This window comes from Tepidamorphus gemmatus, assembly GCF_004346195.1.
In the GTDB taxonomy this organism is placed as follows: domain Bacteria; phylum Pseudomonadota; class Alphaproteobacteria; order Rhizobiales; family Tepidamorphaceae; genus Tepidamorphus; species Tepidamorphus gemmatus.
The window spans coordinates 1-230,686 of the sequence record NZ_SMAK01000005.1 but is presented as its reverse complement, the minus strand read 5'-3'; the positions used below and the strand labels follow the sequence as shown (position 1 = coordinate 230,686).

Below are 230,686 nucleotides of genomic sequence, written 5' to 3'. Positions count from 1 at the left end.
CGAATCGCGCCACAAGATCCGGCTGTGCAACGGCAACGGGCTGCGGCCCGACATCTGGATGGACTTCAAGACCCGCTTCCGCATCCCGCAGATCATCGAATGGTATGCGGCGACGGAGGGCAACGTCACGCTGTTCAACCTCGACGGCAAGCCGGGCGCCGTCGGTCGCATCCCGAAATGGCTCGAAAGGCGCTTCATGACCAAGATCGTCCGCTTCGACGTGGAGTCGGAGAAGGTCGTGCGCGGCGCCGACGGTTTCTGCATCGAATGTGGGCCTGACGAGGTCGGCGAGGCGATCGGACGCATCCTGATCGACCCGAAGGCGCCGGCGCAGCGGTTCGACGGCTATGCCGATCCGAAGGAGACGGAGCGAAAGGTGCTGCGTGACGTCTTCGAGAAGGGCGATGCCTGGTTCCGTACCGGCGACCTGATGCGCAAGGACAGGCTGGGATACTTCTACTTCGTCGATCGGATCGGCGACACCTTCCGCTGGAAGGGGGAGAATGTCTCGACCTCCGAGGTCGCCGAAACGATCACCGTCTTTCCCGGCATCCGCGAGGCCAATGTCTACGGCGTGACGGTGGATGGCCAGGACGGACGCGCCGGCATGGCCGCGGTGGTGGCCGACGAGGATCTCGATCTGGGGGCGCTGCGCGAGCACCTGACGGCGCGGCTGCCGTCCTATGCCCGGCCGCTGTTCCTGCGTATCCGCAAGGAGATCGAGGTGACGGGAACCTTCAAGCAGAAGAAGGTCGAGCTGCGCGCCGAGGGATTCGATCCCGACCGGGTCGGCGACGACATCTATTTCAATGACCCCACCACGGAACGGTTCGTGCGGCTCGACCGCGATCTTTACCGGCGGATCCAGTCCGGCGACGTCAGGCTGTGACCGGCGGCGGGCCGACAGGCGGTTCGCGACCCATGCCCCGGAGGCGAGGATGACTGCGCTGCCGACCCAGTTCGACGTCCTGGACTTCTGGTGGAGGGCCGGTGCGTCGCGCTGGTTTGCCGGCGGTGACGCATTCGACGGCGCGTGTCGCGAGCGCTTCCTCGATCTGCTCGAACATGCCGCAGCGGGTGGTCTCGCCGACTGGGAGGCGACGCCGAGCGGGGCGCTGGCGCTGATCATCGTGCTCGACCAGCTGTCGCGCAACATCTACCGCGGAACGCCGCGCGCCTTCGCCCAGGACGCCCGCGCGCTTGCAGTGGCCGAGCGTGCGGTCGCGGCCGGGTTCGACCGGGCCTATCCGATGCCGGCGAGACAGTTCTTCTACATGCCGTTCGAGCACAGCGAGGACATGAGGGTGCAGGAGCGCAGCTGCGACCTGTTCCGCGCCACCGGCGATCAGGACGCCTATTACTGGGCGCTGGTCCACATGGATGCGATCCGCCGTTTCGGCCGCTTTCCGCATCGCAACGTCATTCTCGGCCGGGCGACCACGCCCGAGGAACAGCGCTATCTCGACTCCGGCGGGTTCTCGGCCTGACGGCCGACCGTCCGGCTCCCGGAACCGTTTCTTAAGCGCTCGTCGGGCATGCTGCAGGAGGCCCCGCAGCCGGGCTGCCGAACGGGAAGCGAGAGCGTGCATCAGTCTGCTCCGGCCGACAACCGGAACGAGGCGACCGGATTGGCCCGGTTCGCGACACAGCTGCGTGAGATGCTGGGGGCGATCGTACGGGCCGAGGACGACCGGACGCTCGCCCAGCGCACGGCATTCATCGCCTTCTTCATCCGCGCCTCCAGCGCCGCCCTGGCGCTCGTCTCGCAGATCCTGCTGGCGCGCTGGCTCGGCTCGCACGAGTACGGCATCTTTGCCTTCGCATTCGTCACGCTGGTGCTGGTCGGCGGCCTGATCCCGCTTGGCTTCCCGACGGCGGGACAGCGCTTCATCGCCGAGTACACCGAGGCCGGACGGCCCGATCTGACACGCGGCTACGTGTTCGGCAGCCGGCTGTTCGTGGTCGGCGTCGGCACCCTGGTCGCCGTCGTCGGTGCGGCGGGCCTGTGGCTGTTCAGCGAGCGGATCGGCGGCGACTATGTGCTGCCGCTGTATCTCGTCCTCGTCTGTCTGCCAGTCTATGCTCTGATGGAGGTTCAGGACGGCATCGCCCGAAACTATTCCTGGATCGACCTGGCGCTGGCGCTGCCCTATCTCGTCCGCCCGCTGTCGATCCTTGCCATCGTCGGCGGCACCATCCTGGTGACCGGACATGCCGATGCGGTGACCGCAGGCTATGCGCTGATCGCCGCGGTCTGGATCACCGGCATGGCACAGCTGATCCTGCTCGACATCCGGCTCGGCCGACGCCTGCCGAAGGGCAGGCGCAGCTACGCCTGGAAAGGCTGGACGGTCACCGCGCTGCCGATCTTCCTGGTCGAGAGCTTCTACATGCTGCTCACCAACACCGACGTGCTGGTGGTCTCGCTCTACATGGGGCCGGCCGATGTCGGCGTCTATTACGCGGCCGTGAAGGTGCTGGCGCTGGTGTCGTTCGTTCCCTTCGCGGTGACTGCGGCCTCGGCCCACAAATACGCGGAGTACAACACCGCGGGCGACGTCGCCCGGCTGCAGAGCTTCGTGCGCGACACCGTCAGATGGACGTTCTGGCCGGCGCTGCTGGCCTCGCTGGCGATCCTGGTCGCCGGCAAGCCGCTGTTGTGGCTGTTCGGTCCGGATTTCAGCGCAGGCTATCCGCTGCTGTTCATCCTGGTGATCGGGTTGATGGCCCGCGCGATGGTGGGGCCGGTAGACCGGGTGCTCAACATGCTCGGCCAGCAGAACGCCTGCGCGATCGTCTATGCGGGCGCCTTCGCGCTCAATCTGGCCCTCAACTTCACGCTCATCCCGCGCTTCGGCCTGTCCGGTGCGGCATGGGCGACCAGCACCGCGCTGATCGTGGAATCGATCTTGCTGTTCTTCGTGGCGAAGTCGCGGCTCGGCCTGCACGTGTTCGTGCTGGATAGCCGACGCTAGGCGGCGTCGCAAAGCGGGACGCGCGGCTGGTCAAGGGGAGACGGCATGTGACGACAGTGTCAGGAGGTATCGGCACGATCCTGCTGCGGGCGAGAATGTCGCGGCCGATAACGGCTGCGAAGGTCGGCTGTCACGGGGCGCTGCGCAAGACCGAACCGCGCCACGTCGTCGAAGTCGCCAACTGGCGGATCCTGCGCGAGATGGAGCGCGGCTGGAAGGAACTCGCCGCCCGCGCGGCAGAGCCCAACATCTTCTACGATCCCGGCTTCGCGCTTGCCGCGATCGCCGGGCTCGGTCCGATCGAGCATGTCCGCGCGGTGCTGGTCTGGCGCAGTGCGCCGCCGGTCGAACGGCCTTGCCGACGCAAGCTGATCGGCATCTTTCCCTATGTCGAGCGGCGACGCTGGGGCCTGTCGCTGGTGGCGGCCGAGGCCTACATCCATCCCTTCGCGATGTCGTCGGCGCCGCTGGTTGATCCTGGCTTTGCAGAGGAAGCCTGGGGGGTGCTGTACGACTGGCTGGAGGCGGGGGGCCGCTGCACGCCGGATGCCTGGCTGTTCCGGCACCTGCCGCAGGACGGCCCGGCGGCCGATGCCATGCGCAGCGCGGCCCGGCAGCGCGGCATCGCGCTGCGGGAGTTGGAGCCGCGCGACCGGGCGGTGCTCGACACCACGGGGCTGCCGCCGGCTTGGCTCGACGAGACCCTGTCGGCGAAGGCACGCAAGGAGTACCGTCGCCTGCGCCGACGGCTCGGCGAACGCGGCCGGCTGGAGCGCACCACTGCCCACCTCGCCCAGGATATCGGTCCGACGATCGAGGCGTTCCTGGCGCTGGAGGCGTCAGGCTGGAAGGGCCGCGCCGGCACCGCTGCTGCGCAGTCGCCGCAGATTGCCGCGATGTTCCGCCGGGCGGCGGCGGCCCTTGCCGGTCATGGCCAGATCCGGGTCGATATGCTGCGGCTCGACGGACATCCGATCGCCGCCACCATCACGCTGGTGTCCGGCGCCGACCGCTGGCTGTGGAAGATCGCCTACGACGAGGGCTTCGCGGCCTATTCCCCGGGCGTGCTGCTGACCCTCGACCTCACCGAGGAGGCTCTGGCGGAGGCCCAGCCGCTCCGCTGGGATTCCTGTGCGATGCCCGGTCATCCGATGATCGACCGGATCTGGCGCCAGCGCCGAGCCTATGCCGACGTCCTGATCCTCCCGCGTCGCACGCCCCCGCTGCTGGCCGCCGCCGCCCACTGGCTCGAGAGGCTGGGGCGGGCCGGATTGCGCCGTCTCAGGGCGATCCGCGGTCGCCTCCGCTGATCGTCGGGGTGCCGGCGCCCGTCAGGCCCGCTCGCGCAGAAGCCTGCGGATCACCTTGCCGGTCGTGGTCAGCGGCAGTTCCTGAAGGAACTCGATCTCGCGCGGATACTCGTGTGCCGCCAGCCGTTCCCGCACAAAGGCCTGGATATCCGCGACGAGTTCAGCCGAGGGAACGACGCCTTCGGCAGGAACGATGAACGCCTTGACGATCTCGGTGCGGACCGGGTCCGGCTTGCCGACGGCAGCGGCCAGCGCCACGGCAGGATGGGCGATCAGGCAATCCTCGATCTCGCCCGGGCCGATCCGGTAGCCCGCAGAGGTAATGACGTCGTCGTCACGGCCGATGAAGGTGACATAGCCGTCGGCATCGACAAAGCCCTCGTCGCCGGTCTTCATCCAGTCTCCGACGAACTTCGCCACGGTCGCATCCGGTCTGCCCCAGTATTCGAGGAACATGACCGGGTCTGGCCGGCGCACCGCGATCTGACCGATCTGGCCGGGCGGCAGCACGTTGCCGGCCGCGTCGATCACCGCCACCTCATGCCCCGGCACGGGCTTGCCGATGGCGCCAGGGCGCGATACCCCGATCGCCGCGCAGGACGACAGCACCAGATTGCATTCGGTCTGTCCGTAGAATTCGTTGATGGTCAGCCCCAACTCGCTGCGGGCCCAGTCGTAGACCTCGCGACCGAGCGACTCGCCGCCACTGCCGATCGTGCGCAGCGACAGGTTCCAGCGCTGCCTCGGGGATTTGACGGTCCGCATCATCCTGAGCGCGGTCGGCGGGATGAAGGCATTGCGGACGCCGAACTCGGCCATCAGCGCGAAGGCCAGCTCGGGATCGAACTTCTCGAAGCGGTAGGCGACCACCGGGACGCCGAGGTACAGCGCCGGCAGCAGCACATTGAGCAGGCCGCCCGCCCAGGCCCAGTCGGCCGGCGTCCACATCACGTCGCCCGGCTGCGGCAGGAATTCGTGCGGCATCTGGACGCCGGGCAGATGGCCGAGCAGTACCCGGTGACCGTGCAGCGCGCCCTTGGCAGGACCGGTCGTGCCGGACGTGTAGATCATCAGTGCGGGGTCATCTGGTCCGGTCTCGGCGCGCTCGGTGAGCGGTTCGACGGCGCCGATCGCCTCGTGAAAGCCGATCGCAGCTGCCTCGGGGCCGTCGATCGAGATCACCGTCTGCAGGGAGGGTGGGGGCGAGTCGATCCGGTCAAGCTTGGCGAGGCCGCCCGAGCCGGTGATCAGGACCGCCGCACCGGAATCGGCGAGACGATAGGCGAGCGCGTCGATCCCGAACAGCATGGCGAGCGGGACCGCCACCGCGCCGATCCTGTAGACCGCGAGGTGGGCGATGGCGGTCTCCGGACACTGCGGCAGCAACAGCGCCACCCGGTCGCCGCGTCCGACGCCCGCGTCCGCGAGAACGCGGGCGAGACGTTCGGATGCATCGCGCAGCATGCCATAGGAGACGTGCGCGACCTTGCCGTCCGGGAGTCGATGGATGATCGCAGTGCGACCCGGTTCGCGGGCCGCCCAGCGGTCGCAGCAGGCCTCGGCGATGTTGAACCGCTCGGGGATCTCCCAGCGGAAGCGGTCACGCAGATCCTCGTAGGTGTCGGCGCGGGGCAGCATCGGCTCCTGCCAGATGGTTCGGGTGAGGCGGCAGCGTAGCGCGGTTTGGTGTCCCGGGGAATGTGTCCGAGGGCTGGCGTCGATCCCGCCGATGGCATTCCGCCGATGTCGATCGGAACGTTCGGCGCGCCCCATGGCCGGTCCGGCCGATGCGCATCCCGTGCTCGTCGGGTGTCGAGACAGCACCCATGCCGGGCGGGATGTCGACCGCGACCGTGTCATGCGCGCAAGATGATCCCGCCCATCGGCGAGCGGCTGGGATGGAAGGCCGGGGTTCAGCCCTCGCGGGCCATCACCAGCACCCAGTAGACCTTGTACTTGGTGCCCGGCACGTAGACGGCGGCAATTCCCATGTCGTCGGCGTCCGGCATCAGCATGGTCTCGCGGTGGGGCGGGCTGTCGCGCCAGCCGGAGAAGGCCTCGGCCAGCGTGTAGTAGCCGGCGCTGACACTCTCCTTGGCCGCGGCCTTGGCATAGCCGGCCGCGGCGAGACGGGAATCGAGCCGGCCATCGGGGCGGATCGCCGTGCCGCGGTCGGCGGCGGCCGCGAGCTCGCGGGCATAGCCGAGCGCCAGGCCGGTGAGCCGCGGATCGATGCGGACCGGCTTGACGCCGTTGTTGGCCCGGTAGGCGTTGACCATCGACAGCGCTGCCGCCTCGTCGAGCTGACCGGCCGACTCTGCGAGGTTCCGGTAGATCGGCGGACGGACGCCGGTCGGCTGTTCCGAACACCCCGACACGATGACGAGGAGGGCGAGCGCGGCGCGGGTCGCGCCGGACCGCAGGACAAGGAGGAGGCTCATTGATTGCGGGGTCTGCTGCTGGTTGCGCTGGAGCGGTAATGTTCGGGAATGTCCGAGCGGTCGGGCCGGCCCGTTGAAGACCCTGAGTCCTGATTCATATCGGGCTCCGGTTCGGCCGCGCCTGCAACCGCCATCAGCCGCTCGATCCCCTTGATGTGGAGGTCGCGCTGCGGGAAGGGAATTTCGATGTCGGCTTCGCGCAGGCGCTTCAGGATGGCGAAGCGGATGTCACTGCGCACCGACAACGAGACGTTGACGTCACCGACGAAGGCGAACAGCCGGAACAAAAGCGCACTTTCGCCGAAATCCACGAAGAACACGCGGGGTTCGGGATAGGCCAGAACGTTAGGATGGCTGCGGGCGATGTCGAGCAGGATGTCCCGCACCTGCTCAGCGTCGGAGTCATAGCCGACGCCGATGTCCACGTCGATGCGGCCCATCAGGCTCGAATGCATCCAGTTCTTCACGGTGCTCGTGATCAGTTCCGAATTGGGCACGATGACCGTGGCGCGGTCGAAGGTCTCGATCTCCGTCGCACGGATCGAGATCTTGCGGACATTGCCCTGTTCCGAGCCGACGACGATCCAGTCGCCTTCCTTGATCGGGCGCTCGGCGAGCAGGATCAGTCCGGAAACGAAGTTGTTGACGATCGACTGCAACCCGAAGCCGATTCCGACCGACAGGGCGCCGGCCAGCAGCGCCACGTTCTCGAGGTTCAACCCCATGTAGGAGGCGGCGAACAGCGCAGCGACAATAATGCCGGCATAGCCCACGACCGTGCTGATCGAATTGCGCAGACCGCGGTCGAGGCGGGTGTTGGGCAGGAAGCGGTTGCTCAGCCAGCCCTGCACGGCACGGGTGGCGGCGATCCCGATCAGGAACAGCACCACCGCCATCAGCAGCGTCGACAGCGAGATCGTCACATCGCCGATCGTGAAACCGAAGAAGGCGCTGCGCAGCCAGCTCGACCATTGTCCGGTGTCGAAGCCCCACGGCAGCAGCACCATCATCGCGCCGAGCAGGATGATGCCGATGCGGGCCAGCCCGTTGACGACGAGACCGAGCTGTATGAGCGCCTGTTCGGAGATGCCGAAGGCGGCGCACAGCGCCTTGCCGATCCGGTGTTCGGCAACGAACATCGTCGCGACGATCTCGTCGGTGAGACCGATCAGCAGCCACATCAGCGCGATGATGACGACGATGAAGACGAGCTGGATCGCCAGGAAGTGGGCGAGCGCGATGTAGCCGAACAGCAGCGAGACGAAGATCGCGACGACGATCAGCCAGACGAGACCACGGGTCCAAGGCCACACCAGTCTGCCGTGCCCGGCGCTGGTTTCGGCGTCGGCCGGCACCTCCTGCTGCCACCCGGCCGTCAGACGCCACAGCGCGCTTGCGACGAGGATGGCGATCAGCAGCGAGGTCAATGCTCGCCGGGCGACCTCGAGCGGCAGCGGCGCGACGGTGACCTGGTGGATCGTGTCGAGGAAGGCGGAGATGCCCACGACGACGCCGATCATCGCGACCGAGGCGCCCACCTGGGCCGCGGTCGCATCGGGTACGGGGATCGGCCGCCAGCCCGGCCGCAGCGGCGCAAGCAACGCGCGCGCCAGCCCGAACAGGAAGGCGGCGAGCGCCGCGCCGACGATCGCGCCGCGGAACAGTTCGGCAAGCCGCGGGGTCAGCAGCAGGTTGGCGCTGAGCGCCATGTAGAGCACGACGAGCGCGACGGTCGGCGCCAGCACGTCGCTGAATACCACGAAGGCGACCCTGGCGAGCTTGTTGAGGCGCGGGACGTCGCGGGCATCGCCGATCGGCGGTGCCAGGCGTCGCAGCCAGCGCCGCAGCACGATGCCGAGCAGCGCCGCGACGATCACGGCGAGGGCCACCGAGAGCGCGGAGAGGGTGTCGATGCGGGTCGTGGCGACCGACCAGGAGTCGACGATAAGCAGCCGCAGCGACCGCAGCACCCGCGGCGAGGCGGCCACCGCGTCGTACCAGAGCTGCGGATTGAGAACGCTCTGGCTGCGGGTGGTCAGCGCGGTGGCGAAGCGGTCGCGGCGGATCGAGGCGACGTCGCGGATTACCTGCTCGGCCTGGACGATATTGAGCCGGGCCTGCTTGAGGATCGCGTCAATGTCGGCGACGGTGCGGGTCTGGGCGGCGCGCACGGCGGCGATCTGCTCGGATTCCGGCGGATCGCCCTCGCCGGGCGCTGGACCGAGCTGGTCGAGCCTTGCCCGGCTCGCGGCCAGCATCGGCTGCAGTCGCATGACCATGCCGTTGGCCAGTCCGATGATCTCCTCGGCACGACTGCGCAATGCGGTGAGCTGGTCGTCGCGCAGGCCTGGCCGCTGCACGGCCAGGATCATGCTGTCGAGTTCGACGGTCCAGCCGTCGACCTCCTCGCGCAGCGGCTGCAGTTCGGGGCTCAGACCCGCATCGGGCGGCGGCGGGCCCGGCGTGGCCGCCTCGACCGGCGCAGCGTCGGGCGCCGGCGTCGCTGATCCTGCGGCCTCCGGAGCCGGCACCGTCTCCTGGGCGAAGGCGGAATGCCACGACGCCGCGCCGATCAGCGTCAACGCGAGCATTCCAGCCATTCCACGGCGCGCAAGGGTGTGGATCATCCGGAACCTCCCCGAGCGAATCTCGCGACAGGATAGTCGGGACGAACCGATGACACGAGGGTCGGGCACCGTCATGGCTCGATCGCGGCGCCTGAGCGGATCATCTCCTCGATCTCGTCGCTGCAAAGTCCGGCGTCGGCGAGGATCTCGCGCGTGTGTTCGCCCAGCAGTGGCGCCGGCCGCCGGATGCCGCCGGGCGTTGCAGAGAGCTTTACCGGCAGTCCGATCGCAAAGGTGCGACCGGCCCTGGGATGCTCGAGCGCAACCACCATGTCGCGGGCCTGCACCTGGGGATCCTGGTGCATCTCGCCGACCGTGAGCACCGGCCCGGCCGGCAGGCCCGCCTGCTCGAAGATCTCGAGCCATCGCGCGGTGCTGTGCGCCTCGAAATACGGGGTCAGCACCTGCTCCAGCTCGGCGAGGTGCGCCATGCGGTCGGCATTGGTGGCAAAGCGCGGGTCCTCGGCAAGCGCCGGCGCGTCCAGCGCCTTCAGCAGGCGCAGCCAGTTCGCCTGGTTGGCTGCACCGACATTGATCCAGCCGTCGGCGGTGCGGAAGGCCTGATACGGCGCGTTGAGCGGATGCGCCGAGCCCATCGGACCGGGGCTGATGCCGGTAGCGAAGGCGATGGCCGACTGCCAGTAGGTGTGAATGATCCCGGCCTCGAGCAGCGAGGTATCGACCACCTGTCCCTCGCCAGTCTTCAGGCGGTGGACATAGGCGGCCAGGCAGCCCATGGCGGCGACGACTCCCGCCGTGATGTCGGTCAGCGGTGCTCCGACCTTGACCGGCGGTCTGCCCGGCCCCTCGCCGGTGATCGACATCAGCCCCGACATGCCCTGCGCGATCAGGTCGAAGCCGCCGCGCGTGGCGTAGGGGCCGGTGCGGCCGAAGCCCGACAGGCCGCAATAGATCAGGCCGGGATTGTCGGCCTTCAGCGTCTCGTAGCCGAGCCCGAGCTTCTGCATCGTATCGTGCCGGAAATTCTCGACCAGGATGTCGGCGCCGGCGATCAGGCGGCGGAGCGCGGCAACCGCTTCGGGCTGCTTGAGGTTCAGACAGATGCCCCGCTTGTTGCGGTTCATCATCATGAAGGCCGCGCTCTCGCCATTGACGTCGGGCGGCAGCGAGCGGCGGGTGTCGTCTCCCTGCGGCTTCTCGACCTTGATCACGTCGGCCCCGAGATCGGCCAGCATCATGCCGCAGGTCGGCCCGGCCATGATATGCGAAAGCTCGATGACGCGGACGCCCGCGAGCGGGCCGACGGCAGACGGTGCCATCTCAGCGCCCCGTCCAGTTCGGCTTGCGCTTGGCAAGGAAGGCCTCGATGCCCTCCTTGAAGTCGGCGCTCATGTAGGCCTCGACGATGAGGTCGCGATCGTCGGCGCCGGCACCCTCGGTGCGCAGCCGCCGCAGCGCCTCCTTGGTGACCCGCAGCGTGATCGGCGCATGGCTCGCCAGGAGCTCGGCGAGTTCGCCGGCCCGTGCGATCAGGGCGGCATGGTCCGGCAGGATCTCGCTGACCAGCCCGGCGGCGAGCGCATCGTCGGCGCCTATCAGCCTGGCGGTGAAAATCAGTTCCTTCACCCGTCCCGCTCCGCACAGGGCGGCGAGGCGCGCGAGGTTGGAAATCGACAACGCATTGCCGAGGGTGCGGGCGATCGGAAAGCCGAACCGGAGGTCGGCGGTGGCGAGCCTGAGGTCGCAGGCAGCCGCGATGCCGGCACCGCCGCCGGTGCAGGCGCCCGACAGGGCGGCAATTGTCGGCACGCGGCAGGTCTCGATGGCGCGCAGCACCCGGTCGATGTGCGCCTCGTAGTCGAGCGCGTCCTGCGGTATCGAGAAGGCCCGGAACTGGCGCATGTCGGTTCCGGCGGCGAAGGCCTTGCCGCCGGCGCCGGTGAGCACCAGCACCCGCACCGGACCGTCGTCGGGCACCTCCGCGCAAATCTCGGCGATGCGGTCGTACATCGCGAAGGTCAGCGCATTGCGCGCCTCGGGGCGATTCAGCGTCACCCATCCGGTGGTGCCGCGGATGTCGTACAGGATCTCGTTGGTGATGGTCATGAGGTCGAGCGGCGGTTGATCTGGTGGCGGGCGTCGATACCGGGCATGGCGAAGCCCTGGTCGGCGAGAATGGCGGCCAGTTCGGCGCGCTGGCCGGCATCGAGGGCGACAAGCGGCGGGCGCACCGCAAGCCAGGCCTCGTCCCCGAGGCAGTGCGCGATCGTAGCCTTCAGCGCCGGGATCATCGGCAGCTTCGCCACCGCCTTGCGGAACGCGGTGCATTCGGCCTGCAGCCGGTCGGCATCCGGTCCCTGCCAGCCGTCGAAGAGCCGCACGATGGCAGGACCGTTGATGTTGGCCGTCGCACTGATGCAACCGGCACCGCCGCCGCGCAGCGTCGCCAGCAGGAATTCCTCGCTGCCGGCGAAGATCCCGAAGCCGGGGAAGCGATCGAGCATCGCCTGCGTGTTCGACCAGTCACCGGAGGAATCCTTGATCCCCGCCACGGTGTTGGGATAGGCCGTCAGCAGCCGCTCGATCAGCGCAATCGGGATCGGCACCTGGGCCACTGGCGGGATGTGGTAGAGATAGATCCTGAGCCGGTCGTCGCCGACCCGCTCGATCACCTCGGCAAAGTACCGGAACAGCCCCTCCTGGCTGACCCCCTTGTAGTAGAAGGGCGGCAGCATCAGCACGCCTGCGACCCCGGCGGTCACTGCGTGTGCGGTCAGTTCGACCGTTTCGGGAATGGAGCAGCAGCCGGTTCCCGGCATCATCCGCAGCGGGTCAATGCCGTTGTCGAGGAGATGCTCCAGCAACGCCTTGCGCTCGGCGACCGACAGCGAGTTCGCCTCGGAATTGGTGCCGAACACCGCAAGGCCGACGCCGGTGCCGACGAGCCAGCGGCAATGGGCGAGAAAGCGATCCGGATCGGGCGACAGGTCCGCCTTGAACGGGGTGACCACCGGCGAGAAGACGCCGGAGGCGGCATGTCGGGCTTCTTCAGGCATCAATCTGCTTTCGATCGGTTCATCCTGAGGGTCTCGTCTACCGCACTCCGGCTGGAATTGGGATTCCCCGGCCGGCGAAACTGTTTCCGCCGGCGCCGCGATCGAGGCAGCGAATCGCGATCGGGATGTGCTTGCGGCCGTTCCTGCCGCAACCCGAGGAGGCCGGTCGGGCGCGGGAGGCTGTCGGTCCCCGACGGCGAGCTGGTCTGCGGGCCTCCGGCCGACGCGCGGTCCTGATCGCCCGGGCGGGCGCCGCGGCGCTGTTCCGAGACCGGTTCAGGCGACCCGGGTGCCCCGCAGCTCCGGCGCGGCGCGCGGCCCGTTGGACCGTACGACATCGGCGAAGGCTTCGATCGGCGCGGGCCGGCCGAGCAGGTAGCCCTGCGCCTCGCCGCAGCCTTCCCGACGCAGGAAATCCAACTGCGCCATGGTCTCGACGCCTTCGGCCAGCACCGGGATGCCGAGACTGCGGCCGAGGCCGATCACCGCCCGGATGATGGCCGCGGCCTGCGGCACGCGATCGGCCTCCGCCATCAGCGAGCGATCCATCTTGATCTTGTCGAACGGGAAGGCGCGCAGCACCGACAGCGACGAATAGCCCGCCCCGAAATCGTCCATGGCGATGCGAACGCCGGTTGCCTTGAGTTGGCGCAGCACATGCAGCGTGTGATTGAGATCGCTGATGACGGCCGACTCGGTGATCTCGAGCTCGAGGCGGGAAGCCGGCAGACCGGTCTCGAACAGCACCTCGCGAACCAGTCCGACCACGTCCGACAGGGCGATCTGCCGGGCCGACACGTTGACGGCGACAAAGAGCGGCCGCGTCCACGATGCCGCCTCCCGGCACGCCTCGCGCAGCACCCAGGCACCGATCTCGACGATCTGCCCGGTCTCCTCGGCGATCGGCACGAAATCCGCCGGCGAGACCCTGTGGTCGTCACCGCGGTTCCAGCGCAGCAGCGCCTCGAAGCCGATCATCTCGATCGTGGCCACCGAATGCTGCGGCTGGAACTGCAGCCTGAGTTCGTTGTTCCGCAGCGCCGACTTCAGTGCCAACGCGAACTCGCTGCGGCGGCGCGCGGACTCGTCCATCGACGGTTCGTAGAAGCACACCAGCCCGGAGCCGTTCCGCTTGGCCCGGACCAGCGCCAGATCGGCGCGGATTATCAGATCGTCGGCCGCCGTTCCGTCCGACGGGCAAAGCGCTGCCCCGGCGCTGGCCGACAGGGTGATCAGCCGGCCGTCGGCGGCGACCGGCTGGGCGATTCGCGCCAGCAGCCTTGTCGAGAAGGCGGTAGCGGTGGCGCGATCGGGACAGTCGGGCTTGACCGCGATGAAGTCGTCGCTGCCCACGCGCGCGAGGAATTCGTCAGGCCCGAGGCTGAGACGCAGGCGTTCGGCGACCGCCGCCAGCACTTTGTCGCCGGCGCTGTGGCCGTAGACGTCGTTGATCTCCTTGAACCGGTCGATATCGATCGCCACCACCGCCAGGTCGCCGCCGTCGAGGATGCGCCGGTCGAGGAGCCTGCTCAGATGCTCGCTCAGATGGGCCCTGTTCGGCAGATTGGTGAGCGGATCGTGCCGGGCGAGATAGTGGTAGCGTTCCTGCGCCTCGCCCTGCATCGAGGCGCCAATGGCGTGCGTCGCGAAGGCCGACCCGATGATCAGCGACATCCCCGCGACGATCAACAGCGCCAGCAGGCCGTTCGACATGCCGAGCCGCGGCAGGAAGATCGCCGGATCGTGATGGATGGTCATCGCCGCCATCCCGATGAAATGCAGGGCGCAGATGGCAAGCACCAGCGCGAGCGCCGCGCCGTAGCGGCACCAGCGCGTGACCGGCCGCGATGCCCGACTGACCGCCAGTGCCGTGAAGCTCATCGACAATACGATCGAGGCGACGACCAGGCGGGGCTCCCAGACGACGATGCCGGGGACCCGGTAACCGGCCATTCCGAGGTAGTGCATTGCCGCGATCGCGACGCCGGCAATGGCACCACCCAACTCGATGTGCAGCCCCCGGCCCGGCTGCGCCGCCAGCCAGAAGCCGAGACCGAAGCCCGCGATGATGGCGAACAGCGATAGGACGGTCAGTCCGACGTCGAACGCGCTGGGCAGATCCGGCCTGTAGCCGAGCATCGCCAGGAAATGGGTCGTCCACACCGTCGAGCCGCCGGCGACGGCGGCAAGCAGCAACCAGCTGCGCTGCCTCGCTCCGCCGGTCTCGCGGACGCGCTGATAGAGGCGCATCGTGATCCACGATCCGAACGTGCAGGTCAGCGCCGCCAGTGCCACGAGCCACAGGTCGTGATGGCGGAGGAGGGATTCGGTCAGCGATAGCATGTTGGCGGCGATGTCGGTTCCGGATCCTGTCTAACGCTGGTCGGCTTAATTTTTCCTCACAACATGCATCAATTTCGCTGCCCTGTTCGGTGCATCGCCGAGATCGCCGAGATGGATGGCGCGGCGCTGCAGTTCGCCAGCTCCCGGCTGGACCGGCCGCGGGCGGACCTGGTGGTGCCGGAGGCTGGGACGTCGGCGCGGGCGTGCGACGCTTGAACGCGACCGTCGCTCCCACCATATTTCCGACATCGGGCGGGCCGCTGGTCGCCCGATGTCGGAGGCGGGTGCTACGGGCCCGCGAACAAGGTCGCTTCGGAAGGACTTTGCCGGTGACGCGCGTTTCCTCTCTCAACAGCCCCTACCTTCTCGGATTCGACGGTATCGAGCGCCTGCTGGAGCGGGTCTCGCGCAGCGCCGGCGACGGCTATCCGCCCTACAACATCGAGCGTGTCAGGCCGGCGGACGACGGTCCCGCGCTGCTGCGCATCACGCTGGCAGTGGCCGGATTCACCCGCGATCAGCTCGAGGTCACGCTCGAGGAGAATCAGCTTTCGATCCGTGGCCGGCAGGGCGAGGAGGAAGGCGGACGCGAGTTCCTTCACCGCGGCATCGCTGCACGCCAGTTCCAGCGGACCTTCGTGCTGGCGGAAGGCATGGAAGTGACCGGGGCGAAGCTGGAGAACGGCCTGCTTATCGTCGACCTGGCACGACCCGAGCCGCAGCGCGTCGTGCGTACCATCGAGATCCGCGAGAACCGCTGAACGATCAGGGATCGCAGATCATCGCTCGCAAGAGGATAGATACCATGGAACGGACCAAGAACGACCATGCCCGCGCCCATCCGGTCATCTCGCCGGAGATGCTGGCCCGCCTCGGCGGCGGTCAGATCGCCTATGTCAGGCCGATCATGTCGGAGGTCCTGAAGGACCTGTTCCCAAACGCCCCCGCGATGGCGCCGGGCATACGCCTGTTCGCGCTGCACGCGGCGGACGGCACGCCGATCATGCTGACCGACAGCAAGGACGCGGCGATTGCCGGCGCCCATCAGCACGAACTCGTCACGGTCAGCGTGCACTGATCGACGATGGCGACGCCGGCCCGATTCAGGCGGGCCGGCGGCCCTCACGAGTTGTCGTTCCGTTCGGACCGATCTGGCCGATCAAGCAGCGTTGGGTTCGGCGGCGCGACTGAGCACCGCGTAGATGGCGGCCGCGTCGCGCGAGGCCCTGAGCTTCTGCGCCATGCCCGGCTCGCGCATCAGCCGGGCGATCCGCGCCAGCGCCTTGAGATGATCGGCGCCGGCACTCTCCGGCGCCAGCAGCAGGAACACCAGATCGACCGGCTCGTCGTCGATCGCGTCGAAATCGATCGGCTTGTCGAGACGGGCGAACATGCCGAACAGGCTGCCAATCTTGCCGATCTTGGCGTGCGGGATGGCGACGCCCTGGCCGATACCCGTCGAACCCAGGCGTTCGCGCTGCAACAGATGATCGAAGATGTCGCGCGCCGGCAGGTTGAGCAGCGCACCGGCCCGCTCGGCCAGCTCCTGGATCACCTGCTTCTTCGAACTCGCCTTGAGCGAGGGAACGATCGCGTCCTGGCGGATGAGATCGCTGAGGTCCATGTCCCACCGTCACGCCGACCCCGGTCGCCGAAAGGCGTCGGGGCGGAAGCGTGCCTCTGTTCAGCCGGCGTCAGCCGGGTCGATCCAACCGACGTTACCATCGGTCCGACGATAGACGACGTTCAACCGGCCATTGGCCATGTTGCGGAAAACGACCACCGGGGCCTCGGACAGATCCAGAGCCATGACGGCCATGCCAACCGTCATCCGACGCACCTTGGTCTCGGTCTCGGCAACGACGACGGGATTGTCGTCGCCGATTTCCTCTTCCTCCTCGCTCCCTTCCTCGGTCGCCGCGATCACATAACTCATCGCCGCAACCGGCCGTTCCTCGGCTGCCTGCTCGTGGTGATTCTTCAGCCTGCGCTTGTAGCGCCGCAGGCGCTTCTCGATGCGTTCGGCAGCGTTGTCGAAGCTCACATAGGCGTCGTTGGCGATGGCGTGGCTCTGCAGGTCAATGCCGGAATCCAGATGCAGGCGGCATTCGGTCCGGAAGCCGATTCCCTCGCGCTCGATGGTTACCTGGCCCGACCAGCCGCCGTCGAAATACTTCCCGAGCGCCGAGGCAAGGCGATCGCCCACCTGCTGCCTGAGAGTGTCGCCGATATCGATGTTCCTGCCGGTGATTCTGAGCTGCATGATGCCGTCGATGTTGGGGTGCGTGCCGATCGTGCTGTTGTCGACCAACAATTCAACCCGCTGGCGGGCCCGGAATGCCGGGCTGGCTCCACGGGACGTGAGTTGCCGCTCCGCGAAACTGGCAGGCGGACCGGTCGCGGCGGTCGGACCCTACGGATGCGCCCTCGTCAAGTCAATCGGCATGCGACCTCGAGCGGCTTCACAACCGCACGCGCTTGGCCCGGCGGCGCTCCACCGATGATGGAATCCTGAGACTTTCCCTATATTTGGCGACCGTCCGGCGGGCAATATCCACACCTTCCTCGCGCAGCAGCTTCACGATCGTGTCGTCGGAGAGAACATTGTCCGGCGATTCCTGGTCGATGAGGTCCTTGATGCGGTGACGGACGGCCTCCGCCGAGTGGGCCTCGCCGCCTTCGGTCGCCGCGATCGCGTTTGTGAAGAAGTACTTGAATTCGAAGATCCCGCGCGGCGTCGACAGGTACTTGTTGGCGGTGACGCGGCTCACCGTCGATTCGTGCATCTGGATGGCGTCGGCGACCGTGCGCAGGTTGAGCGGTCGCAGGAAGCGGACGCCCTCGGCAAGGAAGGCATCCTGCTGCCGGACAATCTCGGTGGCCACCTTGAGGATCGTCCTGGCCCGCTGATCGAGGCTGCGCACCAGCCAGTTGGCCTGCTGCAGGCATTCCGACAGATAGGTGCGCTCACCGTCGGTGCGGGCTGCGCGTGAGACGGTCGCATAGTAGGACTGATCAATCAGCACCTTCGGCAGAAGGTCGCTGTTGACCTCGACGTGCCAGCCGCCGTCGGAGCGCGGTCGCACGAAGACGTCCGGCACCACGGGCTGGACCGGTTCGGCGGCGAACCGCCAGCCGGGCCTGGGATCGAGGCGCCGCAGCTCGGCGATCATGTCGAGCAGATCCTCTTCGTCGACTCCGCACAACCGGCGCAGCTGCACGAGCTCGCGGCGGGCGACGAGCTCGAGATTGGCCACCAGCATCTGCATGGCCGGATCAAAGCGGTCACGCTCGCGCAGCTGGATGGCGAGACATTCGGCCAGATTGCGCGCGCAGACACCGCTGGGATCGAAGCCCTGGACCACGCTCAGCACCTGCTCCACCTCGGCGATGTCGACGCCGAGCCGTGCCGCGACCGCGTCGAGCGGTTCGGTGAGATAGCCCGCCTCGTCGACGAGGTCGATCAGGCAGCGGCCGATCATCCTGCCGACCGGGTCGAGTCGCGCCATGCCGAGCTGCGCGAGGAGGTGGTCGTGCAGTCCGATCTCGCCGGAGATGGCGGTCTCCAGGAAATCGCCCTCGCCGTCGCCGCTGCGGCGGTCGCCGCGCACGCCGGCCCATCCGCTGTCCGCTGCCGGTTCGGCAGCGACGGGCCCAGCCGGCACCGAAACCGGCTCGCTGTCGAAGACATTGCCGAAGTCCGCGTCGAGGGACTCGGAGATCGCTTCCGCGTCACCACGGCCGGCGGCCTCGACCAGATCGACCGGTCCGGCGTCGGCGGACGGTCCGTCGTCACCGTCCGTCTCGGCGATGATGCCGGCGTCGGCCGCATCGCCGTGACTGTCGTCGGCCCGTTCGAGCAGCGGGTTGCGCTCCAGTTCGGCCTCGACATAGGCGGCGACGTCCATGCTGGAGAGCTGCAGCAGCTTGATGGCCTGCATCAGCTGCGGTGTCATCACCAGCGACTGGGTCTGCCGCAGATCCAGTTTCGGTGAAAGCGCCATGTCTTCGCAGCCCCTAGAGCCGGAACTCGTCGCCCAGGTAGTAGCGGCGCACGTCGACGTTGGCGACGACCTCCTCGGGCGAACCCTGCATCAGCACCTGCCCGTCATGGATGATGTAGGCGCGATCGATCAGGCTGAGGGTCTCGCGGACGTTGTGGTCGGTGATGAGCACGCCGATGCCACGCGCGGAGAGATGGCGCACCAGGGCGCGGATGTCGCCGACCGCGATGGGGTCGATGCCGGCGAAGGGTTCGTCGAGCAGCATGAAGGCCGGCCGCGAGGCAAGCGCGCGGGCAATCTCGACGCGCCGGCGCTCGCCGCCCGACAGCGCGATCGCCGGGGAGTGGCGCAGCCGGGTGATGTGGAATTCCTCGAGGAGCGACTCCAGCTCGGCGGCACGGCGGCGCCGGTCCGGCTCGGCAATCTCCAGCACCGCGCGGATGTTCTGCTCGACCGTCAGACCCCGGAAGATCGACGGCTCCTGCGGCAAGTAACCGATACCGAGACGGGCTCGCCGGTACATCGGCAGCAGGGTTATGTCGTTGCCGTCGAAGGTGATCTGGCCGGCGTCGGCGGTGATCAGGCCGGTGATCATGTAGAAGACGGTGGTCTTGCCGGCACCGTTGGGACCAAGCAGCCCGACCACCTCGCCGCGGCGCACCGCCAGGCTGACGCCCTTGACCACCGGCCGCTTCTTGAACGATTTCCGCACGCTGTGGACCTCGAGCCAACCATCGCCGTGGTCCGGTTCCTCGATCGGCATCAGCCCGCCCTCGACCCGAGGCTCCATGTCGTGCTCGAAGGCGTCCCAGTCGAAGTCGTCGAGCGGTCCGGCCTCGCCGTGCGGAACGGTCCGGCGCTCACCACTGGCGCGTGCGCGGCGCAGCAATGTCAGGAGGCGACCCAAGACCCGTTCAGCTCCAGCGGTTCATCCAGCCCGCGACCGGCGAGGCCGGCGGCGAGCTCGGATCTCCCGGGGGGCGTCAGTTGGTAGTGCCGCCAGCGTTGTCATCGCCCTGGCGTCGTTCTTGCTTCTGCCCCATCGAGCCGGGAATTAAAAGCCCCTGGACACGTCCGCCGCCCGTGCCTTCGGGCTTGGCCGAGACCAGCCGCGACTGCCCGGTCTCCAGGTTCACGACGAGCTCGGTGCCGCGCAGCACGTTCTTGCCCTGCGACAGCACGACGTTGCCGCCCAGCGTCACCAGCTGGGTGTCCATCTCGAACACCGCCCAGTCGCCGGTCGCCGTCTGCCCCTTGGCGTTGATCAGCACCTTGCCGGTCGCCTCGAGCCGCGAGACGCGCTGTCCGGACGAGGCGCCCTCGCTCACCAGCCCATCCCCCGAGTAGAAGACCTTCAGCTGCGCCGTCCGCATGCTGGTGTCGCCCTGCCTGACGACGACGTTGCCGGAGAAAACGGCCGTCTTGTCGGCGTCGAACACTTCGAGCTGGTCGGCCTCGATGCGGACCGGCGTGTCGGAGTCGACGGCCAGGCCGGAGAAGGCGTCGCTGACCTGGGCGTGCGCCTCCGGCATGGCGAACGACACCGCAAGCACGGCCGCCGCGAGGCGGGCGAAGCGCAGGCGCGGCCGGGGCGTATCACTCGACATCGGCGGGATTCTCCTGGGGCTTGCGGGCCGTGCGGTCGTCCAGACTGCCACCGTCGAGCCGCAGCTCGACGACCACCTTGCCCTTGAACAGCATGTGGGCACCGCGTTCGGCGATATCCATCGTGTCGGCGCGGATGCGGCCGCCCGGCGTCTCCGCCCGGATCGGCTCCGTCGACACGATGGAGCCGGCCTTCATGTCGACGTCGGCGGATCTCAGGAAGGCACGGCTGCCATCGTCGGCGCGCACAACAATGTCGTTGGACAGCTTCAGGGTCTGCTCCTCGCTGTCGTAGACACCGTCCGCGGCAGTGACACGGACCTTGGTTCCGTCCGGCTTGGTCATCGTGCCGTCGATGAGCTGAAGCGTCACGATCCGGGGATTGGTCACATCCTGTAGCGCGCGCGCGGCCGTCACCTCGTAGGAGGTGCCGTTCTCGTTGTAGCCGGAAAGGGCAGGGTTCTCCATGGTCAGCGTTGTACCGTCGAGCCCCACCTCGCCGAGATCGACGTTGCCGATGGTGGGCGGAAAGGCGCGCGCCGAAACAATCAGCCAGGCGACCGTCAGCAGCGCCAGCGCCGGCAAGCCGATCCGCAGGACGCGCACGGCCCGGCTGTGGCGACGGGCATCGTGCCAGCTGCGCGGCTGGCGACGCGGCTGCTGCCACGCCGGCACCGCCTTCAGGCCGTCGAATGCTCCCGTGTCGACATGCATCTGCGCAGCGTTCCGATCCTGACACGCCTCCTGCTACCGGATTGCGGTGAAACGGCGGCGGCCGCGTTCAACTGTGCGCGAAGACATCTTCCTCTGCCCAGCCGGCGATGTCGAGCAGCGCCCGCGTCGGCAGGAACCGGAAGCAGGCATCGGCCAGATGCGTGCGCCCGTCGCGGGCCAGAAGGGCGTCGAAGTGCCGCTTGAGCTCGTGCAGGTAGAGGACATCGGCGGCAGCATACTGGAGCTGTGCATCCGTCAGGGTCGCCGCGCCCCAGTCGGACGTCTGTTGCTGCTTGGAAATGTCGATGCCGAGCATTTCCCGCACGAGATCCTTCAGGCCGTGCCGGTCGGTGTAGGTCCGCGTCAGTCGCGAGGCGATCTTGGTGCAGTAGACGGGCTCGGTCATGATGCCGAGATGGCGGGCGAGCATCGCAATGTCGAAGCGCGCGAAATGGAAGATCTTGGTGACGGCCGGGTCCGACAGCAGGCGCTTCAGATTGGGCGCCTCGTAGCTGCGCCGGTCGAGCTGGACGAGATGGGCATCGCCGTCTCCGGCCGACAGCTGCACGAGACAGAGTCGGTCGCGCACCAGGTTGAGGCCCAGCGTCTCGGTATCGACGGCCACGAGCGGGCCGAGGTCGATGTCGTCCGGCAGGTCGCCCGCATGCAGCGTGATCGTCATCGGCCGGTTCTCCTGATTCGTCGGGTTGCCGGGCCGCCGCGCGCGTGCGCCGTCCGGCCATGGCCCTGCCCGATGCGTTGAACAATCGCGCAAGACTGTTAGCAACCTATTGAACGGCTTGGCAATGCACCGCGGCATCGGCAGGGCGCGCAGGCGGCCGACGCACACGCCGGCAGCAGAGGGGCAGCGATCGATCGGAGGGAGGTTCGACCGGAAAGGCCGATGGTGCCCAGGAGAAGACTCGAACTTCCACGCCCTTTCGGGCACTAGCACCTGAAGCTAGCGCGTCTACCAATTCCGCCACCTGGGCAGGTGGGTTGCGAACAGTTATTGGCGGGCCGCCGCGTTGTCAATCGGCTGGTTGTCACTCGGCTGGCCGGGTCGTTTCCGCAATCAGGTTTCCTCGTCGCCCTCGATGTCGCCCTCGATGAGAACGGAGACGTCGTCGCCCTCGTCCTCGTCATCGGGCAGGAATTCGTCGTCGGCGTCGTCCCCGATATCCTCGTCCTCGAGGTCCGGGATCTCGTCGTCGTCGATCTCCGGATCAGCGCGGCCGGTATCCTCCTCCTCGGCATCGGCGTCCTCGAGGGCGACGAGCGCCTCGTCCTGCTCCTCCTCGTCGAGGTCCTCGGCATCCTCGGCGGCGGGCTTGGCGGTGGCGGGCTTCGTGCGCGCCGCGATCACCGCAACGTCATAGATCGTGCCGCATTTCGGGCAGACGATCGGATCCTTCATGAGATCGTAGAAGCGGGTGCCACAGGCGCCGCAAATGCGTTTGGTGCCGAGCTCGGGTTTGGCCATCGCGCTAGAAACCCCGTCCTGGAGGCCGCAAGCGATATCAGCGGCGGCCTGGCGACTGTCCGGAAATCGGCGCCTCCCATAGACGGAAAGCCGGAACCCTGTCAAAGGCTAATCCGAGCCGGCGGGATGACGGCCGCCGGCCGCTGTGGTAGGAGCGCCGGCGGCGCGGTTCCGGCCGACCGGTGCCGCATTGCGCAAGCCCGAGAGACGGCACGACCATGACGGCACCAGCGACCGATCGCAACACACCGCTCGCGGCTCGCGCGGGCGCGCCCCTGCGCGGGCGCGCCGACATTCCAGGCGACAAGTCGATCTCCCACCGGGCATTGCTGTTTGGCGCACTGGCCACCGGCCGGACGCGGATCCGTGGCCTGCTGGAGGGACACGACGTGCTGGCCACCGCCGCGGCGGCGCGTGCCTTCGGGGCGGCGGTCGAGCGGGCGGCAGACGGCAGCTGGTGCGTAGACGGCGTCGGCGTCGGTGCGCTGCTGGAGCCTGCCGCGCCGCTCGATTTCGGCAATTCCGGCACCGGCGCCCGGCTGGTCATGGGCCTCGTCGGCGGCCACGGCATCACCGCCCGGTTCGATGGCGACGCCTCGCTGCGCAAGCGGCCGATGGGGCGCGTCCTGTCGCCGCTCGAATCGATGGGGGCACGCGTCGTCGCCTGCGCCGAGGGTGGCCGGCTGCCGCTGACATTGCAGGGAACGCAGGATCCGCTGCCGATCAGCTACCGGCTGCCCGTCGCTTCGGCGCAGGTGAAGTCGGCCGTGCTGCTGTGCGGCCTCAACTCGCCGGGCACGACCACCGTCATCGAGCCGGAGCCGACACGCGATCACACCGAACGCATGCTGGCGCATTTCGGGGCATCGCTCGCGATCTCGACCGATTCTGACGGCGCCCGCCGCATCGCGCTTGCCGGGCGGCCGCAGCTCAGGGCCCGCGATGTGGTGGTGCCGGCCGATCCCTCCTCGGCCGCCTTTCCGATCGTCGCGGCGCTGATCGTGCCCGGTTCCGCGGTCACGATCCCCGGGGTGATGGTCAATCCCTCGCGCGCCGGGATGATCGCCACCCTCGTCGAGATGGGCGCCAGGATCACGCTGTCCGACCGGCGCGAGGACGGCGGCGAGCCGGTCGCCGACATCCTGGTCGAGGCCGGGCCGCTGAACGGCATCGAGGTGCCCGCGGCGCGGGCGCCCTCGATGATCGACGAGTATCCGGCGCTGGCAGTGGCGGCCGCCTTCGCGCACGGTACCACGGTGATGCGCGGTCTGTCGGAGCTCAAGGTGAAGGAATCCGATCGTCTCGCCGCTGTGGCGGCCGGTCTGGCGGCGAACGGGGTCGAGGTGCGTGTCGAGGGCGACGATCTGATCGTCGAGGGTCGCGGCGGACGGACAGGCGGGGTGCCCGGCGGCGGTTGCGTCGCGACCCATCTCGATCATCGGATCGCCATGGCGTTCCTGGTGATGGGGCTCGGCACCGAGCGGCCCGTCATCGTGGACGATTCCTCGATGATCGCTACCAGCTTCCCGGACTTCGTTGCGCTGATGACGCGGCTCGGCGCGGATATCTCCCCTGTCGCTGCGGCGGAGGCGGCCGCCGCGGCGGGTACTGCGCGATGATCATCGCCATCGACGGACCCGCAGCGTCGGGCAAGGGCACCATCGCCCGCAAGCTTGCTGCGCATTACGGGCTGAGACATCTCGACACCGGCATGCTCTACCGTGCCGTGGCGGCGCGGCTGATTGCCGCCGGGGCGAGCCTGGACGATCCGGCGGCACGGCTTGAGGCCGCCCGCGGCCTTGCGATGGAGAACCTGGCCGACGAGGCGCAGCTGCGCGGGCCCGGCATGGGTGAAGCCGCCTCGATCGTCGCTGCCGATCCGGCAGTGCGCGCTGCCATGCTCGACTTCCAGCGCAACTTCGCCAGGACCCCGCCGGGGGCCGTGCTCGACGGCCGCGACATCGCCACGGTGGTCTGTCCTGACGCCGATGCCAAGCTCTTCGTGACCGCTGCCGCCGAGACCCGCGCCCGCCGCCGCTTCAAGGAGATCATCGCCGCCGGCGGTGATGTCAGCTACGAGCAGGTCCTGGCCGACATTCGCCGCCGCGACGCGCGCGATACGGCGCGGGCGGTCGCGCCGTTGCGGAAAGCCGACGACGCGCACTTGCTCGATACCACCGACTTGGATATAGAAGCCGCGTTCCGGGCGGCTGTGGACCTGATCGGCGGCTCGACGGCGGCGAAGTGAGGGTGCGCGGGTCACGCGCGCCCATTAGCGTGTTTCCGGGGTGACGGTGATCAGCCGGCATGCCGGACGCAGGTCCGCCCGCATCCCCCGGTAACGAGGTTCATCGCCGACTTCAAGGGTCCTCGGGCGCGTCGATAGCGCGTCGGCAGGTCCAGACAGTCCAAGACGAGGTGGTTCCGGACGATCCGGTGCGGTCGGAGAGTGCGGACGAGAGCAGGAAAGCACCGTGGCCTTAGCCAGTATGGAAAAATTCCCCACCAAGGAAGATTTCGCCGCTCTTCTCGAAGAGAGCTTCAACACCAGCACCCTCGCCGAAGGGTCGGTCGTGGAGGGGCGGGTCGTCGCCATCGAGAAGGACATGGCGGTGATCGACGTCGGCCTGAAGACCGAAGGGCGCGTCCCTCTGCGCGAGTTCGGGCTGCACGGGCGCGAACCGTCGATCAAGGTCGGCGACAAGGTCGAGGTCTATCTCGAACGTGTCGAGAACGCGCTCGGAGAGGCCGTCATCAGCCGTGACAAGGCGCGCCGCGAAGAGAGCTGGGAGAAGCTCGAGAAGGCCTTCGAGGCCGGCGAGAAGGTCGAGGGCGTGATCTTCAACTCGGTCAAGGGTGGCTTCACGGTCGATCTCGACGGCGCGGTGGCGTTTCTGCCCCGCAGCCAGGTCGACATCCGCCCGGTCCGCGACGTCGGCCCGCTGATGAACACGCCGCAGCCGTTCCAGATCCTGAAGATGGACCGGCGGCGCGGCAATATCGTCGTCTCGCGCCGTACGGTGCTCGAGGAAACGCGGGCCGAGCAGCGCTCGGAGCTGGTCCAGAGCCTCGAGGAAGGCCAGGTCATCGAGGGTGTCGTCAAGAACATCACCGACTATGGTGCGTTCGTCGATCTCGGCGGCATCGATGGGCTGCTGCATGTCACCGACATCGCCTGGCGGCGCATCAACCACCCCACCGAGGTGCTCTCGGTCGGCCAGACCGTCCGCGTGCGGATCATCAAGATCAACCACGAGACGCAGCGCATCAGCCTCGGCATGAAGCAGCTGGAGGCCGATCCGTGGGAGGGCGTCGAGGCGAAGTATCCGATCGGCGCGCGCTTCAAGGGGCGGGTCACCAACATCACCGACTACGGCGCCTTCGTCGAGCTGGAACCGGGCGTCGAGGGCCTGATCCACGTCTCGGAGATGAGCTGGACGAAGAAGAATGTCCATCCGGGCAAGATCGTCTCGACCTCCCAGGAGGTCGAGGTGGCGGTGCTCGAGGTCGATCCGGTCAAGCGGCGCATCTCGCTCGGCCTCAAGCAGTGCCTGCCCAACCCGTGGGAGAGCTTTGCGGAGCGCTTCCCGGTCGGCTCGATCGTCGAGGGCGAGGTCAAGAACAAGACCGAGTTCGGCCTGTTCATCGGGCTCGAGGGCGACGTCGACGGCATGGTGCATCTGTCCGACCTCGACTGGAACCGCCCCGGCGAACAGGTCATCGAGGAGTTCAACCGCGGCGACATCGTCAAGGCGCAGGTGCTCGACGTCGATGTCGAGAAGGAGCGCATCAGCCTCGGTATCAAGCAGCTCGGCGGCGATCCGTTCGCCACGGCGGCCGAGGGGGCGGATCTGCGCAAGAACGCCGTCGTGACCTGCGAGGTCCTCGACGTGAAGGAGGGTGGCATCGACGTGAAGATCGTCGGCACCGACCTGACGGCCTTCATCCGTCGCTCCGACCTCGCCCGCGACCGGTCCGAGCAGCGTCCCGAGCGCTTCGCCCGCGGCGACAAGGTGGATGCCCGCATCACCCAGTTCGATCGCAAGAACCACAAGGTGTCGGTGTCGATCAAGGCGCTTGAGATCGCCGAGGAGAAGGAGGCGGTCGCCCAGTACGGCTCGACCGACTCCGGCGCCTCGCTCGGCGATATTCTCGGTGCCGCGCTGAGCAAGGCGCAGGCACAGTCCTCCGAGACGAAGAACGACTGACACGTTGCCTTCCGGCCGCGGCTGCGCGCCGCGGCCGGTGTCCAACCCTAGCGAGCCGCCATGTCGCTGGACGCCGACCAGATCCTCGACCGGCGCCGACTGCGCCGCAAGCTCTCCTTCTGGCGGGTCGTTGCCTTTGTTCTCGCCGGCGTCGCACTCGTCGCGCTTGTCGCCGTCTCGATGCCGGACACCGAGATCGGTTCGCGCAAGGCGCACATCGCCCGGCTCGCCATCGACGGCATCATCGTCGAGAACCGCGATCTGCAGAAGCTTCTGGAGCGGATAGAGAAGTCCGGCAGCGCCAGGGCCCTTATCGTCTCGATCAACAGTCCCGGCGGCACCACGGCCGGGTCCGAGGCGCTCTACGAGGCGCTGCGCAAGGTTGCGGCCAGGAAGCCGGTGGTTGCCCAGATCGGTACCGTGGCGGCCTCGGGCGGCTACGCGGCAGCGATCGCTGCCGACCACATCGTTGCCCGCCGAACCTCCATCACCGGGTCGATCGGCGTCCTGTTCCAGTGGGCGGACGTCAGTGAACTGCTGTCGGACATCGGCGTCGAGGTTGATACGGTGAAGAGCGGTCCGCTGAAGGCGGAGCCCAATCCGTTCGAGCCGACCAGCCAGGAGGCACGCGCCGCGATCCAGGCGCTGGTGCTTGATTCCTACGACTGGTTCATCGGCCTGGTGGCGGAGCGGCGCAATCTCGACATGGCCACGGCACGGCGTGTCTCCGACGGGCGCATCTACACGGGCGGCCAGGCGCTGGCGCTCGGTCTGATCGACGCGATCGGCGGCGAGGATGCAGTACGCGACTACCTTGCTTCGACGCACAACATCGACCGCGACCTCGAGATCCGCGACTGGACACCCGACGGCCCACTCGGCGGACTCGGTCTGGTCGAGACGGTTGCGGCGATCGCGCGGCTGGCAGGGCTCGACAAGCTGGCGGCGGCGCTTGCGCGGCTTCACCATTTGCAGATTGGCGCACTTGACGGGCTGGTATCGCTCTGGCAACCTCAAAATATTGAAAAATAAGAGGGATCATCCGGGGGCCCGATGATCAAGTCCGAGCTCGTTCAGCGCATCGCGCAAGCCAATCCGCATCTCTATCAGCGGCATGTCGAGCTGATCGTGAACACCGTCCTCGACGAGATCACCGCCGCGCTGGCGCGGGGCGACAGGGTCGAGCTGAGAGGCTTCGGCGCCTTCTCGGTGAAGGATCGGCCGGCCCGCACCGGCCGCAATCCGCGCACCGGCGCGAAGGTCGAGGTGGATCAGAAGTTCGTTCCGTTCTTCAAGACCGGCAAGGAACTGCGAGAACGCCTGAACGGCAGGAGCTGACCGCCGCCAACGATGATCCATCGCCTCGTCCAGATCCTGATCACGCTGCCGCTCGCCGTGCTGATCATTGCCTTCTCGGTGGCCAACCGCGCACCGGTCCGGGTTTCCCTCGATCCGTTCGGTTCGGGCGATACCGCGCTCTCGGTCTCGGTCCCGCTGTTCCTGCTGGTGCTCGGCTGTCTCCTCGTCGGCGTGCTTGTCGGCGGGACGGCGGCATGGCTCAGTCAGGGCAAGTGGCGGCGGCGCGCGCGGCTGTCACGCGAGGAGGCCGCGCGATGGCGCCACCGTGCCGGGGAGGCGGACCGCAAGCTGCCGGCGGCGCCGGGCCTGCCCGCGCTCAGACGCTGATCCGATTCGCCAGCGCGGCTGGCGCCGCGCCCGATGCCGCCCGGCGGCCCCGGTGGCGATGCCGGCCCGGCATGGACTCCGGCCGCCATTCCGTGGCACCTATCGCCGCATCCGATCCCCGATGCCGACATCCGGCAGGAGCCCAGTCGCGTGAACCAGAGCGGGCATATCGACGTCAAGATCTGCGGGCTGACCGACGAGACCGCGGTGGCGGCCTCGCTGGGGGCCGGCGCCGACATGCTCGGCTTCGTGTTCTTTCCGCCGAGCCCGCGACATGTCGATCCGGCGCGGGCGGCGCAGCTGGCCGCGCCGGTGCGCGGCAGGGCGCGGATCGTGTCGCTCACCGTCGATGCCGACGACCTGACCTTCGATGCGATCTTCCACACGCTCGGTCCAGACATCCTCCAGCTGCATGGGCGCGAGAGCCCCGAGCGGGTGGCTCAGCTCAAGACCCGCTATAACGTCGAGACGATGAAGGTGATCGCGGTCCGCGAGGCGGCGGACCTTGCGGCGGTCGAACCCTATCTCGGCGTCGCAGACCGGATCCTGTTCGACGCCAAGGCGCCAGCCGCAGCGAGCCGGCCGGGCGGCCTCGGCATCCGCTTCGACTGGCATCTGCTCGCCGGGCTTGACCTTCCCCGCCCGTGCATGCTGTCGGGAGGGCTGGACGCCGAGGTGGTGGCTGCGGCGATCGGAATTGCCCGGCCCGACGGCGTCGACGTTTCCTCGGGCGTCGAGGCCAGGCCGGGTGAGAAGGACCCGGCAGCCATTGCCCGTTTCGTCGAAGCCGTACGGCGAACCGAGCGGACACTCGGCGCGCCCAGCCGGAGGAAAGCTTCGTGAACGTCGCCAACACCTATCGCGCCGGCCCCGACGAGCGTGGCCATTTCGGTCTGTACGGCGGACGCTTCGTTGCCGAGACGCTGATGCCGCTGATCCTCGACCTCGAAAGGGCGTGGAATGAAGCCAAGACGGATCCGGCCTTCAAGGCCGAACTCGACGATCTCAATGCCCACTACAGCGGGCGGCCGAGCCCGCTCTATTTCGCCGCGCGGCTGACCGAACATCTCGGCGGCGCCAAGATCTACTTCAAGCGTGACGAGCTGAACCACACCGGCAGCCACAAGATCAACAACTGCCTCGGCCAGATCCTGCTCGCCCGCCGCATGGGCAAGACCCGGATCATCGCCGAGACCGGCGCCGGCCAGCACGGGGTGGCGTCAGCGACGGTCGCGGCCCGGTTCGGCTATCCCTGCATCGTCTACATGGGCGCTACCGATGTCGAGCGGCAGAAGCCCAATGTGTTCCGCATGAAGCTGCTGGGCGCCGAGGTCCACCCGGTCACCTCGGGCGCGGGCACTCTGAAGGACGCGATGAACGAGGCGTTGCGCGACTGGGTGACCAACGTCGAAACGACCTATTACATCATCGGCACCGCGGCCGGGCCGCACCCCTATCCGGAGATGGTGCGCGACTTCCAGTCGGTGATCGGCCGGGAGGCGAGGGACCAGATCCTCGCAGCCGAGGGACGTCTGCCGGATGTGCTGGTGGCCGCCGTCGGCGGCGGCTCGAACGCCATCGGCCTGTTCCACCCGTTCCTCGACGATGCGGACGTCGAGATCTACGGAGTCGAGGCCGGCGGCCACGGTCTCGACGGCGACCAGCACTGCGCCTCGCTGAATGCCGGACGCCCCGGTGTTCTGCATGGCAACCGCACCTATCTGCTGCAGGACGACGACGGCCAGATCCTCGAGGGCCACTCGATCTCGGCCGGTCTCGACTATCCGGGCATCGGGCCCGAGCACGCCTGGCTCAAGGATACCGGTCGGGTGACCTATGTGCCGATCACCGACGAAGAGGCGCTGGAGGCGTTCCAGCTGTGCACGCGGCTCGAGGGCATCATCCCGGCGCTCGAGCCCTCGCACGCGCTGGCGCAGGTGATGAAGCTTGCGCCGAGCATGGGGAAGGATCAGATCATCGTCATGAACATGTGCGGCCGCGGCGACAAGGACGTCTTCACGGTGGGCAAGATCCTGGGGTTCGACCTGTGAGCGTGGCGACCCGTATCGACCGCCGCTTCGCCGCGCTGCAAGACGAGGGCAGGGCGGGACTTGTCACCTTCGTCACCGCCGGTGATCCCGACCCCGACACCTCCCTGGCGATCCTGAAGGCGCTGCCCAAGGCGGGTGCCGACGTCATCGAGATCGGCATGCCCTTCTCCGACCCGATGGCCGACGGACCGGCGATCCAGGCCTCGGGCCGCCGTGCGCTGCTCGCCGGCCAGACCATGCGCCGGACGCTGTCGATGGTGCGCGCCTTCCGGGAGGGCGATGACGAGACGCCGATCGTGCTGATGGGCTACTACAACCCGATCTATTCCTACGGCACAGAGACCTTTCTCGTCGACGCGAAAGCCGCCGGCGTCGACGGACTGATCGTCGTCGACCTGCCGCCGGAGGCCGACGACGAACTCTGCCTGCCGGCGCTCGCGCACGGGCTCAACTTCATCCGGCTGGCGACGCCGACGACTGACGAGAAGCGGCTGCCGCGCGTCCTCCTGAACACGTCCGGATTCGTCTACTATGTCTCGATCACCGGGATCACCGGAACAAGGGCGCCGGACACGACCGCGGTGACCGCCGCGGTCGCACGCATCAAGCGCCACACCAGGTTGCCCGTGGCGGTCGGCTTCGGGGTGAAGACACCGGAGCAGGCCGCCGCGATCGCGGCCGGCGCGGATGCGGTCGTCGTCGGCTCGGCGCTGGTCGAAGAGGTGCGAGGCTCGCTCGACGCGGCGGGCCGTGCTACTGATCGTACGGTCGATGCAGTGGCCGGACTGGTCCGCCGGCTTGCCGCCGGCGTCCGCGCCGGCCGGACCGTCGCCGCCTGAGGCGGCCGAACGAAGAGGCTCAGTTCGTGAACTGGATCAACAACGTCGTCCGTCCGAAGATCCGCGGCCTTCTGCAGAAGCGGGAAGTGCCGGAGAACCTCTGGGTCAAGTGCCCGGAAACCGGCGAAATGGTGTTCCACCGCGATCTCGAGGCGAACCTGTATGTGATTCCTGGTTCCGGCCATCACATGCGGATGCCGGTGGAGGCCAGGCTCAGGCATCTGTTCGATAGCGGCGAGTTCGTCGACATCGAGACGCCGGAGGTTCCCGCGGACCCGCTGAAGTTCCGCGACGAGCGCCGCTATTCGGACCGCATCAAGGACGCCCGCGCCAAGACCGGCATGCGCGACGCCGTGCGGGTGTGCTACGGCACGCTCGACGGACTGCCGGTGACAGTCGGTGTCCAGAACTTCGAGTTCATGGGCGGGTCCCTCGGCATGGCGGCCGGTGAGGCGGTGGTCACCGGCATGGAGACGGCGGCCGAGCGGCGCACGCCCTTCATCATGTTCGCGGCTTCCGGCGGGGCGCGCATGCAGGAAGGCATCCTGTCGCTGATGCAGATGCCACGCACGACGGTTGCCGTGCAGAAGCTGCGCGAGGCGCGGCTGCCCTACATCGTGGTGCTGACCCACCCGACCACCGGCGGCGTCACCGCCTCCTATGCGATGCTCGGCGACATCCATATCGCCGAACCCGGCGCCCTCATCGGCTTCGCCGGGCCGCGCGTGATCGAACAGACCATCCGTGAGAAGCTGCCGCCCGGCTTCCAGCGCAGCGAATACCTGCTCAAGCACGGCATGGTCGACATGGTGGTGCACCGTCACGACCTGCGGGCGACGCTCAGCCGTCTGTGCCGACTGCTGCTGAAGGCCCCCTCGCTCGCCGACGAGCGCCCGCTCGCAGGCATGCCGGACGTCGCGGCCGCGCCGCAGGCGCTGCCACCGCCGCTGGCCGAGGCAGCCGACTGACGCGCGAAGCCGACGCGGGACGTCGTTTCCTGCATATCGTCCCGGGCCGCGGGACCCTATGAGGTTGCGAATGGCCGCATCTGACCTGATCCTCGACCGTCTGGCCGCGTTGCATCCGCGCAAGATCGACCTGTCGCTCGACCGCATGCACCGGATACTCGCCGCGCTCGGCAATCCGGAGCGGCGGCTGCCGCCGGTCGTCCATGTCGCCGGTACCAACGGCAAGGGCTCCACCGTTGCCTATCTGCGGGCCATCACCGAGGCGGCGGGCCGGCGGGCCCATGTCTATACCTCGCCGCATCTGGTGCGGTTCCACGAGCGTATCCGGCTGGCCGACGAGAACGGCACCAGCAAGCTGGTCGGCGAGGCTGAACTCGCCGCGGCGCTCGAGGAATGCGAACGGGCCAATGCCGGCGCGCCGATCACCATCTTCGAGATCACCACGGCTGCCGCCTTCCTGATCTTCTCGCGGCATCCCGCCGACCTGCTGCTGCTCGAGGTCGGCCTCGGCGGACGGCTCGACGCAACCAATGTGATCGACCGTCCGGCGGCGACCATCATCACGCCGATCTCGATGGATCACGCCCAGTATCTCGGCGACACGATCGAACTGATCGCCGCCGAGAAGGCCGGCATCATCAAGCGCGGCGTTGCCTGCATCGTGGCGCGGCAGCCGCGCGCTGCGGAGCAGGTCATCGCGCGGGCGGCGGCCCGGCTCGCGGCGCCGCTGTCGATCTCCGGCCAGGACTGGCACGCCGGGGAGGAGCGCGGTCGCCTCGTCTATCAGGACGAGCACGGGTTGATGGACCTGCCGATGCCGCGCCTGCTCGGCCGGCACCAGATCGAGAATGCCGGTGCAGCGATCGCCACGCTCGGCCATCTGCCGTTCGCCGTCGACGAGGCGGCGGTCGCGACGGCCATGCAGACGGTGGACTGGCCGGCGCGGATGCAGCCGCTGCGCGTCGGGCCGATCGCCGATGCGGCGCCTGCCAATGCCGACATATGGCTGGACGGCGGCCACAATCCCGCTGCCGGCGAGGTGCTGGCGGCAGCCCTCGCCGAACTCGAGGAGCGCAATCCGCGCCCGGTGTACCTCGTCAGCGGCATGCTGACCAGCAAGGACGCCTCGGGCTTCTTCACGCCGTTCGCAGGTCTCGTGCGCGAGGTCGTCACCGTGCCGATCCCGGACGTCGAGGCCTCGTTCGATCCCGTCGAACTCGCCGCGGACGCGGCGCGCGCCGGCCTGTCCGCCCGCGTCGCGGCGAGTGTCGAGGAGGCGCTGGCAAGCCTGCCGCGCGACGAGCCGGCTCGCGTGCTGATCTGCGGCTCGCTTTATCTCGCCGGACACGTACTGCGGATCCAGGAGACGGTACCGCAATAGCGCAGCTCATCTCCGGCGGCCTCGATGATCCGCGTCAGCTCGCTTCGGCGTCGCAAATGCTGACGGAGGCGCGGCGTCCGCTTCTCCGGGAGGTGCGCCAGCCGGCGACGGGGGGCGCGGCAGAGAACGAATCTGCGGCGACGCCCGGGACGCCGCCGTCAGGCGGAGACGCGATGTCGGTCCGACCGGTCGCCTCCGGTCAGATCGATTCGTTGATCCAGGAGATCAGCCGGCTCTTCGGCTGGACGCCGACCTGGGTGCCGACCGGCTGTCCATCCTTGAACAGGATCAGGGTCGGGATGGCGCGCACGCCGTAGTTCGACGGCACCTTCGGGTTCTCGTCGACATTGACCTTGGCGATCTTCACCTTGCCGTCCAGCTCGGTCGCGATCTCGTCGAGCATCGGCGCGATCTGGCGGCAGGGACCGCACCACTCGGCCCAGAAGTCGACCAGGACCGGCTCGGCTGAATCGAGCACGTCAGCCTGGAACGAAGCGTCGGAAACGTGGGAAGCAGCCATCTGGTACCTCGTGGGGATGGAGTCTGCCGGGCGGAGGTCCGGCCGTGCGTCGCCGGAAGGTAGGTACCGGGCCCGGCAGCGTCAAGGCAGGGCCGGCAGCCGGATGCCGCAGACGCGGCTCAGCCGATCTGCATCAGGCGCGGGGCTGACGTCCACAACAGCGCCGTGCGCACGGTCTTCCCGGGCCAGATCCGCGCTGCCAGCCTGCGATAAGCATCGAGCTGTGCGCGGTAGGCCTGTGGCACCCCGTCCGGGCCGTCCGGCACCAGGCGATCCGTCTTGTAGTCGACGATCAGAACCTCGTCGGCGCAGACCAGCAGCCTGTCCACCTGTCCGAGCACGCGCTCGCCGTTCGGCCCGCCAGGGCCGGCGATGGTGGCCTCGGCGAGCCCGCCCGGCGCAAAGACCGGAGCGAACACGGGGTCGGCCAGGATCGCCAGCACGCGGGCCGCGATCGCCTCGCGATCCTGCTGCGTCCAGTCGGGAGCGAGCACCTGCAGCGCTCGCGCGGCGGCGGCAGCACGATCCGGCACGGCGATCTCCGGCAGGCTTTCGAGCAGACGGTGGATGACGGTCCCGCGCCGGCGTGCCGCTGCTGCGCCGGCCGGGTCGGTTGCGGCCCGAAATCCCGGCGCGTGCCCGGCGAGTCGGGACGGGGCAAGTGCGGGACCGGTGGCTGCCTCGGCCGCAGCGGGTTCACGCAGCCAAGCCGGTAGCGGCTCCTGTCCGGTGCCACTCCCGGTCTGCCGCGCGACCGGCGCCGCCTCGCCCTCGCCGACCAGCCGCCGCACGGGGCCATCCGGGGTATCGGCATCGACGAGCAGCGGATCGAGCGCGCTCGACACGATGTCGTGCCAGGTCGGCTCCGAGGTCCGGCGCGTGCCGTTGCGAAAACCGGCGATGTAGAGCCGGTCGCGCGCCCGTGTCATCGCGACATAGAGCAGCCGGTTCTCCTCCGCGGCCCGGGCGCGTTCGGCAGCCTCCCGCAAGGTGGCCGTCGCCGCGCAGTCTTCGGCCTTGCTCGGGGCGAAGACCAGCGGCCCGCCGGGACCCTCACCGAAGCGGAACAGCGGCCCGACGCTCCGGCCGCTTGCAGCGCGGGCACAGTCGGGCAGGAACACCACCGGAGCCTCGAGGCCCTTGGCGCCGTGCACCGTCATCACCCGCACCTCGTCGCGACCCTTGTCCATGTCGCGCTTGATCTCGGTCGGTGCGGCCTCGAGCCAGGCCAGGAAACCGGGCAGGCTCGGGGTCTCGGCCCGTTCGTAGGCGAGCGCCAGGCCGAGGAATTCGTCCAGCGCCTCGAAGGCCTCGGCGCCGAGGCGGGCATGGAACGCCGCGCGGCCGCGGCCGGCGCCGAGCAGCCCGGCATAGAAATCGTAGGGCCGCTGGAAGCCGACCCGGGCGCGCCAGTCGGCCAGGAGGTCGCGGATTGGGGCGAGCGCCGCGTCGGTCTCGGCCTTCTCGACCAGCGCCTGCCACAGCGACCCGCGCCGGCCGGCCGCAAGTGCCATCAGATCGTCCTCGCCCAGCCCGATCAGCGGGCTCTTCAACAGTGCAGCAAGCGTCAGATCGTCCTCGGGCATCAGCGCGAAGCGGCCGACGGCGACAAGATCCATCACCGCAATATGATCGGTCAGCACCATCCGATCGGCGCCAGCGACCGGAATGCCGTGCGCCTTCAGTGCGCGAATCATCAGTTCGGCGAAGGGTTTGCGGCGCGCCAGCAGGATCATGACGTCGCCGGGACGGATCGGCAGGCCGGTCGCCTCCAGTCGCTCCTCGCGGTCGATCCAGCCCCTGATCGTGCGGGCGATGCGGCTGGCCAGCCGGGCGGCGGGACTCTCGGCCCGCTCGACATCGAGGGGAGCATCCCAAGGGGTCACCGGCTCGACCGGCTCCGGCTCGATCACCGGCCAGATCTCGACGAGACCCGGATCCCGCTCGCGCACCGCCGTGTGGATCACCTCCTCACGATCCACCTCAAGGACGACGCCCGCGGCTGCGGGACCGGTCCGGAACACCTCGTCGACGGCCTTCAGGATCGCCGGGGTCGAGCGGAAGGACAGTCGCAGGGTCACCCCACGGAACGGCTTGCCGACCTCACGCGCCGCGCGCTCGAAATGCTTGCGCATCGCCGCGAAGCGGGCCGGTTCGGCGCCCTGGAAGGAGTAGATCGACTGCTTGATGTCGCCGACCGCGAACACCGTGCGGTCGGCCTGACGGGCGCCCTCGCCGGCAAAGAACTCGCCGGCTATCCGGTCGATGATCTCCCATTGGCGCGGGCTGGTATCCTGCGCCTCGTCGACCAGGATGTGGTCGATGCCGCCGTCCAGCTTGTAGAGCACCCAGGCAGCGTCGGTGCGGGTCAGCAGCATCGCGGTGCGCTCGATGAGATCGTCGAAGTCGAGCAGCCCGCGCAGCGACTTGATCGACTGGTAGCGCTGGAGGATGGCATCGGCGATGGTGAACAGCGCGCGGTTGAACTCGAGCAGCCTGGCTGCGGAAAGCTGCGGCGCCAGCCGCGCCACGCGGTCTCGCTCGGCCTCCAGCCGACGGCATAGCTCCGGTTCCGCAGCCGCCAGCGCGTTCGTCACGATGGCGCGTCGGGCGGTTCCCTCGCGGGTCAGGAACACGGCGAGATAGTCATCGAGCGCGGCGTTGCCGACAGCCGCGGCGGCCGCGGCCAACCGGTCGCCGAGGTGTTCGTCTCTTGTCGATCCCTGGCGCATCCACGTGGCGACGGAGGCCCATTCCGAACGCGGCAGCGACCGGCCAGCGAGGATCTCGTCGATCAGCCCCGCTTCCGTCGTACCCGACGGCAGGCCGATTGCCGCGCCTAGGCTGTCGAGCGCCCGCCCGAGGTCGCCGCCGTCATGCAGCCAGTCGAGAAGCTCGCTGCGCCGGCTGACGACTTCGGCGATGAGGCCGTCGAGAGAGGTGTCCGACAAGCGCGCCACCACAACCGCCAGCGCCGCCGAGAGTTGCGCGTCCGTGGCCGCCTGCATCAGGATCTCGCCGCGCGCGGTCGCAAGCAGCTCGGCCGCCGTGCGGTCGTCGAGCACGGTGAAACCGGCAGTGACACTTGCCTCGAACGGGAACTGTTGCAGGAGCCGCTCGCAGAAGGCGTGGATCGTCTGGATCTTCAGGCCACCCGGTGTCTCGACGGCTTCGGCGAACAAGCGTCGTGCCCGTTCGGCCTCCGCCGCGGTCGGCCTGCGGCCGGTAATGCGGGCGATCTCGTCGGCGAGAGTCGCGTCGTCGGCGATCGCCCAGCCGGCAAGCCAGTCGAAGACGCGGTTGGCCATCTCCGAGGCGGCCGCCTTGGTATAGGTGATGCAGAGCAGGCGCGAGGGGTTCGTGCCGGCAAGCAAGAGCCGCAGCACCCGCTGTGCCAGCACATAGGTCTTGCCCGCGCCGGCATTGGCCTTCACCCAGGCCGAGACGCGCGGATCGGATGCCTCGCGCTGCGCCGCGATGGTTGCGTCAAGCGGGCGGGCCGCGACGTTCGTCACCGCCGGATCACTCCTCGCCGCCGCCCGCCACCGCCCATTCCGGCCAGCGGGAGAGATGATCGTAGTCGTTGAATCGCTTGAGGAACTGGGCTCGCGGCTTGACATGATAGGGCTGTCCCGGATCGCAGAATCGGTGCAGCAGCCCGATCAGGCGGTTCAGCGTCTCCTCGGCGAAGGCGGCGACCGTCGTATCGTTCGGGGCGATCGGCAGGATGCTGCCGGCCCGCCGGCTTCCCTTGAGCTCGATGTAGACCAGTTCGGTCGCGACCAGTCCGGGCTCGACGCCGTCGAAGCCGCCGCGCATGGCGATCGCCGCTTCGAGCGGCAGCTGCGGGCTCAGTCCCGACAGCACTTGCGGCGGGCTGGGCACCGATCCGGTCTTGTAGTCGACGATGCGCAGCGTGCCGTCCGGCCTGACGTCGATCCGGTCGGCCCTGCCGGTCAGCGTCATGCGACGGCCGGCAATGTCGAGCTCGAGCGCGCCGCCGGTCTCGACGATGCGACGAGCCTTCACGCGGCGGTCCTCCGCATCGATGGCTGCGAACCACTCGGCGACCCGGAGGAAGCGCGGCCACCAGATCGCCTTCACTTCCGGAAAGTCGTCGAGCCGGGCGAACAGCTCGCGACCGATGGCGATCAGGTCGGGCGTCTCGCCGGCCTCGGTCCGGTGGACGAAGCGCGCCAACGCATCGTGCAGGATCTCGCCCCGGCTCGACGCGTCCGGCGCCTCGTCGAGTCCCGGCAGCGGTTCGAGACCCAGAATCCGGCGCGCATAGATGGAATAGGGGTCGCGGATCAGCGTCTCGACCTCGGTGACACTGATGCGTGTCGGGCGCAGCTCGAGCGGCGGGCAAGGTGCCGGCTCGGCCATCGCGCGCGGCGCAGCCTCGGCGAGATCGAGGCGGCGGGCGAAGCCCTTCAGCCGGTTCCCGGCCTCGCACATGCGCGCGTAGCGCTTGCTGCCGACGACGGCGGCCAGACGGCGAAGCCAGCGCGAGGCGACGGTGGGCGCGCCGCCGATCTTCATGGCCCGCGCCAGCAGAACCTCAGGGGCCCCCAGCGCCTGGGCGACGTCATGGGCCGCCAGTCCGATGAAGCGCTCCGGAGCCTCGAGGCCGATGACCCCGCGCATCGGGCGGTTGAGGAACGGATCGGTGCGCGTGTCGGCTGGCCACACGCCCTCGTCGAGCCCACCGAGCACGATCAGATCGGCCGACAGCAGACGGGCCTCGAGCGGGCCGAGAATCGCCAGACGCGGATGGCCGGCGCGTACCGGGCGGACGGCACGGCCGGCCATCAGCGCCGCCAGCAGCGCGGGGTATTCGGCAAGCGTCACGTCAGGTCCGTCGCCGGCAGATGCGAGCAACTCCTCGAGGAAGGCATCGAGTGCGGTGACGTCCTCGCCGGAAGGCAGCTCGTCCGCCTCGCCGGCAATGACCCTCGACAGGGCCTCGGCATGGCTGGCAACGACCTTCGCCAGCGGCACGGGCGGCGAATCGCGCAACCGCTCCAGCGGTTCGAGCGCCGCGCTGATGCGGGTCGCCAGGTCGAAGGCCGCATCGCGGTCGGCGGTGTCGAGGCGGCGTACGGCCGGATGGTCGAACCGGTCGGCGGACCGCAGAAGGCGCTCGGTGGCGACCCGGATCAGGCCGTCACATCCCGGTGCAGGTCGTGGTCCGCGCAAGACCGCGAGCTCGAGCCACCGCGCTGCGCGCCGTGCGGCTGCCGTGTCCAGTCCGAACCTTGCCAGCGGGTGCTGGATGAGCGCGACGAGCGCCACCGGCTCGAGCCGGCGTGCCACCGTCTCGACGATCTGCCGGAACAGGCCGCCGGCCGGCGTCTCGGCCAGCGGCACACCGGCGGAATCATCGACGGTGATCTGCCAGCGCGCCAGTTCCGCCGCGACCCGCCGCGCAAGTCCGCGGTCCGGGGTCACCAGCGCCGCGGTTCGGCCCGGCGTCGCGACGGTCTCGCGAAGCGCGATCGCAATGGCGAGCGCCTCCTCGGCCTCATCGGCGGCCTCCAGCACGCCGATACCGGACACGGCCGCATCGAGCAGCCCGTCGCCGAGACGCCGGTCGAGGCTCGCCCACTGTTCGGTGGTGGCGGCCGGCCGGAAAGCCTCGCCGACAAGCCGGTCGCGGGCCGGCCGCGGCGCCGCGACGAGCGGTTCCACCGAGGCCCGTACCGCGCCGAGACGTCCGAGCAGTCGCTTGAGGCCGTACTGGGGGTGGCCCGGATGCGGTGCGCTCGCCGCGTCGATCGCCGTCCAGGCTTCTTCGTCCAAATCGAGATCGAGCCCCGGCAGCACGACGGCACCGTGGGGCAGGCGGGCGATCACGGCGAGCAGGGCGGCAGTCGCCGGTATCGTGCCGGTCGAACCGGCGGCGATGATCGGTCCGGTGGGCGGGCAATGTGCGAGACGGGCGGCTTCTGCGCGCAACAGGGCATTGCGCCGGGTGGCCGGGTCGCTGGCGCCACGTTCCTCCAGCAGGCGCGGCCATTCCTCGGAAACGATCCTGAGAAAACCAACGGTCAATGCCCAGTAGGCGGCGTGATCCTCCGGCACCAGTTCTTCAAGCGCCCGGAACGAGACGCCCTCGGTCTCGAAATCGTCGATCAGCCGGGCGAGATCGCGGGCGAGAAGGGCAGCGTCGCCCGGGACGACGGGAATGGCGACCGGCTCCTCGCGCCCCGGCACGAGCAGGGTCTGCGCCACGCTACGCCCCCAGGCCAGCACCATCGTGGCAAGGAGCAGATGGCGTTGCAGCGGCGGTATCGCCGGTGGCAGATCGAGGGCGGCGCCGCCGCCGAATGTGCCCTCGCCGAAGAGGGCGAGGTCCACCTCGTCGACATCACCGATGGGGCGGATGCGGGGCAGCAGCGTGGCGCCGCCGACGCGCTCGGCGAGGAGCTCGGCGAACGTCCGGCAGGCGCGGCGGGTCGGCAGCAGGACGAGATGTTCCTCGAGGGCGAAGCGGCGTCCCTCCGGCGCGGGCGGCACCAGCCTGCCGGCGATCAGCGCGTCGGCGAATGCCGGCAGGAAGGCCGCCGAGGGTGGTATGGTCCACAGCCGGGGGGGCGCCGGGGCTGTCATCGGTTCACAAGACGCTGTTCTCGATCATCGTTTCCGCCTCGGCGATGGCCGACGGTGTGCCGACATGCATCCACAGTCCATCGAGCCGCAGACCGTGCAGCCGGCCAGTCGCGATGGCGCGGTCGAACAGCAGGTTGAGCGAGAAGCGGCCATTGGGCGCGTCGTCGAACAGCCGCGGCGAGAGGATCGCCACCCCGGTGTAGGCAAAGGGTGCCGTCGTCCGCTCCGGACGCCGCGTCAGCCGCCCGGCCGTGTCGAGCAGGAAGTCGCCGGTGCCGCCGTAGCCCGACGCGGTGACGGTCGGAGCGAGGACCAGCAGACCGTCCATCCGGTCGTCCTGCCAGGCCTCGGCAAGCCGCCCGAGCAGCGGCCGCGCCCCCTCGATCCAGAGCGAATCGGTGTTGGCGAGGTAGAACGGACCGGGCCCGAGCATGGGCAGCGCGCGGACGATGCCGCCGCCGGTATCGAGAAGCCCGTCGCGCTCGTCCGAGATCCGGATCCTCGGCACCTGACGGCCGCTCAGATGCGCCTCGATCTGATCCGCAAGATGGTGGACGTTGACGACCGCCTCGCGGACGCCGGCTGCGGCCAGCCGGTCGAGAACCTGATCGATCAGCGGGCGGCCGGCGACGGGCACCAGCGGCTTCGGCAGCCGCTCGGTGATCGGCCGCATCCGTGTGCCAAGTCCTGCGGCCAGCACCATCGCGGTCGTCGGAGCTGTCACGCAGGCTGAGTTGCGTGGTGCGGCGCCGCCGCCATTCATCACGGTCATGTCACGTGCCTGGAAGCCAGTTGTCCTGATCCGCGAGATGTGTCTCGTACCAACCCCGCAGCGCGCCGAGAACCGGGTGCGACAGGGCATGAGCAAGATAGCCGCGGATGCGGGGAATGTGCCGCAGATAGCCGCGCTTGCCATCGCGTTCGGCCAGACGCGCGAAGATGCCGAGGATCTTGGTGTTGCGCTGGGCTGCGAGGATCGCGAAGCGCTTGTCGAAAGCCTCCGCATCGAAGGCGGCATCGGCGATCTGACGGCTCGCCACGTAACGGGAATAGAGCTCGCGCCACATCCGGTCCGGGATGTCGACCCGAGCGTCGAAGACGAGCGAGGCGACGTCGTAGGCCGGTGGCCCCATCACTGCGTCCTGCATGTCGAGGATGCCGACCCGGGCGATGCCCTGCCGTTGCGGCAGCCACATCAGGTTCGGCGAGTGGTAATCGCGCAGGACCCAGACCGGCCGCGCCGACGGATCGTCCAGCTCGAACAGCAAATCGTCCCAGATTTCCCGGAACCGTGTCACGGCATGCTGCGGCAGCCGTTCTCCGGTCGCCAGAGGGACATACCAGTCGAGCAGCAACGACACCTCGACCAGCATCGCGGCATGATCATAGGCCGGCAGACGGTAGGGCCGGGCTCCGGGTACCTCAAGCAGGTCGGGCAGCGCCATGTCGTGCAGCGCCGAGAGCAGGTCGATGGCGGCGGCGTAGCGATCCTCGAGGGGGCGGCCCTCGGCGTCGAGAATGCCCTCGCGGCCAAGATCCTCGGTGACGAGCACCCCGGCGGCGAGGTCGGCCCCAAGGATCGCCGGCGCGGAGAAGCCCCGGGCGCGCAGCGCCGTCGCCATGGCCACGAATGGGGTCACCGATTCGGCCAGGTGCGCGACACGGCTGTAGGGCACCTCGCCGATGCCGGGATCCGGTCGGGCCGGGGCATCCATCAGGATGGCGGTCTGGCCGTCGCGACCCAGTCTTTCGTAGCGCCGGCTCGAGGCATCGCCCTGGATGAAGCTGCGCGACCAGTCGCCAAAGCCCATCGCCGCGATCGCCTCGCGGACCTCCAGCAATCGCGCGAGCCGCTCCGTCCAGCTGCCCTCTCCCCGCAGCCACGCCGTGCGCTCCTGCGGGGCGGCCGGATCGAGCGCGAGCGACACTTCCAGGACGTTGCCGGCGAACCGGCCGGGCGCCCGCTCGGACCATTCGACCACAACGAGGGCGGCCGGAGCCAGGTCGTCGATGCCGAGCTCGTCGAGCTCGCGGGGATCGCCGATGCGGTACAGATCGAGATGCAGGACGCGCAGACGCGGCAGGTCGTAGTCCTGCACCAGGGTGAAGGTCGGGCTCGGCACGTCGAGCCGGGACTGGTCGGCAACCGCCCGGATCAGCGCCCGGGCGAAGGTCGATTTGCCGGCTCCGAGATCGCCGGACAGCAGGATGTGGTCGCCGGCGCGCGCGGACGCTGCGACCGCTTCGGCGAGACGCTCGGTTTCGGCCTGCGAGCGCAGCCGCACTGCAGTGCCTGCGGGGATGGTCGATTCGTGCGGGTGCACCGGCAGTCCTCGGCGACGGCGCTAGACCGGATGACGGCCCAGCCCTTCCTCCGACGGCCGCGGCTCGTTAGCCGGCGGCGTTCGGCGTGGCAGGGTATAGACCGTCGCGGCAGCGGGTTCCATCATTCTGGCGTCTGCCGCGCCGCGCGCGCGATGACGGGCCGGGAAGGTGCAGGTCACGGTGGTGCCGCGACCCGGCTCGGAGACGAGATCGACCGTGCCGCCGTGCAACTCGACGAAACTCTTGACGATCGACAGACCGAGTCCGGGGCCGCGGTATCTCGCGCCTTGGGAATAGCTCTCGAAGCGCTCGAACACGGCGTCACGCACCTCCTTGGGGATGCCACGTCCCTCGTCGGCCACGGTGAAGGCGACCGTTTCCGGGTCCGGACGCCGTGCCTCGAGCCGCACCGTCTGGCCGGACTCGCTGAATCCGATCGCGTTGGACAGCAGGTTGAACAGGATCTGGCGGATCCGTTTCTCATCGGCCTCGAAGGCGCCGATGTCCTCGGGGATGCGGATGTCGAGCGTGATCGACGCTTCCGCGCTCCGGTCGCGCAAGGCATCGGCGGCGGCGAGTGCGGCGCCGCGGATGTCGACCTGTGCAATCTCGAGCTCCATCACCCCGGCATCGATCGTGGCCAGATCGAGAATGTCGTTGATGATGGCGAGCAGCGCGCTCGACGAGGACAGGATGTAACCGGTGTATTCGCGCTGGCGCTCGCCGAGTTCGGCCTCGGGCATGTCGTTCATCAACTGGGCGAAGCCGATGATGTTGGTCAGCGGTGCGCGCAGTTCGTAGGACACCTTGTGGACGAACTCGTTCTTGATGCGCGCGGCCGTGAGCAGCGCCTCGTTGCGGTCGCGCAGGGCCCGTTCCATGCGGGCCGACGCGCTGATGTCGGTAAACACGACGAGCGTGCCGCCGTCGGGCAGCGGCAGGACGCGCATGTCGATGACGCTGCCGTCGCGCCGTTCCAGCCGTGCGGTTGCTGCCTCGCGGCTGTCGGTCAGGCCGGTGACCGCGCCGCGCAGCATCTCCCAGACCTTCCGATCGTCGTGCAGGCTGCGGCACCAGCCGATCACCTCCTCGACGTGCGGCAGCCCGCCGAGGCCTTCCGGCGACAGTTTCCAGATCGCCGCGAAGGCCGGATTGTGGAGACGCATCCGGCCATCGCTGCCGAACACGACGATCCCCTCGTCGAGCGCCTCGAGTGTCTCACGTTGCACCCGGGTCGCGGCGACGAGGCGGCTTTCCAGGTCGAGGGCGACGCTGATGTCCTCGAACAGGCAGGCGACCGCGCCGTCACTCTGGCGATTGCGCGCAGCCCGCAGCACGCGCCCGTCCGGCAGGTGCCACAGCGCCTGGTCGTCGGTGGATTGCGGCGAGCGGGCGTCGAAGATTGCCAGCTGGCGGCTGCGCCAGTCGCGGTAGTCGGCCTGTTCGGGCAGGCGTCCGGCCCCGCGCAGGCGGTCGAGAATCTCGCCGTAGCCCGGAGCTCCGGCGAGGAAGTCGTCCTCCAGCGACCAGATCTCGCGGAAGGCACGGTTGTAGAAGGCGAGCCGACGATCCGGCCCGAACACGGCGATGCCGGCGGAAATCTGGTTGAGGGTCCGGGCGTGGACGTCCTCGCGCCGCGACAGCTCCCGGCTCAGCCGTTCCAGATCGGTAATGTCGATGGCGATGCCGCCGGCACAGCGGGCAGTGGCGACCTCGTACAGGTCGAAGACCCGCTGCACGTTGTCGATCGAACGCGCCATCTGGATGTGGCCGACGCCGGTCTCATCGCGTGCCGCCGCGAGGCTGCGCCGCGCCTCTTCGGTGAGGAATGCACGCGCGCCGGTGTCCGAACCGGTCTCGCCGTGCGCCCGTCGGAAGGCCGTGTTCGTCCAGGTGGTACGGTCGTCGGCATCGGCAAGCCAGACCGGAGCGGGCAGGGCCTCGAGCAACGTCCGGAACGTCTCGTTCTCGCGCATCAGCCGCTTGTAGCCATCATAGATCTCGGCCAGCTCGCGACGTTGGCCGGCCAGGTCCCGCAGCCGCAGCACCGCACGTCCGCCGGCGGTGCGTCCGTCGGCCTCGACATGTCCGCCGGATCGCGTGCGGAGCATGAGGTTGAAGCTCTCGCCGCGGCCACGCAGCAGCGCCACGGCCGCCTCCAGTTCGAGTGCGGACTCCGGCTCGAGCCATTTCCCGAAGGCAAGCAGATCGCCGTCGCGCGGCGGCAACGCCTTCGAGCGCCCCGGCTCGGCGTGAATCTCCGGGGTCTCGCTGTCCGCCATCCAGACGACGAGCGCCTGCTGCTCGGCCGACAGCAGCATCTCGGCACGGTCGATACGGGCATTCAGCTCCGCCGTGCGTTCCGCTCCAAGGCGGATTTCCTCGGCAAGCCGCCGACGTGTGCGGACCAGCAGGATCGCCACCGTCACCGCGAAGGCGAGGATCCCGAACAGGAGGCTGAGCGCCGCAAGCTCTTCCTGACGGATCTGAAAGTTGATGGAGGCCAGAAACGCTTCAATGCCGGCGCGAGCCTCCTCCATGGGACCCGGGGTCTGGCCGGTGGCCGGGGCGTAGGAGGCGAGCAGGACGGCAGACAGCCCCCCGGCGAGACCGGTAACCGGCCGCAAGCGCACCTTCGCCCGCCGGCTCGAAGTCATTCCGCCAGTCCCTCGACTATTCGGTCACGAACGGCACCATTGCGTCGCGCCGGCCCCCGCCTCGGGCCCCCGCCCAAGGTAACGAATCATCCTTTCGTAATCTAACCGCAAACGGCCGGGCGGATAACCGCCCCGCGGTCGGTTCGCCGAGGGATCGCGCGTGCGGGACGCGGACGACAGGAGCGCCCGCATCCGTGCCGCCAGTCAGTACCGGTAGTGGTCGGACTTGTAGGGCCCGTCCTGCGACACCCCGATATAGTCGGCCTGCGCCTTGGTGAGCCTGGTCAGCTTCACGCCGAGCTTGGCCAGATGCAGCGCGGCGACCTTCTCGTCGAGCCGCTTCGGCAGCACGTAGACCCTGTTCTCGTAGCGGCTGTTGTTGGTCCACAGCTCGATCTGGGCGAGGGTTTGGTTGGTGAACGAGGCCGACATCACGAAGCTCGGATGGCCGGTGGCATTGCCGAGATTCACCAGACGGCCCTCGGAGAGCAGGATCATCCGCTTGCCGTCGGGGAAGTGGATCATGTCCACCTGCGGCTTGATGTTGGTCCACTTGTAGTTGCGCAGGGCATGGACCTGGATCTCGTTGTCGAAGTGGCCGATGTTGCAGACGATGGCCATGTCCTTCATCGCCCGCATGTGGTCCAGGGTCAGCACGTCCCTGTTGCCGGTCGCGGTGACGAAGATGTCGCCGATCGTGACGGCCTCCTCCATGGTCGTTACGGCGAAGCCGTCCATCGCCGCCTGCAGCGCGCAGATCGGGTCGATCTCGGTGACGACGACGCGGGCGCCGGCTCCCGCGAGCGACTGGGCGGAGCCCTTGCCGACATCGCCGTAGCCCGCGACCACGGCAACCTTGCCGGCCATCATGACGTCGGTGGCGCGACGGATGCCGTCGACCAGGGATTCGCGGCAGCCGTACTTGTTGTCGAACTTCGACTTGGTCACGGAGTCGTTGACGTTGATCGCCGGGAAGGGCAGCTCGCCCCGCTTCTGCATCTCGTAGAGGCGCAACACGCCGGTGGTGGTCTCCTCGGAAACGCCCTTGATGGCGTCGCGGGTGCGGGTGAAGAACCCGGGCGAGGCGGCGAGGCGCCGCCTTATCGTGGCAACCAGCGCCTCCTCCTCCTCGTTGGAGGGCGTCGGCAGGGCGGAGATGTCCTTCTCGGCCTTGGCGCCGAGCAGGATATAGAGCGTCGCGTCGCCGCCGTCGTCGAGGATCATGTTGGCCGTCTCGCCGTTCGGCCACTGGAAGATGCGGTCGATGTAGTCCCAGTACTCGGCAAGCGTCTCGCCCTTCACGGCGAATACCGGCGTCCCGGTGGCCGCGATCGCGGCGGCGGCGTGATCCTGGGTGGAGAAGATGTTGCACGAAGCCCAGCGGACCTGCGCGCCCAATGCCTGCAGGGTCTCGATCAAGACGGCGGTCTGGATCGTCATGTGCAGCGAGCCGGAGACGCGCGCGCCCTTGAGCGGCTGCAATGGGCCGTACTCCTCCCGTGTGGCCATCAGGCCGGGCATTTCGGTCTCGGCGATCTCGATTTCCTTGCGTCCCCAATCGGCGAGCGAAAGATCCTTGACTACGTAGTCGGCATTCATGAGGCGTCCCTTCGCGATAATCAGTGGCAGGGTCGGGCCGGCTACGCGGACGCGCCCCGAGCGGATTGCCGGGCTCTATAGCAGCCGCATCCGAGACTCTCAACGCCGGCCGGCGCGCCGTCCCGGCAGCCTCATTCCTCGCCGAAGCGCTCCTCGACCAGCCGGCTCAGGGCTGCCACCGCCGCCTCGGCTTCCGGCCCCTCGGCGGCGATGCCGATCTGACTCCCCGGCCCCGCGCCGAGCGCGAGCAGGCCCATGATCGAGGTGCCGGCAACCGACTGTCCGTCCCGCGTGACAAGGATTTCTGCGTCGAACTGCACCGCGCAGCGGACGAACTTGGCCGAGGCGCGGGCATGCAGCCCGCGTTGGTTGACGATCTCGACGATCCGCTCGGTCCGGCCGTTTCGATCCATGCCGGACCCGTTCACTTGCCGCCCGACAGCACTTCGCTCGCCACGCTGATGTACTTGCGTCCCGCGTCCCGGGCCATGATGCCGGCCGTCTGGAGGCTGACGTCGGCACGAATGCTGGCGAGCTTGATGAGCATCGGCAGGTTGACCCCGGCAACGACCTCGACATTCGCGCTATCCATCACGGAAATGGCGAGGTTGGACGGTGTTCCGCCGAACATGTCGGTGAGGACGATCACGCCGCTGCCGCTGTCGACCCTGGACACGGCGGCGAGAATGTCGTTGCGCCGCTGCTCCATGTCGTCGTCCGGACCAATGGAGATCGTCTCGAACTGATCCTGCGGACCGACCACGTGTTCAAGCGCCGCACGAAACTCTGCGGCGAGGCGGCCGTGACTTACGACTACAAGACCGATCATGCGATGCTGGATGTCCCGCGGGCCTCGTTCCTGCACCTGACGGTGGCCGCGCACCGGCTTGCCGCTCTGCCACGCCACGGCGGGCGCGCGCAAAGCCTGTGCATCTTGGCTGTCCTGCCGGACGGATTCAAGCCCGAATGCTGTGGTGCAGCGAAGCCGCTCCGGCGAGGTGCCGGACCGACCCCTGGCCCGGCGCGAGCCGATCGAACCAGGCGAGCAGGAGCGCGGCGTTGAGCTGACCGCGTTCGGGCAGCGCGAGGCGGGGCAACTCGATGCACAGGAGGCGGGTGAAGGCGGGCTCCGGCAGCCGGTCGACCCGGTCGGCGGCGACCAGATCGACGACCGCCGAGACGACCGCCCGATCCGTTTCCGCGGTCGCCACCAGGCCGACGCCGCGCAGTTCGAGCAAACCGCTGATCGGTGCCGGGCAGACCGCGATCAGCCGTCCCGACGCCGGGCGCAGATGGACCGCGTCGTCCGCGACGAGGCGAATGCAGCGGCGTGAGCAGGTCTGATGCAGGAGGCCGGCGGCCAGCGAGGACTTGCCGCTGCCGGGGCGACCGCGGATCAGCACCGCGGTGCGGCCGATCAAGACGCAGGTGCCTTGCACGAGGACGGGCGCCGCGCTGCCAGTGGCGCTGCCACGGATCATCGCGGCAGCCCGGCCCCGGTCCGCCGCCGCGGACGGAACAGCGTCCTGCCGCGGCCTATTCATGGAACGCCGGCAGGCGAACGCCGAACCGGGCGCCTGCTATCTCGCCCGAGCGCTTCTTGCGATTCTCAGCCCAGATCCGTCCGCCATGCGCCTCGACGATCTGGCGCGAGATGGACAGCCCGAGTCCGGAATGGCTGCCGAACGCGGCACGGTCGCCGCGATCGGTATAGAAGCGCTCGAAGATGCGGTGGGCATTCTCCTGCGGGATGCCAGGCCCGTCGTCGTCGACGAGTATCTCGATCTCCTGCCGCAGCCGACGTGCCGACACGCGCACCGTGCCCTCGGGCGGCGAGAAGGATTTGGCGTTGTCGACGAGATTGTTGACCACCTGCCCGAGCCTCGTGTCGCGGCCTGCGACGAAGTAGGCGGCCGGATCATCGGTCGGGGCGATGGCAAGCTCGACCCGCGGCTCGCCATCCCGCCGGACTTCGTTGCTGAGCGAGACGACCGTCTCGAGCAGCTGGGCGATATCGACCGGTTCGACATCGGTGCGGGCGAGTTCGGCGTCGAGCCGCGAGGCGTCGGAGATGTCGGTGATCAGACGGTTCAGCCGTTCGACGTCCTGCTGGACGATGGCGATGAGCCGGGCACGATCCTCCGGCCGCTTGACCAGGGGCAGCGTCTCGACCGCGCTCTTCAGCGAAGTGAGCGGATTCTTGAGCTCATGCGCCACGTCCGCGGCGAAGCTCTCGATCGCCTCGATGCGCAGGTAGAGCGCCCGCGTCATGTCGCGCAGCGCCCGGGACAGGTGGCCGATCTCGTCGTTGCGGTCCGAGAAGTCCGGAATCTCGGCCCTCGCCCGCGTTCCGTAGCGCACCTGTTCGGCGGCTGCGGCGAGACGATGGACCGGGCCGGCGATGGTCGAGGCGAGCAGGATCGACAGGCCGAGCGTCACGACGGCGGCGACGAGAAATATCCGCAGGATGGCAAGGCGCTCTGCGGCCACGATGGCGTCGATGTCGCCGCCCTCCGTGGACAGCAGCAGCGCGCCGTGCACCGCCCGGAAGCGCTGGATCGGCACGGCAACGGAAACGATCAGCTCACCCTTGTCGTTGACCCTGACGATGCTGGCCGAGGATCCGTTCAGGGCCGCGTCGACCTCGGCATAGCTGCGGCCGCCGACCGGTCCGATCTCCTCGTAGAGCGGCAGGTCGCCGCGGCGCAGCCACAGACGCACATCCTCCCAGGCCCGTACGAACCAGTTCGGCCGGTCGCTGGAGGGAGGGGGCAGTTCGTAGCGCAGGATCTGTCCGCGGGCGAATATGTGCCGGGAATCCAGCACCAGGACCCCGTCGCGGTCGTAGATGCGCGCCCGAGTCCGGGTGGGCGAGATCAGGCGCCTCAGGATCGGCGCCACCTTCTCCGGGTTGATCAGGAATTCGATGACGCCGAGCTGCTCGTCGGTGGGGGACATGCTCTGACCCTGGTCGAGCTTGAGCAGCATCTCCGGGTCGATCCGCAGCGCCTCCGGATCGGCGACGGCCGAGGCCGAGATCGCACCGGCGATGATCTCGCCTTGCGTCAGCAGGCTCTGCACGCGAGCGTCGATCAGGCCTTCGCGAAACTGGTTGAGATACAGGATGGCCGTGACCATCGCCACCAGCCCCGCCAGGTTGAGGATGGCGATGCGGCGGGTGAGGCTGGAGAAGGCATGGTCGAGGACATAGCCGCCGAGCCGGGAGCCACGGCGGCTGGATGGCCCGGCCGGCGCCTCGGTCTCTTCCTCGCTCTGCCAGCGCTGGTCGGCCTCTGCTGTCATGTCGGCGGATCAGATCTCCTTGAAGCGGTAGCCGACGCCATAGAGCGTCTCGATCATGTCGAAGGTGGAGTCGACGGCCTTGAACTTCTTGCGCAGACGCTTGATGTGGCTGTCGATGGTGCGGTCATCGACATAGACCTGGTCGTCGTAGGCCGCATCCATCAGGGCATTGCGGCTTTTTACCACACCGGGCCGCTGGGCCAGCGCCTGCAGGATCAGGAATTCGGTCACGGTGAGCGTCACCGGCGCCCCGTTCCACGTGCAGGTGTGGCGCTCCGGGTCCATCATCAGCGGACCGCGCTCGATTGCCTTCGAGCCCTCCTCGCGCGGTGCCGCCACCTCGCGCGGATTGGCGCGTCGCAACACCGCCTTGACCCGCTCGACCAGCAGGCGCTGCGAGAACGGCTTCCGGATGAAGTCGTCGGCGCCCATCTTCAGACCGAACAGCTCGTCGATCTCCTCGTCCTTCGAGGTGAGAAAGATGACGGGGATCTCGGACTTCTGGCGCAGCCGTCGCAACAGTTCCATGCCGTCCATGCGCGGCATCTTGATGTCGAGGATCGCCAGATCCGGCGGCGAGACGCTGAGCCCCTCGAGCGCGGAGGCCCCGTCGGTGTAGGTCTCGATCCGGTAGCCTTCCGACTCCAGCGCCAGCGACACGGAGGTCAGGATGTTGCGATCGTCGTCGACGAGGGCGATGGTTGGCATCTGCAGCGGACTCGCGATGTTGTTATGGTGTCGGCGTCACACAACGCGCCCGGTAGGCGAAAATGTGGCGACGGCCCACCGCGGATTCTATAGTGCCGACGCAGTCTAGTGGGGAGAAGGTCAACTGTCATGGTTCCAATCGAGAGGATTTGCCGATGGCCAGCTCCACGCCGAACGACTTCGATCCGATCCGCACGGCCCGCCACGTCCTGAGACAGGCGTTGACGGGCGCGCTCGCTACCCTCGACGAGCGCGGCCATCCCTTCGCCTCGCTGGTGACCGTCGCCACCACACTGGCCGGAGCGCCGGTGATGCTGCTGTCGCAGCTTGCAGTGCACACCCGCAACCTGTTGCGCGATCCGCGCGCGTCGCTCCTGCTGGTCGGTCCGGGCGGCGAGAGCGGCGATCCGCTCGCCGGCGCCAGGCTGACGGTAAGCGGCACGGTCGCTGCGGTGCCCTCCAACGGGCCGCAGCGGCGCCGCTTCCTTGCCCGTCATCCGGAGGCGGCCGGCTATGCCGGCTTCAGCGATTTCGGCTTCTACGAGATGGCGGTCGACGGCGCCCATCTGGTCGCCGGCTTCGGCCGGATCGTCACGATCGCAGCCGGCGACCTGCTCATCGAGGTCGCGCCGGATCACCCGCTGGTGGAGGGCGAGGCAGGCGCCGTGGACCACATGAACGAGGATCACGCCGATGCGGTCGCGCTCTATGCGACCCGGCTGCTCGGCCTGCCCGCAGGAAACTGGCGGCTGACCGGAATCGACCCGCTCGGCCTCGACATGCTGGACGGCGCGACGGCGGCGCGGCTGGATTTCCCCGCTGCGATCGGCGGTCCGGGCGAACTGCGCAAGACGCTCGTCGCCCTCGCCCAGGAAGCGCGCGGTCGCGCAGCCTGATGGCAGACTATTCTTAGTGTATACATTGATAGGGGTGCGGGGCCGGAATGAAGCCTGCCGCAAGGTCTCCGATGCGCGCGGATTTACTGCGCGCATGACTTTCGCTTGTCGCAGATGTTGCGAGGCATTAGCTTGCCGCGACCTCGGTGAGCGGGGGTGATCGCGGCCGTTGGCCGTGTCCGCAATGACGGACGCCGGAGGCGGAACCTCCGGGCGGAAGGATCGGGAGACGTTCGGTGAAAGAGACAGGGCTTCGCAATCCGGCCTCGGGGGCTGGGGACTTCGGCTTCCAGGGGCTGGCCGAGCTGCGCTGGAACTGGAACGAGGCGCAGCTGATGGAAGCGGCCGCGGCGGATTCGGAGGGGCTGCTGACCTCGGCGGGTGCGCTCGCAGTCTCGACCGGCCAGCACACCGGCCGCTCGGCCAAGGACAAGTTCGTCGTCCGCGACGCGGCGACAGACCCGGTGATCTGGTGGGACAACAACAAGCCGCTGTCGCCGGAACACTATGAGCGGCTGCGCGCCGACATGATCGACCATGCCCGAGGCCGGCGGCTCTATGCCCAGGACCTCTATGGCGGCGCCGATCCCAAGAACCGTCTGCACGTGCGCCTGTTCGTCGAATACGCCTGGCATGCGCTGTTCATCCGTCACCTGCTGATCCGGCCGGACCGGCACGACCTCGGTCATTTCCGCCCGGAACTGACCATCGTCGACCTTCCGAGCTTCCGCGCCGATCCGCAGCGGCACGGCTGCAGGTCCGAAACGGTGATCGCCTGCGACCTGTCGCGCGGCGAGATCCTGATCGCCGGGACGTCCTATGCCGGCGAGATGAAGAAATCGGTGTTCACCGTGCTCAACTACCTGCTTCCGGCAAAGGGCGTGATGCCCATGCATTGCTCGGCGAATGCCGGCGCCGGCGGCGACGTCGCCATCTTCTTCGGCCTGTCGGGCACCGGCAAGACGACGCTTTCGGACGATCCCGGCCGCATCCTGATCGGCGACGACGAGCACGGCTGGGGCGCCGATGGGATCTTCAATTTCGAGGGCGGCTGCTACGCGAAGACGATCCGTCTGTCGAAGGATGCCGAGCCGCAGATCTACGCGACGACCAAACGCTTCGCGACGGTGCTCGAGAACGTCGTCGTCGACGAGACGACGCGCGAACCAGACTTCGACGACGCCAGCCGCACCGAGAACACCCGCTGCGCCTATCCCCTCCACTACATCGACAATGCCAGCGAAAGCGGTCGGGCCGGGCATCCGAAAAACATCGTGATGCTGACCTGCGATGCATTCGGGGTGATGCCGCCGATCGCGCGGCTGACGCCGAGCCAGGCAATGTATCACTTCCTGTCCGGCTACACGGCCAAGGTGGCAGGCACCGAGAAGGGCGTGACGGAGCCCGAGGCAACCTTCTCGACCTGTTTCGGCGCCCCCTTCATGCCGCGCCATCCCAGCGTCTACGGCAACCTGCTGCGCGATCTGATCGCCCGGCACGGCGTTTCCTGCTGGCTGGTGAACACCGGCTGGACCGGTGGACGCTATGGCGAGGGCCGACGGATGCCGATCGGGGTTACGCGTTCGCTGCTGACGGCGGCGCTGGACGGATCCCTCGCCGGCGCCCCGATGCGCATAGACCCGGTGTTCGGATTCGAGGTGCCGACATCGGCTGTCGGAATCGACCAGCGCATCCTGGATCCGCGCAGCACATGGGCCGACCCGTCCGCCTACGATCGGCAGGCCGCGCGGCTGGTGACCATGTTCCAGGACAATTTTGCCAAGTTCGAAACCCATGTCGATCCGGACGTGATCGCCGCAGCACCGGAGCTCAGGGCAGCGGCTGAGTAGACTTCGAAGCGCCGGACCACAGGACGTCTCCGATGCATGAAGGCCGGGCGATGCCCGGCCTTCGCGCTTCATCCGCGGCCCGTGCCGTGTTCAGCCCCTCACGGCCTGCAGGACTCGTTCGACCTCGCGTCGCATCGAGTTCGCGTGGCTGGAGAGGTCGCCCGAGGCGATCTGCGGTCGCCTCCTTGATGAGCCCCTGCGCCGGTCAGCCGGAGGCCACAAGACCTCATCGCCAAGTGCCCGACATCCCCAGCAAACGCGGGAGATTCCCGGATGAGTGCTGCCGCCTCATCCCGTCCATCGAGGATACCCTTCCGTCAGCAATTCGGGCTATCAATCATGTCGGCGAGAGAATCACCCGTATTGCGATCGAGGGAGTGCCGATGAATCGGTCCCGCATGGCTCTTGGTGCGCTCTATGCGGCCGTCGCGATGGCGGCGATGCCGGCGGATGCCCAGCAGGCCCAGACCCGAGAGCAGTCGACCCCGCCGCCCGCCGTCATCGTGGCGCCGGTGAAGGAGCAGCAGATCAGCCAGACCGCGCAGTATGTGGGGCGGGTCCAGGCGATTCAGCAGACCGACCTCAAGGCGCGGGTCGAAGGCTTTCTCGAAGCTGTCGACTTCCAGGAAGGCGCGCTGGTGACGAGCGGCCAGCTGCTCTACCAGATCGAGACAGGACCCTACGAGGCTGCGTTGGCGGGTGCGCAGGCGGCGCTTGCGGCGGCGCAGGCGGCGCGGGCGGGCGCCCAGGCCGCCCTCGACCAGGCAGACCTGACCCTGGAGCGGCAGAAGGCGCTCTTGAAGTCGAACACGGTCTCGCAGGCGGTCGTCGACCAGGCGCAGGCGGCGCGCAATGAGGCCTATGCAAACCTGCAAGCCGCCGAAGCCCAGATCGCGTCGGCGAACGCGCAGATCCAGACGGCCGAACTCAACCTGTCCTACACCAAGGTGATCTCGCCGATCAGCGGGCGGATCGGCAAGACCAGCTATACGGTCGGCAATCTGGTCAGTCCGGCGTCGGGGACACTGGCGACGGTGGTGCAAATGGACCCGATCCGCGTCGTCTTCTCGATCGCCGAACGCGAATACGTGGAGGTTGTCGAGAAGGTGCATGCCCGGAGCAACGCAGGCAGCCCCGACCCGGAGGGTGACGTGCGCGACGATTTCGTCCCCGGACTGGTACTGCCCAACGGCCAGGACTACGCGACGAAGGGGAAGATCTCCTTCGTCGACAATAGGGTCGATCCGCAGACCGGCACGATCGCGGTCTACGCCGACTTCGCCAATCCGTCCTACGTGCTGGTGCCGGGCCAGTTCGTCACCGTCACGGTCGAGATCGGTCAGCCGCAGACGCTGCCGGTGATTCCCGCCGGCGCCGTACTGCAGGACAGGCAGGGCCCTTACGTTCTTGTCGTCGGCAGCGACGACCGCGCCGAGATCCGCCGCATCGAGACGGCCAAGAAGACGGCATCCGGCTGGGCGGTCTCCAAGGGGCTGACGGCGGGCGAGGTGATCATCGTCGACGGCATCCAGAAGGTGAAGCCCGGCATGGTGGTGAACCCACAGGCGGCCGGATCGGCCAGCTGAGGAGCGACCGCGATGTTCTCGTCGATCTTCATCGAGCGACCGCGGCTCGCCATGGTCGTGGCGATCGTCATGACGCTGATCGGCGTCATGGCGCTGACCGCCATCCCGGTCTCGCAGTATCCCAACATCACGCCACCGGTCGTGCAGGTCCAGGCCCTCTATCCGGGTGCGGACGCCGAAACCATCGCGCTGACGGTCGCCGCGCCGATCGAGGAGCAGATCAACGGCGTCGAGAACATGATCTACATGTCCTCGACCTCGTCGGCGGCGGGCACCTACACGCTCAGCATCTCGTTCGCGATCGGTACCGATCCCGACATCGCGCAGGTCAACGTGCAGAACCGGCTGGCGGCCGCCCAGCCGCAGCTACCCTCGATCGTGAACCAGCTCGGTGTCAGCGTCTCGACGCAGCAGCCGAGCTTCCTGCTGCTCGTCAGCATCTACTCGCCCAATGACAGCTACGATGCGCTGTTCCTGTCGAACTTCACGTCGATCAATGTCAGGGACCCGATCGCCCGTGTGAGCGGGGTCGGCAGCGCCGCGATTCTCGGCCAGCTCGACTACTCGATGCGGATCTGGCTCGATCCGATCCGGATGGCCGCGCTGTCGATCACGCCGCAGGACGTGTCGGACGCGATCCAGCAGCAGAACATCCAGGCCGCCGTCGGCCAGATCGGCGCGCCGCCGATCGCTGACGATCAGGCGCTGCAGTACAACATCACCGCCCAGGGCCGGCTGACGACGCCCGAGGAGTTCGGCGCGATCATTGTCCGCACCAACGAGCAGGGTGGCATCGTCAGAGTCCGCGACATCGCCCGAGTCGAGATGGGGGCACAGACCTATGTCGCCAACAGCCGACTGAACGGCAAGCCGTCCGCGACACTGGCGATCTATCAGTCCGCCGGCGCCAACGCGCTGGCGGTCGCCCAAGGCGTGCGCGCCGAACTGGAGCGGCTGAAGACGCGGTTTCCCGACGACATCGACTACGAGGTGACCTACGATTCGACGGCCTTCGTATCAGCAACCATCCACGAGATCATCCTGACACTGGCGCTGACCGGCGTCATCGTGTTGGTGGTCGTGTTCATCTTCCTGCAGGATCTGCGCGCGACGCTGATTCCGGCGCTGACCATTCCGGTCTCGCTTATCGGGACCTTCGCGATCCTGCTGGCGCTCGGCTACTCGGCCAATACCGTCACGCTGTTTGCCATCATCCTAGCAATCGGCCTCGTCGTCGATGATGCCATCGTCGTGGTCGAGAACGTCCAGCGCATCATGGAGGAGGAGCCGGGGATCAGCGCCAGGGAGGCCGCTCTCCGCTCGATGCGGCAGGTCACCGGGCCGATCATCGCCACCACCCTGGTGCTGGTTGCAGTGTTTGCGCCGGTCGGCTTCCTGCCCGGCATCACCGGCGAACTCTATCGCCAGTTCGCCGTCACCATCTGCGCTGCCGTGACCCTGTCGGCGATCAATGCGCTGACGCTCAGTCCGGCCTTGTGCGGCATCGTGCTGCGCCCGCCGCGCGCGGCGCGCGGGCCGTTCCGCTGGTTCAATGCCGGGCTCGACCGGGCGCGCAACGGCTATACCCGAATCGTCGGCTCGCTGGCCCGCCGCTCCATCATCGCCGGCCTTCTCGTCATCGCAGTGGGCGGCGCGGCGGCGTGGCTGTTCAACCGGACGCCGACCGGCTTCATCCCGACCGAAGACCAGGGCGCGCTGTTCGTCAACATCCAGTTGCCGGACGCCGCGTCGCTGCCGCGCACCGAGGCGGTGCTCGCGCGCATTCAGGAGATCGCGGCCAAGCAGCCCGGCGTCGCGAACGTCATCACGGTTGCGGGTTATTCGCTGCTTGCCGGGGCGTCGTCCTCCAATGCGGCGCTTGCCGTGGTGGTGTTCGAGCCGTGGGACGAACGGACCACGCCGGAGACCGGTCTGCGCGGCATCTACACCAGCCTGAGCGCGGCCTTCTCCCAGATTGCCGAGGCCGACATCCTGGCCTTCCCGCCGCCGGCGATTCCGGGCATCGGCTCGACCGGTGGATTCAACATGCAGTTGGAGGCGCTGGGCGGGCAGTCGCCGGAGGAACTTGCCGCGGTCATGCAGTCCTTCGTGGTGGCGGCAAATGCCGATCCGGCCATCGAACGTGCCTATTCGACGTTCTCGGCGAACGTTCCGTCGCTGTTTCTCAACGTCGATCGCGTCAAGGCCGAGAGCCTCGATGTCCCTGTGGCAAGTCTTTTCGGCACGCTGCAGGCCCAGCTCGGCTCGCTCTATGTCAACGACTTCAACGCCTATGGTCGGACTTATCAGGTAAATCTCTCCGCCGACCAGCAGTTTCGCGGCGACGTCGACGACATCCTCAACCTCTATGTCCGCAACCGGCAGGGTCAGATGGTGCCGGTCCGTACGATCGCGACGGTCGAGCCCTCGCTCGGGCCGACGATCATCACGCGCTACAACAATTTCACCTCGGCGACGATCAACGGTTCGACCGCACCGGGCTACTCCTCGGGTCAATCCATCGCCGCGCTGGCGCGGATCGCGGCGGAAACGCTGCCGAGCGGCTACAGCTACGAATGGTCGGGGCTGACCTATCAGGAGGTCACGGCCGCCGGGCAGGTCGGCTTGATCTTCGCCCTGGCCATCATCTTCGGCTATCTGTTCCTGGTCGGGCAGTACGAGAGCTGGTCGGTGCCCTTCGCCGTCATCACCTCGGTGGTGGTGGCGATCCTCGGCGCCATCTCCACCATTGCCGTCGTCGGCATCGCCAACAACATCTACTGCCAGATCGGCATGGTACTGCTGATCGGGCTGGCGGCGAAGAACGCGATCCTGATCGTCGAGTTCTCGAAGGAACAGCGTGAGGCGGGCAAGACTTTGGTCGAGGCGGCGATGGCCGGGGCGCACATGCGCTTCCGCGCCGTGCTGATGACCGCCATCGCCTTTGTGCTCGGTGTCGTTCCGCTGGTGATGGCGACCGGTGCCGGGGCGGCAAGCCGGGTGTCGATGGGTTTCACCGTGCTCGGCGGCATGGCCGCAGCGACCTTCCTCGGCATCATCCTGATCCCCGGCCTCTACGTGATGTGGGAATGGCTCGGCGAGCGCCTGACCGGCCGGCACCGGCGTACGCCCGACCCGTTTGCGGGCGGGCAGGGTGCGCAGGCGAAGACGGCGGAGTGATGCCATGCCGCGCGCCCCGCTCGGCCGCAGATGGTGGACCGGCGCTGGGCTGGATCGCCAACTGGCGGCCGGAGGCAGACGGCCGGATCACGCAATGGTCGGTTGACGGCGTGTCGTTCGACGATGCCCTCCGGTCAGGGATCGGCGGGGCGTCGCGCCTTCGGTCGGGGAACGGCATGCCACGGTAGCCTGCCGCGGCAGCGCGGCATAGGCCGGCGCGTCATGCCCGCTTGGCGGGCGTCACGGCGGGTGCTATCAGCCCGCCATGACCGACCCGAAACACATCCGCAACTTCGCGATTATCGCGCATATCGACCACGGCAAGTCGACGCTCGCCGACCGGTTGATCCAGCTCACCGGCGGCCTGTCGGAGCGCGAGATGCGCGAGCAGGTGCTCGATTCAATGGATATCGAGCGCGAGCGCGGCATCACCATCAAGGCGCAGACCGTCCGCCTGAACTACCGGGCGAGGGATGGCAAGGATTACGTCCTCAACCTGATCGACACGCCCGGCCATGTCGACTTCACCTACGAGGTGAACCGGTCGCTGGCGGCCTGCGAGGGTTCGCTGCTGGTGGTCGACGCGAGTCAGGGTGTGGAGGCGCAGACGCTCGCCAATGTCTATCAGGCGATCGACGTCAACCACGAGATCGTGCCGGTGCTCAACAAGGTCGATCTGCCGGCTGCGGACGTCGAGCGGGTCAAGGCGCAGATCGAGGACGTGATCGGCCTCGATGCCTCCGACGCGCTGGAGATTTCCGCCAAGACCGGACTCGGCGTGCCGGACGTTCTGGAGGCGATCGTGACCCGCCTGCCGCCGCCGTCGGGCGATCGCGAGGCGCCTTTGAAGGCGCTCCTGGTCGACAGCTGGTACGACTCCTATCTCGGCGTCGTCGTGCTGGTGCGGATCGTCGATGGTGTCCTGAGGAAGGGCATGAAGATCCGCATGATGCGGACCAAGGCCACCTACGAGGTGGACAAGGTCGGCATCTTCACCCCGAAGCTGGTCGACATCGCCGAGCTCGGGCCGGGAGAACTGGGTTTTCTCACCGCTTCGATCAAGGAGGTTGCCGACACCAATGTCGGCGACACCATCACCGAGGAGCGCCGCCCGACTGCCGAGCCGCTGCCGGGTTTCCGCCCGTCGGTGCCGGTCGTCTTCTGCGGCATCTATCCGGTCGATGCGGCCGACTTCGAGGATCTGCGCGCGGCAATGGGCAAGCTCAGGCTCAACGACGCGAGCTTCTCCTTCGAGATGGAAACGAGCGCCGCGCTCGGCTTCGGATTCCGCTGCGGCTTTCTCGGCCTGTTGCACCTCGAGATCATCCAGGAGCGGCTCGAGCGGGAATTCGATCTCGACCTGATCGCCACCGCTCCTTCGGTCGTCTACCAGATCAGGCTGACCAACGGCGAGACGATCGAGCTGCACAATCCGGCCGACATGCCGGACGTGGTCAAGATCGACACGATCTCAGAGCCATGGATCCGCGCCACGATCCTCACCCCCGACGAGCATCTGGGCGCCATCCTGAAGCTGTGCGAGGACCGGCGCGGCGAGCAGCAGGACCTCTCCTATGTCGGCAACCGGGCGATGGTGGTCTATGACCTGCCGCTCAACGAGGTGGTATTCGATTTCTACGACCGGCTGAAATCGGTCTCGAAGGGCTATGCCTCGTTCGACTATCACATCACCGGTTACCGCGAGGGCGACCTCGTCAAGATGTCGATCCTCGTCAACGGCGAGCCGGTCGATGCGCTGGCCATGCTGGTCCACCGCAGCAAGGCAGAGACGCGCGGCCGCCAGCTGTGCGAGAAGCTCAAGGATCTGATCCCCCGGCATCTGTTCAAGATCCCGATCCAGGCAGCGATCGGCGGCAAGGTGATCGCCCGCGAGACCATCGCGGCCCTGAGGAAGGACGTCACCGCCAAGTGCTACGGCGGCGACGTGACGCGCAAGCGCAAGCTTCTGGAAAAGCAGAAGGAAGGCAAGAAGCGCATGCGCCAGTTCGGCAAGGTGGAAATCCCGCAGGAGGCGTTCATCGCCGCGCTGAAGATGGGGGAGTGAAGCGGATGCGCCGCTTGTCGCGACCGGGCAGTTCGGCCGCCGATGGCGCGATCAATGACGGGCGCTGAGGCAGCGCGGGGCCGCGCCCAGTCGACAGGCAGGTGTGCCGTGTCGTGCCGCTCGACACCGAGATCGCGCTCGCTGCCGCCGAGGGCTGCCGCGAACGCCGGCTCGCCACCGCCAATGCCATCGTCTGCGCCTCGGCGCGCGCAATGGGCGCCACGCTTGTGACCCGTGACGGCCATCCCGACGGGCTGCCTGGCGTGGCGCTGATCGGCAAGGTCGAGGAGTGACGCTATCCCCGCCCCGCTGCCTCGAGCACGTCCTCGAAGGTTCTGAGCCCCGTTGTCGGCGACTGGACCAGAACGGCCATGTTGCCGGGCGCGTGCTGGTTCTTCCACATCTTGGTGTGGGCCTTGGGGATCTGTGCCCAGGGGAAGACCTCGGACATGCAGGGGTCGAGCCGGCGTTCGATGACGAACTGGTTGGCCTCGCTCGCCTGCTTCAGATGGGCGAAGTGCGAGCCCTGGATGCGCTTCTGGCGCATCCAGACATAGCGGGCGTCGAAGGTGAGGTTGAAGCCGGTGGTGCCGGCGCAGAACACCACCATGCCGCCGCGCTTCACGACCAGGCAGGAGACCGGAAATGTCGCCTCGCCGGGATGCTCGAAGACGATGTCGACGTCGTTGCCCTTGCCGGTAATGTCCCAGATCGCCTTGCCGAATGCTCGCGCGCCCTTGAGCCACTCCGCGTATTCGGGCGAGTTGACGGTGGGCATCTGGCCCCAGCAGGTGAAATTCTTGCGGTTGATGACGCCGCGCGCACCGAGCGACATCACGAAATCGCGCTTGTCGTCGTCGGAAATGACGCCGATGGCGTTGGCGCCGGCGGCGGCGCAAAGCTGGATCGCCATCGAGCCGAGGCCCCCCGAGGCCCCCCAGACCAGCACGTTGTCGCCCGGCTTCAGCGTATGCGGGGCGTGGCCGAACAGCATCCGGTAGGCGGTCGCGAGTGTCAGCGTGTAGCAGGCGGCCTCTTCCCAGGTCAGATGCTTCGGCCGCGGCATCAGCTGCTGCGCCTGGACCCGGCAGAACTGGGCGAACGAGCCGTCCGGAGTCTCATAGCCCCAGATGCGCTGGGTCGGCGAGAACATCGGATCGCCACCGTTGCATTCCTCGTCGTCCCCGTCGTCCTGATTGCAGTGGATGACGACCTCGTCGCCAACCTTCCAGCGCTTCACCTTGGAACCGACCGCCCAGACGATGCCGGAGGCATCGGAGCCGGCGATGTGGAAGGGCGCCTTGTGGCCGCTGAACGGCGAGATCGGCTGGCCGAGCGCTGCCCAGATGCCGTTGTAGTTGACGCCTGCGGCCATCACCAGCACCAGCACCTCGTGGGAATCGATGTCCCAGGTCGGCACCACCTCGATCTGCATGGCCTGCTCGGGAGGGCCGTGCCGATCCTGCCGGATCGCCCAAGCGTACATGTTCCTCGGCACATGGCCGAGCGGCGGAATCTCGCCGATCTCGTAAAGATCCTTCACCTCCGCCTCGTAGGCCGGGGGTTGTGCCGCCGGGGCCGCGCTCGTCGCCATCATCCGCCTCCCGCTCGCCGCTTGCGCGGCATTGTGTGGTTCCTCCGGCGCCGGTGCGCGCCGTCCCACTAGCAATGCCCAAACTTCTGTTGCAGTGCAACAAAAAGACGCAGCTGCGCACGGCGTGAGCCCCCGGTGCCTCCTGCAGCGGCGATCAGGGCGGTTCCACCGACTCGGCCGAACCGGTAAGCTGTCATGGCGCGGGGCGGACAGTCCTCCGCGCGAGAGGAGGCGAGACCCATGATCACCATTCAGTCGCTCATCGTGCTGCTCATCATCGGCGCCATCGCCGGTTGGCTGGCCGGGCTCATCATGCAGGGCCGCGGCTTCGGCCTCATCGGCAACATCGTGGTCGGCGTCGTCGGCGCGCTGATCGGCGGCTTCGTGTTCGGCCAGCTCGGCATCGCGATGGGCGGCTGGATCCGCGACATCATCGGCGCAACCCTTGGCGCGGTCATCCTGCTGTTCATCATCGGGCTGGTGAAGAAGGCCTGAGCCGGCTCACGCCGTCTGGCCGGCAGCCGGCGGCCGCACGCGCCGGAGCCTGGCATCGTCGATCGCGCGGTTGAACGAGCCGGCGAACAGGAGAATGACGGCCGCCACGTAGAAGAAGATCAGCGCCGCGACGATGCCTGCGAGGCCGGCGTAGATGCGGGCGTAGTCGGCGAAGCTGGCGAGATACCAGGAGAAGGCGCGTCCGCCGAGACCCCACAGCGCCAGTGTCACCAGAATGCCCGGCCAGAGAGCCGGGCGTGGCCGGCCGTGGCAGGGCAGCAGCCGATGCAGCGCATAGAGCAGCGCACCCAGCACGACCGCCAGAATCGCCTCGCGCAGCACGGCAAAGGTGGCGAGCGGCAGCGGTACGACCGGCATCCTGACCGCCAGAGCCTGGTAGGCAATCGGCAGCACGACGGCGACGAAGGCGACGAAGACCAGCACGACGGTCGCCACGATGACGAAGGCGATGCTCTCGATCCTGGTGCGGATCACGGAACGGGTCTCGGTCAGCCGGTAGGCGCGGTTGAGACCACCGCGTACGGTCTCGACCGCGCTGGACACGCTGATCAGCGTGATCGCGAGACCGAAGGTGAGAAGCCCGCCGCCCGCGTCGCGCACTACGCGCTCGATCTCAGGTTGCAGCGTTTCCGCCACCTGGTCGGGGAAGGCGTCGAACAATTCCCCGGTCAGCCAGGCCGCCAACTGCTCGCCGCCAATGAAGCCGGTCAGCGCGGTCAGGAAGATCACGAACGGAAAGATCGCCAGCAGCAGCGAGAAGGCGAGGGCGCTCGCCATGTAGAGACCGTCCTCCATCAGGAAGCTCTCGGCAGCGGCATAGACCGCCTTCGACAGCCACCAGGCGCGTTTTCTCGTGGCCCGCAGATGCAGGAACCTGCGGACCGGCGAGCCGGTCTCGGAAGGGGCGGACTGCGGCGAATCCATGCGATCTCCCGGAGCCATCCTGCCGTGAGCATTCGCGCCGTCCAAGCCCTCCGGGCATCGGACACGCATGACTGCCACGCGTCGCCCACGCTTGTGCGCAGCCGGCCGCTGGGATACCGGCTAGGCCCATGGACCCGCTGCCGCCTCCCCGCCGGTCGATGCCTGTCGCCGCGTTGCTTCCAGGTAGCTTCGTCCTGCTGTGGTCCACCGGGTTCATCGGTGCGCGCATGGGAGTGCCCCATGCCGATCCGCTGACCTTCCTGTTCCTTCGGTTCCTGATCGCAGGCGGCATCCTGTTCGCCGTCGCGCTGACGCTCCGCTCCACCTGGCCGAGGGACAGGGCGGCGCTCAGCGCGACGCTGGCGGTCGGGGTGCTGATCCACGGCGTCTATCTCGGCGGCGTCTTCTGGGCAATCGCCCGCGGCATGCCGGCAGGCGTTGCCGCGCTGATCGTGGCGCTGCAACCGCTGATGACCGCGATCCTTGCCGCGCCGCTTCTGGGCGAGCGCGTCGGCAGGGCGCACTGGTTCGGGCTCGGCATCGGGCTGGCCGGGCTGGCCCTGGTGATCGGCCCGAAGCTCGAATGGACGGGGACCGGCATCACGGTGGCCACCGTTGGTGCCTGTGTCCTCTCGGTGCTGGCAATCGTGCTCGGGTCGATCCTGCAGAAGGCGAAGGGCGGCGCCACGGACCTCGCCTCGGGCACCTGCCTGCAATATGCCGGCGGCGCGGTCGTGGTCGGCATCGCGGCTGTCGCGAGCGAGCCGATGCGCATCGACTGGACCCCCCAGTTCGTGTTTGCCCTGGGCTGGCTGGTTGTCGTGCTTTCGCTCGGCGCGGTGCTGATCTACTACGTGCTGATCCGCCGCGGCGCGGTGGCGCGGCTGGCGACGCTGTTCTACCTGGTGCCCCCTGTCACTGCCGTCGTCGCCTGGGCGCTGTTCGGCGAGACACTGACCCCGCTGCAGCTGGTCGGCATGGCGGTCACGGTCGGCGGCGTCGCCATCGCGACCCGGTGACGGGTGAGATGACCCGATTCGGGATCGCCCTTTCGGTCGTCCGGGTACGAGGGGGCGGATGAAACCGTGATTGCGTTGCAGCGAGCCGGCGCTACACTTGCCGCACTGCAACAAGAGCCGAGGAAACCGTCCATGATGCCCGCCGCCCGCGTCGATGCACCCGATCTCGCAGCCCTGCTCAAGGAGGCCGCCGACGCGGCCGAACGGCTGCTTGCCCGCGCCCGCTCCGCTGTGGCCGCGAGCGTCAGCGAGGACGGGCGGCTTGCGCCTGCGCGGCTGGAGGTCGAGCAGCATGCCGCGCACGGTCTGGCGTGGCTGGCCACGTACGCAGTGGCACTGCGGCAACTCGCCGGCTATGCCGGCCGGATGATCGCCGCCGGCCGCTTCGGCGAGACCGAAGAATTGCTGGTGCGCATCGGGGCGGGCGAGTATCTCGCTCAGATTTCCGGCGGCATTCCGATGAGCCAGGGAGAGTTTGTCCGCCCCGTCGATCTCGGGCTTGGCGAGGCCGAGGTTGCTGCCTTCCTTGGCGAGGCCGTGCGTACGCTCCTGCGCTCGGGTAACACCGCGGCGAATCGTGCCCGTCTGGTGGAGCTGATGCGTGCGGCGGGGCCGGGCACGGTCGGCGATCCGGGCCTCGACGAGACACTGGAGGCGATGCGCGCCGAGATGCGGCGCTTCGCGGAGTCCGAGGTCGTGCCGCACGCCCACCGCTGGCATCTCGCCAACGAATACATTCCGATGGAGGTGGTCGAACGCGTCGCCGAACTGGGCGTGTTCGGATTGACCATTCCCGAGGCCTATGGCGGGCTTGGCCTCGGCAAGGAGTCGATGTGCGTCGTCTCCGAGGAACTGTCGCGCGGCTGGATCGCGGTCGGTTCGCTCGGAACCCGTTCCGAGATCGCGGCCGAACTCATTCTCACCGGCGGCACCGAGGACCAGAAGGCGCGCTGGCTGCCGCGGATCGCCTCTGGCGAGATCCTGCCGACGGCCGTGTTCACCGAGCCGAACACCGGATCCGATCTTGCATCGCTGAAGACGCGGGCGGTGCGCGACGGCGATGTCTATAAGGTCACCGGCCAGAAGACCTGGATCACCCATCCCGTCCGCGCCGACCTGATGACGCTGCTGGTGCGCACCAACCCCGATGAGAAGGGCTACAAGGGTCTGTCGATGCTGCTCGCCGAGAAGCCGCGCGGCAGCGATGCGGATCCGTTCCCGGCCGCGGGCATGAGCGGCGGCGAGATCGAGGTGCTCGGCTACCGCGGCATGAAGGAGTACGACATCTCGTTCGACGGGTTCGAGGTCAAGGCGGAGAACCTGCTCGGCGGCGAGGAGGGGCAGGGTTTCAAGCAGCTCATGCAGACCTTCGAATCCGCCCGCATCCAGACGGCGGCCCGCGCGATCGGTGTCGCCCAGTCGGCGATGGAGCTGGGACTGCAATATGCGCTCGACCGCATCCAGTTCGGCAAGCCGACCGTCTCCTTCCCGCGCGTTGCCGACAAGCTCGCGATGATGGCGGCGGAAATCCTGATCACCCGCCAACTCACCTATTTCGCCGCGCGCGAGAAGGATGCCGGCCGGCGTTGCGATGTCGAGGCGGGCATGGCGAAGCTGCTGGGAGCCCGCGTCGCCTGGGCTGCGGCTGACAATGCCGTGCAGATCCACGGCGGCAACGGCTTTGCGCTCGAATACCCGGTCAGCCGCGTGCTGTGCGATGCCCGCATCCTGAACATCTTCGAGGGCGCCGCCGAGATCCAGGCCCAGGTGATCGCCCGACGGCTGCTGGACGGGGGGAATTGACGCGTCCCGCGAGTGGCCTTTCGGCCATGTCCGTGCGGACGTGGCATCGCCTGTATCGGTAGGAGCGGTCGCCGGGCGGCTTCGGTGATGGCTCGGCGTCGGTGGCTGCTTCCCGACCGGATGCGAATCCGCTTTGCGAAGCCGCATGCTGCCGTGGCATAACGCTGCGGTAGAGTTCGCCGGCGCCCGTCTGCGAATCCGGCCCAGCTTCCCCGCCAAGGAGGGACGAGAGCAATGAGCAGGGTTCGCTTCGACGAGATCGAGAAGGATATCGCGAAGGTCCGCACCACGATCGGCGACGCAGACCAGCGGCGCAAGATGCTCGACGAGCGCCTGGCGAAGCTGCTCGGCGGCCAGCCGTTGCAACAGATCGAGATCGATACTGCGGACAGCGACTTCGAGGCGGTCACCCGCAACAGCGAGGCGGCGCAGGCGAACATCGCGGCGCTGATCTACGGGCTCGACGAGATCACCCGTGCCTTCGGTTCGGAATTCGCGCAGATGTCGAAACCGACCTTCGGCGAGCAGCTGGTCGGCATCTTCTCGAAGCGCAAGGCCGAGGAAATGCGCGCGACCCGCGTGCGCCAGGCCGACATCCGCACCAACCTCAACGAGCTGATCCGCAAGTCGGATCTGATCTCGTCGATCCTCCAGGAGCAGCTCGCCCAGATCGACGCGCGGCTGGGAACGACCAGGGAGGGGCTGGCCAAGGTCCAGGATCGCTCGGTCGAGATCGCCCGCGAGATCGACGACATCTCGCGCCAGCTCGACGAGGCCGGGCCGAAGGTCGCCGAGATCGATTCCCGCCTGGAAGAAGCCTCGGGCGAGCAGCGCAAGCTGATCGAGCAGGAGCGGGCCGCCGCCGTCGAGCTCTACAACACGCTGCAAAGCCGCCATCAGGAGAAGGTGGCGGTCCAGCAGTCGCTGGAACGCTATGCCGCCCAGTATGCCAATTACATCGAGTCGCTGACCAAGCAGGCAGCCGCCCAGCGCACGATGATCGAGAAGCTGAAGATCGACACGGAGCAGCGCTCGGTGATGTACGACGCGCTGGTCGAATCGATCCGCACCGCCGAGCAGCAGAACGTTGCCCACCGGATCGACGATGTCGGCCGCGAGACCGACGCGCAGGCCGACGCCATGATCACCCAGATCGGCATCTCGGCGGAGAACCGTATTGCCGGCATGCTGGAATCGCACGAGGTGTTCATGAAGCGCACGGCGGAGGTCCGCAAGAAGGGCGAGATCCAGAACGCGGAATTTGCCCGTCGCTTCGCCTCGATCCTCGAGAAGGTCCAATCGGGCAGGTACGTCGAGTAGGCCGCGCGCGGCAGCGACAGGGGGCGGGCGGCGGCGATGCAGCAGGTTCGCGACTACTACTTCCGGACGCTCGACCGGCTGACCCGCGTTCTGACGAATTTCTCCGACCCGCCATCGGCGGATACCTTCGGCCGGCTTGAGCGCCTGTTGCGGCTGATCGACCTCAGAACCGCCGCCGGCGACCCGCCGTCGCTCGACACGCAGAAGTCGGGACTGCCGATCCTCAAGGAGGTCGTGTCGGTCTCCAACGACCTGCAGCAGCCGCCGCAGATCGGTCGTACGCTCGCGGACATCAAGTCGTCGATGCTCGACGAGATGCTGGCGCGTCGGCGGATGCCGGGCCGCGAACTGATCGCCGAGGCGGCAGCCGCGGTCTATGCGGCGGAACTGCGTTCCGGTCACGCGACCTCGTTCCAGCCGGACGCGGAACGGTCATTCGACCGCTCGCTGGTGCGTTCGGAGCGCGGCGCCGGCGTCTGGGTGCGCGCGTCCTGGGACTACTGGGATGGCGCGGAAGGCCGTGCTGTGCGCAGCTACGCCGATTTCGGAGGCCCCGGCGAGGTGTCCGACGAGGTCCTGCTGGTCGAGGCGCAGCGCGCCGCCAGCATTGCCAACCGCTTCTCGGGCGCCGGCTTCAAGCCGCTGACACTCGCCGACCAGATCGACGCGGCGATGGACAGCTTGCGGCTCAAGCGTCTTGTGCGGGTCACCGTCGGCCCCTTCCTGTCGGACGTCTTCTATACTTCTGAGGATGCGCTGATGCCGATGATCCGCGCCGCGGACGACCTGGAGAACGCCTGGGCGATCCGCTGGAGCGTCGACACGCTGGCCTCGGCGGGGACGCGGATGGTGGGGGGCGGCTTGTTCTCCTCGCCGCGTCCGCAGGAGGTATTCGACGTCAATACGGCTGACCCGGACTGCGCCCAGCGCGGGGTGACGGAGGTGGCCCATCATATCGCCATGCCGCATGCAATGTACCAGCGCATCGCCGGGCGTCGGGACGAGCATTCGACGTTGCGCAACGCGCATTACCATGTCATCGCGGCCGGCGACCGGCTGATCGAGTACGCCTGAGGATCCCATGGAAGCCCGATCGGTCAGAGTCCCGGAAGAGCGTATCCGCGACAACTATGCCGCCGCGCTCGGCCTGATCCGGAACGCGGAGGCGCCGGACGCCGCAGCGACCGGGGACGGCAGGCCGACGGGCGTCGCCCGCTTCATCAGCCCGGTGGCGCCGGCGCCGGGTGCGGCATCGGCGGGACGCCGGTCGCGCGTCGATCTCGAGGCGGTGCTACGCGAGGATGAGTCAGATCCGCTGCTGCCGCCGGAGCGGCATGCGGTGCTGTTCGAGGCGCGCCGGGCGCTCGCCGTCGGCATGGCGATCGGCGAGATGTTCGTCGAACCGCTCAGCTTCCTCGATCTCGGCGATCGCAACCGCAAGGGCACCCTGCACGGGGCCGACCTCGACCGCTTCCGGATGCTGGTGCGTGCGAAGGCGCTGGTCTCGGTATTCGCGGCGGCCGCCCACATGGCCTCGGTTCAGACCTCCGGCGCCACCGGCGAGCCGAAGTCGCCCGGCGACATCCCGCTCGCCAGCACGTCCGACGCGCTCGGCTGGTTCGTCCACAGGCTGGTGACGGCGGTGCAGGGGAGCAGGTCCGAGGATCTCGACGGACGGATCGCGCGCGTCTGTGCCGATGTGATGGACGCGGCCGAGGCCACCGCCCACTCGGCGATGGGCCAGGTGCTCGCCGATTTCGGCGCGGCCGCCTATGCGGTGGAGGCCGATTCGTTCCATGTGCATGGCTTCGAGCGGCCGGGTGCCCGTCGCAGGTCGAGCATCGACCTGCAGATCAGGAAGCCGAACGAAGTGGTCGGCAACCACATTGCCAAGTCCCAGGCGATGCGGCTCGCGCGCATGCTGACGGCCTATGACTTCGAAGCCCGCAAGAACCCGTTCGTGGAGCTCGGCGGATTCCTGTTCACGTTCATCGGCGACGGCAATCCGGGGACCGGCAAGACGACGCTGATCCAGATGACGGCGGGCCTCATCAAGGAGATCTGCGACATCGCCGGCTATCCGTTCCACTACGAGAACTTCAGCATCGACCAGATCTCGGAGTATCAGGGCAAATCCGGCCAGAATTGCCGCGCCTTCATCGATCGGGTGCTCGACCCTCGCTCGATCGGCTTCGGTACCATTGATGACGTCGACATGGTGGCTGGCAAGCGCGACGATCAGAAGGCCTCCGGCGGCCAGCAGGAGGTCACAGCCGTGCTGATGGAGGCGCTGTCGGGCCCCAACACGGTGGTGAGGGGCAATTGCGCGTTCGGCATGTTCTCCAACCATCCGGAGAAGGTCGACGACGCGCTGCGTCAGCGCGCCGGGGCGCGCTGGATCGTCGACGGCCCGCAGACGCGCGAGGACTACATCGACATCCTGCACCTGCTGCTCGGCAGGAACCATTCGATCCCGCTCGGCGATCACGATCTCTACGCCGCGCAGGAGTTGAAGAAGATGGTGGCTGGCAGGTACCAGGAGTATTCGCGCCCGCGCGAGGCCAGGCTGATGGATGTCTGGCAGCGGGTCACCGGCGGTCGGGAACCGGCGAGCCTCGCCGAGATCGGCGCCTATCTGCACGCCATCAAGGAGATCGAGCCGCGCTTCACGGGCCGCGCGATCAAGAACATCACGGACGTGATCAAGTACCGGGCGATGGATTTCGACCTGCCCGACGAATGGTTCGAGACGCCCGGCCCGTTCCTGCACCAGCCTTACGACGTCAAGCTCGCCATGGTGTCGGCGCTGCGCCGGCCGATCACGGTGGAGATGGTCCTGCAGGAGATCAACCGCTACGCCGGCAGCGAGCTGCGCTATTCGCACAGGTCCGATGAGACCGCGATCGCTGCGACGGTGCGCGACATGCGCATCCGCGAGGCGGCCATCGAACGCTTCAAGAGCGAGGCCGGACGGTGAGGGAACTCATCGAACACGGGTTGATGTATGGCGGTCTGAAGCGCGTTGACGAGCCGCATCTCGTCGGCCGCTACAACAAGGCGCTGGAGGCGCTGCGCCTGGCGCCGACGGCACTGGAGAGCTTCCACATCGATGCGACGGGCTATTCGCCCGAGATCGCGCATGAGCGCGGCGACGAACACTATCTTGATCCGCGCGGCATCAACCGGCTGTTCATCCTGCTGGGCCCCGAGCAGCATGACATGCCGATCATCCGGGCCGAATTTTCAGCCGAGCAGATCGTGCTGCGACGCTTCATGCAGGCCAATCGCATGGCGATCGAGACGCTGACATTGAACGATGCAATGTTCGGGGAGATGGAGAATCTCATCTACGAGGTGGAGAAACCCGCCGACATCCTGGCGATTCGCAAGGTCGGCTTCGATCTCCACTCGGTCGAGGGCACGCTCGAGGCGGCGCGGCGGCTGGAGACCACGGTCGCCCGCTTCGAGGCCGATCCGGAAAGCTGGCGCGACCGCGCCCTCATGCAGGAAATCGTCGACGGGGCCCGCCATTGCGGGGACATCAGACGCAACGGCATCGTCCCCGCCGAGCTCGAGTTCGCGTGGCCTGACGTCACCTGGACCTCGCATTTCGGTGGCTGCTACGTGCTGCGCGGGGCCGGCCGCTCGTTCCTGTTCGGCGATCCCGCCCGCCTGACACCGCTGCCCGCGGGTGTCCAGGCCTTTGCGCTGGACGACGAGACGGCGGCCATCGTGGCGCTCGATCAGCTGGATTGTCTCGAGCCGGTCAACCCGTGGTGGCTGTCCTCGTCCGGCATCGTCGATCACCGCATCGCCATGCTGGTGGCCTGGATTCTCGGCCATGCCGGCGTCGCGGATCCCGCGGCTGCCCTCGACGAGCGGCAATTGCCGCGGCTGATCTACCAGCACCTCGACCTGCTCAAGCAGGATACCCGCTTCCGCGTCCTGTCGGAGCTGCGCGCGGCGCTTGGCAACGCGCGTGGCAATAGGCTGCCGCTCGCCGAGGGACTGCTGGTGCGCCGGGCGCTGCCCGAGCATCCCGACGTCTGGGATCTCAACCGGCTGATCTCGGAATTCGTGCGCTTCGACCTCGTGACGCTGTTCATGGTCAACAAGCCGCGCTTCTATGAGGTCTACGCCACGCTGCCGCCGTCGCTGCGGCGTTTCGCCATCACGGCGATCGAGACGATCTATCATCCGAGCGGCGCGCATGTGCTGCGGCACAAGCAGGCCGTGCGGGACCGGTTCTTCGGGACACATTGAGGCAATCTGCAATGCTCGATCCGATCCTAGACTTCCTGAAGGCGGTATGGGGCCGGATCGTCGCCATCCCCGCCGCGGTGTCGGCGCTTCTCAGGCGGATCTTCCTGGTCGGCCCGGCGGTGAGCGCGGATGGCAGGCCACGCAGGCTGCGGCATGTCTGGTGGATCGGCAAGATCGTCGTGGTCCTGCTCGTCGTCCTCTACATCGCGCCGCTCATCTGGCATGCGAGCTGGGTCAGGGGGTTCGATCTCGGTTACCCGAACCGGGTGCTGCACGATCCGAACCAGAGCCCGGCCGGCGAATCGACCACCGTCGAGCAGGGCACTGGCGAGACCCGGACCTGCGGCCGCAGCCAGATCGTCGACATGCAGATCGATCTGATCGACTTCCTCGTGAATCGGAATGCCTGGGTTGCGGCGCTTCCCCAGTACAAGCTGGGCTTCTTCGGCGTTGCGTGGGAGGCGACGCCGTTCCTCGACAACAAGGAGTCGTTCCAGCATGGCGTGCTGTACGCCGTGCGCAGGACCGCGGTCGAACTGTCCGACGTGATCGGCCGGGCGCGCGGCACGTCGGAGGCCGATCGCGATCTGCAGAATGCCCGCGGCTCGCTGCAGTATGAATCGGAAGTCTGGTGGATCAACCCGTTCGATCCGGACCGTCCGTTCGGCCCGGTGAGCCCGTCTGCGCGTGTCTATCGGAACGCTATCGCGCTGTATGAGCGTTACAATGACAGGCTGGCGCGCTGTCAGGCGGTGCTCGATGCGCGGGCCGACAATCTGCGCTCGTTCCTGGAGCGGATCACCAGCGATCTCGGCTCGACCGCGGACGGTCTTGCCAAGCGTTCGATCGGCTCACGCTACGACCCGGTGCTCAACCGCTTCGTGGCGGGCGAGGGCAACGACCGCGGGTGGTTCGACTTTCGCGCCGACAATTACTTCTATGAGGCGCTGGGGCAGATGTACGCCTATCACGGCATCCTCAAGGCGGCGCACGTCGATTTTCTCGACGTCATCGAGTCGCGGCGTCTCAATGACGTCTGGAACCGCATGGAGCGCAATGTCGCCGAGGCCGCCGCGCTGGCGCCGCTGATCGTCGCCAACGGCCGACGCGATGGTTTTCTCATTCCCGACCATCTGGCGGTGATGTCGGAGAACGTGCTGCGCGCCCGCGCCACCCTGTCGGAGATCGCCGACATTCTCGAGCGCTGAGATTATGCTCCCGGCGGTGGAACCACACGTGCGCCTCGCGCGTTGCCCTGGCACGTCGGACTGGGCGCCATCGGGGTAGTTTTGTTCAGCGCACGCATATTCACGGCCGTCATCGTTGCCCTCACTCTCGCGGCGGCAGTGTTCGTCCATATCTCCTGGCAGCGCAGCCAGGCGGAAGCCTTCCTGGCCGACAGCAAGGTCGCATTGGCCAATGTCGAGATGGTCGTCGACCGCGCAAGCCTGATCGTTCGTGCGGTCCAGGCGCTCTTCGCAGAGACTCCGGATGTCACCCAAGCCCAGTTCGAGCGGTTCGTGCCCATTATCGGTCGTGTCGCCGGCGTGCGGGGCGTGGCCTACTATCGGCTTGTCAACGCCGCCGAGCGCGAATCGTTCGAAGCGGGTCTGGCGGACCAGCGTCTGAGCCCGCTGGGCATCTGGGAATTGGATGCGCAGCGCCAGCCGCGTCGCGCCGGTGTGCGCGACCGCTACCTGCCGGTCGCGACCAGCTACGTGTTCTCCGCCGGCCGGCTTCCGCACGGTTTCGACATCCTGTCGGATCCGGAGAGATCCGACGGCGCGCTGGCGGCCATCTCCAACGGCTTCGGATCCTCCACCGACCTGGTGCGGTTCGTCTCGGCGCCCGACGAGCAGGAGGTTCGCGGCATCATCCTGTATCGCCCGGTTCTGTCCCGTACCGGCGAGGTCATCGGCCTGGCTAGCGGCAGCATCGAGATCGAGCGGCTCCTGCAGAGCGCGATGCGGTCCAGTGCACGTGTCGATGCGATCGACCTGAAGGTCGGCAAGGCGGAACCGACGCCCAATCCATCCGACGACCCCCGGATCGTGGAGCAGTCGGCCTTTTCGGTGACGTATGAGACCCGGCAATCCGGCCGGCCCTGGTACATCACGATCAGCGGGTCGCCACCGCTTGCCGAGACGATCCGGGGCTATGGTGTCGTGGGACTCGTCCTGCTGGCCGGCTTCGGCGCGGCCGCTGCCATTCATGGCTACGGCAAGGCCGCCCGTCGCGGACGACAGGTCCGCGCCGCGCAACGAAAGCTGCGGCGCACGCTCGACGGGCTCGAGCCGCTGGTCTGGATGATCACGGCCGATGGTGATGTCGTCGAGGTCAACCGCGCCGCCTCGACGGCATGTGGTCTGGCGCCCGAGGAGGTCGTCGGGTCGCCGATCTGGGAGCTGCCGATCTGGAAGGCGGGATCCGGCGAGCGCACGTCTCTGCAGGCCGCCGTCATCGCGGCGGCCGCGGGAGCCGACCGGCGGCTGGATATCGCCGGCATCGAACGGGACGGCATCGAGCCTGTCTATGACGTGTCGATTCGTCCGATCGCGGAGGAATCCGGTCCCCCCGCGCATCTCGCGGTCTCGGCGCTCGACGTGACGGAGCGGGTGCAGGCGTCGGCGACGCTGCGGCTGATCATGCGCGAGCTCGACCATCGGATGAAGAACACCCTGCAGGTGATCCAGGGCATCATCCGCCGCACCGCTCGCGCACACGGGAGCGTCGACAGTTTCGAGCAGGCGCTGCTCGGCCGCATCGGCACCATGGCCCGCGCGCACGGCCTGCTGGCGGAGGAACGCTGGATGGGTGCGGATCTGCGCTCGGTGATCCTGCAGGAGCTCGAGTCGTTCGACGAGTCGCAGTCGGCGCGCGTCTCCGGCCCGCCGCTGCGGATCCATCCGCGCGGCGCACTGGCCTTCTCGATGGCCGTGCATGAGCTCGGTACCAATGCGACGAAGTACGGTGCACTGTCGGTGCCGCAGGGACGCGTGGCGATCGACTGGGCGCTGGAGGGGCAGGATCAGGATCGCACCCTGATCTTCACGTGGCGGGAGAGCAACGGCCCACGGGTCCAGGAGCCGACGCAGCGCGGCTTCGGCTCGCTTCTGCTTGAGCGCAGCCTGGCCTACGATCTGGACGGCCAGACGGAGATGCAGTTTCACCCGGAGGGAGTGGTCTGCCGGATCACGCTCCCCTGGGACCGCGTGAAACCGGCGATCGCCGCGCCCGGCAGCACGCTGGCGGTCGGGGTCATCCATTGAGCGGCGGGGTGAACGGGCGATGCGGGTGCTGGTCGTAGAGGACGAATTCCTCATAGCGATGGAGGTGGAAAGTCTCCTGACCGAGGCCGGCCACGAGGTCGTCGGTCCGGTCGCCGACATCGAGGAGGCTCTCGGCCTGATTGCGAAGCAGCCGATCGATGCAGCCGTTCTCGACGTCAATCTCGGCGACGGCGCGACGAGTGCGCGACTCGCCGCCGAACTGGTGCGCCAGCGCATCGGCTTCGTGCTGAGCACGGGCTATCGGCAACAGGACCTTGCCACCGTGTACGGGACCGACGTGACCGTGATCCAGAAGCCGATCGACGGCCAGCGCCTGCTGGACGCTCTTTCCCGCCTGCCTGCCCGCGGCTGCAACTGACCCGCTGAAGACGGGAACCGTCGGCGCCGCCCGGCGTTGTTTCGGCACGGGCGGGACGGCGCGAGGCCATCCCACCCCCGGACGCCAACCCTCTAAACATCGGACGCGCGACTGTCTGCGTGGGCTTGCCCGCGCTCGCGCGGTCGCGCCGGAAAGGAGCCAGCATGAATTGTGATCGCATCGAAGGCCAGTGGAAGCAGTTCACCGGCAAGGTCAAGGAGCAGTGGGGCAAGCTCACCAACGACGATCTCGACGTGATCGAGGGCAACCGCGACCAGCTCGTCGGCAAGATCCAGGAACGCTACGGCATCGCCAAGGACGAGGCGCGTCGTCAGGTCGACGACTGGACGTCGCGGCTCTGAGCACGATGACCGCGCGGCGCTGCTCGCAGCGCACAGTCCGTCACCCGGACCCGGCGCGACCTCGCGTCGGGTCTGCAGGAGACCTGGGGCGATACCATGTCAATCGGAACAATACTGCTCATCATCCTCATCCTGCTGCTGATCGGCGCGGTCCCCGCCTGGCCGTACAGCCGGGGCTGGGGATACGGACCGGGCGGGATCGTGGGCGTCCTGCTCATCATCGTCCTTGTCCTCTTGCTGATGGGACGTCTCTAGTACCAGCCACATCCGGAGATTCGAGGATGGCAATGAAAACGCTCGAGGATCTGTTCGTGCACATGCTGCGCGACATGTATTACGCCGAGAAGGAAATCCTGAAGGCGCTGCCGAAGATGGCCAGGAAGGCGGGCTCGGAAGACCTCAGGGAGGCCTTCGAGCATCACCGCGAGGAGACGGAGGGGCAGGTCGAGACCCTCGAGAAGGTGTTCGCGCTGTTCGACCTCAAGCCGCGCGGAATCACCTGCGAGGCGATCAAGGGCCTCTCCGAGGAGGCCGAGGAGATCATGTCGGAGACCGAAGACAAGGATGCCCGCGACGCCGGTCTGATCGCCTCCGCCCAGGCCGTCGAGCACTACGAGATGGCCCGTTACGGCACCATGGTCGCCTGGGCGAAGCAGCTCGGCAAGGCCGAGGCCGCCCGCCTTCTGCAGCAGGTGCTCGATCAGGAATCCGCCGCTGACAAGAAGCTCAGCAAGCTTGCCCAGAGCGGACTCAACCGCAAGGCCGCATGATCTGACTGCCGGCCGATGCAGATGTCGATCCCCGGCCGCCCGGCGGCCGGGGCTTTCGGCGTCGACGGACGGGTGCCAACCGCGCGGCGACCTGCAATAACGGGCGTGGCAGCCAGCGGCCCGGGGGACGGCAGGCGGTCGGTTGGGCCGGGCGGCGGAAGGGTTTGAGCGAATGGACCGCGTACTCGAATACCTGTTGGGCGCAGCAAGCTTCGTACCACACGGCTATTGCCTGCTCTGGCGGCCGGATCTGGTCGCCATGCATGTCGTTTCGGATGCTGCGATCGCGCTCGCCTATTTCCTCATTCCCGGCGCCATCCTCGCCTTCGCGCTGCGCCGCGACGACATCACCGGCGAGGCCCGTCAGATCGCGGTGTTGTTTTCGGCCTTCATCGTTCTGTGCGGCATCACCCATCTCGGGGGGGCGGTGACGCTCTGGTATCCGGCGTACGGTCTTGAGGGAATGCTGAAGGCCGTCACCGCCGTGGTCTCGCTGGGAACCGCCGTCGTGACCTGGCGTCTGATGCCGCGCCTGGTCGCCTGGCCCTCGCCGCGTCAGATGGCGGAAGCCAATCGGCTGCTCGTGGCGGAAATCGAGGCGCGTGACGCGGCCCGCCGGCAACTCGAGGAGATCCGGGCTCGTCTCGAGACTGAGGTGGCCGAAAGGACGGCGGAACTGGCGCAGGTGAAGCAGCTCTTCGAGATCGCGACCGAGGGCGCGCGGATGACCGTCTACGCGCAGGACGCCGACCTGCGTTACACCTGGATCCACAATCCCGCATCCGGTCTCGTCGAGGCGGAGGTTGTTGGCAAGCGCGACGAAGATCTGCTGCCGCCCGAGGCGGCAGCGACGAGCATCCGGATGAAGCGGCGCGTTCTTGCGACAGGCGCGCCGGCGCGGTTCGACCTCGAGGTGGCTGAGGGCGGAAGCTCAACCTGGCTGCAGATCTCCGTTTCGCCGCGCCTGGATGATGGTCGCATCGTCGGCATCGTCTGCACGGCGACCGACATAACCCGCCCCAAGCGTCTGGAGGCGATGCGATCCGATCTCAGCACGCGGCTCGCCCAGACCGTCCAGCGGCTCGATCTTGCACTCAAGTCGAGCGGCATGCTGGTGTTCGTGCAGGACACGGAGCTGCGATATGCCTGGGCCAATACTGCCGACACACCCTACGGTCCGCTGGTCGGGCGCAGTGATTTCGAGCTTCTGAACGAGCCGGAGCGGGCGACGCTGATCGCCTACAAGCGGCGGGCGTTGGCGAGCGGCGAACCGCAATACTGCGAGGCGGAGGTCGGGCCCGAGGGCAACCGCCGCTGGTGGGACCTGCACATCGAGCCAACCTTCACCGAGACGGGGGAGGTGGCGGGCATCACCTGTGCTGCGGTCGACATCACCGAGCGCAAGCATGGCGAGCGACAGATGCGCCTCGTCATGCGCGAACTGACCCACCGCTCCAAGAACCTTCTCGCGGTCGTACAGGCGATCGCCCGTCAGACGGCCCAGCAGGCCTCTACCGTTGCGGAATTCGTGACCGGTTTCGGCCAGAGACTGCGCTCGCTTGCCGGTGCTCAGGACCTGCTTGTGGCCGAGGACTGGGGCGGTGTGCAGCTCAGCGACCTGATCCGCAACCAGGTGGGCCACTACATGCCGGAAGACGAGGCGCGCGTGGTCATCCAGGGACCGGTGCTGCGCCTGCCACCGGAGGCGACGCAGACCATCGGACTGGCGATGCACGAACTGGCAACCAATGCCGCGAAGTACGGGGCGCTCTCCAACGACGACGGCAAGGTGGAGGTGACGTGGCGTCTTGACGGGGAAGGCGAAGAGGAATCGGTCGTGCTGGAGTGGCGGGAAAGCGGCGGCCCGACCGTGCAGCAGCCGACGCGCCGCGGCTTCGGGCGGATCGTGGTGGAGCGCAATGTCGCCGTGTCGCTCGAGGCCGACGTCAAGCTCGACTTCGATCCGGCCGGCGTCACGGCGCGGTTCCGGATACCGCGCCGCAACCTGATCGACTGACGCGATCCCCGGAGACGCGCAAACCGGTTTGCCGCCGGGCGTTGCTTCGGAACAGGGAGTTGGAGCGGATCATCGGTCCGTGAAACGAATACCCGCTCCGGGTCGATCGGGGGTCAGATTGCCGATCCGGCAGCCGTACTCGAGACGATGACGTGCTGCGAGGGCCCATCCGGGCCGTAGTCGGTGGCCGACGTGACGGCCAGCAGCTCGGCCAGTCGGTTGCGGGCGCGGTTCACCCGGCTCTTCACCGTGCCGACGGCGCAGCCGCAGATCTCAGCCGCCTCCTCGTAGGAGAAGCCCGACGCGCCGATCAGGATCAGCGCCTCGCGCTGATCCTCGGGAAGCTGGGCCAGCGCCTTGCGGAAGTCATTGAGGTCCATGTGGCCGTGCTGCTCCGGCAGGCTGGCCAGCCGCGACGCCAGGGCATCGTCGGCATCCTCGACCTCGCGGCGCCGCTTGCGCAGCTCCGAGTAATAGCCGTTGCGCAGGATGGTGAACAGCCAGGCCCGCATGTTGGTGCCCGGCTTGAAACTGTGCAGGTTGGACCAGGCCTTCATCAGGGCCTCCTGGACGAAATCGTCCGCACGCTCCGGTGATCCGCACAGCGAGATCGCGAAGGCCCGCAAGTTCGGGATGTGCTCGAGCAGCTCGCGCTTCGGGTTCATGCCGGTTCCCCGTCTGCCTTCTTCGCGCCGGCTTCGATACGGTCGAGCTTGTCGAGCAATTCGATCAGATGGTCTGGAACAGGCTCATTCAAGTAGGCGTCGTACATCGACTTCAACTGGCGCCCGATATGGGCCTGCAGCCGCTCGTCGAGGGCGGGCGAGCGGTGCCTCGCCAAGGCCTCGCCCTGGGTCGCACCCGTCAGCTTCCTGGTCATGACAATCCCGGCGTGTTCTGTTCTCAACGTGTCGATCACACGCTGCGCCGCCGTTCGACGAGACGCAGCTGAGCGGATGTCAAACGCCGGTCGCTGGGGAAGTGTTCCATCCCTCGCGAAAATGTGTGGCGCGCTACGGAACCGTACCGACGGCCGGGCGTTTAGAAACGCACACGGGTTTGCAAGGGGAAAGGCAGAACATGTCCATCGCGACCACCATCATGCCGCACCTGCCCTATCTGCGGCGCTTCGCGCGCGCGCTGACGGGCAGCCAGAAGCGCGGCGATGCATATGTGGCTGCGGGTCTGACGGCGATCATCGAGGATCCCGGCATCTTCGACACGCGGCTCCATCCGAAGGTCGCGCTGTATCGGGTGCTCGTGCAGATCTGGGATTCCGTCGACGTGCTCGACCGCCATCAGATGCGCGCGCTGCCGCATGAGCGGACGCTCGATGCGATGATGCCGCGCGCGCGTCAGGCCTTCCTTCTGACCACGGTCGAGGGGTTCAGCGCCGAGGAGGCGGGCAAGGTGCTCGACACCACCGCCGCGGGCGTCCGCGACCTGGTGGAACAGGCGGGCCGCGAGATCGCCGCCCAGGTCGCCACCGACGTCCTCATCATCGAGGACGAGCCGATGATCGCCATGGATCTCGAGGCGCTGGTGGAGGGGCTCGGCCACACCGTGTGCGGGCTTGCGCGCACGCATGCGGAGGCGATCAAGGCCGTCGCGGCGCGCCGTCCCGGCCTGGTACTGGCGGATATCCAGCTCGCCGACGGCAGCTCGGGGCTCGATGCCGTCAACGAGATGCTGACAACGATCGACGTCCCGGTCATCTTCATCACCGCCTACCCGGAGCGGCTTCTGACCGGCGAGCGGCCGGAACCCGCCTTCCTGATCGCCAAGCCGTTCGACACCGACGTGGTGAAGGCAGTGATCAGCCAGGCACTGTTCTTCGACATGCGGGCGCGCGGCGGTGCGGAAATGAAGGCCGCGGGCTGATCAGGACGAAACCTTCTGCAACGTCGGACGTTCAACGTGTCGGATAGTGTGAGACCTGCAAGAGGAGACGTCTGATGTTGTACTGGGCCCTTCTGTTCTTGATCGTCGCCGTGATCGCCGGTGCCTTCGGCTTCGGTGGGGTGGCCAGCGCATCGGTGGGCATTGCCCAGGTACTGTTCTTCATCTTCCTGATCGCGCTGGTCGTCTCCGTGGTGATGCATTTTGCCCGACGGGCCTGACCGTCGGCCACCCAACAGACCGTTTGGCGGCCGCCCGGCAACGGGTGGCCGTCCGGCGTTGGGCCGACGTGTCGGGCGTGACCGTTCGGACGAGGCGGGGGCGGCGTTACCCCGGTCGATCCGCCGGCGCCGGCGTGCGGAGATCCCGGACACGGACGCAGGCGGCGCGCGCGGCCTCGGCGATGCTCGAAAGATCGCCGGAATCCAGCCAATCCTCACGCACCATCCAGGAGCCGCCGACGGCGACGACCGACGGCAGGCTCAGATAGTCCGCCAGATCCGCCGGTCCGATCCCGCCGGTGGGAATGAATTCCATCCCGGCGAGCGGGGCGGCGAGCGCGCGCAGGGTGCGGGTGCCGCCGTAGCTCGATGCCGGGAAGAACTTCACCGTCGCGAAGCCGTGATCGGCAAGCCGCATCGCCTCTGACGGGGTCGCACAACCCGGCAGCCAGGGGATCGGACAGCCGGCCGCCGCGCGGACGAGTGCGTCGGTGGCCCCCGGGGAGACGAGGAAGCGCGCCCCTGCGTTGAGGGCGGCCTCGATGTCGGCCGGATGGCGGATCGTGCCCGCGCCGACATGGGCCTCGGGAACCTCGGCGGCGATCCGGCGGATCGCGTCGAGGGCCGAAGGGGTTCGCAAGGTGATCTCGATGATCGGCAACCCGGCCTCGGCGAGCGTCCGGGCAAGCGGCACGGCACGGTCCGCATCGCGGATCGTGACCACCGGTACGATCCCGGTGCTGTGCCAGAACGGTCTGTTGTCCAGTGTCACCACGGTTCCTGATGCCCTGCGCGGTCGCGTGTCGCTGTCAAGGGTGAGATGTCATCGTCGGGTCCGCCAGGCCGTGCGGGTCGAGGACAGTCGGCCGGTGCGACGTGAGGCCGCGCGCTGCGGCGTGAGCGTGTGGCGCGTCCAGCAGAGGCCGCAGGTGCCGTCAGTCTGGCTCATCGGTCGGCCGAGGGTACCTGCTGGTAGCGGCGTCGCGACTGACGCCGGGCGAGACTGTCGATGTAGCTCGCGGTGGTCGTCCGGATGTGTGCGACCAGCGCCTGCGTGGCCGCCGCCCGTTCGCCCAGCACGATCAGTCCGGCGATCTGTTCGTGCTCTTTCAGCCTCGCACGGCAGTGGTGCTGATCGGTGCCGAGGCAAGATCCGACGGCGATGGCCCGGGCGGCGTAGGTCCGATAGCACTCCAGCAGGCAAGGGTTGCCGGCGAGGTGGAACATCGTCTCGTGAAATGCGGTATCGAGATCCCGGCAGCCGGTGTGATCCCCCGCCGCGACAGCGGCACGCATGTGCCCGCAGATCTCGGTGAGGTCGGCGCCCAGGCGGGCCGCCCCGGCCGTCATCGCGCGGTCGAGGGCGGCGGTTTCGAGAATCTCGCGCATTGTCCCGAGGTCCTCGATGCCGCGCGCGTCGATGTCGAAGACGAAGCTGCCGGTCTGCGGGCGGATCGAGACCAGCCCTTCCTTCTTGAGCTGCAGGAGCGCCTCGCGGATCGGCGTCTTGGAATAGCCGAATCGGGCCGCCAGCAGGCTTTCGGAGAGCGGCTCTCCCAGACCGATGGAGCCGTCGAGAATCCATCTGCGGATTTCGTCTGTCGCGTGCTGCGTCAGCGTTCGCATGTCTGTCGGACGTCCTTCCCGGGCCTGCTTCGGTGCCGACGACGACCAGGACCGACGTTAACGATCCGTGCGGGAGCTCACAAGCGCAGGCGATCATGTCCCCGCCAGGATCAGCGCGACGCCTGAGACGAGGAGGAGGATGCCGATCGCCTCGGCGCGCGTGGTGCGCTGATCGAACAGCCGCCGCGACACCATCTGGGCGAACAGGATCTCCACCAGCGCCAGGGTGCGCACGGCTGCGGCGCCTTGCAGGGCGAAGGCGAGGAACCAGAACTGCGAGGCGAGTGCGCCGAGGAAGCCGGCCGTCATCGACTGGCGCCAGCGGCCGAGGATGGCGGCGAGCGTCCCACGCCGCCGGACGAGCAGGACGAGGGTGACGGTCGCGGCCTGCAGCGCCAGTGCGACAACGAGGGTGGAAGAGGCCGCGACGATGAAGCTCGGGCTGGCGCTCGCCTGGATGCCGCCGCGATAGCAGACAGCCGACATGGCGAACAGTGCCGCCGAGCCGAGCCCGTAGGCGGCTGCGCGCAGGCTGCTGCCCGCCATCGTCGTCCCCGGCCACGACATCATCAGGACACCGCCGGTGGCGATCAGGACCGCCGCGATCAGCGCCGGCGTCGGCACCTCCGCGAGGACCACGACCGCGAACATCAGCACGAGGACCGGTTCCGTCTTGGTGTAGGCAGTTGCCACCAGGAACGAGCGCAGTTCCATGGCCGCCAGCATCAGGGCGGTGGCGACGAACTGGGCGCCGGCGCCCGCTGCGGTCCAGGCCAGCGCCGCTGCATCCGGCAGCGCCGGCGGAGCGCCGGTGGCAACGACCGCAATCGCCAGGAACACCAGGGCGAACGGGAAGCCGAACAGGAAGCGGACATGGGTTGCGCCGACGGTGCCGAGGCTTGCCGTCAGTTCCTTCTGCATGGCGTTGCGCATGGTCTGGGCGCCGGCGGCCGACACCGTGAAAACCGCCCACAACCATTCGCCGAACATGCCTGCGCCAGATGCTCGCGGGAGGTCCGGATGCCTCAGCCGCGACCGACGAAGGGCATCTTCGTTGCCATGACCGTGATGGTCAGGACATTGGTGTCGAGCGGCATGCCCGCCATGAACACCACGGCGTCGGCGACATGGACCGGGTCGATGGTCGGCTCGGGCTTCAGGGTTCCATCGGCCTGCGGCACGCCCTGGGGCATGCGCTCGGTCATCGGCGTTGCGGCATTGCCGATATCGATCTGTCCCACCGCGATGTCGTACTTGCGGCCGTCGAGCGAGGCGGACTTGGTGAGACCGGTCACCGCGTGCTTGGTGGCGGTGTAGGGGGCGGAGTTCGGCCGCGGGGCATGGGCCGAGATCGAGCCGTTGTTGATGATGCGGCCGCCGCGCGGCGTCTGATCCTTCATGATCCGGAACGATTCCTGGATGCACAAGAACATCCCGGTGAGGTTGATGTCGACCACGGCCTTCCACTGTTCGATGGTCAGATCCTCGAGGGGTACCGGCGGAGCGCCGATGCCGGCATTGTTGAACAGCACGTCAAGGCGCCCGAAGCGCTGCCTGGTCGTCGCGAACAGGTTGGCCACGGAGCCCGCATCGCTGACGTCGGTGGGAACCGCGATCGCGGTGCCGCCGGCGGACTCGATCTCGGCCCGGGTCTCGTCCAGCGGCTGCTGCCGGCGGCCGGCGAGCACGACGGCGTAACCCGCGCGCGCCAGACCCAGGGCCACCGCCTTGCCGACGCCGGTTCCGGCTCCCGTCACCATCGCGATCCTGTTCGTGTGTGCCATGTCCCGTGCCTCCACTGTCCGAGTTCGCGGGCGCCAAGCTAGCCGCACGGCCAGCAGGTTGCCAGCCCCGTCAGCGTCACAACAGCTTGCCCGGCAGCGCAGCAAGGCGCGTCGCCTTCTCATCGGCGCGCTACCGGCCGCGAGGAGGTCGGATCGTTGCGGCATGGACCGGCCACATCGGCGCTGATGGTCGCGACCGGCCTCCGCGACGGACAGATCCTTGCCGCGACCATCGACGAGGCAGGGCGCCTCACCAGCCTGGCGTCTGCAGGCATCCGCAGCGTGCTGCCGGGTACTGGCTTGACAAGATCTGGCAGGTCATTTGTACTTTATCTTGCAACAGCGTTTCACTATGAGAAACAAAAGAGGAAACCAATGAGGGTCAGCACCCTGCTCGCGGGCGCCGCGGTCGCCCTGTCGATGATCCATGGGCCGGCTACGGCCGCCGACTACACGTTCAAGTTCGGCCATGCGGCGTCGAGCCGACATGCCTTCCAGACCGGCGTCGAGATGTTCGCCAAGGCGGTCGCCGAGAAGACCGGGGGCCGCGTCGAGATCGAGGTGATCGGCGACCGGCAGCTCGGCGACGACAAGCAGCTCCTCGAGGGCGTCCAGCTCGGCACCATCGATGGCGCGCTGGTCTCCTCGCCGACCTTCCCGCTGGCTGCCGGCGCGGTCGCCGTGGACGCGCTGCAGCTCCCCTTCGTGGTGACCAGCTACGACCAGCTTGCCGCAGTCCTCGCCGGACCGGTCGGGCAGAAGATCCTCGACAGCCTGTCCGAGAAGGGCATGAAGGGGCTATCCTACTACGAAGCCGGCCTGCGCCATTTCCTCAGCCGTGCGAAACCGGTGAAGTCGCTCGCCGACTTCCAGGGCCTGAAGACACGCATCGTGCCGATCCCGCTGCACAAGGCGACATGGGAGGCAGTCGGCACTAATCCGGTCGGCATGCCCTATGGCGAGGTCTATTCCGGCCTCGAGACTGGCGTGATCGACGCGGTCGAGATCAACCTGTCCTCGATCGAGTCGGAGAACCTCTACCAGAACGCCAGGGAAGTCACGCTCACCGGCCACTACTTCTGGCCGGGGATCCTCATCATGAACCAGGCCAGATTCGACGGACTGCCCGACGACATCAAGCAGGCGCTCGTCGAGGCCGGCCACGAGACCATCGCCGAGCACTATGCCTTCGTGCGCGACGACGAGGCCCGTGTTGCCGCCGAGCTGAAGTCCAAGGGCGTCACCATCAACCAGCTCGACAACCTCGACGAGATGCGGGCCAGGACGGCGCCGGTGGTCGAGCAGTGGTCCGCCAAGGACCCGCTGATCGGCGAGTTCATCGCAACGGTCCGCAAGGGCTCGTGAAGATGGGCAGGACGAGGGCCTATCGCTGGGAAGATCTGCCCCGGGAGCATGTGCGCCCGGGCGTCTCCCGGGCCGGCTTCCGCGGCAACGACGTGATGCTGTGCATGAACTGGCTGCAGCCGGGTATGGAGGTGCGCCCGCATTCCCATCCCGAGGAGCAGCTGGTGATGGTCGTCAAGGGGCGCATGCGCTTCTTCATCGGCGACGAGACCGTCGAGGTCGAAGAGGGCGGCCTCGTCCGCATCCCGCCCGACGTCGTGCATTGCGGGGAGGTGGTCGGCGACGAGCCGGTGCTCAACCTCGACGTATTCTCGCCGCTGCGCCGGGACTACCTCCATCTGGTGACCTACCAAACGGACACGTTCGAGAAAGCCTGACGTCGCGAACCGGGCTGCCCGGCCGCCGGCCGCCGATGCGAAGCGGCGCCGGGTCGGGACCGCCTTGCCGACTGCGGGAGCGAAAGGCCGTCATGACAGCACCATCGACAGGCATCGCCAGGATCTACCGCGCCGTAATGGTCGGTCTGCTTGGCCTGATGATGGCGCTCCTGTTCGCCATCATGTGCGTGCAGGTCTTCTTCCGGTACGGACTGAACGCATCGCTGATCTGGGCCGAGGAGGTCTGCCGCTACCTGCTGATCTGGGTGTCGTTCTTGGCCTGCGGGATCGCCTATCAGCGCGGCGAGATCGCCGCGATGCGCATTCTGGTCGACGCGCTGCCGGCGCGGGCGGCGGCGCTGACCGCCGTCCTCGCCGACAGCGCGGTCCTCGTCCTGCTCGGCTTCCTCGTCGTCTACGGTTGGCGCTATGCGCAATTCGCCGACGGACAGCGAATGCCGGCCGCCGACTTCATCTGGAACGACATCCTCGGCGGCAGCGGTCCGGCAGGGCTGTCGCTGTTCTGGGTCTATGTGGCGATTCCGGTCGGGAGCGCGCTGCTGGCGGTCCATGTCGCGATCCATCTGGCCGGCTGCCTTGGCGCGCTCGTCTCGGGTGCCCGGCCAAGCTTCCCGGATGCCGGAGGAAACCAGCTGTGATCGCTTATCTGGGCGGCTTCACCGCCTTTCTTCTGATCGGCGTGCCGGTCGCCCTGGCGTTGGGACTGGCCTCGCTCGCCTACCTGTTCATCATCGGCCATACCCATCTGCTGATCGCCTTTCCGCAGCGGATGATCGCCGGCATCGATCAGTTCGTGCTGCTGACGATCCCGTTCTTCCTGCTTGCCGGCAGCTTCATGAATGCCGGCGGCATCACCGAGGAGATCGTCAAGCTGGCGCAGACGGTGGTCGGGCGCATCCGCGGCGGGCTGGCGGCGGTGACGGTTATTGCCAGCATGCTGTTCTCCGGCGTCAGCGGCGCGGCGACGGCTGAGGCCTCCGCGCTCGGAAGCGTGCTGATCCCGGCGATGAAGCGCGATGGCTACGATCCCCGCTACGCCGCCGCGCTGGTTGCCACAAGTTCGATCCTCGGGCCGCTGGTCCCGCCGTCGCTGGCCTTGATCCTGTACGGGGTCTTGTCGGGGACCTCTATCGCCGACCTGTTCCTCGGCGGCATCGGGCCGGCACTGCTGCTCTGCCTGGCGCTGCTCGTCTACGTGCTGGTCAAGGCGCGCATCGAGGGCCATCCGGTTTCGCCGGTGCTGCCGGCGGGCGAGCGACGGCGCTCGCTGATCCGCGGCCTGCCGGCGCTGCTCCTGCCCGTCATCATCGTCGGTGGCATCAAGTCCGGCGTGTTCACGCCGACGGAAGCGGCGGCGATCGCGGCGCTCTACGCGCTGCTGCTGGCGCTGGTCCTCTACCGGACGATGGGAGTCCGCGAGATGTGGATCGCGCTGTTCGAGACGGCGACTCTGTCGGCGGGAATCATGCTGATCGTCGCCATGGCCAGCATGACCGCCTTCGTGCTCGGCTTCGAGAACGTGCCGCGCCAGATTGCCCATGGTCTTCTGGGGATCACGCGCGAGCCGGCCCTGCTGCTGCTGCTGATCAACGCGCTCCTGTTGCTGCTCGGGCTGTTCCTCGAGCCGCTGGCGGCGCTGATCCTGGTGATGCCGATCCTGATCGAGGTGATCCGGGTGATCGGGCTCGATCCCGTCCAGTTCGGCGTGATGGTCGTTCTCAACCTGATGATCGGCATGATCACGCCGCCGGTCGGCCTGTGCCTGTTCATCGTCTCGGCGATCGGCCGTGTGCCGATCGAGGGCGTCAGCCGCGCCGCCCTGCCGATGATCGCGATCTGCATCGCCGTGCTGGTTCTCGTCGCCTTCGTGCCGGAGGTGACGCTCACCTTGCCAAGGCTGTTCCCGCAATGACCGACCTGATCGACCCGCCAGCCACCCCGAAAGCGTCGGTGGACGCGCATCCGCCATCCGGCATCCAGTCGCTGCGCGCTGCCTTCCAGGTGATCGAGGAGATGGCCGCGCTCGGCGAGCCGATCGGCGTCACGGACCTCGCCAAGGCGCTCGGCATGCCGAAGACCCGCACCTTCCGCTACCTGCGTACGCTGAAGGCGCTCGGCTACGTCTCGCAGGATCCTGCCACCGAGAGATACCGGCTGACACTGCGGCTGTTCCATCTCGGTCAAGCCGTCGCCGATTCGACCCGGCTGCTGACCGAGGCGCGCGCGGCGATGGTGCAGCTGCGCAGGGACACCGGCCAGACCGTCACGCTGTCGAGCGTCGAGCCGGAGGGAATGCGCGTTCTCGACATCGTGCGCGCCCATTCGCCGGTGCAGATCGTGACGCGGCCCGGCGCGCTGCTCGCATTCCATTCCTCCGCGCAGGGGCGCGTGGCGCTCGCCTTCGGGCCGGCGCGACTGTGGACCGCGGTACGCGGCAAGCCGCTGAAGCGCTGGACCCCGCACACCAACACCGATCTGAAGGTGCTGGAAGCCGAGGTCGAGGCCACCCGCCGGCGTGGCTGGGCCACCGCCCCCGAGCAGACGCTTGTCGGGGTCAACGCGCTCGCCGCACCGATCTTCGGTGCCGGCCGCGACCTCATTGCCACCATCACCGTCGCCGGCTCGCTGCAGCACGTGCCCGCCGAGCCGCCGGCCGCGCTCGTCGCCTCGGTGCTGCAGGCGGCGCGACGCATTTCCGAGAATCTGGGCTGCACGGAGTATCCTGCATGACGCGTTACGCCTTGGCGGTCGATATCGGCGGAACCTTCACCGATATCGTCCTCCTGTCCGACGACGGCCGCAGTTTCGTCGACAAGACGCTGACCACCCATCATGATCTGCTGGAGGGATTCTTCCGCGGTGTCGACATGGTGCTGGGGCGTGCCGGGATCGGTCCGGCCGCGGTGGACGACGTCGTCGTCCATGCCACGACCGTCGTCACCAATGCGCTCATCGAGCGCAAGGGCCCCCCGACGGCGCTGATCCTGACCCGCGGGTTCCGGGACGTGCTCTACATCCGCAACGAGCACCGCTACGACATGTACGATCCGCAGATCGAGTTCCCCGAGCCGCTGATCAGCCGCGAGCTGACCTTCACGCTGGCCGAACGCACCTATGCCGACGGCGGGATCGGGCTGGCGGTCGATCCGGCCGAAGTCCGGGTGATCGCGGAGGAACTGAAGGCCAAGGGGGTCAAGTCCGTCGCCGTCTGCCTGCTCAATTCCTACAAGAATCCAACCAACGAGAAGGCCGTCGGGGCGGCGCTGGCAGAGGCGGCGCCGGAGCTGTTCGTGTCACTGTCGAGTGATATCGCTCCGCAGATGCGCGAGTATCTGCGCGCCTCCACCACCGCGATCAACGCCTACACCGAGCCGATAACCAGGCCCTATCTCGAAGCCCTGACCGCGCGCCTCGCTGCCCGCGGCTTCGCCCAGCAGCCGCTGATCATGCTGTCGAGCGGCGGCGTGGTCGGCGCTGCGACCGCCGGACGCAATCCGGTGCGGATGATCGAATCCGGGCCGGCGGCGGGGGCTCTGGTGGCGAGCTACTTCTCGCGCCGCTTCGGCATTCCCGATCTGATGTCGTTTGACATGGGCGGGACGACGGCCAAGGCGTGTGTGATCCTCGACCACGAGCCGCTGGTCACCGGCGAGTTCGAGGTCGACCGGCGCTACCGGTTCAAGCCGGGCAGCGGCATGCCGATCACGGTGCCGTCGATCGACATGATCGAGATCGGCGCCGGGGGCGGCTCGATCGCCCGAGTCGACTCGCTCGGCCTGCTGAAGACGGGGCCGGACTCCGCCGGCTCCGATCCCGGCCCGGTCTGCTACGGGCGGGGCGGCACCGAGCCCTGCGTCACCGACGCCGACGTGGTGCTCGGCATCCTCGACCCGGACAATTTCCTGGGCGGCGACATGAAGCTCGACGCCGCTGCGGCGCGGACGGCGTTGGGGCGGCTCGGCGCGAAGCTCGGCGTCAGCCCCGAGAAGGCCGCGCTCGGTGTCTTCGAGGTGGTGTGCGAACAGATGGCCGCCGCCACGCGCGCCCATGCCACGGACCGCGGCGTCGACTATCGCGGCCTGCCGATGCTGGCCTTCGGCGGTGCCGGGCCCGTTCATGCCTGCAAGGTCGCCTCGCTGATCGACGCGAGCATGGTGATCTATCCGCCGCTTGCGAGCGTGCTGTCTGCCTTCGGGACGCTGGTTTCGCCAACCAGGATCGATCTGGTGCGCAGCGAACTGGCGCGGCTCGAGGCGATCGACTGGTCAAGGCTCGGCAGGACGCTTGACGCAATGATCGCCGAAGGCACGGCGGCGCTCGCGGAAGCGGGGTTGAGACCCGAGGAGGCGCGGTTCGGCTTCGCTGCCGACATGCGCTATGTCGGCCAGCAGTCGGAAGTCTCGGTGGCGTTCGACGCCGATCCGCGCACGATCGGCGATCCGGCCCGCCTGCGCGCGGCCTTCGAGGCGGAATACGAGAAGGTCTATGCCCTGACGCTCGCCGACATGCCGGTGGAGGTCGTCAGCTGGCGCGTGATCGCCCAGGGCAGGCCGCCGGCACGCGAGGCGAAGGTCGCCTTTCCGGCCGAACCGGCGCGCCCCAAGCGGACCCGACCCGTGCATCTCGCCGAAACGCCGGTCGACGTGCCGGTCTACGACCGCAATGCGCTCTGCCCCGGCCAGGCGATCGAGGGGCCGGTCATCGTGGAGGAGCGCGAGACGACGATCTTCGTGCTGGCGGGATGGCGGCTCGAACTCGACGACAGCGGCAGCCTCATCGCGCGCAAGCGGGCGGCCTGAGATGGAGTTTTGCCATGGCATCCAGAGTATCCGCCGTCATCCCGGCCGCAGCGGCGCGCAGAGCCGGTTTCGGGGGCGCGACGGTCATGCTGCCGTACCCTGCCGATCCCGGATCGACCGGGTCACCGTTCGGGTTGACGATCGGCAATGGTGACAGCCGTGACGGCTGAATCATGAGGCGTTGCGCAATGGACGGTATCGAACTCGAAATCCTCTGGTCGAATCTGATCTCGATCGTCAGCGAGCAGGCCCGCGCTCTGCAGCGGGTCGCATTCTCGCCAGTGGTGCGCGAGGCCGGCGACCTCGCCAACGCCTTGTTCGACAGGCGCGCCCGGATGGTGGCGCAGGCGGTGACCGGCACGCCCGGCCACATCAATTCGCTGGCGGCGGCAGCACGCAACCTCCTGAGGGAGATCCCGCCGGAAACGCTGAAGCCTGGCGACGTGCTGATCACCAACGATCCGTGGATGTCGGCGGGACACTTCTTCGACATTACCGTGCTGACGCCGATCTTCCGGAAGGGCAGGATCATCGGCTATTGCGGTTCGACCATCCATCACACCGACATCGGCGGCTACGGCGTCGGCTCGGGGGCGCGCGACATCCACGAGGAAGGCCTCTGGATTCCGGTGCTAAAGCTCTACGAGGGGGGAGTCGCTAATGCGACCCTGCATGCGATGCTGCGCCGGAACGTCCGCACGCCCGACGCCCTGTTCGGCGATCTCGGGGCGCAGGTCGCCAGCGGCCGCATCGCCGCGGAACGGCTCAACCTGATGTGCGACCGCTACGGGCTCGACGACATCGAGGAACTCGCCGACGAGATCATCACGCGCTCGGAGATGGCGACCCGCAAGGCGATCTCCCAGCTGCCGGGCGGCACCTGGCATGGCGAGAGCCGGTTCGACGTCCCCAGCGGCGAGATCATCACGCTGCATACGGCGGTCACCATCGACCGGGAGGCCGGAGACATCACCATCGACTTCGAGGGGTCGTCCGGACCCAGTCCGATCGGCATCAACGTCGTGCCGGCCTACACGCACGCCTACGCGACCTTCGCGGTGCGCTCGACGCTGAACCCCGAGCTGCCGAACAACTTCGGCTCGCTCGCCCCGATCAAGGTGGTGGCGCCGGATTCCTGCATCGTCAACGCGAGGTATCCGGCGCCGGTCAATGCCCGGCATGTGGTCGGCATGTATGTGCCGTTTCCGATCCTCAAGGCGCTGGCGCATGTCGCGCCCGAGCGCGTGGTGGCCGAGGGCTCCGGCGCGGTGTGGACGATCCAGATCCAGGGCCGCGACCGATCGGGCAAGCCGTTCACGAGCTCGATGTTCAACTATTCCGGCGGCATGGGCGCGCGGGCGATGAAGGACGGCCTGTCGGCGATCTGCTACCCGACCGGCGTTGCCGCCGTGCCGACCGAGGTTCTGGAGGCGGCCTTCCCGATCGAGTTCACCTGCAAGGAGCTGGCGCGCGGCACCGGCGGCGCGGGGCGTCAGCGCGGCGGCGACGGCCAGATCATCGGGTTCCGCATGCGCTCCGGCTCGACCTGGCTGCTCAATGCCATTCCGAGCCGGTTGAAGGAGGGGCCCGAAGGCCTCGACGGCGGGGGCAACGGCGCGCCCGGCCGCTACGAGATCAATGGCAAGCCGGTCAATGTCGCCCGCAAGCTGGAAATGCAGCCCGACGACGAGGTGCTGATGGTGACGCCCGGCGGCGGCGGGTACGGACGGGCGGCGTAGAGCCGCCCGATCAGGCTGCGGGCTCGCACCCGGTCGAGATCGGTGCGGTTGGCAAGCGCCACGTCCGCGCGACCGACGCTTCCTTGGGATCGCTGCATCATGCACTGCGGGTCGGCGACCGCCGTCGCGGAGCCGGCCCGGAGCCGCAACCCCAGATGGTTCCGTCCGGCGGCTGGCACGGCAGTCCGTTTCACGGCTTCAGGTCGACCCCGTCGAAGGGCTGCCGGCCGAGCGGATCCATCCTGAAACCCTCGACCTCCTTGCGTTCGGCCATGAACACCACCGAATGGGCCAGCGGCACCCAGGGGGATTCGCGCTTGAAGATCTCCTGCGCCTTGCGGTAGAGCGCCGTGCGCTCCTCCTGGTCAGATGTGAGCTTCGCCGCATTGACAAGGGCGTCGAACTCGGGATCGCACCAGCGCGCGACGTTGTTGCCGCCGATGCGTGCCGCGGTGCAGCCGAGCAGCACGTGCAGGAAGTTGTCCGGGTCGCCATTGTCGCCGGTCCAGCCATAGAGCGCCATCGCGTGCTCGCCGTTCTGCAGCGAGATTCGGTAATCGCTCCACTCCTGCGTGACCAGCTCCAGCCGGATGCCGATCCTGGCGAGATCGCTGGCGATCATCTCGGCGATGCGCCGTGCATCCGGGTTGTAGGGGCGGCTGACCGGCATGTACCAGAGGTCGGACTCGAATCCCTGCGGGTAGCCGGCCTCTGCGAGCAGTTGCTGGGCCGCCGCGATGTCGTAGGGGAAATCCTCGATATCGTCGTTGTAGGACCACAGGGTAGGCGGGATCGGATTCTTCGCCACCACTCCTGCGCCCCCGTAAACGGCGTCGATGATGGCCTGCTTGTCGATCGCCATGTTGATGGCATGGCGCACGCGCACGTCGTCGAAGGGCGGCTTCTGCGTGTTCAGCGCGAGATAGCCGATATTCAGCCCTTCCTGCTGCAGCAGCCGCAACGACGGATCCTCGGCGATACGGCCGATGTCGGCCGGATTGGGGAAGGCCATGACGTGGCATTCGCCGGCCTTCAGCTTGGTGAGCCTGACCGCGGCGTTGGGCGTGATCGAGAACACCAGGGTGTCAAGCGGCCGGCGGCCCTCCCAGTAGTCGTCGAAGGCGCCATAGCGCACCGCCACATCCTTCTGGAAACCGCGAAAGACGAACGGACCGGTGCCGAGCGGCTTCTCGTCGAGCAGTTCCGGCGTGCCGGCCTCGAGCAGCTGGGCGGCATACTCGGCCGACAGGATCGCGTTGAAGGGCATCGCCAGATTGGCGAGGAAGGGCGCCTCGGGTCGGGCGAGGGTAATGCGGACGGTACGGTCGTCGATCTTCTCGATCGACTTCAGCAAGTCCGGCATCCCCATGTCCTTGAAGTAGTCGAAGCGGCCGCCGGACACGCCGTGATAGGGGTGATCCTCCTTCCACTGCCGCTCGAGCGAGAACAGAACGTCGTCGGAATTCAGCGGCCGCGTTGGCGTGAATATGTCGTTGGACTGGAACCGCACGTTGTCGCGCAGGTGGAACGTGTATTCGGTGCCGTCCGGCGAGATCGTCCAGGAGTCGGCGAGCGCGGGCCGCAGCGTGGTCGTGCCGGGGATGAACTCGACGAGATTGTTGAACATCTGGCGGGCCGCATTGAGGCCGGTCGTCGTCGTGACGAGCTGCGGATTGAGCGATTCCGGGGTGCCTTCCGAACAATACACCAAGGTCTTGGCGCCAGCCGGCGCGGCGGCCTGGAGACCGGCCGCCAGTCCGGCGGCGAGAACGGCGGTACGTTTCACGCTGCTTCTCCCTCAGGCCTCTACGGGGACGTGGTGATCCGCCTCCGCATCGAGCGAGACGGGAAGCTCGATCACGAAGATGGTGCCGCTGCCCGGCGTGCTGTCGATGTCGATCTTGCCGTGCAGCGTATTGGTCACGAGATTGTAGACGATGTGCAGTCCGAGGCCCGTCGATCCGCGGCTGCGTCCGGTCGTGAAGAACGGGTCGAACACGCGGTGCAGAAACGCCGGGGCGATACCCCGGCCGTCGTCGCGAAAGACGATGCGCACCATATCGGCGGCCGGCTCGTCGACGACGAGTGTCATCCGGCCGACCTGTCCCTCGTCATAGGCGTGGGTGAGCGCGTTCATGATCAGGTTGGTCAGAACCTGACCGAGCGCACCGGGATAGGTATTCATCTCCAGGCCGTCCCGGCAGTGTATGTCGAGCACATGGCCGGACCTGCGCAGGGCCGGGCCGAGGCTGGTGGTCAGCTCGTCGAGCCAGGTGCGCATGTCGAAGCTGCGCCGCCCGCCGCCGGCCTGATCCGCGGCGACCTGCTTGAAGCTGTGGACAAGCTCGGCGGCCCGGTTGAGGTTGGCGAACAGCAGCGTGGCGCCCTCCGACATCCTCTCGGTCAGACGCTTCAGATCCGAGCGGCGGAGCTGGCCGCTTCCGGCCGCCCGGTTGAAACGCTGCACCTCCTCGGCGAGCTGGGTGCCCGTGGTCAGGGCAATGCCGATCGGCGTGTTGATCTCGTGGGCGACGCCGGCAACGAGCTGGCCGAGCGAGGCGAGCTTCTCGGCCTGGATGAGATCGGCCTGCGCGCGCTGCAGGTCCGTCAGGGCGCTGTCGGCGCGCTCCTTGGCGCGCATCAGCGCCTGCTCGCGCTTGCCGATCTCGGCGACGAAGAAATTGGCGGCCCGCGCCATCTCGCCCAGTTCGTCGCGCCGGTCGGCGTCGGCAATCGGGCGGGCGAGCGGGTCGGCGGCGAGGTCCACCATGCCCTGCTGTACCCTGAGCAGCGGCCGGGTGATCGAACGGGCAACGACATAGGCGGTGGCGGCCCCGAACAGAAGGCCGGCCGCAGCGCCGAAGATCAGGATGTTGCGGATGGTGTCGCCGATCTTCTCGGCGTCCGAGGTGAACAGGTCGTTGAGGGCCCGCGCGCCCTGCACCATGGTCACGGCGGTGCCGTCCATCTCGGCGATGCGCGCGTTCTGCTGGCGCAGCACCTCGGTCGCGTTGGACAGGCCATCGCGCCATTGATCGACAGCGTCGATCATCTCGCTCTGGATCAGCGGCGAGATCGGCAGCGAGGCGACGCGTTCGGCGAGGCTGGCGCTTTCCTGAAGGATATGGGAGGTCGCCTGCGTGTCGCGCTGCGACAGGGCGGCCGCGGTCCGCTGGCCCAGCTTCAGCACTTCCAGCGCGACGTTCTGGGTGGTGCGCTCGGTCTCGTTGGCCTCGACCGAATAGGCGACGAGCTGGGCGATCTCCTCGTAGAGCGCCCGCTGCTCGGTAGTCTTCACCTTTAGCAGCCGGTCGGACCATTCGGCGATGCGTTGTCCGGCACCCGAGATCGCATGATCCGCGATCAGGATCCGCTGCGGGCCGGCATTCAGAAATCCGTTGATCGCCGTTTCATAGTCTGCCCACAGCGCCTTCAGCGTGGCGATCGCCGGGGGATCGCGCGGCCCGAGCGTCGCCTCGAGGACCGCCACGGCATGGCCGAGGCGGGTCAGATCGAAGGCGAGCTGCCGCTCGCGGGTCTCGGTGATGCCGGGCCGCGAGGTCAGCAGCAGCATGGCCGCGTGCAATTCGGCCGATACCACCGCCGTGCGCAGCTCCTCGGCGCTGTCGACGAGCCGGCGGATCAGCCGGAAGCCGGCGTCGCGCTCGCGCAGGGTGGCGATGATGTCTGCATTGGACGAGCGCTGCCGCTCGCGCGCCTCCTCCGACAGCGCGATGAGTTGCGCCACGCGCTCGGCCATCTCGGCGAGCAGCCGGTCGTATTCGACGGTCGACTGGATGAACGCCGACATGCTGTCGACATAGCGGGTCAACGCCTCCTGCGAGGCGGCCGCGGCATCGCGCAGGGCCGGCGCACGGGCGACGGCGGCCAACTGTTCGAGATTGCCGCGGGCATCGCGGGCGTACGAATTGAAACGCTCGACCTGCGGGCCACGGTTGGCCGGCGAGGCATTGATGTACTCGTCGCGGGCGATCATCGCGATCAGCAGATTGCGGTAGGTGGCACCGGCCAGCACCGCGCCGGACCGCGCCCGCTCGGCCTCGTTCAACAGGATCCACGCCACCGCCGCGATCGCCGCCGCTATGGCAATCGGTATGCCGCCAACGAGAAACACCCGGTAGGTGATGCGCATGCGCGCTGTTGTAACGCGACGTGAGGATGTCCGCCATCATCTCCTGCAAGGCGGCTCAGCTTCCGGTCTCGACCTCCTCGCGGAGCAGTTCCAGTTCCAGCCAGCGCTGCTCGGCGCCGGCCAGCTCCGCCTCGGCGGCCTGAAGCTCGGCGGTCAGCCGTGCGAAGGCGTCGCGATCGCGGGTGTAGATCTGCGGATCCTCGAGCCGGCGGCGCAGCGTCGCCACCGCCGCCTCGAGCTCGGCGATCCGCGCCGGAAGCGTCTCCAGCGCGAACTTGTCCTTGTAGGACATCCGCCGCTTCGGCTGATGGGGCGTCGGCGCGGTAGCAGCGGGTGCTGCGTCCGGGCGCTGACGGCGGGGTCGGCCGGTGCCTTCGTCGCCCTCGGCCGACCCGCCGCGCCGCTGCGCGAGCATGTCGGAATAGCCGCCGGCATACTCGACCCACCGCCCATCGCCCTCCGCGGCGATGACCGAGGTGACGGTGCGGTCGAGGAAGTCGCGGTCGTGGCTGACCAGCAGCACGGTCCCGGCATAGTCGGCGAGAAGCTCCTGCAGGAGGTCGAGCGTCTCGAGATCGAGGTCGTTGGTCGGCTCGTCGAGCACGAGCAGGTTGGAGGGCCTGGCGAAGGCCAGTGCCAGCATCAGCCGCCCGCGCTCGCCGCCTGACAAGGCCTTGACCGGCGAGCCCGCCTGTTCGGGTGCGAACAGGAAGTCCTTCATGTAGCTGACAACGTGACGCGGCTTGCCGTCGACGATGACCTGATCGCCGCGTCCGCCGGTCAGCGTATCGCGCAGGCTCATGTCCGGGTCGAGTCTGGCGCGGCGCTGGTCGAGGCTGCCGATCTCGAGATTGGTGCCGAGCCGCACGGTGCCGGAATCGGGGGCAAGATCGCCGGTCAGCATCGACAGCAGCGTGGTCTTGCCGGCCCCGTTGGGGCCGACGATGCCGACGCGGTCGCCGCGCTGGATACGGGTCGAGAAGCCGTCGACGATGCGGCGATCTCCGTAGGACTTGCAGATCGCGTCGGCTTCGATGACGAGCTTGCCCGAGACCGCTGCCTCGGCGGCGGCCATGCGCGCGGTGCCGGTCGCCCGGCGATGCTCACGGTGCGCCTTGCGCAGATCCTGGAGGGCCCGCAGACGGCCCTGGTTGCGCCTGCGTCGGGCCGTGACACCGTAGCGCAGCCAGTCCTCCTCCATCGCGATCTTGCGCCCGAGCCTGTGCAGATCGCGCTCCTCCTCCTCGAGCAGCCCGTCGCGCCACGCCTCGAAGCGGCTGAAGCCGGCATCGAGTCGGCGCGTGGTGCCGCGGTCGAGCCAGATGGTGACGTCGGACAGGGCCTCGAGGAAGCGGCGGTCGTGGCTGATCAGGACCAGGGCGGCGCCGGACGCCTTCAACTCCTGTTCCAGCCATTCGATCGCCGGCAGGTCGAGGTGATTGGTCGGTTCGTCGAGAAGCAGGATGTCCGGGCGCGGCGCCAGCGCGCGGGCGAGCGCGGCGCGGCGCGCCTCGCCGCCCGACAGTCTGGCGGGGTCCTCCCCGCCGGTCAGGCCGAGCGCCTCCAGGAGTCGGCGCGCTGCATGTGGATCGTCGGCCGGGCCGAGGCCTGAGGTGACATAGGCGAGCGTCGTCGGTTGGCCGCCGAGGTCCGGCTCCTGCGGGAGATAGCGCAACGTCCGGCCCGGCTGGACGAAGCGGCGCCCGGAATCGGCCTCCACCGCGCCGGCGGCGATCTTCAACAAGGTCGACTTTCCGCAGCCGTTGCGCCCGACGAGGCAGATGCGCTCGCCGGCGCCGACCGACAGCTCGGCGCCCGTCAGCAGCGGCGTGCCGCCGAAGGTCAACCGGATGTCCTGGAGGAGCAGGATCGGAGGTGCCATGGCCGCGGAGGTAGCCGCTCGCCCGCTCCGCCGCAAGGGGGCGTCGCGACGGGGGCCAATGCGCGGCGGGCGCTATCGCCCGTCCATGGCGCTGTGCGGCAGGACGAAGGGCGCCCCGCCGAGGGGGGCGACATTCACCCGCAGCCGGACGCCGAACACCCGGTGCAGAAGCGCGTCGGTCAACACCTCCGCGGGTGGCCCGTCGGCAACGATGCGGCCGTCGGAGACGACGACGATCCGGTCGGCGAACAGGCTCGCCATGTTGAGATCATGCAGGATCGCCAGGGCGCCGCCACCGGCGGCGGCATGGTCCCGGGCGATGGACAGCACCTGGAACTGGTGGCGGATGTCGAGATTCGAGGTCGGCTCGTCGAGGAACAGCCAGCGCGGCTCGCCGTCTGCCACCGGCTGCCGGATCTGGCACAGTACCCGGGCAAGATGCACGCGCTGCTGTTCTCCGCCCGACAGCTGCTGATAGAAGCGCGGGCCGTAGCCGGCCAGTCCGACCAGGTCCAGACTCTCTGCGATCCGGTCGGCGGCGCGACCCTGGTCGCCGGCCGCGACCCGGCCACCGAGCTGGACCACCTCGTGGACGGTGAACGGGAAGGCGAGCTGGGAAGCCTGCGGCAGCACGGCGCGCCGGGCGGCGAGGTCCGCCTCCCGCCAGTCGCCGATCGGCCGTCCCGCGAATCGCACGCTGCCGGCACTTGGGACGAGATCGCCGACCAGCACCCGCATCAGCGTCGTCTTGCCGGCGCCATTCGGTCCGACGATCACGGAGAGTTCCCCGGGACGCAGGGCGATGGCGACGTCGCTGAGGATGTCGCGTCCGCCGAGACGCACGCAGATGCCGCTTGCCTCGATCATCACAGGTCCACGATCGCCCGCTGCCGCAAGAGCAGCCACAGGAAGAACGGCGCGCCGAGGATCGCGGTGACGATGCCGATGGGAAGTTCGGCCGGGGCGACGACGGTGCGGGCCGCCATGTCGGCGGCGACCAGGAGCGCGCCGCCGAGCAGCGCGCTGGCGGGAAGCAGGCCGGCGTGGCGCGGCCCGATGACGAGGCGCAGGAGATGGGGGACGACGATACCGACGAAACCGATCGGCCCCGCCACCGCCACCGAGGCACCGACCGCCGCCGCTACGGCGAACACCGAGAGCCGTTTCAGCGATTGCACCGGGACGCCGAGATGGCGGGCCTCCGCCTCGCCGAGCAGCAACGCATCGAGACCGGCGGCGAGCTTCGGCAACGCTGCCAGGACGACCGCAAGGAACAGCGCCGCGACGGCGACCTTGTCCCAGGTCGCGCCGGCGAGGCTGCCGAGGCTCCAGAAGGTGAAGTCGCGCAGCTGGCGGTCGTCGGACATGAAGACGAGAAGGCCGGTGGCGGCTCCGGCGAGGGCGGCGATGGCGATGCCGGCGAGCAGCATGGTGGCGACAGAGGTGCGGCCGCGCCGGGTGGCGATCCTGTAGAGGGTGATCGTCGTGACGAGGCCGCCGGCGAAGGCGGCGACCGGCAGCACATAGACCGTCATCCAGGGGGCGATCCGGGTGAGGCTGCCGGTGCCGAGCACGATCACCGACACCGCCGCCAGCGCCGCGCCCGAGGTCACGCCGACGAGGCCGGGATCGGCGAGCGGGTTGCGGAACAGGCCCTGCATGACGACCCCGGACACCGCGAGCGCCGCGCCCACGACGATGCCGAGCAATGTGCGCGGCAGACGGATGTCGAGCACGATCAGCGCGTCGCGCGCCTGTGCGGCGTCGAGCGCGTCCGTGGTCAGGTGGCGCGCCACAACCTCGAGCGCGCGGCCGGGGATGAAGCCGGTCGGCCCGACGGCGAGCGACAGCAGCGCGACGACACCGAGCAGCACGGCGAGGCCGGCCGACAGCGCGATGGCGAGCCCCGTCCGGTCACCGGGCGCCCGGCCAATTGCGGCGCCGACGCTCATGGTTCCGTCTCACCTGTCGTCCAGGAGCGGGGCTCGAGGTCCGGCAGCTCCAGCGACGGGTAGATCGCCGCGGCGAGATCGCGGACGGCGTGGGCGATCCGCGGTCCGAAGCCGAGCAGGTAGAGCCCATCCATCGTCACCAGCCGGTGCATGGTCGCGGCCGGGGTCGCGGCGAGCGCCGGGTGCGCGAAGACCTCCTGCGGGCTCGCTGCGTGGTCGCCGCGCGCCATCATCACGATGACGTCGGGCGCGGCCTCGAGTATCGCCTCGTTGTTCACCGGCTTGAACCCGGTGAAACCCGTGAGGGCATTGGTTGCGCCGGCGAGCTCGATCATCGTTGCGGCCGACGTGCCGTCCCCGGCGGCGAGAACGCGGCCGTCCGATAGGCTGAGGATGAACATCACGCGTGCCTTGCGCGGAACGTGCTGGACGGCCCGTCGGACGGTCTCGAGATCCTCGGCGACCAGGCTGGCCAGCCGATCACCGCGCTCGGGCACCTCCATCGCCTCGGCCACGAACCGGATCTTCGCCAGCGCGCCCTCCGCGCCGGGCTCGCTCGGCACCAGCACAAAGGGAACCGAGGCCTTCTCCAGGAGCTCGATCGTCTCCGGCGGTCCCGAGCCTTCTTCTGCGAGGATCAGCGTCGGCGATGTGGACAGGACGCCCTCGGCCGACAGCGCGCGCATGTAGCCGACCACCGGCTTTTCGCTCAACACGCCGGGTGGATAGAGGCTGGTGGAATCCACCGCGGCGACGCGGTGGCCCAGTCCGAGCGCGTAGATGATCTCGGTGACGGACCCGCCGACGGACACGACGTGACTGGAATCGGCGATCTCGACGTGTCGGTCGTCGGCATCGACGACTTCGACGGCTCCGGCGGGAACGGCCGCGGCGGCGAAGATCGCCACTGTCGCGGCAGCTGCGAGCGTCGGTGGGAGGCAAGGCATGCGGACAACTCCGGGCTGGTATGCGGGTCGGCATGGCTCGGGTGGCAGGCAGTGCGGTCAGGACTCGAGATCCTGCCCCCCTTGCCGTTCACTTGTTGAGGATCAGCTTCCCCTGGCGCGTGATCCGCAGGATGTAGCGCTCGCGGTTGTGGACGATGACGACCTCGCGAGCTCCGCGGAACAGTTCGGCCGAATCGAGGCTGACCGGCTCTGCCACCGGTTCTGGCGGCACGACTCCGCCGCGGGTGGCGGGGCGGGTGGGATCTGGTCGCATTGCAGTCTCCAGGATCTCGCGACGGCATCCGGCTCGGCCGGCCGGACCCGTGCGGTTTCAAACTTGACTGTAATAGTCGCATTAATCTAGAACGCAACTATCGTCGGGTTCTCGACCGCGTGACCCGGCAGTGGCGCCAGTCGCCGTCAGCGAGCCAAAGACCCCGCGTCGAGTAGCCAGCCGCGTTTCCTCAACGGGAAGCGCTTCTGTCAGCTACCAACGGCTTGGGGGTACGGATGTCTAAGTGGAATGGAGGGCGCGCAGTGGCCCGGACGGTGCTGATGATGAGCACCGCCCTGGTTCCGGCCGGCGCTGCCCTTGCGCAGGAAGCCGATGTGACCAGCGAAGCGGCGGTGCTGCTCGAGGAGATCACCGTCGTTCCGAGCCGCACCGAGCAGGAAGCCGTCGAGGCGCTTGCGTCGGTCAGCGTGGTGACGCCGGAAGAGCTCAAGATCCTGCAGCCCACCGACACCGCCGACATCTTCTTCGGCATGCCGAATGTCGGCACCAGCGTGTCGCAGGACGCAACCGGTGTCGGCACCAGCATCAACATCCGCGGCCTCCAGGATTTCGGCCGGGTGCAGGTGATCCTCGACGGGGCGCGCAACAACTTCCAGCGCAACGACCATGGCTCCACCTCCACCGTGTGGATCGAACCGGAGATGATCGAGGCGGTCACGGTGGTGCGCGGCCCGACCTCCAACACGTACGGCTCCGGCGCCATCGGCGGCGTGGTCGTGTTCGACACCAAGTCCGCTTCGGACTTCCTCAAGCCGGACGAGGTCGCGGCCGGTTCGGTCAAGGGCCGCTACGAGACCAATGGCGACGGCTGGATGGCGAGCGCCACCGGTGCGGCGCGCTACGGTCAGACCTTCGACGTGATCGGCAACGTGCTCTACCGGACTGCCGACGACTACAAGGACGGCGACGGTACCGTGGTGCCGTTCAGCCAGTACGAGGTGCTCGGCGGCATGGCGAAGACGCAGATCCGACCGGCCGACAACCACGAGATCACGCTTGGCTGGATCGGCAGTCGCGACGACTGGTACGAGTCCGGCATTGTCCAGGACGTCCAGCTCGAGCAGAACCAGTTCACCGGAAAGTACACCTACGCCGCGCCCGAGACCCCGTGGATCGACTTCACCCTGAGCGGCTTCTACACCGACGCCGACCAGAAGCAGACGGCACTGGTCGGCTCGACCCGCTACGATCAGGTGACCGGCCTGCCGGTGTTCGTGCCCCCCGGCTCGACGCGCGACTTCACGCTCGGCACCTACGGTTTCGATGTGTGGAACAATGCGCGGTTCGACACCGGGGCCTGGCGGCACACGCTGACGGTCGGCGGCGATTGGGTCGAGGATGACGCGGAGACGATCGACGCTCTGGGCGGCGCCGGCGTCTACAACCCGTCCGGCACCCGGTCGGTCTACGGCGCCTACATCCAGGACAAGGTGGAGTTCTCGAACTGGCTCGAGATCATCGGCGCGCTGCGCTGGGACGGCTACAAGCTTGACGGCACCGGGCCGAGCACAGGCGTGTCGAGCAGCGGCGACCGTGTCTCGCCGCGCCTGTCGGTCGGCGTCAAGCCGTTCGAGGACTCGTTCCTGGCCGGCACCCAGCTCTACGGCACCTATGCCGAGGGCTATCGTTCGCCGAGCATCATCGAGACGTTGATGACCGGCCTGCATCCTGCCGGTGTGGCCTTCCCGTTCCTGCCCAACCCGAACCTCATACCGGAAACGGCGAAGACGTGGGAGATCGGCCTCAATTACGCGCGCGACAACATCCTCAATCCGGGTGACGGGTTCCGCGCCAAGGCATCCTGGTTCCACAACGACGTCGACAACTATATCGGGCTGGTCTACCTGTCCCCGTTCGTGCCCGGCAGCGGCTGTCCGTTCGTTCCGCTGCCCTGGGCGATCCCGATCTGTGCCCAGTACCAGAACATCGACAAGGTCGAGATCGAGGGTTTCGAGCTCGAGGCGCTCTACGACACGGGCTGGATGTTCACCGGCGTGCAGCTGGCCAGCATCCAGGGCCAGGACATGAGCGGTGGCACGCCGACCCCGTTGTGGTCGATCCCGCCGAACCAGGTCACCGGTCGCCTCGGCTTCCGCGCGCTCGACCAGAAGCTCGTGTTCGGCGCGGAGGCCCAGATGGTGATGCCCTACGACAACCTCGCCTTCGTGCCAGGGGCTCCGTTCCGGCCGTCGATCATCGATGGCTACACGCTGGTCAACCTGTTCGCCTCCTATGAGCCGAACTATGAGCCGAACGACAACCTTCGCTTCGATATCAGGCTCGAGAACCTCTTCGACACGACCTACGGCAACTACCTGAACGTCGCGTCCGGTTCGCCGATCTTCCAGCCCGGCTTCAACGCCAAGTTCGCCGCGACGCTGCGCTTCGGGGTCGTCGGCGAGCAGGTCGCCGAGGCCGAGGTCTACAAGCCCTGAGATCACGGAACCGGACCCTATGTCACGCAACACACACTCTCCGGACCAGGCCGTCCCGGTGTCGGGGGATGCGGGTGCGGCCGTCAGGCAGCGTGAAGTGACACGGGGTCCGTGGCCGGTCGCCGGGTCGGTACGGGCGCTCCTTCTCCTCCTCGCCTGCATCGGCCCGGCGGCTGCCGCCACAACCGACGAGCCGCGCGGACGGCTTGATCTCGAGCTCAACCGGCTCGAGGACATCGACGGCGGCTGTCGTCTGACGCTGATGTTCACCAATGGGCTCGATGTCAACATCGAGGCGATGTCTGTCGAGACCGTGCTGTTCGACGCCGAGGGGCGGGTGATCCGCTTCCTGCTGCTCAAGCCGCGGCCGCTGTCGTCCGGCCGTACGCGCGTCCAGCAATTCGACATCCGCGATCTCGCCTGCCCAGCCATCGCCCGGGTGCTGCTGAACGACGTGACGGATTGCGTCGGCGAGGGGCTCGACCCCGCGACCTGTCTCGCCGCGATCAACGTCACCAGCCGCGACGGGGTCGCCTTCGTCACGGCGGTAGCCGGTGACTGACCGGAGGAGAGCATGGACGAGACGACGGGCGGGTCGGCCGGCCTCGGTATAACGCCAGGGCCGGAGTCGCTGCCAGGTGGACCGGGCGATGTCGGCACGGCCGTCGGGATCGCGCCGCACAGCGCGGCGGGAGACATTCTGACGAGCCTCGGCGGCCTCCTCGATCTCGGCGGTCCGATCGTCGCGATCCTGCTGGCGTTGTCCGTGGTCGCGCTGACCATCGTCATCGCCAAGCTTCTCCAGTTCGCCCGGTTCGGGCGGCGCAATCGGCGCGCCTGCGCGCGGGCGGTCGGGATGTGGTGCCGGGGCAACATCGACACGGCGCGGCAGGAGATCGCGGCGCTCGGCGGTCCGATCGCAGGTGTGCTGAGGGTGGCCATGGACGGGCTGGCCGAGGCGCGCGACGCAGCGCATGTGCGCGAGCGCGTCGAACAGGCCGCATCGCAGGCGCTGGCAGCGTCGCGATCCTATCTGCGTGGTCTCGAGGCGATCGCGCAGGCGGCGCCGCTGCTCGGCCTGCTCGGCACGGTGATCGGCATGATTGACGCCTTCAAGGTTCTGGAGGCAAGCGGTGGCGACGTCGATCCGGCGGGGCTGGCGGGCGGCATCTGGGTGGCGCTGCTGACAACCGCGGTCGGTCTCGGGGTCGCGATCCCGATCTCCTTCGTGCTGCACTGGTTCGATGCGCGTGTCGACGTCGAACGCCAGGAGCTGGAGCGGCTGGCCACGGCGGTGCTCACCCACCCGCCGCGTCCGGCCCCGCCACGCGAGGCCGATCCCGTGCCGATCAGGCCGATGGGGGCCAGGATCCATGCGGGTTGAGGCTGCCGGGCCGAAGCGCCGGGGTACAGGGCTGACGGCGCTGATCGACGTGGTCTTCCTGTTGCTGCTGTTCTTCATGCTCGCCTCGACCTTCTCGCGCTTCGCGATCGTGGAGGTTGCGCTTGGCGGGCGCGCGGGCGTTGCACCGGCCGCGGATGTCGTCGCGGTGCTTCTCGGCGTCGATGGCGAGGGCAATCTGCACGTCAACGGTGCCCGCGTCGGGCCGGAGGCGCTTGCGGAGGCGTTGCGCGCGGCGACAGGAGGCGAGCCGGCCCGAATTCTGGTCCGGCCGGCCGCCGGGGCGAGTGTGCAGGACATCGTGCGGGCGCTGGAGCGCGCCAGGTCTGCTGGCGTGGGCGACGTTATCCTGGTGCGGTGAGGCGGCGCATGCGGCTTGTCAGCACTCCACGTCCGCGCACCGACGACGGCGTCGTGCCGCTGATCAACGTCGTCTTCCTGTTGCTGATCTTCTTCCTGATTGCCGGGACGCTCATGCCCCGCGCCGACTTCCGGGTCGACTTCGCCCGCACCGCCGAGAGCCCGGCGAGCCGGCCACCAGCCGACGCGATCTATGTCTCGCAGGCGGGCTTCGTCTCCTGGCGCGGTCAAGCCCTGTCACCCGACCGGCTCGGCGAGGCGGTGGCCGCCGATCCTGCGCTGGACCGGTCGGCACCACTGCCGGTGGTGCTCGACCGGGCCTTGCCGGCCGGGGACCTCTCCGCGATTCTCGCCGCGCTCGCCGGTGCTGGCGTTCAGCAGGTGCGGCTCGTGACCCGGCGCGAGGCCGGCCGATGATCAGCGCCCGGCAATGGATCGTCGCTGCCGTGCTGGCGATCGGCCTGCACGCCGCGCTGTTCGGCCTGGCGATGCCCTCGCAGGAGCTGGCGATGGAACGCTCGGCCGGGCGCGCGGGGGCGGTCTGGGGTCTGCCGATGGCCTCGATCGCCGACGTGCTGGACCCGGAGGATATGGCACAGGCGGCTGCCGACCCCGGCGAGACCGCCGAAACCGATCCAATCGAACCGACGGCGGCGCAGCCCGTCGCGCCGACTGCGGCCGAGACGGTGTCGGAACCCGCCGAGCCGACCGAGCCGGTGAGCGCACCCGCCGCCACGGCAGGACCTGTCAGCCCGGCAGACGCGGCGGAGCCGCTCACGCCGCAGGTCGCAGCCACCGAGCCCGAGGACGCCGTTGCCGTCAATGCCTGGGACGGCGGGTTCGCAGTGGCCGAGCCGGTCGCTGACGTCGAGACGGCGGCAAGCGAGCCGGCCGAGCGGTCCACTGTGACGCTGACGCCGGTGGCCGACGCGGACGCCATCGCCGCGCGCGACGAGGTGCCCGTGCCGATGGCGCGCCCTGCGGATGTGCCGCGCGTCGAGACGACACCGGCAAGACCGCGGGCAGCACCCGCGCCGCAGCGCGTTGCGAAGCAGGCTGAGCCCCGTCCGGTGCAGACCCGACCGGCAGGCCGGCAGCAGCCCGCGACGGGCCAGAGCGGCAGCCGGCCGGGTACCCGTAGCAGCGCAGCACCGGCTGGCGAGCAGGTCGGCAGCGGCGGCACCCGCGCGGCGGACGGCGGGCGCGCCATCCTGTCGTCCTACGCAGGCCGGGTCGCCGCCCACTTGCAGCGGTTCAAGCGCTACCCCGACGCGGCGGCCCGCCAGCGGCTTTCCGGCACCGCCGTCGTCACCTTCACGCTCGCGGCCGACGGGCGGGTGCGGGCCAGCAAGCTCGCGCGCCGGTCCGGGCAGGCGGTGTTCGACCAGGAGGTGCTGGCGATGGTCCAGCGCGCGTCGCCATTCCCGCCGATTCCCGTCGAGAGCGGTCGGTCGGTCTACACCTTTACCGTGCCCGTGCACTTCAAGCCGCGCTGACGCGCACCAGATATCCCATCATCAAGGAGAGGGACTGACGATGTTTCTGGCAATGAACCGCTTCAAGGTCGCCAAGGGGTCGGAGGCCGATTTCGAGGAGATCTGGCGCAGCCGCGACAGCCATCTGAACGCTGTTCCGGGTTTCGTGGAGTTTCACCTCCTCAAGGGACCGGAGCGCGAGGATCACACGCTCTATGCCTCGCACACCATCTGGCGCACCAAGGCCGACTTCGAGAACTGGACGAAGTCGGAAGCCTTCCGCATGGCGCACCGCAACGCCGGACAGTCGAAGGTGCTCTATCTCGGCCATCCCGAATTCGAGGGCTTCGAGCCGGTGATCGAACTGGTGAAGTCGCCCGCCGCCGCCTGACGCAACGGCCGTGCGGCGCCGTGCCGTCGCCATGCACCCGCAGCGGTGTCCGGGTGGCACCCGGACGCTGTCGCGGACAGACATGACGTGGCCGCCGCAGCAGACGCGGGCAGGCGTTGTGCTCCTGTCCGTGCTGCCGAGCGAGCCCGCTTCGGTCGACGCGCCGTCGGCTTGGTGTCTTGGCGCGCCGCGCAGCGGGTTGCTGGTCGGACACGTCACGGCCAGCGACACGGTGGTCGCGGCCGCCGTCGTGGCTATGGCGGAGGAGTTCGATACGGCTGCCGCTCAGGCCGGGACCGAGGCTGCGAGGTAGTCCACCGCCGCCTGCACGGCTCCCTGACCGTGCGGGATGTCCAGCGCCTTCAGCCCCATGTCGATCGCACCCAGCATGCCGAACAGCATCGGCGCGTTGCAGTAGCCCATATGGGCGATGCGCAGCGCCTTGCCCTTCAGCTCGCCGATGCCGCCGCCGACAGTGACGTTGCATTTCTCCAGGCAGTAGTCGAGCAACGCCGGCTGGCTGTAAGCCTCGCCGATCAGTACGGTGGTGATCGACGGCGAGCGGGCGGACGCGTCGCGGATGTTGAACTCGAGCGCGCCGCCCTGCGCCCACACCGAGACCGCGCGGCGGGTCGCCTCGGCGAGCAGGGCGTGACGCTTCCAGGCATTCTCCAACCCCTCGGAGAGCAGCATGTCGAGCGCCTTGCGCAGGCCGAACAGCAGGTGCTCGGGCGGCGTACCGCAGTACTTCTGGTAGTGCAGGGCGCCCTCGCGGGCAGTCCAGTCCCAGTACAGCGTGCGCAGGTCCGCGGCCTTGTGGGCGGCGAGCGCCTTGTCGCTGACGCCGAGGAAGGCAAGTCCTGGCGGCGTCATCAGACCCTTCTGGGCGGCGGCGACGCAGACATCGACCCGCCAGGCATCCATCTCGAAGGGCATGCAGGCGAGCGAGGCGATGGTGTCGACCAGGAACAGGGCATCGTGACCCGCCGCGTCGATGGCGGCGCGGATCGCCGGAATGTCATTGACCACGCCGGAAGCCGTGTCGATCTGGACAACGAGCACGGCCTTGATCGTGCGTCCGGTGTCGGCCCTGAGGCGGGCCTCGACCTTCGCCGGATCGACGGGGTCACGCCAGGTGCCCTCCAGCGTCTCGATGCGGACACCGAGCATGCGCGCCATCTCGCCCCAGTTGTGGGCGAAGCGGCCGCTTTCCAGAACCAGCACGGTGTCGCCGCGCGACAGCACATTGGTAAGCGCCGCCTCCCAGCCGCCATGCCCGTTGGAGGCATAGATGTAGGTCCGCCCGGCAGTGCGCATGACGGTGCGCAGATCGGCCAGCAGGCTGTCGGTGATGCCGACGAGCTCGCCCGTATAGATCTGGATGGCCGGACGATGCATCGCCCCCAGCACCTCGTCGGGGATCGTGGTGGGGCCGGGGATGCCGAGAATGTCCCGGCCGGTGCGGACGGTCATGGTCTGTCTTCCTGCGGAATATGCGGCGGGCCGCCGGCACGGCGGACCGGGCGGCCGGGCGCCGGCCGCAGCCGGTGCTTATCTCCGGTGCGCGGTGCCGTGGTCAAGGGCACCGCCTTTTTGATCGGCGTTTCCCGGTGGCTGGTCTGTCCGCGGGGCGCCTCATGCAGCCATCCTGCGCAGAACAAGAACGCCGTGTGCGGAGGAGACCATGCGCATTCAGGTCGGCATCATAGGGGCAGGACCGGCTGGTCTCCTGCTGTCGCACGTCCTGAATCTCGAGGGCATCGGTTCGGTCGTGCTGGAAGCGCGCAGCCGCGACTACGTGGAAAGCCGCATTCGCGCCGGCGTTCTGGAGCAGGGCACGGTCGACCTGCTCACGCAAAGCGGCCTCGGCGCGCGCATGGCGCAGATCGGTCTTCTCCATCGAGGCATCGAGCTCCGGTTCCGTGGCGAGCGGCACCGGATCGACTTCCCGTCGCTCACCGAGGGCAAGTCGGTGATGGTCTATGCTCAGCACGAGGTCGTGAAGGATCTGATCGCCGCGCGTCTGGCGGCCGGCGGCGATCTGCGCTTCGAGGCGAAGGTCGACGGTCTCGATGGTATCGACACGGCCGCACCGTCGATCCGCTACACGCAGCACGGCGCGGCGAAGATTCTCGACTGCCAGGTGGTCGTCGCCTGCGACGGCTTCCACGGCATCGGCCGCACGGCGATCCCCAGCGAGCGGCTCAGGGTCTACGAGCGCGTCTATCCGTTTGGCTGGCTCGGCATCCTGGCGGAGGCGCCGCCGTCGTCGGACGAACTCATCTATGCGCGCCACGACGAGGGCTTCGCCCTGTTCTCGATGCGCTCGCCGACCGTGAGCCGGCTCTACCTGCAGTGCCCGGCGGATGTCGACCTCGGCGACTGGCCTGACGCGCGGATCTGGGATGAGCTGGAGCGGCGTGCCGAAATTCCCGGCGGATGGCCGCTGGCGCGCGGACCCGTGCTCCAGAAGGGCGTTACCCCGGTCAGGAGCTTTGTCGCCGAGCCGATGCAGCACGGCCGGCTGTTCCTGGCCGGGGATGCCGCGCACATCGTCCCGCCGACCGGGGCGAAGGGCCTCAACCTCGCCGCCGCCGACGTCCGGACCCTGTCGCGCGCGCTCGTGCGCTGGTTCCGGACGGGCAACGAGGATCTGCTGGAGGCCTATTCGGCCACTGCATTGAGGCGCGTCTGGCAGGCGGAGCGCTTCTCATGGTGGATGACGTCGCTCCTGCACCGCTTCGACGAAACGGGACCGTTCGGCCAGAGGATCCAACTTGCCGAGCTCGACTACGTGACCAGTTCGCAGGCCGCGATGCGGACGCTTGCCGAGAATTATGTCGGCCTGCCGTTCGCCGACTGAAGAGTCTCGCCGTTGGCCGGCAGCAGGATCGAGAAGGTGCTGCCCCGGCCCGGACCCGGGCTCTCGGCAGTGATGCGGCCGCCATGCAGTTCCACGATGCGCTTGGCGATCGACAGGCCGAGCCCTGTCGAGGATTCACCGCCGGTCGGCTTGGCGGACAGGCGCTGGAAGCGGCCGAACAGCCGGCCCATGTCCTCGCCGGTCAGTCCCGGGCCGGTATCGCGGACGCGGATCGTGACCGCGCCGTCGCCAGTGTCCGCTTCGATCCTCACGTTGCCGCCCGGCTCGGTATACTTGACCGCGTTCGAAACCAGATTGTCGATCGCCTCGCGCAGGCGGTCGACATCCGCCTCGATGCGCATGGCTGGCGCGCAGGCGACCTCGAGGACCTGATCCTTGCGGGCGGCGAGTGTCCGGTTGGCCTCGGAGACCTCCTCGATCAGCGCGGTGACATCGACGGGCTGGCGGCGGATCGAGATATCGTCGGCGTCGTTCATGGCCTCGACGATCAGCCCCTCGACCATCTGCGTCATCCGCCTGGCGGCGATCGAGATCTGTTCGACCTGGTTGCAGGTGCTGTCGAGCGGGAACGGAGTGCGGCGGACCTGTTCGGCCAGCATCTCGGCGCGGCCGAGAATGACGGAAAGTGGATTCTTCAGGTCGTGCGCGACGATCCCGAGGATCTCGTTCTTCAGCGCGTTGGCACGTTTCAGGTCGGCCGTGCGCTGGGCGACCCGTTCCTCGAGGCGCGCGTTGGCCTCCTGCAACTGCTCGTAGAGGATCACATTGTCGAAGGCCACCGACAGGCGCGAACAGAACACCTCGACCAGCGCCCGGTCGGTTTCGGAGAGCTGCTTGTCGGCCTCGAGCAGGACGATCACCTCGCGACCCGACTGGGTCTCCAGGTAGATGACCGAGCGCCGGCCCTCGAACTCGTTGCAGCGCCGCTCGAAGGCCGCATCGACCAGCCGGCGCAGATCCTCGTCCAGCCGCTCCGTCGAGGCGGCTCCGGCAAGGCTGCTGTAGCAGCCCGAACCGGCCAGCACGGAGATGGTGCTGTTGCCGGCGCGGATGCTCTCGCGCAGCACCAGGATACCGGCGCAGGATACGTTGAGCAGCGAGGCCAGCTGCGTCAGCACGCCCTCGGCAAGCCGCTGCATCGAGCGGAAGTCGAACAGTGTCGAGGCCGCCTCGATGATGATCTCCAGCCCGCGCCGGGTCTCGACCATGCGCTGAAGCTGCTGATAGCTCCTCAGTGCGGCGGTCAGGGTGGTGAACAGCTTGTCGGCGGTCAGCTCGGTCTTTGCCTTGTAGTCGTTGATGTCGTAGTCGACGATGACCCGCCGCTCCGGCGCCTGGCCGGGCTGTCCGGTGCGCAGGATGATGCGTACGGTTTCGTTCCTGAGCTCCTTGCGCAGGTAATCCACCAGTTCGAGCCCGGCGGTGTCGCTCTCCATCACCACGTCGAGCAGCACCACCGCCGTGTCCGGATTGGTGCGCAGAAGATCGCGCCCCTCCGCCGCCGAGTGGGCAGACAGGATCTCGAGTCCCTGGCCGTTCAGCTCGTAGTCGTAGAGGGCGAAGCGGGTACCGTCGTGGACGGCAGGATCGTCGTCGATTACCACCACCTTCCACCTGCCGGCAAACGCTGGCGGGGCCGCGTCGCGGTCGTCTTCCAGGAGCGTCAGGAAATCGTCGTCGTCGGTCATCGCGCGCGTCCGTCGGTCATGCGGTCCCATGCGTCGCCGGGCTGTCCTCGTTGGGAGCGACCAGCGGAAGAGTGATCCTGAAACACGTCCCGCGCCCGGGCTCCGACGCCAGCACGATTCGGCCGCCGAGCCTCTGCGTGACGAGATTATAGACGATATGCAGTCCGAGCCCAGTTCCGCCACTGCCGCGGCGGGTCGTGAAGAAGGGATCGAAGGCACGGGCTGCCACATCCGGCTCCATGCCGCAACCGTCGTCAGAAAAGCAGATCTCGACCATGTCGGCGCCGCTGCGACGCGCCGCGATGGCGATGCGCCCCGCCGCGCCATCCGGAAAGGCGTGGATCATGGCATTCAGGAACAGGTTGGTGACGACCTGTCCGTAAGGACCGGGATAGCTGTCGAGCGGGATGCCGTCCGGGATGTCCGTCTCGACGGTCACCGGCAGCTTCTTCAAGCCGGGACGAAGGCTCGCGAGGATCTGCTCGGTCGCCTCGCGCAGATCGACAGTACGCCGTTCGGTCTGGCTGCGGTCGACTGCGACCTGCTTGAACGACTGGATCAGATCGCCGGCCCGGTGCAGATTGGCCACGAGCTGTGTGGCCGCGTCCCCGACACCGGCAACGAAGTCGCTGAGCTGCGAGCGACGGAGCTGGCCGGTGGCGAGCTCGGCGGCGAAGGCGTCGACGCGGCGCTGCAGGGTGGAGGCAACGGTCAGGCTGATGCCGACGGGATTGTTGACCTCGTGCGCGACGCCGGCCACCAGCCCGCCGAGGGCGGCGAGCTTCTCGGCGTCGATGAGGTTGCGCTGGGTGTGGCGCAGCTCGGCGAGCGCGTTCTCGGCGCGCTCCTTGGCCCTGATCACCTCTTCCTCCGCCCTGCGCCTGGCGATGGCGTTCTCGCGAAACACCTCTATGGCGATCGCCATGTCACCGATCTCGTCGTCGCCGACAAAATCGCCGAGGCGGTGGTCGTAGTTGCCTGCGGCAATCTCGCGCATGGCGATCATAAGGTCGTAGAGCGGCACGACGAGGCTGCGGGCGATCGCCAGGCTGAACAGCACGATCAGCCCGATGAAGACGACCGTCACCGCGATCATGCGACGATAGACGCCGCTGAGCGCCTCATCGAATCGCGTCTGGGCGGCGGCTTCGCGCCGGGAGGCGATCTGCAGCATGTCGGCGATGGCGCGTTCCATGCGTGCCTGATTGCCGTCGATCACATCCTGCAGCAGGCGCGCCTGGGTGGCGAAGCTGTCTTCCAGCCGGCGCAACCCGCGACTGACCGTGGCGGCGCGATCCATGAGCGTCGTCAACACCTGGCGCTGCAGATCCGTTTCTGCGAGATCGAGCATCACCGGCACCGTCCGCTCGATGCTTTCGACATTGCGCCGGGCATCGGCCGCCGCGTCCGGCGCGAGCGAGAGATAGTAGGCGTTGGCCGCCACCAGCATCGCCGACAACGCTTCGCGGGATTTGGCCAGCGCCGGCCAGATCGGCGGGCCGCCGGTGCGGGTCGAGCTGTCGATGATCGAATACAGTCCGGCCATCTCGCTCGCCGGCGTCAGCACCTCCTGCTCGTAGATCGTCGTGATCGCGGTACGCACGTCGCGCAGCTCCTCGAATCCGCCGAGGAAGGAATCGATGGCCCGCTTGAGGTCGTCGGCCGGGCTGGCGAGCGCCGGATCGGCCATCGCCGCGGCATCGAGCGCGCCGAGCAGCGCCGCACGCCCCTGCTCGATCTCGGCCAGCACGGTGGGGCGCGGTTGGTTGAAATGGCGGTGGATCAGGGTCTGCAGGCGTCCGGTCTGGGTCTCGATGACGATCAGCTGGCGGTCCGTGTGCTTGGCGGCCTCGAGTTCGCTCCAGGCGCCGCCGATCACCCTCCCGCCGTCCCAGACCAGCAGGCCGAACACGACGACGATGGCCGAATTGACCACGGCCAGCGCCAGGATGCGCCGTCGAATCGGCCAGGAGCGGAACAGATGTTCGAGCCCCAGTGTCCAGGAACGTCCGGGCGGCCGCCGGTTGCGATCAAGGGCGGGACTGGTCACGCCGGCCTACCGCACCGACCGGATCCGTTCGACGAGATCGCGCATGCGTTCATCGGTCAGCCTGCGGTCGCAGAGCGGCTGCAGCACGGCCGCGAATGGCTCGCGGTCGTTCGTGTCGATGATGGTCAGGCCGGGATCCCAGGCCTCGCGCTCGGCCTCGCTGGCCTTCCAGAGCGCGCGCATGTAGGTGGCCGATTCGCGGGCGGTCCCGCGGAATATCCGCCGGTCATCCTCCGACAGGCCGTCCCATGCCGTCTGCGACATCACCAGGATGTCCGGGCTCATCGCGTGCCGAGTCAGCGTGTCGAGCGGCGCCAGTCTGCGGTGGCCGGTGCCGACACAGCAGGGCCAGTTGTTCTCCGCCCCGTCGATCAGGCGGGCGCCGAGCGCGGTCGCCATCTGCCCAAACGGGAGCACCACCGGCTCGGCATCGAGCGCGGCGATCATTCGCGTACACTGCCACGGCGACATCGAACGACCCCTTCAGCCATGCATCGGACCCTGCCGGTCGCGCAGGTCGGGCCGCGCATAGTAATCCGTGGCTGGACGCTCCGCCATCGGATGCGGTTCCGCCGCATCAACCTCCAGGGCGGAGCGTTTCCGCTCGTGCAATTCCATGTGGACGGCCGAACGCGCTTCTATAATATCGCCCCGGTCGGGCCCTTTCCTGCGGCGAACCACGACACGTGCCAGAGAACGCACATATTCTTGTCGTCGACGACGATGGCGACGTTCGCGAGATGGTCCGCGACTATCTGGCCGCCCATGATTTCATCGTCTCGACCGCCGAGGGCGGCATCGCCATGCGGGAGATACTGGCCGAGCGACCGGTCAACCTGGTGGTCATGGACATGAGGATGCCCGGCGAGGACGGCATCACGCTGGTGCGCTATCTGCGCGAGCGTGGACCGGTTGGCATCATCATGCTGACCGCCAGCGCCGAGGTGATCGACAGGGTCGTCGGCCTCGAGGTCGGCGCAGACGACTATCTCACGAAGCCGTTCGATCCGCGCGAACTGCTCGCCCGCGTGCGCAGCCTGCTGCGGCGCATGTCGGCCGCGGGCGGCACGGAAACCGAAGCGGCGGCGGCGACGATGGGCCACGAGGTGGTGATGGGCCGCTGCATCCTCAACCTGGACACCCGGCGGCTCTATGACCGGCAAGGCCAGGACGTGGCGATGACGGCGATGGAGTTCGATCTCCTCAAGGCCTTCGCCGAACGGCCGAACCGGGTACTGTCGCGTGATCAGCTCCTCGATCTGGCGCACAACCGCGACATGGAAGCGTTCGACCGGTCGATCGACATCCGCATCATGCGGCTGAGGCGCAAGCTCGAGGCCGATCCGCAGAAGCCCGAGGTGCTCAAGACCGTTCGCGGCCTCGGCTACATGTTCGTGCCCGCCGGCAAGGCACGCACCGCGAAGGCCGAGGATTGAAACGGCGACCCTGCCGTCGATCCGCCAATCCGAGAGGGCACGAAGCACGGCCGTTCCGCGTCGTCGCTCTGTCGTGTCCGTCATCGCGGCCGACCCGCCATGGTCTGATCCGCAAGCCAAACCGCCGCCTGCCGGGAGGTCAGCACCGGCAGACGGCGGGGGACGACAAGCCGAGGTGGAGCGGCTCGTGACTGTCCGGGGCGCTCAGGTCACAGGACGACGACTGTCGTGCCGATGCTGACGCGCTCGTAGAGGTCGACCACGTCCTCGTTCAGCATGCGGATGCAGCCGGAGGAAATCGCCTGGCCGATCGATCCGGGATCGTTCGAGCCGTGAATGCGGTAGAGGGTCGAGCCCAGATACATGGCACGGGCGCCCAGCGGATTGTCGATGCCGCCCGGCATGTGGCGCGGCAGATCGGGCTGGCGCTGCAGCATCTCCGGCGGTGGCGTCCAGTCCGGCCACTCGCGCTTCTGGGACACCTTGTGCGTGCCGCGCCATTCGAAGCCCGGGCGGGCGACGCCAATGCCGTAGCGCAGCGCCAAACCGTTGCCGAGGATATAGTAGAGGCGGCGCTCGGTGGTATTGACGACGATCGTGCCGGGCGCAAAGGGGCCGTGGTAGTCGACCACCTCGCGGCGGATCCGCGGGATCTCCTGCTCGACGAACCGGTTCGGTCCATGCAGCTCGCGGCCGGTCAACGGATCGTACTGGATGCTGGCGTCGGCCGGTGAGCCGAGCGTCAGGAGAGCGGCCGCGGCGGCGGCAGCGAGAGCGACAGCCTTCATTGTTGCCTCCACTGGAATGCAGCACGGGCTGTTGATCAACCCGCGGCGGATGAAGCCCGGTTCAGCGCTGCGCCAAGACCGTCGAGCTTCTGGAAACGATCGAGCTACTTCCGTCCTCGGCGATCGCGACGGTGCGGACCGGTCGGTCGGCGGCCACGTCGTCGCTGACGGTCAGGCAGTGGCGGGGAACGTTCGGCCAGGTGACGTCGGCACAGCTGCGTTCCACCATGTCGAGCCGGTCGCCCTTCGGAGTCGACACCGGCGCGACACGGGCCGCTCCGCTCCGCTCGGCTTCCAGCGCGCCGCGCAGGTCCGAGCTGGAGCTGAAGGCGGGATGGCGATCCTGAAGCTTCACGTAGTCCACGCCGACGGCTTGTCCGCTCTGGGACGGCTGGGCCAGAGCGACGATCCCCGTTGCGGCGATGGCCGACAGAACGATCATCGTGCGGGTGGCAAACATGACGGTCTCCACTGGTGTCGCCCTCTGCATTGGCGGGCGTCTCGTTCCTGATGACACGATAGGTAACGCACGTCCTTTTCGAACGTTTCACCAGAGACCGGGATTTTCGTTTCAATGATTTCATGACGCCGGAATGGCATGCGCCTGTAATCATCGTTACAGGCGCGCCGCCAGGATGGGATGCAGGAATGGTCGGCGCCGCAGGGGGGGCAGCTCTCCGGCGCCAAGTGGCTGACCGCATGAGCGGAAGTCCGCCGCGCCGGCTCGTCGGGTCAACGTGCGCAGCGGCAGCGAGGTTCCCGTCGGCCGCCCGCTCAGCCGTGGCGGATCCAGGCGGACTTCGTCTGGGTGTAGGAGACGACGCTTTCGAAACACTTGTCGCGCGCGTTGCCGGACTGCTTCCAGCCGCCGAATGGCTGGGTCATGTCGCCCTCGTCGAAGCAGTTGACCCACACCACGCCTGCCTCGATCTCCTTCACCAGCCGCAGCGCCGTGTCGAGATTGGAGGTCCACACTCCCGCCGCCAACCCGTAGACGGTGTCGTTGGCGACGCGGATCGCCTCGTCGAGGCCATCGACCGGGATCACCGCGCCGACAGGGCCGAAGATCTCCTCGCGCGCGATGGTCATGCCGTTCGCCGCGTCGGCGAACAGGGTCGGATTGACATAGGCGCCGGGCGAGGGCGGCACATCACCGCCGAATACCAGCCGCGCGCCCTCCCGACGCCCGGCCTCGATGTAGTTCATCACCCGGCGGCGGTGCTCGACGGTCACCAGCGGGCCCATCCGGGTCGACGGATCGAGCGGGTCGCCGGGGATGAAGCTGGTCTCGGCGGTCTTGCGGAACAGGTCGATGAAATCGCCTGCGATCCTCCGGTCGACGATCATCCGCGAACCGGCGTTGCAGACCTCTCCCTGGTTGCCGAAGATGCCGCAGGCGGCGGCGGTGGCGGCGCGCTCGAGGTCGCTGACATCGGCGAGAACGATCTGCGGGCTCTTTCCGCCGCATTCCAGCGCCACCTGCTTCATGTTGGACTGGCCGGAATACTGCAGGATCAGCTTGCCGACCTCGGTCGAGCCGGTAAACGAGATCTTGGCGACGTCGGGGTGCAGGGCGAGCGCCTTGCCGGCGGTCTCGCCCAGCCCGTTGACGACGTTGAACACACCGGGCGGGCCGCCGGCGGCGACGAACAGCTCGGCGAGGCGAATGCACGAGAGCGGTGCCTGCTCGGCCGGCTTCAGCACCACCGTGTTGCCGGCGGCCAGCGCCGGGGCGATCTTCCAGACAGCCATCAGCAACGGGTAGTTCCACGGCGAGATGCAGCCGACGACGCCGAACGGCTGGCGCAGCACGCAATGCAGGACGTTGGGCTCCGTCGCCGTCACCTTGCCGTCGATCTTGTCGATGCACTCGGCCATGAAACGGACGGTCTTGACCACCTCCGGCAGATCGACGGAGACCATGTCGGCGATTGGCTTGCCCATGTCGAGCGTGTCGAGCAGCGCCAGCATGCCGGCCTGTTCCTCGATCAGGTCGGCGAAGCGGCAGAGGATGTCCATGCGGGCGCGGGGAGCGAGCTTCGACCAGCGCCCGTCGCGGAAGGCCCGCCTCGCCGCCGACACGGCCCTGTCGATATCGGCACCGGTGCCCTCGGCCATGTCGGCGAGCACCTCGCCGGTGGCCGGATTGACGGTCGCAAAGCGCCCGCCGTCGAGCGCATCGACATAATCGCCGTCGATGAACAGCCGCGTCTCGAGCTGCAGACCCTCAGCGAGGGAGACCCATTCCGCCTTGTCGAGATCGGGCAGCCTTGAAAGGTGCATGGGTACCTCCGGCCTGTCGTCCATCCTCGTTGCGTCATCCCGGACGGCCTCGGGGCGGATCCGGGATCGCGCCGCACTGACCCTCTGCTGCGGTCCTATTCCGGCTCGCGCTTCACTTGCCCGGGATGACCGCAGCCGTCGCTGTGTTGCCGTCAGTCCGCGCCACGACCAGCGCATCGACCGCGATGCAGCCTTGCGGCAGGGCCATCAGCGGGTTGACATCGATCGATTGTACATGGTCGCCCAGCGCATCGGCCAGCACCGAGAAGCGCGCGGCGGCCTCGCACAGGGCGTCGATGTCGCTCGCCGGTGCACCGCGAACCCCGTCGAGAAGCGGGCGCAGCTGCAGGCGATCGATCAGGCGGCGGGCCTCGGCGGCGTCGAAGGGTGGCTTGGCGAACACCACATCCCGCAGAACCTCGGCATGTATGCCGCCGAAGCCGATCAGCACGACCGGGCCGAAATCCGCATCGCGGCTCATGCCGAGCAGCATCTCGACGCGTGCACCCTCGACCATGCGGGCGATCAGCACCTGCGGTCCGAGCCGGGCGGCAAGGTCGCGCCAGGCGTGCGCGACGGCCTCGGCCGAGGCGAGCCCGAGCACGACGCCGCCGACATCGGACTTGTGCGCGATGCCGAGCATGGCGGTCTTCAGCGCGACAGGATAGCCGATGTGGGCGGCGGCAGCGACCGCCTCGTCCGCGCTCGCGGCCAGGGCCGATGCGGCTGCGGGGATGCCGAAGTCGGCGAGCAGCGTCAGCGCATCGGCCTCGCCCAGGTGGATGTCGTGCGCGAGCCGGCCGCGCCAGCGCGCGACCACGGCCGGGTCGGCTGCGGGCATAGCCATCGGTGGCCGCGCCAGGAAGTCCCTGCGGGCAAAGGCAAGCCGGCAGGCGGTGAGGAACGGCGGCAGATCGTCGAGGACCGGCGTTCCCGCGCGGGTCGCGGTCACCGCCTCGGGATCGGTTCCGCTGCCCTGGTGATTGGAGACGATGAAGACGGGTTTGCCGGTTTCTGCGCGCGCCTCACGGGCCAGCACGATGTTCTCCGGCGTGATCCTGCCGCCGATGCCCCGGTCGAGCACCAATGCGCCGATGGCGGTGTCGGGGTCGTGCATCAGCGCCTTGAAGCTCTCGAAGAAGTCGGACGGATAGTTGCGGCCCGTTCCCCAGCGGTCGAGCGGGTTGACCGGCTCGAGTCCGTAGTCGAGCACCTCGGTCAGGCGTGCAACCGTCTCCGCTGCCAGGGTGGCGAAACGCACCCCATGGTCGTGGGCGAGGTCCGCCATCAGGCCCCGCTCGCCGCCGGAATCGTGGCTGGAGGCAAGCCCGCCCGGACCGATGTCGCGGGCAGCGGGCAGCACCATCATCGCGGCGGCCAGTTCATCGACCGAGCGCACCTCCGCGACCCCGTAGCGCTCGAACAGTGCGGTGTAGGCCGCATGGTCTCCGGCAATCGCGCCGGAATGGCTGATCGCCAGCCGGGCGCTCGTCTCGGTGCGGCCGACCTTGAGCGCCACCACCGGCACGTTGCGCGCCAGCGCCTTCGCCAGCGCCGCCTCGAAGCCGGTCGGATCGCGGGCTGTCTCCATGAACAGTCCGATCACCGTCGTCCAGGGCTGGTCGAGGGCGAAGTCGATGTAGTCGGCGAGCGTGGTGGTCAGCTCCTGTCCTGCCGACACGGCAAGCCCCAGGTCGATGCGTTCCTCCGAATCGACCAGCGCGGTGAACAGCGAACCGGAATGGGTGAGCAGCACCGCACCGCCAGGCCGATGGTTCGGCCGGGTCTCGAACCCGCAGACCCAGAGACGGTGGTGGAAGTTGTAGAACCCCATGCAGTTGCCGCCGCACAGGATGAGGCCTGCCTCGCGCGCGCGGTCGCGGATGCGCATCTTGAGGCCCGCATCGGCGGCCATCGCCAGCGGCGAGACGATGGTGGCGGCGCGTGCCCCGACGGCGATGGCTGCGGCGAGCCCTGCCTCGATCTGTTCGTCGCCGAGCGCGAAGACGACATGCTCCGGCGCTGCCGGAAGCTCCGCCAGCGCGGCAAAGCAGGGCACGCCCTCGATGTCGCGGTAGCGCGGGTTGACGCACCACAGGTCGCCCGCATAGCCGCCGCGCCGTACCTGGCGGACAAACATGTTGCCGACGCTCGGTACGCGTGCGCTCGCGCCCACGATCGCCACGGATGCCGGGCGCAGCAGCGGGTCGAGTCGGTGGGTGGCCATCGGCGCTTGCTTCATGGTGAACGATTGGCGTTGGTCAGCACCGGAACATTCCGTGCGTCCTTCCGGCCGGAGGCCAAACCCCAGGGGCGGTATCGGCGGGCGCCGACCCGGCGTGCTGGCGCCCTCCCGGTCCCGGTTCGACCTGATGGCGCTCCCGGACGACACAGGGGATGCCGCACCGCCACAGCCATCACATTGTCCCCGGCGGGGTTGCGGTGCGGCGCGGGTGGACGAAGAACGGCCGGTCGACGATGCGGGCGCGGACCATCAGCTTCTGGTAGGCGAGCTCGCGCATTGCGTAGATCTCGACCCACAGGTCGTCGGTCACGGTGTCACCGTAGGGTCGCTCCAGCGAGGCGATGGCTATGTTGCGCTTGGTCGTGGGGGACCAGGCGCCGGCGGTGATGTGGCCGACTTCCCGTCTGCCGCGATGATAGACCAGCGCATGATCGGCGGGGACGTTGCCGTCGATGTCGAGGCCGACCAGGCAGTAGCGCGACGCGCCCGTCGCCGCCTCCCGGGCAAGTGCGCGCCGGCCGTTGAAATGCCGCTGCTTGTCAAGCGCCACCAGCCGGCCGAGCCCGATCTCGTAGGGCGATCGCCGGCGGTCGGCGCGGATCGCGGTCTCGGCGGTGACGAAATCGGCATTGGCGACGATGAAGCCCGCCTCCAGCCGGGCGAGGTTCAGCGCCGCGTAACCGATGGCGGTGATGCCGTGGCGGCACCCTGCCTCGACCAGCAGATCCCACAGCGCCAGCGCCTCCCCCGGCGCGACGAACAGTTCGTAGCCGAGATCGCCGGTGAAGCCGGTCCGGGAGATCGTCACCTCCAGCCCCGCGACGGCGACGCGGCGGATGTCGAACGGCTTCATGGTGTCGAGACCGGCGAAGCCGGCCGCGTTCAGCACGGCGAACGAAGTCGGCCCCTGCAGCGACAGGCCGGCGATCTCCTCGGTCACCTCGGCGATCTCGACCTCGAAGCCGATCGCCGAGTCGAGCAGCCAGTTCAGATGCCGCTCCTGGCAGCACAGTCGGAATTCGGTCGGCGAGAACCGGAACAGAGTGCCGTCGTCGAGCACCTTGCCCTCGTCGTCGCACCAGCAGGTGTACTGAACCCGTCCGGCCTTGAGCTTCGTGACGTCGCGGACGGTCAGCCGATCGCAGAAGGCCTCGGCATCGGGGCCCTCGATCCGGTACTTGACCATCGGGGTGATGTCGAACAGGCTCGCCGCGTTGCGGATGGCAAAATACTCCTGTTCGGCGTCGCGGATCACCTGGGCCGCCTGATAGCCGGCCCAGGCATACCACTGCTGGGTCTGCGACAGGGTGGCGATGCGCGGATGAAACGGCGTCTGCCAGAGCGGCGTCAGGAAGTGATCGCGGGGCAGCGGGGTCGCGCGCGGGGTCATGCGATTCCACTCCCTGCGCCGGTGGAGGTTGGACGCGAATTCATTCCGTCTGCTCCAGGATGCGCCTGGCCGCATTGAGCCCGGCCGCGCCGATGATGCCGCCGCCGGGATGGCTGCCGGCGCCGCACAGCCAGAGACCGGCGACGGGGGTCAGGTACTGTGCCGCACCGGGAACGGGGCGCAGGAACAGCATCTGGTCCATCGACAGTTCGCCGTGGTGCCAGTGGCCGCCGGGCATGCGGTAGCGCCTCTCGATGTCGGCGGGCGTGAGCAGTTCGCGCGCGACGATCTGCTCGCGGAGGCCGGGGAAATGGGTCTCCAGCGTTGCGATCACCGTCTCGATGAAGGCGTCGCGGCGCGCGTCCCAGCCAGCCTTTGGCGCATGGGGGGCATAGATCGCGTTGATCGACAGGACATGCCGGCCGGCCGGCGCCAGGGTCGGGTCGCTCATCGTCGGAACGACGATCTCGAGAGCGGGCGACGCGGAGATCTCGCCGTACTTGGCCGGGTTGAAGGCGCTCTCGACATAGGCGAGCGATGGCGCGACGAGCAGGCGGCCGGCGAGGGCGGTGTCGCTCAGTCCGGCGGTCGCGGGCCTGCCGTCAAGGGCGAGATGCAGCCGGGCGACATTGCCGGCCATGCGGATGTGGCGCAGCCGGCGCACGAAGCCGGTGTCGAGATGGCGGGCACCGACCAGGTCGAGCAAGGTCGTGCGCGGATTGGCACCGGAGACGACCAGCGGCGCGGCGAGCCGCTCGCCCGAGGCGAGCACCACGCCGGTCGCACGGTCCGACTCGACCATGATGCGGACGACCTCGGCGCCGGTGCGGATCTCGACGCCGGCCGCCCGGGCAGCTCCTTCGACGGCGGCGACAATGCTCCCCATGCCACCCCTTGGCAGCGCCAACGCGCCCTGCCGGCCGTCGATCTCGCCGGCGAGCCGGTAGTAGAGCGTCATCAGCGAGTTCGGCGACATCGGGCCGAGATGGGTGCCGAGCACCGCGTCGAAGGCGACGGCACCCTTCAGCTTCTCGTCGGCGATCTCCTCGTTGAGGACATCGGCGACGTTCATCATCAGCATCCGCAGGAACTCGCGCATGTCGTCGCGGCCGAGCCGACGGATGCGAAGCCCCAGTCGGCCGAGCGCCATCACGTCCGCGCGCGAGCCGTTCCTGAGGCGCGGCGGCGTCTCGGTCAGCGCCGGGCGCAGCACGGCGGCAAAGCGCAGCAGCTTGTCGCGAAGGGCTGGCCACGCGGTGCGGTCGGCAGCGCAGATATCTCCTTCCAGAAACTCGCCGAAGGCACCGGTCAACGTCAGGTGGCGACCGTCTGCCGACAGGATGGTGGTGGGGATCGCGGCTGCGGCGAATTCGAGCCCGTGGCGCGTCAGATCGAGCGCGGCGATCACCTCAGGATGGAGCTGATTGAGGATGTGGGCGACGTGGCTGACCCGGTATCCGGGCGCGAACTCGACAGTGCGCGCCGCCCCTCCGGTCGCCTCGGCCGCCTCCAGCAGCACGACCTTGCGGCCGGCCTTCGCCAGCAGCGCCGCGCAGACGAGCCCGTTGTGCCCGCCGCCGATGACGATGGCATCAGACGAACTGGTCATCGGCGCCGTCCCATCGGCAACGCGCTGCCGGCGTGATCCCGGCCGCGGGCGAAGCCTGAGGCCCGGGATCGGAGCGTGGCAATGGCGGGGTGAGCGATCCCGGGTCGGCCGTAGGGCCGTCCGGCATGATGCGGGGCAGCGATCGCGGGCTGCCGTCCTCGCGCATTGGCGCTTCTAGAGCACCGCATAGGCGTCGCTCATGTGACGGCGGGGCGCCTTCAGGTCGCGCAGGATTTCAGCCGCCGCGTTGCGGCCGGGTGCGCCCATGACGCCGCCGCCCGGGTGCGTGGAGGAGCCGCACATGTAGAGGCCGCCGATCGGGGCGCGGTACTGGGCGTAACCGGGCACCGGGCGGTTGAACAGCAGCTGATCGAAGGTGAGCTCGCCCTGGAAGATGTTTCCCTCGGTGAGGCCGACCTCTTCCTCCAGTTCGCGCGGCGTGCGGATTTCAGCATGCAGGATCAGGTCGCGGAAGCCGGGCGAATAGTCGGCGATCTGGTCGATCACGACCTTGCCGAAGGCATCACGGTCGGCATCGGTCCAGTCGCGGCCCTCCACCTTAGGCGGACAGTACTGCACGAAACAGCTCATGAAGTGCTTGCCCGGCGGGGTCATGGTCGGATCGAGCGTGGTCGGGATCATCATGTCGAGGAAGGGATCGGCCGACCAGCGGCCGGCCTTCCAGTCGTCGTAGGCACGCTCCATGCGCTCGACGGAGTCGGTGAAGTGCAGGTCGCCGCGCCAGGCCGGCGAGCCCTTCGGCAGGGCGGGAAAGTCGGGCAGGCCGTCGAGTGCGATGTTCACCTTGCCGGATGAGCCGCGGATCTTGAAGTTGCGAACCGCCTTGAGGAACGGGGCGGGAAGCTCCGCCTCGTCGACGAGCTTGAGAAAGGTGCGCTTGACGTCGAGATTGGAAACGACGATGCGGGCCCGAATCTCCTCGCCGCTGTCGAGCACGATTCCGGCGGTGCGGCCGTTCTCGACCAGTACCTTGCTCACGCCCGCGCCGGTGCGTACCGTTCCGCCGGAGGCCTGGAATGATGCCGCAAGGGCGTTCGAGATCGCACCCATGCCGCCGCGCGCGAAGCCCCATGCGCCGATGGCGCCGTCGACCTCGCCCATGTAGTGGTGCAGCAGTACGTAGGCGGTGCCCGGCGACATCGGTCCGAGCGCCGTGCCGATGATGCCGGAAATGCAGAAGCTTGCCTTGACGACGTCGGTCTCGAAGTACTCATCCAGGAATTCCGCGATCGACATCGTCCAGAAGCGGATCGTGTCATACATCTCGGTCTCGGTGAGATCGTAGAACCTGCGCCCGAGATAGATGAGTTCCTGCACGTCGCGCGGCCGCAATGAGGTGGGGTCGGGCGGCGTGCGCATCAGCAACGGCCGGATGAACCGGCACTGGCGCAACACGTCGGCGGAATAGCGGTCATAGGCTTCCGCATCGCGCCGCGAGAAGCGGGCGATCTCGCGGCGATGGGCATCGTGGTTGCGGTAGTTGCCGAGAATGTCGCCGTCCCGGGTGAACACCGCACCGCCCTCGTAGGGGATGATCTGCAGTCCGTAGCGGGGCAGCTCCAGGTCGCGCATGATCTCGGGCCGAAGCAGGCTGCAGACATAGGAGCAGTTCGAATAGAGGAAGCCCGGATACAGCGAACGGCTGACTGCGGCGCCGCCGACCCAGTCGTTCTTCTCGACGACGAGCACGTCGAGCCCGGCCCGGGCGAGATAGCAGGCGTTCACCAGCCCGTTGTGACCCGCACCGACAACGATTGCGTCCCAGGTTTTCATGCCGGACTCGCAGACGATCGAGACAGCCTGATCGATCGCATCGGCTAGTTCGCCGCGCGGTGCCTCGCGCGACCGGACAGCTCGGCGATCGTCCGGTCCACCGCGATCTCGAAGCCTCTCAGCGTGTCGGCGAGGCAGCTCTCATCATGTGCCTCGCAGATGAACCACGGTTCGCGCGAATCCGGTTCGCACAACACCCCCTCGTCGTGCAGGTGACGGGCCATCGTGTCGTAGAAGGTGTAGTCCGAGCTCTTCCAGTCGCGATAGTTCGTCGGCGGCGTCTCCGCGAAGAACAGCCCACCCATCGAGGGGTGTCCGGCGAAGGAATGGACGATGCCGCGGGCGTTGAGGATCTCGCTCATGCCGGCCTGCAGCCTGCGGCCATAGGCGGCGATCGTCTCCAGCGCCGGCGTCTCGTCGATGATCTGAAGCGTCTTCTCGGCCGCGGCCAGCGCAACGGAATGTGCGGTGTAGGTGCCGCCATGCGCGACGCCGTGGCCATACTGGCGCATGATGTCTTCGCGGCCGCCGATCGCGGCGATCTGGTAGCCGTTCGCCATCGCCTTGGCGAATGTGCACAGGTCGGCACGCACCCCCATCAGCTCCTGCACGCCGCCGCGGGCGACGCGGAAGCCGGACTTCACCTCGTCGATGATCAGCACGACTCCATAGCGATCGCACAGCTCGCGGACCGCCTTCACATAGGCGGGGTCGGCGGTGATGCCGCAGCAATTGCCCTGGATCGGCTCCATCAGCATCGCGGCGATCTCGCCGGCATGGGCCCGGAAGATGTCCTCCAGACGGTTGGCGTCGTTCATGGGTGCGACGTGGAGGAGCTGGCGCGTGATCTCCGGCACGCCCCTCGAGTAGGGCACGACCGGCGGGTCGGTGTTGCTGCCCGGATTCCAGCCATCGACGCCGAGCGTCCACAACGCCGCGTCGAACAGGCCATGATAGCCGCCTTCCAGCAGCACATAGCTGCTGCGGCCGGTGTAGGCGCGCGCCAGCCGCAGCGCGGCCATGACGGCTTCCGTGCCGGAATTGGAGAAACGGACCAACTCGGCGGCGGGAACCATCTTCGCGATGCGGGCGGCCACCGCATATTCGCGCTCGGTAGACAGGGCGAAGACGCCGCCGACCTCCATCCCCTGGCGCGCGGCCGCATCGACGCGCGGATCGGCATAGCCGAGGATCGCTGGCCCGTAGCCGAGCCGGTAATCGACATAGGCGTTGTCGTCGAGATCCCAGATGCGACCGCCCCGACCGCGCTTCACATAGATGGTGCGGTCTTCGCCCCAGTAGCGGAAATTGGACGCAACGCCGAGCGGCAGCCGGGTCAGTGCCTTGCGGAAATGGGCGTTTGACTTGTCGAGGGTGCGTCCCATGTCGGGGCCTCCGATCTCGTCCGATCCGGGAGGCGGAAGGCCACCCGAGCGGGCCAAATCTCGCACGAAACGGGCGTTCCTGTCCATACTACTGAACAAACATTCAATCAGAAAATTGCTGAATGTTCATTCAGACCACTTGCACCGGAGTGGTTTTGCGGTAGCATGGCCGGCGATCCGAAGGGCTTGGTCGAGATGTCGCTGAGCGAGTCGCCGGAGGGGTCCGGATATGCTGGCGGGCACGCCGCCCTGCTGCAGCTCCTGTGGGGGCAGGGGTTTCTGTCGCCGGGTGGGCCGGAGGAGGTCGAGCGCGTCCTGGACGGGCTCGACCTCGACGGCCGCAGGGTGCTCGACATCGGCTGCGGGCTCGGCGGCATCGACCGCCTGATCGCGGAGCGTCATCGGGTCGTCGAGGTGGTGGGGATCGACGTCGAGGCGCCGCTGGTCGAGGCGGCGCGGCGGCTGATCGCCGGCTCGCCGGTGGCGCAGACGGTGCGGTTCGAATGCGTCAGCCCCGGTCCGCTGCCGTTTCCCGCCGAGCGTTTCGACGTGGTGTTCTCCAAGGATTCGATCCTGCATGTCCCGGACAAGGCAGCGCTCGCCCGCGAGATCCATCGGGTGCTGGCGCCCGGCGGCGTGTTCGCAGCGAGCGACTGGCTGAGCGGTCGCGAAGGGGCGCCGACGGCGGACATGGCGCGCTATCTTGCGGCGGAAGGGCTCGGCTTCGTGCTGGCAACCCCTGACCACTACCGCGCGGCGCTGGAGGCTGCCGGCTTCAAGGACATCCGCTTCACCGACCGCAACGCCTGGTATCGCGACCTGGCGGCGCGGGAGGAGGCCGAGCTCGCCGGCCCGCTGCGGCAGCGGGCGATCTCGATGACCGGTCCGGACTTCCTCACCCGCCAGCTCGAGGTGTGGCGGACGATGCGGATCGTGCTTGACAGCGGGGAGCTGCGACCCACGCATATCAGGGCGAGGAAGCCTGCCGGAGGGCCGGCACTGTGATCGCCGAGACCATCGAGATGCCGCAGCGTAGCGTCCGCCGGGCCGACAAGAACCTGAGGCGGCAGGAACTGATCGACGCCACCATCGATTCGTTGGCCAAGCGCGGCTACGAGGCGACCACCACCGCCGTCGTCGCCGACGGCGCCGGGCTGTCGCGCGGCATCGTCAACTTCCATTTCGAGTCCAAGGACAAGCTGCTCGTCGCAACGCTGAAATACCTTTCCGACAAATACCGGAACCATTGGCGCGGGGCGGTGAAGGCGGCGGCCGCGGATCCGGCCTCGCGGCTGTGGGCGCTGGTCAGCGCGGATTTCGACCGCAAGGTCTGCACACGCCGCAAGCTCGCTGCCTGGTGCGCATTCTGGGGCGAGGCGAAGTCGCGACCGACCTACCGCGAACTGTGCAGCGCCAATGACGAGGAATACCAGCAGACCGTGGTCGATCTGTGCGCAGCGCTTGCCGGGCCCGAGCAGGACGCCGGGCTGATCGCGCGCGGCATCGTCGCCATGCTGGAAGGGCTGTGGCTGCACCTGATAATGGGGCCGAAGGAATTCGGTCGCGAGGATGCGCTCAAGGTTGCCCGTGCGCATCTCGCCTCGGTGTTCCCGCGCCACTTCGACGCCGATGGTCCACGGACACGCGCCGGGACGCGGAGGGAGTCGGCCGGATGAGCTTCCACCTCCCGCCGAGCGCGCTGGACTGGCAGGCCAAGGTTCGCGCCTTCGTCGACGAGGAGCTCATTCCCTGGGAAATCGAGGCGGAGATGAACGGCGGCGAGATTCCCCCTGACGTCGCCGCGCGCCACGAACGGATCGCGATCGGACTGGGGCTGTCGCGCATGGATGTGCCAGTGGCCTATGGCGGGCTCGCCGCTCCGGTGCTCGATCAGGTGGTGGCCGCGGAGCAGATCGGCCGGGTCACCAACGCGCTCGGCTGGTGCTATCCGGAGGCGCAGGGCTGGATGTTCGAGGCATGCAGCGCCGACCAGCTCGAGCGCTTCGTGCTGCCGATGATGCGGGGCGAGCGCCACTTCTGCTACGCGATCACCGAGGAGGGCGCGGGCTCCAACGTGGACGACATCGTTGCGACCGCCCGGCGCGATGGCGGCGACTACGTGATCGACGCGGTGAAGTGGCACGTCACCAGCGCCAATCTCGCCGACACCATTCTCGTCCAGGCGAAGATGGCCGAGGGTCGCAACGCCGGCACGCACGGGCTGTTCTTCGTCGAGGCGGACGCCACGGGCATCTCGACCGTCCGCAATCCTGCCTACAGCCACACCTATCGCCACCATCATCCGATCCTCAGATTCGATGGCGTGCGGGTTCCCGCTGCCAACCTGATCGGGCGCGAGGGCGAGGGCATGGACTTCACCTATGCCTGGTTCCGCCGCGAGCGCCTGATGATCGCAGCGAGGGCCTGCGGCGCCGCGGAACGGCTGATCGAGGAGGCGCGCGCCTTCGCCGCGACGCGCGTCGTCGGCGGTGTGCCGATCGCCGAACACCAGCTTGTCCAGGCGATGCTGGCCGACAGCGTGGTCGATCTGCATGCCGCCCGCCTCGTCACCTACGAGGCGGCGGCCGCGCACGACCGGGGGTTGGACGTCAAGGCGTTGCATGCGCGCTGCTCGATCGCCAAGCTGCTGGCCTCGGAAGCCGCCGGGCGGATTGCCGACCGGGCGGTGCAGATCTTCGGAGGGCGCGGCTATATGCGCGAGAACGTCGCCGAACGCTTTCTCCGGGAACTCCGGGTTGACCGCATCTGGGAGGGCACCAGCGAGATCCAGCGGCTGATCATCGCCAACGGGCTGATGAAGCGCGGCCTGGCGGGCACGATAGGAGCAAGCTGAAGTCGACGACCCCAGTATGACGACGCCGGCGGCCGCGGCGCAATCATCACAACCGGCCGGACGCCTGACAGACGGACCAGAGGAGCCAGGAACGATGACCGCAATCCCGAGGACGCTTCGGCGGCTGGCGCTCGGCGCAGCCGTCCTCTCCTTCTTCACGTTCGCCGCGGCAGCTCAGGAGAATGTCGTCCACGTCTACAACTGGGTTGACTATATCGGCGAGAACACCATTGCCGAATTCGAGGCGGAGACCGGAATCAAGGTGATCTACGACACCTATGATGCCTCCGAGACCGCCGAGGCGAAGCTCCTCGCCGGACGATCCGGCTACGATGTGGTACTCCATTCCGGCTCGAAGATCCCGGAGTTCGTGGCCGCCGGCATCTTCCAGCCGCTCGACAAGTCGAAGCTGCCGCACTGGAAGCATCTCGACCCTGACATCCTCAAGGTGCTCGACGGGTGGGACCCTGGCAACGCCTATGGCGTGCCGTACATGTGGGGCACGACCGGCATCACCTACAACATGGAGATGGTCACCGAGCGCCTCGGCGAGAACGCGCCGCTCGACACGCTCGACATCATCATGAAGCCCGAATACGCCGCGAAGGTCGCCGACTGCGGGATCAGCGTGTTGGAAAGTCCGCGCGATGTGATCCCCATGATCCTGTCCTATCTCGGCAAGGACCCGAACTCCTCCGATCCGGCCGATTACGATGCGGTGGTGGAGGCGTTCCTGCCCGTGCGCCAGTACATCAAGACCTTCGATTCCTCCAACTATCTGAACGCGCTGCCGAACAAGGAGGTCTGCGTCGTCAACAACTGGTCGGGCGACTATGCGACGGCGGCCTCGCGTGCCGAGGAGGCGGGGATCGAGATAGAGCTTGCCTACTTCGTGCCGAAGACCGGCTCGCCGGCCTGGTTCGACGTCTGGGTGATCCCGTCGGATGCGCCGAATGTCGAGAACGCCTACAAGTTCATCGACTTTCTGCTCCGGCCGAAGGTGATCGCAGATGCGACCAACTTCACCTACTACGCGAACGCCAACAAGGACGCCGCCGAATTCGTCGATCCGGCGATCCTCGCGGATCCGGCCATCTATCCGGACGCGGAGCTGATGTCGCGACTGTGGACCAACAAGGTGCTCGACCGTGCCGCCGACCGCGCCCGCGTGCGCGCCTGGAGCAGGATGAAGACGGGGCAGTAGATCGGTGAGGGAGGGGCGATGCCTCCAGCCATGCTCCGATCCATCCAGCCGTGGTGTCATCCCGGACGGTTTGCGGACCTACCCGGGATCGGGAGGCCGCTCCGCCACCGCCCCGGCGGCCCGATCCCGGTTCTCCGCTTCGCTTCGACCGGGATGACGTGCGGACGGCTGGCGCCACAGACGGTTCCCGCATGACCACAGAGTCCGTCTTCCCCGACTATCGCGAAAGGCCATGGCTCGACCCCAAGGCGCGTGCCTTCGTCGAGGTCGACTCGGTGACCCGCAAGTTCGGCGACTTCATCGCGGTGAACGACGTGTCGCTGAAGATCTTCCGGGGAGAGCTGTTCTGCCTGCTCGGCGGTTCGGGCTGCGGCAAGACCACGCTGTTGCGGATGCTGGCCGGCTTCGAGACACCGAGCTCCGGCCGGGTGCTGATCGACGGGCAGGACATGACCAGCACGCCGCCCTACGACCGGCCCGTCAACATGATGTTCCAGTCCTACGCGCTGTTCCCGCACATGAGCGTCGAGCAGAATGTCGGCTACGGGCTGAAGCACGAGCGGATGAGCCGGGCGGAGATCGCCGACCGGGTACGCGAGATGCTCGAACTGGTGAAGCTCGAAGGCTATGCCAAGCGAAAGCCTCACCAGCTCTCCGGCGGCCAGCGACAGCGCGTCGCGCTCGCCCGGGCGCTCGCCAAGAAGCCGAAGCTGCTCTTGCTCGACGAGCCGCTGGCCGCGCTGGACAAGAAGCTGCGCGAGAAGACGCAGTTCGAGCTCATGAACATCCAGTACCAGGTCGGTGTGACCTTCATCGTGGTCACCCATGACCAGGAAGAGGCGATGACGCTGTCCACCCGCATCGCCGTCATGGACCGCGGCGCGATCCTGCAGGTCGGCACACCGACCGACATCTACGAGTATCCGAACTGCCGCTTCACCGCCAACTTCATCGGCTCGATCAATCTGTTCGACGGTGTCGTCGTCGAGGTCGGGGCGGGGCGGGTGGTGGTGCGCTCGGAGGATCTGTCAGCGCCACTCGCCGTCGAGCACACCGCCCCCGTGCAGCTCGGCGCGCCGGTCTCGGTCGTGGTCAGGCCGGAGAAGGTGGCGATCGGCCGCGAAGCGCCTGCCGACACCGCCGTCAATGCGGTCGAGGGACAGGTGCTCGATCTCGGCTATTTCGGCGACCGTTCGCTCTACCGGGTCAGGCTTGCCTCCGGACGAATCGTGCTGGTCAGCCATCAGAACGTGCGTCGGGCCCGCGACGACGAGCGGGTCGTCGACTGGGACGACAGGGTCTGGCTGTCCTGGCCGGCGCGCGCGGCGCTGATCCTGACGGAATAGGCGTTGCGATGGCGACCGATACATGCCGCGAGGACCGCGGGCGCTGGCGGCAGGGGATTGCAACGCACCTGCTGCAGGCGCTCGGCGATGCCTGGCGCACGCTGGTGGTGGGCGTCCCCTATGTCTGGCTGCTGCTGTTCTTCCTGGTGCCGTTCCTGATCATCCTGAAGATCAGCTTCGCGGTCTCGATCATTGCCCGGCCGCCCTACACGCCACTCTGGGACTGGGGGCCGGACGGAACGCTGACGATCAGCCTGAACGTCATCAACTACGCCTTCCTTCTCGAGGATCCGCTCTACATCCTCGGCTATCTAAACTCGCTGAAGATCGCGGCGATCTCGACGGTTCTGTGCCTCCTCGTCGGCTATCCGATCGCCTACGGCATCGCCCGCTCGCCGCACGGCACGCGCAACCTGCTGCTGCTGCTCGTCATCTTGCCGTTCTGGACGTCGTTCCTGCTCAGGATCTACGCCTGGATGGGCATCCTCAACAAGCAGGGCGTGCTCAACAACATGCTGATCGCGCTCGGCGTCGTCGACCAGCCGATCACCTTCATGAACACCGACTTCGCGGTCTATGTCGGCATCGTCTACTCGTACCTGCCGTTCATGATCCTGCCGATCTACGTCAACCTCGAGCGCATGGACATCAGTCTCGTCGAGGCGGCGATGGATCTCGGTTCCCGGCCCTCGCGGGTGTTCATCGACGTGACGCTGCCGCTGTCGGTTCCCGGCATCGTCGCCGGCTCGCTGCTGGTCTTCATTCCCGCCACCGGCGAATACGTGATCCCGGCCCTGCTCGGCAGTCCGTCGAACCCGATGATCGGCCGGGTCCTGTTCGACGAGTTCTACACCAATCGCGACTGGCCGCTGGCCTCCGCTGTCGCCGTCATGCTGCTGATCGTGCTGGTCGTGCCGATCCTCCTGTTCCAGCGCTACCAGCTCAGGCAGGGCGAGGACGGACGATGAACCGGGGCCGCTCCACCTTCCTGACCGTCTGGCTGATCCTCGGCTACACCTTCCTCTACGCGCCAATCATCCTGATGATGATCTACTCGTTCAACGCCTCGCGGCTCGCCACGGTCTGGGGCGGCTTCTCGACCCGATGGTACGGTGAGCTGCTGCACAACCAGATGGTCATCGACGCGGCGGTGCTCAGCCTCAAGATCGCTGCCGTCTCCGCCAGCGTCGCCACCGTGCTCGGCACGCTCGGCGGCATCGCGCTGGCGCGTTTCGGGCGTTTCCGCGGGCGCCTGTTGTTCTCCGGCATGATCACGGCGCCGCTGGTGATGCCCGACGTGATCACCGGCCTCTCGCTGCTCCTGCTGTTCGTCGCCATGGAGGAAGCGATCGGCTGGCCGGAGGGACGGGGTATGGTGACGATCATGATCGCCCACATCACCTTCTGCATGGCTTATGTGGCCGTGATCATCCAGTCGCGTCTGACGCAGATCGACGAGGCGCTGGAGGAGGCGGCGATGGATCTCGGATCCCGCCCGTTCCGGGTGATGCTCGACATCACGCTGCCGCTGCTGGCCCCGGCGATGATCTCCGGCTGGCTGCTGGCCTTCACGCTGTCGCTCGATGATCTCGTCATTGCGACCTTCACCTCCGGACCCGGCGCGACGACGCTGCCGATGGTGATCTTCTCCAAGGTGAAGCTCGGCATCACGCCGGACATCAATGCGCTGGCGACGGTCATCATCATCGTGGTCACGGTGGTCGTGGTGACGGGAACGGTGATCCTGAACCGGATCTCCTACCGGCGGCTCGTCGAGAGCCAGCGGGCGCTCGCCGAGACCTGAGAGGACCAGTGCAAGCGGGGCCAGCATGAACACGGACGTCTTCATCACCTGCGCGGTGACGGGTGCCGGCGACACGGTGGACAAGAGCGAACATGTGCCGGTTACGCCCGCCGAGATCGCGGCTGCCGCGATCGAGGCGGCGAAGGCGGGTGCGGCGATCGCCCATATCCATGTGCGCGATCCTGCCACCGGCAAGGGCTCGCGCGATCCGAGGCTCTATGCCGAGGTGGTCGAGCGGGTACGATCCTCCGGCGTCGACGTGGTGCTGAACCTCACCGCCGGTATGGGCGGCGATCTGGTGCTGGGCGGGACGGAGAGGCCGCTGCCGCTCGATGCGACCGGCACGGACATGGCCGGCGCGACGGAGCGTCTCGTTCACGTCGAGCACCTCTTGCCGGAGATCTGCACGCTCGACTGCGGTTCGATGAACTTCGCCGCCGGTGGCGACTACGTGATGACAAACACGCCCGACATGCTCAGGGCCATGGCGCGCCGCATCCGGGCGGCAGGCGTCCGTCCGGAGCTCGAGGTGTTCGACTTCGGCCACATGGTGATGGTGAAGGATCTGATTGCCGAGGGGCTGATCGAGCAGCCCGTCATGATCCAGCTCTGCATGGGCATTCCCTACGGCGCGCCCGACGATCCGGCGACGCTGATGGCGCTGGTGGCGCAGCTCCCCCCGGGCGCGGTCTTCTCCGCCTTTTCCATCGGTCGGATGCAGCTTCCCTACGTGGCGATGGCTGCGCTCGCCGGCGGCAATGTCCGGGTCGGACTGGAAGACAATCTCTTCCTGTCGCGCGGCGTCAAGGCAACCAACGCCGCGCTGGTCGAGCGGGCGGTTAGGATCCTCGAAGCCATGAATGTCCGCATCCTCGGCCCCGCCGCCGTGCGCGAGAAGCTGAAGCTGGTGAAGCGGTGGTGAGCGGGATCAGACAGTCTGCCACGCGGTCCGGACGAGGTCCGGGCTCGCGCTACCTCTCCGTCATTCCGGCCGCAGCGCCGCAGGCACGGGGAGCCGGGAAGGGGACGCATCGGTGCAGCCGGTTTGCTGTCCCGATCCCGGATCGGCAGGCAGCCGTCGGGGATGAGGCTTGGCGGGAGATCCATGATGCCTGACATCCGCAGGGTCGGACTGATCGGTGGCGGGGTGATCGGCTCGGGGTGGGCGGCACGGTGCCTGCTGTCCGGCCTCGATGTCGATCTCTACGACCCCGATCCGGAGATCGCCCGCAAGACAGAGGAAGTGCTCGCAAACGCCCGGCGCGCCTGGGGGCGGCTGTTCCCGGATGCGCGGCCGCCGGAGGGGCGGCTCAGGATTGTCGGCAGCCTCCGCGAAGCCGTGGCGGAGGCGGACTTCGTCCAGGAGAGTCTTCCCGAACGGATCGAGCTGAAGCGTCGGGTGCTTGCGGCAGCGAGCCGGCCGGCGCGGCCCGACACGATCTTCGCCTCGTCCACATCCGGCCTCCTGCCAAGCGACATCCAGGCCGAGATGGCGGGTCCGCAACGGCTGGTCGTCGGTCATCCGTTCAATCCGGTATACCTGATGCCGCTGGTCGAGGTCTGCGGCGGGGCGCTGACATCGGAAGATGCGAGACAGCGCGCGGCGGCCTTCTACCGGTCGATCGGCATGCGGCCGCTGATGCTGCACAAGGAGATCGACGGCTTCATCGCCGACCGGCTGATGGAGGCCCTGTGGCGCGAGGCGCTGTGGCTCGTCCACGACGGTGTCGCCACCACGGCGGAGATCGACGACGCGATCCGCTACGGCCCCGGCATCCGCTGGTCGTTCATGGGCACGTTCCTGATCTACCGGATCGCCGGCGGCGAGGCGGGGATGCGCCACTTCATGGCGCAGTTCGGTCCGGCGCTGAAATGGCCGTGGACGAGGCTGACGGACGTTCCGGAACTGACCGAGGCGTTCCTCGACAGGCTTGCCGCCCAGTCGGACGCGCAGGCCGCCGGCACCTCGATCCGCGATCTCGAACGGCTGCGCGATGATTGCCTCGTCTCGGTGCTCTCGGCGCTGCGCGCGCGGGGATATGCCGCCGGCGAGGTGGTCAAGCGCCAGGAGGAAACGCTCTGGGACAAGGCGCAAGCCGGCGCCATTGCAGCAATCGGCGACCTTTCGCAGCCGCTCAGGCTGCACCGGGCGCGCGTCGAGGCCGACTGGATCGACTACAATGGCCACATGACCGAGAGCCGCTACCTCTATGTCTTCGGCAATGCGGCGGACGCGCTGTTCCGGTGTGTGGGCATCGACACCGCCTATCACGCGGCGGGCTTCAGCTACTACACGGTCGAGACGCACATCATGAACCTGGCGGAGGTCTCGGTGGACGAGCCGATCCATGTGACGATCCAGGTGCTCGGCGTCGATCCGAAGCGGCTGCACATCTTCCATCGGCTGTATCGGTCCTCTGACGACAGGCTGCTGGCGACGGCCGAGCAGATGCTGATCCATGTCGACACGCGGCTCGGTCGCGCGGTGCCGGCCGATCCGGCGGTCAGGGGGCGGCTCGAGGCGATCGCCGAGGCGCAGAAGGACCTGCCGAAGCCGCCAGAGGCCGGCCGGGCCATCGGGATGGGGAGGGGATAACGGATGGCAGGACACCGGCGTCCGCATTCGTGTCATCCCGGCCAGGCGGAGCGCGAGCCGGGATCGGACGTCCTCGCCGGATGCGACGCACCCCGATCCCGGCCGCCCGTCTGTGCCGTCGGCCCCGATGACGCGTGTCCTGGCTGTCGCCGGCAGTGGGAGGCTCGCCCATGAACTTCGCCCTCACCCCCGAGCAGGAGATGATCGTCGCGACCGTGCGCGGCTTCGTGGAGAGGGAGCTCTATCCGTTGGAGGCGGAGGTGGAGCGCAGCGGCGAGGTGGCCCCCGAAGTGGCGCGGATGATCCGCGACCGGGTGAAGGCGCTCGGCTTCTACGCGCCCAACGTGCCCGTCGAGTTCGGCGGTGGTGGGCTTGACACGCTCAGCTTCACGCTGCTCGAGCGCGAGCTGGGTCGTGCCTCGATGGCGCTCACGGTGTTCTGGGGGCGGCCGTCGAACATCCTGATCGCCTGTACCGAGGAGCAGCGCGCGCGCTATCTCGCCCCCTGCGTCGCCGGCGAGAAGATCGATTGCCTCGCCATCACCGAGCCGGACGCAGGCTCTGACGTGCGCGCGATGAAGACCACCGCCCGGCGTGACGGCGGCGATTGGGTGCTCAACGGCACGAAGCACTTCATCAGCCATGCCGACGTGGCGGATTTCGCGATCGTCTTCGCTGTCACCGGCGAGACCGATACGCCGCGCGGACCGCGCCGGGAGCTGACCTGCTTCCTGGTCGACCGCGGCACGCCCGGCTTCGAGATCCGCAAGGGCTACCGGTCGGTGTCGCATCGCGGCTACCACAACTGCATCCTCACCTTCGACGACTGCCGCGTGTCCGGTGCACAGGTGCTGGGCGAGGTCGGCGGCGGCATGGCGGTGATGAACACCTGGCTGTTCTCCACCAGGCTGACCGTCGCCGCCTTCGCCGTCGGCCGGGCGCGGCGGGTGCTCGACATGGCGGTCGGCTGGGCCGCCTCGCGCCGGCAGTTCGGCCGGCGGATCGGCGAGTTCCAGGGCACCGGCTTCAAGCTCGCCGACATGGTGACGGAGATCGATGCGGCCGACTGGCTCACGCTCGCCGCCGCCTGGAAGGTGGACCAGGGGCAGGACGCCAACCGCGAGATCGCCTCGGCCAAGCTGTTCGCCACCGAGATGCTCGGCCGCGTCACCGACAATGCGGTCCAGATCTTCGGTGGCATGGGGCTGATGGATGAACTGCCGATCGAGCGCTTCTGGCGCGATGCCCGTGTCGAGCGCATCTGGGACGGCACCAGCGAGATCCAGCGCCACATCATCGCCCGGATGCTGCTCGAGGGGGCGGGGCGGTGACGGGTTCCGCAAGCCCTCTCGCCGTCATCCCGGAAGCCGCACGGCTTCCATCCGGGATCAGGACGGCATGACGGAACGGGAGCTTCCGCCCGATCCCGGATCGATCTTGCGATCGACCGGGATAATGCAGCTGCGGTACCGCAGGCGGAGCCCTCGCCCGCTACGGAATGTGACGAGGAGGAAGTCACCATGGCCGCACCGCTCCACATCACCCGCAACGGCGCGATCCTCGAGATCGTGCTCGATCGGCCGAAGGCGAATGCCATCGACGCGAGGACCAGCCGCGAGATGGGGGCGGTGTTCGCGGCCTTCCGCGACGATCCGGGTCTGCGGGTGGCGATCCTGACCGGGGCCGGAGATCGGTTCTTCTCGGCGGGCTGGGACCTGAAGGCGGCGGCGCAGGGCGAATCGGCCGAAGCCGACTACGGGATCGGCGGCTTCGGCGGGTTTCCCGCGCTGCCCGATCTCAACAAGCCGGTCATCACCGCGATCAACGGCATGGCGGTGGCCGGCGGCTTCGAGATCGCGATCGCGGGCGACATCGTGCTCGCCGCCGATCATGCCGAGATGTGGTTCAGCGAGACCCACATGGGGCTCGTCGCCGACACCGGTGCCTTCCGCCTGCCGCGGCAGATCCCGCGCGTGCTGGCGATGGAACTGCTGCTGACCGGCCGGCGGCTGAAGGCGGAGGAGGCGGTGCGGATCGGCCTCGTCAATCGCGCGGTTCCCGGGCCGCGGCTCATGGAGGCCGCGCGCGAGATTGCGGCGGCGATCGTGCGCGGCGCACCGCTGGCGGTCGAGGCAACCAAGGAGATCGTCCGCATGACCGAGGCGGTTCCGGTCGCCGACTGCTATGCGATGATGCGCGAGGGGAGGTTCCCGACCTACAAGCGGCTGATGGCGAGCCCCGACGTCGAAGAAGGGGCGCGGGCCTTCGTCGAGGGGCGCGAGCCGGTCTGGCGGGGATGACCTGATGCGAGCGCCCTGAGGGCCGCTCGTCCGGTCGGCCGGGGGAGCGTCCGGGGTCGCGTCAGTGGAAGTCCCGCGACTTCGGGATGATGCGCACCTCGCGCGGGTGGCCGGCGTTACGCGGGTGGTCGGGGCGCTGGTAGAGCGGACGCCGGATCTCGTCGGCGCGGGAGAGCTCGAGGCGGGCGGAGTGGGCGTCGGAGAGGCGCTGCAATTCGTCGCTGCGGTCGTGCAGGGCGGTGACGATCAGATGCACCACGCCTTCCGGGCTCTTCTGCAGCTGTCCGTCGGCGAGTGCCAGCCGCGCCGACATGATCTGGCGGCGGTAGCGCTCGAAGCGGCGTGCCCAGATCAGCAGGTTGGCGATGCCGGTCTCGTCCTCGAGCGTCATGAAGATGGCGTTGCCCTTGCCCGGCCGCTGGCGCACCAGCACGACGCCGGCGACGCTGGCCCGGGCGCCGTCGCGCATGCCGGCAAGATCGGCGCAGGTCTTCACCCCCTCACCGCGGAACAGGTCGCGCAGGAAGGCCATCGGATGCGCCTTCAGCGACAGCCGCGTCGTCTGGTAGTCGGCGACGACATGTTCGGCGAGCGGCATGGCAGGCAGGTCCGTCGCCGGCTCGGCGCCCAGTTCGCGCGCCTGCGTCGCCGCGAACAGCGGCAGCGGCTTGTCGTCCGGCAGGCGTCTGACCGCCCAGAGCGCGGCGCGCCGGTCGAGGCCGAGCGAGCGGAAGGCGTCGGCGTCGGCGAGCAGTCTGAAGGCCCGGTGCGGCAGGGCGGTGCGCCGCCACAGCATCTCGATGCTCTCGTAGCCGGCGCCGCGCCTTGCGACCAGGGTGTCCGCCCAGGCCTCGTGGAAGCCGTCGATCTGGCGCAGGCCGAGCCGCAGCGCCAGCGTCCCGTCCGGGCGCCGCTCGAGCGAGTTGTCCCAGTCGCTGGCGGCGATGTCGATCGGCCGGACCTCGACGCCGTGCGCGCGCGCGTCGCGCACGATCTGGGCAGGCGCGTAGAAGCCCATCGGCTGGGAATTGAGCAGCGCGCAGGCGAAGGCGGCCGGGTGGTGACACTTTAGCCAGGCCGAGACATAGACCAGCCGGGCGAAGGCGGCGGCATGGGATTCGGGGAAACCGTACTCGCCGAAACCCTTGATCTGGTTGAAGCAGCGTTCGGCGAACGCGCGCGTGTAGCCGCGCCGGACCATGCCCTCGACCATCTTCGCCTCGAAGGTGTGGATGGTGCCGGTATGACGGAAGGTCGCCATCGCCCGGCGCAGCCCGTTCGCCTCGTCGGGGCTGAACTCGGCGGCGACCATCGCGATCTTCATGGCCTGTTCCTGGAACAGCGGCACGCCCAGCGTCCGGTGCAGCACGTTGCGCAGCTCGTGCGGATCGTGCGGCGGGGCGGGGGAGGGATACTCGACCTTCTCGAGACCGTTGCGGCGGCGCAGGTAGGGATGCACCATGTCGCCCTGGATCGGTCCGGGGCGGACGATGGCGACCTGGATGACGAGATCGTAGAACCGTCTCGGTTTCAACCTGGGCAGCATGTTGATCTGCGCCCGGCTCTCCACCTGGAAGACGCCGATGGAATCGCCCTCGCACAGCATGTCGTAGACGGCCGGATCCTCCCGGGGCACGCCGGCGAGATCGAGCTTCGGGCCGCCATTCGCCGCGATCAGCTCGAAGGCCTTGCGGATGCAGGTCAGCATGCCGAGGCCGAGCACATCGACCTTCATCAGCCCGAGCGTGTCTATATCGTCCTTGTCCCACTCGATGAAGGTGCGCTCCGCCATCGCCGCATTGCCGATCGGCACCAGTTCGTCGAGCCGGCCGCGGGTGAGCACGAAGCCGCCGACATGCTGGGAGAGATGGCGTGGGAAGCCGAGCAGCGCGGTGGCGAGATTGATCGCCCGGCGGATCAGCGGATTGGCCGGATCAAGGCCCGCCTCGCGGATCTGCGAGTCGCGGATCGCGTCGCCGCCCCAGCTTCCCCACACCGTGCCGGCGAGCCGGGCGGTGACGTCCTCGGTCAGGCCCAGCACCTTGCCGACCTCGCGGATGGCGCTCTTCGGTCGGTAGGTGATGACGGTGGCGGCGAGGCCGGCGCGCGCCCGGCCGTAACGCCGATAGATGTGCTGGATCACCTCCTCGCGCCGTTCGTGCTCGAAATCGACGTCGATGTCCGGCGGCTCGCGGCGCTCGGCGGAGATGAAGCGGGCGAACAGCAGTTCGTGCTCGGCCGGATCGACGGAGGTGATGCCGAGCACGAAGCAGACGGCGGAATTGGCCGCCGAGCCGCGGCCCTGGCAGAGGATGCCCTGGTCCTCTGCGTAGCGGACGATGTCGTGGATGGTCAGGAAATAGCGCGCGTAGTCGAGCCGGGCGATCAGCGCCAGTTCCTCGCGCAGGAGCTGCTCGACCTTCGCGGGGATGCCGGCGGGATAGCGCAGGCCGGCGCGCCGCCAGGTCAGTTCCTCGAGCCAGCCCTGCGCGGTCCAGCCGGGCGGCACTGGCTCGTCGGGATAGTCGTATTTCAGTTCGGTCAGCGAGAAGTCGATCCGCGCCAGGCAGTTCACCGTCTCGGCGATCGCCTCCGGCGCGTCGCGGAACAGCCGCGCCATTTCGGCCGGCGGCTTCAGGTGGCGCTCGGCGTTCATCTCCAAGAGGCGGCCGGCAGCCTCGATCCGCACTCCCTCGCGGATGCAGGTCACCACGTCCTGCAGCGGCCGTCGGTCGGGATGGTGGTAGAGCACGTCGTTGACGGCGAGAAGCGGCGTACCGGCGTGTTGCGCGAGCCGCTTCAGTTCCGCCAGCCGGCGGCGGTCGTCGCCGCGGTGGTGCAGGCTGGCGGCAAGGCGCACCGCGCCGGGGGCGGCCTCGCCGAGCCTTCCCAGCAGATCCCGCAGTCCGTCCGTCCGCCGGTCCGGCATCACGATGAGCAGGAGGTCGCCGGCCCTTGCCAGCAGATCGTCGAGCTTCAACAGGCAGTCGCCCTTCTCCGCCCTGAGCTTGCCGGCCGTCAGCAGCCGGCACAGGCGTCCCCAGCCCGCGCGGGTCTCGGGATAGGCGAGGATGTCCGGTATGCCGTCGCAGAAGGCGAGCCGCGCTCCGACGATCAGCCGGAAGGGCAGGTCGTCCCGGTCGCCGGACTGCTTGCGCACGGTGTCGCGGATCTCCTCAAGGGCGGCGTGGGCGCGCACCACGCCGGCCACGGTGTTGCGGTCGGCGATGCCGATGCCGACATGTCCCAGTGCCAGTGCCTGCGTGACCAGCTCGGCCGGGCGGGAGGCGCCGCGCAGGAAGGAGAAGTTGGTGGTGACGGCGAGTTCCGCGTAGCGGTGGGTCATGGGAACAGCCCGTGCAGAAACCAGCGCGGCGGTCCGGTGTCGCGACCGTAGAGCCCTTCGCGGAACAGCCAGAACCGGCGGCCGGTCTCGTCCTCGACGCGGTAATAGTCGCGGGTCAGGCTGTCGTCGCTCTGGCGCCACCATTCCGGGGCGATGCGCTCCGGCCCCTCGGCGAAGGCGACCCGGTGCTCGACGCGCCGCCAGCGGAACCGCACCGGCGGGCCGTCGGGCACTTCGGCCAGCGTCTCGACCGGGTGCGGCGGGTCGAACAGATGGATGGGGCGCGGCGGCGCGCCGGTTGCGGCCCGGCACCAGCCCGGCCCGTCCGGGCGGGTTTCCGCAGCCGGCGCCGCGATGGCCGGAACCGCCCGGGCGGCGCGTTCAGGGATGTGGCTGTCGATGGCGGCGAAGCGCAATATCGCGTCGGCGCCGAAACGGGCACCGAGCCGGTCGATCAGGGCCGAGACTTCCTCCTCCTCGAATGCCCGCCCGTCGAGATCGGGCTGGACGACGGCGAAGGGCTCGACGGCAACGACCGAGAGCCGGACGAGATCGAAGCCGAAGCCCGGATCGATCCGGTCGCCGAGAGCCTCCAGCCGTTCGCGGAAAAGCCGCATGAGCGTTCCGGGATCGCGCAGTGGCGAGCCGGTCGCCACCGCCAGGCGGGTGAGCTTGCCGTCGACGTGGAAGAAGGTCGCCTCGAACCGCCGCCCGCCCTCGCCGCGCCGCTCCAGCAACCCGGCCGCCTGGGTGGCGAGACCTGCCAGTGCGGCGAGCGCGTCCTCGATCAGGGCCAGCGGCTCGGCGAAGCGCCGCTCGACCATGCAGGCCGGCAGCGGCCGGCGCGGGGTGATGCGGATGTCCTCCTCACCGAGGGTGCGGGCGAGCCGGGCGACCAGGTCGGTGCCGAAGCGGGCGGCGAGTGCAACGCGCGGGCGGTCGGCCACGTCACCCACCGTCCTCAGCCCCGCGCGCAAGAGGGCGCGCTGGGTTTCCGGTTCGCCGGTGAGGGCAGCGACGGGCAGCGGCCGGACGGTGTCACTGTCGTCATCCCGTGGAACGATACCGGGGCCACCGAAGCGGGCGAGCGCGCGGGCGGCATCGGGGGTGCCGGCGATGCTCGCGCGCGCCTCGATGCCGGCGCGCTGGAGACGGCGCAGGAGATCCTCGCGCAGACCCGCCTCGCCGCCGAACAGGTGGGCGCAGCCGGTGATGTCGAGCACGAGGCCATCGGCGCCGTCGAGGGCTGTGAGCGGGGTATAGCGGTCGCACAGATCGGCGATGCGGGCGAGGAGGGCGGCATCGGCCTCCCGATCCATGTCGAGCGCCCGCAGGGCAGGGATGCGGGCGCGCGCATCCGCCAGCGTCAGGCCAGGGGCGAGGCCGAGGGCCTGCGCCCTGCGGTTGACGGCGGCGAGCCGCAGCGCGCCCTTCACCGGTTCGGTGAAGACGACCGGCGCCTCATCCCGCGAGGGCGAAGGAGCGATCCTGCGGCCGATCCGGTCGGCCGGCAGGAAGGGCAGCCACAGCGCCAGATAGCGGCGAGGCTTCGCGGAAGACGCGGTGCTCATGATCCCACTCCAGGCGCCAGCCGAGGCCGGCCACACCGGCGCGGTGGCGCAACAGCACGATCTCGAAGGCAGGATGCCCCGGCGCCCCGGCGGCCAGCGGCTGCGAGACGCCGGCCCTCACCCGCCAGCGGGTCTGGGCCGCGTTGGGGCGGAGCTCCGCTCCGGTGCGCAGCAGCAGGGTGGTCACGCCGGAGCGCGCGGCAGCGAGCGACAGCCGGCGGCTGGCGGAAAAATCGAGCGCCTTCGGCGAGCCCCACGGCTCGATGACCACGGCCCCCAGTGCCGGGCAGCGCACCGCCTCGATGCCCGCGCGCAGCGTGCCGAGGCCGTCGCGCGCGCGCACCAGGATCAGGCTGTCCGGGTCGAAACCGAGTCCGGCCAGTCCCGGTGGATAGAGGGCGCCGGTTTCGGTTTCCCCATGCAACTGGCGCACCCAGACGACGCGGCGTCCGGCCGGCAGGGCGCGCAGGGCGAGCGCGGCGGCGAAGCCTGCCGCCGCCGCCGTGTCAGCGAGCGCGGCGGCGAGGATCTCGTGCAGTCCGCCGCGCGCGAGCCCGCCGCCCAGATGCGCGTCGACCGCCGGCAGGCCGAGGCCGAACCGGGGTGCCGTGGACGCCGTCGCGGGCTGAAGCGCCGCGAGTTCCCGGCGCAGGGCAAGAAGGATCTCCTGCATCGCAGCAGCCATCATGTTCCTGTTTTGTTCTAGAAAGCGCGATCCAGGAACGGAGTCAAGTCGGCGGAGGGATGGCTTGCGGAACGGCTGCCCCGGATGACCGTCTGGGATGGTCGCCCCCGATGGTCGGGACGTGTCTGGCGATCACCTCTGCCGGCCGGCAGTCAAGACGGCCATGCTCGCCGCGAGCGGTCGCCGGGGTCTGCGCATGGCTGCAGCGCGGATTGGGAAGGGCCCGCCAACTTCCAGCTGACGCTGGTGGCCGGTCAAAGCGTCAGATGCTGGCGCCCGGCACGGGGCGGATACCATCCTCGCATGGTTGCGTACGGGGCTGCGGCATGAAGCGGATCCCGACGCATGCCACCGCATCCGGCCTCGTCATGGCGGCAATCCCCGAAGTCAACACGCCGGGTCGGGACTGGCAAGACCGTCGGTGCAGGGCGATCTCTGGGCGGTTGAGGTGATCATCAAGCCGCGGCGTTGTCCGCGTCCGCCGCGGCGGTGGGCGGCGTCTCGAAGCGGTGACGCGGCCAGGTCGCACCGACCACGGCGCCGCCGGCCTCGTCGGATCGGTTGCCGAACTGGAGTGTGGCGCCAGAGCGCTCGAGCAGCGTCTTGGCGATGAACAGACCGAGCCCCAGTCCCGACTGGTCACTCGAGCCGCGGCGCCCACGCCGCGTCGAGATGTAGGGCTCGCCGATCTTGGCGAGCACGTCCGGCGGAAAGCCCGGGCCGTCGTCGGCGATCTCGACGGCGACCTTGGTCGCCGACCACGTGGCGCGGATGCGGACCGAGGAGGTGGCAAAATCCACCGCATTCTCGACCAGGTTGCCGAGCCCGTAGAGGATGCCGGGATCGCGCCGGCCAACCGGTTCGGGCGGCATGCCGTCGAGCGACACCGCGATGTCGATGCCGAACGCGCGGTGCGGGGCGGCGATCTCCTCGATCAGGCTCGCCAGCGGCAGGCGGTCGAGATGGCCGCCGGGCTCCTCGCCGAGCGAACTGATCCGCTCGAGAATGCCACGGCAGCGTTCGACCTGGCTGCGCAGCAGGCGGACGTCGTCGGCGTGCGGGCCGTCGGGGGGCAGCTCGCGCTCCAGCTCGCGCGCCACCAGCGCGATGGTCGCCAGCGGCGTGCCGAGTTCGTGCGCAGCGGCGGCGGCCAGTCCGTCGAGCGCCGACAGGTGCTGCTCGCGGGCGAGCACCAGTTCGGCGGCTGCCAGCGCGTCGGACATCTGCCGCGCCTCCTCGGCGACGCGGAAGGCATAGGTGCCCATGAAGCCCAACGTCAGCGCCAGGGCGACCCAGATCCCCGCCACGTACAGCCCCGGCAGGTCCGGCTCATTGCCGCCCGCCCAGGGCAGCGGCAGGTGCACCACGCCGATGACGGTCGCGCAGGCGAGCGCGATGCCTCCGAGACTCACCGTATTGGCCGGCGGCAGCGCGCTCGCCGAGACCACCACTGGCACCAGCAGCAGGATGGCGAACGGGTTGGCGAGGCCGCCCGTCAGCGCCAGCAGGGCGGCGAGCTGAACGATGTCGTAGCCGAGCAACGCCGTCGCCGGACCGGCCGACAGTTCCCTTGAGGCCGGATAGCGGATCCTCAGGAACATGTTGAGCCAGGCCGACAGCGCGATCAGCGCGAAGCACAGGCCGACCGGCAGGTCGTAGCCGAGCACGAGATAGACGGCGATCACGGCCGCCGACTGGCCGGCGATCGCGATCCAGCGCAGCCGCACCAGCGTCCGCAGCCTGAGCCGCGAGCGTCTGAGCGGAAGATCGTGGGGCGTGGTAGCGGTCATTGCGGCGTCCGGTGCGGGCGGCGCTCCGACTCGGCATGCACCGCGCCGACCATTATATAGGCCGGTGTCCGGGGCGGCGGCGACCGCCACGTCGACGCAGCGTTCGCCCCCGGAGCCAGGGTCATGGATGTTCCGCTGACAGATCACGCCGGGTCCGGCCCCGCCGCAGCCGACAGCGCGCACCACATCGCGGTCAAGGTGCGTGGCCTGACCAAGCGCTACGGAGCGGTTACCGCCGTGAATGACGTCAGCTTCAGCATCCGGCGCGGGTCGGTGACCGGCCTCCTCGGTGGCAACGGCGCGGGCAAGACGACGACCATCGCCATGCTGATGGGGCTGGTGCTGCCGAGCGGAGGCAGCATCGAGGTGCTCGGCGTCGACATGCTGCGCGATCGCCACCGGGTGCTGCACCGGATCAACTTCGAAAGCCCTTATGTCGACATGCCGATGCGGCTGACGGTGCGGCAGAATCTAACCGTGTTCGCCCGGCTCTACGGGCTTGACCGGGTGGCCGAGCGGGTCGCCGACATCGCCGGAGCGCTCGATCTCATCCATCTGCTCGACCGGCCCTGCGGCAAGCTCTCGGCCGGTCAGAAGACCCGTGTCAGTCTCGCCAAGGCGCTGATCAACATGCCGGAGGTGCTGCTGCTCGACGAGCCGACCGCGTCCCTCGATCCCGACACGGCCGACTGGGTGCGCAGCCACATCGAGGACTACCGGCACAGCCGCGACGCGACCATCCTGCTTGCCTCGCACAACATGCCGGAGGTCGAGCGGATGTGCGACCGCGTGCTGATGATGAAGGCCGGCGTGATCGTCGACGACGGGGCACCGGAAGACCTCATCGCCCGCTACGGCCGCACCAATCTCGAGGACGTGTTCCTCGACGTCGCGCGCGGCACCGGGCGCGCCGCCAGCCTCGTCCGAGCAGGTCCACCATGAGCCGGGGCACGCCGCGCGACTTCGCACCTCCCCTCTACCGCTCCGTGTCGCCGGCGCGCAGCTGGGCGATGCTGCTGCGCTACCTCTACCTGCTGAGGGGGTCCTGGCCGCGCATCGTGGAACTGATCTACTGGCCGACGGTGCAGATGCTGATGTGGGGCTTCCTGCAGCTCTACCTGTCGGAGACGTCCGGAATCTTCGCCGAGATGGGCGGGGTGTTCATCGGTTCGGTGCTGCTGTGGGACATCCTGTTCCGCGGCCAGCTCGGCTTCTCGATTTCCTTCATGGAGGAGATGTGGGCCCGCAACATGGGCCACCTGATGATGACGCCGCTCAGACCGATGGAGTTCGCGGCCGCGCTGATGGCGATGAGCCTGGTGCGGCTTGCGGTCGGGCTGGTTCCGGTGACGCTGATGGCGATCGCCTTCTTCGGCTTCAACCTGTGGGGGCTCGGGCTGGCGCTGGTGGCGTTCTTCGTCAACCTGTTCCTGACCAGCTGGGCGATCGGTCTTGCAGTCTCCGGCATGGTGCTGCGATTCGGGCTTGGGGCGGAAGGGCTTGCCTGGTCGGTGACGTTCCTGCTGCTGCCGCTTACCTGCGTCTACTATCCGGTCGAGGTGTTGCCGGTGTGGCTGCAGTGGATTGCGCTGTCGCTGGCGCCAACCTATGTATTCGAGGGAATGCGGGCGGTGGTGATCGACGGCGTGTTCCGCGCCGACCTGATGGCCGTCGCGCTAGGGCTGAACGCGATCTACTTCAGCCTTGGCCTCGTGGCCTTCCTCAGATTCTTCGAGTCGGCGCGACGGGCCGGCTCGTTGCTGCAGCTCGGAGAATAGGCCGACAGGGCAGCGCGATCCGACGGGCACGCTCTATCGGCGGCGCCGGCCGCTACGCGACGTCGGATGCATGCTCCCGGCCTCAGGACGTCCGGCCGCAAAGGCGCCGTCAGCGTTAACGAACGGTTTGCACTGCGGAGTCGATACTTGCCATCTGTGGCGCCAACGCCTAGCTTGCCGCACTGCACACAAGTTGGCGGCCTAGAAAAGATGCCGGCGGTGCTTGGGGGAAATGCGGATCTGGAGACGGAGGATCCGAACCGCCATGTCGTTTTATCAGTGGTACGAATTGACGCACGCTGCCCTCAGCCCGGTGCGTGCGGCCGCAGACGTGACCCGTCTCTATTATCGCAACCCGCTCAATCCGATGACCCATACGTCGATCGGACGCGGCGCGGCGGCGATGATGGAGATGTTCGAGCGCGTGACGCGGCGCTACGGAAAGCCTGAATTCGGCATCGACTCGACGCTCGTCGGCGCGGTACGGGTGCCGGTACGCGAGGAAGTGGTCTGGGAGCGGACCTTCTGTCGTCTCCTCCGCTTCGCCAAATCGGTCCCCGCCCGCATGGACGCGGGGCCGAAGCTGCTGATCGTCGCGCCGATGTCTGGCCATTACGCGACCCTGCTGCGCGGCACCGTCGAGGCGATGCTGCCCAATCACGATGTCTACATCACCGATTGGGTCGATGCGCGCATGGTGCCGATCAACCAGGGCACCTTCGATCTCGACGACTACATCGACTACATGCAGAACATCCTGCATTTCCTGGGCGGCGACACCCATGTCATGGCGGTGTGCCAGCCCTCGGTACCGGTGCTGGCTGCCGTTTCGCTGATGGAGGCGCGCAACGACCCCTATGTGCCGATCACCATGACGCTGATGGGCGGTCCGATCGACACGCGCGTCAATCCGACCGCCGTCAACCGCCTGGCGCAGGAACGCGACATCGACTGGTTCCGCCGCAACGTCATCATGAAGGTACCGTTCCCCCACCCGGGGATGATGCGCGAGGTCTATCCGGGCTTTCTGCAGCTCACCGGGTTCATGAGCATGAACCTCGACCGGCACATGGCGGCCCACCGCGACCTGTTCACGCATCTAGTCAAGGGAGACGGCGATTCGGCGGAAAAGCACCGCGAGTTCTACGACGAATATCTGGCCGTGATGGATCTAACCGCGGAGTTCTACCTTCAGACGGTCGATCAGGTGTTCATCCGCCATGCCCTGCCCAAGGGTGAGATGATGCACCGCGGCAACCCGGTCGATCCGTCCGCCATCCGCAATGTCGCGCTGATGACGGTGGAAGGCGAGAACGACGACATTTCCGGTATCGGTCAGACGAAGGCCGCACACCGGCTGTGCTCGAACCTGCCCGACGACATGCGCGTCCACTACGAGCAGCCGAAGGTCGGACACTACGGCGTCTTCAACGGTTCGCGGTTCCGCGCCGAGATCGCGCCGCGGATTTCCGACTTCATCCGAACGCATTCCGGCCGGTTCGCGCGCCGGCCGGCGGCGTCGTCCGGTGGCGCGCACCGCGCCACGGGTCGCGGCAATGGCCGCAGCTCGGCGAAGCACAATGGCGGCGCCGCACGGGCTGCACGGCATGAAGCCGACGTCTGAACCGGCCCCGCCGTCCCGGCTGGTCCGGCCCCGCCCTGTCGCATCCCACTTGAAGCGGCGGGCCCGGCGCCCCACTTCGTGAGGGTCACCCGAACCCGCAGGAGGGGCCCGTGCAGAATTTTCCGATCCGCCCGAGCTGGTCGCCGCTGTCAATCGCCGCGATGGTGGTCGGCTTCATCATCTGGTGGCCGCTCGGAGTGGCGGTGCTGGCCTGGATCATCTGGGGCGAGCGGATGATCGCCTGGTGGGACGAGAGCCGCCATCGGTTCCAGGTCCGTGCTGCCGGCGATACCGGCAATGCAGCCTTCGAGGCCTATCGCAAGGCCGAACTCGAGCGACTCGAACGCGAGCGCCGTCGCATCGAGCAGGAGGCCGAGGAGTTCCAGGCCTTCATGCGCGAGCTGCGCAAGGCACGGGATCGCGAGGAGTTCGATCGCTTCATGGCCGAGCGCCGCCGTCGCGCTGCGACGGGAGAGGCGGGTGCCCGCCCGACCGGGCCTGTGACGGGTACGGCGACCGGCGCCTCGGCCTGATCGAACGGGACCGTCGCATCGTCGGCGCGGCGCACGAGCGCCGCGCCTTTCGTTTGCCCGGATCGGCATGGCAACATGACCGCTGTCCGATTCGTCCGGTCCGCGATGTCAGTCCTGCCCCGCCGTCTGCGCAGCCCCGCGCTTCCCGCGACCGTCGAGATCATCGTCGACGGTGCGCCGGTGTCGATCGCCGTGCGGCGCTCCGACCGGGCGTGCCGATATTTGCTGAAGCTGCCCGCCGCGTCCGAACATCCTGTCCTGGTTATCCCGGCGCATGGCAGCCTGGACCGGGGCCTGGCATTCGCCCGTGCACAATCGGGGTGGTTGCGCGAGCGCATCCGGCGCCGGCCCGACCATGTGCGTTTCGAGGACGGCGCCGAAATTCCGCTGCGCGGCGAGATGCATCTGGTCTGCGCGACCGGCCTGCTGCGCGGTGGCGTCAGGCTGGTCGCCGGTACGCAGCCGCTGCCGCGCATCGAGGTCGCCGGCGATCCGGAACATCTTGCCCGCCGCCTGACCGACTGGCTCAAGGCGGAGGCGCGCCGCGACCTCGAGCCGGCAGTGAGACGTCATGCAGAGCGGCTGGGCGTCAAGCCGAAGCGCATCGCGGTCCGCGACCAGAGCTCGCGCTGGGGATCGTGCTCGACGAACGGCACGCTGTCCTTTTCCTGGCGGCTGATTCTCGCGCCGCCGATGGTCCTCGACTATCTGGCCGCGCACGAGGTCGCCCATATGGTCGAGATGAACCACAGCCGACGCTTCTGGCGCACGCTGGAGGCGATCGCCCCGCACACGGGCGCGGCCGAGGCCTGGCTGAAGCGCCACGGGGCCAGCCTGTTCCGGTACGGGCCACGCTGACCCCGATCCGGCACCGGCCCGTTCCGGTCCGGCCCGACGGACGGGAACGGGGCGGTGCCGGGCGCACCGCAGCGGGGCAACGACTTGCTCGAGCGTCACGTCTTCAAGGCTGAGCTGTCGGATTCATTGCCATCCGGGGCACTGCTGGTGCCCCGGCTCCGTCACGGCTCAGTGGGTGTCGGGACCATCGCGCCACACGGCATCGGATCGGGACTTCCCGGCATCGGACGGCGGTGCGGCATGCAAGGGCCGGCAGTGGCGCCGTCGGTAGAGGACAATGCGCGGCGTCGTCGCTCGTCTATTGCGTTTGTCCGGCGATTGCCTTAAACGCACCGTGCGCGGCGCGACCCCGTGGGGCCATAGCTCAGTTGGGAGAGCGCTTGAATGGCATTCAAGAGGTCGGGGGTTCGACTCCCCCTGGCTCCACCATCCCGCCGCGGTACGGCCCGGAGACATGGGTTCCGGATGATCTGCGCCACCGACGCCTGCACAACCGACAGCCGCGAACGGCACGAGACGGCGATCGCTGCCTTCGCCGGCTACTGCCGGCAGGCGACGACGGAGGCGCTGGTCGAGGAGTACCGACGGGCGGCGATGCACCGTTCGGACTGACAGCTGAGCCGGACATCGCGTCCTTACCATCCCCGCCGGCCCGGCAGCGCCGCGTTCGCGTCATGCCGCCCGATCCCGGCTCGGTCTCGCGGTCATTCGTGGTGACGGGAGCGGATCGCCTCCGGGATGACGGAGCGGCAGGCTGTTCGGGATGGCGGGGAGATGGAGACCGGATGCGGGGGGCTTGTCCTGCCGGCCAGGCGCCGACGGCGGGACCGTCCGGTCAGGTCCGCACCGGGATCACGGCGGTCGCCTCGATCTCGACCATGGCCTGCGGCTCGACGAGGCCGCACACCTGGACGACGGCCATGGCCGGGAAGTGGCGGCCGATGATCTCGCGGTAGACGGGGCCGAGCTCCTTCAGGCAGGCGCGGTAGGCGTCGAGATCGGTGACGTACCAGGTAAGCCGGACGATGTGATGGGTCTCGGCGCCACCGGCCCGGACGATATCGCGGATATTGGCGAGCGTCTGGCGGACCTGGCCGAGGAAATCGGGCGGGAACCGGCCCTCGGTGTCCCAGCCGACGACGCCGCCGGTGACGAGGATCTCGCCCGTCGCCTTCATGCCGTTGGCATAGCCGAGCGGGCGCGGCCAGCCTTCCGGCTGCACGACCGTCGGTCGCCCGTCGTCGGGCGACGATGGGGCGGAGGGGAGGGCGGGGGCAGGTGTGGTCACGGACACGGGCGTGTTCCTCGCTGTTGGTCGCGTCACGGACGGATCAGCTCGCGCGCGATCGTAGGCTGGCGGCCGCCTCCGCCCGCGCACGCTCGCGCAGCTCGACGCGGCGCAGCTTGCCGGTTTCGGTGCGCGGCAGGGTATCGACGAACTCCACCGCCCGCGGATACTTGTAGGGGGCGATCTCGTTCTTGACGAAGGTCTGCAGCTCGGCGGCAAGGGCGGGCGAGGGCTCGAAGCCGTCCTTCAGCTGGACATAGGCCTTGACGATCTGGCCGCGCTCGGGACAGGGCGCACCGACCACGCCGCAGAACGCGACGGCGGGATGGCTCAGCAGCGCCGCTTCCACCTCCGGTCCGGCGATATTGTAGCCGGCCGAGACGATCATGTCGTCGGAGCGCGCCTGGTACCAGAAATAGCCGTCCTCATCCATGACATAGGTGTCGCCGGTGACATTCCAGCCGGCCTGGACATAGTCGGCCTGGCGTTCGTCGGCGAGATATCGGCAGCCGGTCGGGCCGCGCACGGCCAGACGGCCGATGGTGCCCGGGGGCACCTCGTTGCCCTGCTCGTCGATCACCTTCGCCTCGTAGCCCGGGACCGGCCGACCCGTCGCGCCGGGACGTACTTCCTCCTCCGGCGAGCCGATGAAGATGTGCAGCATCTCGGTCGCGCCTATGCCGTCGAGGAGCTTCAGGCCGGTCGCCGCGTGCCAGGCGTCCCAGGTCGGCTTGGGCAGGGTCTCGCCGGCCGAGACACACTTGCGCAGCGAGGCGACGTCACCCGGCCGCATCTGGTCGAGCATGACGCGGTAGGCGGTCGGTGCGGTGAAGCAGATTGTCGCCTTGTAGCGGCCGATCGCCGGCAGCAGCTCCTCCGGCGCCGCCTTCTCGAGCAGCACGGTGGACGCTCCGACCCGCATCGGGAACAGCACCAGGCCGCCGAGCCCGAAGGTGAAGGCGAGCGGCGGCGAGCCGATGAACACGTCGTTCGGCTCCGGTCTCAGCACGTTCATCGCATAGGCGTCGCAGATCGCCATCATGTCGCGGTGAAAGTGCATGGTGCCCTTCGGAACGCCGGTGGTGCCGGAGGTGAAGCCGATCAGGCAGACATCGTCGCTCGAGGTGTCACAGGGCTCGAACTCGGCCGACTCCTCGGCCATCATCGCCTCGAGCGTATCCGCGCCGCCGCCCCAGTAGACGATGCGCTGGAGGTCCGGCGCCATCGCCTTCGCCTTCTCCATCTCCTCGGCAAGGCGGATATCGCACAGCGCGAGAGCGATCTTCGCCTTCTGGATCGGATAGGCGAGCTCCTTGGCGCGCAGCAGCGGCATCGTTGCGACCACGACGCCACCGGCCTTCAGCACGGCGAAATGCGCGATCACCATCATCGCGTTGTTGGCCGAACGCAGCAGGACGCGGTTGCCGGGGACCATTCCGAGCCGACGGGTCAGCACGTTGGCGAGGCGGTTCACCTGCGCCTGCAACTGCGCATAGGTCAATGTTCCGCCGGGCGTGATGAGACAGATCCTGTCGCCGTTGCCGCGTGCGACATGGCGATCGAGCAGCTCGACCGCGCAGTTCAGCCGCTCCGGATATCTGAGCTCCGGGCGGTCGAACAGGAAATCGGGCCATTGTCCGGCCGGCGGGAGGTTGTCCCGGGCAAAGGTGTCGACGTGTCCACTCGGCAGCATGTTCCGTCCTCCGATGCCGTGTCCGCGCCCGCCTTCCGGCGCGGCGAAGCGGCTAGTGACGCGCGTCGGCCCGCGCGCCGGCGGCCTCTGCCGCCTTCAGCATCTCGCGGGCGATGACGATCTTCTGAACCTCGGTCGCTCCCTCGTAGATTCTGAGAGCCCTGATCTCGCGATAGAGCTCCTCGACCTTCGTGCCGCTCCTGACCCCCAGGCCGCCGAACAGCTGGACGGCGGCATCGATCACCGACTGGGCCGTCTCGGTAGCGAACATCTTCGCCATCGCTGCCTCGCGGGTGATGCGCGGCGCGCCCGTATCCTTCGTCCAGGCGGCGCGGTAGATCAGCAGCGCTGCCGCGTCGATACCCGTGGCCATGTCGGCGAGACGTGCCTGGGTGAGCTGCAGGTCGGCGAGCGGTGCGCCGAACAGCCGGCGCTTCAGTGCCCGGTCCAGTGCCTCGTCGGCGGCGCGCCGCGCAAAGCCGAGCGCGGCAGCGCCTACGGTGGAGCGGAAGATGTCGAGCGTTGCCATGGCGATCCTGAAGCCGTCGCCGCCCCGGCCGATCCGGTTGGCGACGGGGACGCGGCAGCCATCGAAGTGGAGTGTCGCCAGCGGGTGCGGGGCGATCACGTCGATGCGTTCGGCAATCTCGAATCCGGGCGTCCCGGCCTCGACGACGAAGGCCGACAGGCCGCGGGCGCCAGGCGCCTCGCCGGTGCGGGCGAAGACGACGTACCAGTCGGCGATGCCGCCATTCGAGATCCAGGTCTTGTCGCCGTCGAGCCGCACGTGCTCGTTTCCGTCCGGCGTCGCAGTGCAGGCGAGCGCGGCAACGTCGGAGCCGGCCTCGAGCTCCGACAGCGCGAAGGCGGGGATCGCGGTGCCGGCGCCGACGCCCGGCAGCCAGCGCGCCTTCTGCTCATCGGTGCCGGCGAGCGCCACGGGCCCCGAGCCGAGCCCCTGCATGGCGAAGGCAAAGTCGGCCAGCCCCGAGCGATAGGCCAGGATCTCGCGGGACAGGCAGAGTGTACGCACGTCATGTCGGGCAGTCATGCCGGGGCCGGCGAGGGGGGCGGCGGCCTTGAGCCATCCCGCATCGCCAAGCGCCCTGACGAGGGCGCGGCAGGAGCCGTCGACGTCGTGGTGGTCGATGAGCCCGGCGACCGCCGTATCGGCCCAGAGCGCCAGCGCGCCCGCCCGCGCGCGGTGGGCATCCTCGAAGAACGGCCAGTCGAGAAAGCTGGTGTCGGGCACGGGGTCAGTCTCCTGCGGTCTTGTCCCGGGCGCGCTGGACGGAGGCCTTGGTCTTGCCGAGGAGATCCATCAGACCGGCGATCTCGGCCTGATCGAGGCCCGCGAACATCTCGGCAATCCACGCTTCGTGAACCTTCGCCATCGCCCGGAACTCGGCGCGGCCGCGCTCGGTCAGCGAGATGATCTGCACGCGGCGGTCGTTCGGCGCCGGGCGACGGTCGAGATGGCCGGAGGCGACCAGCTTCTCGACGACATGGGTGACATTGCCGTTGGAGACCATCATCCGTTTCGACACCTCGCCGAGCGTCATGCCGTCGGGGGCCTTGTCGAGCTGGGCGAGCAGATCGAAGCGCGGCAGGGTGAAGTCGAAGCCGTCGCGCAGTCTGCGGCGGATCTCGGCCTCGACCATGGTCGTGCAGGTGAGCAGCCGGAGCCACAGCCGCAGTTCGGCCTTGTGGTCGCCAGGCGCCTCCAGCGCCTTGGTCTCGGCGTCGAGCGGCAGATCGTTCATCACATCACCTCACCCCCAGCGACGGCGATCGACTGACCGGTGATCGCCGAAGCATCCTCGCCGCACAGCCAGAGCACCGCGTCGGCCACCTCCGCCGGCGCGACCAGCCGTCCCTGCGGGTTGCCGCGCGTCAGTTCGGCAAGCGCCGCCTCACGGTTGCGGCCGGTCTTGGCCATGATCCGCGCGATGCTCTCCTCAACGAGATCGGTCGCGGTGAAACCGGGACAGACCGCATTGACGGTGACGCCGGTGCGGGCGGTCTCAAGCGCCAGCGACCTGACCAGACCGATTGCCGCGTGCTTGGCGGCGCAATAGGCCGTCGTATAGGCATAGCCCCTGAGGCCCGCGGTCGAGGCGACGACCACGATGCGCCCAAATCCGGCTTCCGTCATCGGAGTCAGCAGCGCGCCGGCCGCGTGTACGACACCCATCAGGTTGATATCGAGCATGCGGCGGAACATGTCGGCGTCAGTCCTGGCGAACGGCGCCGATTCGGCCGCACCGGCATTGGCGACGAGGATCGACACGGGCCCGCGCTCCGTGACTGCGGCTCGGATCGCGGTCCGTGTTGCCGCCTCGTCGGCAGCATCGGCCAGCGCATAGCCTGCAGCGCCGCCGGCCTCGACAAGCGCGGCCAGCGGTCCCTCGTTGCGGCCGGTCACGGTGACGCGGGCGCCGGCCGCTGTGAGCGCGGCGGCGATCGCAGCGCCAATGCCTCGCCCGCCGCCGGTGACCAGCGCGTGCCGCCCCTGAAGGCTTCCTTTCGCCATGCCTGTGAGTCGCGTCCAGTATTTATTTGATGCTTAAAATAACACGATCGGCCCCGACCATGAAAGCCCTCAATCGCATCGCCGTCCGCGACCGCGCGGACCGGGACAGGTCCATGCCGGCCGGATCCTGGCTCCGCTATTCCCCCGCCGACAGGATCTTCGCGCGCGGCCGCACCGCATCGGCCCTGCCACTGCGCGACTTCGGCCGGGCGCGGATGCGCAGATCCTCGAGATCCTGGCGGTCGCGCCGCGCGTTGCGGGCGAGCTGGTCGGCGCCCGGCGCGTATTGCGGCGGCACATGGATGTACGGAACCCCGTACCAGGCGGCGGCCTTCATGGCAAAGAACGGATCGACCAGGTGCGGTCGGCCGATGGCGACCAGATCGGCGCGCCCGGCGATCAGGATGGTGTTGGCCTGGTCGGTACTGGTGATGTTGCCGACACACATCGTGGCGATCTGCGCCTCGTTGCGAATCTGGTCGGAAAAGGGGGTCTGGAACATGCGTCCATAGACCGGGCGCGACCAGTTGACCGTCTGGCCGGTGGAGACATCGACGAGATCGACCCCGGCCTCGCCAAAGGCTGCCGCGATCGCCACGGCATCGTCGCCGGTGAGGCCGCCCTCGGCCCAGTCGGTGGCGGAGATGCGCACCGACATCGGCTTGTGCTTGGGCCAGGCGGCGCGCATCGCGGCGAAGACCTCGAGGGGAAAGCGCAGCCGGTTCTCGAGCGGACCGCCGTAGTCGTCGGTGCGCGTGTTGGTAAGCGGCGACAGGAAACTCGCCAGCAGATAGCCGTGCGCGCAGTGCAGCTCGATCATGTCGAAGCCGATGCGCTCGGCCCGCTCGACTGCGGCGACGAACTGCGACGTGACGCGGTCCATGTCGGCGCGGGTCATCTCGCGCGGCACCTGACTTTCGGGATAGTAGGGGATCGCGGAGGCAGATATGATGTCCCATGCCTCGGCATCGGGCAGAGGCCGGTCCATCCCCTCCCACATCAGCCGCGAGGCGCCCTTGCGGCCGGCATGGCCGAGCTGCAGGCACAGCTTCGCGGCCGAATGGGCCCGCACGAAATCGACGATGCGCTGCCAGGCCCTTTCCTGGGCGTCATTCCACAGGCCGGCGCAGCCCGGCGTTATGCGCGCGTCGGGTGCCACACATGTCATCTCGGTGAAGACGAGTCCTGCCCCGCCCATCGCGCGGGTGCCATAGTGGGCAAGGTGGAAGTCGCCCGGAACCCCGTCGACCGCCGAATACATGCACATCGGCGACATCACGAGGCGGTTCGCCAGATCCATGTCGCGCAGCCGGAATGGCTGGAACGCGGCCGGCACCGGCCTGTCAACATCGACGTCGAAGCCGCGCGCCCTGAGCTTCTCGGCAAAGTTGCGGTCGGCCTCCGCGACGAAGTCCGGCGCCCTCAGCTTCAGGTTGTCGTAGGTGATCGCCTTGGAGCGGGTCATCAGCCCAAAGGCGAACTGGATCGGGTCGAAGTCCCAGAAGCGGTCGAGATGCTCGAACCACACCAGCGACACGTCCGCCGCGTGCTGGGTCTTCTCCACCTCCTCGCGGCGGCCGGTCTCGAACAGCCGCAAGGCGGCGGGAATGTCGGACGTCGCCTGCACCGCCTCGTAGAGCGCGATGGCATCCTCCATGGCGAGCTTGGTGCCGGAGCCGATCGAATAGTGGGCGGTCGCCTTGGCGTCGCCGAGCAGGACCATGTTGTCCTTTACCCAGCGCTCGTTGCGGATCATCGGGAAGTTGCGCCACATCGAACGGTTTGTCAGCACCGGGTGACCGTCGAGATACTTCGCGAAGATCCTGCGGCAGAATTCCGCGGAGTCCGTCTCGTTCAGCGCCGCAAGTCCCGCCCTTTCGAAGGTCGCGGCGTCGGTCTCGAAGATCCAGGTGGAGCGCCCCTCCTCGTACTGGTAGGCATGGGCGATGAAGATGCCCCACTCGGTCTCCTCGAAGGCGAAGGTGAAGGCGTCGAGCGGGCGGGTCGAACCCATCCAGGCGAACTTGTTGGGCCGCAGGTCGACAGTCGGTCGGAAATGGTCGACGAAGCGCTCGCGGAAGCGGCTGTTGACGCCGTCGGCGACGACGACGAGATCGCAATCGGAGTAGTCGGCATCAGGATCGGCCTCGGTCTCGAACCGCATCTCGATGCCAAGCGCACGGGCACGCTCCTGAAGGATCAGCAGCAATGTACGGCGCGAACAGCCGCAGAAGCCGTTACCGCCGATGCGGTGGGTGGTGCCCTTGAAGTGGATCTCGATGTCGTCCCAGTAGGCGAACTCCTCGGTGATCCGCCGGTAGCTCTCGCGGTCGTAGGCCTCGAAGGTGTCGAGCGTCTCGTCCGAGAACACGACGCCGAAGCCGAAGGTGTCGTCCGGGCGGTTGCGCTCCAGCACGGTGATTGCCGCCTCCGGTCGTGCCTTCTTCAGCAGGATGCCGAAATAAAGCCCGGCCGGTCCGCCGCCGACGATGGTCACCTTCATGGCACGCCTCCGATATCTGGTCGAAAATAAGTTTAAGCTTAAAATATCGTCGGCGCAAGGGGCTTCCGGAACCGTGCCCCGGGTTGTTCCCTCGTCTGCCTTTCCGGATGGCAGAGCCGCTCAGCGGCCGGCGTGATCGAGGACGAGTCCAAGCCCGGCAACCGTCACCGCCTCGGCATCGAGCAGCCGGGCGGGGATCGCAAGATGGGCGAAGGCGGTGCGGTAGCGCCCGGGCAGCGGCCCGTCCGCGATGACCAGGATCTCGCCGCTCCCGCCCAACAGCCGCGGCATCTCGCGGATCTCGTGGCCGATCAGCACGCCGGACAGGTAATCGCGGATCTCGTCGGCGGCGATCTCGCCGAACAGCGCGTCCGCCCGTGCCGAGAACAGATGGTTGAGCAGGCCACCGGCCTCGCCGGCGCGGTCCAGGCCGCGCCGGAAGGCCGCACCGCCATCATGGCCGGGCACTGCCTCGGCCATCAGCGCGCCGAGGATCGAATGCCGGGACATCACCTCGAACACCTCGCCGGTCATGGCGCTGGCGAAATCGACGATCCTGCCCTCGGCCATGCGCACCCACTTGCTGTGGGTGCCGGGAAGGCAGATCAGGCCATCCGCGCGGTCCTCCCGCGCCAGGGCGCCAAAGCATTGCACCTCCTCGCCGCGCATGACGTCGTGGCGCTCGCCGGCACCGCCGCGGCCGACGCCTGGGACGATCAGGATCGTTTCGGGTTCGGGCAGCCGGATCAGCGCCGCGGCGAGGCTGTCGAGGCTAGCGGGGCATCCGGCATAGGGGGCCTCCTGCCAGCCCTGCCGGCTGCCGACCATGCCGCTCATCACGACCGGAACCGCTGTCACCGGCCAGCCCTCGACGAGATGGTCGAAGGCCGCGCGGAATCCGGCTGCCCCGACATTGCGGATGCCAAGCGCCGCATGGCGCCGCTCGACCACGCTTCCATCCGCCGCGCAGGCCCAGGCGCGGGCATTGGTGGTTCCCCAATCAATCCGTACGGTCGCGATCACTTCTGCCTCTTGCGGTCTCGATCCACATTGATAGTATCATACGATAAATGTCGCCCGCGTCCGGACCGGATGCGACCGAGAACGGCGGTCGGGAGGATTGTGGTGCAGAAGCCGGTGCGGGCGATCGCGGGGCCGCGTCGCAGCGTCCACGGGCAGATCGTGGACGAGCTTGGCAGGCGCATCGTTGCCGGAGACTTCGCGCCCGGTTCGGTGCTTCCCACGGAAGGCGACTATTCGGCCCGCCTGTCGGTCAGCCGGACCTCGTTCCGCGAAGCGATCAAGATGCTCGCCGGCAAGGGGCTTGTCGAATCACGGCCGAAAACCGGAACCCGGGTGCGCCAGCGCTCGGAGTGGAACATGCTCGACCCCGACGTGACGAGCTGGGCGTTCCAGACCGGACCGGACCGCGACTATGCACGCGCCTTCTTCGAGTTCCGCGGCATCATCGAGCCTGCCGGCGCGGCGCTCGCCGCCCGCCGCCGACGCGAGCCGGACCTCGTGCGGATGCGCGAGGCGCTCGAGGGAATGGCCGCCGCAGGTTCGCTGGAGGACTGGATCGGACCTGACCTGTCGTTCCACAAGGCGATCCTGGTCGCTTCCCGCAATGAGCTGCTGATCTCGCTTGGCCTTCTGCTAGAGCCGGCGCTGACCCGCTCCTTTGCCATCGCCAATGTGAGCCGCGCCAAGCGCGAGGGATCCCTGCCTCTGCACCGGGCGGTCTACGAGGCAATCGAACAGGAGGCGCCGGAGACGGCAAGGGCGGCGATGACCTATCTGCTCGACGAGGCGCTGGTCGATCTGGAGGAGATGGTCGGGCTGCGCGCGGAGGCGACCCCACCCGAGCAGGCCGCCCCATAGCCAATCCGACCGCCGGCCGAACTACAAGACCGCGACAGAGCGGCTGCAACAACCCCAGGAGGAATGGACATGCTGAAACAGACATTGACGATGGTGACGGCGACCGCAGTGTGCGTGCTGGCGGCAGTCGGCGCCCGCGCCGACACGTCCGACAAGTCGATTGCCCTGTCAAACAACTACGCCGGCAATTCCTGGCGCCAGGCGATGCTGCGAAGCTGGGACAAGGTGACCAAGCAGGCGGTCGCCGACGGCAAGGTCAAGGCGGCGGACGCCTTCACCACCGCCGAGAATCAGGTCACCGAGCAGGCCGCGCAGATCCAGAATCTGATCCTGCAGGGCTACGACGCCATCGTCCTCAATGCTGCCTCGCCGGACGCGCTGAACGGGGCCGTGAAGGAAGCCTGCGACGCCGGGATCGTCGTCGTCTCGTTCGACGGAATCGTCACCGAGCCGTGCGCATGGCGCATCGCGGTCGACTTCAAGCAGATGGGCAAGGACCAGATCGCCTATCTCGCCGAGAAGATGCCAGACGGCGGCAACCTGCTCGAGATCCGCGGCCTCGCCGGCGTGTTCGTCGACGACGAGATCTCGGCGGGCATCCACGAGGGCGTTGCCGAGCATCCGCAGTTCAAGATCGTCGGCTCGGTGCACGGCGACTGGGCGCAGGACGTGGCCCAGAAGGCGGTCGCCGGCATCCTGCCAAGTCTGCCCGAGATCCATGCGGTCGTGACCCAGGGCGGCGACGGCTACGGCGCGGCGCAGGCCTTCCGTGCGGCCGGCCGCCCGACCCCGCTCATCATCATGGGCAATCGCGAGGACGAACTGCTCTGGTGGAAGGAGCAGAAGGACGCCAACGGCTACGAGACGATGTCGGTGTCGATCGCGCCGGGCGTCTCGACGCTCGCCTTCTGGGTGGCCCAGCAGATTCTCGACGGCCAGGACGTGCCAAAGGATCTGGTTGTGCCGTTCCTCAGGATTGACCAGGACAACCTCGAGCAGAACCTCGCCAATACCGAGAAGGGTGGCGTCGCCAATGTCGAGTATTCCCTCGAGGATGCCCAGAAGGTGATCCAGGCGGCAAAGGCGGCGAAGTAGCCGCATTCCCGAAGCGGCACCGGAGTCGAACGGCCGGACGACGATGGCTGAGCCGGATTGCATCGTCGAACTGGGCGGCGTCGAGAAGCGGTTCGGCGCCGTCCGCGCCCTTGGCGGTGTCGATCTGACCGTCGAGGCGGGCATCTGTGTCGGGCTGGTCGGCCACAACGGTGCCGGCAAGTCGACGCTGATGAATGTGCTGGCGGGAACCCTTTCCCCTGACGCCGGCCGCATCGTCGTCCATGGCGAGTCGACGGCCCGGGACATGGCTGGACACTGGACCGTCTCGACGGCGCACGAAGCCGGGCTGCGCTGCGTCTTCCAGGAGCTGTCGCTCTGCCCGAACCTCACGGTCGCCGAGAACGCCCGCATCATGCATCCGGCGTTGAGAGGTTTTCGGCTGGCGCCGGCGCGCCGGCAGCCTGATCATCGGCAAGCTCGACGAGATCTTTCCCGGACACGGCATTTCGGCCGCAGACATCGTCGGTGACCTGTCGATCGCCCGTCGGCAGATGGTGGAGATCGCCCGTGCCTTCTCGGAAACCGAGAGCCGTGCCCGGCTGGTCATTCTCGACGAGCCGACCTCCTCGCTCGATTCCGTGGTCGCCGGCCAGCTGCTCGGCTTCGTGCGCCGTTTCGTCGACTCCGGCGGCTCCGTGATCCTGATCTCGCACCTTCTGGGCGAGATCCTGGAGACGGCCGACCGGGTGGTCGTGATGCGCGACGGCCGTGTCGTCGACACGCGCCCCGCGGCCGCCTTCACCCGCGCAAGCCTCGTCGCCGCGATGGGCAACGTGGCGCGCGAGGCAGCGGCCAGCGATGTCGTCGCCGCATCGAACCGTGGCGATGCTCCGCTGACCGTGAGTGCGCGACCACTGGCCCAGACCAACGACATGCGATTGACGGCGCATCGCGGCGAGGTCGTTGGTCTGGCCGGTCTGGAGGGGCATGGCCAGGGAGCGATGCTGCGCCAGGTGTTCTCGGCGGCCGGGCGCCGCACCGCCCACACCTTGGTCGAAGGGCCGGTCGCGCTGGTCGCTGGCGACCGCCAGACCGACGGAGTCTTCCCGCTGTGGTCGATCGCCCTCAACATCTCGATCCGTTCGCTGAAGCGGCTGCGGCGCGGGCCGCTGATCGACCTCGCAGCCGAGCGAGAGATGGCTGAGACTTGGCGCGAGCGCATCTCGATCCGCACACCGGACACGGATAATCCGATCCTGTCGCTGTCCGGCGGCAACCAGCAGAAGGCGCTGTTCGCCCGGGCGCTCGGCTCGGACGCCGAGATCGTGCTGATGGATGATCCGATGCGCGGCGTCGACATCGGCACGAAACAGGAAGTCTATCGGATCATCCGCGACGAGGCCGGCAAGGGCCGCACCTTTCTCTGGTACACGACCGAGATGGACGAACTGAAGAATTGCGACCATGTCTATGTGTTCCGCAACGGGCGTATCGTGGCCGATCTGGCGCGGCACGAACTGACCGAGGAGAAGGTGCTGCAATCCTCCTTCACGGAGGAAGCATGATTCCGGATCTTGCGAGCCCGCGCCTGCTCAGGGCGATCCTGCCGGCCCTGTCGCTGACCGTGATCCTGGTGGCGATCTTCTACCTGCAGCCCCGCGCGATGAGCTACATGGGGCTCAACCTCCTGCTCAACCTTGCCGTGCCGATCGCGCTGGCGACGATCGCGCAGATGTTCGTCATCTGCGTCAACGATCTCGACCTGTCGATCGGCGCCTATGTCGGCTTCTGCGCCTGCGTGACCGCGACCTGGCTGAACGATGCGCCGCTGATCGGCGCCGCGGCGCTCGCCGCCTGCATCCTCGCCTATGCGCTGCTCGGCGCGCTCATCCATCTGCGCAACCTGCCCTCCATCGTCGTCACCCTCGGCATGTCGTTCGTCTGGCTCGGCCTGTCGGTGATGCTGCTGCCGACGCCGGGCGGCAAGGCGCCCGAGTGGATCAGGGCAGTCATGACGCTGAAGACGCCGGTGGTGCCGTTCTCGATCCTGGCCGTGGTGGCGATCGGGGCTGCGGTGCATCTCTTGCTGATGCGTTCCGCCTACGGCGCCGTCCTGCGTGGCGCCGGCGGCAACGCCCGCTCGGTGGCGCGCGCCGGCTGGTCGATGCTGAAGATCAAGATGGTGATGTACGCCTTCGCCGGCCTGTTCGGCATGCTCGCCGGCATGGCGCTGGTCGGGCTCACGACTTCGGCCGACGCCAACATCGCGCTGCGCTACACGCTGCTGTCGATCGCCGGGGTGATCCTTGGCGGCGGCGAGTTCGTCGGCGGCCGCATTTCGCCGATCGGCGCCGTCATCGGCGCGGTGACATTGACGCTGGCGGGCTCGTTCCTGTCCTTCATGCGGATCAGTCCCGACTGGCAGATCGGCGCGCAGGGAGCGATCCTGATCATCGTGCTGGCGCTTCGGGCGCTGATCAACCGGGCGGAGGCGAGGCCGTGACCGCTGCCGTCTCCCGCCTGTTCGACCGGCCGTGGATCTGGGCCTACCTCGCCGCGATCGGTGTGTGGGTCGCCACCATTGCCTTCACCGGTGGCCAAGGTGCCGGCGCGGTGCTGACGGCGGCGTTCACCTTCGCCACCTTCTTCGTCATTGTTGCGCTCGGCCAGATGTTCGTGGTCACGCTGGGGCCGGGCAATGTCGATCTGTCGATCCCGGCGACGATGACGCTGGCCGGGACGGTGGCGCTCAAGATCATGGACACGGACAATTCCATGATCCTCGCGGGGATCGCGGTGACGCTCGCGGTCGGCATCGGCGTCGGGATCATCAACTACGGCCTCATCCGGCTGCTGCGCATTCCGCCGATCATCGCCACCCTGTCGTCGAGCTTCGTCTTCCAGTCGGCGGCGATCTGGTACAACCGCGGTCTCAGGATCAAGCCGCCGCCGGCGCTGGGCGACTTCACCACCACCGTCGTGTGGGGGATGCCCGTGCTGGCCATCTGCGTCATTCTGCTTGCGGCAGTCATGCATGTGGTGCTGACCCGCACGGTCTACGGACGCTCGGTGGTCGCCATCGGCCAGAACCAGCGTGCCGCTTGGCTCGCCGGCGTCGCGGTCGACCGCACGCGCTTTGCAACCTATGTCATGTGCGCGGTGTTCGCCTCGCTGTGCGGGCTGCTGTTCGCCTCCTTCTCGGGCGGGGCGGCGCTCAACATGGGCCAGGAATACCTGCTCAACTCGATCGCCGTCGTGGTGATCGGTGGCACGTCGGTGGCCGGTGGCTTCGCCAATGTCCCCGGCCTGTGGGGCGCGGCGCTGTTCCTGTTCCTGCTGGTCACCATGCTGAACACCTTCGGGCTCGGCGCCGGGATCCGCATGGTGCTGACCGGCGCGATCATCATTGCCGTCATCGTGCTGGCTAGCGGGCGACACGGCGAGCGATAGGGGAGGATCGGGAATGGCCCTGGTGGGCGATGCCTACGATTACGTGGACCGGCGGTTCTACGACCTGACGGTGCCGACCGCCGACGTCGAAAAACTCTACGACGGCTGCCGCTGGGCCGAGGGACCGGTATGGTTCGCCGACGGCGGCTATCTGGTGTGGAGCGACATCCCCAACCGGCGGATGCTGCGCTGGGTGCCGGACGGGGGCGTAAGCGTGTTCCGCCACGATTCCGGATTCGCCAACGGCAACACCCGCGACCGGCAGGGCCGGCTGGTGACCTGCGAGCATGGCAACCGTCGTGTCACCCGCACCGAGCCGGACGGGACAATCACCGTCATTGCCGACAGGTACCGAGGCAAGCGGCTGAATTCGCCGAACGACGTGGTGGTGAAGTCGGACGGTTCGATCTGGTTCACCGATCCGACCTACGGCATCATGTCCGACTACGAGGGCAACAAGGGCAAGCAGGAACAGGACGGCTGCTTCGTCTATCGCGTCGACCCGGTGACGGGGGAACTCAGTGTCGTGGCCGACGATTTCGTGAAACCGAACGGGCTCGCCTTCTCGCCCGACGAGCGCCTGCTCTACATCGCCGATTCCGGCCTCAGCCACGACCCGGACGGACCGCACCATATCCGGGTGTTCGAGGTCGACGGTGATCGGCTCGCCAATGGCCGCATCTTCACCGAGGTCTCGCCCGGCGTGCCGGACGGCATGCGGGTCGATGTCGAGGGCAATGTCTGGACGAGCGCGCAGGACGGTATACATTGCCACGCGCCGGACGGGACGCTGATCGGCATCATCCGCATTCCCGAGATGGTGTCGAACCTCACCTTCGGCGGGCCGAAGCGCAACCGGCTGTTCATCACCGCGACGCGCTCGCTCTACTCGGTCTTCGTGGGCGTCAGTGGCGCACAGCTGCCCTGAACGGCCGCAGACAGCAACGGAACGACACACGTGAACGAGATATCCCCCATCCGCGAGGCGGCGGTGCGCGTCGTCCGCCTCAACCCGATCGACAACGTGGTCACCGCGACCGGGCGCATCGCCGCCGGGACGCCGGTTCCCGGCGAGGGCGTCGTCGCCGCAACCGACATCCCCTCCGGCCACAAGATCGCGACCGCCGCCATCCCTGCCGGTGCCGAGGTGCGCAAGTACGGCCAGATCATCGGCTTCGCCGCCTCCGACATCGCCCCCGGCGAGCACGTGCACACGCATAACTGCGTGATGGGCGACTTCGCCCGCGACTATGCCTTCGGGGCCGAGGCGCGGCCGACCGAATTCGTGCCGGAGGCGGAGCGGGCGACGTTCCAGGGCATCGTTCGCCACGACGGACGGGTCGCGACCCGCAACTACATCGGCATCGTCTCCACGGTGAACTGCTCGGCGACCGTCGCCCGGATGATCGCCGCCCACTTCACGCCGGAGCGGCTCGCCGCCTATCCCCAAGTCGACGGAGTCAGTGCCTTCGTGCACGGCACCGGCTGTGGGCTGGCCGATGCCGGCGAGGGCTTCGACACGCTGCAGAGGACCATGTGGGGCTATGTCCGCCACCCGAACTGCGCGGGCGTGCTGCTCGTCGGACTCGGCTGCGAGGTGAACCAGATCCGCTTCCTGATCGATGCCTACGGACTGAATGACGACAGCCGTTTCCAGCACATGACCATCCAGGACTGGGGTGGCACGCGCAAGGCGGTCGAGGAGGGCATCCGTCGCATCGAGGCGATGCTGCCCGCCGCCAATGCCGTCCGACGCGAGACCGTATCGGCGGAGCATCTGATGCTCGCCCTCCAGTGCGGCGGCTCCGACGCCTGGTCAGGAATCACTGCCAACCCGGCGCTCGGGGTCGCGGCCGACATCCTGGTACGCAATGGCGGCACGGCAATTCTGGCGGAGACTCCCGAGATCTACGGGGCCGAGCATCTGCTCACCCGCCGTGCGCCCGACCGGGCGGTGGCCGAAAAGCTGATCGAGCGCATCAAGTGGTGGGAGAGCTACACCGCCCGCAACGGCGGCAACATGAACAACAACCCCTCGCCCGGCAACAAGGCAGGCGGACTGACCACCATTCTCGAGAAGTCGCTCGGCGCAGCCGCCAAGGGTGGAACCACCAATCTCGTCGGCGTCTACAAGTACGCCGAGCCGGTGACGGCGAAGGGGTTCGTGTTCATGGATTCGCCCGGCTACGACCCCGCCTCGATCACCGGCGAGGTGGCGTCGGGGGCGACCATCGTCTGCTTCACCACCGGCCGCGGCTCGGTCTTCGGCTTCAAGCCGGCGCCCAGCGTGAAGCTGGCGACCAACACGGCCATGTACGAGCGCATGTCGGACGACATGGACGTGAACTGCGGGGAGATCCTCTCGCACGGCGTGAGCGTCGAGGAGATGGGGCGCCGGATCTTCGACGTGCTGCTGCGGGTCGCCTCGGGCGAAAAGTCGAAGAGCGAGCAGCTCGGCTTCGGCGATAACGAATTCACCCCCTGGGTCATCGGCGCAACAATGTGACCGGGACGACACGATTGCGATTTACGTCCACCCGGGTCTTGGTCGCAGCCTCACCGTCGCTACAATCTGCGCACGAAGGTGGCGAGAGGCGGTGCTGGCAAGACTGATAGGGTCCGGATGTTCAACGCGATCCAGAAGGTGATACGCAACCTGAAGCCTGGCGCGGACGAGCCGGCATTCGATGCCGGCGATCCGAAGGTCGCGACGGCCGCGCTCGCGGTGCATGCCATCGCCGTCGATGGTGTCATCGGCGATGACGAGCGGGCGAAGCTGCGCGCGATCCTGAAGGACCATTTCGCCCTCGACGAGAAGCAAACCTCCCAGCTGATCGAGGAGGCGCGTCGACGCGACATGGAGGCGATCGATCTTTACGCCTTCACAAGCGTGCTGAAGCGCACTCTCGACGATGAGGGCCGGCACGACGTCGTCGAGATGCTCTGGCAGCTCGTCTACGCCGACGGGGCGGTGCACGAATTCGAGGACAACTTCATCTGGCGGGTCGCCGAACTGCTTGGCGTCTCGTCGCGCGACCGGATCATGCTGCGCCGGCGAGTCGCGCATGCGCCGCATCACAACGACGATGAGGTCTGACCGGGCAAGACGGCCGGTCAGACCGGCCTCGCGCTTGAGTCGGCCTGCGAAGCACTGTAACCGGAGATACTGACGGGCGGATCAGCGCCTGGAGCGAAATGGCTTGAGCACAGCGACGCGGCCGCGTGGCCGGCTTGACGGCAAGATCGCGCTCATCACGGGCGGGGCGGGAGGCATCGGCAGCGGGATTGCCCGAGCCTTCGCCGGCGAAGGCGCTCGCGTGATGGTCAGCGACATCGATGGCGCGGCCGCTGCCGGCATCGCCGCCGGGATCAATGCGCACCATCCCGGTTGCGCGGCGAGCTGCGCCCATGATGTCACCTCGGAGAGCGACTGGAACGCGGCCCTTGCGGCGTGTCGGCAGGCTTTCGGAGGCCTGAGCGTTCTGGTCAACAACGCAGGCATCTGGGCAATCGGCGCCGTCGATGACACCGAGCCGGACAGCTGGCGGCGCTGCATGTCGATCAATCTCGACTCGGTCTATCTCGGCACCCGGCTGGCGATGCCGTTGCTGAGGGAGAACCAGCCCGCCTCGATCATCAACGTGTCCTCGGTCGCCGGTCTCGTCGCCGGCCCCAACATCGCCGCCTACAACACGTCGAAGGCGGCGGTCTGGATGCTCACCAAATCGACCGCGCTGTCGGCGGCGCGCAAGGGCGATGACATCCGCGCCAACTCCATCCATCCGGCCTTCATCGCCACCCCGCTGCTCCAGGATCTGTTCGCGCGCGGCGGTGAGCGCCGGCCGCTCAGCGCGGAGCAGACGGCGAAACTCGCGGCCCAGATCCCGCTTGGCCGGCTCTGCACCGTGGAGGACGTCGCCTGGGCGGCGATATACCTTGCCAGCGATGAATCGCGTTTCATGACCGGAGCCGAGCTCAAGCTCGACGGAGGATTGAGCGCCATGTGATAGTGGCGCCCCGAGGCCATGCGCAGCACCATCCAGACCGAGACGATCCTGATCGTCCTTCACCAGGAGACCTCGACGCCCGGCCGGATCGGCCAGATCCTCGCGGCGCGCGGCTACGCGCTCGACATCCGCCGCCCCGTGCTTGGCGATCCGCTGCCCGAGACGATGGATGGTCATGCGGGGGCGATCATCTTCGGCGGCCCGATGAGCGCCAACGACGATCTCGACTACATCCGCCGCGAGATCGACTGGATCAACATTCCGCTAAAGGAACAGGCGCCGTTCCTCGGCATCTGCCTGGGCGCCCAGCAGATGGTGCGCACACTCGGCGGCAAGGTCGAACCGCACCGCGACGGCTGCGCCGAGGTTGGCTACTATCCGATCTATCCGACACCGGAAGGCCGCTCGCTCGGCCCCTGGCCGCACATGGTCTACCAGTGGCACCGTGAAGGCTTCGAGGTGCCGCGCGGTGCGCGTCTGCTGGCCACCGGCGACATGTTCCGCAACCAGGCGATTGCCGTGGGGCCGTGCGCCTACGGCATACAATTCCATGCCGAGCTGACCTTGGCGATGATGCATCGCTGGACGGTGCGCGGCGCCGAACGGCTGGCCATGCCCGGCGCCCAGGCGAGGGCCCGCCACTTCGAGGGGCGGTCGGTCTACGATCCGGAGATCCGTCGCTGGCTCGAGAACTTCCTGAGCCTCTGGCTGGACAGCGATGCCCGCGGCCGTCGCGAAGCCGCTGAGTAGGCGGCCAACGCCTGCGTTCCCGACCGGGCCCGTCGCAAATTGCGAAATGGCTTGCAGAATGCGACGCGGGTTGGCCGCCGGCCGCGGCCGCTGCCCACCATGCAGTAGCGGCTACCCCAGATGACCACCAGATGTTGGGTCGAGTCACGTTAACCCTACCTGGCAGCAGGCTTGCAGGGGGATGTGGCAGGCTGGCATCTGGTCGTGCGTAGTCAGCCCGGACTGGGTGGGAGGCAGCGTCGATCGCGACCCCAATTCCGCTGTCTCCCATCCCTCTTCCCAGCCCATCCCGATCGGTCGGACCTGCCGGAGGCGACATCGCGACGACCGGCAATCTGCGGATGATTGCCGGCTTTCCGTAGCGGCGCTAGGCTTCCGGGACCGCCCGCAGAGGCCGTCTGGGAGGCATGGCATGGACCGGCGTTCGCAATACCGCTCGACCTCGCGGTTCGGCGGTTCGTACGGAAGTTTCTCGCCCTCGCGCAGCTACAGCGGCATGGCCGGCAGCAACGAGATGCGCGGCACCGACATCATTGCCGAGTACCTTGTCAGGGAGGGGGTGCCGGTGATCCTCGGCTACGCGGGGCACGGTGCCATCGGGCTGCTCGATGGCATCTACAGGCAGACCGACCGCATCCGCCATATCAGCCCGCGTATCGAGCAGGCAGCAGGATTCATGGCCGATGTCTATTTCCGCCTCACCGGCAAGCCGCTTGTGGTCTACGCCTCGACGGGGCCCGGGCCGATGAACCTGATGATCTCGGTGGCGAACGCCTTCTACGACAATTCCGCCTTCCTGGTGATCACCGGCAACGTCCCGACGACACAGCTCAACTCCGGGGCGCTGCAGGACGACTACCGTTACAACGGCACCATGTCATCGCTGTTCGCGCCGATCGTGAAGAAGTCGTTCCGCATCGAGCGGGTCGAGGATCTGTGTGTGGCGCTGCCCGAAGCCTTCGCCCTGATGCGGTCGGGCCGGCCGGGCCCCGTCCATATCGACATGCCGTACAATCTCTATATCGAGACCTCTCCGGTGTCGGTACCGGAGCCGCACACCAACGGTGCCGGCGGCGGCTGGCGGATGGGCCTGTCGGACATGACCGTGTCCCGGGTGCTCGACCTCATGCTGGGGGGCCGCAAGCCGTTGATCCTTGCCGGTGGCGGCATTCGGGTTGCCGGGGCGTTCGGCGAGCTCAGGGCGGTCGCCGAACAGCTCGACATTCCAGTCTACACGAGTTTCATGGGCAAGGGCGCGCTGCCGCACGATCATTACCTGCATCTTGGCGTCGGCGGCGTCTGGGGCGAATATCCGGCGACGGAAGCTGCGCGCAACGCCGACGTCATCCTTGCGATCGGCGCCCGCTTCAACGACCTGCACACCGGATCCTGGATCAAGGGCTATGTCTACAACATCCCACCGACCCGGCTGATCCAGGTCGACATCGACGACAACGAGATCGGTCGCAACTATCCCGTCGAACTGGGGATCACGGCGGACGCGAAGGAGTTCCTCGGCAAGCTGCTGACGGCTGCCCGCAGCCGTGGTCGGCGCGCCGACACGGCGGGGTGGCGGCAGGAAATCGCCGGCTGGCAGTCCGAGTGGCGCAACTTCTGTGCGCCTTACAGCACGAGCCGCGAGACCCCGATCGAGCCGCGCCGCATCCTTGCCGAGATGAACCGCCTGTCGCCGCCGGACACGGTGATGGTCGACGACGTCGGCAATTGCCAGGTCTGGTCGGAACAGTACTGGGAGGTGCGGACGCCAGGCAACCACATGACCGCCGGCGGGTTCGCGGCGATGGGCTTCGGCGTCTGCGGCGTGCTCGGCGCCCGCCTGGCGCGACCCCACAGTCCGTGCGTGACGCTGTGCGGCGACGGCGGCTTCATGATGACGCCGCACGCGGTGGCGACGGCCGTCGAATACGGCCTGCCGGCGGTCTGGGTGCTGCTCAACAACTATGCCATCGGCACGATCCGCGACCTGCAGCGTGCCTATCTCGGTGGCCGCGAGCTTGGCACCAGCTTCATCAAGGAGAGTACCGGCGAACTGTGGAATCCGGATTTCGTCCGGATGACCGAGGCGATGGGCGGGCGCGGCATCCGCATCGAGCACCCCGACGAGTTCGCCGACGCCTATGCCGAGGCGATCGGCTCCGACGTGCCGACCGTACTCGATGTGGTGATCAACCGCGACACCGGCATTCCGATCACCGGTACCTGGCAGATGCCGCCGATTCCCGAGGTGGCGCCCACCTTCGGCCGTCGGCTCGTGCGGGACTGACGAGGCCGAGGACGACGCTCCGGACACCGGCTGGGGGATGGCGGACAAGCAGGCCGTCTCGCTGCGACGGCCAGAGGCCGCCCGTCCGCGACCGGGCTGCCCTGACGGTGACGCCAGGACGAGGGGTGTCCCGCAACGGTTACCCGGTGCCGGGACCGGATGATCCGCTTCGACGTGTTTCCAAGCAATACCTCGATGGCGAACCGGTTCCCCGTCTGCGGGAATTGCGCTGAGTGATGACAAGGGCCGCGCGCGAAGGCTGGGCGCGCGGCCCGTTGGGTTCAGAGCCTTACCTCCCACGACTTGAAGCTGAGCGGCGCCGTGGCCGGGCTGGCATCGGCGATCTTGCGTATGTTCGCCCAGGTCTGCTTGTAGTTCGGCAGGATGAGTTCGTTCACGCCGGCATTGATGACATTGCCCTGGGTGCCGGATGGCGCACCGAACAGCATGAACGTCTCGTTTCGGCGCGCCGTCGGTTCGATATAGATCATCGCCTGGGTTGCGCCGACATCGTTGTAGACTTCGACCATGTCGCCGTTGTTCACGCCGAGTTCGGCAGCGTCATCGGGGTTGATCTGCAGGAATGGCAACGGGAAGCGGTCGATCACGAAATCATTGTCCTGGTCAAGGAACCAGTTCTGCCAGTTGATGTTCGATCGTCCGTTGTTGATCAGGAACCGATAATTCGCCTTCTGTTGGGCCTTTCCGGGAGCCTGCAGTCCCCGCCATCCGCCGAGGCAGAACAGCGCCTTGCCATCCGCACGTCCATGCCGGGTGAAGACGCCGTCGGCATAGAGCCGAACCGTACCGATGAGCTTGCCATCCTTGTAGCCGACGACCGGCTCCTGCACGCCGTTGTTGCCCATTGCGCGGAGGCGTTCATAAGTCACCTCGGGATTGGCCTGGTGATAGCCGTCCATGAAGGCGTCTTCCTCCGACTGCCAGTCGAAGCCCTTGAACCGGGCCGCATACTCGGTTCGGCCTTCCTCGGTCAGGACCCGCTCGAGATGATTGGCCAGACGGGCCGCGATCAGGCAGTCAGGCATCGCCTGTCCGGGCGGATCCATGTAGCGCTCGACGAGCCGCAACCGCCGCTCGCCGTTCATCGAGGTGAGGTTCATCTCCCCGGATTCGCAGGCCGGCAGAATGACATGTGCCGCCTGGCCGATCTGACTGTGGATGATGTCGACATTGACCGAGAACAGGCCGCCGGCGCGGATGGCGCCCTCGATGGCGCTCACCAGCTCCTCGCGGGTTGCACCGGCGGCCGAATCCATCGCCTCCTTCACCATGTTGGTGCGACGGTTGTATTCCCGCTTGAAGACGGAGGCGTTGAGCGTGGTCTTGTAGTGGTCGCAGGCCCAGATGTGGTGGACGCGACCCCGACCGGATGTCAGCAGCTGATCGAAATAGGGGGCGGGGCGGCCGATGAAAGCGTCCGACGGCCGGAAATAGCCCTCCTGATGGCCGCCCAGCCGGCAGACGCCGCCGCCCTCGCGGCCGATGTTGCCGGTCGCGAGCGCCAGGTTCACCAGGGCACCGATCGTCCGGTAATTGTCGTTGCCCCAGATGATTCCCTTCTCGTAGGCGATGACCGCCTTGCGGCGGCTGCCGTCCTCGTGCGGCCGCGCATACCATTCGGCGGCCTTTATTATGTCGGCCTCGGCAAGACCGCAGATGCCGGCGGCTTCTGCGATCGACATGCGGCAGGCTTCGCGCGCCCTGTCGAAACTGCCGAGCGCTGCCGGATGTGCGCTGTCCTCCGGTACCGCGATGCCGTCCGCAAACGTCGAGGCGGCGATGAAGTCGCGGTCCACCCAGCCCTGATCGGCGATATAGGTGAACATCGCATTCAGCAGGGCCAGGTCGGTTCCCGAGTTCGGCTGCAGGTGCAGCACATTCTCTGCTCCGGCCGCTTCCTCGCAGGCGCGGACCGTCACCGTTCTGCGCGGATCGATGATGATCGCCTTGGCGCCATTGCGCAGACCCGGCACCATATGGTTGAGGAAAAGATTGGTCTGGCATTCGAGCGGGTTGGCGCCGACGATCATGATCGTGTCTGTGAGGGTATAGTCCTCGTAGGCATAATTGAGTTCATCGACACCCATGTCGCGCGAGGAGTGCACCTCGGAATTGTAGGCGGGTCGATTGTGGATCCGGCAGTTCCGAACCTTCATCGCGCCGAAGTAGAGCTTGCCAGTGCCCCAGGTGTTCTCGTAGCCGCCGGCGCTGCCGCCATGATCGAACATGGAGACGAAGAGATCATCTTCATTGTCCATGTCGATGAATCGGGCGGTGACGCGGGCGACAAGATCCAGCGCATCGTCCCAGGTCGTCGGTTGCCAGGTGCCGTATCGCCAGACCATCGGATCGGTAAGACGTTGCTGCTGGGTACCGGTGACGTCGGACCGCCGGTTCTCCGCCATCCGGGCGCCGCGAACGGACCCCAGGCCCGAGTTCACGACACAGTTCACGTCGGGCTTGATGACCAGATGCACGTCGCGGCCGTTCTGCTTGACGACATTGTACATGGACGGCGCGTACCAGGCCTCGGTCTCGAGCGGCTGCTGCTCACGCAGGTCGACACCGAACTTGTTTTCGGCCGGTGCCAGGCCGCCCTGCCTGTTGAGCGGCCAAGTATAGGCCTTGTAGCCGCAGCCGACGATGCAGTAGTGGCAGGTGACGTTGAACTCCTTGGCGTCCGCAGGGATGATGGGCAGGCGGTCGGTGAAGCGCTTGTAGGTCATGTCCACTCCCCCCTTCACGCACTCAGCACGTTCGACAGGCGGCCGTAGATCAGTTCATCCACGCCCTCGGCGTAGATGTCGCCCTGAGCGTCGATCCGCAGCTCGAACTGCGGCAGGTTCTGCGTCGCATGGCCCCAGGTCTGTTGGCCACCGGCTTCGCAATCGAAGCGCGAGTAGTGGCCCGGGCAGTTCAGGGTGCGGTCGCCGGCGTTGTAGGTCAGAAGCCAGCCCTTGTGCGGGCACAGGATCGAGAAGGCGACGATATCGCCGTCCGGCCCGACCCCACCAGGGACGGCCTTGCCGAGCTTGAGCAGCACGCCGGGGCTGTCCGGGTCGGGATAGGCGATCTCGACGGGTTCGTCGACCTTCAGATCCGCGATGTTCGCGAGCCTGTTGGACGGATAGCTCACCCGCGCGAGCCCCTCCGCCCGTGCCGATGCCGCGGGCATGACCGTCGCCGCTGCCGCTCCTGCGGCGCCAAACAGGCCGCCGCGCAGGAACTCGCGGCGGCCGACATCGACCAGCCGGTAACATTTCATGGTCATCTCCTCCCCAAGCTGATGTGACGCCGAGTCTAGCGGAGACAGACGGCCCCAGGGGGATCGGACAGAACCCGATTGGGTCTCCCAAATATCTGAAATAATTGAATGATCGTCGATGTTCGGAATTCCGAACAGACAGTCGGCTCAGATTCCCAGCTTCTGCATCTTCTCCCAGAGCGTCGTGCGCGACACCTTCAGCAGGCGGGCGGCCTCGCCGATCTGACCGCCGGTCTGGGCGAGCACCTTCAGGATCTGGCGCCGTTCCGCCCGCTCGCGTGCATCGGCGAGTGTCAGCACCTCGCGATCGTCGAGGTTGAACTCCGGAAAGAGGTCGGCGGGATAGATCCATTCGCCGCGCGCAGCGTCGATGGCGCGCAGCAGGCGCGACCTCACCTCCCGGCCGTTACCCGGCCAGTCGTGATCGCGGATGGCAGCAAGGGCAAGCTCGGACAGTCCCTTCAACCTGGTCTGTCGTCGCGGACCGAAGGCCTGGAACATCTGTCCGGCGAGCCATACGGCATCCTCGATGCGCTGTGACAGCGGCGGTACGACGATTTCGTTGGCGACCAGGGCGCAATGCAGGTCCGACCGGAACCGGCCGGCGGCGATCTTCTCGTCGATCCGCGTCCCGCAAGTACCGATCACCCGAACGTCCACCTGTCCGATGGCGGCCATCAGCCGGCGCTGCGCGGCCGGATCGAGCCGGCCGATCCCGTTGACGAACAGCGTTCCCTCCGAGGCTGCGTCGAGCGCAGCCGCGATGGCTCGCTCGCCGGACTCGTCGCGGAAGACATCGATGGTGACGAGGGGCGCCAGCCTGCGGTCCGAAAGCTCGTGGATGCGACGGGCCAGGCGGGCCTTGCCGAGCCCTCTCTGACCGCGGATCAGGACCGGCATGTCATGCCGGGCGGCGGCGAGGACCAGGGAATCGACCTGGCGCGCCAGCAGGGAGATGCCGGCTTGCGGAGGCATGTCGTTGGCAACGTCCGGGCGCATGACCAGCGACAGGCGCTGCAGGAAGGTCGGAAGGTCGAACGGTTTGGTCAGGTAATCGGCGGCACCGGCCCGCAACAGCCGCACCGCCTGATCGATTTCGCCTTGACCGGTGATGAACAGGAATGGCGGAGGTGCCATCGAACGGGAGACCGCGCTGAAGATGTCCTCGCCGGTGCCGTCAGGAAGGCGGATGTCACAGATCACCGCGTCGACGGGTCGGCGTGGGGTTCGGACGGCCGCGATGCCGCGGACGACCTGCCTGAGCCAGGTGACCGTTGCCCCTTCGAGCTCGAGGCGCTGGACGAGCGAACTGCCCATCAGGGTGTCGTCCTCGATGAGCACGAGATAGCGTCCCTTCAGCATGATGCTTGTTCCCGACTGGGCACGATGACCCTGATCAGGGTTCGTCCGTCACGGCGTTCATGAAGGATGTCGCCGTCGAGACCGAGCACCAGATCCCTCACCAGGCGCAGCCCGACCCCGCCCCCCGGTGCCAGCGGCGCGGCCGAGACCAGGCGATCGAGCGCGGCGGGCGACAGCCCGGGCCCGTTGTCGGTGACGGTGAGATGGAGATGGTCGCAGGTGCAGGCGACGGTGAATGATACCTCGCCTCCCTCCGGTGCTGCCGATGCGGCGTTCAGGAGCAGATTGAGCGAAATCTGCCGTATCGCAGCCGACGGATAGTGCCCGACCAATTCCTGAGGGGGCGGAATCTGCCAACCCAGCCGCTGCCGGCGACGCACGGTCTCGGGCTCGAACAGCAGCCGCAGGTCATCGAAATCGGTGGATGACAGGGGACGTGCCGACCGATCCAGCCGGTTCTCCTCGAGGATTACCCGGCTCACGTCGCGCAGGTGTCGCAACCCGCGGTCGAGGAGATCGGCTGATCGTCGGACGACCTCCGGCCGATCCGCATAGGCGCGGATCGTATCGGCGGCATTGACGAGACCGCCGAGCGGATTGTTGATCTCGTGGGCAAGAGAAGACGCCAGACGACCCAGACTGACGAAGCGCTCGCGTTCCGCAAGACGGCGTTCGACCTCCCGACGCGCGTCGATGGCTCCGGCCATGTCATTGAAATTGCGCAGCAATCTGGACAGGAGGGTATCCGAGCGCGGGATCGCCGCCTCGGGAATCGGGCGCGGTGCATCGCCCGCCTCGCCCATGTGGCGGGCCAGCAGCTCGATCGGTTCGAGAATGCGCGCCACGGCGATGTAGCCGGCGAGCACGACGATGACCGTCGCCGCGGCATTGCCGGCGAGAAGCGCCAGGGTCGCGGTCCGGCGCTCGGCCACGAGGTCGCTGATATCGAGTTCCGATACCACGAGGCCGACATTGCGTCCCTGGACCACCAGTGGTGCGGCAACGCGGACGACCGATTCGCCACTGCCGGCGGTCACGTCGTCGATGGCGTGTGCCCCGTTCGAAAACGCCTCGATCGACGCGTCGATCGGCGCGCGGACCGGATCCGTCGCAGCGAGGACCCGGCCGTTTTCGTCAGCCACGACCGTCAGGCGGATGCGCTCTCCCGAGGCACTGATGCGGGCGCGGTCGAGTGTGTCGTAGACTTCCCAGATGTCCTTGTGCAAGGCGAAGGGACCGAGCGCCACGGCCAGCCCCTCGAGGTGCAGCCGGGCGAATTCCTGCAGGCGGTCATTCTGGAGCCGGCCGAGGGTGGACAGAACCTGCTGCGAGGCGATGACACCGAGCAGGATCATCAGGGCGGCGGTCACGAGCACGACGCGGACGGTGATCGGCCAGGTGCCGAAACGCCCGGTCATCATCGGCGCGCCCTCACATCGGCCATCCGCAAGGCGATGCCGTCGAACCATGCAGGATCGCCGGCCACGATGCGATCGAGGAACAGCAGGCGCAGGATATCCTTGCCGGCGGGTGTCGCCTCGAGGGTCGTCAGAACCTCGGCGAATCCTTCGACCTCGGCCGAGCTGCGGCGATCCGCGCGCGCTGTGAATGGCGGGAATCCGAGCCATTCGGACCGGGCGATGACGCGCGTGCCCGCCGTCAGGGCAGGTTCCACCAAAGCAAGCGATTCCCAGACATAGCCATCGACACTGCCCGATCTCGTCAGCGCCCCCGCAACGGCGCGCACGACATTCCTGTGGCCATAGGTGTAGATGGTCCGCGAGAAGAACCCTTCAGGCGTTTCGCCCATCCGGCTGAGATCGGAGGCGGTCACGAGGTATCCGGAATTGCTGTCGGGATCGGAGAAGGCATGGGTTCCGCCTCGCAGATCCGCCAGAGACTGCGCCTCGTCATCGGCGCCGACGATCAGATAGGATTGATAGAACGGTCGTCCGCGCCAGACGGGAACGCCAACCAGCTCGAGCCTTTCGCGCTGCTGCAGGAAGGGATAGCCGCAGATCCAGGCTGCATCGAGCGTTCCGTCGAGAAGAGCCGCCGTGATTTCCTGGTAGGTCCTGCGCTGGACCAGTTCGACGGGTTCGCCGAGGGCTTCCGACAGCGCCGCTCGCAGCCTCTCGATGACCACGGCGTCGTTGTCGAGAAAGACAGGTGTCAGCCCCAGCCGGAAGGCTGCCGCGGCTCGCACGAGCGCCGGCATGGCGATGATCGCACTCGATGCGATCCCGCCAAGGACCGTTCTCCTCCTCATCGGCATCCTCTCCCGCTGGAATGTTAGCGATCCAATCCCGAAGCACGCAAGGTGCTGTCCGTGGCCATGACCCATGAGATGGGATGGCTCCCGGGGCCATGTGAACCGCGCCGGGTTTGGCGGAGGCTCCAAACCTTGAGGAGGTGGAGCCATCATGAGCACGACGACGAACGGATCTTCTCCCGAGACGAGACCCGGATCGGGACCCTCATGGCGCCGCCGCACGGATGGGGGCAGACGGCGAATGGCTTCGGGCCGTCGTGCCACAGGCCACTGGCGCACGCTGACCTTCCTCGGCGCGCTGCGCTGCCACCGATTCCCCGCTGCCTGCGTCTTCGACGGCCCGATCGGCCAGGCCTTCGCCAGGATCAGACACCAGACGCGGATCGCCCGGAGATGCACGGTCGAGGCCAGCTGGCGACGGATCGGAGCACTCGCCGCCACGATTCAACCCGGCGAGGGCAGCAACTGCATCGCCGACGCCGGATGCGCTTTCGGTCAGAACATGAAGCGGTCTCGCCGAGCCGGGCTACGGCGTCTTCCGGTACCGACGGTCGGTTCGGTCAGTCCGCGATGTGGTCGATCCGGTAACCGACGACAACGTCGCAGGCGCCAATGCCAATGGCGGCGAGCACGTTTGCGCCGGCCGGATCCGGGGGGTCTGCGCGGGTCTTCAGGACCATGTGGCCGCGGATCGTCTCCGGCGTGATCAGGGTCATCCAGAGGCGGACCCAGACGGAGGAACAGGTGCCGGCGTCGCAGTCGCGGCCACCAAGCGGCTCGCTCGCGGCGCTGTTGCCGCCGGTGTCGCGCCAGCGATAGACGGACATTTCCGGGCTGGTGGCGAGCAGGGCCGGATCGAAGCGGCCGCCCCAGTCGACTCGGACCATGTGGCTGTCTGGCAGATTGGTGCCGAGGGCGGCGGCGAGCATCGGCGGGCAACCGCCGATCGACGTTCCGGTCACCTGCCAGCGCCAGGTCCCGTCGCGGGGAATGACGGCGTCGTCCGCAAACAGCTCGATCGGACAGTTCCCGTCGCCCTGATAGGCGCGGTCGATCGATTGGCGCGATGCGTCCGTCCAGTAGACCGCATCGTGATCGAGATCGACGACCAGTGTCGCCGAGGACAGATCGGTCGGTGCGATGGCGGGCGTCTCGAAACCCCAGACGAAGCTGATGTCCTCGGCTGCAAGCGGGCTGAGACTGCATTGGCATCCGCCGAGCTTGCAGGTTGCGACTGTCGTGGTGGCGGTGGCGGCCTGCGGCGCGATCAGCCAGAGGCCAAAGGCCGTGATAACGAAGCGCAGACCGATCATTCGGCTGCTCCCGGAGCCTGCGGCAGCAGCAGTGCGCGGATTTCCGCAGCGTTCATGCCACCGGTCGCCAGACGGGCGCCGCGCAGCGATTGCAGGGCAGGCGGGGCCGCTGCCGGTGCGTCCGCGTCGATGCGATGCGTCGGACCTGCGGGGGCGGAGGCCCCGAGGCCGACCATGCTGCCAAGCACCTTGAGCATCCGCTCCGTGTCGGGATCTTCTCCCGCCGCTTCGCCGATCGCAGCGCCGATGCTGCTCCGGCCGATCAAGTTGCGGAGGAAAGCCGCGCCGGGGTCTGGCTCGGCCGCGGCCGGTTCGACAGCCGGACGCAGCGGAGATTCGGTACTGCTGCGCGCCAGGAGGCCGAGCGAGGCCGTGAAGACCCCGAAGGCAGTCCGCACCTGCGGATCCAGTGTCTCGACGCCTCCGGGTGCGTGGAGACAGATCTGACCAGCCGGGCCGATCTCGCACGGGCCGAGATCGGCTGGCCACTGGCGTGGATTGAGGGCGGCGACCGGTTGCCCGTCCCGGCTGCGGACCATCGAGGTGGAGGGAAGGGCGGCGCGGACGCCGGCTGCCGTCTCGTAGACGTAGGGAAAACCGATGTGGAAGCCCGGCATTAGCAGGAAGACGAGCCCGGTCGCCTCGTCCTCGAACCGGCAGGGCAGGGCGTCGGCCGGGCAGTAGTAGCCGGTGTCCTCGCCCATCCCCTCCGTCTCGAAGGACGGGGTGCCGACAGGCGCGGCTCCCCCGGATGTCGATGTGGTCCTTCGGGGCGACGAGTGCATGGGTGCCAGTCCGGAACGCTGCGCCGGCGGCAGCACCGGCGGCGGTGCGCTGTCCTCGACCCTCAGCGGCGCCTCGTGGACGATTCTCCGACCGGCGCGGGGATGCTCGACGACGTAGCGCAGCGCATAGTCGCCCGCCTCCGGCGCGGTAAGCTCGACGACGACGCCATCCGTTCCACCAGCGCCTTCGACATGGGTCCAGGACAGTCCGCCATACGGCTCGCCGGTCTCGTCGATACCCGAGACCTCCACCCAGTCTCCCGTCAGGCCGGGGCCCGTCACGCGGACCGGGAAGGTGGCCCCGGGGGGAACGCTTGCCGGCGCGACGATCGAGGCGGCGGCCGCGAATCGGGCGAGTTCTGCCTCGTCCTCGGCAATCTCGGCCAGGATCGTTTCCGAGCCGACCTCGAGGATCGTCGCCTGCGGTTTCAGGCCTGCGAAGTATGGCTCCCATCCGGATCGCTGCAGAGTCAGCTCGGCTGCGCTGCCCCATCGAAAGCAGCGGCCCGTCGCGACGAAGTTGCTGCCCTGCGGCTCGAAGCTCCAGCCCATGCAGCCGGCCTCGGACAGGCACATCGACTGGCACATGCGGGCCGTGCCGCCGAGTCCCAGATCGACCATCTCGAAGCTGGCGCCGAGCGGGCCGGCGGATCGGCCCGTCGGCATGAGGTAGGCATGCGGCAGCCATTCCGGCCCGGCGACGCGATCGAACCCGGCGATGTCGCCCGCGACGGCCTCGCCGGATGCGGCGGCATCAGTTCCTTCGCGCCTGCCGTCACCGGATGCGGCGGCATCGGCGATGGCCTCGGCAGCCGTCGCCGCGCAGCCCTCTGGCTCCACGCCGGCCGGGCCACCGAATCCGGCAGTGCCGGGCGGAAGTGTGCGGGCGACCAGTTCTACCCGGCGGTTGCGGGCGCGGCCCTCGTCGGTGGCATTGTCGGCGACCGGCCTGTCGAAGCTGAACCCCTCCGACCGCAGCTGAGCGATCGGGATCCCGGCCGCAACCAGCCAGTCGGCCACCGCCTGCGCGCGGGCCATCGACAAACGCAGATTGTAGTTGCGGCCACCGATATTGTCAGTATGCCCCTCGAGCGTCCATTCGCCGCCAAGTGTCCGGATCGCATCGCGCGCGGCAATCAGTGCAGGCAGGCTGTCGGGGCGGATCGTGGCGCGGTTGAAGTCGAAATGCACGCCCTGAAGCGTCACCCGGCCGGCCTCGACGACCGCACTCACCAGTTGCTGGCACCCCAGCGCGCCGGCCGCAGACGCCGCCAGATCCAGCATTGGGGGTGCGGGGGACGTCTGGGCCGGCTGCCGGTCGGCCGCCGTCACCAGCCCGGAGACCATGCCGGGCACCGAATACGCCAGCGGCACGACATCCTTCAGCCAGCAGGCGCCGGTCCGCCCGTCATGGGGCACAAAGGTGAAGGCGGCGCAGGCCGGCTCGCGGATGCAGGCCTGGCGGCAGGCGGTCTCGTCCGAGGTCTCGATCCGGGCGATGTCGTGTCCCGGCCGGTCGGTATCCCTCTCGAAGGGCTCGGCGCGACCCGAGCCGGCGAGGGCGAGAGTGACGGCAAGCACCGCCCCGAAGACTGCAAAGCGTCCGTGCATGGCGCGACCATCCCTGGATCGGCCGACCCTGAGCTGCAGGGCCGGCCACGAACACGACTGCTCGGAAGCGTACGTGGCCGGCGTGGGACAGTCTTGGGGAGAACGGAACTGTCGCCTGGGGCTGGCGGCACCAATCGGGCGCGGGCGGGGAGACGCTAGAGGTTCTTCCTCGCCTGCGCCCGCACCTCGGAGGGGGTCATCGCGAAGGCGCGCCGGAAGCGGGCGTTGAACCAGGAGAGGTCGCCGAAGCCGGCGCTCAGCGCGATGTCGCTGATGCTGCGCGCGGCCTGCGACGGATCGCTCAGCATGCGGCGCGCCATCAACAGCCGGCGGTTCGCGACGTAGTCGCCGAACGACGTGCCTTCGCCGGCGAACAGCGCGCGGATGTAGCGTGGCGAGATGCCATGCCGCGCGGCGATCCACTCGGCCGACAGTGACGAGGCGACCAGATTGCGTTCGATGTCGTCCTTGACCGCCCTGAGCCGCGCAGCGCGGACGCCGCGCCCAGCCGCCACCTCGGCGGCATCGCGGCTGGCGCCGAGCGCCATCACCGCAAGATCATGAACATGCGCGGCGCAGTGCGTTGCCTGCTCCGGCGGCAGATGCGGCAGCTCGGCATGCAGGCAGCGGACATAGCCGAGCAGCAGCCGCCACTGCGGCGTCAGCGCCGTCACGTTCCTGAGCCCCGTGTCGGGAACTGCCCCCGCCATGGCGACAAGGGCCCGCGGGATCGAGATGTAGAGGACATTCGCCCGCGCCCCGGCGAAGGTCGCGATCCCGGGCACTTCGGTCGGATCGAGATAAACCTCGCCCGGCCCGCACGCAACGGTGTCGCCGCCGCGCTGGCAGATCTCGAAACCGCCGGCGAGTGGAATGTGGATCAGCAGATTGTCGCCGGTCTCGGCCGCCAGTTCGGATGTGCGCAGCGTGGTGCAGGCGGTATGTGAGGTGTCGGCGAGAACGAGATCGGGCAGGACCGCGATCATCGTCTGCGACCGGTACTCACGGTCCTCTGCCGGTGTGATCTGCAGCTTGCAGATGTTCTCCGCGGCGCTCTGGAACGCGTCGACCCGTCGCTCCGGATCGAAGTCTTCCGATTTCAAGGCCACGAACATGCTCCGCCTCCCGGTGTTGATCCCGTCGCCGGGGCATTTCGCGGCTGCGAAGCGGCCCGGACAGCCGATGATAATGGCTGCGCCGGGCCGTCCAAACACAATCCGGTGTCGCGGTTACGTGGCAGCATCGCAGCGGACCGGGGCAGGGTCTCGCCCCGGACTGCTGCCAGCTTCGGTCTTGCTTCAGGTTGCCGCCGGCCGGGCCCACTTCGAGGCAGACCGCTTGTGGAACATCTCGCGGAACTGTGCGGTGGATTTCGGCAGCAGTTCGCCCGTGTACCAGTCGAGCACCACGGCATAGCGCCGCACGACGTCGAAGGTGTCGATCTCGCCGTCGCGGTACATCTGCGCCACCTTCTCGGGGTCGGTGGCGAGCCAGCCGTGCCTCAGATCGCGGATGCAGGCACGCTCCGCCTCGGTGGCAGCGTAGTCGATCCGGTATTCGCAGATCTCGGGATCGACCGCCTCGATCACCACCCCGTAATCGCGCGCTGCCCGCTCGATCGAGACATAGTCGTCGATGACGTCCTGCAGCACCAGTTCGGGATCGCGCTCCAGCGGGTCGCCGAAGCCGCCGCCGCCGGCGGTCGGACGGCTGAACTCGTCGCCGGGGCCGATCGGCACGTCGGAGAATACCGAGCCGAGCCACTGTTCGCTGTCGGCGCCGGCCCGCTTCAGGCTCAGTCCGTGCGGCATTGACGGCAGGCCGCCCTCGATCCCCCAGACGATCGCCCGCTCGCGGTCGCAGATGTAGGAGATCACCGTCTTCTCGGCCTCGAGCATCACCGACGTCTTGCGGACGCCGGCGCCGCCGCGCCATTTGCCCGGCCCCGGCGAGTCGGTGAGGATCTCGAACTCGGTGGTGAGGATCGGGTTGGCCCGCTCCTGACCCTCGACCGGCTGGGCCATCAGGCCGGTGCCGAAACAGGCGGTTGTGACGTTGCTGCCATCCTTGCCGTTGCGTCCGCCCCAGCCACCAGGCAGCCAGTCGTAGAACATGAAGATCGGCTTGTCCTTGCGCCTGGCATCAAGCCCGCCGGTGAGCAGGTATTCGAGATTGAAGGCGCAGGCGATCGCCCGCTCGGGAATGATGTTCGACCACATCTCGTAGATGGCGTTCATGATCTTCTCGAACGGCATCAGGAAGCCGGTGACGGCGACCGGCCAGCGGGCATCGACGATCGAGCCCTCCGGCGCGATGATCTCGAACACCCTGTAGAAGCCGCTGTTGAGCGGCAGGTCGGGGAAGAACGTCTTCATGCCCGCAGCCACCGCCGAGAAGGTGGCGCCGGCTGCCGAATTGTAGATCGAGGAAATGGTCGGGTGACTGCCGGTGAAGTCGTAGATCACCTTGTCGCCCTTGATGGTAAGCTTCACCTTGATCGGGATCAGTCCCTCGTCGCCGGCCGGGTCGCGGTCGATGAAGTCCTGCGTCTCCCACTCGCCGTCGGGCAGTGCGGCGATGCGCTGGCGCATGGCGCGTTCGACATAGTCCTGCACCGCGGCGAGCCCGGTTTCCACGGTCTCGCGGCCATACTTGCCGACGAGGCGCAGGATCTCGCGCTCACACACCGCCGTCGCCTCGGCCTGGGCATGGATGTCGCCGATGATCGAGGCCGGGTCGCGGGTGTTGTTGGCGATCAGCATCGCCACGTCCTTGCAGAACCGGCCCTTGTCGAACAGCCGGACCGGGGTGATGCGCAGGCCTTCCTTGAACATCTCTCGGGCGGTGACGTCGAAGGAGCCGGGAACGCTTCCGCCGACATCCGACCAGTGCCCGTTCGACTGGCTGAAGGCGATGATCCTGCCGTCCGCGAAGATCGGACGGATCAGGCGTACGTCCGAGAAGTGGGTGCCGCCGGCATATGGATCGTTTATGGCGTAGACGTCGCCGGGATGCATGTCGCCTTCGAAGACGCGCATCACGTCCTTGCAGGTAAAATGCAGGGTTCCGACGTGAACCGCGATGTCCTGGTTGCCCTGAGCGGCACAGTTGCCCTGCGCGTCGTGCAGGGCGTCGGAGAAGTCGCGGTTGTAGATCACGAAGGAGTAGCAGGTCCTGAGGATCTGTTCCGCCATCTGATCGACGCTGGTGATGAAGGAATTCTTCAGAACCTCGAAGGTGACGGGATCGAGAACGGTCTTGTCGGCCATCGGGTCAGTCCTTCACGCGAATGATGATGTTGAGGTACTTGTCAACCTGTGCCGTGGTTCCCGGCGGGATCAGCACGGTGGAATCGACCTGTTCGACGATGGCCGGGCCTTGCAGTTCCAGTCCGGCCGGCAGGTCGTCGCGGTTGTAGACCGGCGTGTCGAGGCTCTGCTCAGCATCGAACCAGACCGGCCGGCGCAAGACCGGTTCGGGCGTCCGGCCGGTCGGCTCGTGAACCGCGAGCTCGGCCTTCGGGACGACGCCGATCGCCTTCAGGTTCAGCCGGAACAGGCCGACGGGAGCGTCGTCGCGGCGGAAGTTGTACTCGCGGGCATGCTCGCGATGAAACTCCTCGATCAGCGCTGGCACCGATGTGATCGGCCGCGGCGCACTGACCGCCAGGGATCGCCACTGGCCCTGATACATCATGTCGATCGAGCGCTGCAGGATCACGTCGTCGGCCGCAACGCCCTCATGGGCCAGACGGTTGATCGCTTCGGCCTCGATGCGCGCGAAGGCAGCCTCGATGTCGGCAGGATCGGCCTCGGCAGCCGCCTTCAGATAGCTTTCCGAGAAATCGTGCTGGATGTCGACCAGCAGGCAGCCGAGCGCCGACGTGACGCCGGGATTGGGGGGAACGATCACCGTCGGGATCGACAGCTCGCGGGCGATCGCCACCCCGTGCAGCGCGCCGGCGCCGCCAAAGGCGACCAGCGCGAAGTCGCGCGGGTCGTAGCCGCGGCTGATCGAGATCAGACGCACCGCATCCGACATGTTGGCATTGGCGACGCGGATGATGGCGTCGGCGGCGGCGTGCAGCTCGAGCCCGAACGGCTCGGCGACACCCTTGCGGACCGCAGCCTCGGCGAGCGCCGGATCGAGCGTGATCTTGCCGCCGGCGAGACTGGTGCCGAGGCGGCCGAGCACCACGTTGGCATCGGTGTTGGTCGGCTGCGTGTTGCCGTTGCCGTAGCAGGCGGGGCCGGGGTAGGCGCCGGCCGACTGCGGGCCATTGCGCAGCGAGCCGGCCTCGTCGGTCCAGGCCAGCGAGCCGCCGCCGGCGCCGATGGTCAGGACCTCGATGGAGGAGAAGCGGATCGGATAGCCGTACTCGACGTACCAGTCCTTGGTGACGCGCAGATTGCCCTCATAGGCCATCGAGACGTCGGTCGACGTGCCGCCCATGTCGAGGCCGATCGAGTTCCGGTAGCCGCACAGCATGGCGATGTGCCGGCTGGCGATCGCGCCGGCGGCGATGCCGGAGCCGGCCAGCCGCGCGGCGAAGTCCTTGACGGAGTTGGGCGTCATCACGCCGCCGCCGGTGTGCAGCAGCAACAGGTCGCGCTGGTAGCCCTCCTGCTTCAACCGCTCGCCGAGGCGGGCGGTATAGCTTACCACCACAGGGCTCAACGCGGCGTTGGCGACGGTGGTCGAGAAGCGCTCGTGCTCGAAGATCTCGGGCAGTACCTCGGAGGAGATCGACACCGGCACGCCGGGCAGCTCCTCCTCGAGGATCTCCTTCATGCGCCGTTCGTTGGCGCCGTTCATGTAGGCGTTCATGAAGCAGACGGCGACGGCCTCTACGCCGCGCCGCTTGAGGATGCGGGCGACGTTGCGGGCTCCCTCCTCGTCGAGCGGGGTGACGATGTTGCCCTGGGTGTCGACGCGTTCGACGACGACCAGCCGGTCGCGGCGCGGCACATAGGGCCTGACCACGTCCTTGTAGGTGTCCCAGAGATCCTCCTTGTTGGCACGGCGGATCTCGATCACATCGCGGAAGCCCTTGGTGCAGACCATCGCGGTGCGGGGCAGGCGGCGGGTGATGAGAGCGTTCGTCGCAACCGTCGTGCCGTGCGAGAACAGTGCGACCCTGTCGAGCTCGATCCCCGCCTTCTCGACACCGGCCATGATGCCGTCGATCGGATCGGCGGACGAGGCTGTCTTCTCGATACGGATGAGACCCGTCGTCTCATCCATGATGCAGATGTCGGTGAAGGTTCCACCGACATCGACCGCAACACGCAGGTTCTGCAAGCGTCCTCTCCTCTTTGGTGATCGGTCCGGCCGAGGCCTGCCCATCACGCGGATGGCCCGCCCCGTCGCCGAAGGATGAAGTACCGGTCGGCCGGCGGCCGCCGGTGCGGCTATGGCTCGGAGGCCGCGGCGACAAGCCTGGCACGGGCAAGCGCCCGCGTTTCGCTCGGCGTGCGGCCGAAGAATGCCTTGTAGTGGCGGCTGAACTGCGCCTGGTCGCTGAAGCCCCATTGATAGGCGAGATCGGAGATCGATTGCCGGCAGTTGGGATCGGACAGCGCCTCGTCGCACATCATCAGCCGCTGGCGGCGGACCCATTCGCTGACCGTCGCACCCTGGTTCTCGAACAGCTGGTGCAGGTAACGCACCGAGATCCCGCAACCTTCGGCGATCGTCTGCGGGGTCAGGTCGGACCGCGCCAGATGGGCGCGGATGAAGCGCTCGACGCGATGCAGGTGGGCACTCTGCACGGGGCTTGCGCCGCTGGCCAGCACCCGGTCGTCGGCCTCCACCGACATCGCCAGCAGTTCGACCATGTGCCTGCCGGTGAGGCCGCGCGCGGCCTCGTCCATCTCGTCAAGCCTCGGGGCGGCGAGCCGCACCATGTCGACGAACAGGGCACCGATGCCGCGGGTTGCATCGAAACTCAGGGTGGCGAGCCGTTCGGGATGGCCGATGCGGGCCCGCAGCGTTGCCGCCGGTACCTTGAGAACCCAAAGTGCGTTCGGATCGGCGTAGCTGAACTCGTAGGGCAGATGGCTGCGCTCGACGAGAAACGCGCCGGGCCGGCAGCGGACGTCCTTGCCGTCTTGGGTAAAGCAGATCTCGGAACGCTCCGGGATGGTGATCAGGTAGTGCTCCTCGCGCTCGTGCAGCAGATGACGTTCGTGGCGTCGGTAGACCATTCCGTCGGAGACGTTGCGCGACAGCGACACCGCCCCGAGCGACCAGGCATCGACGGAGCCTGAGAAGCTGGGCGTGTCGTGGAACTGGAGCTCAAGCGGGAAATAGGTGCGCGAGATCACCTCGTCCCAGAAGCGCTTCCGCTCCTCCGGTGCGGCTTGCGCAGCCGAATAGCTGACCCGCATTCCGAACCTCCCGTTCCACAGCCGCCGGAGTTCGGCGCCTGGAGAGGTTCCCGTCTCCCCCGGCGCACCGCCGGCCCCTCGCAGCCATTATCGCGAGAACGACTTCGCGCCCCTTGCCTGTGGGCTGTCGAGGTCCTCGACTATTCAATCACCACTTGCCACGCCCCGCTTGTCGCGGAGTGCGCGCTCTGTTGCGGCTGGGTGCAGAACTGCAGCCCGAGGCCTTGTCGAGGCTCAACAGTGCGACATGCCGTGCAAAATGCAATGGCCAAGATGAGGGCAGGGGCCGCCGCACCGGGCCGGCCCGCGGGACTGGCGCGGGCGAGGCAGCGGGGGTGGGTTCAGTGCGGCTGCGGTCGGGGATAGAGCGTGACGACCGCCATGCCGTCGAGCTCGGACTTGCCGCTGGCGTAGAGCAGGCGGAACAGGGTCAATGCCTGCGACGCCATCGGCATGGCGAGATGATGCTCGCGGGCGTCCGCCTGCAGCATCTCGAGATCCTTCAACACCTGGCGGGTATACCCGCGCGGGGCAAAGTCCTCGGCGATCATCCGCTGGAAGGCCACGGGAAGCAGGTTGGAGCCGGCATGGCCGGCCTTCAGCGCCTCGGGAATGCGGGCCGCGTCGACGCCATGCGCCTGGGCGAGCCTGAGCGCCTCGGCAAGCACGCAGTAGTTCGTCAGGACGATAGTCTGGTTGACGAGCTTGGTCGCCTGGCCGGTGCCCACGCCGCCCATATGGGTGAGATTGCCGAGCCGTTCGACGACCGGACGGATCTTCGCGATCGCAGCATCGCTTCCACCAGCCATGATGGCGAGCGTTCCCTTGAGCGCGGCTTCCGGGCCGCCGGACACCGGCGCATCGACGAAGCCCATGCCGGCGCGTTCGTGGAGCATTGTCGCGATGCGACGGGTGGCGGCGATCTCTGTCGTCGAATGATCGACCAGCACCTTGCCGTCGAGCCGTCCGGCGCCGGCGATGTCGGCAGCAACCGCCTCGACGGCCGTGGTATTGACGACGCAGACGAGGACGATCTCGGCGGTGCGGGCGACCTCGGCGGGTGAGGCGGCGGCCTCGACACCCCAGCCGGTCGCCGCGGCGACCCTGGCCGGTTCGATGTCGTAGCCGACGACGCGATGACCCGTCGCGAGGAGCCGGCGGGTGAAGCCCTCGCCCATCAGCCCTAGACCGATGAAGCCGACCGTTTCGCTCATCACGTGTCCTCCTTCGCCGCTTGTCCGTCCAGGGGCCGCATCGTGTCCGGGTCGATCCCGAGGCTCTCGGCGAGCCGCACCCATGCCCTGTCGAGATGGCGCTGCAGGGCTGCGGCCGTCGCAGGCCCGTCGCGGCGCTCCAGCGCCGCTATGATCTCATTGTGATCGGCCACCGCGGCCGCCCAGTTCGCTGGCACGTCGTTGCCGCGGAAGCGGATGCGTTTCATCCGCGCGTGCAGCCGGCCATGCACTGCCGACAGGACGGGATTGCGGGCCGCAGTGACGATGGCGAGGTGAATGTCCTGGTTGAGCCGGAAATAGGGCGAGCGGTCGGCCTGGTGGTAGAGTTCCACCATCCGGTCATGCATCCGCCGGATCATCGCGATCTCCTCGTCGCTCGCCTCGGCGCAGGCAAGTTCACCGGCCAGCGCCTCCAGTCTGGCGATGACGCGCAGCATGTCGCGCGCCTCGACCGGGCCGAGCGTACTGACCACGGCGCCGCGATTGGGATGAAGCTCGACCAGGCCCTCGCCGGCCAGCACCTTGAAGGCCTCGCGCAATGGTGTGCGCGAGACGCCGAGCTTCTCGCAGAGCTCGCGCTCGACGATGCGGCTGCCTTCCTTGAGGTGTCCCTCGACGATCAGGTCGCGCAGCCGCTGCGTGACCGTCTCGTGCAGGGAACGCCAGCCGAGCGGGCCGCCGGCATCGGGCCTTGTGGACCGGACGCTGTCCGCGAGGTCTGAGCCGGTTGTTGAGGTCATGGGTCACCTGAGCATCGAGGGGAGCCACAGCACCATACCCGGCAACAGTACGATCAATGCCAGCGTCGCGAACAGGGCAGGGTAGAACGGCACCATGGCCCGCAGCAGCTTCATCATCGGGACGCCGGTCATGCTGGACAGCAGGAACAGCGACAGGCCGAAGGGCGGGGTTATCGTACCGATCATCAGGTTGAAGATGATGATGATGCCGAGATGGATCGGATCGACACCGGCGGCGACCAGCGGCGGCGCGATGATCGGCACCAGCAGCAGCGTCGCGGTCGTGGAATCGATGAACATGCCGGCGATGAAGAATATGATGTTGACGATCAGGAGCAACAGGTACGGGTTGCCGGCAATGCCCGACGTCCAGGCGGAAAAGGCCTGCGGCACCTGCTCGACGGCGAGGATCCAGCCGAACATCGCCGCGGCCGCGACGATGATCAGGATCGCGGCGGTGCCGCGCACGGTGTTGACGGCGGCCTCGCGGATGAAGCGCCAGCTCATGTCGCGGTAGTAGAAGATCCCGACCGCCAGCACATAGATGACGCAGACCGCCGAGGCTTCGGTCGGTGTGAAGCTGCCCGACATCATGCCGCCGATCAGCACGACCGGGGCGAGCAGCGCCGGAAAGGCCGGCCAGAAGGCGGTCCACAGTTCGCGCGGGCGTGGCCAGCGGTCGGCGCGCGGCAAGTCGAACCGCATGGCGACAATGGCGGTCGCCCCCATCAGCATGGCGACGCAGAGGAGCGCGGGCACGATGCCTGCGACTAGCAGTTGCAGTGCCGAGACCGAGGTCACCGAGGCGTAGATGATGAGCGGGATCGAGGGCGGAAAGATCGGCCCGACGATCGCCGAGGCGCCGGTGACGGCGGCGGCGAAGGGAAGCTTGAAGCCGCGATCCTTCATCGCCTTGATCTCGATCCGCCCCAGCCCGCCGACATCGGCGAGTGCGGCGCCGGACACACCCGAGAAGATCAGGCTTGCGACGATATTGACCTGGGCAAGCCCGCCATAGAGCCGGCCGACCAGCACATCGGCGAAGCGGAACAGCTTCTCGGTGATCCCCGCCGCGTTCATCAGGTTGCCGACCAGGATGAACACCGGCACGGCGACCAGCGGAAAGGAATCGAGCGCGTAGAGCACGCGCTGGCCGACCACGGCGAGCGGGATCTCCTGCCACCAGATGTAGGTGACGGAGGGAATCAGGATCGCGAACACTACCGGAAAGCCCAGCAGGAACAGCACGAAGAAGGCGAGGATGACCACAAGGCCGAGATCCATGCGGGGTCAGCTCCGTTTCCAGGTCCGGACAAGGCGGGCGGCCAGCCGCCGCGGCTGCGGGGGCCGGAACATCAGCGCGGGCATCCTGCCGCTCAGGTGATCTGCCCCTCGCCGCCCACGGGGGGTGCGGCGCGGCGCAGGGCGAACCAGACGTAACCGATCGCGGCCAGCCCGAAGCCGGCCAGCATGGGCAGCGCAAACAGCCAGAACGGGATGTCGAGCGTCGGCGTGCGCGTGCCGGAATTGCGCAGGATCGACAGCAACCCCGACCAGGCGATGATGCCGAGCACGATGCCGCCCGCGAGCAGGGTGATGCGCTCGAGCAGATTGCGGACGCCCGCCGGCAGCAGCAGGGTGAACTCCGCGAGGCGGATCTGCTGGTTGGTCGAAATCAGGAGCGGCGCGGCCGCGAACACGAGAATGATCAGCGACCAGCGCGTCGCCTCCTCGAGCCCGATGATCGGAGCGGAGAAGACGTCGCGCAGGAACACCTGCGTCGCCGGCAGCAGCACGAGCGCGGCGAGCGCGGTCATCGCGATCGCGCTGAGCAGGCGTTCGACATATTGCCAGAGGGTGTCCATGTGTTGTGCCCTGCTGCCGTCTGTCGAGGCGGGCAACGGCCCGGCCTCTGCTCCCTGCCACGTCATGCCCGGGTCGAGCCCGGGCATCCTTTCCCCTGCCGCCGCGAGACGGCCGGTTACGACCGGTCCTGACCCAGGAGGGCGGTCGACTCTGCGTCACGCGTCGGCGGGCATGACGTCTGCCGGGTGGCGCTCGGGCCGACCGCGCCCCGGACTGCTACTCAATCGCCGCGATTTGCTCGAGATAGGCGCTCCAGCCGGGATAGTCGGCGCGAATCTGCTTGCCGACCGCCTCGCGAAACGCCTCGATGTCGAGTCCGTTGGACGCGTCGATGATCGTGACGCCGTTGTCCTTCAGAAACTGGATCTCGCCGGCCTCGGCGTCCCTCGCCCATTGGAGCGAGCGCTGCGCCATCTCGTCGAAGGCTTCCTGCATCAGGGCGCGGTCGGCCTCGGGAATCTTCTGCCAGGCCTCCTCGTTGACGAACACCGCCAGCACCGACTCCATGTGGCTGGTCATCATGACGTACTTGTTCGCCTCGTACATCTTGCGGGCGATGATGTTGTTGAGCGGATTCTCCTGACCCTCGACCAGGCCGGTCATCAGCGCCGGCATGATCTCGGAGATCTCGACCGGGGTCGGGATCGCGCCCATGCCCTTGATCATCGAGTTCCACAGCGGCACCGGCACGGCACGGAACTTCTTCCCTTCCATGTCCTTGGGCGAATAGACGGGATAGCGGGCGGTCAGCTGGCGAGCGCCGCGATAGAAGTTGCCGACGATCCGCACGCCACCCTTCTCGACAAGCTTCTTATTGATCTCCCGCATCACCGGCGAGGTGGCCTCGGCGGTCGCCTTCATCGCGTGTTCGGGATTGCGATAGGCGAATGGTGCGTTGAACACCGCGACGTCCGGCTCGATCCGGTCGAGCGAGGAAAAGTCGTGATGGGCCATCTGGATCGAGCCGATGCGCACCCCGTCGATCATCTCGCTCAGATTGCCGAGCTGGGAGCCCGGAAACACCTGGATGACGACGCGGCCGTCGGTCTTCTCCTTGACAAGTTCGGCGAGCTCGGCGGCGTAACGGGTCTGCGATTCACCCTCGGCGCCGACATGGGCATAGCGCAGGACGGTCTGCGCCGCGGCAAGATCGGGCACGGCAAGCGCGAATGCGGCCGCGGCGAATGCGGTCAGTCGAACGAAAGCAGTCATCGAATCGTCCTCCCAAGAGGTGTTCGTTTGGCCTGGAGGACTGGCGCCTCCTGAACCGAAGATTGCCCAATGGCAGGATTGAATGCAATATGCAATTCGAATAGACAGCGGACATCATCGGAGAGGCACCGCATGTCGGACAACGATTTCCCCCGAATTGGCATCGCCATGGGCGATCCCGCAGGTATCAGCCCCGAGCTGCTGGCGAAGCTGATCGCCCGTGCCGATCTGATGGCGCAGGCGGCGGTGACGGTGGTGGGCGACCGGCGGGTTCTGGCGGCCGGCGCGGCGGTGGCGGGCCTGACCGTCGACATCGCTCCGGCCGAGGCCGGTCCGGCCGCACCGGGCAGACCGGTGCTGGTCGATCTTGAGCATCTCAACCCCGCCGATGTGCCGCCGGCAGAGGCGAGCGCGGCGGGCGGTACCTTCGCCATGCGCAATTTCCGCGAGGTGCTGATGCTGGCAAAGGCCGGGCGCATCGACGCGGTGATGTTCACCCCGTTCAACAAGCTGGCGCTCAAGCGGGCGGGCAATCCGTTCCCCGACGAGATCCGCTGGGCGGCCTCGGTGCTGGAGTGGACCGGGCCGTGCAGCGAGTACAACCGGCTTGATAATCTGTGGAACGCCCGTGTCACCTCGCACGAGCCCCTGAGGGAGGTGGCCGGTCTGCTCTCGGTCGAGCGGGTGGTCGCTGCCATCGAGGCGGCGTCCGCGACGGTCACGGCGGCCGGGCAGTCCGCGCCGCGGATCGCGGTGGCCGGTCTCAATCCGCATGCCGGCGAGGGCGGGCTGTTCGGCACGGAGGAGATCGATATCATCGCACCGGCCGTGGCAGAGGCACGGCGGCGCGGCTATGCTGTCGAGGGACCGTTCCCAGCGGACACGATCTGGCTCAAGGCACGGCGGGGCGACTACGACGTGGTGCTCAGCATGTATCACGATCAGGGACAGATCGCGCTCAAGCTGATGGGCTTCGAGCGCGGTGTCACCATCCTCGGGGGCTTCCCGATCCCGATCGCGACGCCGGCACACGGCACTGCCTATGACATTGCGGGGCGCGGCATTGCCGACCCGTCGGCGACGATAAGGGCGTTCGAGACGCTGGTCTCGCTCGGCCGCGCCCGCCGGGCGCGGGCAGCGGCGTGAGCGGGCGGCAGATGCCGGACGATTTCCCGATCGTCGACGCGCATCAGCATTTCTGGGATCTTGAGCGCAATTACCATCCCTGGCTTTGCGATCCCGAGCCGATCGCGTTCCGCTACGGTGACTATTCGGCGATCCGGCGCACCTACATGCCGTCCGACTACCGGGTGGACTCGGCCGGCCACCGGATCGTCAAGACCGTCCATGTCGAGGCGGAATGGGACCGCAGCACTCCGGTCGCGGAGACCCGCTGGCTGGAGTCGGTCGCTGCCGAACACGGCCTGCCCAGCGCCATTGTCGGCCATGCCGAGCCCGACCGCGACGACATCGAGGAGGTTCTGGCCGGGCACGCCGCCTCGCCGCTGGTGCGCGGCATCCGCCACAAGCCGGCAGCTGCCGCGCGGCCGGACGAGGCGCGGCGCGGCGCCAAGGGGTCGATGGACGATCCCAAATGGCGGGCCGGCTATGCGCTGCTCGAGCGGTTCGGCCTGTCCTACGATCTGCAGACACCGTGGTGGCATCTTCCTGCAGCGGCCGATCTCGCCGCCGACTTCCCCGCCACGCAAATCATCATCAATCACACCGGACTTCCCGCCGACCGCAGCCCGGAGGGGCTCGCCGGCTGGCGACGCGCGCTGCAGGAGGTCGCGGCACGCCCCAACGTGGCCCTGAAAATCTCCGGTCTCGGGCGGCCGGGTCTGCCCTGGACAGTGGAGGCGAATGGCCCCATCATTCGCGACGCGATCGCGATCTTCGGCGTGGACCGTTGCATGTTCGCCAGCAACTATCCCGTCGACAGGCTGGCAGGCCCGTTCGCGACGATCTTCGCCGGATTTCGGGCGGCTGTCGCCGATCTCGGTGAGGCGGAGCAGCGCCTGCTGTTCCACGACAACGCCATCCGGTTCTACCGGCTCTGACACGCCCCCGCGCCATGGCCATCGGCAGACTCCCTGCCGCAACGGCATTCGGCATGTCGGTTCGCGCGGTGGCTCGCGCCGATGCCGGGATCAGCCCCGGTAGCCGGGTGGGCACGCGACGATGATCCGGTTCCCGTAAGCGTCCCGTGCGTAACAGTAGCCCGGCCGGCTGGCGACCGCCCCGATGATCGCGCCGGCCGCGCCGCCGACCGCCGCGCCCACCGCTACCCCCGTCGCCGTTCCGCTGGCGATGCCACCGACTACTGCGCCGGCACCGGCGCCGACAGCGGCGCCGGTCAGCGCCCCGGACTGCGGTGTGTGGTTGCAGCCGGCGAGGGTCAGCAGCGCGATGCCGGCGATGGCTGTCTTGTACATGACGAGGGGCTCCGAGGTTTGGGGTCGGTGCGGGTATCCGGGGAACCAACACGGTCGGGCGCGTATCGTTCCAAGGCGGCGCATGGCCGCAGGCGAGCGGGCGTGGATCGCGGCGGGATGGAGACGGATGCAGGACGTCAGTTCGGTCTGAGGCCTACCACGAGCACCATGATCGCCAGCGCGAACAGCGCGATCTTCCAGGCGTCGGAGCGCCGTCTGAGCCCCGGCAGGCCGAAGGGCTTGATGATCTGGGCAAGCATCGCAAGCGCGAGGATGACGGCGATCGTCTTGCCCACGTCCCGATGATCCCTGATTGCAGCTGCCGTTCCGTCCGATCCGGCCCGCGTCGACCAGTCGCGCCGATCAGGCGGCGATCCAGCGTTTCGCCTCCGCACGCTCGGCGAGCGGGAACAGCTTCACCTCGCACGGCAGCATCGGCGCGAACATCCTCACCGCTCCGGCATAAAGCGGATCGTCGGCAACGACTGCGACCTTCTCGAAATCCTTGATGTGCTTGAGGCCGAAGAAGGTATCGTCCCACAGGGCGCTGGCGTCGTAGCCTTCGAACGCTTCGCCAAGCACATAGAGGAACCGGATCCGGCCATGCTCGGCGATCGCAGCTTCCAGCGCGGGAATGAGGCGTTCCTTGTAGTCGGCATTGGTGACCCGGCCGCTCGCCTCGAAGGCGACGACCCCTTCCGGAAGCCCCCAGACGGGCGTGAGCATGTCATCCCTCCCGTATCGCCCGGCCGCATCGCTCCGGCCGATCTGAAGCTTGGCGCGATCAGCGAGGGCTTGGCAAGCCGCACCGGACACGGCCGCCTCGCCGCGACCCGTCAGCGGATGATGACGATCCGCGTGTTGCCTGGGCCATGGCGCTGGACCAGGCTGAACAGCGCAGCGGCATTGGCCGGATGCAGGCGGATGCAGCCATGGCTGGCGGGCTGCCCGAGGCTGTTCACGTAGGTCGTGCCGTGGATCGCATAGCCGCCGTGAAAGAAGATCGAGTGGGGCATCGGCGCATTGTCGTATTTTTGCGAGTAGTATGTCCGGTGCATCCGTGTCGGGCGGAAGCTGCCGACCGGTGTCCGGTATCCCTTGCGGGCGGCGGAGACCGCCCAGCTGTACTTTGGAGCGCCATCGACATAGACCTGCATGGTCTGCGTCGACAGCGAGATTCTGGCGACGACGCCCGCGCGGGCTACGGCTGGCAGGACGGCGATGATCACGGCGAGGACGACGACGGAAACGAATCGGCGCATGACACACCCCGAGTCTGCCGGCGCGCGCCGCTCGGTCGGCTTTCCTCCCCGTGCGCACCATTGTCGGCAGAGCTTGCCGTGCTGTAAAGACGGGCCAGTCCACGACCTATCCAGGGATTGGCCCCGGCATGGGCGCTGACCATCACCACGGCCAGCATGACCATGGTTCCGGCAGCAGTCGGCGTCGGCTCGGGATCGCCGCGCTGCTGACTGCGGGATTCATGGTGGCCGAGGCCATCGGTGGCATCGTCACCGGCTCGCTGGCGCTGCTCGCCGACGCCGCCCACATGATGACCGATACCGTCTCGCTCGGCTTCGCCTGGTGGGCGTTCCGCATCGCCGCCAATCCGCCGACCGCCGAGCGTACGTTCGGCAATCGCCGGTTTCCGGTCCTGATTGCCTTCGCCAATGCGATCGCGATCATGATGCTCGCCGCCTTCATCCTGCTCGAGGCGGCACAGCGCTTCGCCGAACCGGTCGAGATCCTGGCCGGGCCGATGCTTGTCGTCGCGGTGACGGGGCTTCTGGTCAACATCGCGGCGTTCCTCGTCCTGGCAACCGGCGAGCGCGGCAATCTGAACGTGCGCGGCGCGCTTCTGCATGTCGCAGGCGACCTGCTCGGGTCGCTTGCGGCGATCTTGGCCGCAATCGTCATCCTTGCGAGCGGCTGGACGCCGATCGACCCGTTGCTGTCGGTACTCGTCGCGCTGCTGATCATCGCTGCGGCGGTCCGTCTTGCGCGGGATTCGGGGCACATCCTGCTGGAGGGCGCGCCGCGCGGCCTCGCGCCGCAGAAGATCCGGGCGGTGATCGGAGAGGACATCGCCGGTCTGAGGGCCGTCCGCCACATCCATGTCTGGGCGCTCGATCAGGATCGCCCGCTGGTGACGCTCGATGCGGAGATCGAGCCGGGGGCCGATGCACTGGGCGCGGTTGCGGAGATCAAGCGCCGGCTGGAAGCCGATCTCGACATTCATCATACGACGGTCGAGATCGTCGCGCCCGATGCGGCGCCGGCCGCCGTCGCGGCGTGCGGGCGGCAAGGACGGCCACAGGGTCAACAGGCTGCCAACCCGACCCGGCGAGCATGAGCGCAACGGGCCGCCGCGGCAGCCGGCACGACGAGGCGAGGAGACCGATGCCCCCGAGCGCATGCACAGCCGCAGGGCCGGCCGGGCGTCGCCAGGCGTCCCGGTATCGGCGGCCCGGCCGGCCTCTGGCGGGCATCCTGGGCGCGGTGCTGATCGCATCGGCTGGACTGTGCGGCGCGCCCGCGCCCGCCGCGGCGCAGACGCCCGCCCGCGATCTGTTCGGCAAGGCGACGACGCCTGCGCCGCTTGCGGCGCGGGCGATCGGCTCCTACGCGAAGGGATGTCTCGCCGGGGCGGTGCCACTCGCGGTGGACGGGCCGACGTGGCAGGTCATGCGTCTGTCGCGCAACCGCAACTGGGGCCACCCCGACCTCATCCGGCTGCTCGAGCGGCTGTCGGCCGACGCCCGGGCGGACGGGTGGAACGGCCTCCTCGTCGGCGATCTGGCCCAACCGCGCGGCGGGCCGATGACCTCGGGTCATTCCAGCCATCAGATCGGGCTCGACGCCGACATCTGGCTGACGCCGATGCCGGACCGGAGGCTGAGCCGCACCGAGCGCGAGGAGATGCCGGCCATCTCGATGCTGAAGCCGGGCTCCCGCCATGTCGACCCGGCCGTGTTCACGCCGGCCCATGCCGGCGTCATCCGGCGGGCGGCAAAGTACCCCGAGACGGCGCGGATCTTCGTCCATCCCGGCATCAAGAAGGCCCTCTGCGAGACCGCCGGCAGCGACCGGGCCTGGCTGCACAAGGTGCGTCCCTGGTGGGGTCATCACTACCATTTCCACATTCGCATCGCCTGTCCGGCGGGCAGCGTCGGCTGTTCGGACCAAGATCCGCCGCCGGCCGGAGACGGTTGCGGCAGCGAACTGGACTGGTGGCTGTCGGACGAGCCATGGGTGCCGAGGCCCGGCGCGCCGCCGCCGGCGCCGGCCAGGCCACTGACGATGGCCGACCTGCCCGGCGAATGCCGGGTGGTGCTGGAGGCGGGCGCGATGCCGGCCGCTGCGGGCGCGGTTCCCCTGCCGCGGCCGCGGCCATGACGGTGTCGCGGCCGTGCCGGCGACGGCCGGCGGTCAGCCGGCTGCGACGCCGGTGCCGACCGGGCAGGCGACGCCGGTGCCGCCCAGCCCGCAATAGCCGGCCGGGTTCTTGGCCAGATATTGCTGGTGGTAGTCCTCGGCGAAATAGAACGGTCCGGCCTCCAGGATCTCGGTCGTGATCGGCGGATAGCCGTAGCGTGCGAGGACAGCGCCATAGGCTTCCCGCGAGGCTTCGGCGGCGGCCTTCTGGTCGGCATCGTGAACGTAGATGCCGGAGCGGTACTGGGTGCCGACGTCGTTGCCCTGGCGCATGCCCTGGGTCGGGTCGTGGCTTTCCCAGAAGACCTTCAACAGACTTTCGTAGGCGATGGCCGCGGGATCGTAGACGACGCGCACGACCTCGTTGTGGCCGGTCATGCCGCTGCAAACCTCCCGGTAGGTCGGGTTCGGTGTCGTGCCCGCCGCATAGCCGACCGCCGTCACCCATATGCCGGGCAGCTTCCAGAACGCTTTCTCGGCGCCCCAGAAGCAGCCGAGGCCGAAATCGGCGAGGCGCATGCCCGGCGGATACGGACCCTTGAGCGGCCGGCCGCTGACGAAGTGGGTCTCAGCGGTCGGGATCGGTTCAGGCCGGCCCGGCAGCGTCTCGGCCGGATCGGGCATGGCGGCGGGTTTGCGGAACAGGAACATCGCACCCTCCATCGCGAGCCTATCGGAGCATAGCACTGCGCGGAGACATGGAAACGGGTTCTCCGTCAGGAACTGCGGGTCGACACCGCGCTCGAGCGGATCACCGGGTCCGCTCCGCGAAGCGATTGACCGCTCTGGCATATGGGGCACCATCGCGACGGGCGCCAGCGCGCAAGGGTGCCCTCGCTCGCGGCGCCATCCCCGTCACAGGTCAGCCGAAATCCAGCTCCGAAAGCCGGGGCGCTTCCTTCCTGCGGCCGGCGAGCATCAGCAGCACGCCGAGGATGCCGATTACCGAGAAGGTCGGGGCGAGCAGGATCGACAGGATCACCGGATCCCAGAGCCCGGGATGGACATGCCGCTCGATCGCTGCCTGGACGATGTTGAGGCTGGCCGGATCGAGATCATACCAGAGCTGGCCGAGCGGGGTGGTGACGATGCTCCCGGCCGCGATCGACTTCGCCCCGTCGACGACCAGCGCGACCAGCGCCCCGGCCATCAGCCACAGGCCAATCGTTCGGGCGAGGAAGCGAAGCATGTCCGGTGGTCCGCCGATCGACGCGATTGCCTTTCATATCCCGGCCCGCCGCCACGGCCAAGCCGCAACCCGGCCCGGTTGCGCTCGCTGCCCTTGCATCGCGGGACCGGCCCGGTGTATCCGGACCACTGCGATTGCGGAGGGGTGGCCGAGTGGTTGAAGGCGCACGCCTGGAACGCGTGTATACGGGAAACCGTATCGAGGGTTCGAATCCCTCTCCCTCCGCCAGTCCTTGTTTCAGAGATTTTCTCTCGCCCGCGAGAGCGCCGCAGGAAACGGGCGGGTTTGCGGCACGACATCCGCACCTTGCGCCGCGCACGGCAGACCCAAATCGGACCGAATTCATTCTCTCCAGGGCATTTTTCTCCGACTGATCCGCACTTGGGCACGGATGGTACGGGTTTGAAAACTATGGGAAATCAAGGTCAATCTGACCGTGGGGCGCGCGCTGGTTCGGAACCCCTGTGCTTGAGCAATTTCCTTCTCGCGCCTTTTCGCTGACAGCAGGATCAATCACTCCAATCTGCATCCTCGGCTGACCGGCAATGATCCGCCGCAGTCGCCTCGACCAACCTTGCGCACGCCCTGTAGTGAACGCAAGATTGCTGCACGCGATGATTGTACGTTAATCTTGTTGGCACTCCGCAAGCGTGCTGCAATCGCCAGCCTGATTCATCGCGCGGCGCTGCAGTCTGGGCCGGTGATCACGGTGCGACGACGATGGACGGGGGATGCCGTGAGCGAATTGGACCGAACCCCACATGGTGCTGACGCGCCTGGGGCGCCCAGGACCTGGTGCCTGAAGGCTCTCACGGACATCTGGACGGGCGACGCCGAGCGGAAGGGCGACCGCCTCATCCCGACGGGACTGCTGGGCTCGATCCGCTGGTGGTTCGAGGTGGTGGTGCGCGGGCTCGGCGGCAGCGCCTGCGATCCGACCGAGCACCAATGTCCGGATCGCCAGAAGAAGCTGCACGAAGCCGGTCATCACTGCGTGGTGTGCGAGCTCTTCGGATGCACCGGCTGGGCGCGGAAGTTTCGTTTCGATGTGTTGGATGGCAACGAACAGATCAAGACGACCCAGATCAAGAAGGACAACGCTTTCAAGCTGCGTTTCACCCCGCTTCGCCGGATTGAGCAAGAAGAGTGGGCGCTTCTCGACCTCACGCTCCGCCTGATCGCGAAGTACGGCGCCATCGGCGGCAAGACGGTTTACAAGCCGTCGGATGAGTCGGCACGGCAGAGCCAAGCGCATCACAGGGATTATGGGATTGTGCAGATTAACGGGGCGCCGACAATTGAGAAGAGAAAACTCAATCAGCTAAAGGCATACGTGTCCAGGAGCGAATGGCGGACGTTGAACCACGGAGCTTATGCCTGGGCGTCGCTCGCGAACTTCTGGTGCGTCCCTGGCCGCTATCTGGTCCGCCAGAACGGAAATGAGAGCACGTTCAATCGCGTTCTTGGACGCAAAGAGCCGAAGAATCAGGGTCAGCAGCTTCGCGACAAAGCGGAATGTGTCGACAAGTGGCTTGCTGGTAAGCAACAAGAAAGCAAGAAGGTCTTCAGCTTCAAGGATCCGCCGCGCACGTTCGGCTTCGTGAAGCCCGGAGTTATCGATTTCGTGGCGATGCGCCAGAGGTTGAAGCAGACCTGGTCGGATCTTAAAGACGAAGAGTTCATCGAAGGTCCGGCGCTGCTCGATCGCTTGCTCGGCGAGGGGGGTGGAGCGACCGAATGACGTTCGACCTTTACGCCGACCTTGCTGCCTTGCAGGTGTGCCCAAAAAGCGGACCTCTTCCGTGCGGGCTCGTATCGGGTTTCGTCGACGGTTGCACCGCCTTCTCGGCATGGGACGGCAAGGGCAAGAACGACGCGCGAAATTGCTACACGAAACACGCGAAGTCCGCCGATCTGCGTCTTGAAGACGCCTTGGCGCTGGACCCCGAGCCGCAGCCCCTCCTGCCGGGTTGGCTTGCAATCAAGATCACGTTCACGCTCACGGGCCCGTGGTATTCGAAGGACGATCGTCCCTTCCACGTGCTCGACAACCCCCTGCGCAAGGATCGCGTCTTCGGCGTGCCGTTCATGGCGGCGGCGAGCTGGAAGGGACTTCTTCGCTGGGCGATGCGCATGACCATGGGTCTGATCGGTCCGGAACCCGTGAAGGACGAGCGGAAGCGTCGGGAGGCGGAATTGGCCGTACTCCACCTCTTCGGCAACGAGAAAGGGGAGCGCGACCTTTTTCAGCGCGGCGCGCTCGCCTTCTATCCCACTTGGTTCTCGAAGATCGGCTTCGAGGTCATCAACCCCCACAGCCGCAAGACGCGAGCGGGAACGCAGCCGATCCCTTACGAAGTCGTGCCGGCCGGAACGAAAGGTACACTCAAACTGCTCTACTCTCCGCTCCCTGAAGCGGAAGGGCATGCGCAGCTCGATCGCCCGGCCGCGATCAGCCAACTGCTCGATGCCGTGTGGGATTTGCTCACGGTCTATGGCTTTTCGGCCAAGCGTACGGCCGGCTGGGGAGCGGCCACGATCACAAAGGTGAAGGTAATCGGCCGCGCAGGCGAGAAAGAAGGGAGCCTGGAGGAGGTGAAGGCCGCGCTTCCGACGCTGCTGACGAGCGGGGGGACGCCATGACCGCCGGCCCGCAGGGCTCCGGCTTGCTCGACAGGCTGCGCGCTTCGCGCCCGCTGTTGCTCGCCTGCGAAGCCATCGGCTGGCTGCACATGGCGGGGAAAGCCAATGCCGCGTTCCTTCGCAGACACGCCGGTCAGCTCAACGAATACGACTACCAACAGTGGTTTGCTCTCGAGAATCCGCCGTTTCCGTGGTCCGATCGAATCGCGTGGATCAAGGATGACTTTCCTCTCAGCGGCAAAGCCTGGCCTTCCTCCCTCGAAGCCTTTGTCAGCCAACATACAGGTCGTAACCCGGGTCTCCTCGGTTTGCTGCAGGCCGGCCACGCCATGGCTTCGGGCATCGAAAAGCAGAGTTATCCCGACCATACCGTCCGATATCTCGCCCAAGACGCCACGCACCTGTGGCTCGTCTCCCCGTTCGGTCATCCTCGTCGCAATCTTTTGAGCAATCCGCCGGACGTGCTCAAGGATGGGGGCTGGGCGGCGCTGGTGGACGGCATCGATAAACTGCTCAGGGAGCTCGAGCAGCTCGGCACGAGCGCCAGCGCGACCTGGGAACATTCGGTCGATGATTGGTGGAAGTGGCGCGAAAGCGCCATCGGCGAAGAGGGTCGGCTGCGCCACGCCTTCCTCTCCACGCTTGCGGAGACCCGCCTTCCCAACAACGACGTGACGCTGTGGGATCAGTCATATGTCGCGGCGGCGCTCTTCAAGAGTGCGGTCGCGGGCGCCGTCCTGGTCAACGATTCCTTCGATTGGAACGACGCCGAGATCAAACAGAAGACGCGCTGGCGCGTGCTCACGATCGGCTTCGGCACCGATCATTACGAGGCGCGGGCGGTGCGCATCGGCGACTGGGCCGGCGCCCGGCGCGATATCGAGCATTTCTTCGAGAAGATCCGCAAGTTGATCGAGGTCGATCTGACCGTGGGCTCGCTCGTCTATCGCGACACCAATACCATGGCGTTCACCTTTCCCGGCTTGCGAGCCGATGCGACCGCGGGCAGCCTCGATAATAACACGGCGGACTCACTGCGGGTCGCGATCGAACGTCAGATCGACGAATACGCTTACGCCTACAAGTTCGAAACGCCACCGTTCTGTAGGTTGTCGGGGTCGACCCGCTCCTTCATCGGCATGATCGAAGAGCGGCGGAAGGCGCGAAATAAGCTCGCCGTCCCGATCCACCGGGCGTGGACCATCCCCTGCGCGGACAAGGAAGCGCGCGGGCATGTGTGTCCGGTGTGTCGCGTGCGGTTCAATGGGGAAAGCAGCGGCGAGCAATCCAACGTCAAGAAACAAAAACCCTGCAGTGTGTGCCGCGAGCGCCGCAAGGGACGGCTCGACGAATGGTTCAAGGGCGGCACGGAGACGCTCTGGATTTCGGAGGTTGCCGACGACAACGACCGGGTCGCGCTGCTCACGCTGAGCCTTGGCCTCGAACCATGGCTCGATGGTACTCATGTCGACTCCCTGCGCGGCCAGAGCATTGCCGAATGGAGGCGACACAACCCGAAACTGGAAAGCAAGGATAATCCGATCTCGGCGGATAGACCTGATAAACCGCACGACGCGCTTGTGTCTTACGTTCGCTCTAAGCTGTCATCGTTCGACAAGAACGATCCCGTTCTCCGGAGCCTTCAGCAGGGCTATCAGCATGAGAGCGACTGGCCGCCGTTTTTCAGCAAGATCGTTGAGGACCGCTCCGGGGCCCTTTCGTGGGGCTCACTCGACGATGACAAATGCGCACGCTGGCTCGTCCACCAGCTCTTCCGCAAGCTGCCGTCGCCCGGCCGCGTCTATCGCTTCTGGCGTGCGGCCGAAGAATTCTTCGATGAGCTCGAGAGCCGGTTCAGGGAATTGGCCGCGGCGCATCCCAACCGCTGGCGTACCCGCCGGCTGCTCGTTGAGGCAAAAAACGGAGAATGGCAGGAGAACGAAACCTATCTCGGCCACCACAACAACGCCCCGTTCGAGCTTCTCTATAAGAACGGCCGGTTCCTTACGATCTGCAATCTTGCCCGCGTGCTGGGCGAGGCAGACAACGGCGCCTCGCCGGTGAAGCAGACGATCCGGCTCAAGGACGAAGACGGAAAACTGCACGACCTCCAGATCTCGAAGGTTACGCCTGCTGACGGCGACTTGGGCGTCTACCACCCTGTGATCGTGCTCGACAAACGCCCCCTGCGGTTTCGCATCCTTGTGCCGCTGGAAGCCGCGACCCACTGCATCGAGCACGCAATCGCCAAATGGCGCGAAGAGTTTGCCCGCGTGTTCGATCGCCTGCCCCTTTCGATCGGCGTGGTCGCGTTTCCGCGCCTGACGCCCTTCCAGGCGGTCATCGAGGCGACGCGGAACCTCGAAGAGGTCGTTTCGAACGGCAAGTGCGAGAGCTGGCGCGTCTGCAGCACCGAGACGCGAAACGGTACTGCGGCCCTCGTCTTCGAGCGGCAAGACCGCGGCCGTGATCTCGTCCTTGTCCCGACCTTGCTTCCCGACGGGCGCGAGGATGTCTTCTATCCTTACATGCGCGTCGAGGATCGCGAAGTGAGGTTCCCGCGCGATTTCCAACACCCCGAAGGCCAAATCTTCCGGCACGTGTGCGATCTGCGGCCGGGCGCCGGCGTGCGCGTTGATCCGAGCCGTCTGGCCGCGGTGTTCCTCGACACCACGGCCCGGCGCTTCGAGCGCATCGAAGCGCGGCTGTTATCTGATTTCCAGCGCATGCGCGACATCTGGAGGCTGTTGCGGCGGGTCTCCCCAAGCTCGGCGGCGTTGCGGGGCGCTTGGGCGGAGCTTGAAGCGCGCAAGAGAGAATGGCGTGCGCCGGAGGGCGACTGGCTGCCCGGCGCGAAGGAGGAATGGCGTGAGCTGGCGCGCGCCGTGCTCGCTCAGCGCCTTGCGGTAATGGGCGCGGCACTGGACGCGCTTGTCGAGGCAGCGGCGGACGGCGCGCTCGAACATGCACTCGAATGGCACCTCACGTGGCTCAAGGAGGGGGTGGAGGGCTAAGCCATGGCGGAAAGCTTCAAGCCGTATATCGTGACTGCTCAAGCCGTCGACCCGATCCATGTGGGCACGGGCGGCGCCCGGCTCGGACGGGTGGACCTCTCGATCGTGCGGGATCCGGTGACGCGGGTGCCGAAGATCCCCGGATCAAGTCTTGCGGGAGTCTCTCGCGCTTCCGCGGCGATGGCGAAGGGCAAATATCCGACCTGTGCGGGTCAGGGCCAGCCCGGCAGGGACGGCAACAAGGGGCACTGCGGCCAGCCGGACTGCCCCATCTGCATGGTCTTCGGCTTCGCACGCGGAGAGGGCGGTGGCTTTGCCGGGCTTGCGGCTTTCAGCGACGCGCAGGTGTTTCTCTTTCCCGTCGCCACGCGCGAAGGGCCATTGTGGATCACGTCTCCTGAGGCGTTGCGGTTCATCGGCGTCGATCTCGGCAATGGTTGTGATGAAACCGCGTTGTATCGCGAGAACGACGGTGCTCAGCTCAATCTCGGCTGGCTTCTGCTGCCGGTGAAGACGCTTGATCGATGGGACAAAGTCCGCAACGCGTTGACCGCCGGGAATGTTCCTCGCTTTGTAGAGGGAAAAGTCGGCGTCGTGTCCGACAAGCTGTTCACCCACATCGTCAACAGCAATCTCGAAGTTCGTACGTCGGTGTCGATCGATCCGGAAACAGGCGCGGCGGAAGAAGGTGCGCTCTTCACCTACGAAGCGCTGCCGCGGGCCACGATCCTCGCCTGGAACGTGACGTGCCGAAACCCGGCGCACTTCAAGGTCAAAGAATCAAAAGAGTCATCGGTCAGTGCGGTCGATTCTTGTGAGAAGGTGATGGACGTTGTGTGCGCGGCCCATCCATACCTTGAGCATCTCGGGATCGGCGGCATGGGAACGCGCGGCATGGGCCGCCTGCGCGTCCTCCATGTTCAAGAGCGGTCCTCGCGTGAGGGCGAAACAGGCGCTGTTCCGGCAGCGCGTGTGAACGCGGGGGTCGCCAATGCGTAACCTCGATCTTGAATGCGCGGAGCTTGGCCGCAATCTTGCTAAGGACACGAATGAAAAGGTCCTGACGGACTCCCTTTCCGTGCTTGAGGAGCAGGGCGTTTACGCTTGTTTTTTGTTTTTGCAGGCACGGGGCGGAGATGATGGGAAGAAGATCAGCAAGAGTTGCACCGACTTTCTTCGAAAGGTACCGGAGGGCGCTCCATTGCTTGCCGATGGCAATGTTTTCGAGGCGCTCAAGACGCTGGCGCAGGACCTCGATAAACTTCTCTTTGCCAAAGATCTTCTGCGCCAGGCTTTCGTCTACGGCCGCTATCACGCCAAGGGCAGCAGGGAATTGGCATGACGTGGTCGCTCTTCCGTTGGATATGGGAGGTAGAAGGCCCCGTTCATATTGGCATTGCGCCGGCCGGGAGTCTTAATCGTTGTCGGCTTTATGTGCCGGCGCGTGCGCTGTGGGGCGCCTTGACCGCCGAGCTCGCGCGCCGAGAAGTTGGAAGCGGTGATCCCGACTATCCCGCCGTGGGGGAGCGCCTGCGGAAAGACGCTCGTTTCACCTATCTCTATCCCGCGGAGTATGACGGCAGAGAGTGGCGTGCCTGGCTGCCGCGCTACGAAGAGGACAAGGGTTTGGTTTGGAAACGGGAAGACCGCCGGGATGACGATGACGGCCTGTCCGACCGGAAGATGCGTGCCCGGCTCGTGAGCACGCGTGCGGCCACTGCAATCGATCCCAATTCGGATACGGCCGCCGAGGGCAGCCTGCGGGAAACCGAATGCATCAATACGCATTGGCGAAACGAGGATGGAACCCCGGCAGGCCCGGTCGCCCTCAAGGGATATGTACTGACCCGCGCTGAGGGCGAACCGAACCTCGCGAAACTTGAGACTATCAGCGTGGGCGGAGATTCGCGCTATGGCTTGGGACGATTGCGACGTATCGACGGCATGGAGGCCGACTCGCGGATATTTCGTCTGGACGTAACGTGTGAGCAAGAGCAGCCCGTTGTTGCGGCGGACACGCTTTTGGCCCACGGGCAGGTGAATTCCCAACCGAAGGACAATGCGAACAAGGGTAACGGCAACGCTCCTGCGGCAATCATTGGCGACCAGGAGGCGATCGGCGGTTGGGATTATGACAGGAACGTCATCCAGCGCATCGCCGGCCCGTTATGGAGCCCGGGCTCGCGCGCTCAATCCCCAGCACGGTGGATCATAACTGCCGAGGGAACGTGGTCTCTCTCTTGAGCCGACGTCAGGCTATTTCGGATCGGCTGCGAGCGGCCGTCGATAAATTTCGGACGATGCGCATTTTCGTCATTCGCAACAAGAGTAATATGGGATCAGTGTCTGCGCATGGGCGAGCTATGTCCAGAAGAGCCGCCGCTGCTCCTCCCATGCGAGCGGCATTCCGCGCAGCAGCGTGGCGAGCTTGAGGCCCTTGGGGTGTCGGCCCTCGAGGATGGCCTGCGTGATGTCCGGGGCAAGGAGGGTGAGGCACAGCATGCGCGCGACGAAGGAGTCGGTGAGATTCTCGTGGGCGGCGAGCTCGGAGGCGGAACGGAATTCCCCGCTCTCGATCTCCCGCCGCCAGTGGTGCGCGCGCACGAGCGCGTTGATGAGAACGGGATCGAAGGCGGGTTGCGGCGCGGAGGTCTTAAGGCCGTCGGGCACGATGACGAGTTTGCGGCCGCCGCGGCGGCGCAGCATCATCGGGATGCGGATCGACAGACCGTCAAGCTCCACCTTTGGTTGGGTTCCATTGTGGGATCGAGGAAAACCGTTTTAGGGTCGAGGGAAGAAGGCCCCGGTGCCGTTCGGCCGGTCGTTCCGCGCGGTGCCGTCCGCCCGCTCGTGCCGTGCCGCTGCCGTGGTCGAACGTGTGCGCCCCTTTTGCGGACGTGCGGCCGCTCGTTCGGCCGGCTCCGGCGCGACCCTCATGCGACCGCCTCTGCGTGTTGCGGGTGCACCTCCTGGTGCAGGGGAGGCCCGACGTCGCGCAGCTCGGCGACGACGCTGTGGAGGCCTTCGGCGCGGAGCCTCAGATCGACGCCTTCGGTTCCCACTGCGAGCCGCTCGATGAGGAGGTGCAGGATGCGCGCCTGCTCCGCGGGGAAGAGTTCCTCCCAGACCTTGTCGATCTCGCGCAGCGCTGCGATGGTCTCCTCGCGGCTCGGCGCCGTCTCGCCTGCCGCGGCGCGGACGGCGCGCAGCGTGCGCGCGACCATTTCCGGCGTGCGCAAGAGCGCGCGAACCTGCGCGATCACCGCACTCTCGATCTCGCCGGCGGGGACGTAACCGAGGGGACAGGCATCGCTGCTCGTCTTGGCGGCATGCACGCAGGCATAATAGCGGTACTGCTTGCCCCGCTTGCGCGTGTGGGTCGGCGTCATCGCGCAGCCGTGCAGGGCGCAGCGGATGAGACCCTTGAGCGGCGCGGGCGTGGCGGCACGGCTGCGGGCCGCGCGCCGGCGCCAGTGCTCGGCGAGGATCGCATGCACCTTGTCCCAGAGCTCCCGCGGCACGATCGCCCCGTGCTCGCCGGGATGCGGGGTGCCCTTGTGGACGGCCTCGCCGAGATAGACCCGGTTGTTGAGGAGCCGGTAGAGCGTGCCCTTGTGGAAGGGCCGGCCTTCGCGCGTGCGGCCTTCAGCCGTGACCCAGGACTTGGTGCGGCGACCCTCGGCATTGAGCTCCTTCACGAGGGCGGTAGCGGAACGCAGAATGACGAAGCGCCGGAAGATGTGCCGCACGAGCTCGGCCTCGGCCTCGTTGATGACGAGCTTGCGGTGCTTGACGTCATAGCCGAGCGGCGGATGGCCGCCCATCCACAGGCCCTTCCTGCGCGAGGCGGCAAACTTGTCGCGAATGCGTTCGCCAATCACCTCACGCTCGAACTGGGCGAAGGAGAGCAGGATGTTGAGGGTGAGCCGCCCCATCGAGGTCGTGGTGTTGAACTGCTGCGTGATGGAGACGAACGAGACGTCGTTGCGCTCGAAGGCGTCGACGAGCTTGGCGAAGTCCATGAGCGAGCGCGTGAGGCGATCGACCTTGTAGACGACCACGACGTCGATGCGGCCGGCCTCGACGTCGGCGATGAGGCGCTTGAGGGCGGGGCGTTCGAGCGTGCCGCCGGAGACGCCGCCGTCATCGTAGCGGTAGGAAACGAGCACCCAGCCCTCGTGACGTTGGCTTGCGATATAGGCCTCGCAGGCTTCCCGTTGGGCCTGCAGGCTGTTGAACTCCTGCTCGAGGCCTTCCTCGCTCGATTTGCGCGTGTAGATGGCGCAGCGGACCTTGCGGACGGGGACCTTGCTCATGTCAGGCTCCCGGGTCGGCGCAGGCCGAAGAACAGCGGCCCGTTCCAGCGGGTGCCGGCGATCGCGCGGGCGATGGCCGAGAGCGACCTGTATTTGCGGCCCTGGTATTCGTAGCCGTCGGTGAGCACGGTGACGTGGTGCTCGACGCCCTGCCATTCGCGGATCAGCCGCGTGCCGGCGACGGGGCGGTCCTTGGGCAGGCTATGGCGCGACTTGCCCCTGGGTGCCTCGCCCTTGATGCGGGCGTCGAGTTCCTCGCGCGCCTCCTTCGACAATCCGCCGTAGGTGAGTTCCTGGATGCGATAGGCGAGCGCCTTGATCAGGAAGCCGCGCCGGTAGCCGGGCGGCTCGCTGCCGTAGTACTCGCGCCAGAGCGCCTTGAGCTCGCCATGGTCGAGATCGTGGAGCGCAGCGATCTGCTTGAGGATGGGGGTCGTCATCGCGCCTCCCTGCCTTGGGCCGGTTCGTGACGACAGACGCTCCGTTTTGCCGGCAAGTCCAGCGGAAAGTCTCCCAAGCCATTGATGTCATTCGTGTGTTGGCGCGGATGCGGGCTGAGGAGCCGCAGCACTCCGAGAGCGAGGATCGCGGCGATCTCGTCGAGATGGACGGCGGCTGGTGGATGCGGACGGCGGCGAGCGGACATGGGGGCGGCGCAGCCGGAGAATTCCTTTCCTTGAGCCCTCTACTCGCCGGCATCGGAAAGCGTCCCATGGCTCCGGCGGGTGAATTCAGGTGAATGTTGAGGTGCCCAGGATCGACTCGGAGTTGCAGCCGAGTCGGAACATAATAGGAACGTACACACCGATTCGTTGGGTGGCCGCCATGGCCAAGAACTTAAGGAAATTCGTCAATCCGCGCTTTCTCAAGACCGTCGACCTGAGCCTCCTGCGGCGCCTCTTCGACCGCCATAGTGGTCAGCTGCAGGGGGTGGACCTCGGGCTCCTTGATCGCGATCCGGACCGGGCCAGGCAGGCGTTGCTCGATTTTTTCGCCGGGCCGGAACAGAACTATCCACGCGGCCTGGTGGCGGATCTGCATCGGATCGCGGAGGTCGGTACCCGCACCGGCATGAACATGCTGCTGGAGCGAGCCCGAGCGATGAGCATTGTGCTCGTTCCGGCGCAGGATGCCGCCGCCGCGGAATATCGCATTGATCCCAAGCAGCTGGCGCTGCGGGCATTTCTCGATCATCCAGCCGTCTTCAATGCGGCATCGGACCTCGTCGCGTTGATGCGGCTGACCTCACCTGCCGAGTTCGCCGGGCTCGACGAGGGTGTCGAACCACGCCTCGATGAACAAACTCGAAAAGCATTCGAGCAGGCCGCGGCGCGACTATTCGAAGCGGACTTGCACGGTAACTACTGCCGGGTCGGTTGGTACGAGGACGATGACGAGATCAAGGTCGTCGTAACGCATGGCACCCCGATCACAACAGTTCCGGTTGTGGAGGGCGGTGAGGAACGCATTATCAGTTTCACTACGACCGAGCAGGCGGTGCTGTCCTATTCCGCGCCGGCCGGCCGCCTTAAAGTTGGTGGCGTGAGCAAAGCGCGATGCGCCGATTTCGCGGAGGCGTTCGCGGCGATCATGCTGGAGCGTCCCAAGTTCTTCGCTGCTCCGGATGCTCAAAATCTTTACACACTGGAGCCGGTCGAGGCGGCGGGCTTTGGATTTACCTTCGACCATGCCTTTGACCCAACCATCCGCCGCGTTCAGATTGTCGAAGCTCAGACCGATCGGATTACGATCGATCCTCGGTCAGGTGAGGAACGGCGCTCCTGGTCATTGACGATGCACGACAGCAGCAACGCGCTTTTCAGACTCGGTAGCGAGGCGCGCCGGATAGTCTTTGCGCAGGATGGTTATCGCCTCAACCATATCGTGTTTCGGGTGCAGATTGAGCCTGTAGGCGAACGGCCCGCGCGCGTGACCGTCAAACTCAAGCCGCCCGGTTCTGCGATGTTCAAACGTGAGCGCTTCGAGGGTCAGATCATGACGCTCCTGCGGCGCAATGGGCTGTGTCGTGAGCGAGAGCCTCGAAACCTTGCTGTTGCGGCTCAGTGAGGCGGGCGAAACCGCAACGCTTTGGGGCCGACAGGCCAAGCCACATTTGGGGAGCGAGTTCGAACGCCTGCTCGCACGGCGCATTCTCGTGGAGCAGGCGCCGGCGACCGAATGGCCGGTTTGCGCCTCTTGCGAATGCGGACTTGACGCGCGTCCGGTTCAGGCGGTCGGAGATCGCTATATTGCGCCTTGTCCCTATGATCACCGCTGTGATGTCACCCTCGACAATGATGATCTGCGCAGCTTTCGAATTGACGGCGAAGTCCTGATCAAGGAAATTGCGGCCGCTTCGGGGATCCCTGACGAACCGGAACTTGTTTTGCCGGGGATCTGGCATCTTGGTCGGCTCGGATCGAAGCGAGCGGTATTCGGCGTGCTTTCAATCAGCGCCGCCATGCAGCCCGGCCTGATCGTCGCGATGAGAGCGGCGGCGCGCGGTCAGCCGGTGACACTTGTTGCGCCGCCGTTACCGACGTCCGAACGGCAACAGTTCAAGCAGGCGGGAATTCATCTGGTGGCAGTGAGAGATGCCATCGGCCACAATGGGGCAGCCTGGGCTCTCGACCCTGCTCGCCTTGCACCTCACATAGTGGGCGAGCCGCGTCTCGTGATCGCGCGTTCAATAAAGTCCGTCAGCCTTGATGGCATCGATTGCGCCCTATCGGATCAGACGTTCAAGCTTCTATGTCTCCTGGCCGCGCGGGCACGAGGTGACCAACCGTTCGCCACGACCCGCGACATCGAGCAGGAAATTTGGGGTGCGTCACTCCATCGCGTTTCTCGCCCGGCGCGAGACGTTGTTCGCGAACTTCGAGAAGCACTCGCGGCCGGTGCATCCGAGCCAGACGCCGTTCGCCGACTCATTGAGAACAAGCGCAATCGGGGTTGGCGATTGACGCTGGCGGCGGACGCGATCGACCTGCGAAACTGATGTTTTAGGCGCTCCCACACAGCTCCCACGACATCCCCACTTTAAGCGCACCTGGCGGCGAAAGGCGATCGGCATCCTGCGGTCATCATTCGAGACCGAGGATTCGACCAATGCAATCTCCGATTTCGCACGCCGATCTGCAGACCCTGCTGCATGAGGCCGACATTGCCGCCCGCCGATTGATCCGCAAGCTGCATCTTTCCAAGGAGGATCTCGACGACATCCGCCAGGACCTGTTGGTGGATCTCATCGCCCGGCTGCCGGCCTTCGATCGTCAGCGCGGCTCGCTCGGCGCGTTCGCAGGACTGGTGCTGCGGAATCAGGCAACGCGCATCGCGGCCAGGATCAAGCGCGAGCGCGCGATGTTCGGTACCGCGCCCGTTTCCCTCGACGAGGTGGTGCCCGCTCACGATGGCGCTACCCGTGGGGAACTGGTCGGCGAGGAGGAAGAGCTTTCCGCCTGGCTCGGCCAGCGGGTCGATGGCTTTGCCGCGATTGAGCAGCGTCTTGCTGTCGAGCGCGGCCTCGGGTTGCTCGATCGCCGTGACGGCGCGCTCTGCGCTGCGCTTGCGCACACCACGATCGAGCGGCTTGCGGCGCAAGGTCGTGGCTCGCGCAGCACGCTCTACCGCCGCCTCGAGCACATCCGCCTTGCCCTGACGGCTCATGGCCTCAAGGCCGCGTGAGACGCTTCGGCCTGCCCATGAGTAGGAGAAGCCCATGACGCGCTCCATCACCAGGTTTCCCGCTGCCCGCCTCCGCCTCAAGGAGATCGATCTTTGCGGCTGGATCGGGCAGGCCATGCCCGGCGACATGCTCGAATACCATCGGGGCTTCCTCGCTCTCGATGTCACCGAGCAGGGCACGCGGCTCACCGAGCGCGACCGCGCCGAGCTTGCCCGCGTGGCGCGCCGCGCCTGGTGGGCGGCCGAACTTGGGCTCGTGCATCTCGTGCAGCGGCGGCACGGCCCCGACGACTACGGCTATCTCGCGATCGCGCGGCCGAAGCCGAGGCGCGCTTCGGCATCGCTCGGCTCATTCCTGCTCGAGGAGGTCGCGTGATGGCAACGGAGCGCAGCAATCGGCCGCAGCTCGCCGACATCCGGACGATGCCGGTCGGCGAGATCGCCAGGCTGCCGGCGGAACATCTCGCGCTGCTGCAGGACGAGGCAGAGGAAGCACTGAACGCGGCCAAGCGAACCAAGGACTGGCTCGAGGGCGCGATCGCGCTTCGCTACGGCGAGGAGGCCGCGCGCTTGCGCGCCGCGCAAGGCAAGGACACGGGCACGGTGCGCTTCGATGACGGCCCAGTAACCGTCGTTGCCGACCTGCCGAAGCGGGTCGAGTGGGACCAGGACCTGCTTGCCACGCTCGTCGAGCGCATGCGGGCGAGCGGCGAGAAAGTGGCCGACTACGTCTCCATCGAGATCAAGGTGTCCGAGCGTGCCTTCACCGCCTGGCCCGAAGCCATCCGCCAAGCCTTCTCGCCGGCCCGCACGGTGCGGACCGGCAAGCCGACCTTCCGTCTCATGCTCGAGGAATCCCGATGAGCGACTTCACTCGCATGGCCGCGCTGCGCAAGCGCCACTATGGCCTCGAGGCCATCCCCGACACCATCGTCGTTCCCGCGCTCGGTGCGCGCCGCCCCGAGGCGGCCGTGAAGAGAATCGAGGACGCGACCCTCGACGACATCGCCTTCGCCCTGCGCGGGATCGAAGCCGAATTCAATGCGGTCGGCGATCGGCTCCACGCTTTGCGCCGGCTCTACGTGCTCGCCCGCGAAGCCGGGGCGCTCGGCTGCGAGCGACCGATCGACCTGCTCGCCGATGGGGGCCGCTGATGGCGCTCAGGATCGTCAGTGCCGACGAGCGCCTCGCGGAGGCCGCCGTCAAGACCACGATCGCGATCTTCGGCCCTTCCGGTGTCGGCAAGACCTCGCTGCTCAAGACGCTGCCCGCCGACGAGACGCTGTGCATCGATCTCGAGGCGGGCATGAAGTCGGTGCAGGACTGGCCCGGCCTATCGATCCCCGTGCGCACGTGGCTCGATGCGCTCGACGTCGCCTGTCTCGTCGGCGGCATCGACCCCGCTGCGCCCGCCGATGCGTTCTTCTCGGAAGCACACCACCGCCATGTCGCCGCAACCTACCCCGACCTCCTCCGCCTGATCGCGGACAAGCGCATCGTCTTCGTCGACTCGATCACCGATCTCACCCGCCAGGCCATGGCCTGGGCGAAGACGCGGCCGGAGGCCTTCTCGGAGCGCAGCGGCAGGCCGGATACGCGCGGCGCCTACGGGCTGCTCGCGCGCGAGGTGATTGCGCTCTTGAAGCACCTGCAGCACGCGCAGGCGAAGACGGTGATCTTCGTCGGCATCCTGGAGAAGGTCACCGACGAGCTCAATCGCGTCCACTGGCAACCGCAGCTCGAGGGCGGCAAGGCGGGTCGCGAGCTCCCCGGTATCGTCGACCAGGTCGTCTCCATGAGCCTGTTCGTTGCGGAGGGCGAGGGTCTCCGCCACGAGCCCGAGCGCGGCGAGATCCGCCGCCTCGTCTGCCGCCCCAACCCTTACGGCCTGCCCGCCAAGGACCGCTCCGGGCGCCTCGACGTGACCGAGCCCCCCGACCTCTCCGCCCTCATCGCCAAGATCAACGCCACCAGGAAAGGATGACCCCATGCCCCTCGACATGAACGACGCCGAGCCGCAGCGCGCAAGCGAGCTCATCCCCGACGGCACGTTTGCCAAGGTCGCCATGACGATTCGCCCGGGCGGGATCGACGGTCCGGACGAGATCGATCGCGGCCTGCTCAAGGCCTCGACCTCGAGCGATGTGCTCCTGCTCGATTGCGAGTTCACCGTAGTCGAGGGCCCCCATGCCCGGCGCAAGTTCCGGCAGATGTTCACGGTTCAGGGCGGCAAGGTGGACGAGCAGGGCGTCTCGATGGGCTGGAAGATCTCGAAGAGCACCTTCCGCGCCATGATCGACTCGGCACTCGGCCTCGATCCCAACGACATGAGCGAGGCGGCGAAGTCGAAGCGCATTCTGCGGGGTCTAGCCGACCTCAACGGGATCGTGTTCGTGGCCAAGATCCGGGTCGAGCCCTCCGACAACCCCGCCTACCGCGATCAGAACCGGCTCGATCGGGTCGTGCTGCCCAACGAGAAGGAGTGGAAGGCGGTGATGGAGGGCCGCGAGGTGCCGCCGAGCCCGAGCCGTCGCGCGGTACCGGCAACCGCGCAGCCGTCTGCGCAGCCGGCCTGGAATCGCCCCGCCACCGCGCAGCCGCCGGCACCATCCGTGACACCGGCCTGGGCGACCGCAGCACGGGAAACGCAACCGCAGCCGCAACAGCCGGCTAAGTCTGCCGGCCCCGCCTGGCTCAACGGCTGACGGCCATGACCGATGACGTGTGGCAGGCCCACCTCACGCACGAGGCGGCAAGAGAGATCGGCCGATGGCTCGAAGGGCGCGGCGCTGGAAGACTGCAAAGCCCCATCGCCTCGCTCACCATGGCCGATCTCGAAGCCATGGCGAGCAATGCCATCTCGCGCTGGATCGTCCTGCAATCGGAGCGCCTCGCACGGCAAGGCTGGCCTCAGGACGACCCGATCGGAAAGCTCTTGCTCGGGTAAGCCTCTGCGCCTTGTGCGGGCGCGAGGCACGCGGCTTCGGCTACTGCCACCGGCTGGCTTTCGACCGCTACCCCTTCTACCGCTTCTGCTCCATGCGCTGCCTCGATGCGGCAGCGGCGCTCGCTCAAAGGATGCACGGCATGATCGACAAGACCGATCTCGAGAAGCAGGCGATCAAGGAGGCGCGGCGGTATTTCGCGGAGGCGCTCACCGAGCTCGGGCTCATGGGACCCTTCCACGACCGCACGGCGGAAGAGATCGATCGACTCATCGAAGCCTGCATCGACGGCTTCCAGGCGTCGATGCAGCGCCAGGCCGCCGAGAAGCGGGCACGGGACGATGGATTGAACGACCCTTTGCCGTTTTGAGAGACATGCTTCTCGATTTGAACCACGGCTCGGACTTCATCTACGGGCGTCCGACGCAAGGCGAAGGCCCCGCTGCCCGCATCAACGCCCTCATCGATGCCGCTCTTACCGCCGAACGGGAACACACGCCGCCGCGCGACTATCTTGGCGCAAGCCGCATCGGCGAGCCCTGCGCGCGTCGCCTCGTCTACGAGATCACCCATGCGCCGCCGGACGAGGGATGCGAGGTGGATGCCGCAGCACTGCGCATCTTCGAGGCCGGGCATCTGTTCGAGCGGCTCTCCGCCCGCTGGTTGCGCGCCGCTGGCTTCGATCTGCGCACCGAACGTCGGGACGGAAGCCAATTCTCCTTCTCGGCCGCCGGCGGCAGGCTGCGCGGCCATATCGACGGCGTCATCGTGGATGGCCCTGCCATCGGCATCGCCTGGCCGGCGCTTTGGGAACACAAGGCCCTGAACGCCAAGAGCTGGAACGATCTGGTCAAGCGAGGTCTCGCAGCGTCGAAGCCGATCTACTTCGCGCAAGTCCAGCTCTACATGGCCTATCTCGAGGTCGAGACTACCTTCTTCACGGCCCTCAACAAGGATACCCAGGCGCTCCACCACGAGGTGGTCGCGTTGGACCCCGCTCAGGCCCAGGCCCTCTCCGACAAGGCCGTCGCCATCCTCCGTGCAGCGGAGTCCGGTGAGCTGTTGCCACGCATCGCCGCAGCATCCGACTTCTACCTCTGCCGCGCCTGTCCCTATGCGCGCCGCTGCTGGGAGGCGGGCGCATGATCGACCTCAACGACGTCGCTCCGCCCGCGCCCCACATCCATTACGATCTCGATGCGATCGTCGCCGGCCTGCGCGACACTGCGGCAAGCTGGGTACCAAAGCATTTTCCCAATGGTCGCCGAGACGGCGACGTCTGGCGCCTGGCCGACATTACCGGACGCGCCCCGCGCAAGAACGGCTCCTGCGTGATCGCGCTCCAAGGCGCGCACGCCGGCGATTGGTACGATCACGACGGCGGCGAGGGTGGCGGTCCGCTCAACGCACTCCAGCACGCCACCGGACTTGCCGGGCGCGATCTCTACGCCCATGCCGCCACGATCACCGGTTGGAGCACGACGCCGCCCGTCCGACGCGATCCCCCGCCGCCTCCGAAAGAGAAGGACAGCACGCGGGAGATCGCGATCATTCTCGCCCGCACCGTGCCGATCGCCGGCACGCTCGCGGAGACCTACCTGCGCGCGCGTGGGCTCACCGTTCCGTCATGCGAGGATCTCCGCTTCCATCCCGATCTCGTTCATTGGGAGACCAGGACCGGCTCACCGGCGATGGTCGCGGTGATCCGCGATGCCAAAGACGAGGCGATCGGACTGCATCGCACCTGGCTCGCGCCCGACGGCACCGGCAAGGCGCCACTGACGCCCAACCGCAAGATGCTGGGCAAGTCGGGCGGCGGGGCCGTGCGCTTGTCCGCCCCCATCGATGGTCTGCTCGCGCTCGCCGAGGGCATCGAGACCGCGCTCGCGGTGATGACGGCCTGTCCGGACATGCCCGTCTGGGCGACCCTGTCCGCCTCCAATCTCGAACAGATCGAGCTTCCGCCCGGCATCGCGCGCGTCATCATCCTTGCCGACCACGATGCGTCGGGCGCCGGACAACGAGCGGCCGAAGCGGCCGCCCTCACGCTGCATCAGCAGGGCTGTCGCGTCTTCATCGCGCTGCCGCCCCAGGAAGGAGACGATTTCAACGATCTGCTGCGCCGCGCGGGTGCACAGGCGGTGCGCGCGGTCGTCGAATCGGCCGCAGAATGGAGGCCGTCGGCGCCGACAAGCGATGCCGCTCGCTTGGCGGCTGGCCGCAGCGACGCGCCGAACCTGCCGGTCGGATTTCCGATCATCACGGGGATGCGGCCGCGGTTGCGCGCCGACAACGGCGATCTCGCCGTGCTCGCAGAACAGACCCGCGCGCTGCTTTCGGAGTGCAATGAGCGGCCCTGGCTCTACCGCATGGGTGCCATGCTCGCCTGGGTTGCCCGCGACGACGACGGCCGGGCCATGGCCCTCCATCTCACCGAGGACCGCTTGAGACTCGCGCTCGCCCACCTCATCGATTGGCGCAAGCGCAATCGGGAAGGCGATCTCGTACCCGCGCCTCCACCGATGCCGCTCGTCAAGGCTCTGCTCGCGACCCCCAATCCCGACCTGCCGGTGCTCGCCGGCATCGTCGCCGCGCCCGTCTTCGGTCGCGCGGGCGAGCTCGTCACGATGAGCGGCTATCACCCGGCAACGCGCTTGCTGCACGAACCGCCGCCAGGCTTCGCGCTTCCACCTATCCCCGTACATCCGAGCAACTCCGAAGTCGCCGCCGCGCGCTCGCTGCTCCTCGATGATCTCTTGGGCGATTTTCCCTTCACCTCCGAGGCCGAGCGCGCGCACGCGCTCGCCCTCCTGCTCCTGCCCTTCGTCCGCCCGCTGATCGAAGGACCGACGCCCTTGCACCTCATCGAAAAGCCCACGCCGGGAACCGGGGCCACGCTCCTGGTCGATGCCGTTGCCGTCGTCGCAACCGGACATTCGGCCTCGATCATGACCGAAGGCCGCGACGAGGAGGAATGGCGCAAGCGGCTCACCGCCAAGCTGCGCTCCTCACCGCTCATGGTCGTGATCGACAACCTGCGCCGTCCCCTCGATGCCGCACCCCTCGCCGCCGCGCTCACCGCCCCGTATTGGGAGGACCGCATTCTGGGCCGCTCCGACATCGTCCGCATGCCGGTCCGCTGCGCATGGGTCGCAACCGGCAACAACCCTCAGCTCTCGAACGAAATCGCCCGCCGCACCGTGCGCATCCGTCTCGATGCCCACATGGACCGGCCCTGGCAGCGGGACGGCTTCCGCCATCCCAATCTGCTCGCCTGGATCCACGCCAATCGGGGTCCGCTCGTCGCCGCCTGCCTCACGCTCGGCCGCGCCTGGGTCGAGGCCGGAAGGCCTCGCTATCAGCGCACGACCCTCGGCAGCTTCGAGTCCTGGTCCGAGATCGTGGGTGGCATTCTCGATGTCGCCGGAGTGCCCGGATTCCTCGCCAACGCAGACGAGCTCTACGAGGCTTCGGATGCCGAAGGAATCATGTGGCGCAGCTTCGTTGCCGCCTGGTGGGATCGCTTCGGCACGGCGGAGGTCGGCACCTCCGATCTGTTTCCGATTGCCGGAGAATGCGAGCCGCCGCTGCCGCTCGGCAACGGCAGCGACCGCTCGCAGCGGACCCGCCTCGGCAAGGCCCTTGGGCGGATGCGCGATCGCGTGTTCGCCTTCGATGCACTTCGTCTGCGCGTCCGTGCAACAGGCATCTCCCACCAGGCCCAGCGCTGGCAGCTAGCCATCGAGGAAGGGCCATCGACCCACGGGGAACGTGGGGAACGTTTTTCCGAGGGCTACAGCCACTCGGAGGGGGGAACGTGCGACCAACGTTCCCCCACACGTTCCCCGGCCGAAGTCATTGAAAATGAAGGGCTCGGGGAACATGGGGAAGGTGGGGAACGTTTTTCAATGCTAGCGCGTGAGCGGTCGCGCGCGCCTGACAATAATAATAAAGAGGCGGAAAAACGTTCCCCACCTTCCCCACGTTCCCCAACGCAAGGCCTGCCAAGCACTTGCGCCGGGGAACATGCCGGGGAACGTGCCTTCGAACGTTCCCCCACTGAAAACCCGCCCGCTTGGCTGAAGGAGGTGCTGTGATGCGCCGCCTTCAGGCCCACGGCGCCCCGCTGTCATCGCAAACGCGCCGCATCGCAACCACCGCGCAGCCCCGCGCCCTCCTCGCCCTCGACCTCGGCTCCACCACCGGCTGGGCACTCCGGCTCGCCGGCGGCATGGTCCACAGCGGCAGCGTCTCCTTCCGCGGCAGCCGCTTCGACGGCGGCGGCATGCGCTTCCTTCGCTTCCGCGGCTTTCTCGATGGCCTTCTCGCCGACGCGGGCGGCATCGAAGCGATCTACTTCGAGGAAGTGCGTCGCCACATCGGCACCGATGCGGCGCATCTCTACGGGGGGTTCCTCGCCACGCTCAGCGCCTGGTGCGAAGAGCACGGCATCGCTTACGAGGGCGTGCCGGTCGGCAGCATCAAACGCCACATCACCGGCAAGGGCAATGCCGACAAGGCTCTCGTGATCGAAGCCGTCCGCGCGCGCGGCTTCGATCCCGAGGACGACAATGAGGCCGACGCGCTCGCGATCCTGCTCTGGGCCGTCGAGACCCGAGGAGGCGTCTCATGAAAGGCAAGGCTATGCTGCGACGCGCCGCGGCCGTGGTCGATGCGCGCCGCGCGCTCTACGGCGAACCGCGGCGCTCCATGGAGGCGGTCGCCAAGCGCTGGTCGATCACGCTCGGGTATCCCGTGACCCCAGCCCAGGTGGTTTTGTGCCTCATCGACCTCAAGCTCGCGCGGCTTGCCCGCGATCCGCACCACACCGACTCGATCCTCGATGTCGCGGGCTATGCCGCGGTGCTCGCCGAGGTCACACGATGAGGTATTGGCCCAAGGGCTATGGCGGCAGGCGCCGCTCGCTCGAGGAGCTCAAGCGCGAAGGCTGGCGCAAGCAGAACCTCCTCGTCGTCAGCCCGCACGATCCGCGCCTGACCTGGCCCGAGCGCGAGCTCGTGCGCCAGCTCGGCGAGAAGCTCTATGGCGAACGCCGCCGCGGCGAGGAGCATCACCATGACTGACTGGACGCGCGAGCGGGTCGAGGAGCGCTTGAGCGAAGCCGCCGATGTCATGCGCCGCCTGCCGCCGGTGCGCGTGCAGGGCTACTACAATCTCTGGCCCAAGGTGCTCCATGAGTTCGCCGATCTCGTCGGCCAGGAGCCGCCGCGCCTCAAGCGCCCGCCGCCGGCGCCGGAGGCCATCTCCCGCATGGAGGAGGCGCTCGACTGGCTGCGTTGGCTCGACGCCGAGGACGCCAAGCTCGTCTGGGCGCGTGTCGAGCGCACGCCCTGGAAGATGATCTGCTGGCGGTTCGGCATCAGCCGCGCCACCGCGCACCGGCACTGGGAGTATGCCTTGAGCGTGATCGCCTGGCGGCTCAATGGCCGGCGTCCGCCAGCGAAGCGGTCGCGGCGGTTCGTCGTTGAAGGCACGCGCGCCCTGTCAAGATGATTTCGGTGCGTGAGACAATTTTCGGTGAGACATCGGCTCCTGAGACAGACCGCGGCGAATTCGGCTATGCCAAGCGCCAGGCTCGGGCGAGACGCGCGCAGACGGCTACCGGCTCCAAGGCCCGCTTGGTGGCCACAGGATGGCATCGGCTTCCGATCCGGCTGCCAGTCGGATCACCGGCATCAGAAAGCCGCGCAATGCCGCGACTACGTCCGCCAAGGAACCCGGCTGCTCGCTCAGGACGTTGCAGCTCGTGAAGAACTGCCATCGCCGCACAGTGTCGGCATTGGTGGCGAACTCGTCGCTCAAGCCGCTGTACTCAGGCTCCAAGTACAGCCGTTTCATAACAGTGGTTCGCGGCCGTGATCTTGAGCTCGCGAAATATCGACATCTTCCAGCGGCGCAGCGGCAAGCAGAGCCTTCAAACTGTCAGCCCGCAGGCGGTGCCGATTGGCGCGGACAACATGGCTCCGCCACGCCAAGCGCCGCGATCGCTTCTGGGTTCTGTTTTTCATGTGGCGCGCGGCGCAACCTCCTGCTCGATCTTGCGACGGACGGTGCGATTGGCGACATCGAGATCGTAGCGCGCTTGCAGATTGATCCAGAATTCCGGCGACGTCCCGAAATAGCGCCCAAGCCGCAGGGCGGTGTCCGTGGTAATCGCGCGCCGGCCGAGCACGATGTCATTGACGCGCGAGCGCGGCGCCTTAATCGCATTGGCAAGCTCGTAGACACTGATCTCCATCGGAGTCAGAAATTCGTCACGGAGGATCGTGCCCGGATGGACAGGCGGCAGGCGTCGGCCGGAGCGCACGTCAGAGAAGTCGATTGCCCCTTTGTCGATGTCTTCACGCTTGATGCTCATCTGTCTTGCTCCTCAATGGTAGTCGGCAATCTCGACATCGAAGGCCTCACCGTCTCGCCATACAAAACATATCCGCCATTGATCATTGATGCGGATGCTGTGTTGGCCCTTGCGGTCGCCCGCCAAGGCTTCCAGCCTGTTGCCCGGCGGCTGGCGCAGGTCGTCAAGTCGCTTGGCGGCGTCGATCGCCAAGAGCTTGGCTCGGGCTCGCTCCTGAATCTGCGGCGGCAGCCCGCGAACGGCATAGCCCGCAAAGATCGCAGCGGTGCGTTTGTCGCCGAACGTCTTGATCACGCCGGAACGTACCGCACCACGTTACGTAATGTCAATCGGAACGTACCGCAAGGAGGTACGGTATCTGCCTAACCATTTGAAATCACGGTTCCTCCCTGGCCAAGATCGTATGCTGGCGGCAATGGCCCGGAAGTTCGCCACCGCCAGCCCTGCGAATTGAGTTACCAGTTACCGGGCCGCGCGCCTTCGATAGCGCCGCTAAGCCTTTGGCCCGTCGCGCCTTGCGTGCACTACCAGGCTGGTAACGCCAGCCCGGTAACCCGCACCACGGTTACCACTCGATCGATATCGCCTGCCGCCCGGCCGCCCGACACGTCGGGTGACGACCGGGCTCGTTCTGAAGACCCGTTGCCTTTCGGCATTCCCCGGCGGCCACCGGGGATGAGACGCGACCATGTGCGATTCGAGCTTCATCGGGTCCGGTGGTCGCATTCGTGTGACCCCCTGACTCGCGTCCGGGGCGTGGCCGCGCCGGACCCGATGGAGACCAACATGGCAGCAGTCAAGGAAACGACCCAGATCGAGCTTCCGCCGCTCAACCTGGAAATCATCGAAGTTACCCTTGTCGGCGACACCCCGCTGATCTCGCACGCCTGGTCGGAGAAAGCCAAGCGCGAGATGCTGGGCAAGCAGATGAAGCGGGCCAAGCCGGCTAAGGAGGCGAAGGACCCGCACGAGGACTTTCAGCAGAGCCTCTATCGGATCGAAGGCGGCGGCTATGGCTTCCCGTCGGTCGCATTCAAGGCGGCAGCCGTCACCGCCTGCACTTCGGTTGCCGGCATCACCAAGGTGGCGGCGCGCCAGGCGTTCCATGTGGTGGGCGCGCAATCGGCAGTGCGCGGCGCCTTCAAAGGCGCGCTGATGCGCATGGACCTGGTGCGCATTCTGGGATCGGAGCCGGAGATGCGCGAGGACATGGTGCGGATCGCCATGGGCACTGCCGACATCCGCTACCGCGGGCAGTTCTGGCCCTGGCATGCCACGGTGCGGGTGCGCTACAACGCCAATGTGCTGAGCGCGGCGCAGATCGTGAACCTGTTCAACACGGCGGGGTTCGGTGTGGGCATCGGCGAGTGGCGTCCCGAGAAGGACGGCCAGTTCGGCATGTTCCATGTGGCGACGGCGGAGGAGATGCGGCGCCTTGTTACGGAGGCCGCGTGATGGACCGGTTCGAATACGCTTGGCGTGACGGCGCGCGGCTGCAGAAGGGTGCGCGGGTGGCGGCGCAAGCGGCGGGCGAGCGGCTGGAACAGTTGCGGGCCGCCGGCGGTGGCGAACTGACGCCGGAAGCGGTCGTTGCGGATGCTCGCCATTCGGCTTCGCCGCTGCATCCGCTGTTCGAGTGGGACGAGGCGGAGGCAGCCCATCAATACCGCCTCGTGCAGGCGCGCGCTCTGATCCGCTCGGTCGTGGTGCGCTACCGCGCCGGTCCCGGCGATGGGGCGAGACGTGTAGTCGCCTTCGTGAATGTGAAAGACGGCGATCGGCAGTACTACACCACGTCCGCCGTCGCGCTGTCGGACCCCGCGCGGCGCGCCATCGTGCTGCGCCAGGCCTGGGAGGATTTCCAGGCGCTGCGACGCCGCTATGCCGATCTTGTCGAGTTCTCCAGTTTCTTCGCCGCGCTTGATGAGATCGAGGCGGCGCTGCCGCCAGTGGCAGCGTGATCGGCTTCGAAGGCAAGGCAGGGATGGGCGCGGCAAGGCTCGGTGCATCGGGGCTCGGCCGGCAAGGCCGATTCGGTTCGGGTAAGGCGTGGCTTGGCCGCGCACGGTGGGACGCGGCGTCGCATGCCTGGGCGCCGCTGGCGGGGTCTGGCGTGACTGGGCTGGCTCAGGCGTGGTGAGGCTTGGCACGGCAGGTGCCGCATGGCTGGTTCTGGTCCGGAAGGGCCGGGCAAGCCTGGGCGGGGCAAGTCATGGCCGGCATGGCGTGTCGAGGTTGGCGGGGCTGCGCACGGCAAGGCGGCTTGCCACGGACTGATCCAAACAACCATGCGTGATCTTCGCTTTCAGGCCTCGGCCATCGAGCAGTGGCCGATCGAGAAGCTTGTGGCCTATGCGGCAAACGCCAGGACCCACGACGAGCGCCAGATCGGCCTCCTGGCGGGAAGCCTGGTGGAATATGGCTGGCTGGTGCCCTGCCTGGTTGACGACGAGGGCACGCTGATCGCGGGGCATGGCCGCGTGCTGGCGGCGCAGCGTCTCGGCCTTAAGAGCGTGCCGGTGATCCGGATCTCGCATCTCACGCCGGCTCAGCGCCGCGCCTATCGCCTTGCCGACAACAAGCTCACCGAGCTTGCCGGCTGGAACGAGGAGCTGCTTGCCGCCGAGCTGTATGCGCTGAACGGCGACGGCTTCGACCTGGCGCTCACAGGCTTCGACGAAGCCGAGCTCGACCGACTGATGGCGCCGCTCGACGACACGGAGGCGATGTCGCCTGACGGCGACACCGAAGAAGGCAGCGCCGCGGACGAAGCGCCAGAGCCGCCGCGCAACCCGGTCAGCCGACCGGGCGACCTCTGGCGGCTCGGCGATCATCGCCTGCTCTGCGGCGACAGCACGGATGCCGCTGTCGTCGAGCGCGTGATGAACGACGAGCGCGCGGCGCTCGTCTTCACGTCACCGCCCTACGGCAACCAGCGCGACTACACGACCGGCGGGGTCGGCGACTGGGACGCGCTGATGCGCGGGGTGTTTGCCAACCTGCCGGTGACCGACGACGCGCAGCTGCTCGTCAATCTCGGGCTGATCCATCGCGACAACGAGTGGCAGCCCTATTGGCAGGATTGGCTCGACTGGATGCGCGCTGAGGGCTGGCGCCGCTTCGGACTCTACGTTTGGGACCAGGGACCGGGGCTTCCAGGCGACTGGAACGGGCGCCTGGCGCCCGCATTCGAGCTTCTGTTCCACTTCAATCGCTCGGCGCGCAAGCCGAACAAGATCGTGCCCTGCAAATGGGCCGGCCACATCAACGACGCCCACGGCGGCATGCGCAACAAGGACGGTCACGTCGGTGAATGGACGCACGCCGGCCAGGGCGTGCAGGACACGCGCATTCCCGACAACGTCATCCGCATTACCCGGCACAAGGCGCGCGGCATCGAAACCGAGCACCCGGCGGTGTTCCCGGTGGCGCTGCCCGAGTTCGTGATGCACGCCTACAGCAATGAAGGCGATGTTGTCTACGAGCCGTTTGCGGGCTCGGGCACCAGCATCATTGCCGGCGAGCGGACCGGCCGGCAGGTGCGCGCGATCGAGCTTGCCCCGGAATACGTCGACGTCGCGCTCCTGCGGTGGCGTCAGCTCTTTCCCGATCAGCCAGTGTTCCTCGATGGTGGGACCGAAGACTTCGAAGCGGTCGCACGGCAGCGCGGCGTTGGGCTTGCGCCGATCTCTTGAGGGGCAGGCAATCCGGAGGGGCGCCGGCGCGGCCGGCATGGCGCGTCGAGGCTTGGCGGGGTTTGGCAAAGCATCGCCCGGCTGTCCTGGTCGTCCGCCTGTGAGCCCATCATGAAAGACCTTCGCTTCCAGTCCTCGGCGATCGAGCTTTGGCCAGTCGACCGGCTCATCCCCTATGCGGGCAACGCGCGTGTGCACGGTGAGGATCAGGTGGCAAGGCTTGCCGAAAGCCTCGTGCGCTTCGGCTGGACCGCACCCTGCCTTGTCGATGAACGCGGTGTGCTGGTCGCCGGTCACGGCCGGCTGCTTGCGGCCCGGAAGATCGGGCTCAGGGAAGTGCCGGTCATCCGCCTCGACCACTTGAGCGACGCGGAGGCGCGTGCCTACCGCATCGTCGACAACAAGCTGACCGAGCTTGCCGGCTGGGATGACGCGATGCTCGCAGCTGAGCTGGGGCGGCTCAAGGAGGACGGGATCGACCTCGATCTCCTCGGCTTTGGCGAGGACGAGCTCGACCGCCTGCTCGACGACCTGAACGGGCCCGATGGCGGCACGGACGGTGAGGACGTCGTCCCAGAGCCGCCGGCGGATCCCGTCACACGCCCGGGCGACCTCTGGCTGCTTGGCAAGCATCGGCTGCTCTGCGGCGACGCCACGAGCGGCGCCGATGTCGAGCGACTGCTCGCGGGTGCGGTCCCGCACTTGATGGTCACGGACCCGCCCTACGGAGTCGACTACGACCCGGCCTGGCGCAACGAAGCCGGCGTATCGGCGACGGTGCGCACCGGCCGTGTCTCCAATGACGACCGCGCCGACTGGCGTGAGGCCTGGGCGCTGTTCCCGGGCGACGTCGCCTATGTCTGGCATGCCGGCGTTCACTGCCGCACCGTCGCGGAGAGTCTCGAAGCCTGCGGACTGGCGATCCGGTCACAGATCATCTGGGTGAAGCCCCGCTTCGTGCTCGGCCGAGGCGACTATCACTGGCAGCACGAGCCCTGTTTCTATGCCGTCCGTAAGAATGCGAACGGCCATTGGCAGGGCGCACGCGATCAGTCGACCATCTGGCAGATCGGACACGCTGGTGACGAGGACGAGGCAACGGCGCACGGGACCCAAAAGCCGGTCGAGTGCATGCGCCGGCCGATGCTGAATAACAGCGCTAAGAGCGTGTTTGAGAAGGGGGATTTCCAGGGCGACTCCTGTATGATTCATGGGGTGTCGGCTTTTCCGAACCGAGGTCGACACCGATGCGGCGCCGCCGCCGTGCCTATCCGACCGATCT

General features: G+C 67.7%; 206 protein-coding genes, 3 tRNA genes and 1 pseudogene (1 of these 210 cut by a window edge). 116 read left to right on the top strand and 94 right to left on the bottom strand.

Annotated features, from left to right (window positions below; all coding sequences use genetic code 11):
* The 4 genes from EDC22_RS10290 to EDC22_RS10275 all read left to right on the top strand — a co-directional run.
* Positions 1–889: the 3' end of a long-chain-acyl-CoA synthetase gene (locus EDC22_RS10290; protein WP_132806549.1), read on the top strand. The gene continues 911 nt to the left of window position 1, outside the view; 889 of the gene's 1,800 nt are visible here — the last part of the coding sequence; its start codon lies off the left edge, out of view; the stop codon is at positions 887–889.
* A 49-nt stretch (positions 890–938) separates the two neighbouring features.
* The gene (locus EDC22_RS10285; RefSeq protein WP_132806548.1) at positions 939–1,487 is read left to right on the top strand and encodes a DUF924 family protein; all 549 of its coding nucleotides are present in this window, start codon (positions 939–941) and stop codon (positions 1,485–1,487) included.
* Between the two features lie 96 nt (positions 1,488–1,583).
* Positions 1,584–2,975, top strand: a complete 1,392-nt coding sequence (locus EDC22_RS10280; protein ID WP_165926864.1) for a lipopolysaccharide biosynthesis protein — start codon at positions 1,584–1,586, stop codon at positions 2,973–2,975.
* Between the two features lie 47 nt (positions 2,976–3,022).
* Positions 3,023–4,285, top strand: a complete 1,263-nt coding sequence (locus EDC22_RS10275) for a GNAT family N-acetyltransferase (RefSeq protein WP_132806546.1) — start codon at positions 3,023–3,025, stop codon at positions 4,283–4,285.
* Positions 4,286–4,306: 21 nt separating this feature from the next.
* On the opposite strand, the gene EDC22_RS10270 is transcribed toward EDC22_RS10275, so the two are convergent.
* From EDC22_RS10270 to EDC22_RS10240, 7 genes are all read right to left on the bottom strand, one after another.
* Entirely contained in the window at positions 4,307–5,923 is a 1,617-nt protein-coding gene (locus EDC22_RS10270; protein ID WP_132806545.1) for an acyl-CoA synthetase, read from the bottom strand.
* Between the two features lie 275 nt (positions 5,924–6,198).
* Positions 6,199–6,726, bottom strand: coding sequence for a CAP domain-containing protein (locus EDC22_RS10265; protein WP_132806544.1), 528 nt, complete (start codon positions 6,724–6,726; stop codon positions 6,199–6,201).
* Entirely contained in the window at positions 6,723–9,353 is a 2,631-nt protein-coding gene (locus tag EDC22_RS10260) for a DUF3772 domain-containing protein (protein ID WP_165926863.1), read from the bottom strand. Before EDC22_RS10260 ends, EDC22_RS10265 begins: the two co-directional genes overlap by 4 nt.
* 71 nt (positions 9,354–9,424) lie before the next feature.
* The gene (locus EDC22_RS10255) at positions 9,425–10,633 is read right to left on the bottom strand and encodes a CaiB/BaiF CoA transferase family protein (protein WP_132806542.1); all 1,209 of its coding nucleotides are present in this window, start codon (positions 10,631–10,633) and stop codon (positions 9,425–9,427) included.
* 1 nt (position 10,634) lies between these two features.
* Positions 10,635–11,420 (bottom strand): enoyl-CoA hydratase, encoded by a 786-nt coding sequence (locus tag EDC22_RS10250; RefSeq protein ID WP_132806541.1) that lies wholly within the window; start codon positions 11,418–11,420, stop codon positions 10,635–10,637.
* A complete protein-coding gene (locus EDC22_RS10245) occupies positions 11,417–12,370 on the bottom strand; it encodes a dihydrodipicolinate synthase family protein (protein ID WP_132806540.1) in 954 nt (317 codons plus the stop codon). Before EDC22_RS10245 ends, EDC22_RS10250 begins: the two co-directional genes overlap by 4 nt.
* Positions 12,371–12,646: 276 nt before the next feature.
* Positions 12,647–14,713, bottom strand: a complete 2,067-nt coding sequence (locus tag EDC22_RS10240) for a putative bifunctional diguanylate cyclase/phosphodiesterase (protein ID WP_132806539.1) — start codon at positions 14,711–14,713, stop codon at positions 12,647–12,649.
* 329 nt (positions 14,714–15,042) lie between these two features.
* On the opposite strand from EDC22_RS10240, the gene EDC22_RS10235 reads away from it, so the two are divergent.
* Positions 15,043–15,474 (top strand): Hsp20 family protein, encoded by a 432-nt coding sequence (locus tag EDC22_RS10235; RefSeq protein ID WP_132806538.1) that lies wholly within the window; start codon positions 15,043–15,045, stop codon positions 15,472–15,474.
* 44 nt (positions 15,475–15,518) lie between these two features.
* Entirely contained in the window at positions 15,519–15,791 is a 273-nt protein-coding gene (locus EDC22_RS10230; RefSeq protein WP_132806537.1) for a BQ00720 family protein, read from the top strand.
* Positions 15,792–15,872: 81 nt separating this feature from the next.
* Here the strand turns inward: EDC22_RS10230 and ptsN are convergent, their stop codons facing one another.
* The 9 genes from ptsN to EDC22_RS10185 all read right to left on the bottom strand — a co-directional run bounded on the left by ptsN (position 15,873) and on the right by EDC22_RS10185 (position 22,519).
* On the bottom strand, positions 15,873–16,337 hold the full coding sequence (gene ptsN, locus EDC22_RS10225; protein WP_132806536.1) for a PTS IIA-like nitrogen regulatory protein PtsN: 465 nt from the start codon (positions 16,335–16,337) through the stop codon (positions 15,873–15,875).
* Positions 16,338–16,397: 60 nt separating this feature from the next.
* The gene (gene hpf, locus EDC22_RS10220; protein ID WP_425385527.1) at positions 16,398–17,024 is read right to left on the bottom strand and encodes a ribosome hibernation-promoting factor, HPF/YfiA family; all 627 of its coding nucleotides are present in this window, start codon (positions 17,022–17,024) and stop codon (positions 16,398–16,400) included.
* A gap of 151 nt (positions 17,025–17,175) precedes the next feature.
* Positions 17,176–18,717 carry an RNA polymerase factor sigma-54 gene (gene rpoN / locus EDC22_RS10215; RefSeq protein ID WP_132806535.1) on the bottom strand — a complete coding sequence of 514 codons (1,542 nt, stop codon included), beginning with the start codon at positions 18,715–18,717 and terminating at the stop codon, positions 17,176–17,178.
* A gap of 13 nt (positions 18,718–18,730) precedes the next feature.
* Positions 18,731–19,480 (bottom strand): LPS export ABC transporter ATP-binding protein, encoded by a 750-nt coding sequence (gene lptB, locus EDC22_RS10210; RefSeq protein ID WP_245499722.1) that lies wholly within the window; start codon positions 19,478–19,480, stop codon positions 18,731–18,733.
* A gap of 220 nt (positions 19,481–19,700) precedes the next feature.
* Complete coding sequence (locus EDC22_RS10205) at positions 19,701–20,324, bottom strand: LptA/OstA family protein (RefSeq protein WP_207903751.1); 624 nt, start codon at positions 20,322–20,324, stop codon at positions 19,701–19,703.
* On the bottom strand, positions 20,314–21,036 hold the full coding sequence (lptC, locus tag EDC22_RS10200; protein WP_132806534.1) for an LPS export ABC transporter periplasmic protein LptC: 723 nt from the start codon (positions 21,034–21,036) through the stop codon (positions 20,314–20,316). The genes EDC22_RS10205 and lptC overlap by 11 nt, the downstream gene beginning before the upstream one ends.
* 67 nt (positions 21,037–21,103) lie before the next feature.
* The gene (locus EDC22_RS10195; protein WP_132806533.1) at positions 21,104–21,718 is read right to left on the bottom strand and encodes a ribonuclease D; all 615 of its coding nucleotides are present in this window, start codon (positions 21,716–21,718) and stop codon (positions 21,104–21,106) included.
* Positions 21,719–21,941: 223 nt separating this feature from the next.
* Positions 21,942–22,028 (bottom strand) — tRNA-Leu (locus EDC22_RS10190).
* An 83-nt stretch (positions 22,029–22,111) separates the two neighbouring features.
* On the bottom strand, positions 22,112–22,519 hold the full coding sequence (locus EDC22_RS10185; RefSeq protein ID WP_132806532.1) for a TIGR02300 family protein: 408 nt from the start codon (positions 22,517–22,519) through the stop codon (positions 22,112–22,114).
* A gap of 218 nt (positions 22,520–22,737) precedes the next feature.
* Here EDC22_RS10185 and aroA point away from each other — a divergent pair, with 218 nt between their 5' ends.
* The 11 genes from aroA to EDC22_RS10130 all read left to right on the top strand — a co-directional run bounded on the left by aroA (position 22,738) and on the right by EDC22_RS10130 (position 33,652).
* Positions 22,738–24,138, top strand: a complete 1,401-nt coding sequence (gene aroA / locus EDC22_RS10180) for a 3-phosphoshikimate 1-carboxyvinyltransferase (RefSeq protein WP_132806531.1) — start codon at positions 22,738–22,740, stop codon at positions 24,136–24,138.
* On the top strand, positions 24,135–24,767 hold the full coding sequence (gene cmk / locus EDC22_RS10175) for a (d)CMP kinase (RefSeq protein WP_132806530.1): 633 nt from the start codon (positions 24,135–24,137) through the stop codon (positions 24,765–24,767). The genes aroA and cmk overlap by 4 nt, the downstream gene beginning before the upstream one ends.
* Positions 24,768–25,008: 241 nt before the next feature.
* Positions 25,009–26,727 carry a 30S ribosomal protein S1 gene (gene rpsA / locus EDC22_RS10170; protein ID WP_132806637.1) on the top strand — a complete coding sequence of 573 codons (1,719 nt, stop codon included), beginning with the start codon at positions 25,009–25,011 and terminating at the stop codon, positions 26,725–26,727.
* A 60-nt stretch (positions 26,728–26,787) separates the two neighbouring features.
* Positions 26,788–27,759 (top strand): signal peptide peptidase SppA, encoded by a 972-nt coding sequence (gene sppA, locus EDC22_RS10165; RefSeq protein WP_132806529.1) that lies wholly within the window; start codon positions 26,788–26,790, stop codon positions 27,757–27,759.
* A 21-nt stretch (positions 27,760–27,780) separates the two neighbouring features.
* The gene (gene ihfB, locus EDC22_RS10160) at positions 27,781–28,065 is read left to right on the top strand and encodes an integration host factor subunit beta (protein WP_132806528.1); all 285 of its coding nucleotides are present in this window, start codon (positions 27,781–27,783) and stop codon (positions 28,063–28,065) included.
* Between the two features lie 12 nt (positions 28,066–28,077).
* The gene (locus tag EDC22_RS10155; protein ID WP_132806527.1) at positions 28,078–28,413 is read left to right on the top strand and encodes a lipopolysaccharide assembly protein LapA domain-containing protein; all 336 of its coding nucleotides are present in this window, start codon (positions 28,078–28,080) and stop codon (positions 28,411–28,413) included.
* Between the two features lie 150 nt (positions 28,414–28,563).
* On the top strand, positions 28,564–29,256 hold the full coding sequence (locus EDC22_RS10150; RefSeq protein ID WP_245499716.1) for a phosphoribosylanthranilate isomerase: 693 nt from the start codon (positions 28,564–28,566) through the stop codon (positions 29,254–29,256).
* Entirely contained in the window at positions 29,253–30,464 is a 1,212-nt protein-coding gene (gene trpB / locus EDC22_RS10145; protein ID WP_132806525.1) for a tryptophan synthase subunit beta, read from the top strand. The genes EDC22_RS10150 and trpB overlap by 4 nt, the downstream gene beginning before the upstream one ends.
* A gap of 2 nt (positions 30,465–30,466) precedes the next feature.
* Positions 30,467–31,303 (top strand): tryptophan synthase subunit alpha, encoded by an 837-nt coding sequence (gene trpA, locus EDC22_RS10140; RefSeq protein WP_132806524.1) that lies wholly within the window; start codon positions 30,467–30,469, stop codon positions 31,301–31,303.
* 26 nt (positions 31,304–31,329) lie between these two features.
* Positions 31,330–32,271, top strand: coding sequence for an acetyl-CoA carboxylase, carboxyltransferase subunit beta (gene accD / locus EDC22_RS10135; protein WP_132806523.1), 942 nt, complete (start codon positions 31,330–31,332; stop codon positions 32,269–32,271).
* 70 nt (positions 32,272–32,341) lie between these two features.
* Complete coding sequence (locus tag EDC22_RS10130; RefSeq protein WP_132806522.1) at positions 32,342–33,652, top strand: bifunctional folylpolyglutamate synthase/dihydrofolate synthase; 1,311 nt, start codon at positions 32,342–32,344, stop codon at positions 33,650–33,652.
* 199 nt (positions 33,653–33,851) lie between these two features.
* Here EDC22_RS10130 and trxA read toward each other — a convergent pair whose 3' ends face one another.
* The 12 genes from trxA to EDC22_RS10070 all read right to left on the bottom strand — a co-directional run bounded on the left by trxA (position 33,852) and on the right by EDC22_RS10070 (position 51,376).
* Positions 33,852–34,172 carry a thioredoxin gene (gene trxA / locus EDC22_RS10125; protein WP_132806521.1) on the bottom strand — a complete coding sequence of 107 codons (321 nt, stop codon included), beginning with the start codon at positions 34,170–34,172 and terminating at the stop codon, positions 33,852–33,854.
* 119 nt (positions 34,173–34,291) lie between these two features.
* Complete coding sequence (gene addA / locus EDC22_RS10120; RefSeq protein WP_165926862.1) at positions 34,292–37,687, bottom strand: double-strand break repair helicase AddA; 3,396 nt, start codon at positions 37,685–37,687, stop codon at positions 34,292–34,294.
* Between the two features lie 7 nt (positions 37,688–37,694).
* Entirely contained in the window at positions 37,695–40,784 is a 3,090-nt protein-coding gene (gene addB / locus EDC22_RS10115) for a double-strand break repair protein AddB (RefSeq protein ID WP_132806519.1), read from the bottom strand.
* Positions 40,785–40,788: 4 nt separating this feature from the next.
* A complete protein-coding gene (locus tag EDC22_RS10110; RefSeq protein ID WP_425385526.1) occupies positions 40,789–41,556 on the bottom strand; it encodes a nucleotidyltransferase family protein in 768 nt (255 codons plus the stop codon).
* Position 41,557: 1 nt separating this feature from the next.
* Complete coding sequence (tsaE, locus tag EDC22_RS10105) at positions 41,558–43,108, bottom strand: tRNA (adenosine(37)-N6)-threonylcarbamoyltransferase complex ATPase subunit type 1 TsaE (RefSeq protein WP_245499715.1); 1,551 nt, start codon at positions 43,106–43,108, stop codon at positions 41,558–41,560.
* Positions 43,109–43,129: 21 nt separating this feature from the next.
* The gene (locus tag EDC22_RS10100) at positions 43,130–45,766 is read right to left on the bottom strand and encodes a sensor histidine kinase (protein ID WP_132806518.1); all 2,637 of its coding nucleotides are present in this window, start codon (positions 45,764–45,766) and stop codon (positions 43,130–43,132) included.
* 204 nt (positions 45,767–45,970) lie between these two features.
* The gene (gene ahcY / locus EDC22_RS10095; RefSeq protein ID WP_132806517.1) at positions 45,971–47,365 is read right to left on the bottom strand and encodes an adenosylhomocysteinase; all 1,395 of its coding nucleotides are present in this window, start codon (positions 47,363–47,365) and stop codon (positions 45,971–45,973) included.
* 131 nt (positions 47,366–47,496) lie between these two features.
* On the bottom strand, positions 47,497–47,778 hold the full coding sequence (locus EDC22_RS10090; RefSeq protein ID WP_132806516.1) for an HPr family phosphocarrier protein: 282 nt from the start codon (positions 47,776–47,778) through the stop codon (positions 47,497–47,499).
* A gap of 11 nt (positions 47,779–47,789) precedes the next feature.
* Entirely contained in the window at positions 47,790–48,194 is a 405-nt protein-coding gene (locus EDC22_RS10085; protein WP_132806634.1) for a PTS sugar transporter subunit IIA, read from the bottom strand.
* A gap of 127 nt (positions 48,195–48,321) precedes the next feature.
* A complete protein-coding gene (locus tag EDC22_RS10080) occupies positions 48,322–48,846 on the bottom strand; it encodes an HPr kinase/phosphorylase (protein ID WP_165926861.1) in 525 nt (174 codons plus the stop codon).
* A gap of 55 nt (positions 48,847–48,901) precedes the next feature.
* Positions 48,902–50,668: a sensor histidine kinase gene (locus tag EDC22_RS10075; RefSeq protein ID WP_132806514.1), complete on the bottom strand. Its 1,767-nt coding sequence runs from the start codon at positions 50,666–50,668 to the stop codon at positions 48,902–48,904.
* Between the two features lie 9 nt (positions 50,669–50,677).
* On the bottom strand, positions 50,678–51,376 hold the full coding sequence (locus tag EDC22_RS10070; protein ID WP_132806513.1) for a response regulator transcription factor: 699 nt from the start codon (positions 51,374–51,376) through the stop codon (positions 50,678–50,680).
* Between the two features lie 155 nt (positions 51,377–51,531).
* Between EDC22_RS10070 and EDC22_RS10065 the strand changes: the two genes are divergently transcribed.
* The 6 genes from EDC22_RS10065 (at position 51,532) to EDC22_RS10040 (ending at position 61,246) form a co-directional block, all read left to right on the top strand.
* A complete protein-coding gene (locus EDC22_RS10065; RefSeq protein ID WP_132806512.1) occupies positions 51,532–52,272 on the top strand; it encodes a HugZ family pyridoxamine 5'-phosphate oxidase in 741 nt (246 codons plus the stop codon).
* 236 nt (positions 52,273–52,508) lie between these two features.
* The gene (locus tag EDC22_RS10060; RefSeq protein WP_132806511.1) at positions 52,509–54,122 is read left to right on the top strand and encodes a phosphoenolpyruvate carboxykinase; all 1,614 of its coding nucleotides are present in this window, start codon (positions 52,509–52,511) and stop codon (positions 54,120–54,122) included.
* 383 nt (positions 54,123–54,505) lie between these two features.
* Entirely contained in the window at positions 54,506–55,708 is a 1,203-nt protein-coding gene (locus tag EDC22_RS10055; protein WP_207903750.1) for an efflux RND transporter periplasmic adaptor subunit, read from the top strand.
* Between the two features lie 12 nt (positions 55,709–55,720).
* The gene (locus tag EDC22_RS10050; protein ID WP_132806510.1) at positions 55,721–58,888 is read left to right on the top strand and encodes an efflux RND transporter permease subunit; all 3,168 of its coding nucleotides are present in this window, start codon (positions 55,721–55,723) and stop codon (positions 58,886–58,888) included.
* Positions 58,889–59,153: 265 nt separating this feature from the next.
* Positions 59,154–60,953 (top strand): translation elongation factor 4, encoded by a 1,800-nt coding sequence (gene lepA, locus EDC22_RS10045; protein ID WP_132806509.1) that lies wholly within the window; start codon positions 59,154–59,156, stop codon positions 60,951–60,953.
* Positions 60,954–61,066: 113 nt separating this feature from the next.
* Positions 61,067–61,246 (top strand): PIN domain-containing protein, encoded by a 180-nt coding sequence (locus EDC22_RS10040; RefSeq protein WP_207903749.1) that lies wholly within the window; start codon positions 61,067–61,069, stop codon positions 61,244–61,246.
* A 2-nt stretch (positions 61,247–61,248) separates the two neighbouring features.
* Here EDC22_RS10040 and ccrA read toward each other — a convergent pair whose 3' ends face one another.
* Positions 61,249–62,547 (bottom strand): crotonyl-CoA carboxylase/reductase, encoded by a 1,299-nt coding sequence (ccrA, locus tag EDC22_RS10035; protein ID WP_132806507.1) that lies wholly within the window; start codon positions 62,545–62,547, stop codon positions 61,249–61,251.
* A 243-nt stretch (positions 62,548–62,790) separates the two neighbouring features.
* Between ccrA and EDC22_RS10030 the strand changes: the two genes are divergently transcribed.
* On the top strand, positions 62,791–63,042 hold the full coding sequence (locus EDC22_RS10030; RefSeq protein WP_165926873.1) for a GlsB/YeaQ/YmgE family stress response membrane protein: 252 nt from the start codon (positions 62,791–62,793) through the stop codon (positions 63,040–63,042).
* 6 nt (positions 63,043–63,048) lie between these two features.
* On the opposite strand, the gene EDC22_RS10025 is transcribed toward EDC22_RS10030, so the two are convergent.
* Positions 63,049–63,987 (bottom strand): YihY/virulence factor BrkB family protein, encoded by a 939-nt coding sequence (locus EDC22_RS10025; protein WP_165926860.1) that lies wholly within the window; start codon positions 63,985–63,987, stop codon positions 63,049–63,051.
* 128 nt (positions 63,988–64,115) lie between these two features.
* Here EDC22_RS10025 and EDC22_RS10020 point away from each other — a divergent pair, with 128 nt between their 5' ends.
* The 13 genes from EDC22_RS10020 (at position 64,116) to EDC22_RS09960 (ending at position 79,189) form a co-directional block, all read left to right on the top strand.
* A complete protein-coding gene (locus tag EDC22_RS10020) occupies positions 64,116–65,006 on the top strand; it encodes a DMT family transporter (protein WP_245499714.1) in 891 nt (296 codons plus the stop codon).
* A gap of 132 nt (positions 65,007–65,138) precedes the next feature.
* Positions 65,139–66,809: an acyl-CoA dehydrogenase family protein gene (locus EDC22_RS10015; protein WP_132806504.1), complete on the top strand. Its 1,671-nt coding sequence runs from the start codon at positions 65,139–65,141 to the stop codon at positions 66,807–66,809.
* A 234-nt stretch (positions 66,810–67,043) separates the two neighbouring features.
* Positions 67,044–68,129 (top strand): coiled-coil domain-containing protein, encoded by a 1,086-nt coding sequence (locus EDC22_RS10010; RefSeq protein ID WP_132806503.1) that lies wholly within the window; start codon positions 67,044–67,046, stop codon positions 68,127–68,129.
* 36 nt (positions 68,130–68,165) lie between these two features.
* On the top strand, positions 68,166–69,203 hold the full coding sequence (locus tag EDC22_RS10005; protein ID WP_132806502.1) for a hypothetical protein: 1,038 nt from the start codon (positions 68,166–68,168) through the stop codon (positions 69,201–69,203).
* Between the two features lie 7 nt (positions 69,204–69,210).
* Positions 69,211–71,106, top strand: coding sequence for an AAA family ATPase (locus EDC22_RS10000; RefSeq protein ID WP_132806501.1), 1,896 nt, complete (start codon positions 69,211–69,213; stop codon positions 71,104–71,106).
* Entirely contained in the window at positions 71,103–72,392 is a 1,290-nt protein-coding gene (locus EDC22_RS09995; RefSeq protein ID WP_132806500.1) for a DUF6638 family protein, read from the top strand. The genes EDC22_RS10000 and EDC22_RS09995 overlap by 4 nt, the downstream gene beginning before the upstream one ends.
* 11 nt (positions 72,393–72,403) lie before the next feature.
* Positions 72,404–73,600, top strand: coding sequence for a DUF2333 family protein (locus EDC22_RS09990; RefSeq protein ID WP_132806499.1), 1,197 nt, complete (start codon positions 72,404–72,406; stop codon positions 73,598–73,600).
* 81 nt (positions 73,601–73,681) lie between these two features.
* Positions 73,682–75,661: a CHASE domain-containing protein gene (locus EDC22_RS09985; RefSeq protein ID WP_132806498.1), complete on the top strand. Its 1,980-nt coding sequence runs from the start codon at positions 73,682–73,684 to the stop codon at positions 75,659–75,661.
* A gap of 19 nt (positions 75,662–75,680) precedes the next feature.
* Complete coding sequence (locus EDC22_RS09980; RefSeq protein ID WP_132806497.1) at positions 75,681–76,040, top strand: response regulator; 360 nt, start codon at positions 75,681–75,683, stop codon at positions 76,038–76,040.
* Between the two features lie 164 nt (positions 76,041–76,204).
* Positions 76,205–76,402 (top strand): CsbD family protein, encoded by a 198-nt coding sequence (locus EDC22_RS09975; RefSeq protein WP_132806496.1) that lies wholly within the window; start codon positions 76,205–76,207, stop codon positions 76,400–76,402.
* Positions 76,403–76,498: 96 nt separating this feature from the next.
* The gene (locus EDC22_RS09970) at positions 76,499–76,657 is read left to right on the top strand and encodes a DUF3309 family protein (protein WP_132806495.1); all 159 of its coding nucleotides are present in this window, start codon (positions 76,499–76,501) and stop codon (positions 76,655–76,657) included.
* A gap of 26 nt (positions 76,658–76,683) precedes the next feature.
* Positions 76,684–77,172 carry a YciE/YciF ferroxidase family protein gene (locus EDC22_RS09965; RefSeq protein WP_207903748.1) on the top strand — a complete coding sequence of 163 codons (489 nt, stop codon included), beginning with the start codon at positions 76,684–76,686 and terminating at the stop codon, positions 77,170–77,172.
* Between the two features lie 172 nt (positions 77,173–77,344).
* On the top strand, positions 77,345–79,189 hold the full coding sequence (locus EDC22_RS09960) for a PAS domain-containing protein (protein WP_132806494.1): 1,845 nt from the start codon (positions 77,345–77,347) through the stop codon (positions 79,187–79,189).
* A gap of 113 nt (positions 79,190–79,302) precedes the next feature.
* On the opposite strand, the gene EDC22_RS09955 is transcribed toward EDC22_RS09960, so the two are convergent.
* Positions 79,303–79,854 carry a sigma-70 family RNA polymerase sigma factor gene (locus tag EDC22_RS09955; protein WP_132806493.1) on the bottom strand — a complete coding sequence of 184 codons (552 nt, stop codon included), beginning with the start codon at positions 79,852–79,854 and terminating at the stop codon, positions 79,303–79,305.
* Positions 79,851–80,069, bottom strand: coding sequence for a NepR family anti-sigma factor (locus EDC22_RS09950; RefSeq protein WP_132806492.1), 219 nt, complete (start codon positions 80,067–80,069; stop codon positions 79,851–79,853). Before EDC22_RS09950 ends, EDC22_RS09955 begins: the two co-directional genes overlap by 4 nt.
* A gap of 200 nt (positions 80,070–80,269) precedes the next feature.
* Here EDC22_RS09950 and EDC22_RS09945 point away from each other — a divergent pair, with 200 nt between their 5' ends.
* Both EDC22_RS09945 and EDC22_RS09940 read left to right on the top strand, forming a co-directional pair.
* Positions 80,270–81,070: a response regulator gene (locus tag EDC22_RS09945; RefSeq protein ID WP_132806491.1), complete on the top strand. Its 801-nt coding sequence runs from the start codon at positions 80,270–80,272 to the stop codon at positions 81,068–81,070.
* Between the two features lie 74 nt (positions 81,071–81,144).
* Positions 81,145–81,309 carry a DUF1328 domain-containing protein gene (locus EDC22_RS09940; RefSeq protein ID WP_132806490.1) on the top strand — a complete coding sequence of 55 codons (165 nt, stop codon included), beginning with the start codon at positions 81,145–81,147 and terminating at the stop codon, positions 81,307–81,309.
* 106 nt (positions 81,310–81,415) lie between these two features.
* On the opposite strand, the gene eda is transcribed toward EDC22_RS09940, so the two are convergent.
* The 4 genes from eda to EDC22_RS09920 all read right to left on the bottom strand — a co-directional run bounded on the left by eda (position 81,416) and on the right by EDC22_RS09920 (position 84,719).
* Positions 81,416–82,081 carry a bifunctional 4-hydroxy-2-oxoglutarate aldolase/2-dehydro-3-deoxy-phosphogluconate aldolase gene (gene eda / locus EDC22_RS09935; protein ID WP_245499713.1) on the bottom strand — a complete coding sequence of 222 codons (666 nt, stop codon included), beginning with the start codon at positions 82,079–82,081 and terminating at the stop codon, positions 81,416–81,418.
* A 173-nt stretch (positions 82,082–82,254) separates the two neighbouring features.
* Complete coding sequence (locus EDC22_RS09930) at positions 82,255–82,935, bottom strand: GntR family transcriptional regulator (protein ID WP_132806489.1); 681 nt, start codon at positions 82,933–82,935, stop codon at positions 82,255–82,257.
* A gap of 93 nt (positions 82,936–83,028) precedes the next feature.
* Entirely contained in the window at positions 83,029–83,925 is an 897-nt protein-coding gene (locus tag EDC22_RS09925) for a DMT family transporter (protein ID WP_132806488.1), read from the bottom strand.
* 35 nt (positions 83,926–83,960) lie between these two features.
* Entirely contained in the window at positions 83,961–84,719 is a 759-nt protein-coding gene (locus EDC22_RS09920) for an SDR family oxidoreductase (RefSeq protein WP_132806487.1), read from the bottom strand.
* Between the two features lie 375 nt (positions 84,720–85,094).
* Here EDC22_RS09920 and EDC22_RS09915 point away from each other — a divergent pair, with 375 nt between their 5' ends.
* The 7 genes from EDC22_RS09915 to EDC22_RS09885 all read left to right on the top strand — a co-directional run bounded on the left by EDC22_RS09915 (position 85,095) and on the right by EDC22_RS09885 (position 93,020).
* The gene (locus EDC22_RS09915) at positions 85,095–86,084 is read left to right on the top strand and encodes a TRAP transporter substrate-binding protein (RefSeq protein ID WP_165926859.1); all 990 of its coding nucleotides are present in this window, start codon (positions 85,095–85,097) and stop codon (positions 86,082–86,084) included.
* A 2-nt stretch (positions 86,085–86,086) separates the two neighbouring features.
* Positions 86,087–86,461 carry a cupin domain-containing protein gene (locus tag EDC22_RS09910; protein ID WP_132806485.1) on the top strand — a complete coding sequence of 125 codons (375 nt, stop codon included), beginning with the start codon at positions 86,087–86,089 and terminating at the stop codon, positions 86,459–86,461.
* A gap of 92 nt (positions 86,462–86,553) precedes the next feature.
* Complete coding sequence (locus EDC22_RS09905; RefSeq protein WP_165926858.1) at positions 86,554–87,120, top strand: TRAP transporter small permease; 567 nt, start codon at positions 86,554–86,556, stop codon at positions 87,118–87,120.
* Positions 87,117–88,394, top strand: coding sequence for a TRAP transporter large permease (locus tag EDC22_RS09900; RefSeq protein WP_132806483.1), 1,278 nt, complete (start codon positions 87,117–87,119; stop codon positions 88,392–88,394). The genes EDC22_RS09905 and EDC22_RS09900 overlap by 4 nt, the downstream gene beginning before the upstream one ends.
* Positions 88,391–89,212 carry an IclR family transcriptional regulator gene (locus tag EDC22_RS09895; RefSeq protein WP_132806482.1) on the top strand — a complete coding sequence of 274 codons (822 nt, stop codon included), beginning with the start codon at positions 88,391–88,393 and terminating at the stop codon, positions 89,210–89,212. Before EDC22_RS09900 ends, EDC22_RS09895 begins: the two co-directional genes overlap by 4 nt.
* Entirely contained in the window at positions 89,209–91,281 is a 2,073-nt protein-coding gene (locus EDC22_RS09890) for a hydantoinase/oxoprolinase family protein (RefSeq protein WP_132806481.1), read from the top strand. Before EDC22_RS09895 ends, EDC22_RS09890 begins: the two co-directional genes overlap by 4 nt.
* A 188-nt stretch (positions 91,282–91,469) precedes the next feature.
* Positions 91,470–93,020, top strand: a complete 1,551-nt coding sequence (locus tag EDC22_RS09885; RefSeq protein WP_132806480.1) for a hydantoinase B/oxoprolinase family protein — start codon at positions 91,470–91,472, stop codon at positions 93,018–93,020.
* Positions 93,021–93,210: 190 nt separating this feature from the next.
* Here EDC22_RS09885 and EDC22_RS09880 read toward each other — a convergent pair whose 3' ends face one another.
* The 7 genes from EDC22_RS09880 to hemP all read right to left on the bottom strand — a co-directional run bounded on the left by EDC22_RS09880 (position 93,211) and on the right by hemP (position 102,228).
* Positions 93,211–94,806, bottom strand: a complete 1,596-nt coding sequence (locus EDC22_RS09880; protein WP_132806479.1) for an ABC transporter substrate-binding protein — start codon at positions 94,804–94,806, stop codon at positions 93,211–93,213.
* A 12-nt stretch (positions 94,807–94,818) separates the two neighbouring features.
* Positions 94,819–97,173, bottom strand: coding sequence for a sensor histidine kinase (locus EDC22_RS09875; RefSeq protein ID WP_132806478.1), 2,355 nt, complete (start codon positions 97,171–97,173; stop codon positions 94,819–94,821).
* A gap of 55 nt (positions 97,174–97,228) precedes the next feature.
* Positions 97,229–99,055 (bottom strand): ABC-F family ATP-binding cassette domain-containing protein, encoded by a 1,827-nt coding sequence (locus EDC22_RS09870; RefSeq protein WP_132806477.1) that lies wholly within the window; start codon positions 99,053–99,055, stop codon positions 97,229–97,231.
* A 72-nt stretch (positions 99,056–99,127) separates the two neighbouring features.
* The gene (locus tag EDC22_RS09865; RefSeq protein ID WP_132806476.1) at positions 99,128–99,922 is read right to left on the bottom strand and encodes a heme ABC transporter ATP-binding protein; all 795 of its coding nucleotides are present in this window, start codon (positions 99,920–99,922) and stop codon (positions 99,128–99,130) included.
* A complete protein-coding gene (locus EDC22_RS09860; protein ID WP_132806475.1) occupies positions 99,922–101,007 on the bottom strand; it encodes a FecCD family ABC transporter permease in 1,086 nt (361 codons plus the stop codon). Before EDC22_RS09860 ends, EDC22_RS09865 begins: the two co-directional genes overlap by 1 nt.
* Complete coding sequence (locus tag EDC22_RS09855; RefSeq protein ID WP_132806474.1) at positions 101,004–101,954, bottom strand: heme/hemin ABC transporter substrate-binding protein; 951 nt, start codon at positions 101,952–101,954, stop codon at positions 101,004–101,006. Before EDC22_RS09855 ends, EDC22_RS09860 begins: the two co-directional genes overlap by 4 nt.
* A gap of 88 nt (positions 101,955–102,042) precedes the next feature.
* A complete protein-coding gene (hemP, locus tag EDC22_RS09850; RefSeq protein ID WP_132806473.1) occupies positions 102,043–102,228 on the bottom strand; it encodes a hemin uptake protein HemP in 186 nt (61 codons plus the stop codon).
* 281 nt (positions 102,229–102,509) lie between these two features.
* Between hemP and EDC22_RS09845 the strand changes: the two genes are divergently transcribed.
* The 8 genes from EDC22_RS09845 (at position 102,510) to EDC22_RS09810 (ending at position 108,625) form a co-directional block, all read left to right on the top strand.
* Positions 102,510–104,684, top strand: coding sequence for a TonB-dependent hemoglobin/transferrin/lactoferrin family receptor (locus EDC22_RS09845; protein WP_165926857.1), 2,175 nt, complete (start codon positions 102,510–102,512; stop codon positions 104,682–104,684).
* Positions 104,685–104,781: 97 nt separating this feature from the next.
* Complete coding sequence (locus tag EDC22_RS09840; protein ID WP_132806471.1) at positions 104,782–105,246, top strand: hypothetical protein; 465 nt, start codon at positions 104,782–104,784, stop codon at positions 105,244–105,246.
* Positions 105,247–105,258: 12 nt separating this feature from the next.
* A complete protein-coding gene (locus EDC22_RS09835) occupies positions 105,259–106,068 on the top strand; it encodes a MotA/TolQ/ExbB proton channel family protein (protein WP_132806470.1) in 810 nt (269 codons plus the stop codon).
* A complete protein-coding gene (locus EDC22_RS09830; protein ID WP_165926856.1) occupies positions 106,058–106,447 on the top strand; it encodes an ExbD/TolR family protein in 390 nt (129 codons plus the stop codon). Before EDC22_RS09835 ends, EDC22_RS09830 begins: the two co-directional genes overlap by 11 nt.
* An 8-nt stretch (positions 106,448–106,455) precedes the next feature.
* Positions 106,456–106,863 (top strand): ExbD/TolR family protein, encoded by a 408-nt coding sequence (locus EDC22_RS09825; protein ID WP_132806468.1) that lies wholly within the window; start codon positions 106,456–106,458, stop codon positions 106,861–106,863.
* Between the two features lie 29 nt (positions 106,864–106,892).
* Positions 106,893–107,942 (top strand): energy transducer TonB family protein, encoded by a 1,050-nt coding sequence (locus EDC22_RS09820; RefSeq protein WP_165926855.1) that lies wholly within the window; start codon positions 106,893–106,895, stop codon positions 107,940–107,942.
* A 40-nt stretch (positions 107,943–107,982) separates the two neighbouring features.
* Entirely contained in the window at positions 107,983–108,312 is a 330-nt protein-coding gene (hmuQ, locus tag EDC22_RS09815) for a heme-degrading protein HmuQ (protein ID WP_132806466.1), read from the top strand.
* An 82-nt stretch (positions 108,313–108,394) separates the two neighbouring features.
* On the top strand, positions 108,395–108,625 hold the full coding sequence (locus tag EDC22_RS09810; RefSeq protein ID WP_132806465.1) for a hypothetical protein: 231 nt from the start codon (positions 108,395–108,397) through the stop codon (positions 108,623–108,625).
* On the opposite strand, the gene EDC22_RS09805 is transcribed toward EDC22_RS09810, so the two are convergent.
* Positions 108,598–109,785, bottom strand: a complete 1,188-nt coding sequence (locus EDC22_RS09805) for a pyridoxal-phosphate-dependent aminotransferase family protein (RefSeq protein ID WP_132806464.1) — start codon at positions 109,783–109,785, stop codon at positions 108,598–108,600. The two genes, EDC22_RS09810 and EDC22_RS09805, sit on opposite strands and share 28 nt — an antisense overlap.
* 211 nt (positions 109,786–109,996) lie before the next feature.
* Between EDC22_RS09805 and pobA the strand changes: the two genes are divergently transcribed.
* Positions 109,997–111,175 carry a 4-hydroxybenzoate 3-monooxygenase gene (gene pobA, locus EDC22_RS09800; protein ID WP_132806463.1) on the top strand — a complete coding sequence of 393 codons (1,179 nt, stop codon included), beginning with the start codon at positions 109,997–109,999 and terminating at the stop codon, positions 111,173–111,175.
* Here pobA and EDC22_RS09795 read toward each other — a convergent pair.
* From EDC22_RS09795 to dctP, 3 genes are read right to left on the bottom strand one after another with little or no spacing between them, the layout of a single operon-like run.
* A complete protein-coding gene (locus EDC22_RS09795; protein WP_132806462.1) occupies positions 111,148–112,884 on the bottom strand; it encodes an ATP-binding response regulator in 1,737 nt (578 codons plus the stop codon). The genes pobA and EDC22_RS09795 overlap by 28 nt on opposite strands.
* A 16-nt stretch (positions 112,885–112,900) precedes the next feature.
* Positions 112,901–114,934, bottom strand: a complete 2,034-nt coding sequence (locus tag EDC22_RS09790; RefSeq protein WP_245499712.1) for a sensor histidine kinase — start codon at positions 114,932–114,934, stop codon at positions 112,901–112,903.
* Between the two features lie 6 nt (positions 114,935–114,940).
* On the bottom strand, positions 114,941–115,381 hold the full coding sequence (dctP, locus tag EDC22_RS09785) for a TRAP transporter substrate-binding protein DctP (protein WP_165926854.1): 441 nt from the start codon (positions 115,379–115,381) through the stop codon (positions 114,941–114,943).
* 239 nt (positions 115,382–115,620) lie between these two features.
* Here dctP and EDC22_RS09780 point away from each other — a divergent pair, with 239 nt between their 5' ends.
* Positions 115,621–116,370 carry a response regulator gene (locus tag EDC22_RS09780; RefSeq protein WP_132806460.1) on the top strand — a complete coding sequence of 250 codons (750 nt, stop codon included), beginning with the start codon at positions 115,621–115,623 and terminating at the stop codon, positions 116,368–116,370.
* Between the two features lie 209 nt (positions 116,371–116,579).
* Here the strand turns inward: EDC22_RS09780 and EDC22_RS09775 are convergent, their stop codons facing one another.
* From EDC22_RS09775 to EDC22_RS09740, 8 genes are all read right to left on the bottom strand, one after another.
* Positions 116,580–117,158 (bottom strand): L,D-transpeptidase, encoded by a 579-nt coding sequence (locus EDC22_RS09775; protein ID WP_132806459.1) that lies wholly within the window; start codon positions 117,156–117,158, stop codon positions 116,580–116,582.
* A gap of 61 nt (positions 117,159–117,219) precedes the next feature.
* Positions 117,220–117,618 (bottom strand): hypothetical protein, encoded by a 399-nt coding sequence (locus tag EDC22_RS09770; RefSeq protein WP_132806458.1) that lies wholly within the window; start codon positions 117,616–117,618, stop codon positions 117,220–117,222.
* A gap of 314 nt (positions 117,619–117,932) precedes the next feature.
* Positions 117,933–119,441 carry an aldehyde dehydrogenase gene (locus EDC22_RS09765; RefSeq protein WP_132806457.1) on the bottom strand — a complete coding sequence of 503 codons (1,509 nt, stop codon included), beginning with the start codon at positions 119,439–119,441 and terminating at the stop codon, positions 117,933–117,935.
* Positions 119,442–119,553: 112 nt separating this feature from the next.
* Entirely contained in the window at positions 119,554–121,668 is a 2,115-nt protein-coding gene (locus EDC22_RS09760; RefSeq protein WP_165926853.1) for an acetate--CoA ligase family protein, read from the bottom strand.
* 190 nt (positions 121,669–121,858) lie between these two features.
* Positions 121,859–123,076, bottom strand: a complete 1,218-nt coding sequence (locus tag EDC22_RS09755) for an aminomethyl transferase family protein (RefSeq protein WP_132806455.1) — start codon at positions 123,074–123,076, stop codon at positions 121,859–121,861.
* A gap of 40 nt (positions 123,077–123,116) precedes the next feature.
* Positions 123,117–124,685: a phytoene desaturase family protein gene (locus EDC22_RS09750; RefSeq protein WP_132806454.1), complete on the bottom strand. Its 1,569-nt coding sequence runs from the start codon at positions 124,683–124,685 to the stop codon at positions 123,117–123,119.
* A 174-nt stretch (positions 124,686–124,859) separates the two neighbouring features.
* Positions 124,860–126,479 carry a phytoene desaturase family protein gene (locus EDC22_RS09745; RefSeq protein WP_132806453.1) on the bottom strand — a complete coding sequence of 540 codons (1,620 nt, stop codon included), beginning with the start codon at positions 126,477–126,479 and terminating at the stop codon, positions 124,860–124,862.
* Between the two features lie 44 nt (positions 126,480–126,523).
* A complete protein-coding gene (locus EDC22_RS09740; RefSeq protein ID WP_165926852.1) occupies positions 126,524–127,864 on the bottom strand; it encodes an aspartate aminotransferase family protein in 1,341 nt (446 codons plus the stop codon).
* A gap of 165 nt (positions 127,865–128,029) precedes the next feature.
* On the opposite strand from EDC22_RS09740, the gene EDC22_RS09735 reads away from it, so the two are divergent.
* The 11 genes from EDC22_RS09735 to EDC22_RS09685 all read left to right on the top strand — a co-directional run bounded on the left by EDC22_RS09735 (position 128,030) and on the right by EDC22_RS09685 (position 139,968).
* The gene (locus EDC22_RS09735) at positions 128,030–128,869 is read left to right on the top strand and encodes a methyltransferase domain-containing protein (RefSeq protein ID WP_245499711.1); all 840 of its coding nucleotides are present in this window, start codon (positions 128,030–128,032) and stop codon (positions 128,867–128,869) included.
* Complete coding sequence (betI, locus tag EDC22_RS09730; protein ID WP_245499710.1) at positions 128,866–129,540, top strand: transcriptional regulator BetI; 675 nt, start codon at positions 128,866–128,868, stop codon at positions 129,538–129,540. The genes EDC22_RS09735 and betI overlap by 4 nt, the downstream gene beginning before the upstream one ends.
* A complete protein-coding gene (locus tag EDC22_RS09725) occupies positions 129,537–130,718 on the top strand; it encodes an acyl-CoA dehydrogenase family protein (RefSeq protein WP_132806451.1) in 1,182 nt (393 codons plus the stop codon). The genes betI and EDC22_RS09725 overlap by 4 nt, the downstream gene beginning before the upstream one ends.
* A gap of 94 nt (positions 130,719–130,812) precedes the next feature.
* Positions 130,813–131,922, top strand: coding sequence for a polyamine ABC transporter substrate-binding protein (locus EDC22_RS09720; protein WP_132806450.1), 1,110 nt, complete (start codon positions 130,813–130,815; stop codon positions 131,920–131,922).
* Positions 131,923–132,113: 191 nt separating this feature from the next.
* The gene (locus EDC22_RS09715) at positions 132,114–133,268 is read left to right on the top strand and encodes an ABC transporter ATP-binding protein (RefSeq protein WP_132806449.1); all 1,155 of its coding nucleotides are present in this window, start codon (positions 132,114–132,116) and stop codon (positions 133,266–133,268) included.
* An 8-nt stretch (positions 133,269–133,276) separates the two neighbouring features.
* On the top strand, positions 133,277–134,236 hold the full coding sequence (locus EDC22_RS09710; RefSeq protein ID WP_132806448.1) for an ABC transporter permease subunit: 960 nt from the start codon (positions 133,277–133,279) through the stop codon (positions 134,234–134,236).
* Positions 134,233–135,072 (top strand): ABC transporter permease subunit, encoded by an 840-nt coding sequence (locus EDC22_RS09705; protein ID WP_132806447.1) that lies wholly within the window; start codon positions 134,233–134,235, stop codon positions 135,070–135,072. Before EDC22_RS09710 ends, EDC22_RS09705 begins: the two co-directional genes overlap by 4 nt.
* A 25-nt stretch (positions 135,073–135,097) precedes the next feature.
* Positions 135,098–135,994, top strand: coding sequence for a beta-keto acid cleavage family enzyme (locus EDC22_RS09700; protein WP_132806446.1), 897 nt, complete (start codon positions 135,098–135,100; stop codon positions 135,992–135,994).
* Positions 135,995–136,180: 186 nt separating this feature from the next.
* Positions 136,181–137,668: a carnitine 3-dehydrogenase gene (locus tag EDC22_RS09695; protein WP_132806445.1), complete on the top strand. Its 1,488-nt coding sequence runs from the start codon at positions 136,181–136,183 to the stop codon at positions 137,666–137,668.
* A gap of 170 nt (positions 137,669–137,838) precedes the next feature.
* Positions 137,839–138,999: an acyl-CoA dehydrogenase family protein gene (locus EDC22_RS09690; RefSeq protein ID WP_132806444.1), complete on the top strand. Its 1,161-nt coding sequence runs from the start codon at positions 137,839–137,841 to the stop codon at positions 138,997–138,999.
* Positions 139,000–139,188: 189 nt separating this feature from the next.
* The gene (locus EDC22_RS09685) at positions 139,189–139,968 is read left to right on the top strand and encodes an enoyl-CoA hydratase-related protein (RefSeq protein WP_132806443.1); all 780 of its coding nucleotides are present in this window, start codon (positions 139,189–139,191) and stop codon (positions 139,966–139,968) included.
* A 61-nt stretch (positions 139,969–140,029) separates the two neighbouring features.
* Here EDC22_RS09685 and EDC22_RS09680 read toward each other — a convergent pair whose 3' ends face one another.
* The 4 genes from EDC22_RS09680 to EDC22_RS09665 all read right to left on the bottom strand — a co-directional run bounded on the left by EDC22_RS09680 (position 140,030) and on the right by EDC22_RS09665 (position 147,360).
* A complete protein-coding gene (locus EDC22_RS09680) occupies positions 140,030–143,314 on the bottom strand; it encodes an error-prone DNA polymerase (RefSeq protein WP_132806442.1) in 3,285 nt (1,094 codons plus the stop codon).
* Positions 143,311–144,885, bottom strand: a complete 1,575-nt coding sequence (locus EDC22_RS09675; RefSeq protein ID WP_132806441.1) for a Y-family DNA polymerase — start codon at positions 144,883–144,885, stop codon at positions 143,311–143,313. Before EDC22_RS09675 ends, EDC22_RS09680 begins: the two co-directional genes overlap by 4 nt.
* Entirely contained in the window at positions 144,776–145,570 is a 795-nt protein-coding gene (locus EDC22_RS09670; RefSeq protein ID WP_245499709.1) for an ImuA family protein, read from the bottom strand. The genes EDC22_RS09675 and EDC22_RS09670 overlap by 110 nt, the downstream gene beginning before the upstream one ends.
* Positions 145,571–146,025: 455 nt before the next feature.
* The gene (locus EDC22_RS09665; protein ID WP_132806440.1) at positions 146,026–147,360 is read right to left on the bottom strand and encodes an ActS/PrrB/RegB family redox-sensitive histidine kinase; all 1,335 of its coding nucleotides are present in this window, start codon (positions 147,358–147,360) and stop codon (positions 146,026–146,028) included.
* 123 nt (positions 147,361–147,483) lie between these two features.
* Here EDC22_RS09665 and EDC22_RS09660 point away from each other — a divergent pair, with 123 nt between their 5' ends.
* The 7 genes from EDC22_RS09660 (at position 147,484) to EDC22_RS09630 (ending at position 152,765) form a co-directional block, all read left to right on the top strand.
* A complete protein-coding gene (locus EDC22_RS09660; protein WP_132806439.1) occupies positions 147,484–148,302 on the top strand; it encodes an ABC transporter ATP-binding protein in 819 nt (272 codons plus the stop codon).
* Positions 148,299–149,138: an ABC transporter permease gene (locus EDC22_RS09655; protein ID WP_245499708.1), complete on the top strand. Its 840-nt coding sequence runs from the start codon at positions 148,299–148,301 to the stop codon at positions 149,136–149,138. The genes EDC22_RS09660 and EDC22_RS09655 overlap by 4 nt, the downstream gene beginning before the upstream one ends.
* Positions 149,139–149,403: 265 nt before the next feature.
* On the top strand, positions 149,404–150,762 hold the full coding sequence (locus EDC22_RS09650) for a polyhydroxyalkanoate depolymerase (protein ID WP_132806438.1): 1,359 nt from the start codon (positions 149,404–149,406) through the stop codon (positions 150,760–150,762).
* A 110-nt stretch (positions 150,763–150,872) separates the two neighbouring features.
* A complete protein-coding gene (locus tag EDC22_RS09645; protein WP_132806437.1) occupies positions 150,873–151,295 on the top strand; it encodes a DUF2852 domain-containing protein in 423 nt (140 codons plus the stop codon).
* A gap of 75 nt (positions 151,296–151,370) precedes the next feature.
* A complete protein-coding gene (locus EDC22_RS09640) occupies positions 151,371–152,153 on the top strand; it encodes a M48 family metallopeptidase (protein WP_207903746.1) in 783 nt (260 codons plus the stop codon).
* Positions 152,154–152,506: 353 nt separating this feature from the next.
* Positions 152,507–152,582 (top strand) — tRNA-Ala (locus EDC22_RS09635).
* Positions 152,583–152,618: 36 nt separating this feature from the next.
* The gene (locus EDC22_RS09630; protein WP_207903745.1) at positions 152,619–152,765 is read left to right on the top strand and encodes a hypothetical protein; all 147 of its coding nucleotides are present in this window, start codon (positions 152,619–152,621) and stop codon (positions 152,763–152,765) included.
* Positions 152,766–152,988: 223 nt separating this feature from the next.
* Here the strand turns inward: EDC22_RS09630 and EDC22_RS09625 are convergent, their stop codons facing one another.
* From EDC22_RS09625 to EDC22_RS09595, 7 genes are all read right to left on the bottom strand, one after another.
* Entirely contained in the window at positions 152,989–153,447 is a 459-nt protein-coding gene (locus EDC22_RS09625) for a RidA family protein (RefSeq protein WP_207903744.1), read from the bottom strand.
* A gap of 37 nt (positions 153,448–153,484) precedes the next feature.
* Positions 153,485–155,134 carry a benzoate-CoA ligase family protein gene (locus tag EDC22_RS09620; protein WP_132806436.1) on the bottom strand — a complete coding sequence of 550 codons (1,650 nt, stop codon included), beginning with the start codon at positions 155,132–155,134 and terminating at the stop codon, positions 153,485–153,487.
* Between the two features lie 52 nt (positions 155,135–155,186).
* The gene (locus EDC22_RS09615) at positions 155,187–156,386 is read right to left on the bottom strand and encodes an acyl-CoA dehydrogenase family protein (protein WP_132806435.1); all 1,200 of its coding nucleotides are present in this window, start codon (positions 156,384–156,386) and stop codon (positions 155,187–155,189) included.
* Positions 156,387–156,390: 4 nt separating this feature from the next.
* A complete protein-coding gene (locus EDC22_RS09610) occupies positions 156,391–156,888 on the bottom strand; it encodes a MarR family winged helix-turn-helix transcriptional regulator (RefSeq protein ID WP_165926872.1) in 498 nt (165 codons plus the stop codon).
* Positions 156,889–156,896: 8 nt separating this feature from the next.
* The gene (locus tag EDC22_RS09605; protein WP_132806433.1) at positions 156,897–157,667 is read right to left on the bottom strand and encodes an SDR family NAD(P)-dependent oxidoreductase; all 771 of its coding nucleotides are present in this window, start codon (positions 157,665–157,667) and stop codon (positions 156,897–156,899) included.
* A gap of 136 nt (positions 157,668–157,803) precedes the next feature.
* Positions 157,804–160,170 (bottom strand): bifunctional salicylyl-CoA 5-hydroxylase/oxidoreductase, encoded by a 2,367-nt coding sequence (locus EDC22_RS09600; RefSeq protein WP_132806432.1) that lies wholly within the window; start codon positions 160,168–160,170, stop codon positions 157,804–157,806.
* 120 nt (positions 160,171–160,290) lie between these two features.
* Entirely contained in the window at positions 160,291–161,193 is a 903-nt protein-coding gene (locus EDC22_RS09595) for a 2-dehydro-3-deoxygalactonokinase (protein WP_132806431.1), read from the bottom strand.
* A 102-nt stretch (positions 161,194–161,295) separates the two neighbouring features.
* On the opposite strand from EDC22_RS09595, the gene EDC22_RS09590 reads away from it, so the two are divergent.
* From EDC22_RS09590 to EDC22_RS09540, 11 genes and pseudogenes are all read left to right on the top strand, one after another.
* A complete protein-coding gene (locus EDC22_RS09590) occupies positions 161,296–162,051 on the top strand; it encodes a FadR/GntR family transcriptional regulator (RefSeq protein ID WP_165926851.1) in 756 nt (251 codons plus the stop codon).
* A 90-nt stretch (positions 162,052–162,141) separates the two neighbouring features.
* A complete protein-coding gene (locus EDC22_RS09585) occupies positions 162,142–163,146 on the top strand; it encodes an ABC transporter substrate-binding protein (protein WP_245499720.1) in 1,005 nt (334 codons plus the stop codon).
* A 43-nt stretch (positions 163,147–163,189) separates the two neighbouring features.
* A pseudogene (locus EDC22_RS09580) lies at positions 163,190–164,672 on the top strand (sugar ABC transporter ATP-binding protein).
* On the top strand, positions 164,669–165,610 hold the full coding sequence (locus tag EDC22_RS09575) for an ABC transporter permease (RefSeq protein WP_132806428.1): 942 nt from the start codon (positions 164,669–164,671) through the stop codon (positions 165,608–165,610). Before EDC22_RS09580 ends, EDC22_RS09575 begins: the two are co-directional and overlap by 4 nt.
* Positions 165,607–166,557, top strand: coding sequence for an ABC transporter permease (locus EDC22_RS09570; protein ID WP_132806427.1), 951 nt, complete (start codon positions 165,607–165,609; stop codon positions 166,555–166,557). Before EDC22_RS09575 ends, EDC22_RS09570 begins: the two co-directional genes overlap by 4 nt.
* A gap of 13 nt (positions 166,558–166,570) precedes the next feature.
* On the top strand, positions 166,571–167,485 hold the full coding sequence (locus tag EDC22_RS09565) for an SMP-30/gluconolactonase/LRE family protein (RefSeq protein WP_132806426.1): 915 nt from the start codon (positions 166,571–166,573) through the stop codon (positions 167,483–167,485).
* 30 nt (positions 167,486–167,515) lie between these two features.
* A complete protein-coding gene (locus EDC22_RS09560) occupies positions 167,516–169,063 on the top strand; it encodes a UxaA family hydrolase (RefSeq protein WP_245499707.1) in 1,548 nt (515 codons plus the stop codon).
* A gap of 117 nt (positions 169,064–169,180) precedes the next feature.
* Entirely contained in the window at positions 169,181–169,654 is a 474-nt protein-coding gene (locus tag EDC22_RS09555) for a tellurite resistance TerB family protein (RefSeq protein WP_132806425.1), read from the top strand.
* Between the two features lie 103 nt (positions 169,655–169,757).
* Positions 169,758–170,564: a glucose 1-dehydrogenase gene (locus EDC22_RS09550; protein ID WP_132806424.1), complete on the top strand. Its 807-nt coding sequence runs from the start codon at positions 169,758–169,760 to the stop codon at positions 170,562–170,564.
* 18 nt (positions 170,565–170,582) lie between these two features.
* Entirely contained in the window at positions 170,583–171,314 is a 732-nt protein-coding gene (locus EDC22_RS09545) for a glutamine amidotransferase (RefSeq protein WP_132806423.1), read from the top strand.
* A 412-nt stretch (positions 171,315–171,726) separates the two neighbouring features.
* Positions 171,727–173,598, top strand: coding sequence for a thiamine pyrophosphate-binding protein (locus tag EDC22_RS09540; protein ID WP_165926850.1), 1,872 nt, complete (start codon positions 171,727–171,729; stop codon positions 173,596–173,598).
* 281 nt (positions 173,599–173,879) lie between these two features.
* On the opposite strand, the gene EDC22_RS09535 is transcribed toward EDC22_RS09540, so the two are convergent.
* The 16 genes from EDC22_RS09535 to EDC22_RS09460 all read right to left on the bottom strand — a co-directional run bounded on the left by EDC22_RS09535 (position 173,880) and on the right by EDC22_RS09460 (position 195,669).
* On the bottom strand, positions 173,880–176,345 hold the full coding sequence (locus EDC22_RS09535; protein ID WP_132806421.1) for an arsenate reductase (azurin) large subunit: 2,466 nt from the start codon (positions 176,343–176,345) through the stop codon (positions 173,880–173,882).
* 14 nt (positions 176,346–176,359) lie between these two features.
* Positions 176,360–176,890, bottom strand: a complete 531-nt coding sequence (locus tag EDC22_RS09530) for an arsenate reductase (azurin) small subunit (protein WP_245499706.1) — start codon at positions 176,888–176,890, stop codon at positions 176,360–176,362.
* A gap of 141 nt (positions 176,891–177,031) precedes the next feature.
* Positions 177,032–178,246 carry a sigma-54-dependent transcriptional regulator gene (locus tag EDC22_RS09525; RefSeq protein ID WP_132806420.1) on the bottom strand — a complete coding sequence of 405 codons (1,215 nt, stop codon included), beginning with the start codon at positions 178,244–178,246 and terminating at the stop codon, positions 177,032–177,034.
* A complete protein-coding gene (locus tag EDC22_RS09520; RefSeq protein WP_207903743.1) occupies positions 178,240–179,667 on the bottom strand; it encodes a sensor histidine kinase in 1,428 nt (475 codons plus the stop codon). The genes EDC22_RS09525 and EDC22_RS09520 overlap by 7 nt, the downstream gene beginning before the upstream one ends.
* Entirely contained in the window at positions 179,664–180,515 is an 852-nt protein-coding gene (locus tag EDC22_RS09515; protein ID WP_245499705.1) for a substrate-binding domain-containing protein, read from the bottom strand. The genes EDC22_RS09520 and EDC22_RS09515 overlap by 4 nt, the downstream gene beginning before the upstream one ends.
* A 563-nt stretch (positions 180,516–181,078) precedes the next feature.
* Positions 181,079–181,831, bottom strand: coding sequence for a hypothetical protein (locus EDC22_RS09510; protein WP_132806418.1), 753 nt, complete (start codon positions 181,829–181,831; stop codon positions 181,079–181,081).
* Entirely contained in the window at positions 181,828–184,227 is a 2,400-nt protein-coding gene (locus EDC22_RS09505) for an OmpA family protein (RefSeq protein WP_132806417.1), read from the bottom strand. The genes EDC22_RS09510 and EDC22_RS09505 overlap by 4 nt, the downstream gene beginning before the upstream one ends.
* Positions 184,228–184,382: 155 nt before the next feature.
* Positions 184,383–185,342, bottom strand: coding sequence for a helix-turn-helix transcriptional regulator (locus tag EDC22_RS09500; protein WP_132806416.1), 960 nt, complete (start codon positions 185,340–185,342; stop codon positions 184,383–184,385).
* A 183-nt stretch (positions 185,343–185,525) separates the two neighbouring features.
* Complete coding sequence (locus EDC22_RS09495; protein WP_132806415.1) at positions 185,526–187,496, bottom strand: hydantoinase B/oxoprolinase family protein; 1,971 nt, start codon at positions 187,494–187,496, stop codon at positions 185,526–185,528.
* 4 nt (positions 187,497–187,500) lie between these two features.
* Entirely contained in the window at positions 187,501–189,528 is a 2,028-nt protein-coding gene (locus tag EDC22_RS09490) for a hydantoinase/oxoprolinase family protein (RefSeq protein WP_132806414.1), read from the bottom strand.
* Positions 189,529–189,638: 110 nt separating this feature from the next.
* Positions 189,639–190,616: an AraC-like ligand-binding domain-containing protein gene (locus EDC22_RS09485; protein ID WP_132806413.1), complete on the bottom strand. Its 978-nt coding sequence runs from the start codon at positions 190,614–190,616 to the stop codon at positions 189,639–189,641.
* A 341-nt stretch (positions 190,617–190,957) separates the two neighbouring features.
* Positions 190,958–191,830, bottom strand: coding sequence for an NAD(P)-dependent oxidoreductase (locus EDC22_RS09480; RefSeq protein ID WP_132806412.1), 873 nt, complete (start codon positions 191,828–191,830; stop codon positions 190,958–190,960).
* Complete coding sequence (locus EDC22_RS09475) at positions 191,830–192,591, bottom strand: GntR family transcriptional regulator (protein WP_132806411.1); 762 nt, start codon at positions 192,589–192,591, stop codon at positions 191,830–191,832. The genes EDC22_RS09480 and EDC22_RS09475 overlap by 1 nt, the downstream gene beginning before the upstream one ends.
* A 3-nt stretch (positions 192,592–192,594) precedes the next feature.
* Positions 192,595–193,875: a TRAP transporter large permease gene (locus EDC22_RS09470; protein WP_132806410.1), complete on the bottom strand. Its 1,281-nt coding sequence runs from the start codon at positions 193,873–193,875 to the stop codon at positions 192,595–192,597.
* 92 nt (positions 193,876–193,967) lie between these two features.
* On the bottom strand, positions 193,968–194,456 hold the full coding sequence (locus EDC22_RS09465) for a TRAP transporter small permease (protein WP_165926849.1): 489 nt from the start codon (positions 194,454–194,456) through the stop codon (positions 193,968–193,970).
* Between the two features lie 217 nt (positions 194,457–194,673).
* Positions 194,674–195,669, bottom strand: coding sequence for a TRAP transporter substrate-binding protein (locus EDC22_RS09460; RefSeq protein ID WP_132806408.1), 996 nt, complete (start codon positions 195,667–195,669; stop codon positions 194,674–194,676).
* Between the two features lie 132 nt (positions 195,670–195,801).
* On the opposite strand from EDC22_RS09460, the gene EDC22_RS09455 reads away from it, so the two are divergent.
* Positions 195,802–196,815: a 4-hydroxythreonine-4-phosphate dehydrogenase PdxA gene (locus EDC22_RS09455; RefSeq protein WP_132806407.1), complete on the top strand. Its 1,014-nt coding sequence runs from the start codon at positions 195,802–195,804 to the stop codon at positions 196,813–196,815.
* Positions 196,816–196,826: 11 nt separating this feature from the next.
* Entirely contained in the window at positions 196,827–197,729 is a 903-nt protein-coding gene (locus EDC22_RS09450) for an amidohydrolase family protein (protein ID WP_132806406.1), read from the top strand.
* Between the two features lie 90 nt (positions 197,730–197,819).
* Here EDC22_RS09450 and EDC22_RS09445 read toward each other — a convergent pair whose 3' ends face one another.
* The 4 genes from EDC22_RS09445 to EDC22_RS09435 form a co-directional block, all read right to left on the bottom strand.
* Positions 197,820–198,104 carry a glycine zipper domain-containing protein gene (locus tag EDC22_RS09445; RefSeq protein WP_132806405.1) on the bottom strand — a complete coding sequence of 95 codons (285 nt, stop codon included), beginning with the start codon at positions 198,102–198,104 and terminating at the stop codon, positions 197,820–197,822.
* A gap of 137 nt (positions 198,105–198,241) precedes the next feature.
* Positions 198,242–198,400 carry a hypothetical protein gene (locus EDC22_RS17930; protein WP_165926848.1) on the bottom strand — a complete coding sequence of 53 codons (159 nt, stop codon included), beginning with the start codon at positions 198,398–198,400 and terminating at the stop codon, positions 198,242–198,244.
* Between the two features lie 67 nt (positions 198,401–198,467).
* A complete protein-coding gene (locus EDC22_RS09440; protein ID WP_132806404.1) occupies positions 198,468–198,830 on the bottom strand; it encodes a SpoIIAA family protein in 363 nt (120 codons plus the stop codon).
* Between the two features lie 110 nt (positions 198,831–198,940).
* Complete coding sequence (locus EDC22_RS09435; protein ID WP_132806403.1) at positions 198,941–199,366, bottom strand: L,D-transpeptidase; 426 nt, start codon at positions 199,364–199,366, stop codon at positions 198,941–198,943.
* A 128-nt stretch (positions 199,367–199,494) separates the two neighbouring features.
* On the opposite strand from EDC22_RS09435, the gene EDC22_RS09430 reads away from it, so the two are divergent.
* Both EDC22_RS09430 and mepA read left to right on the top strand, forming a co-directional pair.
* Positions 199,495–200,457 carry a cation diffusion facilitator family transporter gene (locus tag EDC22_RS09430; RefSeq protein WP_132806402.1) on the top strand — a complete coding sequence of 321 codons (963 nt, stop codon included), beginning with the start codon at positions 199,495–199,497 and terminating at the stop codon, positions 200,455–200,457.
* Between the two features lie 146 nt (positions 200,458–200,603).
* Positions 200,604–201,500, top strand: a complete 897-nt coding sequence (gene mepA, locus EDC22_RS09425) for a penicillin-insensitive murein endopeptidase (RefSeq protein WP_245499704.1) — start codon at positions 200,604–200,606, stop codon at positions 201,498–201,500.
* Between the two features lie 33 nt (positions 201,501–201,533).
* Here mepA and msrA read toward each other — a convergent pair whose 3' ends face one another.
* Positions 201,534–202,190, bottom strand: coding sequence for a peptide-methionine (S)-S-oxide reductase MsrA (msrA, locus tag EDC22_RS09420; RefSeq protein ID WP_132806400.1), 657 nt, complete (start codon positions 202,188–202,190; stop codon positions 201,534–201,536).
* Between the two features lie 211 nt (positions 202,191–202,401).
* Entirely contained in the window at positions 202,402–202,728 is a 327-nt protein-coding gene (locus EDC22_RS09415) for a hypothetical protein (protein ID WP_132806399.1), read from the bottom strand.
* Between the two features lie 138 nt (positions 202,729–202,866).
* Between EDC22_RS09415 and EDC22_RS09410 the strand changes: the two genes are divergently transcribed.
* From EDC22_RS09410 to EDC22_RS09380, 7 genes are all read left to right on the top strand, one after another.
* Positions 202,867–202,956, top strand: a tRNA-Ser gene (locus EDC22_RS09410).
* Positions 202,957–203,362: 406 nt separating this feature from the next.
* Positions 203,363–204,469, top strand: coding sequence for a type III-B CRISPR module RAMP protein Cmr1 (cmr1, locus tag EDC22_RS09405; protein ID WP_165926847.1), 1,107 nt, complete (start codon positions 203,363–203,365; stop codon positions 204,467–204,469).
* Positions 204,466–205,371: an RAMP superfamily CRISPR-associated protein gene (locus EDC22_RS09400; RefSeq protein WP_132806397.1), complete on the top strand. Its 906-nt coding sequence runs from the start codon at positions 204,466–204,468 to the stop codon at positions 205,369–205,371. The genes cmr1 and EDC22_RS09400 overlap by 4 nt, the downstream gene beginning before the upstream one ends.
* Positions 205,368–208,385, top strand: a complete 3,018-nt coding sequence (locus EDC22_RS09395) for a CRISPR-associated protein Csx11 (protein ID WP_132806396.1) — start codon at positions 205,368–205,370, stop codon at positions 208,383–208,385. The genes EDC22_RS09400 and EDC22_RS09395 overlap by 4 nt, the downstream gene beginning before the upstream one ends.
* 3 nt (positions 208,386–208,388) lie before the next feature.
* A complete protein-coding gene (cmr4, locus tag EDC22_RS09390; RefSeq protein WP_132806395.1) occupies positions 208,389–209,384 on the top strand; it encodes a type III-B CRISPR module RAMP protein Cmr4 in 996 nt (331 codons plus the stop codon).
* Positions 209,377–209,727 carry a hypothetical protein gene (locus EDC22_RS09385; protein WP_132806394.1) on the top strand — a complete coding sequence of 117 codons (351 nt, stop codon included), beginning with the start codon at positions 209,377–209,379 and terminating at the stop codon, positions 209,725–209,727. The genes cmr4 and EDC22_RS09385 overlap by 8 nt, the downstream gene beginning before the upstream one ends.
* Positions 209,724–210,629 carry a hypothetical protein gene (locus EDC22_RS09380; protein WP_132806393.1) on the top strand — a complete coding sequence of 302 codons (906 nt, stop codon included), beginning with the start codon at positions 209,724–209,726 and terminating at the stop codon, positions 210,627–210,629. Before EDC22_RS09385 ends, EDC22_RS09380 begins: the two co-directional genes overlap by 4 nt.
* Before the next feature lie 117 nt (positions 210,630–210,746).
* On the opposite strand, the gene EDC22_RS09375 is transcribed toward EDC22_RS09380, so the two are convergent.
* From EDC22_RS09375 to EDC22_RS09365, 3 genes are all read right to left on the bottom strand, one after another.
* A complete protein-coding gene (locus tag EDC22_RS09375) occupies positions 210,747–211,127 on the bottom strand; it encodes a hypothetical protein (RefSeq protein WP_245499703.1) in 381 nt (126 codons plus the stop codon).
* A gap of 191 nt (positions 211,128–211,318) precedes the next feature.
* Entirely contained in the window at positions 211,319–212,701 is a 1,383-nt protein-coding gene (locus tag EDC22_RS09370) for a recombinase family protein (protein ID WP_132806392.1), read from the bottom strand.
* Complete coding sequence (locus EDC22_RS09365; protein WP_132806391.1) at positions 212,698–213,141, bottom strand: DUF2924 domain-containing protein; 444 nt, start codon at positions 213,139–213,141, stop codon at positions 212,698–212,700. The genes EDC22_RS09370 and EDC22_RS09365 overlap by 4 nt, the downstream gene beginning before the upstream one ends.
* A gap of 385 nt (positions 213,142–213,526) precedes the next feature.
* Here EDC22_RS09365 and EDC22_RS09360 point away from each other — a divergent pair, with 385 nt between their 5' ends.
* From EDC22_RS09360 to EDC22_RS09285, 16 genes are all read left to right on the top strand, one after another.
* Positions 213,527–214,768: a hypothetical protein gene (locus tag EDC22_RS09360; RefSeq protein WP_132806390.1), complete on the top strand. Its 1,242-nt coding sequence runs from the start codon at positions 213,527–213,529 to the stop codon at positions 214,766–214,768.
* Entirely contained in the window at positions 214,728–215,699 is a 972-nt protein-coding gene (locus EDC22_RS09355; RefSeq protein WP_165926846.1) for a helix-turn-helix domain-containing protein, read from the top strand. Before EDC22_RS09360 ends, EDC22_RS09355 begins: the two co-directional genes overlap by 41 nt.
* Positions 215,700–215,809: 110 nt before the next feature.
* Complete coding sequence (locus EDC22_RS09350; protein ID WP_132806388.1) at positions 215,810–216,385, top strand: sigma factor; 576 nt, start codon at positions 215,810–215,812, stop codon at positions 216,383–216,385.
* 34 nt (positions 216,386–216,419) lie between these two features.
* Positions 216,420–216,761, top strand: coding sequence for a hypothetical protein (locus EDC22_RS09345; protein ID WP_132806387.1), 342 nt, complete (start codon positions 216,420–216,422; stop codon positions 216,759–216,761).
* Positions 216,761–217,249, top strand: coding sequence for a hypothetical protein (locus EDC22_RS09340; RefSeq protein ID WP_132806386.1), 489 nt, complete (start codon positions 216,761–216,763; stop codon positions 217,247–217,249). Before EDC22_RS09345 ends, EDC22_RS09340 begins: the two co-directional genes overlap by 1 nt.
* The gene (locus EDC22_RS09335; RefSeq protein WP_132806385.1) at positions 217,246–217,539 is read left to right on the top strand and encodes a hypothetical protein; all 294 of its coding nucleotides are present in this window, start codon (positions 217,246–217,248) and stop codon (positions 217,537–217,539) included. Before EDC22_RS09340 ends, EDC22_RS09335 begins: the two co-directional genes overlap by 4 nt.
* Positions 217,539–218,369, top strand: coding sequence for an ATP-binding protein (locus EDC22_RS09330; RefSeq protein WP_132806384.1), 831 nt, complete (start codon positions 217,539–217,541; stop codon positions 218,367–218,369). Before EDC22_RS09335 ends, EDC22_RS09330 begins: the two co-directional genes overlap by 1 nt.
* 4 nt (positions 218,370–218,373) lie before the next feature.
* Complete coding sequence (locus EDC22_RS09325; RefSeq protein ID WP_132806383.1) at positions 218,374–219,090, top strand: hypothetical protein; 717 nt, start codon at positions 218,374–218,376, stop codon at positions 219,088–219,090.
* A 5-nt stretch (positions 219,091–219,095) separates the two neighbouring features.
* Positions 219,096–219,332 carry a hypothetical protein gene (locus EDC22_RS09320; protein ID WP_132806382.1) on the top strand — a complete coding sequence of 79 codons (237 nt, stop codon included), beginning with the start codon at positions 219,096–219,098 and terminating at the stop codon, positions 219,330–219,332.
* A gap of 11 nt (positions 219,333–219,343) precedes the next feature.
* Positions 219,344–219,700, top strand: a complete 357-nt coding sequence (locus EDC22_RS09315) for a DUF6511 domain-containing protein (RefSeq protein WP_245499702.1) — start codon at positions 219,344–219,346, stop codon at positions 219,698–219,700.
* 5 nt (positions 219,701–219,705) lie between these two features.
* A complete protein-coding gene (locus EDC22_RS09310) occupies positions 219,706–220,476 on the top strand; it encodes a hypothetical protein (protein WP_132806381.1) in 771 nt (256 codons plus the stop codon).
* Entirely contained in the window at positions 220,473–223,427 is a 2,955-nt protein-coding gene (locus EDC22_RS09305) for a DUF7146 domain-containing protein (RefSeq protein ID WP_132806380.1), read from the top strand. Before EDC22_RS09310 ends, EDC22_RS09305 begins: the two co-directional genes overlap by 4 nt.
* Complete coding sequence (locus tag EDC22_RS09300; protein ID WP_245499701.1) at positions 223,427–223,963, top strand: crossover junction endodeoxyribonuclease RuvC; 537 nt, start codon at positions 223,427–223,429, stop codon at positions 223,961–223,963. The genes EDC22_RS09305 and EDC22_RS09300 overlap by 1 nt, the downstream gene beginning before the upstream one ends.
* Positions 223,960–224,217 carry a DUF6378 domain-containing protein gene (locus EDC22_RS09295; protein WP_132806379.1) on the top strand — a complete coding sequence of 86 codons (258 nt, stop codon included), beginning with the start codon at positions 223,960–223,962 and terminating at the stop codon, positions 224,215–224,217. The genes EDC22_RS09300 and EDC22_RS09295 overlap by 4 nt, the downstream gene beginning before the upstream one ends.
* Positions 224,214–224,414: a hypothetical protein gene (locus EDC22_RS09290; RefSeq protein ID WP_132806378.1), complete on the top strand. Its 201-nt coding sequence runs from the start codon at positions 224,214–224,216 to the stop codon at positions 224,412–224,414. Before EDC22_RS09295 ends, EDC22_RS09290 begins: the two co-directional genes overlap by 4 nt.
* Positions 224,407–224,844, top strand: a complete 438-nt coding sequence (locus tag EDC22_RS09285) for a DUF6362 family protein (protein WP_132806377.1) — start codon at positions 224,407–224,409, stop codon at positions 224,842–224,844. Before EDC22_RS09290 ends, EDC22_RS09285 begins: the two co-directional genes overlap by 8 nt.
* 105 nt (positions 224,845–224,949) lie before the next feature.
* Here EDC22_RS09285 and EDC22_RS09280 read toward each other — a convergent pair whose 3' ends face one another.
* From EDC22_RS09280 to EDC22_RS09270, 3 genes are all read right to left on the bottom strand, one after another.
* Positions 224,950–225,153, bottom strand: coding sequence for a hypothetical protein (locus EDC22_RS09280; RefSeq protein ID WP_132806376.1), 204 nt, complete (start codon positions 225,151–225,153; stop codon positions 224,950–224,952).
* Positions 225,154–225,355: 202 nt separating this feature from the next.
* On the bottom strand, positions 225,356–225,709 hold the full coding sequence (locus tag EDC22_RS09275) for a HigA family addiction module antitoxin (RefSeq protein WP_132806375.1): 354 nt from the start codon (positions 225,707–225,709) through the stop codon (positions 225,356–225,358).
* A 12-nt stretch (positions 225,710–225,721) separates the two neighbouring features.
* Positions 225,722–226,003 (bottom strand): type II toxin-antitoxin system RelE/ParE family toxin, encoded by a 282-nt coding sequence (locus EDC22_RS09270; protein ID WP_132806374.1) that lies wholly within the window; start codon positions 226,001–226,003, stop codon positions 225,722–225,724.
* A gap of 462 nt (positions 226,004–226,465) precedes the next feature.
* On the opposite strand from EDC22_RS09270, the gene EDC22_RS09265 reads away from it, so the two are divergent.
* The 4 genes from EDC22_RS09265 to EDC22_RS09250 all read left to right on the top strand — a co-directional run.
* On the top strand, positions 226,466–227,164 hold the full coding sequence (locus EDC22_RS09265; protein WP_132806373.1) for a hypothetical protein: 699 nt from the start codon (positions 226,466–226,468) through the stop codon (positions 227,162–227,164).
* Positions 227,164–227,670 carry a hypothetical protein gene (locus EDC22_RS09260; RefSeq protein ID WP_132806372.1) on the top strand — a complete coding sequence of 169 codons (507 nt, stop codon included), beginning with the start codon at positions 227,164–227,166 and terminating at the stop codon, positions 227,668–227,670. The genes EDC22_RS09265 and EDC22_RS09260 overlap by 1 nt, the downstream gene beginning before the upstream one ends.
* A 327-nt stretch (positions 227,671–227,997) precedes the next feature.
* Positions 227,998–229,404: a site-specific DNA-methyltransferase gene (locus tag EDC22_RS09255; protein WP_132806371.1), complete on the top strand. Its 1,407-nt coding sequence runs from the start codon at positions 227,998–228,000 to the stop codon at positions 229,402–229,404.
* 210 nt (positions 229,405–229,614) lie between these two features.
* Positions 229,615–230,686: site-specific DNA-methyltransferase (locus tag EDC22_RS09250; RefSeq protein WP_245499700.1), on the top strand; the 1,072-nt coding region annotated here is incomplete at its 3' end.

Excerpts from the sequence above, each read along its gene's own strand:
- EDC22_RS10285 (WP_132806548.1), top strand. The coding sequence starts at position 939 with ATGACTGCGCTGCCGACCCAGTTCGACGTCCTGGACTTCTGGTGGAGG.
- EDC22_RS10270 (WP_132806545.1), bottom strand. The coding sequence starts at position 5,923 with ATGCTGCCCCGCGCCGACACCTACGAGGATCTGCGTGACCGCTTCCGC.
- EDC22_RS10265 (WP_132806544.1), bottom strand. The coding sequence starts at position 6,726 with ATGAGCCTCCTCCTTGTCCTGCGGTCCGGCGCGACCCGCGCCGCGCTC.
- EDC22_RS10260 (WP_165926863.1), bottom strand. The coding sequence starts at position 9,353 with ATGATCCACACCCTTGCGCGCCGTGGAATGGCTGGAATGCTCGCGTTG.
- EDC22_RS10255 (WP_132806542.1), bottom strand. The coding sequence starts at position 10,633 with ATGGCACCGTCTGCCGTCGGCCCGCTCGCGGGCGTCCGCGTCATCGAG.
- EDC22_RS10250 (WP_132806541.1), bottom strand. The coding sequence starts at position 11,420 with ATGACCATCACCAACGAGATCCTGTACGACATCCGCGGCACCACCGGA.
- EDC22_RS10245 (WP_132806540.1), bottom strand. The coding sequence starts at position 12,370 with ATGCCTGAAGAAGCCCGACATGCCGCCTCCGGCGTCTTCTCGCCGGTG.
- EDC22_RS10240 (WP_132806539.1), bottom strand. The coding sequence starts at position 14,713 with ATGCTATCGCTGACCGAATCCCTCCTCCGCCATCACGACCTGTGGCTC.
- EDC22_RS10230 (WP_132806537.1), top strand. The coding sequence starts at position 15,519 with ATGGAACGGACCAAGAACGACCATGCCCGCGCCCATCCGGTCATCTCG.
- ptsN (WP_132806536.1), bottom strand. The coding sequence starts at position 16,337 with ATGGACCTCAGCGATCTCATCCGCCAGGACGCGATCGTTCCCTCGCTC.
- rpoN (WP_132806535.1), bottom strand. The coding sequence starts at position 18,717 with ATGGCGCTTTCACCGAAACTGGATCTGCGGCAGACCCAGTCGCTGGTG.
- lptB (WP_245499722.1), bottom strand. The coding sequence starts at position 19,480 with ATGCCGATCGAGGAACCGGACCACGGCGATGGTTGGCTCGAGGTCCAC.
- EDC22_RS10205 (WP_207903751.1), bottom strand. The coding sequence starts at position 20,324 with ATGTCGAGTGATACGCCCCGGCCGCGCCTGCGCTTCGCCCGCCTCGCG.
- lptC (WP_132806534.1), bottom strand. The coding sequence starts at position 21,036 with ATGCATGTCGACACGGGAGCATTCGACGGCCTGAAGGCGGTGCCGGCG.
- EDC22_RS10195 (WP_132806533.1), bottom strand. The coding sequence starts at position 21,718 with ATGACGATCACGCTGCATGCGGGCGACCTGCCGGACGACATCGACCTC.
- EDC22_RS10185 (WP_132806532.1), bottom strand. The coding sequence starts at position 22,519 with ATGGCCAAACCCGAGCTCGGCACCAAACGCATTTGCGGCGCCTGTGGC.
- aroA (WP_132806531.1), top strand. The coding sequence starts at position 22,738 with ATGACGGCACCAGCGACCGATCGCAACACACCGCTCGCGGCTCGCGCG.
- cmk (WP_132806530.1), top strand. The coding sequence starts at position 24,135 with ATGATCATCGCCATCGACGGACCCGCAGCGTCGGGCAAGGGCACCATC.
- rpsA (WP_132806637.1), top strand. The coding sequence starts at position 25,009 with ATGGAAAAATTCCCCACCAAGGAAGATTTCGCCGCTCTTCTCGAAGAG.
- sppA (WP_132806529.1), top strand. The coding sequence starts at position 26,788 with ATGTCGCTGGACGCCGACCAGATCCTCGACCGGCGCCGACTGCGCCGC.
- ihfB (WP_132806528.1), top strand. The coding sequence starts at position 27,781 with ATGATCAAGTCCGAGCTCGTTCAGCGCATCGCGCAAGCCAATCCGCAT.
- EDC22_RS10155 (WP_132806527.1), top strand. The coding sequence starts at position 28,078 with ATGATCCATCGCCTCGTCCAGATCCTGATCACGCTGCCGCTCGCCGTG.
- EDC22_RS10130 (WP_132806522.1), top strand. The coding sequence starts at position 32,342 with ATGGCCGCATCTGACCTGATCCTCGACCGTCTGGCCGCGTTGCATCCG.
- trxA (WP_132806521.1), bottom strand. The coding sequence starts at position 34,172 with ATGGCTGCTTCCCACGTTTCCGACGCTTCGTTCCAGGCTGACGTGCTC.
- addB (WP_132806519.1), bottom strand. The coding sequence starts at position 40,784 with ATGACAGCCCCGGCGCCCCCCCGGCTGTGGACCATACCACCCTCGGCG.
- EDC22_RS10110 (WP_425385526.1), bottom strand. The coding sequence starts at position 41,556 with ATGACCGTGATGAATGGCGGCGGCGCCGCACCACGCAACTCAGCCTGC.
- EDC22_RS10100 (WP_132806518.1), bottom strand. The coding sequence starts at position 45,766 with ATGACTTCGAGCCGGCGGGCGAAGGTGCGCTTGCGGCCGGTTACCGGT.
- ahcY (WP_132806517.1), bottom strand. The coding sequence starts at position 47,365 with ATGAATGCCGACTACGTAGTCAAGGATCTTTCGCTCGCCGATTGGGGA.
- EDC22_RS10090 (WP_132806516.1), bottom strand. The coding sequence starts at position 47,778 with ATGGATCGAAACGGCCGGACCGAGCGGATCGTCGAGATCGTCAACCAA.
- EDC22_RS10085 (WP_132806634.1), bottom strand. The coding sequence starts at position 48,194 with ATGATCGGTCTTGTAGTCGTAAGTCACGGCCGCCTCGCCGCAGAGTTT.
- EDC22_RS10080 (WP_165926861.1), bottom strand. The coding sequence starts at position 48,846 with ATGATCCGTGGCAGCGCCACTGGCAGCGCGGCGCCCGTCCTCGTGCAA.
- EDC22_RS10075 (WP_132806514.1), bottom strand. The coding sequence starts at position 50,668 with ATGACAGCAGAGGCCGACCAGCGCTGGCAGAGCGAGGAAGAGACCGAG.
- EDC22_RS10070 (WP_132806513.1), bottom strand. The coding sequence starts at position 51,376 with ATGCCAACCATCGCCCTCGTCGACGACGATCGCAACATCCTGACCTCC.
- EDC22_RS10065 (WP_132806512.1), top strand. The coding sequence starts at position 51,532 with ATGGCCAGCTCCACGCCGAACGACTTCGATCCGATCCGCACGGCCCGC.
- EDC22_RS10055 (WP_207903750.1), top strand. The coding sequence starts at position 54,506 with ATGAATCGGTCCCGCATGGCTCTTGGTGCGCTCTATGCGGCCGTCGCG.
- EDC22_RS10050 (WP_132806510.1), top strand. The coding sequence starts at position 55,721 with ATGTTCTCGTCGATCTTCATCGAGCGACCGCGGCTCGCCATGGTCGTG.
- lepA (WP_132806509.1), top strand. The coding sequence starts at position 59,154 with ATGACCGACCCGAAACACATCCGCAACTTCGCGATTATCGCGCATATC.
- ccrA (WP_132806507.1), bottom strand. The coding sequence starts at position 62,547 with ATGGCGACGAGCGCGGCCCCGGCGGCACAACCCCCGGCCTACGAGGCG.
- EDC22_RS10025 (WP_165926860.1), bottom strand. The coding sequence starts at position 63,987 with ATGGATTCGCCGCAGTCCGCCCCTTCCGAGACCGGCTCGCCGGTCCGC.
- EDC22_RS10020 (WP_245499714.1), top strand. The coding sequence starts at position 64,116 with ATGGACCCGCTGCCGCCTCCCCGCCGGTCGATGCCTGTCGCCGCGTTG.
- EDC22_RS10015 (WP_132806504.1), top strand. The coding sequence starts at position 65,139 with ATGATGCCCGCCGCCCGCGTCGATGCACCCGATCTCGCAGCCCTGCTC.
- EDC22_RS10010 (WP_132806503.1), top strand. The coding sequence starts at position 67,044 with ATGAGCAGGGTTCGCTTCGACGAGATCGAGAAGGATATCGCGAAGGTC.
- EDC22_RS10005 (WP_132806502.1), top strand. The coding sequence starts at position 68,166 with ATGCAGCAGGTTCGCGACTACTACTTCCGGACGCTCGACCGGCTGACC.
- EDC22_RS10000 (WP_132806501.1), top strand. The coding sequence starts at position 69,211 with ATGGAAGCCCGATCGGTCAGAGTCCCGGAAGAGCGTATCCGCGACAAC.
- EDC22_RS09990 (WP_132806499.1), top strand. The coding sequence starts at position 72,404 with ATGCTCGATCCGATCCTAGACTTCCTGAAGGCGGTATGGGGCCGGATC.
- EDC22_RS09980 (WP_132806497.1), top strand. The coding sequence starts at position 75,681 with ATGCGGGTGCTGGTCGTAGAGGACGAATTCCTCATAGCGATGGAGGTG.
- EDC22_RS09975 (WP_132806496.1), top strand. The coding sequence starts at position 76,205 with ATGAATTGTGATCGCATCGAAGGCCAGTGGAAGCAGTTCACCGGCAAG.
- EDC22_RS09970 (WP_132806495.1), top strand. The coding sequence starts at position 76,499 with ATGTCAATCGGAACAATACTGCTCATCATCCTCATCCTGCTGCTGATC.
- EDC22_RS09965 (WP_207903748.1), top strand. The coding sequence starts at position 76,684 with ATGGCAATGAAAACGCTCGAGGATCTGTTCGTGCACATGCTGCGCGAC.
- EDC22_RS09960 (WP_132806494.1), top strand. The coding sequence starts at position 77,345 with ATGGACCGCGTACTCGAATACCTGTTGGGCGCAGCAAGCTTCGTACCA.
- EDC22_RS09955 (WP_132806493.1), bottom strand. The coding sequence starts at position 79,854 with ATGAACCCGAAGCGCGAGCTGCTCGAGCACATCCCGAACTTGCGGGCC.
- EDC22_RS09950 (WP_132806492.1), bottom strand. The coding sequence starts at position 80,069 with ATGACCAGGAAGCTGACGGGTGCGACCCAGGGCGAGGCCTTGGCGAGG.
- EDC22_RS09945 (WP_132806491.1), top strand. The coding sequence starts at position 80,270 with ATGTCCATCGCGACCACCATCATGCCGCACCTGCCCTATCTGCGGCGC.
- EDC22_RS09940 (WP_132806490.1), top strand. The coding sequence starts at position 81,145 with ATGTTGTACTGGGCCCTTCTGTTCTTGATCGTCGCCGTGATCGCCGGT.
- EDC22_RS09930 (WP_132806489.1), bottom strand. The coding sequence starts at position 82,935 with ATGCGAACGCTGACGCAGCACGCGACAGACGAAATCCGCAGATGGATT.
- EDC22_RS09925 (WP_132806488.1), bottom strand. The coding sequence starts at position 83,925 with ATGTTCGGCGAATGGTTGTGGGCGGTTTTCACGGTGTCGGCCGCCGGC.
- EDC22_RS09920 (WP_132806487.1), bottom strand. The coding sequence starts at position 84,719 with ATGGCACACACGAACAGGATCGCGATGGTGACGGGAGCCGGAACCGGC.
- EDC22_RS09915 (WP_165926859.1), top strand. The coding sequence starts at position 85,095 with ATGAGGGTCAGCACCCTGCTCGCGGGCGCCGCGGTCGCCCTGTCGATG.
- EDC22_RS09910 (WP_132806485.1), top strand. The coding sequence starts at position 86,087 with ATGGGCAGGACGAGGGCCTATCGCTGGGAAGATCTGCCCCGGGAGCAT.
- EDC22_RS09905 (WP_165926858.1), top strand. The coding sequence starts at position 86,554 with ATGACAGCACCATCGACAGGCATCGCCAGGATCTACCGCGCCGTAATG.
- EDC22_RS09895 (WP_132806482.1), top strand. The coding sequence starts at position 88,391 with ATGACCGACCTGATCGACCCGCCAGCCACCCCGAAAGCGTCGGTGGAC.
- EDC22_RS09890 (WP_132806481.1), top strand. The coding sequence starts at position 89,209 with ATGACGCGTTACGCCTTGGCGGTCGATATCGGCGGAACCTTCACCGAT.
- EDC22_RS09885 (WP_132806480.1), top strand. The coding sequence starts at position 91,470 with ATGGACGGTATCGAACTCGAAATCCTCTGGTCGAATCTGATCTCGATC.
- EDC22_RS09875 (WP_132806478.1), bottom strand. The coding sequence starts at position 97,173 with ATGCGCATCACCTACCGGGTGTTTCTCGTTGGCGGCATACCGATTGCC.
- EDC22_RS09870 (WP_132806477.1), bottom strand. The coding sequence starts at position 99,055 with ATGGCACCTCCGATCCTGCTCCTCCAGGACATCCGGTTGACCTTCGGC.
- EDC22_RS09865 (WP_132806476.1), bottom strand. The coding sequence starts at position 99,922 with ATGATCGAGGCAAGCGGCATCTGCGTGCGTCTCGGCGGACGCGACATC.
- EDC22_RS09860 (WP_132806475.1), bottom strand. The coding sequence starts at position 101,007 with ATGAGCGTCGGCGCCGCAATTGGCCGGGCGCCCGGTGACCGGACGGGG.
- EDC22_RS09855 (WP_132806474.1), bottom strand. The coding sequence starts at position 101,954 with ATGCCTTGCCTCCCACCGACGCTCGCAGCTGCCGCGACAGTGGCGATC.
- hemP (WP_132806473.1), bottom strand. The coding sequence starts at position 102,228 with ATGCGACCAGATCCCACCCGCCCCGCCACCCGCGGCGGAGTCGTGCCG.
- EDC22_RS09845 (WP_165926857.1), top strand. The coding sequence starts at position 102,510 with ATGATGAGCACCGCCCTGGTTCCGGCCGGCGCTGCCCTTGCGCAGGAA.
- EDC22_RS09835 (WP_132806470.1), top strand. The coding sequence starts at position 105,259 with ATGGACGAGACGACGGGCGGGTCGGCCGGCCTCGGTATAACGCCAGGG.
- EDC22_RS09830 (WP_165926856.1), top strand. The coding sequence starts at position 106,058 with ATGCGGGTTGAGGCTGCCGGGCCGAAGCGCCGGGGTACAGGGCTGACG.
- EDC22_RS09825 (WP_132806468.1), top strand. The coding sequence starts at position 106,456 with ATGCGGCTTGTCAGCACTCCACGTCCGCGCACCGACGACGGCGTCGTG.
- hmuQ (WP_132806466.1), top strand. The coding sequence starts at position 107,983 with ATGTTTCTGGCAATGAACCGCTTCAAGGTCGCCAAGGGGTCGGAGGCC.
- EDC22_RS09810 (WP_132806465.1), top strand. The coding sequence starts at position 108,395 with ATGACGTGGCCGCCGCAGCAGACGCGGGCAGGCGTTGTGCTCCTGTCC.
- EDC22_RS09805 (WP_132806464.1), bottom strand. The coding sequence starts at position 109,785 with ATGACCGTCCGCACCGGCCGGGACATTCTCGGCATCCCCGGCCCCACC.
- pobA (WP_132806463.1), top strand. The coding sequence starts at position 109,997 with ATGCGCATTCAGGTCGGCATCATAGGGGCAGGACCGGCTGGTCTCCTG.
- EDC22_RS09795 (WP_132806462.1), bottom strand. The coding sequence starts at position 112,884 with ATGACCGACGACGACGATTTCCTGACGCTCCTGGAAGACGACCGCGAC.
- dctP (WP_165926854.1), bottom strand. The coding sequence starts at position 115,381 with ATGATCGCCGCGCTCGATGCCGAGCCGGTGGTGCTCCCGTTTGGGCAG.
- EDC22_RS09775 (WP_132806459.1), bottom strand. The coding sequence starts at position 117,158 with ATGAAGGCTGTCGCTCTCGCTGCCGCCGCCGCGGCCGCTCTCCTGACG.
- EDC22_RS09770 (WP_132806458.1), bottom strand. The coding sequence starts at position 117,618 with ATGTTTGCCACCCGCACGATGATCGTTCTGTCGGCCATCGCCGCAACG.
- EDC22_RS09765 (WP_132806457.1), bottom strand. The coding sequence starts at position 119,441 with ATGCACCTTTCAAGGCTGCCCGATCTCGACAAGGCGGAATGGGTCTCC.
- EDC22_RS09760 (WP_165926853.1), bottom strand. The coding sequence starts at position 121,668 with ATGGCCACCCACCGACTCGACCCGCTGCTGCGCCCGGCATCCGTGGCG.
- EDC22_RS09755 (WP_132806455.1), bottom strand. The coding sequence starts at position 123,076 with ATGACCCCGCGCGCGACCCCGCTGCCCCGCGATCACTTCCTGACGCCG.
- EDC22_RS09750 (WP_132806454.1), bottom strand. The coding sequence starts at position 124,685 with ATGACCAGTTCGTCTGATGCCATCGTCATCGGCGGCGGGCACAACGGG.
- EDC22_RS09745 (WP_132806453.1), bottom strand. The coding sequence starts at position 126,479 with ATGAAAACCTGGGACGCAATCGTTGTCGGTGCGGGTCACAACGGGCTG.
- EDC22_RS09740 (WP_165926852.1), bottom strand. The coding sequence starts at position 127,864 with ATGGGACGCACCCTCGACAAGTCAAACGCCCATTTCCGCAAGGCACTG.
- EDC22_RS09735 (WP_245499711.1), top strand. The coding sequence starts at position 128,030 with ATGGCCGGCGATCCGAAGGGCTTGGTCGAGATGTCGCTGAGCGAGTCG.
- EDC22_RS09725 (WP_132806451.1), top strand. The coding sequence starts at position 129,537 with ATGAGCTTCCACCTCCCGCCGAGCGCGCTGGACTGGCAGGCCAAGGTT.
- EDC22_RS09720 (WP_132806450.1), top strand. The coding sequence starts at position 130,813 with ATGACCGCAATCCCGAGGACGCTTCGGCGGCTGGCGCTCGGCGCAGCC.
- EDC22_RS09715 (WP_132806449.1), top strand. The coding sequence starts at position 132,114 with ATGACCACAGAGTCCGTCTTCCCCGACTATCGCGAAAGGCCATGGCTC.
- EDC22_RS09710 (WP_132806448.1), top strand. The coding sequence starts at position 133,277 with ATGGCGACCGATACATGCCGCGAGGACCGCGGGCGCTGGCGGCAGGGG.
- EDC22_RS09705 (WP_132806447.1), top strand. The coding sequence starts at position 134,233 with ATGAACCGGGGCCGCTCCACCTTCCTGACCGTCTGGCTGATCCTCGGC.
- EDC22_RS09700 (WP_132806446.1), top strand. The coding sequence starts at position 135,098 with ATGAACACGGACGTCTTCATCACCTGCGCGGTGACGGGTGCCGGCGAC.
- EDC22_RS09695 (WP_132806445.1), top strand. The coding sequence starts at position 136,181 with ATGCCTGACATCCGCAGGGTCGGACTGATCGGTGGCGGGGTGATCGGC.
- EDC22_RS09690 (WP_132806444.1), top strand. The coding sequence starts at position 137,839 with ATGAACTTCGCCCTCACCCCCGAGCAGGAGATGATCGTCGCGACCGTG.
- EDC22_RS09685 (WP_132806443.1), top strand. The coding sequence starts at position 139,189 with ATGGCCGCACCGCTCCACATCACCCGCAACGGCGCGATCCTCGAGATC.
- EDC22_RS09680 (WP_132806442.1), bottom strand. The coding sequence starts at position 143,314 with ATGACCCACCGCTACGCGGAACTCGCCGTCACCACCAACTTCTCCTTC.
- EDC22_RS09675 (WP_132806441.1), bottom strand. The coding sequence starts at position 144,885 with ATGAGCACCGCGTCTTCCGCGAAGCCTCGCCGCTATCTGGCGCTGTGG.
- EDC22_RS09670 (WP_245499709.1), bottom strand. The coding sequence starts at position 145,570 with ATGGCTGCTGCGATGCAGGAGATCCTTCTTGCCCTGCGCCGGGAACTC.
- EDC22_RS09665 (WP_132806440.1), bottom strand. The coding sequence starts at position 147,360 with ATGACCGCTACCACGCCCCACGATCTTCCGCTCAGACGCTCGCGGCTC.
- EDC22_RS09660 (WP_132806439.1), top strand. The coding sequence starts at position 147,484 with ATGGATGTTCCGCTGACAGATCACGCCGGGTCCGGCCCCGCCGCAGCC.
- EDC22_RS09655 (WP_245499708.1), top strand. The coding sequence starts at position 148,299 with ATGAGCCGGGGCACGCCGCGCGACTTCGCACCTCCCCTCTACCGCTCC.
- EDC22_RS09650 (WP_132806438.1), top strand. The coding sequence starts at position 149,404 with ATGTCGTTTTATCAGTGGTACGAATTGACGCACGCTGCCCTCAGCCCG.
- EDC22_RS09640 (WP_207903746.1), top strand. The coding sequence starts at position 151,371 with ATGACCGCTGTCCGATTCGTCCGGTCCGCGATGTCAGTCCTGCCCCGC.
- EDC22_RS09630 (WP_207903745.1), top strand. The coding sequence starts at position 152,619 with ATGATCTGCGCCACCGACGCCTGCACAACCGACAGCCGCGAACGGCAC.
- EDC22_RS09620 (WP_132806436.1), bottom strand. The coding sequence starts at position 155,134 with ATGCTGCCGAGTGGACACGTCGACACCTTTGCCCGGGACAACCTCCCG.
- EDC22_RS09605 (WP_132806433.1), bottom strand. The coding sequence starts at position 157,667 with ATGGCGAAAGGAAGCCTTCAGGGGCGGCACGCGCTGGTCACCGGCGGC.
- EDC22_RS09600 (WP_132806432.1), bottom strand. The coding sequence starts at position 160,170 with ATGAAGGTGACCATCGTCGGCGGCGGACCGGCCGGGCTTTATTTCGGC.
- EDC22_RS09585 (WP_245499720.1), top strand. The coding sequence starts at position 162,142 with ATGGTGACGGCGACCGCAGTGTGCGTGCTGGCGGCAGTCGGCGCCCGC.
- EDC22_RS09575 (WP_132806428.1), top strand. The coding sequence starts at position 164,669 with ATGATTCCGGATCTTGCGAGCCCGCGCCTGCTCAGGGCGATCCTGCCG.
- EDC22_RS09565 (WP_132806426.1), top strand. The coding sequence starts at position 166,571 with ATGGCCCTGGTGGGCGATGCCTACGATTACGTGGACCGGCGGTTCTAC.
- EDC22_RS09555 (WP_132806425.1), top strand. The coding sequence starts at position 169,181 with ATGTTCAACGCGATCCAGAAGGTGATACGCAACCTGAAGCCTGGCGCG.
- EDC22_RS09545 (WP_132806423.1), top strand. The coding sequence starts at position 170,583 with ATGCGCAGCACCATCCAGACCGAGACGATCCTGATCGTCCTTCACCAG.
- EDC22_RS09540 (WP_165926850.1), top strand. The coding sequence starts at position 171,727 with ATGGACCGGCGTTCGCAATACCGCTCGACCTCGCGGTTCGGCGGTTCG.
- EDC22_RS09535 (WP_132806421.1), bottom strand. The coding sequence starts at position 176,345 with ATGACCTACAAGCGCTTCACCGACCGCCTGCCCATCATCCCTGCGGAC.
- EDC22_RS09530 (WP_245499706.1), bottom strand. The coding sequence starts at position 176,890 with ATGACCATGAAATGTTACCGGCTGGTCGATGTCGGCCGCCGCGAGTTC.
- EDC22_RS09525 (WP_132806420.1), bottom strand. The coding sequence starts at position 178,246 with ATGCTGAAGGGACGCTATCTCGTGCTCATCGAGGACGACACCCTGATG.
- EDC22_RS09520 (WP_207903743.1), bottom strand. The coding sequence starts at position 179,667 with ATGATGACCGGGCGTTTCGGCACCTGGCCGATCACCGTCCGCGTCGTG.
- EDC22_RS09515 (WP_245499705.1), bottom strand. The coding sequence starts at position 180,515 with ATGAGGAGGAGAACGGTCCTTGGCGGGATCGCATCGAGTGCGATCATC.
- EDC22_RS09510 (WP_132806418.1), bottom strand. The coding sequence starts at position 181,831 with ATGATCGGTCTGCGCTTCGTTATCACGGCCTTTGGCCTCTGGCTGATC.
- EDC22_RS09505 (WP_132806417.1), bottom strand. The coding sequence starts at position 184,227 with ATGCACGGACGCTTTGCAGTCTTCGGGGCGGTGCTTGCCGTCACTCTC.
- EDC22_RS09500 (WP_132806416.1), bottom strand. The coding sequence starts at position 185,342 with ATGTTCGTGGCCTTGAAATCGGAAGACTTCGATCCGGAGCGACGGGTC.
- EDC22_RS09495 (WP_132806415.1), bottom strand. The coding sequence starts at position 187,496 with ATGGCCGACAAGACCGTTCTCGATCCCGTCACCTTCGAGGTTCTGAAG.
- EDC22_RS09485 (WP_132806413.1), bottom strand. The coding sequence starts at position 190,616 with ATGCGGGTCAGCTATTCGGCTGCGCAAGCCGCACCGGAGGAGCGGAAG.
- EDC22_RS09480 (WP_132806412.1), bottom strand. The coding sequence starts at position 191,830 with ATGAGCGAAACGGTCGGCTTCATCGGTCTAGGGCTGATGGGCGAGGGC.
- EDC22_RS09475 (WP_132806411.1), bottom strand. The coding sequence starts at position 192,591 with ATGACCTCAACAACCGGCTCAGACCTCGCGGACAGCGTCCGGTCCACA.
- EDC22_RS09470 (WP_132806410.1), bottom strand. The coding sequence starts at position 193,875 with ATGGATCTCGGCCTTGTGGTCATCCTCGCCTTCTTCGTGCTGTTCCTG.
- EDC22_RS09465 (WP_165926849.1), bottom strand. The coding sequence starts at position 194,456 with ATGGACACCCTCTGGCAATATGTCGAACGCCTGCTCAGCGCGATCGCG.
- EDC22_RS09460 (WP_132806408.1), bottom strand. The coding sequence starts at position 195,669 with ATGACTGCTTTCGTTCGACTGACCGCATTCGCCGCGGCCGCATTCGCG.
- EDC22_RS09455 (WP_132806407.1), top strand. The coding sequence starts at position 195,802 with ATGTCGGACAACGATTTCCCCCGAATTGGCATCGCCATGGGCGATCCC.
- EDC22_RS09450 (WP_132806406.1), top strand. The coding sequence starts at position 196,827 with ATGCCGGACGATTTCCCGATCGTCGACGCGCATCAGCATTTCTGGGAT.
- EDC22_RS09445 (WP_132806405.1), bottom strand. The coding sequence starts at position 198,104 with ATGTACAAGACAGCCATCGCCGGCATCGCGCTGCTGACCCTCGCCGGC.
- EDC22_RS09440 (WP_132806404.1), bottom strand. The coding sequence starts at position 198,830 with ATGCTCACGCCCGTCTGGGGGCTTCCGGAAGGGGTCGTCGCCTTCGAG.
- EDC22_RS09435 (WP_132806403.1), bottom strand. The coding sequence starts at position 199,366 with ATGCGCCGATTCGTTTCCGTCGTCGTCCTCGCCGTGATCATCGCCGTC.
- EDC22_RS09430 (WP_132806402.1), top strand. The coding sequence starts at position 199,495 with ATGGGCGCTGACCATCACCACGGCCAGCATGACCATGGTTCCGGCAGC.
- msrA (WP_132806400.1), bottom strand. The coding sequence starts at position 202,190 with ATGTTCCTGTTCCGCAAACCCGCCGCCATGCCCGATCCGGCCGAGACG.
- EDC22_RS09415 (WP_132806399.1), bottom strand. The coding sequence starts at position 202,728 with ATGCTTCGCTTCCTCGCCCGAACGATTGGCCTGTGGCTGATGGCCGGG.
- EDC22_RS09400 (WP_132806397.1), top strand. The coding sequence starts at position 204,466 with ATGACGTTCGACCTTTACGCCGACCTTGCTGCCTTGCAGGTGTGCCCA.
- EDC22_RS09395 (WP_132806396.1), top strand. The coding sequence starts at position 205,368 with ATGACCGCCGGCCCGCAGGGCTCCGGCTTGCTCGACAGGCTGCGCGCT.
- cmr4 (WP_132806395.1), top strand. The coding sequence starts at position 208,389 with ATGGCGGAAAGCTTCAAGCCGTATATCGTGACTGCTCAAGCCGTCGAC.
- EDC22_RS09385 (WP_132806394.1), top strand. The coding sequence starts at position 209,377 with ATGCGTAACCTCGATCTTGAATGCGCGGAGCTTGGCCGCAATCTTGCT.
- EDC22_RS09380 (WP_132806393.1), top strand. The coding sequence starts at position 209,724 with ATGACGTGGTCGCTCTTCCGTTGGATATGGGAGGTAGAAGGCCCCGTT.
- EDC22_RS09370 (WP_132806392.1), bottom strand. The coding sequence starts at position 212,701 with ATGAGCAAGGTCCCCGTCCGCAAGGTCCGCTGCGCCATCTACACGCGC.
- EDC22_RS09365 (WP_132806391.1), bottom strand. The coding sequence starts at position 213,141 with ATGACGACCCCCATCCTCAAGCAGATCGCTGCGCTCCACGATCTCGAC.
- EDC22_RS09360 (WP_132806390.1), top strand. The coding sequence starts at position 213,527 with ATGGCCAAGAACTTAAGGAAATTCGTCAATCCGCGCTTTCTCAAGACC.
- EDC22_RS09350 (WP_132806388.1), top strand. The coding sequence starts at position 215,810 with ATGCAATCTCCGATTTCGCACGCCGATCTGCAGACCCTGCTGCATGAG.
- EDC22_RS09345 (WP_132806387.1), top strand. The coding sequence starts at position 216,420 with ATGACGCGCTCCATCACCAGGTTTCCCGCTGCCCGCCTCCGCCTCAAG.
- EDC22_RS09340 (WP_132806386.1), top strand. The coding sequence starts at position 216,761 with ATGGCAACGGAGCGCAGCAATCGGCCGCAGCTCGCCGACATCCGGACG.
- EDC22_RS09335 (WP_132806385.1), top strand. The coding sequence starts at position 217,246 with ATGAGCGACTTCACTCGCATGGCCGCGCTGCGCAAGCGCCACTATGGC.
- EDC22_RS09330 (WP_132806384.1), top strand. The coding sequence starts at position 217,539 with ATGGCGCTCAGGATCGTCAGTGCCGACGAGCGCCTCGCGGAGGCCGCC.
- EDC22_RS09325 (WP_132806383.1), top strand. The coding sequence starts at position 218,374 with ATGCCCCTCGACATGAACGACGCCGAGCCGCAGCGCGCAAGCGAGCTC.
- EDC22_RS09320 (WP_132806382.1), top strand. The coding sequence starts at position 219,096 with ATGACCGATGACGTGTGGCAGGCCCACCTCACGCACGAGGCGGCAAGA.
- EDC22_RS09310 (WP_132806381.1), top strand. The coding sequence starts at position 219,706 with ATGCTTCTCGATTTGAACCACGGCTCGGACTTCATCTACGGGCGTCCG.
- EDC22_RS09305 (WP_132806380.1), top strand. The coding sequence starts at position 220,473 with ATGATCGACCTCAACGACGTCGCTCCGCCCGCGCCCCACATCCATTAC.
- EDC22_RS09300 (WP_245499701.1), top strand. The coding sequence starts at position 223,427 with ATGCGCCGCCTTCAGGCCCACGGCGCCCCGCTGTCATCGCAAACGCGC.
- EDC22_RS09295 (WP_132806379.1), top strand. The coding sequence starts at position 223,960 with ATGAAAGGCAAGGCTATGCTGCGACGCGCCGCGGCCGTGGTCGATGCG.
- EDC22_RS09290 (WP_132806378.1), top strand. The coding sequence starts at position 224,214 with ATGAGGTATTGGCCCAAGGGCTATGGCGGCAGGCGCCGCTCGCTCGAG.
- EDC22_RS09285 (WP_132806377.1), top strand. The coding sequence starts at position 224,407 with ATGACTGACTGGACGCGCGAGCGGGTCGAGGAGCGCTTGAGCGAAGCC.
- EDC22_RS09275 (WP_132806375.1), bottom strand. The coding sequence starts at position 225,709 with ATGAGCATCAAGCGTGAAGACATCGACAAAGGGGCAATCGACTTCTCT.
- EDC22_RS09260 (WP_132806372.1), top strand. The coding sequence starts at position 227,164 with ATGGACCGGTTCGAATACGCTTGGCGTGACGGCGCGCGGCTGCAGAAG.
- EDC22_RS09255 (WP_132806371.1), top strand. The coding sequence starts at position 227,998 with ATGCGTGATCTTCGCTTTCAGGCCTCGGCCATCGAGCAGTGGCCGATC.